At 46.3% G+C, this 230,686-nt stretch carries 172 protein-coding genes and 3 tRNA genes (2 of these 175 running past the window's edge); 109 read left to right on the top strand and 66 right to left on the bottom strand.

All coding sequences use genetic code 11. From position 1 onward, the window contains the following. The 14 genes from ACMVP2_RS11265 to ACMVP2_RS11200 form a co-directional block, all read left to right on the top strand. Positions 1-1,311, top strand: the 3' portion of a protein-coding gene (locus ACMVP2_RS11265; protein WP_416867765.1) for a GumC family protein. 960 nt of this gene lie to the left of the window's left edge; 1,311 of the gene's 2,271 nt are visible here — the last part of the coding sequence; the start codon falls outside the window, past its left edge; its stop codon occupies positions 1,309-1,311. An 85-nt stretch (positions 1,312-1,396) separates the two neighbouring features. Further along, positions 1,397-2,305 (top strand): hypothetical protein, encoded by a 909-nt coding sequence (locus ACMVP2_RS11260; protein WP_339784421.1) that lies wholly within the window; start codon positions 1,397-1,399, stop codon positions 2,303-2,305. Positions 2,306-2,328: 23 nt separating this feature from the next. After that, on the top strand, positions 2,329-3,450 hold the full coding sequence (locus ACMVP2_RS11255; RefSeq protein ID WP_339784419.1) for a glycosyltransferase family 4 protein: 1,122 nt from the start codon (positions 2,329-2,331) through the stop codon (positions 3,448-3,450). A gap of 9 nt (positions 3,451-3,459) precedes the next feature. After that, entirely contained in the window at positions 3,460-4,797 is a 1,338-nt protein-coding gene (locus ACMVP2_RS11250; RefSeq protein ID WP_416867764.1) for an oligosaccharide flippase family protein, read from the top strand. Continuing rightward, complete coding sequence (locus ACMVP2_RS11245) at positions 4,781-5,665, top strand: sulfotransferase domain-containing protein (protein WP_339784415.1); 885 nt, start codon at positions 4,781-4,783, stop codon at positions 5,663-5,665. The genes ACMVP2_RS11250 and ACMVP2_RS11245 overlap by 17 nt, the downstream gene beginning before the upstream one ends. A 540-nt stretch (positions 5,666-6,205) precedes the next feature. Then, positions 6,206-7,471, top strand: coding sequence for an O-antigen ligase family protein (locus tag ACMVP2_RS11240; RefSeq protein WP_339784413.1), 1,266 nt, complete (start codon positions 6,206-6,208; stop codon positions 7,469-7,471). A gap of 215 nt (positions 7,472-7,686) precedes the next feature. After that, positions 7,687-8,583 carry a sulfotransferase domain-containing protein gene (locus ACMVP2_RS11235; RefSeq protein WP_339784411.1) on the top strand — a complete coding sequence of 299 codons (897 nt, stop codon included), beginning with the start codon at positions 7,687-7,689 and terminating at the stop codon, positions 8,581-8,583. Beyond that, positions 8,577-9,350 carry a sulfotransferase domain-containing protein gene (locus ACMVP2_RS11230; RefSeq protein WP_416867763.1) on the top strand — a complete coding sequence of 258 codons (774 nt, stop codon included), beginning with the start codon at positions 8,577-8,579 and terminating at the stop codon, positions 9,348-9,350. The genes ACMVP2_RS11235 and ACMVP2_RS11230 overlap by 7 nt, the downstream gene beginning before the upstream one ends. Then, complete coding sequence (locus ACMVP2_RS11225) at positions 9,340-10,479, top strand: glycosyltransferase family 4 protein (RefSeq protein WP_339784407.1); 1,140 nt, start codon at positions 9,340-9,342, stop codon at positions 10,477-10,479. The genes ACMVP2_RS11230 and ACMVP2_RS11225 overlap by 11 nt, the downstream gene beginning before the upstream one ends. Positions 10,480-10,516: 37 nt before the next feature. Next, positions 10,517-11,677: a glycosyltransferase family 4 protein gene (locus tag ACMVP2_RS11220; protein WP_339784405.1), complete on the top strand. Its 1,161-nt coding sequence runs from the start codon at positions 10,517-10,519 to the stop codon at positions 11,675-11,677. Further along, positions 11,652-12,497: a sulfotransferase gene (locus ACMVP2_RS11215; protein ID WP_339784403.1), complete on the top strand. Its 846-nt coding sequence runs from the start codon at positions 11,652-11,654 to the stop codon at positions 12,495-12,497. The genes ACMVP2_RS11220 and ACMVP2_RS11215 overlap by 26 nt, the downstream gene beginning before the upstream one ends. Continuing rightward, positions 12,494-13,717 (top strand): DegT/DnrJ/EryC1/StrS family aminotransferase, encoded by a 1,224-nt coding sequence (locus ACMVP2_RS11210; protein WP_339784401.1) that lies wholly within the window; start codon positions 12,494-12,496, stop codon positions 13,715-13,717. Before ACMVP2_RS11215 ends, ACMVP2_RS11210 begins: the two co-directional genes overlap by 4 nt. After that, the gene (locus ACMVP2_RS11205; RefSeq protein WP_416867762.1) at positions 13,710-14,339 is read left to right on the top strand and encodes a sugar transferase; all 630 of its coding nucleotides are present in this window, start codon (positions 13,710-13,712) and stop codon (positions 14,337-14,339) included. The genes ACMVP2_RS11210 and ACMVP2_RS11205 overlap by 8 nt, the downstream gene beginning before the upstream one ends. A 78-nt stretch (positions 14,340-14,417) precedes the next feature. Next, complete coding sequence (locus ACMVP2_RS11200; protein ID WP_339784397.1) at positions 14,418-16,280, top strand: nucleoside-diphosphate sugar epimerase/dehydratase; 1,863 nt, start codon at positions 14,418-14,420, stop codon at positions 16,278-16,280. A 74-nt stretch (positions 16,281-16,354) separates the two neighbouring features. Here the strand turns inward: ACMVP2_RS11200 and ACMVP2_RS11195 are convergent, their stop codons facing one another. After that, positions 16,355-16,621: a hypothetical protein gene (locus tag ACMVP2_RS11195; protein ID WP_416867761.1), complete on the bottom strand. Its 267-nt coding sequence runs from the start codon at positions 16,619-16,621 to the stop codon at positions 16,355-16,357. Next, positions 16,618-17,696 (bottom strand): IS3 family transposase gene (locus tag ACMVP2_RS11190; protein WP_416864116.1). Its coding sequence is split into 2 segments (ribosomal slippage): positions 16,618-17,444 and positions 17,444-17,696, totalling 1,080 coding nucleotides; the frame shifts between segments, so codons are not numbered across the junction. The genes ACMVP2_RS11195 and ACMVP2_RS11190 overlap by 4 nt, the downstream gene beginning before the upstream one ends. Before the next feature lie 150 nt (positions 17,697-17,846). Between ACMVP2_RS11190 and ACMVP2_RS11185 the strand changes: the two genes are divergently transcribed. Together ACMVP2_RS11185 and ACMVP2_RS11180 are read left to right on the top strand one after the other, a co-directional pair. Further along, positions 17,847-18,179, top strand: a complete 333-nt coding sequence (locus ACMVP2_RS11185; RefSeq protein WP_339784395.1) for a PadR family transcriptional regulator — start codon at positions 17,847-17,849, stop codon at positions 18,177-18,179. Further along, positions 18,176-20,836, top strand: coding sequence for an ABC transporter permease (locus ACMVP2_RS11180; RefSeq protein ID WP_416867760.1), 2,661 nt, complete (start codon positions 18,176-18,178; stop codon positions 20,834-20,836). The genes ACMVP2_RS11185 and ACMVP2_RS11180 overlap by 4 nt, the downstream gene beginning before the upstream one ends. Before the next feature lie 80 nt (positions 20,837-20,916). Here the strand turns inward: ACMVP2_RS11180 and ACMVP2_RS11175 are convergent, their stop codons facing one another. Together ACMVP2_RS11175 and ACMVP2_RS11170 are read right to left on the bottom strand one after the other, a co-directional pair. After that, the gene (locus ACMVP2_RS11175) at positions 20,917-22,422 is read right to left on the bottom strand and encodes a glycosyl hydrolase (RefSeq protein ID WP_416867759.1); all 1,506 of its coding nucleotides are present in this window, start codon (positions 22,420-22,422) and stop codon (positions 20,917-20,919) included. A gap of 6 nt (positions 22,423-22,428) precedes the next feature. Then, a complete protein-coding gene (locus tag ACMVP2_RS11170) occupies positions 22,429-23,319 on the bottom strand; it encodes a sugar phosphate isomerase/epimerase family protein (RefSeq protein WP_416867758.1) in 891 nt (296 codons plus the stop codon). Positions 23,320-23,548: 229 nt separating this feature from the next. On the opposite strand from ACMVP2_RS11170, the gene ACMVP2_RS11165 reads away from it, so the two are divergent. The 16 genes from ACMVP2_RS11165 (at position 23,549) to rodA (ending at position 41,980) form a co-directional block, all read left to right on the top strand. After that, the gene (locus ACMVP2_RS11165) at positions 23,549-26,350 is read left to right on the top strand and encodes a DUF7133 domain-containing protein (protein ID WP_416867757.1); all 2,802 of its coding nucleotides are present in this window, start codon (positions 23,549-23,551) and stop codon (positions 26,348-26,350) included. 180 nt (positions 26,351-26,530) lie between these two features. Continuing rightward, positions 26,531-27,199 (top strand): heme exporter protein CcmB, encoded by a 669-nt coding sequence (locus ACMVP2_RS11160; RefSeq protein ID WP_416867756.1) that lies wholly within the window; start codon positions 26,531-26,533, stop codon positions 27,197-27,199. 13 nt (positions 27,200-27,212) lie between these two features. After that, positions 27,213-27,872: a cytochrome c biogenesis protein CcsA gene (gene ccsA / locus ACMVP2_RS11155; RefSeq protein WP_416868199.1), complete on the top strand. Its 660-nt coding sequence runs from the start codon at positions 27,213-27,215 to the stop codon at positions 27,870-27,872. Position 27,873: 1 nt separating this feature from the next. Beyond that, the gene (locus ACMVP2_RS11150; protein ID WP_339784381.1) at positions 27,874-28,143 is read left to right on the top strand and encodes a CcmD family protein; all 270 of its coding nucleotides are present in this window, start codon (positions 27,874-27,876) and stop codon (positions 28,141-28,143) included. Positions 28,144-28,176: 33 nt separating this feature from the next. Next, positions 28,177-28,593, top strand: coding sequence for a cytochrome c maturation protein CcmE (locus ACMVP2_RS11145; protein WP_317488984.1), 417 nt, complete (start codon positions 28,177-28,179; stop codon positions 28,591-28,593). Between the two features lie 13 nt (positions 28,594-28,606). Then, a complete protein-coding gene (locus ACMVP2_RS11140) occupies positions 28,607-31,141 on the top strand; it encodes a heme lyase CcmF/NrfE family subunit (protein WP_339784378.1) in 2,535 nt (844 codons plus the stop codon). A gap of 71 nt (positions 31,142-31,212) precedes the next feature. Then, positions 31,213-32,505 carry an aminotransferase class V-fold PLP-dependent enzyme gene (locus ACMVP2_RS11135; protein WP_339784376.1) on the top strand — a complete coding sequence of 431 codons (1,293 nt, stop codon included), beginning with the start codon at positions 31,213-31,215 and terminating at the stop codon, positions 32,503-32,505. Beyond that, positions 32,505-33,308, top strand: a complete 804-nt coding sequence (locus ACMVP2_RS11130) for a Rossmann-like and DUF2520 domain-containing protein (RefSeq protein WP_339784374.1) — start codon at positions 32,505-32,507, stop codon at positions 33,306-33,308. The genes ACMVP2_RS11135 and ACMVP2_RS11130 overlap by 1 nt, the downstream gene beginning before the upstream one ends. Before the next feature lie 48 nt (positions 33,309-33,356). Beyond that, on the top strand, positions 33,357-34,238 hold the full coding sequence (locus tag ACMVP2_RS11125; RefSeq protein ID WP_339784372.1) for a geranylgeranylglycerol-phosphate geranylgeranyltransferase: 882 nt from the start codon (positions 33,357-33,359) through the stop codon (positions 34,236-34,238). Between the two features lie 5 nt (positions 34,239-34,243). Continuing rightward, the gene (purN, locus tag ACMVP2_RS11120) at positions 34,244-34,813 is read left to right on the top strand and encodes a phosphoribosylglycinamide formyltransferase (protein ID WP_339784370.1); all 570 of its coding nucleotides are present in this window, start codon (positions 34,244-34,246) and stop codon (positions 34,811-34,813) included. 83 nt (positions 34,814-34,896) lie between these two features. Further along, positions 34,897-36,423, top strand: a complete 1,527-nt coding sequence (purH, locus tag ACMVP2_RS11115) for a bifunctional phosphoribosylaminoimidazolecarboxamide formyltransferase/IMP cyclohydrolase (protein WP_416867755.1) — start codon at positions 34,897-34,899, stop codon at positions 36,421-36,423. Positions 36,424-36,509: 86 nt separating this feature from the next. After that, positions 36,510-37,538 (top strand): rod shape-determining protein, encoded by a 1,029-nt coding sequence (locus ACMVP2_RS11110; protein ID WP_152001377.1) that lies wholly within the window; start codon positions 36,510-36,512, stop codon positions 37,536-37,538. 7 nt (positions 37,539-37,545) lie between these two features. Continuing rightward, positions 37,546-38,388, top strand: coding sequence for a rod shape-determining protein MreC (mreC, locus tag ACMVP2_RS11105; RefSeq protein ID WP_339784367.1), 843 nt, complete (start codon positions 37,546-37,548; stop codon positions 38,386-38,388). Then, the gene (locus ACMVP2_RS11100) at positions 38,381-38,905 is read left to right on the top strand and encodes a rod shape-determining protein MreD (RefSeq protein ID WP_339784365.1); all 525 of its coding nucleotides are present in this window, start codon (positions 38,381-38,383) and stop codon (positions 38,903-38,905) included. Before mreC ends, ACMVP2_RS11100 begins: the two co-directional genes overlap by 8 nt. Then, positions 38,902-40,734 (top strand): penicillin-binding transpeptidase domain-containing protein, encoded by a 1,833-nt coding sequence (locus ACMVP2_RS11095; protein WP_339784363.1) that lies wholly within the window; start codon positions 38,902-38,904, stop codon positions 40,732-40,734. The genes ACMVP2_RS11100 and ACMVP2_RS11095 overlap by 4 nt, the downstream gene beginning before the upstream one ends. Next, the gene (gene rodA, locus ACMVP2_RS11090) at positions 40,703-41,980 is read left to right on the top strand and encodes a rod shape-determining protein RodA (RefSeq protein ID WP_416867754.1); all 1,278 of its coding nucleotides are present in this window, start codon (positions 40,703-40,705) and stop codon (positions 41,978-41,980) included. The genes ACMVP2_RS11095 and rodA overlap by 32 nt, the downstream gene beginning before the upstream one ends. A gap of 8 nt (positions 41,981-41,988) precedes the next feature. On the opposite strand, the gene ACMVP2_RS11085 is transcribed toward rodA, so the two are convergent. Then, a complete protein-coding gene (locus tag ACMVP2_RS11085; RefSeq protein ID WP_416867753.1) occupies positions 41,989-43,284 on the bottom strand; it encodes a hypothetical protein in 1,296 nt (431 codons plus the stop codon). 30 nt (positions 43,285-43,314) lie between these two features. On the opposite strand from ACMVP2_RS11085, the gene ACMVP2_RS11080 reads away from it, so the two are divergent. The 7 genes from ACMVP2_RS11080 to chrA all read left to right on the top strand — a co-directional run bounded on the left by ACMVP2_RS11080 (position 43,315) and on the right by chrA (position 49,983). Continuing rightward, the gene (locus ACMVP2_RS11080) at positions 43,315-43,638 is read left to right on the top strand and encodes a 2Fe-2S iron-sulfur cluster-binding protein (protein ID WP_339784357.1); all 324 of its coding nucleotides are present in this window, start codon (positions 43,315-43,317) and stop codon (positions 43,636-43,638) included. Between the two features lie 6 nt (positions 43,639-43,644). Then, complete coding sequence (locus tag ACMVP2_RS11075) at positions 43,645-44,244, top strand: thymidine kinase (RefSeq protein WP_416867752.1); 600 nt, start codon at positions 43,645-43,647, stop codon at positions 44,242-44,244. After that, positions 44,231-46,456 (top strand): hypothetical protein, encoded by a 2,226-nt coding sequence (locus ACMVP2_RS11070; protein ID WP_416867751.1) that lies wholly within the window; start codon positions 44,231-44,233, stop codon positions 46,454-46,456. The genes ACMVP2_RS11075 and ACMVP2_RS11070 overlap by 14 nt, the downstream gene beginning before the upstream one ends. Before the next feature lie 4 nt (positions 46,457-46,460). Next, complete coding sequence (gene recO / locus ACMVP2_RS11065; RefSeq protein ID WP_416867750.1) at positions 46,461-47,153, top strand: DNA repair protein RecO; 693 nt, start codon at positions 46,461-46,463, stop codon at positions 47,151-47,153. Between the two features lie 88 nt (positions 47,154-47,241). Further along, positions 47,242-47,700, top strand: a complete 459-nt coding sequence (locus ACMVP2_RS11060) for a DUF4399 domain-containing protein (RefSeq protein ID WP_416867749.1) — start codon at positions 47,242-47,244, stop codon at positions 47,698-47,700. A 110-nt stretch (positions 47,701-47,810) separates the two neighbouring features. Continuing rightward, positions 47,811-48,782 carry an isopenicillin N synthase family dioxygenase gene (locus ACMVP2_RS11055; protein WP_416867748.1) on the top strand — a complete coding sequence of 324 codons (972 nt, stop codon included), beginning with the start codon at positions 47,811-47,813 and terminating at the stop codon, positions 48,780-48,782. 7 nt (positions 48,783-48,789) lie between these two features. Beyond that, complete coding sequence (gene chrA / locus ACMVP2_RS11050) at positions 48,790-49,983, top strand: chromate efflux transporter (RefSeq protein ID WP_416867747.1); 1,194 nt, start codon at positions 48,790-48,792, stop codon at positions 49,981-49,983. A 57-nt stretch (positions 49,984-50,040) separates the two neighbouring features. On the opposite strand, the gene ACMVP2_RS11045 is transcribed toward chrA, so the two are convergent. The 5 genes from ACMVP2_RS11045 to ACMVP2_RS11025 form a co-directional block, all read right to left on the bottom strand. Further along, complete coding sequence (locus ACMVP2_RS11045) at positions 50,041-50,871, bottom strand: universal stress protein (RefSeq protein WP_416867746.1); 831 nt, start codon at positions 50,869-50,871, stop codon at positions 50,041-50,043. 114 nt (positions 50,872-50,985) lie between these two features. Continuing rightward, on the bottom strand, positions 50,986-51,906 hold the full coding sequence (locus ACMVP2_RS11040) for a hypothetical protein (RefSeq protein WP_416867745.1): 921 nt from the start codon (positions 51,904-51,906) through the stop codon (positions 50,986-50,988). 70 nt (positions 51,907-51,976) lie between these two features. Then, positions 51,977-52,054: transfer RNA gene (locus ACMVP2_RS11035), tRNA-Val, on the bottom strand. A 95-nt stretch (positions 52,055-52,149) separates the two neighbouring features. Beyond that, the gene (locus ACMVP2_RS11030) at positions 52,150-52,302 is read right to left on the bottom strand and encodes a hypothetical protein (protein ID WP_416867744.1); all 153 of its coding nucleotides are present in this window, start codon (positions 52,300-52,302) and stop codon (positions 52,150-52,152) included. A 95-nt stretch (positions 52,303-52,397) separates the two neighbouring features. Then, positions 52,398-52,778 (bottom strand): DUF1573 domain-containing protein, encoded by a 381-nt coding sequence (locus tag ACMVP2_RS11025; RefSeq protein WP_152001391.1) that lies wholly within the window; start codon positions 52,776-52,778, stop codon positions 52,398-52,400. Between the two features lie 142 nt (positions 52,779-52,920). On the opposite strand from ACMVP2_RS11025, the gene ACMVP2_RS11020 reads away from it, so the two are divergent. Both ACMVP2_RS11020 and ACMVP2_RS11015 read left to right on the top strand, forming a co-directional pair. Then, positions 52,921-54,189 (top strand): sensor histidine kinase, encoded by a 1,269-nt coding sequence (locus ACMVP2_RS11020; protein ID WP_416867743.1) that lies wholly within the window; start codon positions 52,921-52,923, stop codon positions 54,187-54,189. Further along, positions 54,179-54,871 carry a response regulator transcription factor gene (locus tag ACMVP2_RS11015; RefSeq protein WP_317488960.1) on the top strand — a complete coding sequence of 231 codons (693 nt, stop codon included), beginning with the start codon at positions 54,179-54,181 and terminating at the stop codon, positions 54,869-54,871. Before ACMVP2_RS11020 ends, ACMVP2_RS11015 begins: the two co-directional genes overlap by 11 nt. Before the next feature lie 11 nt (positions 54,872-54,882). Here the strand turns inward: ACMVP2_RS11015 and ACMVP2_RS11010 are convergent, their stop codons facing one another. The 4 genes from ACMVP2_RS11010 to ACMVP2_RS10995 all read right to left on the bottom strand — a co-directional run bounded on the left by ACMVP2_RS11010 (position 54,883) and on the right by ACMVP2_RS10995 (position 62,433). Next, positions 54,883-56,637 (bottom strand): CocE/NonD family hydrolase, encoded by a 1,755-nt coding sequence (locus tag ACMVP2_RS11010; protein WP_416867742.1) that lies wholly within the window; start codon positions 56,635-56,637, stop codon positions 54,883-54,885. A gap of 171 nt (positions 56,638-56,808) precedes the next feature. After that, positions 56,809-60,393, bottom strand: a complete 3,585-nt coding sequence (locus ACMVP2_RS11005) for an NACHT domain-containing protein (RefSeq protein ID WP_416867741.1) — start codon at positions 60,391-60,393, stop codon at positions 56,809-56,811. A 574-nt stretch (positions 60,394-60,967) separates the two neighbouring features. Then, positions 60,968-61,043: transfer RNA gene (locus ACMVP2_RS11000), tRNA-His, on the bottom strand. A 52-nt stretch (positions 61,044-61,095) separates the two neighbouring features. Beyond that, complete coding sequence (locus tag ACMVP2_RS10995; protein WP_416867740.1) at positions 61,096-62,433, bottom strand: dihydroorotase; 1,338 nt, start codon at positions 62,431-62,433, stop codon at positions 61,096-61,098. A gap of 58 nt (positions 62,434-62,491) precedes the next feature. On the opposite strand from ACMVP2_RS10995, the gene ACMVP2_RS10990 reads away from it, so the two are divergent. Beyond that, positions 62,492-63,817: a DEAD/DEAH box helicase gene (locus ACMVP2_RS10990; protein ID WP_416867739.1), complete on the top strand. Its 1,326-nt coding sequence runs from the start codon at positions 62,492-62,494 to the stop codon at positions 63,815-63,817. A gap of 249 nt (positions 63,818-64,066) precedes the next feature. On the opposite strand, the gene ACMVP2_RS10985 is transcribed toward ACMVP2_RS10990, so the two are convergent. Beyond that, the gene (locus tag ACMVP2_RS10985) at positions 64,067-65,554 is read right to left on the bottom strand and encodes a M28 family peptidase (RefSeq protein ID WP_416867738.1); all 1,488 of its coding nucleotides are present in this window, start codon (positions 65,552-65,554) and stop codon (positions 64,067-64,069) included. A gap of 164 nt (positions 65,555-65,718) precedes the next feature. Here ACMVP2_RS10985 and gcvP point away from each other — a divergent pair, with 164 nt between their 5' ends. Beyond that, a complete protein-coding gene (gene gcvP / locus ACMVP2_RS10980; RefSeq protein WP_416867737.1) occupies positions 65,719-68,619 on the top strand; it encodes an aminomethyl-transferring glycine dehydrogenase in 2,901 nt (966 codons plus the stop codon). 184 nt (positions 68,620-68,803) lie between these two features. After that, on the top strand, positions 68,804-69,691 hold the full coding sequence (locus tag ACMVP2_RS10975) for a hypothetical protein (protein WP_416867736.1): 888 nt from the start codon (positions 68,804-68,806) through the stop codon (positions 69,689-69,691). Positions 69,692-69,698: 7 nt separating this feature from the next. On the opposite strand, the gene asnB is transcribed toward ACMVP2_RS10975, so the two are convergent. Continuing rightward, positions 69,699-71,600, bottom strand: a complete 1,902-nt coding sequence (gene asnB / locus ACMVP2_RS10970) for an asparagine synthase (glutamine-hydrolyzing) (RefSeq protein WP_416867735.1) — start codon at positions 71,598-71,600, stop codon at positions 69,699-69,701. A gap of 73 nt (positions 71,601-71,673) precedes the next feature. Here asnB and ACMVP2_RS10965 point away from each other — a divergent pair, with 73 nt between their 5' ends. The 3 genes from ACMVP2_RS10965 (at position 71,674) to ACMVP2_RS10955 (ending at position 73,996) form a co-directional block, all read left to right on the top strand. After that, complete coding sequence (locus ACMVP2_RS10965; RefSeq protein ID WP_416867734.1) at positions 71,674-72,147, top strand: C40 family peptidase; 474 nt, start codon at positions 71,674-71,676, stop codon at positions 72,145-72,147. 96 nt (positions 72,148-72,243) lie between these two features. Beyond that, positions 72,244-72,317 (top strand) — tRNA-Ala (locus ACMVP2_RS10960). 221 nt (positions 72,318-72,538) lie between these two features. Beyond that, the gene (locus tag ACMVP2_RS10955; protein ID WP_339784317.1) at positions 72,539-73,996 is read left to right on the top strand and encodes a hypothetical protein; all 1,458 of its coding nucleotides are present in this window, start codon (positions 72,539-72,541) and stop codon (positions 73,994-73,996) included. On the opposite strand, the gene ACMVP2_RS10950 is transcribed toward ACMVP2_RS10955, so the two are convergent. From ACMVP2_RS10950 to ACMVP2_RS10940, 3 genes are all read right to left on the bottom strand, one after another. Beyond that, positions 73,993-74,412 (bottom strand): response regulator, encoded by a 420-nt coding sequence (locus tag ACMVP2_RS10950; protein WP_226940619.1) that lies wholly within the window; start codon positions 74,410-74,412, stop codon positions 73,993-73,995. The genes ACMVP2_RS10955 and ACMVP2_RS10950 overlap by 4 nt on opposite strands. An 82-nt stretch (positions 74,413-74,494) precedes the next feature. Further along, positions 74,495-76,051, bottom strand: a complete 1,557-nt coding sequence (locus ACMVP2_RS10945; protein ID WP_416867733.1) for an aldehyde dehydrogenase family protein — start codon at positions 76,049-76,051, stop codon at positions 74,495-74,497. Between the two features lie 67 nt (positions 76,052-76,118). Beyond that, positions 76,119-76,880, bottom strand: a complete 762-nt coding sequence (locus ACMVP2_RS10940) for an NRDE family protein (protein ID WP_339784312.1) — start codon at positions 76,878-76,880, stop codon at positions 76,119-76,121. 107 nt (positions 76,881-76,987) lie between these two features. On the opposite strand from ACMVP2_RS10940, the gene ACMVP2_RS10935 reads away from it, so the two are divergent. The 5 genes from ACMVP2_RS10935 (at position 76,988) to ACMVP2_RS10915 (ending at position 83,905) form a co-directional block, all read left to right on the top strand. Then, positions 76,988-80,752, top strand: a complete 3,765-nt coding sequence (locus tag ACMVP2_RS10935) for a hydantoinase B/oxoprolinase family protein (protein WP_339784310.1) — start codon at positions 76,988-76,990, stop codon at positions 80,750-80,752. 83 nt (positions 80,753-80,835) lie between these two features. After that, on the top strand, positions 80,836-81,546 hold the full coding sequence (locus tag ACMVP2_RS10930; protein WP_416867732.1) for a hypothetical protein: 711 nt from the start codon (positions 80,836-80,838) through the stop codon (positions 81,544-81,546). A 360-nt stretch (positions 81,547-81,906) separates the two neighbouring features. After that, on the top strand, positions 81,907-82,146 hold the full coding sequence (locus tag ACMVP2_RS10925) for a DUF4160 domain-containing protein (protein ID WP_416867731.1): 240 nt from the start codon (positions 81,907-81,909) through the stop codon (positions 82,144-82,146). Beyond that, entirely contained in the window at positions 82,127-82,435 is a 309-nt protein-coding gene (locus ACMVP2_RS10920) for a DUF2442 domain-containing protein (RefSeq protein ID WP_416867730.1), read from the top strand. The genes ACMVP2_RS10925 and ACMVP2_RS10920 overlap by 20 nt, the downstream gene beginning before the upstream one ends. A gap of 192 nt (positions 82,436-82,627) precedes the next feature. Then, entirely contained in the window at positions 82,628-83,905 is a 1,278-nt protein-coding gene (locus ACMVP2_RS10915) for an NRAMP family divalent metal transporter (RefSeq protein ID WP_416867729.1), read from the top strand. Between the two features lie 134 nt (positions 83,906-84,039). On the opposite strand, the gene ACMVP2_RS10910 is transcribed toward ACMVP2_RS10915, so the two are convergent. Next, positions 84,040-85,323: an amidohydrolase family protein gene (locus ACMVP2_RS10910; protein ID WP_416867728.1), complete on the bottom strand. Its 1,284-nt coding sequence runs from the start codon at positions 85,321-85,323 to the stop codon at positions 84,040-84,042. Positions 85,324-85,401: 78 nt separating this feature from the next. On the opposite strand from ACMVP2_RS10910, the gene yjjX reads away from it, so the two are divergent. Beyond that, the gene (yjjX, locus tag ACMVP2_RS10905) at positions 85,402-85,953 is read left to right on the top strand and encodes an inosine/xanthosine triphosphatase (RefSeq protein WP_339784302.1); all 552 of its coding nucleotides are present in this window, start codon (positions 85,402-85,404) and stop codon (positions 85,951-85,953) included. On the opposite strand, the gene ACMVP2_RS10900 is transcribed toward yjjX, so the two are convergent. From ACMVP2_RS10900 to ACMVP2_RS10890, 3 genes are all read right to left on the bottom strand, one after another. Continuing rightward, positions 85,950-86,417: a hypothetical protein gene (locus ACMVP2_RS10900; RefSeq protein ID WP_339784300.1), complete on the bottom strand. Its 468-nt coding sequence runs from the start codon at positions 86,415-86,417 to the stop codon at positions 85,950-85,952. The two genes, yjjX and ACMVP2_RS10900, sit on opposite strands and share 4 nt — an antisense overlap. An 18-nt stretch (positions 86,418-86,435) precedes the next feature. After that, on the bottom strand, positions 86,436-87,227 hold the full coding sequence (locus tag ACMVP2_RS10895; protein WP_339784298.1) for a S1/P1 nuclease: 792 nt from the start codon (positions 87,225-87,227) through the stop codon (positions 86,436-86,438). Positions 87,228-87,492: 265 nt separating this feature from the next. Further along, positions 87,493-88,125, bottom strand: coding sequence for a cytochrome c oxidase subunit 3 (locus tag ACMVP2_RS10890; protein WP_339784296.1), 633 nt, complete (start codon positions 88,123-88,125; stop codon positions 87,493-87,495). A gap of 151 nt (positions 88,126-88,276) precedes the next feature. On the opposite strand from ACMVP2_RS10890, the gene mfd reads away from it, so the two are divergent. Beyond that, positions 88,277-91,651 carry a transcription-repair coupling factor gene (gene mfd, locus ACMVP2_RS10885; RefSeq protein ID WP_416867727.1) on the top strand — a complete coding sequence of 1,125 codons (3,375 nt, stop codon included), beginning with the start codon at positions 88,277-88,279 and terminating at the stop codon, positions 91,649-91,651. A gap of 150 nt (positions 91,652-91,801) precedes the next feature. Continuing rightward, positions 91,802-93,004: a gliding motility lipoprotein GldJ gene (gene gldJ / locus ACMVP2_RS10880; protein ID WP_152001412.1), complete on the top strand. Its 1,203-nt coding sequence runs from the start codon at positions 91,802-91,804 to the stop codon at positions 93,002-93,004. A gap of 50 nt (positions 93,005-93,054) precedes the next feature. On the opposite strand, the gene ACMVP2_RS10875 is transcribed toward gldJ, so the two are convergent. Beyond that, positions 93,055-93,756 carry a ComF family protein gene (locus ACMVP2_RS10875; protein WP_416867726.1) on the bottom strand — a complete coding sequence of 234 codons (702 nt, stop codon included), beginning with the start codon at positions 93,754-93,756 and terminating at the stop codon, positions 93,055-93,057. Positions 93,757-93,867: 111 nt separating this feature from the next. Between ACMVP2_RS10875 and ACMVP2_RS10870 the strand changes: the two genes are divergently transcribed. The 15 genes from ACMVP2_RS10870 to ACMVP2_RS10800 all read left to right on the top strand — a co-directional run bounded on the left by ACMVP2_RS10870 (position 93,868) and on the right by ACMVP2_RS10800 (position 113,389). After that, positions 93,868-94,221, top strand: a complete 354-nt coding sequence (locus tag ACMVP2_RS10870) for a carboxymuconolactone decarboxylase family protein (protein WP_416867725.1) — start codon at positions 93,868-93,870, stop codon at positions 94,219-94,221. After that, entirely contained in the window at positions 94,214-94,567 is a 354-nt protein-coding gene (locus tag ACMVP2_RS10865) for a hypothetical protein (protein WP_416867724.1), read from the top strand. Before ACMVP2_RS10870 ends, ACMVP2_RS10865 begins: the two co-directional genes overlap by 8 nt. Then, on the top strand, positions 94,567-95,331 hold the full coding sequence (locus ACMVP2_RS10860) for an exodeoxyribonuclease III (protein ID WP_416867723.1): 765 nt from the start codon (positions 94,567-94,569) through the stop codon (positions 95,329-95,331). The genes ACMVP2_RS10865 and ACMVP2_RS10860 overlap by 1 nt, the downstream gene beginning before the upstream one ends. Positions 95,332-95,449: 118 nt before the next feature. Continuing rightward, positions 95,450-98,773, top strand: a complete 3,324-nt coding sequence (locus ACMVP2_RS10855) for a DUF4175 family protein (RefSeq protein ID WP_416867722.1) — start codon at positions 95,450-95,452, stop codon at positions 98,771-98,773. An 11-nt stretch (positions 98,774-98,784) separates the two neighbouring features. After that, positions 98,785-99,186, top strand: coding sequence for an ATP-binding protein (locus ACMVP2_RS10850; protein WP_339784282.1), 402 nt, complete (start codon positions 98,785-98,787; stop codon positions 99,184-99,186). A gap of 1 nt (position 99,187) precedes the next feature. After that, positions 99,188-99,613: an rRNA maturation RNase YbeY gene (ybeY, locus tag ACMVP2_RS10845; protein WP_416867721.1), complete on the top strand. Its 426-nt coding sequence runs from the start codon at positions 99,188-99,190 to the stop codon at positions 99,611-99,613. 83 nt (positions 99,614-99,696) lie between these two features. Next, positions 99,697-101,562, top strand: a complete 1,866-nt coding sequence (gene mnmG / locus ACMVP2_RS10840) for a tRNA uridine-5-carboxymethylaminomethyl(34) synthesis enzyme MnmG (RefSeq protein ID WP_416867720.1) — start codon at positions 99,697-99,699, stop codon at positions 101,560-101,562. Positions 101,563-101,568: 6 nt separating this feature from the next. Further along, a complete protein-coding gene (locus ACMVP2_RS10835) occupies positions 101,569-102,450 on the top strand; it encodes a class I SAM-dependent methyltransferase (protein WP_416867719.1) in 882 nt (293 codons plus the stop codon). Further along, the gene (locus ACMVP2_RS10830; RefSeq protein WP_416867718.1) at positions 102,447-104,189 is read left to right on the top strand and encodes an Ig-like domain-containing protein; all 1,743 of its coding nucleotides are present in this window, start codon (positions 102,447-102,449) and stop codon (positions 104,187-104,189) included. Before ACMVP2_RS10835 ends, ACMVP2_RS10830 begins: the two co-directional genes overlap by 4 nt. 358 nt (positions 104,190-104,547) lie before the next feature. After that, positions 104,548-106,365: a tetratricopeptide repeat protein gene (locus tag ACMVP2_RS10825; protein ID WP_339784272.1), complete on the top strand. Its 1,818-nt coding sequence runs from the start codon at positions 104,548-104,550 to the stop codon at positions 106,363-106,365. Positions 106,366-106,459: 94 nt separating this feature from the next. Further along, a complete protein-coding gene (locus ACMVP2_RS10820) occupies positions 106,460-106,936 on the top strand; it encodes a MarR family winged helix-turn-helix transcriptional regulator (RefSeq protein WP_152001423.1) in 477 nt (158 codons plus the stop codon). Further along, positions 106,920-109,322 carry a 3-hydroxyacyl-CoA dehydrogenase/enoyl-CoA hydratase family protein gene (locus ACMVP2_RS10815; protein ID WP_416867717.1) on the top strand — a complete coding sequence of 801 codons (2,403 nt, stop codon included), beginning with the start codon at positions 106,920-106,922 and terminating at the stop codon, positions 109,320-109,322. Before ACMVP2_RS10820 ends, ACMVP2_RS10815 begins: the two co-directional genes overlap by 17 nt. Before the next feature lie 29 nt (positions 109,323-109,351). Next, positions 109,352-110,527, top strand: coding sequence for an acetyl-CoA C-acyltransferase (locus ACMVP2_RS10810; RefSeq protein WP_416867716.1), 1,176 nt, complete (start codon positions 109,352-109,354; stop codon positions 110,525-110,527). Positions 110,528-110,676: 149 nt separating this feature from the next. After that, on the top strand, positions 110,677-112,335 hold the full coding sequence (locus tag ACMVP2_RS10805; RefSeq protein WP_416867715.1) for a PAS domain S-box protein: 1,659 nt from the start codon (positions 110,677-110,679) through the stop codon (positions 112,333-112,335). Further along, on the top strand, positions 112,328-113,389 hold the full coding sequence (locus ACMVP2_RS10800; protein WP_339784263.1) for a response regulator: 1,062 nt from the start codon (positions 112,328-112,330) through the stop codon (positions 113,387-113,389). The genes ACMVP2_RS10805 and ACMVP2_RS10800 overlap by 8 nt, the downstream gene beginning before the upstream one ends. A gap of 22 nt (positions 113,390-113,411) precedes the next feature. Here ACMVP2_RS10800 and ACMVP2_RS10795 read toward each other — a convergent pair whose 3' ends face one another. From ACMVP2_RS10795 to ACMVP2_RS10730, 14 genes are all read right to left on the bottom strand, one after another. Beyond that, entirely contained in the window at positions 113,412-113,783 is a 372-nt protein-coding gene (locus ACMVP2_RS10795; RefSeq protein WP_152001430.1) for a YccF domain-containing protein, read from the bottom strand. A gap of 302 nt (positions 113,784-114,085) precedes the next feature. Further along, positions 114,086-114,661: a RidA family protein gene (locus ACMVP2_RS10790; protein ID WP_416867714.1), complete on the bottom strand. Its 576-nt coding sequence runs from the start codon at positions 114,659-114,661 to the stop codon at positions 114,086-114,088. 25 nt (positions 114,662-114,686) lie between these two features. Further along, a complete protein-coding gene (locus ACMVP2_RS10785; RefSeq protein ID WP_416867713.1) occupies positions 114,687-117,203 on the bottom strand; it encodes a M14 family zinc carboxypeptidase in 2,517 nt (838 codons plus the stop codon). An 87-nt stretch (positions 117,204-117,290) separates the two neighbouring features. Beyond that, positions 117,291-118,115, bottom strand: coding sequence for a ThuA domain-containing protein (locus ACMVP2_RS10780; protein WP_416867712.1), 825 nt, complete (start codon positions 118,113-118,115; stop codon positions 117,291-117,293). Between the two features lie 49 nt (positions 118,116-118,164). Next, the gene (locus ACMVP2_RS10775) at positions 118,165-119,604 is read right to left on the bottom strand and encodes an amidohydrolase (protein WP_416867711.1); all 1,440 of its coding nucleotides are present in this window, start codon (positions 119,602-119,604) and stop codon (positions 118,165-118,167) included. A gap of 65 nt (positions 119,605-119,669) precedes the next feature. Continuing rightward, positions 119,670-121,811, bottom strand: a complete 2,142-nt coding sequence (locus tag ACMVP2_RS10770) for an FN3 associated domain-containing protein (RefSeq protein ID WP_416867710.1) — start codon at positions 121,809-121,811, stop codon at positions 119,670-119,672. Next, complete coding sequence (locus ACMVP2_RS10765; protein WP_416867709.1) at positions 121,808-122,845, bottom strand: 6-bladed beta-propeller; 1,038 nt, start codon at positions 122,843-122,845, stop codon at positions 121,808-121,810. Before ACMVP2_RS10765 ends, ACMVP2_RS10770 begins: the two co-directional genes overlap by 4 nt. A 6-nt stretch (positions 122,846-122,851) precedes the next feature. Next, a complete protein-coding gene (locus ACMVP2_RS10760; protein WP_339784243.1) occupies positions 122,852-123,040 on the bottom strand; it encodes a type II toxin-antitoxin system HicA family toxin in 189 nt (62 codons plus the stop codon). Continuing rightward, positions 123,037-123,255, bottom strand: a complete 219-nt coding sequence (locus ACMVP2_RS10755) for a type II toxin-antitoxin system HicB family antitoxin (RefSeq protein ID WP_339784241.1) — start codon at positions 123,253-123,255, stop codon at positions 123,037-123,039. The genes ACMVP2_RS10760 and ACMVP2_RS10755 overlap by 4 nt, the downstream gene beginning before the upstream one ends. Positions 123,256-123,286: 31 nt before the next feature. Further along, positions 123,287-124,741, bottom strand: a complete 1,455-nt coding sequence (locus tag ACMVP2_RS10750; protein ID WP_339784239.1) for a DUF1501 domain-containing protein — start codon at positions 124,739-124,741, stop codon at positions 123,287-123,289. A 3-nt stretch (positions 124,742-124,744) separates the two neighbouring features. Beyond that, entirely contained in the window at positions 124,745-127,063 is a 2,319-nt protein-coding gene (locus tag ACMVP2_RS10745; RefSeq protein WP_416867708.1) for a PSD1 and planctomycete cytochrome C domain-containing protein, read from the bottom strand. A gap of 135 nt (positions 127,064-127,198) precedes the next feature. Next, positions 127,199-127,546, bottom strand: a complete 348-nt coding sequence (locus ACMVP2_RS10740) for a DUF86 domain-containing protein (RefSeq protein WP_416867707.1) — start codon at positions 127,544-127,546, stop codon at positions 127,199-127,201. After that, positions 127,533-128,129: a DUF6932 family protein gene (locus ACMVP2_RS10735; protein ID WP_416867706.1), complete on the bottom strand. Its 597-nt coding sequence runs from the start codon at positions 128,127-128,129 to the stop codon at positions 127,533-127,535. The genes ACMVP2_RS10740 and ACMVP2_RS10735 overlap by 14 nt, the downstream gene beginning before the upstream one ends. Positions 128,130-128,281: 152 nt before the next feature. Next, on the bottom strand, positions 128,282-130,468 hold the full coding sequence (locus tag ACMVP2_RS10730; protein ID WP_416867705.1) for a prolyl oligopeptidase family serine peptidase: 2,187 nt from the start codon (positions 130,466-130,468) through the stop codon (positions 128,282-128,284). Between the two features lie 139 nt (positions 130,469-130,607). On the opposite strand from ACMVP2_RS10730, the gene ACMVP2_RS10725 reads away from it, so the two are divergent. Further along, a complete protein-coding gene (locus tag ACMVP2_RS10725; RefSeq protein ID WP_339784231.1) occupies positions 130,608-131,012 on the top strand; it encodes a MaoC family dehydratase in 405 nt (134 codons plus the stop codon). 3 nt (positions 131,013-131,015) lie between these two features. On the opposite strand, the gene ACMVP2_RS10720 is transcribed toward ACMVP2_RS10725, so the two are convergent. Both ACMVP2_RS10720 and ACMVP2_RS10715 read right to left on the bottom strand, forming a co-directional pair. Beyond that, on the bottom strand, positions 131,016-131,372 hold the full coding sequence (locus tag ACMVP2_RS10720) for a hypothetical protein (protein ID WP_339784229.1): 357 nt from the start codon (positions 131,370-131,372) through the stop codon (positions 131,016-131,018). A gap of 20 nt (positions 131,373-131,392) precedes the next feature. Continuing rightward, complete coding sequence (locus tag ACMVP2_RS10715) at positions 131,393-131,848, bottom strand: TerB family tellurite resistance protein (RefSeq protein WP_416867704.1); 456 nt, start codon at positions 131,846-131,848, stop codon at positions 131,393-131,395. Between the two features lie 198 nt (positions 131,849-132,046). Between ACMVP2_RS10715 and ACMVP2_RS10710 the strand changes: the two genes are divergently transcribed. Beyond that, entirely contained in the window at positions 132,047-133,594 is a 1,548-nt protein-coding gene (locus ACMVP2_RS10710) for a DUF4301 family protein (RefSeq protein ID WP_416867703.1), read from the top strand. Positions 133,595-133,643: 49 nt separating this feature from the next. Here the strand turns inward: ACMVP2_RS10710 and ACMVP2_RS10705 are convergent, their stop codons facing one another. Next, positions 133,644-136,136 carry a zinc-dependent metalloprotease gene (locus ACMVP2_RS10705; protein ID WP_416867702.1) on the bottom strand — a complete coding sequence of 831 codons (2,493 nt, stop codon included), beginning with the start codon at positions 136,134-136,136 and terminating at the stop codon, positions 133,644-133,646. 69 nt (positions 136,137-136,205) lie between these two features. Here ACMVP2_RS10705 and ACMVP2_RS10700 point away from each other — a divergent pair, with 69 nt between their 5' ends. After that, positions 136,206-136,817 carry a 2'-5' RNA ligase family protein gene (locus tag ACMVP2_RS10700; protein WP_416867701.1) on the top strand — a complete coding sequence of 204 codons (612 nt, stop codon included), beginning with the start codon at positions 136,206-136,208 and terminating at the stop codon, positions 136,815-136,817. Here the strand turns inward: ACMVP2_RS10700 and ACMVP2_RS10695 are convergent. Continuing rightward, positions 136,771-137,589 carry a mechanosensitive ion channel family protein gene (locus tag ACMVP2_RS10695; protein WP_416867700.1) on the bottom strand — a complete coding sequence of 273 codons (819 nt, stop codon included), beginning with the start codon at positions 137,587-137,589 and terminating at the stop codon, positions 136,771-136,773. The genes ACMVP2_RS10700 and ACMVP2_RS10695 overlap by 47 nt on opposite strands. A gap of 41 nt (positions 137,590-137,630) precedes the next feature. Continuing rightward, entirely contained in the window at positions 137,631-138,119 is a 489-nt protein-coding gene (locus ACMVP2_RS10690) for a DUF6702 family protein (RefSeq protein WP_416867699.1), read from the bottom strand. A 78-nt stretch (positions 138,120-138,197) separates the two neighbouring features. On the opposite strand from ACMVP2_RS10690, the gene ACMVP2_RS10685 reads away from it, so the two are divergent. The 4 genes from ACMVP2_RS10685 (at position 138,198) to ACMVP2_RS10670 (ending at position 146,321) form a co-directional block, all read left to right on the top strand. Then, positions 138,198-138,782: a HupE/UreJ family protein gene (locus ACMVP2_RS10685; RefSeq protein ID WP_416867698.1), complete on the top strand. Its 585-nt coding sequence runs from the start codon at positions 138,198-138,200 to the stop codon at positions 138,780-138,782. A 14-nt stretch (positions 138,783-138,796) separates the two neighbouring features. After that, positions 138,797-141,016: a M1 family metallopeptidase gene (locus ACMVP2_RS10680; protein ID WP_416867697.1), complete on the top strand. Its 2,220-nt coding sequence runs from the start codon at positions 138,797-138,799 to the stop codon at positions 141,014-141,016. Between the two features lie 232 nt (positions 141,017-141,248). Beyond that, complete coding sequence (locus ACMVP2_RS10675) at positions 141,249-143,912, top strand: TonB-dependent receptor (RefSeq protein ID WP_416867696.1); 2,664 nt, start codon at positions 141,249-141,251, stop codon at positions 143,910-143,912. A gap of 177 nt (positions 143,913-144,089) precedes the next feature. Continuing rightward, positions 144,090-146,321 (top strand): M1 family metallopeptidase, encoded by a 2,232-nt coding sequence (locus ACMVP2_RS10670; RefSeq protein ID WP_416867695.1) that lies wholly within the window; start codon positions 144,090-144,092, stop codon positions 146,319-146,321. A gap of 183 nt (positions 146,322-146,504) precedes the next feature. On the opposite strand, the gene ACMVP2_RS10665 is transcribed toward ACMVP2_RS10670, so the two are convergent. Then, positions 146,505-147,638 carry a hypothetical protein gene (locus ACMVP2_RS10665; protein WP_416867694.1) on the bottom strand — a complete coding sequence of 378 codons (1,134 nt, stop codon included), beginning with the start codon at positions 147,636-147,638 and terminating at the stop codon, positions 146,505-146,507. 274 nt (positions 147,639-147,912) lie between these two features. Between ACMVP2_RS10665 and ACMVP2_RS10660 the strand changes: the two genes are divergently transcribed. Together ACMVP2_RS10660 and ACMVP2_RS10655 are read left to right on the top strand one after the other, a co-directional pair. Further along, positions 147,913-148,722, top strand: coding sequence for a M28 family peptidase (locus ACMVP2_RS10660; protein ID WP_416867693.1), 810 nt, complete (start codon positions 147,913-147,915; stop codon positions 148,720-148,722). Beyond that, positions 148,719-149,288: a DNA-3-methyladenine glycosylase I gene (locus ACMVP2_RS10655; RefSeq protein ID WP_416867692.1), complete on the top strand. Its 570-nt coding sequence runs from the start codon at positions 148,719-148,721 to the stop codon at positions 149,286-149,288. The genes ACMVP2_RS10660 and ACMVP2_RS10655 overlap by 4 nt, the downstream gene beginning before the upstream one ends. Before the next feature lie 82 nt (positions 149,289-149,370). Here ACMVP2_RS10655 and ACMVP2_RS10650 read toward each other — a convergent pair whose 3' ends face one another. Together ACMVP2_RS10650 and ACMVP2_RS10645 are read right to left on the bottom strand one after the other, a co-directional pair. Continuing rightward, complete coding sequence (locus ACMVP2_RS10650) at positions 149,371-150,306, bottom strand: tetratricopeptide repeat protein (protein WP_416867691.1); 936 nt, start codon at positions 150,304-150,306, stop codon at positions 149,371-149,373. Positions 150,307-150,380: 74 nt separating this feature from the next. Beyond that, positions 150,381-151,037, bottom strand: a complete 657-nt coding sequence (locus ACMVP2_RS10645; RefSeq protein WP_416867690.1) for a Tll0287-like domain-containing protein — start codon at positions 151,035-151,037, stop codon at positions 150,381-150,383. A gap of 90 nt (positions 151,038-151,127) precedes the next feature. Between ACMVP2_RS10645 and prfA the strand changes: the two genes are divergently transcribed. The 9 genes from prfA to ACMVP2_RS10600 all read left to right on the top strand — a co-directional run bounded on the left by prfA (position 151,128) and on the right by ACMVP2_RS10600 (position 160,767). Next, positions 151,128-152,195 (top strand): peptide chain release factor 1, encoded by a 1,068-nt coding sequence (gene prfA / locus ACMVP2_RS10640; protein WP_339793040.1) that lies wholly within the window; start codon positions 151,128-151,130, stop codon positions 152,193-152,195. Between the two features lie 30 nt (positions 152,196-152,225). Next, the gene (locus ACMVP2_RS10635; protein WP_416867689.1) at positions 152,226-153,623 is read left to right on the top strand and encodes a right-handed parallel beta-helix repeat-containing protein; all 1,398 of its coding nucleotides are present in this window, start codon (positions 152,226-152,228) and stop codon (positions 153,621-153,623) included. Positions 153,624-153,772: 149 nt separating this feature from the next. After that, positions 153,773-154,198, top strand: coding sequence for a secondary thiamine-phosphate synthase enzyme YjbQ (locus ACMVP2_RS10630; protein ID WP_416867688.1), 426 nt, complete (start codon positions 153,773-153,775; stop codon positions 154,196-154,198). A gap of 76 nt (positions 154,199-154,274) precedes the next feature. Further along, on the top strand, positions 154,275-155,057 hold the full coding sequence (gene trxA / locus ACMVP2_RS10625; protein ID WP_416867687.1) for a thioredoxin: 783 nt from the start codon (positions 154,275-154,277) through the stop codon (positions 155,055-155,057). A 109-nt stretch (positions 155,058-155,166) separates the two neighbouring features. Further along, complete coding sequence (locus tag ACMVP2_RS10620) at positions 155,167-155,844, top strand: DUF4956 domain-containing protein (RefSeq protein WP_339793036.1); 678 nt, start codon at positions 155,167-155,169, stop codon at positions 155,842-155,844. Continuing rightward, the gene (locus ACMVP2_RS10615; RefSeq protein WP_416867686.1) at positions 155,845-156,837 is read left to right on the top strand and encodes an HlyD family secretion protein; all 993 of its coding nucleotides are present in this window, start codon (positions 155,845-155,847) and stop codon (positions 156,835-156,837) included. Beyond that, a complete protein-coding gene (locus tag ACMVP2_RS10610; protein WP_416867685.1) occupies positions 156,834-158,069 on the top strand; it encodes a hypothetical protein in 1,236 nt (411 codons plus the stop codon). The genes ACMVP2_RS10615 and ACMVP2_RS10610 overlap by 4 nt, the downstream gene beginning before the upstream one ends. A gap of 14 nt (positions 158,070-158,083) precedes the next feature. Further along, on the top strand, positions 158,084-159,751 hold the full coding sequence (locus tag ACMVP2_RS10605; RefSeq protein WP_416867684.1) for a CotH kinase family protein: 1,668 nt from the start codon (positions 158,084-158,086) through the stop codon (positions 159,749-159,751). A 254-nt stretch (positions 159,752-160,005) separates the two neighbouring features. Then, positions 160,006-160,767, top strand: a complete 762-nt coding sequence (locus ACMVP2_RS10600) for an SDR family NAD(P)-dependent oxidoreductase (RefSeq protein WP_152001473.1) — start codon at positions 160,006-160,008, stop codon at positions 160,765-160,767. Here ACMVP2_RS10600 and ACMVP2_RS10595 read toward each other — a convergent pair. Together ACMVP2_RS10595 and ACMVP2_RS10590 are read right to left on the bottom strand one after the other, a co-directional pair. Continuing rightward, positions 160,764-161,252, bottom strand: a complete 489-nt coding sequence (locus tag ACMVP2_RS10595; protein ID WP_416867683.1) for a DinB family protein — start codon at positions 161,250-161,252, stop codon at positions 160,764-160,766. The genes ACMVP2_RS10600 and ACMVP2_RS10595 overlap by 4 nt on opposite strands. A 3-nt stretch (positions 161,253-161,255) precedes the next feature. Further along, a complete protein-coding gene (locus tag ACMVP2_RS10590) occupies positions 161,256-161,669 on the bottom strand; it encodes a VOC family protein (protein WP_416867682.1) in 414 nt (137 codons plus the stop codon). A 68-nt stretch (positions 161,670-161,737) separates the two neighbouring features. On the opposite strand from ACMVP2_RS10590, the gene ACMVP2_RS10585 reads away from it, so the two are divergent. Together ACMVP2_RS10585 and ACMVP2_RS10580 are read left to right on the top strand one after the other, a co-directional pair. Next, on the top strand, positions 161,738-162,631 hold the full coding sequence (locus ACMVP2_RS10585) for a patatin-like phospholipase family protein (RefSeq protein ID WP_416867681.1): 894 nt from the start codon (positions 161,738-161,740) through the stop codon (positions 162,629-162,631). Then, positions 162,628-163,242, top strand: coding sequence for a class I SAM-dependent methyltransferase (locus ACMVP2_RS10580; RefSeq protein ID WP_416867680.1), 615 nt, complete (start codon positions 162,628-162,630; stop codon positions 163,240-163,242). The genes ACMVP2_RS10585 and ACMVP2_RS10580 overlap by 4 nt, the downstream gene beginning before the upstream one ends. Here ACMVP2_RS10580 and ACMVP2_RS10575 read toward each other — a convergent pair whose 3' ends face one another. From ACMVP2_RS10575 to ACMVP2_RS10565, 3 genes are read right to left on the bottom strand one after another with little or no spacing between them, the layout of a single operon-like run. Then, positions 163,243-164,037, bottom strand: coding sequence for a TPM domain-containing protein (locus ACMVP2_RS10575; protein ID WP_416867679.1), 795 nt, complete (start codon positions 164,035-164,037; stop codon positions 163,243-163,245). After that, a complete protein-coding gene (locus ACMVP2_RS10570; protein ID WP_152001479.1) occupies positions 164,012-164,449 on the bottom strand; it encodes a TPM domain-containing protein in 438 nt (145 codons plus the stop codon). Before ACMVP2_RS10570 ends, ACMVP2_RS10575 begins: the two co-directional genes overlap by 26 nt. Before the next feature lie 3 nt (positions 164,450-164,452). Then, entirely contained in the window at positions 164,453-165,034 is a 582-nt protein-coding gene (locus tag ACMVP2_RS10565; protein ID WP_152001480.1) for a LemA family protein, read from the bottom strand. Between the two features lie 72 nt (positions 165,035-165,106). Between ACMVP2_RS10565 and ACMVP2_RS10560 the strand changes: the two genes are divergently transcribed. After that, positions 165,107-165,652 (top strand): hypothetical protein, encoded by a 546-nt coding sequence (locus ACMVP2_RS10560; RefSeq protein WP_416867678.1) that lies wholly within the window; start codon positions 165,107-165,109, stop codon positions 165,650-165,652. A gap of 205 nt (positions 165,653-165,857) precedes the next feature. Beyond that, positions 165,858-167,762 (top strand): CASTOR/POLLUX-related putative ion channel, encoded by a 1,905-nt coding sequence (locus ACMVP2_RS10555; protein ID WP_416867677.1) that lies wholly within the window; start codon positions 165,858-165,860, stop codon positions 167,760-167,762. Here the strand turns inward: ACMVP2_RS10555 and ACMVP2_RS10550 are convergent, their stop codons facing one another. Both ACMVP2_RS10550 and ACMVP2_RS10545 read right to left on the bottom strand, forming a co-directional pair. After that, positions 167,763-167,948, bottom strand: coding sequence for a hypothetical protein (locus ACMVP2_RS10550; RefSeq protein ID WP_152001483.1), 186 nt, complete (start codon positions 167,946-167,948; stop codon positions 167,763-167,765). It lies immediately after the preceding gene. 157 nt (positions 167,949-168,105) lie between these two features. Next, positions 168,106-169,812, bottom strand: coding sequence for a DUF6909 family protein (locus ACMVP2_RS10545; RefSeq protein WP_416867676.1), 1,707 nt, complete (start codon positions 169,810-169,812; stop codon positions 168,106-168,108). Positions 169,813-169,983: 171 nt separating this feature from the next. Here ACMVP2_RS10545 and gdhA point away from each other — a divergent pair, with 171 nt between their 5' ends. Beyond that, positions 169,984-171,327: an NADP-specific glutamate dehydrogenase gene (gdhA, locus tag ACMVP2_RS10540; protein WP_416867675.1), complete on the top strand. Its 1,344-nt coding sequence runs from the start codon at positions 169,984-169,986 to the stop codon at positions 171,325-171,327. Between the two features lie 269 nt (positions 171,328-171,596). Here gdhA and ACMVP2_RS10535 read toward each other — a convergent pair whose 3' ends face one another. Together ACMVP2_RS10535 and ACMVP2_RS10530 are read right to left on the bottom strand one after the other, a co-directional pair. Next, the gene (locus ACMVP2_RS10535) at positions 171,597-172,304 is read right to left on the bottom strand and encodes a metallophosphoesterase family protein (protein ID WP_416867674.1); all 708 of its coding nucleotides are present in this window, start codon (positions 172,302-172,304) and stop codon (positions 171,597-171,599) included. A 17-nt stretch (positions 172,305-172,321) separates the two neighbouring features. Next, on the bottom strand, positions 172,322-172,456 hold the full coding sequence (locus ACMVP2_RS10530) for a hypothetical protein (RefSeq protein ID WP_416867673.1): 135 nt from the start codon (positions 172,454-172,456) through the stop codon (positions 172,322-172,324). Between the two features lie 384 nt (positions 172,457-172,840). On the opposite strand from ACMVP2_RS10530, the gene ACMVP2_RS10525 reads away from it, so the two are divergent. Continuing rightward, the gene (locus ACMVP2_RS10525) at positions 172,841-172,969 is read left to right on the top strand and encodes a hypothetical protein (protein WP_416867672.1); all 129 of its coding nucleotides are present in this window, start codon (positions 172,841-172,843) and stop codon (positions 172,967-172,969) included. Here ACMVP2_RS10525 and ACMVP2_RS10520 read toward each other — a convergent pair. From ACMVP2_RS10520 to ACMVP2_RS10505, 4 genes are all read right to left on the bottom strand, one after another. Further along, a complete protein-coding gene (locus tag ACMVP2_RS10520) occupies positions 172,966-173,289 on the bottom strand; it encodes a LiaF transmembrane domain-containing protein (RefSeq protein WP_416867671.1) in 324 nt (107 codons plus the stop codon). The genes ACMVP2_RS10525 and ACMVP2_RS10520 overlap by 4 nt on opposite strands. A 6-nt stretch (positions 173,290-173,295) precedes the next feature. Next, positions 173,296-173,913, bottom strand: a complete 618-nt coding sequence (locus ACMVP2_RS10515; RefSeq protein ID WP_416867670.1) for a hypothetical protein — start codon at positions 173,911-173,913, stop codon at positions 173,296-173,298. 165 nt (positions 173,914-174,078) lie between these two features. Beyond that, positions 174,079-174,606, bottom strand: a complete 528-nt coding sequence (locus ACMVP2_RS10510) for a ferritin (protein WP_152001489.1) — start codon at positions 174,604-174,606, stop codon at positions 174,079-174,081. A gap of 79 nt (positions 174,607-174,685) precedes the next feature. Continuing rightward, positions 174,686-175,030, bottom strand: a complete 345-nt coding sequence (locus ACMVP2_RS10505) for a hypothetical protein (RefSeq protein WP_416867669.1) — start codon at positions 175,028-175,030, stop codon at positions 174,686-174,688. A 159-nt stretch (positions 175,031-175,189) separates the two neighbouring features. On the opposite strand from ACMVP2_RS10505, the gene ACMVP2_RS10500 reads away from it, so the two are divergent. Then, on the top strand, positions 175,190-175,471 hold the full coding sequence (locus ACMVP2_RS10500) for a DUF427 domain-containing protein (RefSeq protein WP_416867668.1): 282 nt from the start codon (positions 175,190-175,192) through the stop codon (positions 175,469-175,471). On the opposite strand, the gene ACMVP2_RS10495 is transcribed toward ACMVP2_RS10500, so the two are convergent. Next, positions 175,472-178,237 carry a DUF5050 domain-containing protein gene (locus tag ACMVP2_RS10495; RefSeq protein ID WP_416867667.1) on the bottom strand — a complete coding sequence of 922 codons (2,766 nt, stop codon included), beginning with the start codon at positions 178,235-178,237 and terminating at the stop codon, positions 175,472-175,474. It lies immediately after the preceding gene. Positions 178,238-178,344: 107 nt separating this feature from the next. Next, complete coding sequence (locus ACMVP2_RS10490; protein ID WP_416867666.1) at positions 178,345-179,490, bottom strand: aminotransferase class V-fold PLP-dependent enzyme; 1,146 nt, start codon at positions 179,488-179,490, stop codon at positions 178,345-178,347. 52 nt (positions 179,491-179,542) lie between these two features. On the opposite strand from ACMVP2_RS10490, the gene ACMVP2_RS10485 reads away from it, so the two are divergent. The 6 genes from ACMVP2_RS10485 to ACMVP2_RS10460 all read left to right on the top strand — a co-directional run bounded on the left by ACMVP2_RS10485 (position 179,543) and on the right by ACMVP2_RS10460 (position 187,540). After that, complete coding sequence (locus ACMVP2_RS10485; protein WP_317488864.1) at positions 179,543-179,866, top strand: Rieske (2Fe-2S) protein; 324 nt, start codon at positions 179,543-179,545, stop codon at positions 179,864-179,866. A 76-nt stretch (positions 179,867-179,942) separates the two neighbouring features. Further along, on the top strand, positions 179,943-180,629 hold the full coding sequence (locus ACMVP2_RS10480) for a response regulator transcription factor (protein WP_350072416.1): 687 nt from the start codon (positions 179,943-179,945) through the stop codon (positions 180,627-180,629). 1 nt (position 180,630) lies between these two features. Further along, complete coding sequence (locus ACMVP2_RS10475; RefSeq protein ID WP_416867665.1) at positions 180,631-181,995, top strand: ATP-binding protein; 1,365 nt, start codon at positions 180,631-180,633, stop codon at positions 181,993-181,995. An 84-nt stretch (positions 181,996-182,079) separates the two neighbouring features. Next, positions 182,080-183,333: a TolC family protein gene (locus tag ACMVP2_RS10470; RefSeq protein ID WP_416867664.1), complete on the top strand. Its 1,254-nt coding sequence runs from the start codon at positions 182,080-182,082 to the stop codon at positions 183,331-183,333. A gap of 11 nt (positions 183,334-183,344) precedes the next feature. Continuing rightward, complete coding sequence (locus ACMVP2_RS10465) at positions 183,345-184,433, top strand: efflux RND transporter periplasmic adaptor subunit (RefSeq protein ID WP_416867663.1); 1,089 nt, start codon at positions 183,345-183,347, stop codon at positions 184,431-184,433. Positions 184,434-184,438: 5 nt separating this feature from the next. After that, positions 184,439-187,540 (top strand): efflux RND transporter permease subunit, encoded by a 3,102-nt coding sequence (locus ACMVP2_RS10460; protein ID WP_416867662.1) that lies wholly within the window; start codon positions 184,439-184,441, stop codon positions 187,538-187,540. Positions 187,541-187,548: 8 nt separating this feature from the next. Here ACMVP2_RS10460 and ACMVP2_RS10455 read toward each other — a convergent pair whose 3' ends face one another. Both ACMVP2_RS10455 and polA read right to left on the bottom strand, forming a co-directional pair. Beyond that, positions 187,549-188,517, bottom strand: a complete 969-nt coding sequence (locus ACMVP2_RS10455) for a threonine ammonia-lyase (protein ID WP_339791056.1) — start codon at positions 188,515-188,517, stop codon at positions 187,549-187,551. 91 nt (positions 188,518-188,608) lie between these two features. Then, positions 188,609-191,398: a DNA polymerase I gene (gene polA / locus ACMVP2_RS10450; RefSeq protein WP_416867661.1), complete on the bottom strand. Its 2,790-nt coding sequence runs from the start codon at positions 191,396-191,398 to the stop codon at positions 188,609-188,611. Between the two features lie 419 nt (positions 191,399-191,817). Here polA and ACMVP2_RS10445 point away from each other — a divergent pair, with 419 nt between their 5' ends. From ACMVP2_RS10445 to ACMVP2_RS10435, 3 genes are all read left to right on the top strand, one after another. Beyond that, a complete protein-coding gene (locus ACMVP2_RS10445; protein ID WP_416867660.1) occupies positions 191,818-192,381 on the top strand; it encodes a DUF4251 domain-containing protein in 564 nt (187 codons plus the stop codon). A gap of 174 nt (positions 192,382-192,555) precedes the next feature. Further along, on the top strand, positions 192,556-193,518 hold the full coding sequence (locus ACMVP2_RS10440; protein ID WP_416867659.1) for a hypothetical protein: 963 nt from the start codon (positions 192,556-192,558) through the stop codon (positions 193,516-193,518). A gap of 187 nt (positions 193,519-193,705) precedes the next feature. Continuing rightward, a complete protein-coding gene (locus ACMVP2_RS10435) occupies positions 193,706-196,066 on the top strand; it encodes a prolyl oligopeptidase family serine peptidase (RefSeq protein ID WP_416867658.1) in 2,361 nt (786 codons plus the stop codon). 4 nt (positions 196,067-196,070) lie between these two features. Here the strand turns inward: ACMVP2_RS10435 and ACMVP2_RS10430 are convergent, their stop codons facing one another. Then, on the bottom strand, positions 196,071-197,864 hold the full coding sequence (locus tag ACMVP2_RS10430; protein ID WP_416867657.1) for an SLC13 family permease: 1,794 nt from the start codon (positions 197,862-197,864) through the stop codon (positions 196,071-196,073). A gap of 77 nt (positions 197,865-197,941) precedes the next feature. Beyond that, positions 197,942-198,370: an Rrf2 family transcriptional regulator gene (locus ACMVP2_RS10425; RefSeq protein WP_339791050.1), complete on the bottom strand. Its 429-nt coding sequence runs from the start codon at positions 198,368-198,370 to the stop codon at positions 197,942-197,944. Between the two features lie 136 nt (positions 198,371-198,506). Here ACMVP2_RS10425 and ACMVP2_RS10420 point away from each other — a divergent pair, with 136 nt between their 5' ends. Then, positions 198,507-200,162: an amidase gene (locus ACMVP2_RS10420; protein WP_416867656.1), complete on the top strand. Its 1,656-nt coding sequence runs from the start codon at positions 198,507-198,509 to the stop codon at positions 200,160-200,162. A 54-nt stretch (positions 200,163-200,216) separates the two neighbouring features. Here the strand turns inward: ACMVP2_RS10420 and ACMVP2_RS10415 are convergent, their stop codons facing one another. Further along, positions 200,217-203,438, bottom strand: coding sequence for a CHAT domain-containing protein (locus tag ACMVP2_RS10415; protein WP_416867655.1), 3,222 nt, complete (start codon positions 203,436-203,438; stop codon positions 200,217-200,219). A 240-nt stretch (positions 203,439-203,678) separates the two neighbouring features. Between ACMVP2_RS10415 and ACMVP2_RS10410 the strand changes: the two genes are divergently transcribed. The 4 genes from ACMVP2_RS10410 to ACMVP2_RS10395 all read left to right on the top strand — a co-directional run. Then, on the top strand, positions 203,679-211,781 hold the full coding sequence (locus ACMVP2_RS10410) for a LamG-like jellyroll fold domain-containing protein (RefSeq protein WP_416867654.1): 8,103 nt from the start codon (positions 203,679-203,681) through the stop codon (positions 211,779-211,781). Then, positions 211,778-217,747 carry a cadherin-like domain-containing protein gene (locus tag ACMVP2_RS10405; protein WP_416867653.1) on the top strand — a complete coding sequence of 1,990 codons (5,970 nt, stop codon included), beginning with the start codon at positions 211,778-211,780 and terminating at the stop codon, positions 217,745-217,747. The genes ACMVP2_RS10410 and ACMVP2_RS10405 overlap by 4 nt, the downstream gene beginning before the upstream one ends. A gap of 374 nt (positions 217,748-218,121) precedes the next feature. Further along, positions 218,122-227,340: an FG-GAP-like repeat-containing protein gene (locus ACMVP2_RS10400; protein WP_416867652.1), complete on the top strand. Its 9,219-nt coding sequence runs from the start codon at positions 218,122-218,124 to the stop codon at positions 227,338-227,340. A 136-nt stretch (positions 227,341-227,476) separates the two neighbouring features. Further along, positions 227,477-230,686, top strand: partial view of an ATP-binding protein gene (locus ACMVP2_RS10395; protein ID WP_416867651.1) — the 5' portion only. 777 nt of this gene lie beyond the right edge of the window; 3,210 of the gene's 3,987 nt are visible here — the first part of the coding sequence; the start codon lies at positions 227,477-227,479; its stop codon lies off the right edge, out of view.

The raw sequence follows: 230,686 nt of genomic DNA, 5'->3' as shown, positions 1-230,686 counted from the left end.
CACGAACTTGAAAAGGACTACGCCCGATATCAAGTGCAACTCAAGTATTGTTCATACACTCTTGACTACCTTAGTAAGACTGATGCGGGAATTTTAATAAGTCCTTCGACGGCCGGAATTACAGATCCAGTTTTAAATGATTTGGTTTCCAGCCTAAATAGTTTAATCAACCAATACTCAAGGTTGCGGACTGCCGTTTCAGAAATCAATCCGCAACTACTGTCTCTGGCATCACAAATTGCAGTTAAGTTGCGAGCGGTAACAGAAAATATTCGTAATCAACGTAACACCTTAGAAATTCAAATTGGCAGCATTGAAAAACTCATTAAAGAGGTTGAGTTGAATTTAGATAGAGTACCCAATGATGAAAGAAGGCTAATTAATATTCAGAGGGAATTTGACTTAAATGAGGAGGTCTATATTTATTTGCTGAAGCAGAAGTCTGAAGCAGAAATCGCTAAGGAAGGCAATGAAACTTCTTCGAGATTAGTCGATCCAGCATATGTTTCCAGCCGAATTTACCCAAGGAGCAACTTTAATGTTTCCGTTGCTATAATTTTTGGTTTTTTCATGCCGATACTGGGAATAGGGTTTTACGATTTTTTTCGAACAACCATTCATTCGCCACTTGATATTACGAGAGGAACAGATATTCCTATTATTGGGTGTCTACCAGCTGTATCAATGAACAAAGCAAAGTTTCCGAACTTGCAATTTGAACAAATTTCTGAAGACTTGAAGGACTTTTGGGTTAGCATGAGCTTTTTACTGCCGTCCAAGGAATATCCGAAGACCATTTTGTATTTATCCTATTTACAAGGCGAAGGGAAATCTTTTTCTTCGTTAAATACGGCTATTCTTGCTGCAAACTCTGGTTATTCTACTTTGATAGTTGATTTAGACAATGGAAATAAAAATTTATCCTCACTTTTTGGCTACACAGGTTTTGAAGGATTGGAAGAGTTTTTTATCGAGAATATGAATTTGGATAACCTTGCAAGAAAAACTGACATTAGGGGCCTTGAAATTATTCAACTTGGCGCAGCTAAGGATTATTCCACTATTCTGATGAATAAGCCTAAACTTGAGATGCTTTTGGAAAGGTTAAAAAAGAAGTATGACTGCGTTGTTTTCGATAGCACATCCTTAGAGTTGACGCCGGACGCACTAATGCTGAGCACTTTTGTCGATTTTTCGGTATTTGTCGTCTCGCATAAAAAAACACAGCTTCGAACCGTGGAGATTTTGAATCAATTAAAGACGAAAATTATCAGTTCGGAAATAGGAATTCTATACAACAATCTGAATTAGATGGATGACTGATGTCAAACTATTTATTTCGAGAAGCGATCTGATTTTGATAGAAGCCTGTGCTAAACTAAAGCATTTATTTTAGATGGCTAGTGAACAACCCATTCTGATTTTAGGTTTCGGCAGGTCAGGTACGACCTGGATGTCGGATATTATTTCAAAATCTCTTGGTGGGTTGATACTCTTTGAACCGATGCATCCCGAGGTTTTATCATTTGCAAAACACGCCTGCTATTCTAGCGGGTTAAATGATGAAATGAATAACCAATTATCGAAACACCTTAAAAGTTGTCTCTGCAAAGAAGTCGATAACCGTTGGCTAATTCGAAATCATTTATCCGCTAATTTACAGGAGGTGAATGAAAAGTATGTGGAAATGATTTGGCGAGAATCTGATATTATTGGAATGAAATTGATTAGAGGAAACTTTATGATTCCCTGGCTATATCAGAATGTTTCGAAAAGGATCATATACTTAGAACGAGAAGTTAAGTCCGTTGTTGCCTCTATTCTTAAAAGGCCGCAGTTTTGGATGGAGTTTGGCTTTGATTTCCACTACCATAAATTTACTGCCGAAGTTATCAACGGTAAGTATCGCTTTTTATGGAATGAAAAGGAAATGAAAAGTCTGTTGGAAGGATTGGAATTCGAATATGAAAAGATCACTGTGATGTGGGCTTTAACGAGCATAGTTGCAAACTATGAGTTAGGCAAACTGGGTATTCCGGTTTATAGCTACGAAGAACTTTATAAAGATCCGTATAAAGTTACCAGAGAAATACTAACTAATCTTTCAGGTCGAAATGTGGCAATACACCCCTCCTATATTTTCACCCCTTCGATGCTGACACACAAGACGAGCCATGACCTTAGAATAGAAGATAGTTTTTTCCACGAAGCAGATGTGTCGGTATTTTGGAGAGAAAGGATAACTAATGCTCAATCAACTAGAATAGATTATATTATGAACAGAATTGGCCGAGCGGCCGTTTGAATTAAACCCTACCTTTTTCAGCGATGAGGCAACCTCCCGTCAACCTGGTTTTTTTAGGCACGAAAACATTTAAGGCAAATAATATTACGTTTCTTGAAAATTTTATTCAGCTTCTACAGGAACGAGTTGCTGTATCGCTGATTATTGGCTCCTCCGTCGATCGGTCGTTAATTAATTCGAGCTGTGAGGTCTACGTATATAAGAAGAATTTTTTTTTCAATTTCAAAGGACTGGTCTTTGGCGCCTTTGCCCTAAAAAGCTACCTTAAAACGCACCGCAAGCCTGACGTGCTTGTTAATCTCTCCGATCCGTTTCCATCTGGAGTATTGGTTAACTTATTCAGTCTCTTTTATGGCATTCCCTCAATAACACGTGTAACCGGAGATATTCTTGGTGAAAAGGACAGGGCCTCTGGTGTTTTACGAAGGGCAGTGAAGTATGTCATCTACAATCTCCTTATTTTGTCCCTTTTTAAAACAACAAATAAGCTTGTCGTCTTAGGGCAGGATTCAAAAAATAAATTTGCGAGAAGGGGGTTCAGCCAAGACAGACTGGTTGTTTTGCCTCAACCTTTTAAGGCGGATCTTTTTCCGCAATCATCTTTCAGAAAAAAGGGTGCGCTAAAAAAATTATTGGGCTTTAAACCGGAGCGCAAACTTATTTTGTACGTGGGAACCCTGTCATACGGAAAAGGAGCGGATCGGCTAATTGAAATAATAAAGCGTGTTACCTTGCAAAGTGATGAATACCAGTTTTGTATCATTGGGCTTGGCCCTTATCAGGAAAATTTTGAAGCTAATTCCGACACCAGGATCAGGTATGAGGGTTTTGTATCAAGGGAAAACATTTCAAATTACTACCAAGCCAGTGATCTATTTATTTATCCCACTAGAAGTGATTCATTGCCTAATGTAATTATCGAGGCTATATCTAGCGGTTTACCCATTGCAGCCTCTCCTGTTGCTGAAATACCTTATTTGGTAATGAATACGATGGATAGTGTTGATGAATTTGTAAAATATATATTGAATGGAAAATTTGTTCTCGAACAAAGGCCGGATTGGTTTAATTGGGTCAGGCAGCGAGAAATGTATCTCGACCTACTAGATAGCGTTTCGAAGGGCAAGCAAGCCAAGATCGGATAGACGATGAGAATGGACCCTTTGAAGAGGATTAGTCAATCAATTATTTTTAGAAAGCTCACCGGTGTGACACTTGTGCAAGTAGCGGGGGCATTCCTGGGCTTATTGAGTCAAACCGTTCTGGCAAGAATATTGGGCGTCAGTGGTTTTGGGTTGATTACTTATATTTTTTCATGGATAGTTTTGATTTCATTATTTGCTCGTCTTGGTTTTGACAACTCTTTGATAGTTAAAATTTCGAATACGATTGAAAGCCGCAAGTGGTCATTGCTTGGCTGGTATTTGTCCATTCCGCCACTATTTATTATGGCGTCAAGTTTACTGATCGGTTCTTTGGTGCTATTATTTCTCTATATATTCCAGATACCTAATTTTTCTGTGTGGGCAATTTCTTTGCTAGTCTTGCTGCCAATCATTTCTTATTCAAATTTGAACCAAAGCATATTAATTGCCTTTAAAAAGACAGTTATTTCTAACATTCCAGTTTTAATAATTAGGCATTTCGTTCTTATTTTAGTGATGGTCCTTACGGTCGTTATCAACGATGCCTTGATAAGCCCGTTTTATGCTCAAGTTGCGAATGCTTTTGCATTCTTTACTGGGGCTTTGGTTTCTGGCTACTGGATTAACAAGGAAAAAGCAACTTTAGAGTTACACTTGCACAAAAGCGAAAAAGCTAACCCATTTAGACTCGTTGCAGAATCGTTTCCTTTTTTGATTTTTAGCGGCACAAGTATCTTAAACCAGCACGCAGATGTATTAATTCTGGGGGTTTTTAGAGCACCTGAAGAGGTGGGAATTTATGGTGCAGTGTCCAAGGTCATTATGCTAATCTCCTTTTCGTCCATAGTCGCAAACATAACGATTAAGCCATATATCACTCGGTCAAGAAACCAGGACGGCAATAAAGAGCTGGAGAGACAACTTTTTTTTCTCAATTTATTTGTGAATGCTTCGTCGTTTGTTCTTTTCATGCTAATAGTTGTTTTCGGGGAAAGGTTGCTAGGGATATTTGGAAATGACTTTATCCCTGGATACAACGTTTTATTGATACTCTCATTTGGGAAACTTTTCGCTGTGAGCACAGGGCCTGTTGGAATTCTTTTAATGCTTTCAGGTAGCGATAAAATAGGATCTCGTCTGGAGCTTCTGTTTGCAATGGTCAACATTGTCTTAAATTTTGCGCTGATTCCGTTTTATGGAATAACTGGTGCGGCTATTGCCACAGTGATATCATGGATCATGAGGAATTTGGTGATGTTGATTATTGTGAGAAAGAAACTGAAGATCAACCCAACTGTATTTAACTATACACAGATAAAAGGTCTAGTAAATGGATTTAAAAAATAAGCAAAAGGTTTTCCTTATTGGTGCCCCAAAATCCGGAACTACCTCATTGCACTACCTTATTAATTATCATCCAAACATTTGCCTCTCGAAGTATAAAGAGACCAGATTCTTTCTGGATGACGAATTGTTTTCAGAAGGTGTTAATTTCTTTTACAACAAGTATTTTGATAAGTCTGCGTTGAGCGAGAAAATTCAATATATCGGTGAATCAACACCTGCATACTTGGGAAACGCCCACATCGTAGCTAAAAGGATTCAAGAAACCTTCAAAAATGATGATTTAAAGTTTATTGTTATCTTGAGAAATCCAACCGACAGGGCTTGGTCGAATTACCTTCATAGGAAAGTTAATCTTGTAGAGTTGAAGTCATTTCGTGAGGCTGTTGATGAAGATATCAATGGTTTAAGAGATGGTAAACCCATTTTCCATAGGTATTTTTCTTGTGGCTTGTATTCCATTCAACTTAAGGCATGGTTCAAATGTTTTAGCCCTTCAAAGTTCCTTATACTATTTTATGATGAACTGAAAGATGAGACAAAACTGCTTGAAAAAATTTTCGACTTCCTGAAAATTCCTCCAATAGGCCGACTGGAGTTCACAAAGAAACTAAATGTATCAAGCCAGCCAAGATCACTATATTTATCATCCCTTGTCAGAAATAGTGGGCTTGGCAAATTATTTCGTAAAATCGTTCCTAAGCATAAGCAACATATGGTTAGGACTTTTGTAAGAAAACTAATTAAAAAGAAAGCAAGGTTCAGGGAGGAGATGCCAAAAGAGTTGAGGGACTATATGGTTAGATTATACAAATCAGAAATTTTGAACCTTGAAGAACTGCTTTCCAGAGACTTATCTGAATGGAAATGATCACTTCTAAATCAAAACGGGGGATTTCACAATTGCCTATGCAGGATTGTCGGGAACGGCTACACTTTATGGCATGCATGGGCTTCACCTGGAAATTTGGAGCAAAAATATTTCTAATTTTAGGGCATCCAGTTAAGCGCCTTTATCCTCAATACTGACAAGAGGTTAAGTCAGGTTCGATTGGCTCACCGTTTGCGGCCCTTTTGGAAATAATGATGAAAGGTTTTGGAGGTGCTTTGAAAATAGCTCCTACAAAATATTGAGCGCTTCCTTCGATCTAAGAATTTCTTGTAATTAGAAAAGTTCTATTTTAGTGAGCACATATCAAAGTCTCCAAAAAGCAAAAGCCCAAACAAGTGGTGTTTTTTTAGAAGTTCAAATGAATTACAAATTTGCCATTACAGTCTTCTTAAGAAAATTAATATACTTGGTTATAAATTTGAATAGAAAGCTGGCTAAATACGAGCCTTTACCCGCCAACATTCAATTTATCGAAAGGATCAGAATTCGTGGAAAACTTATTATACTTAAAATTTCACAATGTGGGGAATTGGATTAAAAGTTAGCAAAGAAGACTTGCATCTCGCCATTATCTTTTTGGTTCCAATTTCTGAGGTTTTCAGAAAATTCTATATTGATGGGCCTATTCATATATCGCTTCCCATAGTTATAGATCTTTTTGCATTTCTTCTTTTTCTTTATTCACTGGCTAAAGGCGAGCATATAAAAATATATGTTAAACTTGTTTTAATTGTGGCGTTCGTAGTATTGTCTACATCCATTTACCATTCATTGGTAAATATCAATACAGCACATTCATCAAGTCTTACTTCTATATTTGGAGCCTATATTTTATTGATTGCACTCACCTATATTTTATCAGCCGATGAGCAAGGTGGCTTTTTAGGTTTGTTGTCAAAATCTTTTATAATTTCTGGCATTTTGCTTGTACTAATGCTAGTTATATTTGAAGCGTTCGATTTTCAAAAGGAATTTTTCGACAAAGAGTTAAAAGTGTCAGCAAGATCAAGGTTGAATTCGGAGGGAATTGGATCCGATATTAGAAGGAGTTCAGGGCTTTCAGGGTTAGGTATGGGTGCTTTTGGCTCATTTATGGAAGTGTCAATTTTTATGGTCCTGTCATTAACCGTTAAAAACATCAAGTACAGAAATACTTTGTTATTCCTAAAGATTCTATTTTCGTTTATTTTGATCTACGTAACATTCATTTTTCTTCAATCCAGAAGCTTTCTTTTGGCAGTTGCTGCTGGATTAATTGTATTCTATTTTTTAGACTTTTTTACTCGTAGTGATAGAAACAGACTCATTTTGTTGAGCGGCTTTCTTTTGGTTTTTCTGATATCTTTGCTGGTAGCGCCGTATGTTTTTGACTGGATGGCCTCAATGGGGTCGGAAGCCCTTGGAAAAAGGCTTGATCTTTTACGTTTAGGTTATATAACCGCAAGCAGAAATCCATTCTTTGGCAGTGGGTTCGATGCAGAGGTTTATTATTACCACGCAGCTAACATTGTTCATAACCATTATATGGCGTACATTATGAGCATTGGACTACTACCCTCTCTCCTCTATTTTTCTTTATATTTCTATGCGTTTATAAACGGGATAAAATATGTTGCTGCACAGAGAAATGATAATAGGTTAATAGTCATCGGATTTTTAGCAGCACTCACAGCAATAGTCGTGGAAAATAACCTTTATCAAGGGCTTACAACGCCGATCGTTTATATTGTCTTACCGGTCTTATTTACTCTGAGGAATAAAGAAAGTAGCAGTCTCGTAAGCTAACCTGGAATTCGTCTGTTTAAAAGTTGAAAAGATAATCAGCTTTTAATAGTATATATAAAAAAGTCACTGCTCTGAAAGACACAGATTACAAATTCCATCAGAGCTCACGAGGCTTGTCATCTTGTTATATAAAAATGGTGCAAGGTTCAGTTGTAAATCTTAGTTACCTTTACTTTGCAAATGGGCTGTTTGAATGAGATGAAACCAACGCTTTCATGAATAGTATCAAGTTAGATTTCCTGGTAATAGGAGTGCAAAAATCAGCCAGTTCGTGGTTGTATTATTGTTTAAAGGAACATCCCGAATTAATATTACCTGCTTACAAGAAGGAGAGGGAATATATTGGCGGGCCTTTGTACAATGAGAAGGGTGGAATAAAATGGTACTACACCTTATTTGATATCGAAAACAGGAATAATAAGAAAGCCGGAGATGTGTCGGTTGAGTACTTTTTTGATAATACTTCCCCAATCGAAATCCAAAAAAATTTACCTCATTGTAATTTTATTCTTCTTTTAAGAAACCCCGTAGATCGGTTTAAATCAGCGTACTTTTGGTACCTAAGAAAAGGGCTGATTGACAGGGACGTTGACATCAATGCTCAAATTATAAAAGCCATTGATCAGAATCGATCTAACGAAATTGAGCCAATCGTTTTAGACCTTTTGTCTCGGGGATACTATGAAGAGCAACTGGATTGCTTTTTGGCAGAATTTAGCCCAGGGCAATTCTATGTTGCTTTCTACGAAGAAATCGAGGCAGATTCACAAAAAGTATTGGCGGATATTTATTCATTTCTTAACGTGAAATCTGACTTTGTTCCAACATCCATAAACTCTAGACCAAAAAAAAATTCCTACAATTCTTTTCTAATACACGCCGAAAGACTGGGAAGTAAAAATCGGGTCATTTCTAAATTTGCAAACTTTAGCAACCAGGTATTTGCAAACTTTTTTAACAAGAACTTAAAGCAAAACATTTTTGACCCAAAAGTAATGAGTTTGTTAAATGACCACTACAAGCAAAAAAACATTGGGCTGTCGAAAAAATTGAAAAGTTTAAGTAATGGAAAAAGGCATCTCAACAGTGTTAACATCTTTTGGAAATGGTAACCTCCATTATAAAGTTTTTTAAAAAAAGCGCTAAATACTCACAAGGTTTCCTTGGTTTAAATAAAAAAGACATAATTCTGGTTTCATACCCAAAATCTGGGAGTACATGGATTAGGTTTATCTTATGTAATTATATTTTTATCAGTGAAAATAACCCGAATACAGTTTCTTTCAGGGAAGTTGATGATTTAATGCCCGAATTTGGCATAAGCAATCTTACACGAAGGTGGCCATTCGACTTTATCCCTCGTTTCGTCAAAACTCATTGGAAATGGAATCCTTTATTTGCAGGAAAAATGAGCCTCCTCATCGTGAGAGATCCTCGTGATACCATGGTTTCTTACTATAACTACAGAAACAAGCAGGTGTCAAAAGTGACTCAAGAGGATTTCCAGACGTTTATAAGAAGCAAAAAATTTGGTCTGGAAGCCTGGTTCAAACATTTAAAATCTTGGGAGAAAAAGGCAACATGCGTTATAAGGTACGAAGATTTGAAGAGAGAAGGGATAAAGGAAATTTCTGAGTCCTTCCTGAAATTACGTCTTGATATAAACTCCGAAATCTTATCAACGGCATTTGAAAATGCCGCTTTTGACAAGTTAAAAGCAAATGAAAGGGCTCATGGTATGTCGAAAAAGAACTTCTTTTCCGAGGGTCAAATGTTTTTCAATAAAGGGAAAACTAATCAGTGGGTTGAATACTTTTCAGAAAAGGATTTACAGTACTATCAAGAACTGAAAAGTAAGTATGAGGTAAATGAATACTAAAAAAGCACAAGGGGTGTCGGTATTATTCTTCACTAATTTTCCTCCGCCATACACAGGACACACCCTGAACAACGAGTTGGTGTTTGAATGGCTTAACGATACACAAAAGAAGAAGATTAATATTTCACATCGTGAGGGGCGACTTCAGTCGACTGGTTTGCTTCGAATAGGCGGTATTGTCACTCACTTTCAAAAACTAATCGAGTTGCGAAAGGAGCTCAGGCAAAGGAGATATAGTTGCTTGTACATGACTTTCTCTCATTCGACGCTCGGTTTCTTTAAAAATTACTTAACTATATTGACCGCTAAGGGAAAGGTGGACTTTATTGTTGGGCACATCCATACAGGAAGCTACTCCTCTTTATTTCAAAAAAAGTTGCTGAGACCTTTTACTTTATCCTTTGTGACTGATGTTGATCGTTTTATATTTTTGAGTGAGAGAATGTACGCACAGTGTGCGTCTTATATCCCGTTAAACAAAAAGTTTGTTCTGGAGAATACGTTAAGTAAAGTACTGCTGGTCACAGAAGAAGAAGTAGAGTTAAAGTTTCGTAGCCGGAAAAAGAAAGATACATTTCAACTGATCTATATTTCGAATATGATCCCTTCTAAAGGATACAAGGATCTGGCAAAGGCCCTCGTCTTCCTTTCCAGTAATTCGGATATCGATTTCCATGCAACTTTTATCGGCGGTTGGGTGGCAAAATCCGATGAATTGGAATTTTTGAGTTTTCTGTCTGAGAATAATCTTGAGAAATCCGTCACTGTGCTTGGCGCCATCTCCGACCGGCAAGTACTTCGACGGGCGCTTTTGGAGGCTCATGTTTTTATATTGCCAACCTACTATCCGACGGAGTGCCAACCAGTCAGTATAATTGAAGCGATGAATGCTGGCAACGCTATTATTTCTACGTTTCACGCAGCAATTCCCGAGTATGTAAAGACGGATGTGAATGGCGTCTTGGTGGAAAAAATGTCACCACTGCAAATACATAATGCAATAGTCCGTTTATACGATTTTCAGTATTGGATAGAATGTGCCACCAATTCAAGGAGAATATTTGAAGAGAAGTTTCATCCAGACATTGTTAAATTGAAGTTTATGGATTTTTTAGAAACTTTGAAGTAGAAACGTATTCTCGCAATCAACCAAAAACAGACACGAATTGATCAAACTTTATAACACCTTCGAAATAGCAGTTCCTCTTTGGGATTGGATAATTGAGAAATTTGAATCTCGGGGTTTGACAACGTGGGCTGTAATAAGCAAAGGGGTTTATAGAGCTAAACCAAGTAATATTACTCAACACATTCAATATGTTTGGACGATACCATTTCTGAGGAAGTATAAGTTGATTTCCCATTTTACTTACTTCTTGCTGACACCCATCAAAATTTTGTGGAGCAGGCCTAAAGTCAATATTTTTTACACGCAACCCCCTCTATTTTACATTTTGGGGGCTTTTTGTTCAAGATTGGTTAGAATTCCCTATGTTGTTCACGTAATGGACTTTCAACCTGAATTACTGGCGGTCATGGGAAAGCTTAGACGCACGGGACCGGTTTATAAGCTGCTTAATTTTCTTGGCCTAAGAGCACTTAAGAAAGCTGAAGAGGTAATCGTAATTGGTCGGTGTATGCAAAGCCTATTAGTCAGGAAGGGTGTGGATGAGAAAAGAATCCAACTGATTCACAACGTTTCAACCTACCGCCCCGATAGAGTAGTAAGTACGGGCATTAAGTCTGGTATTGGGCTGGAGGGGAAATTGATAATACTCTATTCGGGCAACATGGGTGTAGCCCATGAGTTCGAGACAATTCTCGGTGTTTCGAAAAGGCTGACGAGGTTATCAAGTCTACATTTTTTGTTTGTAGGAAATGGAGTCCACAGAAGTCTGATAGAAAACTTTATTGCTGACCAGTCTCCTGTAAACGTTTCGCTGATTGATTATCTACCTGACGACGAGTTTCAAGAAGTTTCGCAGGGGTCTTTGGCGCACTTTATTTCTTTAAAAAGTGGCTACGAGGGCCTAATGGTGCCGAGTAAGTTTTATAGTTCCATCGCAGCAGGCAAGCCTGTAATTTATGAAGGAGGCGTCAGCTCGGAGATAGCACTACTGATCGCAGAATATGGATTGGGCAAAAGCGTTTTGAACGGGGATGTTGATGAAATGGAGCGCTGTATACTATCGCTTATAGAGGATCCAAGCTTAGTAAGGCAAATATCAAAAAATTGCCAAACTGCATACAATGACAACTTTAGACCATCAATTATTGCTCAGAATTATTTACAATGTATAGATGAAGTTATCAAAAGAAGGGAGTAATCTTGTTTTCCTTATCGGTGCTGCCCGCTCAGGCACAAAAATGTTGAGGGACGTATTAGCCCAGCATCCAGGTGTTAGTAAAGTCCCATATGACATTAACTTTGTCTGGAGGTGGGGAAACGAGTCGTTAGAGCATGACGAATTGACTCCTCTTAACTATTCTGATAAGAATAAGCATCTGATACACAAATATTTGGAGAGGTATGTCAAGAAAGGAGACTACTTGATCGAGAAATCAGTTTCGAATACCATCAGGATCCCATTCCTGCAGAGGAATTACCCAGACGCAAAATATATTTTTTTGTATCGAAACGGAATTGATGTCTGCGAATCAGTAATACGACAATGGAAGGCCCCCCTTGACAGCAAATACCTTCTTCAAAAGATGAGAAGTACGCCTCCTTCTTTGTTAATTAACTACGGAATGAAGTTTTTGAAGAGAAATCTCATAAAAAGGAAAAATGATTTTTTTTGGGGCGTCAACTTTCCAGGGATGTCGAAGGATCTTCAATTTAAATCAATATATCAAGTAGTTGCACAACAATGGACGTATTGTGTTGGCAAAATGCTCGAAGCCCGGGAATCAATAGACTCCGGTCGGCTCATCGAAATTAAATATGAGGACCTTGTACACAACTCTGACGCTGTGCTTGAGCGTATCTTTAAATTTATAGACCCGCAATTCTCTTTTATGCGAACTGACAAAGATTTGATAACAAGTAACCACGTGGGGAGAGGCAAATCCAATTTTCTCGAAGAACAGTTAATTGTAATTTTACCAATTGTTGAGTCGACGATGAAAAAAATAGACAGTTTATGATGAATATTCCCTTTTCCCCACCATTTATTGATGAAGACACAATAGTTGAAGTAACTGATACGCTAAGATCAGGTTGGATAACTACTGGCCCCAAAGTAAAGGAATTAGAAGACCTCATCGCAAAGTTCAATCAGTGTGACTATGCCGTAGCTGTCAATTCAGCAACTTCAGCACTAATGCTGGCTCTTCATTGGTTCGGAGTGGGACGAGGTGATGAAGTTATTATTCCTGCATATACTTACTGTGCTACGGCTTTGGCAGTGAAGCATATTGGAGCGACCCCCGTCATGGTAGACGTTAAAAGTGACTTCACCCTCAATCCTGAAAAGATTGGTGCTGCCATCACCAACAAAACCAAAGCGATCATACCTGTGGACATAGCCGGCTGGCCATGTGATTACGAGCAAATAATCGAAATAGTTAGAAGTGCTTCCTCAAGACATTTTGACCCCACATCAACCCCACAAAAGAAGTTGGGTCGAGTCCTTATTTTAAGCGACTCAGCACATTCTCTTGGGGCAGTTTACAAAGGAAAGCCTGTTGGAGCGTTGCCCGATATCAGTGTTTTTTCATTTCATGCCGTAAAGAACATCACCACGGCTGAAGGCGGAGCGTTGTGCTTAAATCTTCCTCCGCCATTTGACAACGGTGACGTCTATAAAACATTAAGGCTCTGGAGCCTCAATGGGCAAACGAAAGACGCATTTACTAAGTTGCAAGCCGGGGGATGGAAGTACGACATTGTGTATCCTGGCTTCAAAATGAACATGCCAGATATATGTGCAGCTATTGGAGTTGCTCAACTAAGAAAGTATGCAAATGCTCTATTACCTCGTAGAAGAAGCATAGCAAATATGTATCAGGAAAACTTCTCCAACCATAGTTGGGCAATTCTTCCTCCCCTGAGACTTGAAGACACCGAGTCAAGTTATCATTTGTACCCGATTCGCATAAATGGAGCAAATGAATCTCAAAGAGATTTAATTATTGAAGAGATGACGCAAGCTGGAATTGGGGTGAATGTTCATTTTATCCCTCTGCCTTTGCTTAGTATCTTTAAAGAGCAGGCTTATGATATTTGTGACTTTGAAGTGAGCTACAATCTCTACGCCAATGAGATTTCACTCCCGATTTACCCTCAACTTCTTGATGAGCAGATCGAGTATGTAACCAATTGTTTAGTTGCTGCTGTTTCAAAGATTCTGCACCGAAATGATTAGGTTGCTCGATTTGACTATAGCTATTTTGGGAATGGTCTTATTCTTTCCCTTTCTTTTACTTTTTGCCTTACTCATAGTTACCGACTCTTGGGGGCCCGTTTTTTACCTTCAAAAAAGAGTGGGTAGGGGGGGGCAGGATTTTACTTTATATAAATTCAGAACTATGAGGAGTGACGCCGACAAAAATGGCCTTTTAACGATTGGCGCAAATGACAGTAGGATAACAAAATTTGGGTTATTTTTAAGGAGATATAAAATAGATGAGGTTCCTCAATTGATCAATGTTTTCAAAGGAGATATGAGCCTCGTTGGGCCGAGACCGGAAGTTCGGAGATATGTTGACCATTACTCAGAAGAGCAGAAGAAAATTCTTCTCGTCAGGCCAGGAGTTACCGATATGGCTTCAATATTCTATAAAGACGAAAATGAGCTTTTAAATCAGGCTTCTGACCCTGACTCGCTTTATATAAAAGAAATTTTACCACATAAAATCAGCCTCAATCAATTCTATATAGAGAATCCGTCACTAAAAAATTACTTTTATATAATCTATTTAACATTGAGGAAAGTGATAGCAGGGTCAGGTGGAAAGGATACCAGCCGGGAGCCAACTATTCGTTGATTTTTTGTTTCAATTTAGTACTATTTACACCAGGAAGACTTTGGTAACGAAAAGGCATCAGCGAAGGAGGTCAGACATTTGGGAAAGCTAATCGAGATGACAAGTAATCATAGTTTCATAATAGGCAACAAATCGATAATCAAATTCTTGATTGATGTTTTGCTTTGGACAACGCTCACCCTAGTTAGTTTTGTTTTGCGCCTTGAGGGAGATATCCAAAGGTTGGCTGAGTCCCTATTCGTTTACACTTCATTGCTATTTTTCGTAAAGGCTGCATCAATTTGGCATTTCAAATTGTACAAGCAATCGTGGCAAAATGTAGGCCTATCAGATTTTTATTCCCTTGTAAAAGCGGATGTAATAGTTGGATTATTTGCTTGGGTACTTGTATTTGTTTTACGACCAAGCTTTGTTGTTCCATACTCCATCCCATTTATTGAGTCGGCGCTGATGCTTTTGAGCCTTGGAGGCATAAGGATTCTCTTTAGGTATTACTTCAAAAACTTCGTTTCCAAAAGAAATTTTCCCCGAAGGAAAAGAGTGCTGATTGCGGGTGCAGGGGACGTGGGAACAATGGTTGCGAGAGAAATGCTAAGAAACCCGAAAGAAGGGTTTCTTCCTGTAGCGTTTCTGGATGATGATCCGACCAAAAGTAACCAACGTTTTTTGGGCGTCCCAGTTCTAGGCCAGATTGAGGAGATGAGTGAAATTATTAACGAGGAAAACATTGACGAGCTGATTATCGCCATGCCTAATGCCACCGGAGATACAATACGAAACATCGTCGAGTACGCTCAATTGGCAAACATACCCCACAGAACAATCCCCAGATTAAATGACCTTATAAGTGGGAAGGTAAATATCAATTTTCTTAGAAATGTCGAATTGGAAGATCTGCTGAGAAGAGAACCTGTGCAACTAGACAGCACCAAAATATCGGCCTATTTGAAACAAAAACGGGTAATGGTTACGGGTGCGGGTGGCTCGATCGGCTCTGAGATTGTTCGGCAGCTTACCAGATTTGATCCCGAAACTATCATATTGGTAGGTAGAGGCGAAAGCAGCTTGCATTTGATAAGTATAGAGTTACGGGATAAAACCGGGTTCCAAAAATTCGAAGTTAGAATTGCGGATGTGCGTGACAGGGATACTCTGGAAAAGTTGTTCGTACAATATAAGCCAGAGGTGATTTTTCACGCAGCGGCTCATAAACATGTCCCTTTTATGGAGGACAACCCCGCTCAATCTGTCTTCAACAACGTTATCGGAACCAAGAACCTGACTGAACTTGCACTCAGGTATAATGTTAAACATTTCGTCAATATTTCGACAGATAAGGCTGTAAATCCAACCTCAGTTATGGGAGCGTCAAAAAGGGTGAGTGAGCATCTTGTTTCGCTTGCGTCTTCAAAAGCCGAAAAGGAGCAATATTTTGTATCTGTCAGGTTTGGAAATGTGCTTGGAAGCAGGGGAAGTGTGATCCCGATATTCAAGGAGCAAATAAAAAACGGAGGGCCTATTACTATCACTCACCCCGAAATGGTAAGATACTTTATGACTATACCCGAAGCCAGCCAGCTAGTTTTGCAGGCGGGCGCAATGAATAAGAATGGATCACTATTTATTTTGGACATGGGCAAGCCGGTGAAAATTTTGGATATGGCGAGAGATTTGATATCGCTTTCTGGCTTAATTCCTGATCAGGATATAAAAATTGTATTTTCAGGAGTTAGACCCGGGGAAAAGATGTTTGAGGAATTGCTTACATCGCAGGAAACACTTGAAGCTACAGTGCATGGAAAAATATTTTCGGCTAAGAAAAATGTTCACCCTCAAGGCATCGAATCCATGGTTTCAATGCTTGAAAAAGTTGCTCAAACTGGAGATATCGTCAAAATAAAAGAAGCGTACAAAGAAATAATCCCTTCGTATACACCCTAATGCTCTGACAGACGACCGCTCGGCTTTCCAGGTTGCCATTCTGTTTCTGGGAGCTTGTTGCCTTAAAGTTTTAATTATTCTTTTAGCCCAGGCTTTTTCAAGCCGTGGAAAGCTCGTAGTTCTTTGCTATTGCATATGTAAGCTCCCCCTAAAATTGGACCACTCAAAAGTTGACTTTTCCGTTTCACCGGCTGATCAAAAATAGGTGCCTGCTGGCAGCCAGTCAAGACCAAGCAGGCGGTTGATTTTTGTTTATTTTCAATGGCATCAACCGGTCTTGACAGGCTGTGCGCATTCACCTTGGTAATGATCATCGGCTGAAAAGGAAAAATAGTATTCATATTGTTTGTAATAGCTCGACAGGAGATCGATACCCAAGTGACTCATGGGGGCGGTATCGGTTGTAATCATCGAGCCATTCTTCAATCTTATATCTCACCTCTGTGAGGTTATGGAAGACGTTGGCATTTAGTAACTCTTTCCTAATGCTGCCGTTACATCGCTCGACATAGCCATTTTGCATAGGCTTACCAGGCTGGATGAAGGTAAGGTTGATCTGATGACCCCGACACCATTGATCCAACTGATTGGAGATAAACTCGGGGCCATTATCCACTCTGATCATTTTAGGTAGGCCCCGGAACTCTTTCAGGTATTCTAGCACTCTGATTACCCTGGATGCTGGAAGTGATGTGTCGGCTTCCAGTGCTAGTACTTCCCGGTTATAGTCATCCATCACATTCAAAAGCCTGAACCTTCGACCATCCCATAAACTATCATTCATGAAGTCTACAGACCAAACCTGATTGATACCTTCTGGCCTATACAAAGCTTGTTTTACCCTGGCTGGAATCCGCTTTTTATACCTGCGGCGAATATTAAGATGCAGCCCGGTATAGACTCGGTAAACACGCTTGTGATTCCATACATAGCCTTTCTTCCTGATCCTGTAATAGGATTGCCAAAAACCTATCGAAGGGTGCTTGTTCACCAGTTCTTCCAGCTCTCTTATCACCGCACCGTCATCCCTAAATTTGGGTACATAGCTGTATGTGCTTCTCGGCATACTCACTGCTTTACACGCTTGACGCCGACTCACTCCATGCGCTTCGACCATGAACTGAACCAGTACGCCTTTTTCATCAAGCGTCAGAGCTTTTTTGAAACAGCATCTTTCAAAGCCTCATGCACCAGGCTAAGGTCAGCAAACATGCGCTTCAAGCGTGCATTCTCTTCCTGAAGATCCTTCATCTTCTTTACATCACTGGGTTCCATGCCTCCATAACGTTGACGCCATTTATAAAAGCTCGCTGTGGTGACGCCCATTTCCCGGCAAATGTCCTCGGCCTTACGCCCTGCTTCGTGCGCTCTAATCGCACTTACAATCTGTGTTTCTGTGAATCGTGACTTTTTCATATCTACCATTTAAAGTTGATTATTTTTTCTCAACTTTTAAATGGTCGAACTTCAGGGGAGCTTACACATACGCTATTGAGCGGGTTTTCCTTTTTCGTGTTGTTTTGCTAATTTGCTTTACAAAATATAAGCATATACTTTTGTAAGTATATGAGCAAAGAATACATAGGCGAGTTCGAGGAGCTGATCCTGACACTTGTTGCTGCTTTGAAAGACGATGCTTACGGAGCGGCTATCACAGAAGAGATAGAATCGAAGCTAAGCCGGGAAGTCAACCTGAGTGCGGTGCATGTCACACTTTACAGGTTGGAGGACAAGGGCTTTATTAAATCGGAGCTTGGCGGTGGCACCAACATGCGAGGCGGCCGCAAAAAGAGAATTTTTACCATCACCAGCGCCGGCATGGCTATGCTGAAAAACATAAAAGACAGCAGACTGAAGCTTTGGAACATGGTGCCAGAACTCAAAATTGCGGTAGAGTGAACGAACAGCACCAAATAATCCCTCGCTGGGTTGGTATATTCCTTCAATTCATCTGCCCTGAGCACCTCCATGAAGAAATAGAGGGAGATCTTATTTACCGTTACAACAAAGACTTACTCAAGCACAACAACAATAAAGCTAAGAGAAGACTGGTTTGGAATGCTATTCGCTTTTTCCGGCCGGGCATCCTGATGCGCAATAATTTCACAAAGGGACTAAACTATCAAATCATGCTCAAGTATCACTTACTAGTGGCTTGGAGAGTGCTATTGAAAAACAAGCTCTTCAGCCTTACCAACATTTCGGGCCTGGCCATTGGCTTTGCCTGCTGCATATTCATTTCCATGTATGTGCTCGACGAGCTTTCATACGACAGGTATCACACAAAGGTAGACCGCACTTACAGGCTGCTCCACAACAGCGGAAACCTGGCCGACACAGCCTCCACCAGCAACAACCCTAAAGACTACGACGTGTGGGGCAATGCTCCTGTGGGGGTTGCCCTCCAGGCGGAGTTTCCCGAAGTTGAGCAGGTGGTCAGGTTCTCCGGACGAGCGAGAACAGTTTTAAGGAAAGATGACAAAGTCTTCAACGAGGAAAACATTTTCATTGTCGATTCTACTGTGTTTGATGTCTTCAGCTGGAAGTTTGTAGCGGGCGATCCGCAGAAAGCGCTGGCCCAGCCCAATAGTATTGTGCTTACCCAGTCTACGGCAAAAAAATATTTTGGCAACGAAAACCCCGTGGGCCAAACCATCGAAGTGGATGCTATTCCCGGCCGGATCAATGAAGCATCCACCTGCATGGTAACGGCTGTTCTGGAGGACATCCCTCACAACTCACATTTTACTTTTGATGTGCTCATGCCCATGAGCATGTTCAAGCGGTCGAGGCCTGGTGTGTTTACCGCCTGGGGCTATGTGGACACCTACACCTACTTTACCGTGACCGAAGGGTTTGATATCAATGTCCTTCAGGCTAAAATGCACGACTTCACACGGCGGCATGTAACCGACTGGAGCTATAATGTACTTATTGAGCCCATGGGTGACGCCTACCTCCACTCCGAAGCCAAAAGGCAGCCTGGGGTGACTGGCAATCTCTCCAACATCTATTTGTTTTCAGCGATTGCTGTTTTCATTCTCATCATAGCAAGCATTAACTTCATGAACCTCAGCAGTGCCCGGTCAATGACACGGGCGAAAGAGGTGGGTGTGAGAAAAGTATCCGGTGCACGCCAGTGGGCTTTGATGTCCCAATTCCTGACCGAAGCGGTGCTGCTGTCGCTGATCAGTGCATGTATTGCTTACCTGATTGTGCTGGCAGCCATGCCGGGCTTCAGAACGCTTACCGGCAAAGCCCTCGGGCTTGAGCTGCTTTTCATGCCAGGCACCATTGTCATTTTGCTTGGTTCCGCTGTGTTAGTTGGGCTTTTTGCAGGAATATATCCTGCTGCTGTACTATCGAGTTTTCTTCCTTCTCAGGTTATCAAAGGTATCATCAAAGCTTCTTTTCAGGGAGCTGTGCTTCGTAAGGGGTTGGTAATTTTCCAGTTCACGTTGTCGATAGCCTTGATTGCCGGTACAACGATTGTATACAATCAGCTGGAGCATATGAGGTCGGTTGATATGGGCTTTGAGCAGAATCAAATGCTGGTGATCGATTATGGCTACGATGGCGGGGTGCAGTCAAAAATCGACCTCATAAAAGACGAATACGAAAAAATGTCGTTCGTTACTTCCGTTTCTGCTACCAGAACAGTGCCGGGAGGGCATTTTCCCAAGGCTGGCACCAGTGTAGAGACCGCCTCTGGCGAAATGATAAATCATGCACCAAACCTCTACGAGGTAGACTTTGATTTTATCGAGCACTTTGACATTGAGGTAGTGGCTGGCCGTGGTTACTCCAGAGAGTTCCCGGCAGATACCGCAAAATCCATGGTGATCAACCAAGCAGCCGCCAGGTTGTGGGGATACCCAAATCCGGAGGATATTATCGGTAAAAAGTTTTCGCAATGGGGGAGAGACGGCCGCATCATCGGCGTGGTAAAGGACTTCAACTATGTGTCGCTGCACGATCAGGTGGAGCCGCTCACACTAAGGCTGGAACCGAAGTGGAGCACCAGCTTTCTGGCTCTGGAGCTAAAAACGACCGACTTCCCGGCAGCCCTGAACCAAATCGAGGATACCTGGAAGCAGGTGGCCCCGCATCGGCCTTTTCTTTACAGCTTCCTCGATGATTCGTTCAACCGTCAATACCAGGCCGACGTCAGGTTCGGTAAAGTATTTGGCGTGTTTGCGGTATTGGCCATTTTTATTGCATGCCTGGGGTTGTTTGGCCTCGCCGCCTGGACGGCGGAGCGCAGAATCAAAGAAATCGGCATAAGAAGGGTGTTGGGAGCTTCTTTTGCTCAGATTATTTCTCTCCTTTCCGCTGACTTCATGAAGCTCGTCGCTGTGGCGATTGTGATTGCCACTCCTCTGGCGTGGTATGTGATGAGCCGCTGGCTGGAAGGTTTCGCCTTTCAAACTGAAATCCGCTGGTGGGTATTTGCGTTGGCTGGGTTATTGGCGACCGTAATAGCGCTAATCACTGTAAGCTTTCAGTCGGCAAAGGCAGCCTCTATGAACCCGGCCAAGTCGTTGAGGAGTGAGTAAGTTTTGATTGTCTAATAAACGGAGAAGGGGCTCAGGTGGCCCCTTCTCCGTTTAGATACATGATGCAGCTGACTGCTGATCTACCTCTTATCATACACAACCGTAGATACATTCTCACCTCTCGGCGATTTTGACGTCTGCTGAATCACAAGCTTCTTACCTCTCCTTTGGAGCGTCCAAACATCCATCCCTGTGATGGTCGATGGATTACCGCCAAAATTGAACGTCACCTTCGAGTCTATCGACAGCGTGTCTTTCATAGGAGACCAGTTGGCGTGCTGTACCCTGGGTGAATTGAACATTTTCGACTCAATATCAGACCCATCCAAAGGCAATGTTTGCTCGGTTACCTCATCATCGGCCCATTCTACTACGGACGTTGACTTAACCATGAGCTTGTTGTCCTTTTGCACAATGCTCAGCTTTACGGCCGGCCCGCCAAACCCCTGGTATTTTGTCTCACCCTCATTCAACTCCCACTCGCCTGTGAAGTCTGCCGGGACTGAGGACGGGAGGGGCTCAAAGCCCTCAGCCTTTCTGAGTTCTTTAGTGCCCTCGGTGTACGCCTTGTCTTCCATAAAAACGATGCGTGAGTCGGCAACAAGTGACTCATACTCGCTTTTCGGCGTTCCCCTTACCATGCCCGACCACACTACCCAGTAGGTCCAGTTGGGTTGCTTTTCGAGTATTTCCAGCGAAGGCGGATTCCCCACTTCACCCAACGCCAAAGGTTTGCCTTGCGACAATTCCATGAGCCCATCATAATAGCTTTGGTTGAAGTCACGGCCATACACGTCCAGCGAAAGAATGTCCAGATATTCATTGTCTGGGTAATACTTGATAAACTCACGGCCCGGGGCACTGGGCCTGTCTACACTCCACACCCAAATCAGGTTGTTGAGCTTGTGATAGTTCACCATTCTGTCGAATATCTGACGGTACAAGGCCGCTGTGCCATATTTCGGGTCGGTACGGCCACCCCACCAAAACCAGTCACCGTTCATCTCGTGGTAAGGCCTCCACAATACTGGTACGCCTGCGTCTTGCAGCTGCTTCAGGTAGCCGGCAATTTCGTCTACCTGAGTCAGCCACTTCTTGTTGATCTTTGTACCCTTTTTCAGCAGGTCTTTGAATTGCTTGTCCAGTAAATCTCCCTGCACGCTGGCCAAAGCCGTAGAATCAAAGCCGGGCAGTGGCTGAAAGGTGACCGGTTCATCAGTCGTTGGTGGCACGGCGTGCCAGCATAGGGTTACAATGGCACCGAGTTGATGCTGGCGAATAGCTTCCTCCACGATAGAGGGCCGGGCCAGGTACGAATCCTTGTCCCCGTCTTTGGCAAAGCCAAAGTCCTGGCTCCAAACTGGGGGCGTCTTGCCTATGTAATCAGCAGCGAACTGCGAATTCCTGTCCCTTGAAATAGGAAAGTTGTGTTGACCCACCAGCGTATGCTTGCCACTCAAGCTTTGAATGTACTCAAGTAACGCCCGTGCCTCAGGAGAGGCGTTCGGCGTAACAGGGGCTATTTGAGCAAAGGCAGCAACACTGAACAGACACAAAAGTGTCAGTGAAAACAAGGCTCTTCTCATGGCTGCCTACTTCTTTTTCTTGCCTTTCTTCGTCTTTAGCGATGCCAGGTAGTCAAGGCTTTGCGGCACCTGCTCAAGGGCCCTCGAAGATTCATCTTCGATGAAATAGTGTTTGATGCCTATTTCCATGGCAGCTTCCATGGCCTCGGCAATGCCAACATCGCCCTGACCGAGCACTACGTTGGTTTCAGGATCCTGGCGGCCCTGCAGGTTGTCTTTGCTTCCTGGCTTCCTGTCCTTCAAATGCAGTGAAGTAAAGCGGGTAGGGTATTTTCTCAGCAACGCAGCAGGATTTTGTCCAGGGTTGCGCATCCAGAACACGTCCATTTGAACGGTGACATAGTCCGGGTTGGTATTGTCCATAAAATACTCGTACAAGGTGCCATTGCCTCCTTCGTAGTCAACGAACTCATAACCATGGGCATGATAGGCGAAAGTCAGTCCGTTTTCCTTCAGGGTTTTTCCCGCCGCATTGAACACCTCCACCCCTTTCTTCATCTCCTCAAGGGTCATCTTTTCCTCAGTATGGGGAATCCAGTAGCAGAGCACAAATTTGGCATTGTAAAACTTCGCATTATCGATGATTGCCTGAAGCTCATCTGGTTTTTGCAGTGCATCGAAGTTGCTACCAACTGCTACTACTTTGAGCCCGTATTTTTCGAGTAGCTTTTTATACGCCTCTTTGTCAATTCCACGTGGAGTGCCTCCTTCAAGCTCTTTGACGCCCAGCTCTTTTAACCGAGCCAACGTCTTTTCCACATCTACTTTCATGAGTTCTCTCATGCTACCCATCTGAATGCCAATTTCCTGGGCCATTATCGCCGGAGAGCCTGCCAAAAGGGCCAGCAGCAGCAACAAAATCGTTCCTTTAGAGAAACGGGTTAGAGTCTTGTTCATATTTTTTTATTTAGGGTGATTCACATGTTCATATTAGCCCTAATTTAAGGAATGTACAACACGTTTTCCACAGGTAATTGCACCGAACGGTCTTACGGGGAACTCCATTTGTATCAAAATGGGGTGGCATTATGTGAGAAAACCAACCAGTGAAAACTAAGTCAATGGGAATGCGCCATGATAATGGTTAAATTCCAACCTTATACATACTACATTTTACTTTTACCCTATGAGAACTACATCAAGTGACTGGCTCCGTGCGGGGGCTGCTTTTTTTATATCCCTTTCGATTTTCTCCTGCTCTCCGTCAGAAAAGCAGTTCGATAAAACTCCTCAGCTGAGCACTCCTCAGGATACAATCAACCTCCCCGTTGTGCAGTTACCAGAGGGAGCTGACACCACCAATGCCTACTGGCAGGGGATAGACCTAGAGCCCAAGAAACCAGTGATACCATTGCCGGTGAATGAAGAAAAGGCCAGATTCCTGCTTCAGCCCGGCTACAGCCTTGAACCCATTTTAACAGAGCCGCAAATACAGCAACCGGGTGCCATCACATTTGACGGCAATGGCAGAATGTACGTGCTGGAACTACGCACCTACATGCTCACAGCCGACTCTGAAGGCACGCTGGAACCAGTAAGTGCCATTTCCCGCTGGGAAGACAAAGACAATGATGGCATTTATGAGACTGGTGGAACGTTTGTCGACAGCCTCGTTTTCCCAAGATTTGTTCTGGCCTTTGGCCCCAACAGTGTGCTAACCATGGAGTCGAACACCGACAATGTGTATATGTTTACCGACACCGACAATGACGGCAAGGCAGACAAAAAGGAATTTTTTACAGATAATTTCGGCCGCCCCGGCAATGTGGAGCATCAGCAAGCATTTTTGTACTGGGGCATGGACAACTGGCTGTACAGCACTGTCAACCCTTTCAGGGTCAGGTGGACTCCGAATGGTGTCATAAGAGAGGCTACCGGCTCCAACCACGCCCAATGGGGAATTTCGCATGACGATGATGGCAAGCTCTGGTTTCAGGGCGGGTCTAACGGTTTACCCATGTCCTTTCAATTCCCGATTCATTATGGCGACTATATTGTAAAAGACGTGAACTACGCAGAGGGCTTCGATGTGCCCTGGGGAGCACCCGTAAAGATAGCCGACATGCAGGGCGGTATGGGAGCGGTAAGAATGCCCGAGGGAACCTTGAACAGAGTGACAGGTGCAGCTGGCAACGATGTGTACCGGGGCGACAGGCTGCCAAAAGAGCTCTACGGCCAATACTTCTACGGCGAACCTGTAGCAAGAATCGTCAGGCAAATCAATCCTGTAGTTAACGAAGGGCTGACGACGCTACACAACGTCTTTCAGGATCAAAAATCAGAGTTTATTCGCTCCACTGATCCTCTTTTCCGTCCGGTTGACATGACGACAGCGCCAGACGGCACCATGTACATTACGGACATGTATCACGGCATTATTCAGGAGGGAGAATGGACACCTGTGGGCTCTTACCTGAGAGCGAAAATTGAGCAGTATCAGCTCGACAAAGTGGTGGGCCTTGGAAGAATATGGAGGTTAAACCATCAGGATTTTCAAAGAGATAAGAAAAAGCCAAAGATGTACGACCAAAAATCTTCGGAGCTTCTGGCATACCTTAGTCACCCTAATGGTTGGTGGAGAGACATGGCTCAGCAGGTGCTGGTGCAGCGCCAGGATAAGTCGGTAGCCCCTGAATTAGTTACGATGGCAAAGACAAGTGACAACCTTTTAGCTCGTTTTCACGCTTTGTGGGTGCTCGAAGGTATCGGCGCACTCGATGCTGCTCTTGTCAGGGAAATGATGAAAGATTCCAATCCACGTATGCGCATTCAAGCCATGTGGGTGGGCGAAACACTTTATAAGTCTGGTGACATGTCGCTTGGGGCTGACTACGTGCGTATGATGAACGATGAGGACACCATGGTGAAAATGCGTGCCATGATGACCGGACGCCTCCTCAAAATTCCGGGAACGGAGGGGGCTGTGAAGACAGTAATGGCCGCCGATCAAACAGCCGGTGTGCAGTTGGTTGGGCAGCAGGTGCTCGAACCTGTGGTTGTCAATTCGTTCTTTGGCCGGAGCAACCCCAACTATTCGGAAAAAGAGCAGGCCTTGCTTGAAAAAGGCGCCGACATCTTCAACAGCCTGTGCTCTACTTGCCATGGTACGCTGGGTCTCGGTGCTCCGGGCGGCCAAGGCAAGCTAATGGCGCCCTCTTTAGCTGCTTCAAAGCGGATAAAAGGGCACCCGGACTATGTGATTAAGACTCTGCTCCATGGAATGACAGGAGACATTGAAGGCACTTCATACACTGGCGTCATGATGGCCCCAATGGGCAACAATGACGATGAGTGGATTGCTGCGGCGGCTTCGTTTATCAGGGCCAATTTTGAAAACGAATCGTCGCTGGTAACTGCCGAAGACGTGGCCAGAGTCAGGGCCAACACGGCTGGCCAAACAAAGTCGTATACATACCCTGAGCTGTTGGCTTCAGTTCCGAAGGTGCTAACACCCACCGACAACTGGAAAATGACGGCCAGCCACACCGCTAACACCAGAAAGGGAAGTACAGCATCGGCAAGGGGTGCTTTTAACTTCGAAGGCTGGACAACCGGCATTACCCAGCAGGCGGGCATGTGGTACCAAGTGCAGTTGCCTAAGCCTGCCACCATTACCGAAATTCATTTCACCTCACCACCCATTAGCAGGGGCTGGCGGCCAGGATCACCTCCTCCTATCCATACCTATCCAAAAGAGTATGACCTGGAAGTGTCAATGGATGGCAAGCAGTGGACAAAATTGCTGGAGAAGGCGAAGGGTGACTACGCTTCAATGGCTATTAGAATAGCTCCTGTGGAAACGAAATTCCTGCGCATGACTTTGACAAAATCCGATTCGATGGTGCATGGTGAATTCCGTGGGCGCCCCGTCGACTTTGAGGTCACCTGGACCATGCGGGAGATGAAACTTTATGGGTTTATGGAGTAGATAGATCAACGTATCTTCTCCTTACCAAAAAGTTTTTCGGATTTGACAGTTGGGGGAGGCAATCAAATTGCTTCCCTCAACTTTTATATGGTGCCTGTTGATGCCTCAAATCAGCGCTCTTTAACTGTCTTTTGCTACCAAAACACTTTTTTCTGATGTAACTTTGCGCCACCAAAAAATATGTGGTCTGAAGTAAAATATCTGTTCCTCAAAGAGGTCTCCCTTGAATGGCGGCAAAAGTATGCTTTCAACGGCCTCCTGTTGTTTACTGTCAGCACCATTTTTATCATCTACCTGAGTCTGCGAGTTAAAAATCAGGCCGGCCTTCCCGACCATTTGTGGAATGCCCTCTTCTGGATCATTATCCTTTTCTCCGCCATCAATGCCATTGCCAAAAGCTTCCTTCAGGAGTCTCCCGGCAGACAGCTTTACTACTATATTTCAGTGCACCCGATAAGCCTGATAATGGCAAAAATGGTTTACAACAGCTTGCTGATGGTAGTGCTGGCGGTTATTGCCGTGGTGGTGTACGGAACGGTTTTGGGCTATCCGGTCATCAACACACTGATGTTCGCCTCAGTGGTGGCACTTGCCTCCATAGGTATCTCGTCGGTGCTGACAATGATGTCAGCCATTGCTTCAAAGGCTGGTAACAATACCGTGCTAATGGCCATTTTGAGTTTGCCCTTGCTCATACCCATTCTCCTGCTGTCAATTAAAGCTGTAAAGAATGCTATTGATGACCTAACTTGGGCCGACACATCAGACGAACTAATTACGCTGGCGGCCGTAGATTGCATTGGAATTGCGTTGGGCTATGTGTTGTTTCCTTTTCTCTGGAAAAGCTGATATGGATAAATTGATAAGAAAATGGTGGTGGAAAATCCTGGCAGTTGTGCTCATGCTATATGTAGTGTGCGCAGGCCTTCTTTTTGATGTTCCCCGGCTGGTGATTCTGAATGAAACCATCAGGGTGCTGCACTTTCACGTGCCCATGTGGTTCGGCATGATCTTGCTTTTGCTGGCCTCGGTAGTTTACGCCATCAAAAACCTTTCTAACCCCAGCCCCAAAAACGATATCTATAGTTTGGAGTTTGCCAACGTTGGCGTTGCCTTTGGGGTGATGGGCATTGTAACTGGCATGATTTGGGCCAACTTTACCTGGGGAGAGCCCTGGAGCAACGACCCCAAGCAAAACGCTTCCGCTATCGGCATCCTGATCTATTTCGCCTATTTTATTTTGAGAGGATCCATCGAAGACGAAAACACAAAGGCAAGGATAAGTGCGGTGTATAACATATTTGCCTTTGCCATTTTAATCCCTCTTTTGTTTATCCTTCCAAGGCTTACCGACTCACTGCACCCAGGCAACGGAGGCAACCCCGGCTTCAATGCCTATGACCTGGATAGTAAACTGAGGAAGGTGTTTTACACCGCAGTTATTGGCTGGTCGCTTATAGGTTTTTGGATCGCCACCATCAGGATCAGAATGAGATTAGTTCAACATGTTACAGAGCAATAAAATGAAGCATACACTTTCCATCCCACTGCTTGCCATAGGCATGTTTTTGTCAACCAGTCTCTGGGCACAGGAAAAACATAAAATAGATGAAAACGATTATGCCAATCAATCTGTTGAAATGGCAGACGGCTTCCGGGCCGAGGGAAAAATCTATGTGGTAGTAGCAGTAATGGTGGCCCTCTTGGGAGGGTTTACCTTCTACGTGGTAAGGATGGACATGAAAGTGACAGGCCTGGAAAAAAAGGTGGAGGAATTTCTGCAAGGAAAATAAGGTTTAGGTAGTTGAAATATAAAAAGAGAGTCAATGAAAAAGTCGCACATATTCGGAATCATCATCATAGCTGTGGCTGTCATGGTTATTGTTTCCACAGCGGGTGACGCAAGCACCTATGTGAGCTTTGGAGAAGCCCAGGAGTTAGCCGAAAAAGGCAACGCAAACATGATCCATGTGGTGGGAGCCCTAAAGAAAGACGAGCAGGGTCAGCCAGTTGGTATTCAAACCAGCCCCGATATGCTCTCCTTCTCCTTCATCATGGTTGATCAAAACAACCTTGAACAAGAAGTGATTTACAACCAGCCCATGCCCATGGACTTTCTAAGGTCGGAGCAGGTAGTGGTGGTGGGCTCTTACAAGAAAAATAAATTCATTGCCGACAAAATCCTGATGAAGTGCCCTTCAAAATATCAGGAGAATGAAATAAAAGTTGGAGAGGTCAGATAAGCCCGAAAAGTAGATGATACATACCTTTGTTGGTAATTTAGGTCACTTTTTAGTGATCACAGCGTTTGTTTCTGTTCTCATCAGCGCATTTTCATATTGGAAAGCCCAGCGTTCCGATGAAATTTCCAAGCCTTCCTGGCTTAACTACGCACGCATCGCCTTTTACATTCATGGCGCTTCCGTATTTGGTGTTGTTGCATCGCTCTTTTACATCATCAACAGCCACTATTTCGAGTACCACTATGCCTGGAGCCACTCCTCTGCTGAGCTTCCGGTCTACTATCAGATAGCCACATTTTGGAACGGCCAGGAAGGCTCCTTCCTGCTGTGGGCATTCTGGCATGTCATTCTTGGGGCGATCCTGATCAATACCAACAAGTTTTGGGAAGCACCCATCATGGCCGTTTTCGCTGCTGTGCAAGCCTTCCTCCTGTCAATGATCCTTGGGGTCGTTATTTTCAATGTAAAGTTTGGAAGCTCGCCGTTCATTTTGCTGCGTGAGGCAATGAATGCGCCGATTTTCCAGCTCAACCCAGACTTCGTTCCCAAGGATGGCTCAGGCCTCAATCCCCTGCTTCAGAACTACTGGATGGTCATTCACCCCCCAACTTTGTTCCTGGGCTTTGCCACCACTATTATCCCATTTGTGTATTGCATGGCTGGGCTTTGGATAGGAAAATACAAAGAATGGGTCAGGCCGGCACTGCCGTGGGCACTGTTTTCGGCAGTCACACTCGGCATTGGCATATTGATGGGCGCCTACTGGGCCTACGAAACGCTAAATTTTGGAGGCTACTGGAACTGGGATCCCGTGGAAAACGCCATTTACGTGCCGTGGTTGGTGTTGGTGGCGGCCATCCACACCATGATCACCTTCAAGAAAAGTAACAACGCACTGAAGGCTTCCATGGTGCTGTCCATTGCTACGTTCATCTTGGTGCTTTATGCCACATTCCTTACTCGTTCCGGTATACTAGGCGATTCATCAGTCCATTCGTTTACTGATCTCGGGCTTTCCGGCCAACTCCTGGTTTATTTGTTAACTTTTGCAGTGCTATCTGTTTGGCTTTTGGCCAAAACCTGGAGCAAGATTCCCACCTCCGATGAGGAAGTTTCCACCTACTCCAGAGAGTTCTGGATTTTCATGGGTGCCGCCACGCTTTGTGTGATGGCCTTTCAGGTGATCATACCTACTTCCATCCCTGTATGGAATGCCATTGTTGAGCTGTTTGGCGGCATCTCCAATGTAGCGCCCCCGGCTGATCAGGTCGCTTTCTACAGCAAGTGGCAAATCTGGCTGGCAGTTATCCTGGCCCTGCTCTCAGGAACAGGGCAGTTTTTCTGGTGGAAAAAAGTAGACAAACAAAAGCTGAAAGAATCTCTCTTTTATCCCGCAGTTATTTCTTTGCTGGCTTCCGGAATAATTATTGTCGTGGCTAAAGTCACAGAGCCAGCCTACATCCTTTTGCTCACCGCAGGCATCTATTCCATCGTTGCCAATGGAAAGATTCTTTTTTCGTTGCTGAAAACGAGCCCCAAACTAGCAGGTGGAGCCGTGGCACACATTGGCATCGCCATGATGCTGGTGGGTGTTCTTTTTTCTTCTGGCTATTCCAGGATTATTTCCCTCAACAACACCGGAATGATTTGGAATAAGGACTTTCCGGAGGAAATGAACACGAAAAATCTCCTGCTGTTTCAGCATGAAACCGTGCAAATGGGGGACTATTCTCTAAATTATAAGGGTCTCAGAAAAGAAATAGATGGGTTTCCTGGCTATGTGAGCACCAGTGCAATCGAAGCCTTTGGCGACTCTTACAAAGTAGTGGCACGTAAAGACATTGAATGGAAGGGAAAGAAGTATTTTTCCGAAGGAGATACACTGGTTCTTGACAACCCTGAAAACAGTTTCTTCGAAATTGAATATTCGAAAAGCGACGGCAAGAAATTTACCCTATACCCCAGGTTCCAAATCAACGAGTCGATGGGGATGCAGGTCTATTCTCCGGATATCAAAAGGACTCTTACCTCCGATTTATATACCCACGTAAGAACCTTTCCGGATCCTGAATCAGAGACAGAATGGGGCGAAATGGAAGAAGTGACGGTAAAGGTCGGCGAAACTTTCTTTGTGAACGACTTCGTTGCCAGGGTGCAGGGCATTGAAAGAATAACGGAAATTCCGCAAGTGACGTTGGGGCTGGAAGACGTGGCAATCAAGGCGAGAATTGTTATTAGTGGAGCCGATGAAGACTATATTGTGGAGCCTATTTACCTGATCAAAGACAGAATGATCGGTCTGATACCTGAGGAGGTGAAGGATGTCGCTTCAAAAATCACTTTCCTTAACGTTCATCCTGAATCAAACAGTTTCACTTTTGGTGTCAACACCACACAAAAAGAGTGGGTCATTCTGGAGGCCGTAGTTAAGCCTTATATCAACGTCCTTTGGACTGGCACCCTAATTATGGTACTTGGATTTACCATGGCCATTCGCAGGCGCTACGTCGAGTTCATCAAAATGAGAGACAAGGGCCAGGAGGAATAAGCCACTCAAGTAAAGTCGTTTAACAATCAAGTCAATTTTACTACCTTCATAGGCGAACAATCAATCGACCTATGAAGGCTTCCAGAAGATCGTTTTTCAGGCAAATGAGTGCCGCAGCCGGTGCCTTGTCTTTGTCAGGTATGGCGGCAAAAGCTGCCTCTTTCGAGGTGGCAGATGGATTGAAGTCCCTGCAATCGCTTGACCCCATTACGGCCGCAGAAGACGAGCTTTCATGGGCGGCAGTCCGCCAGGCATACACTGTATCCCCATCCATCATCAATCTCAACAATGGTGGTGTAAGCCCCCAGCCCAAAGTGGTGCAGGAAGCCAACGACCGCTATTATCACCTCAGCAACGAAGCGCCGTCTTACTATATGTGGGGCATTCTCGACCAGGGTCGTGAGCCCTTGCGTGAAAAGCTGGCTAATTTAGCAGGTTGCAGTCCTGAAGAAGTCGCTATCAACCGGAATGCCACCGAAGCCCTGGATACAGTGATCTATGGCATGGACCTGAAAAAAGGCGACGAAGTAATCCTAACAAAGCAGGACTATCCCAACATGATCAATGCCTGGAAGCAGCGGGAAATGAGAGACGGTATCAAGCTAGTCTGGCTCAACCTGGACATGCCCACGGAAAATGCTGACTACGTAGTAAAGGCTTTCACAGATGCTGTGACCCCTAAAACCAAAGTCTTTCACATCACTCACATGATCAACTGGAACGGGCAGATCATGCCAGTGAAGAGACTCTGCGAAGAGGCAAAAAAAAGAAACATCTTTTCGCTGGTGGACGGCGCCCACACATTTGCCCATATGGACTTCAAAGTACCCGATTTTGGCTGCGATGCCTACGGCACCAGCCTCCACAAATGGCTTTGTGCTCCGTTTGGCACCGGCATGCTCTACCTGAGAAAAGAGCGCATCACTGAAATCTGGCCTATTTTTACTAACGATAACCCCAGGGGTGATAATATTCGCAAGTTCGAGTCCCTTGGCACCCGCTCCTTTGCGCCAGAGCAGGCCATTGGCCAGGCAATCGATTTTCACAATGCCATAGGCCCAAAAAGAAAAGAAGAAAGGCTGCGGTACCTCAAAAATTACTGGTGCGAAAAGGTAAAAGACCACCCGAAAGTCAAACTCAACATTTCCCTCAAACCCGATTTTAGCTGCGCCCTTGGCAACTTCGCCATTGAGAGCAAGGAGCCTGGGGAAATCGCCACCCGGTTGTTCAATGACTACAAAATCCACGTGGTGGGAATTGTGTGGGAAAACATCAAAGGAGTAAGAGTAACGCCACACGTGTATACACTTACCAGTGAATTAGATAAATTAGCTGCCGCAATACACAAAATAGCGGACAGTTAATGGCAGAACGATTTTCCTTCAGAGTAGCTCTTATCGGTTCGGGCAGGCTGGGCACGCAACTGGCAATGGCCCTGGAAAAAGGCGGTCATCGGATTGCCGAAATTTTCAACCCTTCTCAGAAATCAGCGGAGAAGCTGGCCTATAACCTCTACTCCAGCCAGCTGGTCAATAGCCTCGATTTTTCTGACAGCGACTGCAATTTCTTCATTATTGCCGTGCCCGACGAAGCCATAGAGCAGGTGGCCACAGAAATTGTGCTCCCCGACGAGGCCATCATAGTCCACACGTCCGGAGCCACTCCCATGAGCATACTCGAGGTGACTGCCGCTGAAAACTTCGGCGTGTTGTGGCCGCTTCAGAGCTTTAGCCGTGGTGCAACTATCAGCTTTTCACAGCTTCCAGTGATTATTGAAGGCGCCAACGACTACACCCTGGAAATTCTCAATCGTGTGGTGGCGTCCATAGGGGCAGAGCCGGTTTTCATGGAGGAAGAAGAAAGGAAGAACCTGCATGTAGCAGCAGTGTTTGCCAGCAACTTTACCAACTTTATGCTGAGGTCGGCCGAGCGGGTGCTTGAGAAAGACGACATTTCTCTGGACATACTGAAACCTCTTGTGGTGGAGACTATTCGCAAAGCTTTTGAAATAGGGCCTGAAAATGCTCAAACAGGCCCGGCGGCAAGAGAAGATTTTACCACTATCGATGCTCAGACCTTACTTCTAGCCGATGATGAATCGCTGCAAAGAATGTACCGCATGATTTCTCAGGAAATCATCGACAGCAAATATGAGTCGGACGTGTAGTTTGAAATCCAGCGGTTCTGCACTTTCTTTGAACCTTAATTGGAGAAAATGGCAAAGTCGTCCCGGCCCAGGAATTTCTCATTCACCGGTCTTTTTAGGCTGACAAGGTTTCCTAACCTGCTAATTATTGCCCTCACTCAATACATGACGGCCCTCTTTCTTACGACCTCCACACACGGATTATGGGCCATTTTCACCCACCCAGGCTTGTTTTGGCTCACCAGCTCCACACTCATGCTTGCTGCGGCTGGTTACATCATCAACGACTATTACGACGTTAAAATAGACTACATCAACAAACCCGAGCGGGTGATCGTAGGCCGGATTCTAAAGCGCAGAATTGCCATGATTTGGCAGCTGGGGCTTAACCTGGCAGGTATACTCATCGGTTTTTTTCTTTCTCCCTGGATAGGGCTCATCCACTGTTTCTCTGCGTTCACATTGTGGCTCTATTCTAACCAGCTCAAGCGACTCCCCTTTGTTGGCAACTTTAGCATTGCCCTGCTCACGGGCGTGTCGGTTCTCGTGGTAGCGGTTCTCTTTGTAGAAAAAAACTGGCTGATTTTCACCTATGCTTACTTTGCCTTTGGCATCACGCTGGTAAGGGAAATCATCAAAGACATGGAAGACCTGAAAGGTGACGAAACATTCGGCTGCAAAACACTCCCTATTGTGTGGGGCATTCGAAAAACAAAGCAGTTCGTTTTCCTCCTCCTTATCGTCTTCGTTGCAAGCATATTCTACTTCGTTTTCAAAGCAAAAAACGAAGTGCTCAATACCTACTTCATGGTGATGATTATTCCGGCCGCTCTCTTTATCCTATATTTCTTGCGAGCCGACACCAAAGACAAATTTGCCAACCTGAGTACCTTTTGTAAGCTGTTTATACTGAGTGGTATCATCAGTATGGCTTTCTTTGCCGCCAATTAAAAATCATGAAAAAGAACCTGGCCATATTTGCCTCCGGAAGTGGAACAAACGCAGAAAACATCGTCAAACACTTCAAAGGCAACAGCGACGTAGGCGTTAAGCTTATCCTGTCAAATAAAAAGGATGCGGGAGTACTTGAACGAGCCAAAAAACTGGGAATTCCTTCTCATGTTTTTTCGAGACCTGACTTTTACGAAAACAATAATGTGCTTGATGTACTAAAAGCGCACAACGTTGACTGGGTGGTTCTCGCCGGGTTCCTTTGGCTTATTCCTGGCAATCTCATTAAAGCTTTCCCTGACAAAATTATCAACATACACCCGGCACTGCTGCCCAAGTTCGGTGGCAAAGGCATGTATGGCGACAGAGTTCACCAGGCCGTAATTCAGGCAGGTGAAAAGGACAGCGGCATTACTATCCATTTGGTGAATGAAAAATATGATGAAGGGAAAATCCTTTTCCAGGCATCATGCGACATTGAAAAGGACGAAACGCCGCAAAGCCTGGCCGCCAAAATTCATCAGCTTGAATACACCTATTTTCCTCAAGTAATACACGATCAGATGGTTCAGTAAAAAACGCAGGGTTTTTTTCAAGCCAACAATGCCTCACGCAGGCAAATTTTATTAGCTTTGCACCTTAATTTTCCTAGCCGTAAATGAGTCAAAAAAAAATCACTTCTGCTTTAATATCAGTTTATTACAAGGATGGCCTTGAGCCAATTATCCGTCAACTTCACTCGCTGGGTGTAAAGTTATACTCCACCGGAGGCACCCAATCATTCATTGAAAAGCTCGGCATAAAAGTGACACCTGTTGAGTCGCTCACAGCCTACCCGTCAATCTTCGGGGGCAGGGTAAAAACGCTCCATCCAAAAATATTTGGCGGCATTCTCTACCGCCGAGGCAACTATTCTGATATTGAAGAGGCCGGGAAATTTGAAATTCCATCCATCGATTTGGTCATTGTTGACCTGTATCCATTTGAAGAAACAGTGGCAGCAGGCGGAACCTCAGAGGAAATCATAGAAAAAATTGATGTTGGAGGCATTTCGCTCATCAGGGCGGCGGCCAAAAACTTCCACGACGTTACCATAGTGGCGTCGAGAGACCTTTATCCAAACTTAAGCGCCCTGCTTGAAGAGAAGAAGGGTGAGACCTCCGAAGCTGACAGAAAGAAATTTGCGGCCCATGCCTTCAGAATAAGCTCGGGTTATGATACGGCCATATTCAACTACTTCAATCAGGACGACGAAATTCCATCGCTGCGAATAGCGGAAGATGAAGCCACTACCCTGAGATACGGCGAAAACCCTCACCAAAAGGGCGTTTTCTATGGCGATATGGCCAAAATGTTTGATCAGCTCAACGGCAAAGAGCTTTCATACAACAACCTCGTGGACATTGATGCAGCTGTTTCGCTTGTGGAAGAATTCCCGAAAGAAACGGCTTTTATTATCATCAAGCATACCAATGCTTGTGGCGTGGCTGTGGCTTCAACCGTGAAAGAGGCCTATCTCAAAGCATTTGAAGCCGACACTGTTTCTGCCTTTGGCGGCGTGCTGGCAACCAATAAAAAAATTGACCTGGAAACGGCCGAGGAGCTAAACAAGTTGTTTTTTGAGGTGCTGATTGCTCCCGCCTTTGATGAGGCTGCTTTAGAGCTGCTTAAATCAAAGAAGAACAGAATCATCATGAAGCAAAAGGCTGGCATCGACACAACCAAGCAGGCGAAAACCATTTTGAATGGCGTGCTTGTGCAGGACCGTGACCTGCATACCGATGGCAAAAAAGACCTTAAGGTGGTGACAAAGGCCGAGCCCACCGGTGAGCAAATAGATGCGTTGCTGTTTGCCAGCAAGCTTGCCAAGCACACCAAATCCAATACTATTGTGCTCGCCAAAGGCAACCAACTATTGGCGAGTGGTGTTGGACAAACATCCAGAGTTGACTCACTTAATCAGGCCATTGAAAAGGCAAAAAGTTTTGGCTTTGACCTAAAGGGTGCAGTTATGGCGTCGGATGCTTTCTTTCCTTTTCCCGACTGTGTAGAGATTGCGGACAAGGCAGGCATTGTGTCGGTTATTCAGCCAGGTGGTTCTATCAAAGACCAGGCGTCGATCGATTATTGCGACCAACATGGCCTATCTATGGTGTTTACCGGGTATCGCCATTTCAAACATTGATTAATATTAAAACACAACGAGATTATTAGTCTCAAATTTGTATTTTCGACACGTTTTCAGCGTAATTGAGCGAATTAAAATAAACAATGGGATTCTTAGATTTTTTCTCCAGCGATATAGCCATAGACTTGGGCACGGCCAACACCCTTATCATTCATAAGGATAAAATTGTAGTTGACGAGCCTTCGATTATTGCCATTGACAAAAACACCAACAAGGTATTAGCGATAGGTCGTGAAGCCATGCAAATGCATGAAAAAACTCACGAAAACATCAAGACTATCCGTCCGCTAAAAGACGGCGTGATCGCCGACTTCCATGCTGCTGAGCACATGATAAGGGGCATGATCAAAATGATCCATCAGGGCGGCAAGTCGTTTTTCCCAAGCTCCCACAGGATGGTCATCTGTATTCCTTCGGGCATTACTGAAGTAGAAAAAAGAGCTGTGCGTGACTCCGCTGAGCACGCAGGTGCCAAAGAGGTGTACATGATCCCTGAGCCAATAGCTGCGGCCATCGGCATCGGCATTGATATTGAAAGGCCCGTTGGTTCAATGATTGTTGATATCGGAGGTGGTACCACAGAAATTGCCGTCATAGCACTTTCTGGCATTGTGTGCGACCAGTCGATCCGGGTTGCCGGTGACACCTTCAACAAAGACATTCTCGACTACATGCGCCGTCAGCACAACCTGCTGATTGGCGAGCGTACGGCAGAAAGAGTAAAGATAGAAGTCGGTTCTGCATTGACAGAGCTTGACGAAGGACCGGAAGACTTTGAAATCAGAGGCCGTGACCTCATGACGGGCATTCCAAAAGTGATCAAGATCTCTTACTCTGAAATCGCTTTCGCCATCGACAAGTCCGTATCTAAAATTGAAGAAGCAGTGCTTAAAGCATTGGAGATTTCTCCGCCGGAACTTTCTGCTGACATTTACGACAATGGTATTCACCTCACTGGTGGCGGTGCTTTGCTGAGAGGTCTCGACAAGCGCCTGGCCATGAAAACCAAACTTCCTATTCACATTGCAGATGATCCATTAAGAGCTGTTGTGAGAGGAACCGGCCTTGCCTTGAAAAATCTTAATGCATACAAAGCGGTTTTGATGACCTAACCATTGAATGTATTCATTATTCCAATTTCTCTACCGAAATAGGGCTTTTCTAACCTTTCTGTTTTTAGAGGTAATAAGTTTTTGGCTGGTCGTAAACGACAGAAGCTATCTGGGGGCAAAGTTTTTCAACTCGTCCAACCGGCTGGCTGCCAATGTGCTTAACATTTCATCCAACGTATCGGATTACTTCTCCCTGGGTAAGGTAAACGCCCAACTGGCCGAGGAAAACCGTCAATTGCACGAAACCCTGCTGAATCAAACCCCTAAAGGAATAGACCCAATCAGGATTGACTCTGTATCAATAGACTCAGTCAATCATGTGTATGAAATGATAGCAGCCAAGGTCATCAATAATTCCACCAGAAGGGTCAACAACTACCTGACCATCAACAAAGGCTCGGATGACGGAATACTCCCTGGTATGGGGGTGGTGGGCCCTCAGGGAATTGTAGGCAAAGTAAAATATTCCTCGAAGCATTTTTCATCGGTGATTTCGCTGTTGCATACCGAGTTTTTGATATCTACAGCTGTCAAAAGAAATCAGGTGTATGGCACTTTGCGCTGGACATCAGGAGATGCTCTTTACGCTGATCTGCAATACATCCCCCGACATGTGAGCCTCCAGGTGGGCGACACCATTGTTACTTCCGGGTTCAATACCATTTTCCCGGAAGGCTATCAGGCCGGCACTATCTCAGAATTTACGATTTCTGATGACGCCACTTTTTACACCGTTAAGGTGAAGCTCGCTACCGACTTTTACAGTCTTAGGTATGTGTATGTGGTGAAAAACCTGTTGGCAGAAGAAAAAGACTCACTAGAACAAGTAACTATTCCAGATTATGAATAGAAGCAATTACATAAGTCTGGCCGCTTCATTTATCTTTCTTGGATTGCTTCAGGTAACTGTGCTCAAAAACCTGGTTTTGGGCAACTATTCGTCTTGCTTCATCTATATCCTACCCTTACTTCTTATACCTCTCGAGGTATCTGCCATCGCTTTAATGGCTACTGGTTTTCTATACGGAATCTCAATTGACACTTTTTATGACACGCCCGGAATTCATGCGGCCAGTGCTGTGTTAATAATGTACCTCCGGCCAGGGCTCATCAGAATACTGACTCCAGGTGGAGGATATGATGCCGGAACGCAGATATCGGCCGCCGAGCTGGGTTGGGGATGGGTGCTATCCTACTTTATTCCCCTGATCTTTATCCATCATGTGGCGCTTTTCTTTATCGAAGCAGGAAATCTGGGAATGTTTTGGGTAACTTTAGGTAAAGCTACAATGAGTTCAATATTCACACTTGTGGTGAGCTTGATCATACTATATATAAGAATGCCTCAAAAAGGTAGTCGGCTATGAACGACAGCAGAAAACTATATATTCAAACTGGAATGGTGCTGGTGGGCGTTATACTGCTGGTCAGGCTTTTCATTATTCAAATAGTAGACACCAGCTACAAAAGCGCCGCCGATAGTAATATCATTCAGAAGGTAATTGAATACCCCTACAGAGGTGAAGTGTATGACCGCAATGGCAAACTGCTGGTGTACAACAGCCCCGTGTACGATATTTTGGGTGTGCCCAAGGAAATCGAAAACCTGGATACCGCAAAGTTCTGCCGCCTGTTCAACATATCTAAAGCTGATTTGATAGACCGCCTTAATGCGGCGAGAAAATACAGCCCGATCAAAGCGTCAAAAATTGTGAACCTTCTGTCGCCGGAAGAATTTGCCAAAACACAGGACTACCTCATCGACTTTCCAGGATTTTACGTGTCGGCTAGAACAGTGCGGGGCTACACCACAAAAAGTGCCGCCAACGCTCTGGGTTATACTGGTGAGATAAGCAAGAGGCAACTGGAGGCAGATCGCACTGGTTACTACAGCCAGGGAGACCACATCGGCATTAGTGGCCTTGAGCTGTCCTATGAAAGAGAGCTACGAGGCAAAAGAGGGGTGAAATACAAACTTGTCAACGTTCGTGGAGTTGACAAGGGCAGCTTCAAGAACGGGTTGTACGACACATTAAGTATCCCTGGCGAAAACATCACAACAACGTTAGACATTGAGCTTCAGCAATATGCAGAAAAGCTTCTAGCCGGAAAAGTGGGAAGCATTGTGGCCATTGAACCAGCGACTGGAGAAATCCTTGTTTTTGTGTCTGGTCCATCGTACGATCCGGCGGTACTGAGTGGCAGGGATTTTGGAATTAATTTCACAAAGCTTTCCCAAGACAGCCTGGTTCCTCTTTTTAACCGGCCCCTGATGGCCATGTACCGACCAGGTTCGGTATTTAAGATCATGCAGGCCATGATTGGCTTGCAGGAAGGAGTGATTACTCCCAATACGGTAATTGCCTGTAACCAGAGCGTGATTGGGTGCCATTATCATGGCCCATCCGAGAACTTGCTGGGCGCCATTACTATGTCCTGCAATCCTTATTTTCACCAGGTGTTGAAAAGAGTGGTGAATCAGGATGTGTCCAGGGATACTTATGAAGATACCCGAATTGGCCTTGAAAAATGGCGGGGCAGGGTAGCCAACTTTGGTTTTGGCAGCACCCTGGGAATAGATTTGCCTAATGAAAAAGGTGGCATGGTACCCAACGTGGCCTACTACGACAGGGCTTACAATAATCAACCATGGAAGTACTCTAACATTTATTCCATTGCGATAGGCGAGGGCGAGAACCTGGTCGTTCCACTGCAAATGGCAAATTTTACAGCCACTGTGGCCAATCGTGGTTACTACTACACCCCCCACCTCGTAAAAGCAATAAGCGACACAGGCAAGCCAAGGCCGGAATACGAAGTGCAGCACCACACCGGCATCAACCCCGAGTATTTTGACATTGCTGTTGAAGCCATGCACAATGTGGTAGAACATGGTACGGGCCAATACAGAGCAAAACTTGATGATATTGTAGTCTGCGGCAAAACCGGCACAGTGCAAAATGCCAATAGCCCCGATCACTCGGCCTTCATTGCTTTTGCTCCAATGGATAACCCACGAATTGCGGTATCGGTTTATGTGGAAAATGCTGGCCAGGGCGCAAGAGCGGCGGCAGCTATCTCCGGCCTTATTATCGAAAAATACCTCAAGGGAGAAAAGGCAAAATTGAGAATGGAACCCTACGTACTAAAAGGAGATTTTCTAGATGCGGACGAGAAGGCTAAGTTTAACCTCTAACCAGTTTGACTGGCTGGCAGTCTCTCTGTATTTCCTCCTTGTACTTCTGGGGTGGTTGAACATATATGCAGCCGTTTACGACGACGAACTCGGTGCCAGCATCTTTGATTTCAGCATTAACTCAGGCCGACAACTTATTTGGATCAGCACCAGCATCCTTATCATACTCGTCATTAGTATTGTTGACTTCAGGTTCTATGACTCATTCGCCTTCATTGTGCTAGGGGTCATTTTGTTGATGCTTGTCAGTGTGCTTATTTTTGGATCCGAGGTAAAAGGCTCAAAATCATGGTTCGGTATAGGGAATTTTGGCATCCAGCCGTCGGAGTTTGCAAAATTTGCGACTGCCCTGGCACTGGCAAAGTTCCTCAGTCAGCCAACCATCAAGTTTGAGAAAATTAGCACGCAGCTAATGAGCCTGGGTATTATTGCTGTGCCAGCGGCCCTGATTTTGTTGCAGGGCGACACCGGAACTGCCATGGTGTTTGCCTGCTTTATCATTGTGCTTTACCGAGAAGGGTTAAGCCCTGTCTTCTTCATGATAGGCTTTGCCTTTGTGCTCCTGTTCATTCTCACGCTGCTGGTGAACAAGCTGGTGCTCATCATCGGACTCCTAACGCTTGGCTTGCTGGCTGCAGCACTGTCAGGCAGAAATATCAAAAAAATTGGTGTCGTCATCGTGTCGACTGTTTTCATGTTTGGCTTTGTTCAGAGTGTCGACTTTATCATGAACAAAGTGCTGAAGCCCCACCAGCAAAAGCGGGTGATGCAGCTCATCGACCCCAATGCCGACCCACTTGGCGCTGGCTGGCAGGTGACTCAGTCCAAGATTGCCATCGGTTCGGGTGGCCTGTTCGGCAAGGGCTACCTGCAAGGCACACAGACCAAGTTTGACTTTGTGCCAGATCAGAGTACTGACAATATTTTTTGCACTGTTGGGGAAGAGCACGGCTGGTTTGGTGGGCTTATTCTGATCGCCGCTTTTCTAGCGCTTCTTTTGCGAATTACCCAGCTGGCTGAGCGCCAAAAATCCAAATTTGCCAGGGTATACGGCTATGGGGTAGCTTCTATTTTGTTCTTTCACTTTGCCTTTAACATTGCCATGACCATTGGCCTGTTTCCTGTGATTGGCATTCCTCTACCGTTTTTCAGCTATGGCGGCTCCTCGCTGTGGGCTTTCACCATCTTGCTGTTTATCTTTTTGAAGCTGGATGCGCACCGCATGCAGATCTTCACGAGATCCTAAAACGACTGTTAACGAAACTTTTTGAAAACGATTTTAAGGAGCTCCTTCACCTCAGGAGCATTCATGTCCCACTCCAGCTTTTTGGAATAGGTTTGGATAAGGAGTTCAACAGCATCGTCGAAACTGTCGCAGCCCTCCACTTTCTTCATTGCAGCCAGAAAAACGTCGCTGTCGCCATCAAACAACTCGTTAACAAACATATAGCGTTGATTAACGGTGATGCTTCCCGCAATGCTGTCAATTTTTTGACTTTGATGCACTTCAGCCAATGAAGGTCTCTGCTCGGCTTTTAGCTGCTCATGGAGCGGTGTTTTTTCAGAAGAGAACTGCTTATTTAACGGCGCAGCATCCGGCTCGGCGTCATCGTCACTTTCTTCATCTCCCAAAAACTCGAAAGATCCCTTATTCGTGACCTCTTCGGGATGACTTTCCTGCACCTCTTCCAGAGCATCGTAAGCGGGTTTCTCCTCTTCCTCGTCATCATCAACAAACCGTATCAGCTCATCATCATCGTCGTCAGTCACTTCCGCCGAACTGCTGTCTTCAACAATTGTAGAGCTGTCATCGTCCTCATCTTCTGAGTCTTCTCCCTCGTCCTCCTCCCCTTCAATGTTTTCATCAAAATCATCGTCGGTATCGTCATCCTCATCTTGCTCTGGAAAGTCCTCCTCCTCCACAAACGTTGAGAAATCAACCTGAGCTACTTCGCTAAACCTCTCCTCGTATTCCTGGCGGTTTTCTATGGAGAGGTCTCCGGCAGCAAAAAGCTCATCAAGCAAAGCGACGGCGGCGTCATGCGACAACTCGCCCTCCGCTTTTTCCTCAAAAAGCGCTACATAGCTTTCGAAAACTTCCTGATTGACCTTGATGTATTTTGAACTGTTTTTCAGGTACTTGTCATTGAGCTTGCCGCTTTCGTGCCCGGTCAACTCCTCTCTGAAGAAATCGTAGGGAGAAACTATCAGTAAAATTGCTTCTCGGGTAGCTTGCTGTAGCAACGGCTCAAAGTTCACCCTATTAACTTTTATCTGCTGGGAAAGCGCATTCATAAAAGATAGAAGGGCCTTTCGAACATCTTCATTTTTGTAATTGAAATAGGGGCTTTGCAGGCGCAGCGTCTCTTTTTGCCATTTGCGAAAAAGAATTTTCAGCACAAAATAATTCACCTGCTTTATAGGAGTTAGATCCACTATTTCCTTTCCCGAAATAGTGTCGGTGCCTTCAAAGAAAGAATCACAAGCTCTCTTTGTAAACAATTCAGCAAACGCTTCTATAGCCTCATGATTCAGTTTGCTCTCCCGCATATATTTTGTTTCTTTTGCAAAGCTAGTTTTATGCCCAAGATCGTTATACAAAACCTGAATAACAAACGCCTATTCAGCGAAAATAGTGGCCGAACCCTCCTTTCTATTTTACAGGAAAACTACATTGACTGGATGCACGCCTGCGGCGGCAAAGGCCGATGTACAACCTGTAAGGCCATCGTCCATGAAGGACTGGCCCAGCTTGGCGAGTTGACCGAAGCGGAAAAGAGGTATGTGGAAATGGGCAGGCTCGAAAGCAATGAGCGCCTTGCCTGCCAGTGCCTGGTGTCGAACGATATTGAAATAAGTGTGGCGGATGAAAATAAATTCCCGCATATTGACTACTCAGGATAACAAAAAATGCTAATAGAGCCACATTTGGAAGGATCGGGCAGGGAAAGCCGCAGGTCGGGCTGGATTGAAGTAATCTGCGGTTCCATGTTTTCGGGCAAAACAGAAGAGCTTATCCGGCGGCTGAACCGAGCCGTAATTGCAGGGCAAAAAGTCGAAATATTTAAGCCAGCTATCGAAAAAAGATACCATGATAAAAATGTGGTATCGCACAACGACCGAAGCATCCGGTCAACCCCTGTTCAGTTTGCTGACGATCTTGTTTTGCTGGCTGGAGAGAGCCAGGTGGTAGGCATCGACGAAGCTCAATTTTTTGACAGCGAAATCGTTAATGTGAGTATAGCGCTGGCAAATAAGGGTAAGCGGGTGATACTGGCAGGACTGGACATGGATTTTATGGGCAAGCCATTTGGCTCCATGCCGCAACTAATGGCTGTTGCTGAATTTGTGACAAAAATCCATGCAATATGCATGAACTGTGGGGACGTTGCTTCCTATTCTTATCGTACTTCGCTTGGTAAAGAAAAAATAATGCTCGGTGAAAAAGAAACGTACGAAGCGAGGTGCCGCAAATGCTTTTGGGAGGCCATGGGTAATGATAAAAAATAGAAAAAGTCCGCTCGTCTCTTTTGTACTTCTCCTGCTGGCTACCGTCGTTCAAGCGCAAAACGACATCCCGGTAGGGCAGTGGCGAACGCACTTTAATTATAACCAGGGATATGGAGTAGTCAAGTTAAAGGAACAAATCTACTGCAACGCTTTTCACAGTTTGATAGAGGTCGACCCTGGAAGTACGGCCATTAGAAAAATCACCAAAGCCAATGGTTTAAGCGATGTGGGTATCACAGCGCTGGCGGCCCATGAGTCAAGCGCCTCTCTTCTCATTGGTTATTCCAACGGCAATATCGATATCCTCAGAGAGTCTGAGACGATCAATGTCAACGACCTGCTGCGTGCCAACATTACTTCCAGTAAAGTCATTAACAGTCTCTTCGTCGGGGAACAAACCTTTTTCGCCACTACCAGCTTGGGCATGCTGGAAATTGACCTGCACTCATTTCAAATTGTGAATGACTATCGGGAGCTGGGAAGAAACGGAACGACCGTAGGCATTCTGGACGGAGGCATTAAAGGAGACAGCATTGTGCTTGCCACCACAGCCGGCATTATTTCAGGCCACCGAACCAACGCTAACCTGCTTGACTTCCGCAATTGGAAGCGATCACTTGAGGGCGTGGGCCAAATTGATTTCATTGAGGTGTCTGAGGAAATTTCTTACGCAGCAAGCAAGCAAGGGCGGCTCTGGGTGAGTGAAGGAAATGGCTGGGAGGAAATCACGTTTACTACTAAACCCGAGTTTCTCACGCTGCAAAAAGGAGAGTTGCTATACGGAAAAGGAAATCAATTATCCAAACGATCTGTAAACGGACAAACCTCCGCCTTTACCCTGGGAAACAGCTCAGTGGTGGCAGACGCCTTTGTCGACGGCGAAACCATCTGGTTTGCAGATGAAAAAAATGGTTTGGGCCAGTCTACGGCAGAGGGAATCGCCTACTATTTGTTGAATGGCCCGTTCGAAAGTACCATTGCCGATGTTTCGGCGATCGGCAGTACAGTTTTTAGTCTTGGCGGCGGCTTTGAGTACAATGGGCTCATTCCTTTTAACCGAAACGCATCTGTGTCGGCTTTCACAAAGGAGGGCTGGGGGCCCATTCAGCCGGGTAGCCTTTCTCTTTTTAAGGATGCTTCCTCAATTGCCTCGAAGGACGGCGCCGACGATTTTTATGTCCTGGCCTACGGAAAAGGAATTATTCAAAACAGCTCTGGCAAACTCATCGACCACCAAACACCAGGCAGCCTCATTCAGGCGAACAATGGCTTTGTACCAGTTACTGCCATGGCCGTAGATCAAAATAACAACCTGATTATCTGCTCCAATCAGGCCAGCAACAAGTACATGAAGATGCTTGCCGACGGAAGCTGGGAGCCTCTTAGTTTTATCCCGAATACAGCACCGCCAGCCGTTTCTCTTCAGCAAAACAGCTACGGCGATTTCTGGGGAATTTTGCCACATTCCTCAAATAGCGGCGTAATTGTTTTCAACACCGACTCGAAAGAATACCGAATCATCAACACAGGATCAGGCCTCCCCTCGTCGACAGTGTCCGACCTCGCCTTTGACAGAGACGACTATACTTGGCTGGCAACGGCTGGGGGGTTAGCCATCGTGGCCAACACCTACGAGGTGTTCGACCCAGTCGATCTTTTGATCTCCTACCCGGTGGCGGAGAATGCCTTTGTGTTGAACGAAGAACCCATTCAGGCGATAGAAGTAGATGGAGCGAACAGAAAATGGATTGGCACGGACAAGGGCTTGTTCCTTCTCGATGAGTATGGCGCAGGAACGCTGACCTCTTTTACGAGAGAAAGCAGCCCATTGGCCAGCAACAATGTGCAGCGTCTGGCAATCAACAGCAGCTCTGGTGAACTATTCGTGCTTACTTCTGGCGGCTTGCTATCCTACAGAACAACGGCGACAGCTCCAAGCAGGGTCATGCAAAAGGCAAAAATCTTCCCAAACCCAGTGAGGCCTGGCTTCAATGGCGTGGTGGCTATCGAGGGTCTTGCTTACGATACCGTAGTGAAAATCACCAACGAAGCAGGTCGCCTGGTCAGAGAAATGGTCAGCACCGGCGGAACAGCGACCTGGAACCTGGCCGACTACAACGGAGCCAGGGTTGCTTCGGGCATTTACATTGTGTTTGCTGCCACCAGAGATGGCAGTCAGTCGGTAGTTGGCAAAATTGCTGTAATCAACTAGAGCCATGCTACAGAAAACCCGGGGCATCGCTATCAACTACATCAAATACCGGGACACATCCATTATCTCCCGCATTTACACTGAGGATTTTGGTTTGCAGTCCTACATCGTCAATGGTGTAAGGTCGGCCAAATCAAAAGGAAAGATGGCGCTATACCAGCCACTCACGTTACTGGATTTGGTCATCTATCATAAAGACGGTGCGCAACTCAATCGCATTTCAGAGATAAAGTGTTTTTATCCGTATCAACATATTCCCTTTGAAATACGAAAAACGACTATCGGTATCTTTTTGGGTGAGGTACTGAGCAAGGTCGTAAGGGAAAACGAGCATGATCACGCCGGTCAGTTTGATTTCGTAGCGAAATCACTCCAAGAGTTCGATACGCTGACTGCCAATTTTGAAAGCTTTCATTTACAGTTTCTTGTCAAGTTTACGCAATACCTCGGGTTTGACCTGGTCAACTCCGAAGACCTGTACCAGCAGGTGTATCACCTGACGAAAAGTGACCTGCTCTCGAAAGAGGTGTTGGAGTTTATTGAGTTTTTGTACAACGCTCCCTACGCTCACGAAATGAAAACCACCCTGGAGATTAAAAGAGAGGCTCTGAAAAATGTCATCAGCTTCTACGATCACCACCTTGGCACCCTGGGCTCACTCAAGTCGGTGGAGGTCTTACGTCAAATCCTTCATTAAGCGTTTCCCCACGAATCTATTTGCAGCTATGATGGTTATTTCGTGGTAAGAGTTATAATTTTACACGAACCAACAAAAATTGTCAATTATGAGAAAAATTCTTTTAGGAGCTATGGTAGCATTTGGTGTATATGCATGCTCTAGTCCAAAAACGGAAAACACAGAAGAAACAGCCAGCACTCCGGAAGCAACAGAAACTGTTGCCGAAGCAGTTAAGCCCCGGGTGTTTTTCAAATCTCCTGCCGACGGAGCTACGGTAAGCAACCCAGTATTTGTGGAAATGGGTGTGGAAGGCATGCAGATTGAACCAGCAGGACAGGTTAAAGAAGGTTTTGGCCACCATCATATACTTATCAATCAGGAATCTTGGCCTAAAGGTGAAGTAATTCCTGCCAGCGACACTACTATTCACTTTGGCAAAGGCCAGACTGACACGCAGCTTGAGCTTGCTCCGGGCGACTACACTATATCGCTACAATTCGCTGACGGTGTTCACACATCATATGGCCCTGAAATGGCCACCAGCATTAAGATTACCGTGAAGTAATTTCAAAAAAATAGCTAAAAAGCCACCATACTTAGTCAACGTGACTTGGAAGTTAGTATGGTGGCTTTTTTTTTCGTTTTTCACTATCATTATACAAAATACAAGCAACTATGGCCCAGGTCCTATTTGATGCGGTTCCCTCTCTCGATTTGGCTGATTTCACTTCCGGAGACGCTGAAAAAAAGAAAAAATTTGTTGAGAAACTCGGGGAAGCATACAACAACATAGGCTTTGTTTCTATCAAAAATCACGGCTTGACAGATGAATTACAGCAAAAGCTCTACAGCATCATTAAGAAGTTTTTTGACGAACCTGATGCAATAAAACAAAAGTATGAAAGGCCGGAGCTGGCCGGTCAAAGGGGGTATATTTCCAAGGGAAAAGAGCATGCGAAAGGACGGTCGACCGGTGATTTAAAAGAATTTTATCATATCGGCCAGGAAGTAACCGACAACGACCCTATTAAAGAGGAGTATCCAGATAATATTTGGCCTGAAGAAATTCCTGAATTCGAAGGAATCGCCCTGGCGGCTTACAGAACTATAGAAAACGCAGGAAGAGCGATGCTGCGAGCGATTGCACTATACCTTGAGCTCGATGAAGACTATTTTGAATCAAGGGTGAAAAATGGAAACAGCATCCTAAGACCCATCCATTACTTTCCTATTGAGAATCCCGACGCCATTCCCGCCGATGCAGTAAGGGCCGCCGAACATGGCGACATCAACCTTATCACGCTGCTGATGGGAGCCAGTGCCGATGGCCTTCAGGTTTTGAGGCGTGACGGAAAGTGGATTCCAATTACGGCACTACCTGAGCAGTTGGTAGTAAACGTGGGTGATATGCTCGCCAGGTTAACCAACGACAAGCTCAAAAGCACTATCCACAGGGTAGTAAACCCTCCAAGAGAGCTCATGCATACCTCAAGGTATTCGATTCCGTTTTTTATGCATCCCCGGTCTGACATGGATCTCACCTGCCTGGAAAGCTGTGTTGATAGCGAACATCCTAAAAAATACGATGACATGACAGCCGGCGCATTCCTCCACCAGAGGCTGGCTGAAATAGGCCTCAAGAAATAGTATTGCCATGCGCAATATTCGCAATTTCATTTTTCTCAAAGACGTTTTCATTCTCGCCATAACCTCGTTTGGTGGAGCACAAGCACACTTTGCCATCATTCTCGACAGGATGGTGAAGCTCAGGGCTTATTTAACAGAAGAGGAGTTGATTGAGCTGCATGCGCTGTGCAACCTGCTGCCGGGCCCCACCTCCACCCAAACAATTACCGCCATAGGCTTCAAAAGAGGCGGGCCGCCTTTGGCCTATCTGACGTTGCTGGTTTGGATTTTGCCAGCTGTGACTATTATGACAGCGGCCGCCATCCTGATCAATAGCCTGCAGGTGAAAGAACTCAGCCTCCATTTTACCCGGTTCATCCAGCCCATGGCGATCGCCTTCGTTGCTTATTCTGCTGTGCTTATCTGGGGCAAGGTGGTAAAAAGCCGGACGAGCATCTTTTTAGCGATTGGGTCGGCGGTAATCTCCTATTTTATCAGCTCCCCCTATTTGTTCCCTGTACTTCTGCTTGCAGGTGGGGTGATTTCCTCCACCAAATACAAAAGGCATGAAAAAGAAGAGCGTCAAAAGATAAACATCGTATGGGCCAACTTTTTCCTTTGGGGAGGGGTGCTGATCTTTGCAGCGTTGCTCGGCGCAGCTACAAAATACCAGGCCATTACGCTGCCCATAAGGTTATTTGAGAACTTTTATCGGAACGGAAGCCTCATCTTTGGCGGCGGCCAGGTGCTTGTCCCTTTTCTTTACACAGAATTTGTTGAGTTTAAGAGATACCTAAGTTCCGAGGAGTTTCTTTCCGGCTACGCCCTGGTGCAAGCCATTCCAGGCCCTACCTTTTCCTTCAGTGCCTTTATTGGTGCGCTAACGATGCGGGAATGGGGGACAAGCGGTGAAATAATGGGTGCGGTTATTGCCTCCATCGGTGTGTTTCTCCCAGGCACGTTCCTGATCTTCTTCGTATCCAGGTTTTGGGATCAGCTTAAAAAGTACCGGCCTGTGAAAGCTTCGCTAGAGGGGATCAACGCCGCCAGTGCGGGGATGGTAGTGGCTGCGGCTTTTTTACTCTACCAGCCTCTTGAGCAAAACCTCCTCAACATTCTGGTGATCATCATTACCTTTCTGGTACTTCAGTTCACCAAAATGCCCAGACCGATTATAATTCTTATTGGCTTTGCACTGGGTTTTGTATTCAAAGGCCAATAAAAAAACCCTGAGTGCGTGTACCCAGGGTCTTCATGCCAAATAGCCTTCTATATTGCGTTACTCGTGAAAGGTGAGCAAAGGCACCTTGACACCCATGGCCACTTTTTTTGTAACACTGCTTTTAAAAATCTTTTCAAAAAGAGAATGCTTTCTAGGCATCATGGCAATCATGTCAGCTGAGTTTTTTTCGGCAAATTCAAAAAGCCCGGCTCTTACATCATCATTCTTTGTAGTCTCGAAAGAGTGCTTAATGTTCTTAAGAAATTTGTCGACTTTGAAGCTCTCCACCAGGCGGCTAAATGGAAATTTGTCATCCTCAGTAACATTGACGATTGTGATTTCAGCTTCGAAAAGCTCGGCAATATCCTTCAGCGGACTTAGCCGTCCTATTGACTCTATCTTATTGAAGTCAGCAGCAAATACTATCTTCTTCGGGTTGAATTTTTTTATAGCTTCGGGAACTACCAGCACCGGCACGTCGGCAATTCTAATCACTTCACTGCTTACCCCGCCGAGCAGCTTCTCAAGTGTATCATGACTTCCTTTTGTGCCCATCACAATCATATCTATTTTCTTGGTTTCCATCGCCGTATAAATAGCGTCAATGGTGAAAGATACATAGGCTCTATGATCGTGCTTAACATCCTTCAACCCTGGAATTTCTTCATCCAAAGCGTCGAATTTCTTGTCAATTTCCTCCTCGTACTCTTCCAGCATTGGTTCAATCATGGCCTGGCCACCAATGTCCATATGCGGCGTTGGCACATGAATGGCGTTAATAAGGTGGATTTTAGCACCCAGCTTCTTGCTAAGGTCTACCGCAATTCTAACAGCGTTCTTTGAACACGGGGAGAAGTCTGTCGGTACAAGTATGTTTTTGATGTTCATGTCTTTGTCGGATTACAAGGTTGCTAATTAAAAGTAAACTTAATGCTTCTCCATTCCGCCTGACATGACCTCAATATTCAGAAAACCTGATTTTAGTCAGAATTGAACTATATGCTACTTAATCAGCTGTTTCCTGCGGTAGAAGTAGATGTGTTGCGGGCCGTTAAAGTTTTTTCCCTCACTGAGCGTAACATAGCCCTGGCCGTTTGCTGTAAACGCCACGGCCTCCCCTTGCGGTTCCGGTTGGTAAGGAAGCCGGTGCGGATTCGTCTTGATCGCTTCCAGCCAGGGAACGCCTGGTTCTTTCTTCCAGTAAAATATTGACTCGTAATTTTTAAGTAAAAGCTCCTGCCCATCAGGCGATATGTCTCCTGAGACTATCATCCAGAACGGGATGCCACCCACCTTGTGCAGTACATAGGGTTCTGGCGTCTGCTCCGCAAAAGGCCAGTGAAAGACAATAACATTGTCCCCTCTTTTAGATATAATGATGATGTCACGGTTGGTGGGGTCGACCAGCAAGGTTTCAGCATCCCGTGGGCCATCAGGGTATTGAAATTGATACGTTGAAAAGTCGCTGATGCTGAGAGATTGAATCTCTCCCGCCAGATTCAAATCTGGTTCGGGAAACGAATAGATGGAGTAATTGCCATAAACAGCTCTATTGTCCCCTATTTCACCTACGTAAAGCAAATAGGCCCCGTTCTGCCCTGGACCAATGGCGATATCCTCCCAGTCACGGTTAATCACTCCCTCCAATCTAATTTCAGCTTTGAGCTGAGCAAGGCTGTCGATCAGGTAAACGGAAGGACTGCCGCCACTATCGTTGTGCACCCAATAAAAGCCGGGGTATTTCTGACTGGCCACTATCCCTGAAATTTCATCGAGGCTATTTTCTTTTAAGATTCCCATCGAAGTAGCCGCCTCGAAGGGTGCTCTCGCTTTTTCCTCAGCATAATCATTCTTGTCGCTTTTGCCATGGCAGGCTACCAAAACAATAAAGCAAAGGGTGTAAAAAGCAATTCTAATTGACATCAAAAGCCTTGTTTTGAGGGGCGGGGTAGAAACTATGTATTCAGGAAGGCCGGGTTGTTACCGGCTGCATTGGTGGGAAGTACAGGACTCGAACCTGCGACCCCCGCCCTGTCAAGGCGGTGCTCTAAACCAACTGAGCTAACTTCCCAAAATGAACCATCGAAGCAGCAACGTGCGACTTGCTAGCCAGCAAAGTTTGAGAAACAATTCGAAATAAACAAAGGCTTAAATGGGGAGGTAAGCTTAGCAAGTGCTAAAAAAGTCGGTGGCTGCTTTGATGATGGGCTTCTCGAAAATGGCAGCAATGCCCACCGCCACACCTACCATTACGGCCGCAATAGTCAGTGCATTGCGAGTTCCTGCGGGTAGTTCTTTGGGGTTGGTAAGATACTTCATGATCCTTTTGCTCAACATCTTCTTTCCCAGGTATGGTTAAAAAATGGGAAGGGTTTAGGGCTGAAACATAAATCAGCCCCACCACCCTTATATCACTATTCTACTACTTCTCCTTTAATGGTCAGCACAATAGGAGCTTCGGAGCCACTGTGATAAACGCTCACAGTCTTGCTAAAAGCCCCTGTCTTTGCAGCATTATAAGTAGCTTTCACAAACCCTTCACTACCCTCGCCAATACTACCTTTCGTGTAGTCCGTTACAGTGCAGCCACAAGATGCTGTCACCTTGGTGATGGTAATTGACTCGCTGGATGGGTTCGTAAAATCAAAGTTGTGGCTTGCGGGCGCACCCTTTGCAATCTTGCCAAAGTCGTAAGTCATTGCCTTGAATGACAATGACTCGGCGGCAGGACGAAAGCTTGAAAGAGCAATAAAGGCGACGAAGAGCCCTGCTAGTGCAACAATGTTCTTTTTCATAATTAATGTGTTTTAGTGAAAAAATAAATAACGATTCAAATGTCCGTACTGAAACTTTAAAAGGCTGTTAATGAAAGCATAACAAGTGTTAATGAAATGTTAATGGCACACTGTTCATCAATGGATTGTTTAATTTTGAATCATGAGGACTCGTTCAATCAGGCTTATCACCTCACTCGGAGCGCTCTCAGTAGCCGGGGTTCTGCTGATTCAATTTCTTTGGATCAGGCAGGCCTACATTGCTGAGTCCAGAACTTTCGACCATAATCTTCATCTCGCACTGCGCAATGTTGTGGAGTCGCTGTGCCAAACTGATGGCTTGGATGTGCCAGCCTACAATCCCATTGAGCAGATATCGGCTAATTATTATATCGTACGAACTTCACAGGTATTACAGCCCCAAACCCTGGAATACTTCCTGACAGCCGAATTGAACAAGCGGAATATTTTCACCGATTTTGAGTATGGTATATACGATTGCCAGTCGCAACTCATGGTTTATGGAAATCAGGTTTCAGAAAACAAAGGGAAATTGGTCAAGGCGAGCTTCCCGTCGCTAAAAGAAGACCAGTATTATTTTGGGGTGCTGTTCCCCTCAAGGCAAGGATACCTCCTGGGCAGAATGGACTTTCTGGTGTACTCTTCGGGAGGACTACTGCTTGTGATAGGGTTCTTCGCCTACGCCATGGTGGTGATGGCAAGGCAAAAAAGACTCTCGGAAATTCAGCGGGACTTTATCAACAACATGACGCATGAGTTCAAGACTCCCTTGTCGACCATTAAGCTGTCGGCAGAAGTGATCCGGTCGGCCAATGAAAAGGACTCGAAAGAACGGCTTCACAAATACGCTACTTTGATCGAAAAAGAGGCCGACAGATTGCAAAGCCATGTGGAAGAGGTGTTGCAGATAGCGCTGGTAGAAAAAAACAAACTACAATTACACATGCAGCTACAGTCAGTGGCTGACCTGCTAGAGGAATTTGACCAGACTGCCCTGGAAAAAGTGCAGGTTGCTGGCGGGAAATGGCAACTGGAATGCCATTGCAAGGGCAGCAAAATAAAAACTGACACCCTCCACTTTCAAAATGTGCTGGGCAATTTGCTCGACAACTCCATCAAATATTCGGAGGGTGCCCCCGTCATCAGCCTGGATGTTACCGACACTGGCCACGAGGTGCTCCTTACATTTAAGGACGAGGGTAGAGGCATCCCTGCTCAGTCGCTGAAACACGTTTTCAAGAAATTTTACCGGGTGCCGTCCGGAGATGTGCAGGATGTTTCAGGTTTTGGACTGGGCTTGTTTTATGTAAAGCAAATCGTCAAAGCCCATAACGGTGACATTACAGTAAGTTCAACACCCGGAAGGGGAACAACTTTTCGAATCAAAATCCCAGTAGTTCATGAAAAATAGGCCAAAACTGCTACTGGTGGAGGATGACCCAAGTCTGGGCTTTGTACTAAAGGATAACCTGGAGCAAGGTGGCTACGAGGTGGTTCATGCCACAAACGGACTGGATGCTCAGCAATTTTTTAAAACCAACACCTTCGACCTGTGCCTTCTGGACATTATGCTGCCAAAAGTAGACGGGTTTACATTGGCTAAGAGCATCCGGGCGACCAATTCATCCGTTCCAATCCTTTTCATCACAGCCCGCTCGCTTCAGGAAGACAAGCTGAAGGGTTTTTCAATTGGAGCAGATGACTACATCACAAAGCCATTTAGTATGGAGGAGCTGCTTTTTCGTGTGGCAGTTTTTGTAAAAAGAACCACGCCTACTGAAGAAAAGCCAACTTCTCAGCAGCTGGCCATTGGCGAGTATACACTAAACACCGACACGCTCCGCTTGCATTTCAAAGATGGCGAAACCAAGCTGACACGAAGAGAAAACGACTTGCTTTTCATGCTGGTGTGTCGCAAAAATCAGCTTGTGAAAAGAGATGATATTCTTTTGCAGCTCTGGGGCGACGACGACTACTTTGCCGGAAGAAGCCTTGACGTGTTTGTGTCTCGTCTCAGAAAGTATCTCCGGCACGATCCGAATGTTCAAATTGAAAACCACCATAGCGTCGGCTTTCAGCTTAGAGTAAAATAAAAGCGCAGTCACTACTTTTTCACTGTTGACAGGATCAATTTCGAGGCATTCTTACCACCCACATGGACTTTATTGACAGCCGGAATCAGGTTTGCTTCCGTGGCAATGTTCGTTCCTGTGTTCGGGTTCGGGTCGTAGTGCGGAAAGCTGCTACTGGTAATGTACAGCCGGATGCGATGCCCCGCTTTAAAAAAATTAGCCGTAGCCATATTATTGATAGATATCGGATAAACCTTCTCCGGCTCCATCAACACCTGCTTCTCAAGTCCTTCCCGGTAGCGCATCCTTAAATAGCCAGCATCCAGTCCGCTCAGGTTAATTGACTTGCCGTCGGGATAGACATCGCAAAGCACTATATGAAAATCTGTGTCCTTCGCTGAGGAGCTTACTTCCAAAGCGGCCTCTACCAGACCAATTACTTCAATGTCCTCCGCCAAAACTTCGGAAGTAAAGACCAACACATCCTCCCGGGCTTCGATTTCTCTTTGGTCGAAGGGATAGCTTTTTTCGAAACTTTTATCATACACGGGATTATTTGGATCAAAGGTGTAAGACATGGTTTTCGCCTTTTTTGACGGCTGCATTACAAGTTCCCCACTTTTGTTGTCGGCACCGGCGACCAAATAAAACGTGGTGCTTTCGATATTGGGTACAGGCCAGTCGCTAAACGTTTTCCATTCATTAGCGCCCATCACAAAAACATTGACAGGGTCGGGCATGGGTGCCTCCTCTTCTTTTAAATGAACGGTGAACCAGTCAATCAAAACCCTGTCGAAGTCGAAACCCGCCGACGGCCCAAAGCTGACTTCTCCAAAATTTGTCTTCCTCACGGTTATCGATGTGTGATTCCATGGGCCAAGAATAAGTGTGGTGTTTTCTCTCGCCAGGGGGGTGGCGGCCTTTGTTTTCATTTCCTGAAAAGCCTGAATAGCACCCAGGGGCCCATAGGCAGCATCGTACCAGCCACTGAGTAGCAAGGCAGGTGCCTGCATTTTCTCAAAGTCTTTTTCTACCGAGGCAAAGTCCCACCAGTCTGATTTGTCAGGGTGAGTCAACCAATCGTAGTAATAAGGCGCATATTTTTTCAGCAGCGGCATGTCGGACAACGGCCTGTGCTTGTACCAACTTTCTCTTTCTTTCACCCAGTCGTCATAAGCCTCGCCATCAAGCCAGGGGCCCGAGGTGTCATTGGCTTTTTTACGAAGGTCAGGGACAATGAAAGGCACAAACCAATCCAACCAAAGAAAGGAAAAAGCACCACCGAAATAGTAAAAGTAGTGGCTATTGATCGGTGTCATGTCGGGCGCCGCCGCTTTGAGTGCTTCCGGCGCTTCGGACAGGGCCAGCCACTGAACAATGCCCGGGTAGGAGCCCCCATAGGTGCCGACTCTCCCATTTACATATGGCTGCCTACCCACCCATTCTATTAAGTCGTAGCCGTCGGGCCGCTCCTGATGATACGCTTTGAATTCTCCCTCGCTCCCGAAGCGACCTCTGACATCCACCAGAAAAACGGCAAACCCTTCTTTTGCTGCAGCAAGGGGAAACATGGCGTAACCATCATACTCATCTTTGCCATAGGGCGTCCTGTACACAATAGCGGGAAACCTACCTTTTCCTGCTGGCTTATACAGAATAGCCTCCAGCTTGACGCCGTCCCTCATGGGAATTTTGACCACTTCCCGTTGAATGTTCCAAGCTTGCGGTTGAGCTGCCAGAGTGGAAAAAAGAGAACATAGAAAAATGGATGCTAGGAGTGCTCTCATTTTTGAAGATTTATCAATAGCTCATCGTCGAGGCGTATTCCAAATTCTAAGGTTTCAATAGCAATGTTTGCTTCATCTGTTTTTACAAAGGCTCTAAATTAAATCTAATAGTAAGACGCCGCAACTTCTTACAATATCAACCTCAGCCGTCCATTGGTGGTATAAATAGGACTAGCCAGCCAACTCATGGTCTTTAATTTCACGAAACTCACCCGTCCGTTGAAGAATCGATTCATATGCCTTAAAGCATAAATCTATCACATTTTTATGGAGTGATTCTTTGAATATATTTTTTATCGTTGGAATGGACTTCTCCGTACCAAAAGAGGTAAGACACTGAATTGCCCTATTAAGACAAAAGTTGTTCAAGATGTCTAATTCCAATAAAAAATCTATTCTCTCTAGGAGCCAATCTTCGTCGTCTTCATCACCCAAAATAACTAAGGCTCTGAGCGGCCGCTCTAACTCATATGATCTATCCTCTTTAGATTGGATATAGCTATCAACAATTTGCTTTAATTCCTGCTTGAGTTCTGGAGCTTTAATTATCTCGGCAGCTTCAATAAACTTTGAGATTGCATACCTCGAATCATCATTGTCATCCAAGCAATGGGTCGAATAGAAACATAGTGCCAGCTTTGTAGAATAGCTTGAATCAAATGAGGTTGAGGCATCTAAAACCCAATAGTTTAAGTATTTTTCATGAAAACAGAATTTGCTACCATCATGAAACCAAGAAAGAATCGATTTACCTTTTTCCGGCTTTCCAATAAAGTTGAGAGTTTTCGCAAGATCGAGGGCCAAGTAATACTCTTTCTTAAATATCTGCTTATTCTCCATCCATTGCGATATTCCGTCTAACACCTTTTCTGATTCATTAAGCTTATATTTTCTTATTCCACTTAGAATGACGTGAATTCCCGGTATCCCAACAGAGGGTGGCAATGAATTTTGACGAATCATTTGGATGATCTCGCCGTTTTCAACTAATACCTCGAGAGCTCTCGACTGCTTTTGTGGGTCTCTACTATTTAGATGTTCTTTTAGGGTGTCTTTAATTGCTTCATATGTATAATACTTTAGCCCTTCGATTCCTAAAAGAGAGATTTCCTTGTTCGGGTTAATAATTAAGCTCGTAAACACTTCCAACTGTACAATGGAACCCATATTCAATAGTGCTTCAGCACACGTCTGCTTCAAACTATTATTATAACTTTTGTCATCAACCATCTGAACAAGGTACCTGACAGCCGACTTTGACTTAAAGGAGGAAAGAACTTTAAGGATACTTCTTTCTTTCGAAACATCGTGATGCTGACTAAGCAGGCCAACTAAAACAGGTAGTAGTTCTTCGCTGTTAAGTTCAATTAGGAAGTCGGCTACAGAATCGATCGGTTCGCTCCTACTGTGCTCCTTCGCTAGGTATTGCCGTTTAAATAATTCAACTATTTCACCTATGACTTTCTTAGAAAGTTTCCCTTCGTAATATAGCTTCTTGAAAATATTGCAGCACTCTTCAGAGACCCACCAGTCTCCATATTTCTCCCAGTTTTTTACTATCAAAAGATATTCTGTCTCATCGAAATGACTTAGAGCTCTTACCACACTTACTTGTGTGCTAGGTTCAAGAAAATGTTCTCTTTTGTTCCATTCTAGGTTTTCATATGCGAACTTTTTTGAAAAGCTCACTCCACGAGCAGACAACATTTCTAATGCGGCCATTTTCACGTTGTCCCAATGTCCATTAGCCATACATATTTGGAAGAATTCCGAGATTTTGTCGGACTGAATTCTTTTGAGATAGAAGAGAGCCCGTTCTCTCGTACTTCTGACGACAGAATCACATTTTTCTATCAGCAACTCAATGATTTGATTTTTTGTTTTTTCCTTACAATTCGGATTGGTGATTAAGCAGTAGCTGGCTAGCCATATATTTTCTTTCAAGGACTCTATTATATTAGAGGAGTCTTTAAAATGAATGGATGACCCTATTATTGTGGACTCCCAGAAAGCTAAATTTTTTATTTGGTTCAGAAAGGCAAAATCACTGTGTAACCTCTCTGCCAAAAAAATTGATGAAAAATAATTTAGAAAGACTCGATGCCAAAAGAATATTTGGACATCATTCTTTAAAATATAGCCCGTTTCAAACAATAACTCGAACATAGAATCCGTCGTTGTACCTAGAGGGATCAAGCGCTTTTGTTCAAACTCATATATCCCGTCCAATAGGATTGGAGTAGCTTCGCCAATTGAGAGGTTAAAATCATTCTTCTGAACAATGTGAAACGCTAGCCTCGACAATAGTGTAGTAGTCACTATCCACCTACTATCTGAGGTTAATAGATACTCATATTTTGATTCATCCCACTCCCGTAAGCGCTCAACAATGAGGTCGGCAATTTGAGCTGATGTCCCAGGTAAAGTCTCATTCTCTTTAAATACCGAAATCATAAGGAGTAGAAGAAGAGTATTTTGAGACTCCTCGGAGAGGCTATTACTGTCTACTGCATCTCTAAACCTGTAATACCCGTCCCCAAAATACTTGCGAGAGATGTACTCAATCTTTTTCTTGTCCAACAAAGCCATTTGAAATGTGCTTGAATTGGGAAAGCGTGGTATTCTATTTGGCCTTGTAGATAAAATGCATTGTGTTGTTTTTGATAGTTGAGTGAGTTCAGAACTAAAATCACGAACTGCTTCTTCAGGAATTTCATCGTAAGCATCTAAAAGAAGCAGAAATTTGTTTTTAGAGAGAACCTTTGACAGAGAAGAGAACTCAAATCCATTATATCGTAATTCATCTTCAATTAGGCTGGATAGCGTTTTATTTCTTGATACGCTCCTTAGTGCTATGTAAATGGGGATTACTATCTCAATATATTGGAGGCAATGGCTAGCCAAATCTTGCGCTAAAAACCTAAGCAAAGAGCTCTTCCCAAGGCCGGTGTTACCTACTAAAACCTTAATATTTGTATTAGGATCGGCTTCAATTTGCGATAGCTTAATCTCATTTCTTTTATCTGTTTCATTATCAACATTTGTGATTGTATAGAACGAATGGAGGAATCGTGGGTTCAGCTTTCGAATATCGAGGTTGTCCAAACCTCTGAAATTACTATTCGGAAGCGGCCAATTTGAGAACTTAATCTTAATTGCCTCCAGGTACTTAAGAAAATCTATAAGAACCAGCTTTTTTTGATTTAAAGCAGCGTCAGTAATTTGCCCAACGATCCCTATTGCCGAATCATGATCAAACTCTTTTAATATTTGAATGGGTGAAAGAGATTGTTGCCTTTCTCTACTTAAAAGCGATGAAAGGTGATGAAGCTTAATTTGCAGTTCTTCGACGTCTCTAGCGTGAAATATCAGTTCATTGGCATCGAAAACTTTCAGCTCAGTTCCATTTGTTATAAGTAGAAAGTTTTGGCTTACACTATTAGAATAAGATTTGAGTTGCCCAATATGTCTTTCTAAATCTTCGTCGGGGCTTTTACTGTCGATAATAAATTTGGCACAATTCGCATCCCCGTTTAGGCAAACGACAAAATCTGGTCGATGGGTTAGTTCCTTTGTTCCTTTTCGCTTGAAGGACACACCTGAATACAAATCTTTAGCAGGAAAATGTTTCTCTGGAAGGATTTCATGGGGCATGTACCCTAAATAGTCTTGGAGAAGAGGAATAATAAAGTTTTTGCTTACCTCGGCCTCATTTGCATATTTTATTCGATGAAATTTGTCATAAAACTGCCCCATCTACTCATACTTATTAAAATAACAAATTTTGAACTTTACGTCTTCCTTATAGGGATGATTGCCACAAAGCGTTACGACTTTCGCATTACATTGACAAGAGCGCTATAATATCTGCAAACAAATGCAATATTCATATTTACTCATGTACAAAAACAGCGACTCTTTCGAATTGCTGCTTCTTTCAATAAGACTTGTGCTAGTTGCCGAGGCATCGACGATTTTGGCATGAAGCGTCTCAGCTACAAACTAGCTTAGACGTCCCTCAAATTTAGTATCCTTTTCGCCGTAACGAAACATAATATTGCAATTCGTTTGATCAACGTCCTTTCCCATGGAAATTGACATTCCCTGCATGGCACGGTCATCCAGTTTTTGAAGCATCAGTTCAGTATGGAATGGCATCGCCAGAAGGATTGCATTAGGCGCATAGCTATTGCAAGTATACTCCTACTTTCATTTCTAAGAACCTCTCTGCCAATTAGCGACGAAGAAATATGGTGATCCAATAGGTTCTAAAAAATACGCAAGAGCAAATAAAAAAGCAGTTACAAATTAATGCAACTGCTTTAACCAAGGGTGGAAGACCGGGTTCGAACCGGCGACCTCCTGAACCACAATCAGGCGCTCTAACCAGCTGAGCTACAACCACCATGTAATTTTGGGACTGCAAAGTTAATGGCATTCATCAATTTTGCAAAGCACTTAGTCCCTTGTAAATAATAATCTTTCACCTTTTTTAGTTTCATCCAATTGGCCTTTGTGATAGGCCCTGTGCCCCGAAACAAGGACAGTATCAATTTTTGAATGAAAGATTTGCCCTTCAAAAGGCGACCACCCACATTTCGCCAGGATATTTGATTTCTCCACCATCCAGGTTGAGCTGGTGTCGGCGATCACCAAATCAGCAAAATAGCCCTCTCTGATAAAGCCTCGTTTTTCAATTTGAAACAAAATGGCCGGATTATGACACATTTTTTCCACTAGCCGCTGCATGCTTATTTTGCCCTCCCGCTGTTTTTCAAGCATCGCCACTAACGAATGTTGAATCAACGGCCCCCCGGAGGGTGCCTTGAAATAGCTATTTTGTTTCTCCTCCCAGGTGTGGGGCGCATGATCAGTAGCCACCACGTCGATGCTGTCTTCCAACAAAGCTTTCCATATCTGTTCCCGGTCGCTTGCCTTTTTCACAGCCGGGTTCCACTTAATAAGTGTCCCTTTACTCGCATAGTCTTCATCCGAAAACCAAAGGTGGTGAATGCACGCCTCAGCCGTTATTCTTTTTTTTGCCAGGGGAATTGAATTATCGAACAGCGCCGTTTCCTTTCCGGTAGAAATATGCAAGATGTGTAGCTTGGTGCCATGCTTCTTTGCCAAGCCTACTGCCATGGATGAAGAGAGGTAGCAAGCTTCTTCACTTCGAATGAGGGGGTGGCACTCGATAGGCACATCTTCACCATACTTATTCCTGAATATTTCAGTGTTGGCTCTGATAGTGGCTTCGTCTTCGCAGTGCGTTGCTATGAGCATGTCTACCTTGCTAAAAAGACCTTCCAGCACCTGCGCATTGTCTACCAACATATTACCTGTGGAAGAACCCATAAACACCTTGATGCCACACACATTCCGGTGATTCGTTTTTAATACTTCCTCCAGGTTGTCGTTGCTGGCTCCCATGAAAAAAGAATAGTTGGCCAGAGATGTTTGCCGGGCAATTTCATATTTGTCCTCCAGCAGCTGCTGAGTTAATGCGTTGGGCACCGTGTTGGGCATTTCCATAAATGATGTGACTCCCCCGGCCACAGCCGCCCTGGCCTCGGTATAAATGGTAGCCTTATGTGTGAGGCCCGGCTCACGAAAATGCACCTGGTCATCGATTACCCCAGGCAACAAGTATTTGCCGTCGGCATCTATCACCTCGTCAGCGTCATCAGTCAAGTGCGAACCTATCTTTTCGATATACTGCCCCTTCACCAACACATCTGCGGCACGTACCTTACCTTCGTTCACTATATTTGCATTTACAATCAGCTTCGTCTTCATAAGATGGACTATTTGATGTGCAAATTTACATTTATATACCCAAACAGGGGCCTCTGGCATGATAGATAACAAAAATTTTATGGAGGAGTCGGCTGGCTTCGAGTCGTTCAAGCTGAACAAGCAGCTCCTGAACGCTATCGCCGATCTGGGTTATAAGTCACCCACTCCCATTCAAGCCAAGGCGATACCCGTGGCGAACGCAGGCCACGACCTGTTCGGCATAGCGCAAACCGGCACGGGCAAAACAGCGGCCTACCTGATCCCCATTCTTTTGAAAATCAAGTATGCGCAAGGCAACGACCCGAGGGCACTCATTCTGGCACCCACCCGGGAGCTTGTGATGCAAATCGAGGAGAATGCCCGAAAGCTGGCCACCTACACCGACCTTCGGGTAGTAGGCCTCTATGGGGGAAAAGGGCCAAAGCTTCAGATTGAAGAGTTGAAAAAAGGTGTGGACTTGATCGTGGCCACCCCCGGTCGGTTCACAGAGCTCTATCACGCAGAGGCTATCCATCCACGCCAAATTAAGACGCTCGTGCTGGATGAAGCAGACCGCATGATGGACATGGGGTTTATGCCGCAGATAAGGAAGATACTCGAGGTGATTCCCGTCAAGCGGCAAAACATGTTGTTTTCTGCCACAATGCCCGAAAAAGTAGTGAAGCTCTCAGAGGAGTTTCTGGAGTTTCCTCAAACAGTTGAAGTGGCTCCTCAGTCGAGTACGCTCGAAACCATTGAACAGCGGGTGTACCTCATACCTAACTTCAAGACGAAGATCCACATGCTCAACTGGTTTCTGCATCAAACAGAAGCCATCGACAAAGTCATCATATTCACCAAAACGAAAGACACTGCCAACAACCTTTATAAATTTATACACCGGAAAATCAATCCATCTGTAAAGGTGATCCATGGCAATAAAGACCAGAATGCCAGAATCAATGCTTTTGAAGCCTTTAAAGCTGGCGACAGCAAAATCCTGGTAGCTACGGATGTGAGCTCAAGAGGCCTCGACGTGAGCATGGTAAGCCATGTTATCAATTTTGATGTGCCAGTGTTGTATGAAGACTATGTGCACAGGATAGGACGAACAGGGCGAATTTACAAAGCAGGCTCAGCCTGGACTTTTGTTAACCCGGCTGAGGAATATCACCTTCGCAAAATAGAGGAGCTTATCCGAAAACCAATTCCCGTACACCGCTTGCCCAAAGATTTGATCGTTGAGGAGACCCCGTTCGAAGAGCAGCAGGACATGGCCAGGGAAGTGGATCATCAGAAAAGAAAAGATGACCCGGATTTCAAAGGTGCCTTCCATGACAAGAAGCATCCGAAAGGTCAATTTAAGAAGCCCGCTCCCAAAAAGAACAAAAGGAAAAAACGTTGATCTGCGTATCGGCAGAATTCATCGAAGAATTTGGGTGGTTCATCTAATCGAAAATTTTGTTTGAAGTGAAAAGCATACATTTGATACAGAAAGATGGATAAGTCTTTCTTTCCATAGCTGGTTGAAAAGATCTTGGGGGATGTGGCTTTGCCGATCCCTCAAGTTGTTTCTAGCCCACACTAAAAAGGCCCTTGAACTTCCGTTCAAGGGCCTTTTGCATTCTTTTCGCACCGTTTGCTTGTGACTCCGCTAGTCTAGTTTAATCCGCTCTTCCCTGTTAGCCACTTCCCAGGCAGTAAAGAAAACCAGCTTTGTGATAACGGTCATCTTGTCGAACGCAATTTTCTCGATCGTATCGGTGGGGCGGTGGTAATCGGCGTGGACACCATTAAAGTAGAAAATAATCGGCACGTTGTTCTTTGCGAAGTTGTAGTGGTCAGAGCGATAATAAAACCGGTTTGGGTCGTTCTCGTCGTTATAAGTATAGTCCAGCGCAAGGTTGGTGTAGTCTTTATTTGCCTTCTCCGAAAGCTGGTGAAGATCCTGCGACAACTTGTCCGAACCAATCACATAGATATAATTCTCATTGTCCAAATGAGCGTCATCTACCCTGCCTATCATGTCAATATTCAAATTGGCAACGGTTTTACTCAGCGGCAGCACCGGATGATCCGTGTAGTACTCCGACCCGAGAAGGCCCTTTTCCTCACCTGTCACCGTCATGAATAATATGCTTCTGCGGGGGCCGTTGCCTTTCTTTTTTGCTTCGCTAAAAGCCTGAGCTATTTCCAACACTGCACTCGTACCTGATCCGTCATCGTCTGCACCATGGTAAATAACATCGTCTCTTTTGCCAAGGTGGTCGTAGTGGGCCGTCACGACCAGCACCTCGTCTTTCTTGTCAGTCCCTTCCAGAAACCCAAGCACATTCTCAGTTATCACCTCCTCGGTGGTTCTTTCTGCCTTAAAGCTGATACTAGCCATCGGTTGCTCTGCGCCTGAAGCACCCTCCATCAACTCTTCAATAGATAAGCCAAAGAAACCGTTTGCAGCATCGGGCGAAACAATGAAAACAAAAGGGCCTTCGTTGCTGCTATCTCCCTCACTACTAAGGCTTAAACGTGAGGCTGTAATATAGTTCTTGTATCGACCGACTACAGTTTTAAATTGACCATCCGATTCGCCGCCAAATACAAGGAGGCCCCTAACGTTGGCTTCGGCAAACTGCCTCCTGATGGATGTCCACGATCTGCTATCCTGGCTTCTCACGGCAACAATTTTATTATAGAAAGCCCCATTTTTGACAATGCCAGAGGCCTGCCCCAAATCACCAATAAAAACAACCTCAGCGGTCACTTCGTCGGAAGTACTGGCAGAGCCAAAATACAACAGGTCGGTTCCGTTCTCCAGCTTTGTCGCACCTGCTTTTACATAAACATCAGTCCATTGAGATTTTTGCAGCGGGAAACGCTGAAAGTAGGATTTTGAGTTGGCCTCTGGAACAATTGGTTGTAATCCATATTGCTTAAACTGTGACTCAATAAAAGCCGCCGCCTTTCGCTGACCTTCGGTGGCTGTTTCCCTACCCTCCAGGCTATCGGAAGTTAACACTTCGAGCCGGGCATAGAGGTCTTCTTTGGTGATGGTCTTCGAGATTTTTATCGCCTTTTTATCCTGGGCAAATGCAGCTAAGCTAATTACCAGGGCGAGCACAAATAATGAAAATTTTTGAATCATGATTGCTTTGGGTTACCCGGGGCAATTTTATTCTTTTCGGGTAAACCTTCCATACCTATTCCACATTTTATTTGAAAACCGGAACAAAATATCTTCACATTAAATTATACCTTTGCAGTCAGAAATAAGGTTCATATCACTACACATTTTCAGAGGGTAACTTAATGAAGATCAACGTTAACCAAAGGGTTAGTTTTGAGAGTCGCCATCACGGCAAAGATGATCAAGAGCTGGCCACAATGCTTCAAACTGTTGGAGTGTCGTCTATTGATGAATTAATCGATCAAACTGTTCCAAAGAAAATTCGACTGGAACGGCCGCTGCAACTTCCGGCGCCAAGAAATGAGTATCAATTCCTGAACGAATTCAAGCAACTGGCTGCCGGCAACAAGGTATTCAAGAGCTATATCGGCATGGGGTATTATAATTGCGTGGTGCCTGCCGTTATTCAGAGAAATATATTGGAAAACCCGGGCTGGTACACAGCCTACACTCCCTATCAGGCAGAGATCGCCCAGGGACGTTTGGAAGCACTTATCAACTTCCAAACTGTGGTATCTGATTTGACAGGCATGGAGATCGCCAACGCCTCCTTACTGGACGAAGGTACCGCAGCGGCCGAAGCCATGACCATGCTGCATGAGCTAAGGAAAAAATCGAGAAAAGACGCCCATAAATTCTTTATCGATGAAAATACCTTCCCACAAACGATCGACTTGCTCGTTACCAGGGCCGAACCGCTGAACATTGAGTTGGTTGTTGCTCCGTTTTCTTCTTTCGATGTTACCGACACTTCATTCTACGGGGCCTTGCTGCAGTATCCGGATGCTAATGGCGAGGTGAAAGACCTGACATCTTTTATCGCCGCAGCGAAGGAAAACGATTTGATGATTGCGGTAGCTACAGACCTTCTGAGCCTCACGCTTCTGACATCCCCCGGCGAAATGGGCGCTGATGTGGTTATCGGCAGCAGCCAGCGCTTTGGCGTGCCAATGGGCTACGGCGGGCCGCATGCTGCTTTTTTTGCTACAAAAGACGAATACAAAAGGCAAATTCCTGGCAGAATCATTGGTGTGTCCGTAGACAAGGAAGGCAACAAAGCTTACCGGATGGCTCTCCAAACACGAGAGCAGCACATCAGAAGAGAAAAGGCCACTTCCAATATTTGCACAGCCCAGGTTCTATTGGCCGTTATGGCTGGCATGTATGCCGTATATCATGGTCCACACGGCCTGAAAGAAATCGCCGCAAGAGTCAATGGCTTGGCGAGACTGCTAAATGCTGGATTGGCTCACCTTGGTTTCAAGCAGCTGAATGCCGAGTTTTTTGATACCCTTAAAGTAGAAGCAGCAGGTAAAAAAGAAGCTATCAAAGCACTTGCAGAATCTAAAGGGGTAAATCTTAGGTACTTCTCTTCCGACCACGTGGGCATCTCCCTGGATGAAACCACCCAGCTTGAAGACCTGAAAGTCGTTTTTTCCATCTTTAGCGAAATAGCAGTTAAACCAACTTCAGGATTTGATTTTGAAGGCCAGTCGAGCAATGTGGACGTGAGCTTCTCTTCGGCTTTGGAACGCAAAAGCGACTATCTTACCCACCAGATTTTCAATGTGCACCACACGGAGCACGAGCTGCTTCGCTACATGAAATGGCTTGAAAACAAGGATCTTTCTCTCGTGCATTCCATGATTTCCCTTGGCTCGTGCACAATGAAGCTCAATGCCACATCGGAAATGATTCCGGTAACGTGGGCCGAATTTGGGAACATTCACCCATTTGCTCCGGCAAGTCAGGTAAAAGGCTATCAGCAGTTGGTAAACGAGCTTTCGGACTGGCTAAAAGAGATCACTGGCTTTGCGGCAGTTTCTTTGCAGCCAAATTCTGGCGCACAGGGCGAGTATGCCGGTTTAATGGTAATAAGGGCTTATCATCAGAACAGGGGCGACAACCACCGCAACGTGGCGCTTATTCCTTCGTCAGCGCATGGCACCAACCCAGCCAGTGCGGTAATGGCAGGTATGCAGGTGGTGATAGTAGCTTGCGATGAAAAAGGAAATATCGACCTGAATGACCTTCAAACCAAAGCTGAAAAACACAAAGACAATCTGTCGGCGTTGATGGTGACCTATCCATCCACTCACGGTGTGTTTGAAGAAGAAATCATAGATATCTGCGACATTATCCATCAAAATGGTGGACAGGTGTACATGGACGGCGCTAACATGAATGCCCAGGTTGGTCTGACTAGTCCGGCACGCATTGGCGCTGACGTTTGCCATCTCAACCTCCACAAAACATTCTGCATACCTCATGGCGGTGGCGGACCCGGCATGGGGCCGATTGGTGTTGGGGCTCACCTGGCTCCCTTCCTTCCTGGCAACCCGGTGGTAAAGGCAGGCGGAGACAAAGCGATTACGTCTATTTCATCGGCACCCTACGGCAGTGCCAGCATCCTCACTATATCGTACGCTTACATAGCTATGATGGGAAGTGAAGGATTGACGAATGCGACAAAAATGGCGATTCTTAACGCCAACTATATCAAGGAGCGATTGAAAGGGGATTACAAAATTCTCTATACAGGAAAGAATGGCAGGTGCGCTCATGAAATGATCGTAGACTGTAGAGAGTTTAAGCAGTTCGGAGTCGAAGTAGAAGACCTGGCGAAAAGACTGATGGACTATGGCTTTCATGCGCCTACCATGTCGTTCCCGGTGCCCGGCACCATGATGATTGAACCAACAGAGAGTGAGTCAATTATTGAGCTGGACAGGTTCTGCAATGCAATGCTCAGCATAAGGGAAGAAGTGAGGGAAGTAGAAAAAGGTCTGGCAGACCGTGAGATCAACGTGCTGAAAAATGCACCACACACCCAGAAAGTAGCGCTGGCCGAAGTATGGCAGCTGCCTTACAGCAGGGAAAAGGCAGTATTCCCTCTTGAATACGTGAAAAACAGCAAATTCTGGCCAAGCGTGAGCAGGATTGACAACGCCTATGGCGATAGAAACCTTTTCTGCAGCTGCATTCCAATTTCAGAGTTTTCGGAAACACTGGCTGAAGCCTAAGGAACAGAAAAGGGAGTTAATCGCTCCCTTTTTTCATTTGGCAGGTCAATTGAAAACAAGGAGCAGTTGCCGAAAAAAGTTAAAAATTGTGTAATCTTGTTAGCCTGTTAATGTCAAGCATATTTTTTATAGTGCCTTCATTGAAGGGTAACATATTGTTGAAATACTAATCGCAGTAAAGATTATGGCGTCTCAAAAGGATCTTTTAGAAAAATGGTCCAGCCGCATAAAGGCAGAAAAACTTGATGAAACAATTGCAGTAGTTAAGAACGCCCTGGCTGGCTATAAAAGATTCCCAAAATCTGTCAGAGTAGCCTACTACCTCCATGGCTCTCACCTCAATGGCACCAATATTCTGTACAATACGCCGGTTGACGTAGCGATTGAGCTAACCTCGGTAACAGGCTCCAGCAAAAGCAATGAAGACCCATTTGAGGGAAAAGGCCTCACCTACAAAAGCTTCAGAGAAAACATCCTTGAAAGCATGCAAAATGCTTTTGGCGAAGGGTCGGTGCAGGATGGAGACAACGCCATTCATATCATTGGCTCTCCTAATCGCCTTCCTGTGAATGTGCTCGTGTGCTTCAAATACAAATTGGTTATCAAGCACGGAAGAGATGAAGTGGAAAAACTGGGCGTGGCATTCTACCCTAAAAAAGGGAAGGAACTCATCATCAATTTTCCAAAGCAGCACAACGCCTACGAGGCAGTGAAAGAAAGCGGCTCCCAGGGCCAGTTTCTCGCTACTGTGAGGGTTTTCAAAAACATCAGAGACCGGCTGGTGCAGATGGGCCATATGGACGAGAACAGGACGCCTTCCTATTTTCTCGAAAGCTTTATCTGCAATGCTCCTACGGGAATGTTCACCAAAGACTATACTTCTTCCATCGCCAACTTGCTCGACTTCTGGAAGAAAAATGCGTGGAGGAATTATATCACCATTGACGGCTTCAGGTCTCTTTGGGGCGACTCACCTCAATCGTGGAATGTTGAGGATGCAAAATTCTTTTTGGAGGCTATTCGTAAAGTGGGCAAAGATCCCGCTTTCTGGCAGGCAGGGTCAGATAAGTGATTACCCCTTACTTGAAGTAATTCTCCCACCATTTCTGAAAAACATATAAGGCCCACGTGGTAGCATGCGCATCGCCCGGGTTGTTGCTGTGCAGTTGTTGCCTAAGCAAAGCCAGCTTCTGAACGCTGAAAATTCCCTGCTCGTTTAACTTGTCGTCATTAAAAACAACACCGTCCAGCGTGCTTTTCATCTCATTTTGCATCCACTTTAGCAGGGGCACTTCAAAGCCCTTTTTGGGACGGTTGTAAAGCTTCTGAGGAAGAAATTCTTTAAATGCATCCTGCAAAATTCTTTTCCTTGTTCCATTGTGAATCTTAAAACTTTCGGGCAGCGCAAAAGCAAACTCCACAACTCTGTGGTCTAAAAATGGCACTCTTACCTCCAGCGCATTTGCCATCGACATCCTGTCTACTTTGGTTAGCATGTCGTCGGGCAACACCAGCTGGGTATCTGCCAAAAGAAAGCTGTTTAGTGAAGAGGATTCGTGCAGCGGAAGCAACCAACCTCCCTTGTGTCCAAGGTAAGTCTCCATAACAAGTTCTTCCTTTGCCGATGGGCTCAGGTAGTCCAGCGCCCGGCCTTCCGCCATATAGCTGGCCCATCTCCAATAACGATCTTCAGCAGAAAGTTTAAGCCCTTCTCCGTACTTACTCAACTGCCTTACCTTGTTTCCAAAAGCAGACGATCTTGATGCAGGGAGGCTTTTCCAGAGTGGGAGCAGGCCCTTTGCTACCGCATTCGAAATACTTGGCTCAACGCTTTTTTGCCAGGCCAGGTGCTTGTTATAGCCCCCGAAGAGCTCATCAGCTCCATCGCCCGAAAGAGCCACAGTTACGTGCCTTCTGGTCTCTTCACTAAGTATGTACACCGGCAGCGCTGAGGAATCCGCAAACGGCTCATCAATATTGCTAATCATCCCCTCCAGATGATTCAGTAGGTCGTCGTTCGACAACTTGAAAACATGGTGCTGTGTATTGAAATGACGAGCAACCAATTCAGCATACTCGGTTTCATCAAAAAAAGGATCATCTCTGTAACCAATTGAAAATGAATGAATACCCGGGTGCAGCTTCGAGGCAATACCCGCTATGATTGAAGAGTCGGTACCTCCGCTAAGAAATGTGCCAAGGGGAACGTCCGCAACCAATCTATTTTTTACTGCGCTGGTGAGAAGCTCTCTCAACTCCTTTTGCTTGTCGGAATAGCTTTGACGCCCAACAGTTCCACTTGCATCAAATGGAACCTTGTACCACTGTTCAACCGTCACTTCATTCTTTTTGCTCGCAATCAGGTGGCCCGGAGGCAGCTTATGGACGCCTTTGAGGATCGTCAACGGAGCAGGGATATAATTGAGCTGCAGGTAAGTTAGCAACGATTCGAATGACAACTCTTTCTGAATACCATAGCGCATAATGGCCTTCATTTCTGAGGCAAAAATCAGCTTGTCCTCGTCATAGTAGTAATAAAGCGGCTTGATCCCCAGGCGGTCTCTGGCGATAAATAGCGAACCGTCAGCTGCGTCAAATATGGCGAAAGCAAAGAATCCGTTGAGATGACTCAGCGCCTTTTTGCCAAATAATATATACAACTGAAGAAGCACTTCGGTGTCACTTTCGGTTCGGAATGACACTCCCTTTTCCTGCAGGCCCTTCCTCAACTGCTTGTAGTTAAATATCTCGCCGTTAAATATGATTTGATATCGGCCGGAAGCATCTGACATCGGCTGGTGGGCGCTTTCAGAGACATCGATAATACTCAAACGACGGTGCCCCAGCCCGACAAAATGGTCGTAAAAGAGTCCCTGATTGTCTGGCCCTCTTTTGGCGAGCGATTCAGTTGCGGCGGCCAGGTGAATCATGTTGATCCGCCCGACCTCATTAAATGCCTTAATTCCTGTTATCCCGCACATTATTTGAGCCTCTTTTCAAATGTTTGTGTAATTTTAAAGTAATTCAATGGTTCTGAAAATTCGTCAGATAAATATGTCCAAGTTAAGACCCTCTTTTGTTCTTTTCATTTTTTCCATTCTTATTCTCTCGGGCTGTGCCGGCTCCAAAAAATCCAGGGCAAAAAAGGTCGACGTCATTATTCAATCTGCCAGGTCATACACCGGAACCCCTTATAAATACGGCGGCACTACCCGGAGCGGCATCGACTGCTCGGGGCTAATACTCCGCTCATTCGAGTCGGCAAACATCCAGGTGCCCAGAACATCCAATGCACAAAGCAAAATGGGCCGAAAAGTTTCGCTGAATGACCTTGAAGAAGGGGACCTCATTTTCTTTGCCATGGGCAAAAGGAAAAGAAAAATCACTCACGTTGGTATGGTCACTGACGTCAGGGGCAAAACCGACATCCGCTTTATTCACGCCTCAACAAAACTTGGTGTGATGGAAACGAACCTAAAATCCGACTATTATTGGAAAAGGATAGTGCAAGCCCGCCGACCTTTTTGAGAATACAATTTCTTTCCTATTTTTGCAGTCCCCAATTCAAGACTTCAATGTGAGCCTGCTCTTTGCGGTTCGACGTTTCTTCTTTGGTGTTTTAATGGGGCATTAGCTCAGCTGGCTAGAGCGCTTGCATGGCATGCAAGAGGTCATCGGTTCGACTCCGATATGCTCCACTTCGATATTTAACTCAAAAGGAAGGCGCAAGTCTTCCTTTTTTTGTCCATCTTCCTTTCTAATTGTGTTCACAATTACGCCAGCTATTACTTCTGTTCATTTTTTAGAACAAGAATTCACTTCTTTTAGTAGTTTTTAGCGACTACACTGCTAATAAAATTGAAGCTTATAGCTAAACAATTGAAAAATGGGTATTTTAATTTCCAGAAACACGTAAGAGATGGCAAAGCTCAAGAACATTATCAAACAACTCTCCGATAAAGACTATCAGGCTATTTATAACAGCCTCAATGAAAGTGCGGCCGAAAAATCGGCCTCGTTGCTCAAGGGCATTAGAGAACGAAGCCTTGGCGACAACAAGATCATGGAGGAGTTGGGAGTCAACCCCAATGCGTACTATACGCTGCGGTCACGACTCAACCAGAAAATTGAAGAGTATCTGGTGGAGCAAATGGAAAACCCCCGTACTGATATTCTAAAAAAGGTAGCCAACGTGAACGACGTTGTGTTCACCAAGAAACGAGCCATTGCCCTTGCCACGCTAAAAAAATTGGAGAAAGAGCTAATAGACTACGATTTGTCGTCAGAGCTCACGGTAGTTTACAAATATCTCAAGCGCTTACACATGCACTCGCCAGAGCAGTTTAGCTACTCTCAGCTCTATAACAAACATGTGGCCTTTATGCTTGCCACCGACAAGGCTGAAGACATTCTGGCCGACTATTTTAAAAATTATGGCGACTACTACCTGACCGGAGATGAGACGTCAAAGCTGGGACTTAGTTACCTGCTCAGGGAGCTTACCAATGTGAGTGCACTTCATGATTCGCACAGGCTATATGTGTACAAGTCGGCGGTAAATATCTTTCACAGACTTTTTGTGGACGACAAGGAAAGTGAACTTAATCAGGATGAAGAGGCCATTGAGGACGTTCTCAAAAAAGTAGAAAGCTACTTCTCAGTATATACCCTTGATTCTATCTACCACCACTTATCGCTTTTGTTCGACTACCTAAAACTGGAATATTATACTCACTATCAGCTTTATAAAAAGTCAGAAGAATTTTTCGATGAGGTGAACGATGCAGTGGCAACGCTTCTGATGAACTATCCCACGTTCACTTTTTCTTCCCAGCTGCTTATCACAAAGCTGCGAAGAAGCATCCGCCTGAAAATAGAGGACACATTGGAAGAGGAGAACCAGCTTCAGTTTTCAGAATATGAGCCAAATCCTCTCAACGTACCCGCCTACATTACCTATGTCACTTACCGGGCCCTGAGTTGCTATTATGCCGGCAACTATGACGAGGCGGCTAAATGGATCAATAACTTCCTTAACGAGGTAAGCCTTAAAAAATACCCGCTTGCCCAGCTTGAAATCAAATCGGTGCTGGCCCTGCAGTACTGTATGATGGGCGACTATGACTTATTCAGTCAGCTGATGAATAGTGTTCAAAGACAGGTGAGATTAATGGGCAAAGAAAACATTGACCACGTCGTTATCTTCAACAAGATTCTGAAAGTAGCTACAAGCGAAGCAAAAAAACAGAAGGCAGATAAGATTTCGGTATTGGCGAGGAAATTCAATTCCTCCAACATTTCAGTTTATGCGCCAACCACGCTAATTAGAATGGATGAAAAATTCATAAACGACCTCAGTTCTGTGTCGGTGGTTTAGAACTTTATCTTCTCGAGCGTATCCTGTGTTAGGGGTTTGTTGATGTATTTTTTTACGTAGTTATACTTCTTCGATTTGTTAACGTCCTGAGGATTAATTGAAGAAGTAAGCATAACGATATTGCAAATATCCTTCGTCTCCACTCTGAACTTTTCAAACTCATCCAAAAATTGGAATCCGTCCATCAGCGGCATATCGATGTCGAGAAAAATGATTTGGGGGAGAATGGAATGTCCTGCCGCACCAAGCTTTTCTATATTTCTTAAAAACTCAATGGCGCTCTTGGCACCGGTGTGCACATAAATATTTTCAGATAACGTTGATGCCTCAATCATCTTCTGATTGATCAAATTATCGATCTCATTGTCGTCAATAAGCATCACTGCTTTGAATCTTGGTGCTACAGTCACTGCCATATTAAGTTATTAGTTGGTGTCATAGCCTGAGGTAAAAGGGCTAAGACACCAAATGTTACTAATTTTTTGGTAAAATACACTGCTAAAGATCAAATTTTATCCCCTGAGCCAAAGGTAATTTTGCGCTGTAGTTGATTGTATTGGTCTGACGGCGCATATAAGCTTTCCATGCGTCGGAGCCCGACTCCCTGCCACCACCTGTTTCTTTCTCCCCACCAAAGGCACCTCCTATTTCGGCTCCAGAGGTTCCAATGTTGACATTGGCAATGCCGCAATCACTTCCTGCCTGTGACAAAAACTGCTCTGCTTCCAGCAGATTATCTGTGAGAATGGCAGAAGAAAGACCCTGAGGTACACCATTCTGAAGAGCGATGGCATCAGCTACATCACCTGAGTATTTGATCAAATACAAAATTGGGGCAAAGGTTTCGTGCTGAACAATTTTGAAAGTATTCTTTACTTCGAAAATAGCTGGCTTCACATAACATCCCGATTCATAACCGGCGCCCGAAAGCACGCCACCAGCAACGATAGTTTTGCCTCCTTCTTTTTCCACTTCCTTAATGGCGTTGAGGTAATTTTCAACCGCCAGTTTATCTATAAGCGGGCCGACATGGTTTTTCTCACTCAGCGGATTCCCTATTTTCATTTGAGAGTACGCTTTAGTCAACCGAGCCTTCATTTCATCAAAAATGCTGTCGTGCACAATAAGTCTTCTGGTAGTGGTGCATCTTTGCCCTGCGGTGCCCACAGCACCAAACACTGCTGCAATAATTGCCACATCCAAATTAGCATGCTGCGAAACAATGATGGCATTATTACCACCCAGCTCCAGCAGAGACCTGCCCAGCCTTTTGCCCACAGCTTCACTCACCTTCTTGCCCATGCGGGTAGAGCCGGTGGCAGAAACCAATGGCACTCTGGTGTCGTTGGAGAGAAGCTCACCAATTTTATAGTCGCCGATTACGAGGCCGCTGATGCCTTCTGGTAAATTATTCCTTTCGAACACTTTCGTAGCTATCTTCTGGCAGGCTACGGCTGTGATCGGTGTTTTCTCTGAGGGTTTCCAAACACAAACATCGCCACATACCCAGGCCAGCATAGTGTTCCAGCTCCAAACGGCAACAGGAAAGTTAAAAGCAGAAATGATACCCACAATGCCCATGGGATGCCACTGCTCATACATGCGGTGGCCGGGTCTTTCGGAATGCATACTCAAGCCATAGAGCTGACGAGAAAGGCCCACAGCAAAATCGCAGATGTCAATCATTTCCTGCACTTCACCATAACCCTCTTGCAAGGACTTACCCATTTCGTAGGAAACCAGTTTGCCAAGGTGCTCTTTATTCTTCCTCAGCTCATCACCGATTTGCCGTATGATTTCGCCACGCTGAGGTGCCGGCACAAGCCTCCAGCTCTTGAAAGCCTCCTCAGCCTTTTTTATCACCTGCTCATATGTAGCTGCCGTCGCAGACTCTACAGAGGCAATCAGCATTCCGTCCGCCGGAGAAAAGCTTTCTATCACCTCTCCACCGGAGGCAATCCAATTTTTGCCGGTTGAGGATCCGGCATTTTTATTTTCAATACCGAGCTTTTCAATCGCTTCGGCAATTCCGTAAGTATCTTCAATTGTGACCATTCTATAATTATTAGGGGGTTAATGCAACCGCAAAATTGCTAACATTTAAAGCGTTTTCAAAATAATACTACGTAGGAAACTGCACGCTAACAGTACCCGGCCTTCTGTTTCCCACGGCATAAGTCTTTTCCGTGTACTCAACCCCGCCACCATGATCAATAGTGATGACTGTGGTGCAGCAGGTGCCGTAGTTTTCAGTCTGAATGCACATAGCCGACAGCTGTTTTTCCCAGTCAGCTGAAACCCCGGTAGCGGGCAACTGCTCATCCGGAGCCAGCTCTCCATCGCCCATCCATTCGATCATTTCGGTAGCGCTGGGATGATCCTTTTTCAAAGTGGCTTCAAAGTAGCGCTTTGCCTTTTGCACTTTTGGCCACGGTGTATCGAGGAAAGCATTGGAAAGCCCATATATACCAGGCTTTACCTGTAGTAGTTCCTTCTGAATATTATTGAAATAGTATAGCTCATTATTTTCAAGAGTCAGCAAGTTGAATCCGTTGAAAAGATCAAGCTGCCCTTTTACACCCTCATAAAACGACGGCGAGGATTGGCTGCCAGCAAGAAAGTCCTTTGTGAGATTCCCTCTCGACGGGGCCGAGGCTTTGATATTTGTCAGGTCTCGGTGGTTGGTAATCGCCGTCATTCGCCCCGACCGGTGCATGCCCATCCATGTACCCCCTTCTTTCAAATCACGCCCGCCAAGGATATCGGGGTTGTCGTTCCAATACCCAAGAGGCGCAGTGGGCCGCTCGTAAAATTCGTCCCTGTTGGCAACAAGAATCAGCTGATAGTTGGGGTGGTGTTTCCAGGCAAAGGTGATCAGGCACATATTAAAGATATTGCTTTCATAGCCACAATACTAAAACAACTCCTCCAATCAATGATGAATTTGACAAATAGGTTCCGTTACTTAGTTTGCGTTGCAAGAAAACAGCCATGAACAAGAAGTGGAAGATTTGGGTGGATACAGGAGGCACATTTACCGACTGCCTGGCAGAAACACCCGAAGGCGAGATAAAAAGAGTAAAAGTGCTCAGCAGCAGCAAGCTGAGGGGAAAAGCCATTGAGCAGGTGGCGGAAAATGCTTTTCGTGTTGATGCATCGTTTGCTGTCGATAAAGATATTTTAAAGGGCTACAAAATAAGGGTTCTTGGTCAAAACTTCCCCGGCAACTCCATCGCCCAATTCGACCCCAACAACTTTACGTTTACTCTGGTCAATTCTTTGCCGAACAGGCTGATTTTTCCCTGCGACTTCGAGCTGGACGGCGGTGAAGAAGCCCCCGTGCTGGCAGCCCGGTTAATCACCGAAACAGCATTAGACCACGCACTGCCTCCCATGGACATGCGGCTGGGCACCACCAGGGGCACCAACGCTCTGCTGGAAAGAAAGGGAGCAAACACTGCCTGGCTGGTAACAAAAGGCCTCAAAGACCTGATTCGTATCGGCACACAACAGCGGCCCGATATCTTTGCCTTGAAAATCGAAAAACCTGAACCGCTTAATTCAATTGTTTTTGAGGTAGACGAAAGAATAGATGCGCATGGAAACGTGTTGGTCGCTTTAAATTCTGCAGAGGTTGAACGTGCTGTCGAAAAAATAAAAGCGCAGGGAATTCAGGCGGTGGCCGTCTCTTTGCTCAATTCGTTCAAGAACCAAGCACATGAATTGGAGGTGCTCGACTTGTGTAAAAAAGCCGGCTTAAAGTATGTATCCGTTTCGTCGCAGCTTTTCCCTACCATCAAGTTGCTGCCCCGGGCCGAAACAGCAGTGGCTGACGCCTACCTGAACCCTATCCTTACTTCCTATTTGACTGGTGTTTCCAATAAGCTCTCCAGGGGCAGCTCACTGAAAGTGATGACCAGTGCGGGTGGCCTCATCAGCGCCAACGATTTTCACGCAAAAGACAGCTTGCTCAGTGGCCCGGCCGGAGGAGTGGTGGGTGCTGCTGAAATTGCAAAAGTATGTGGTGAGAAAAACATCCTGACCCTGGACATGGGTGGTACCAGCACCGATGTGAGCCGGTACTCCGGCAAACCCGACTATCGTTTCGAATGTGAAGTAGGCCAGGCAAAAATAGCCTCTCCTTCGGTAGCTGTGGAAACTGTAGCGGCGGGCGGCGGCTCCATTTGCTCGTTCGATGGGCATAAGCTAAAGGTGGGCCCCGAAAGTGCCGGTGCACAGCCCGGGCCAGCCTGCTATGGTGCCGGCGGCCCACTGACCGTAACTGACGCCAATCTATTGTTGGGCAGAGTGGATGAAGAAAAGTTTGGCATTCCTGTACAAAAAGGGGAATCGGCGAAAAGGTTGGAAGAGCAGCTCAACGAAATAAAAAACCAAACCGGGGAGCTGCCGGAAGCCAATAGCTTGCTGGAAGGCTACTTGCAAATTGCTAACGAACGGATGGCAGAAGCCATTAGAAACATCTCCACCAGAAAAGGATACGACCCTGCTGAGCATGCACTCCTGGCTTTTGGTGGGGCCGGTGGGCAGCATGCCTGCGCCATTGCTGAACTACTGGGCATGAAAAAAATTATTGTCCCGTTTGACGCCGGACTGCTGAGTGCCTACGGCATTGGCAAGGCCGTTGAGGAGCGCATGATCACGCAACAAGTGCTGAAACCCCTCAACGACCTGAAGCATCATTTTGAAAAGATCGCAGCCACGGCAGCTGAAGAAGCAGCGTTGATGCTCAATATCGAGGGAATTCTGGAAACAGAGACCACATTTGTAGCTGCCTATCTGCGCTTTTCAGGGCAAGATGCTGTGATAGAAGTTGAATCTGGAAAATATAGTGGCCTACATGCCGCCTTCAAAAGTAAGTATGAGGAGCTATTTGGTCATTGGGTAGAGAACCGTGCTATCGAGGTGGAGTCGATAAAGGTGAAGGTTTCTGCACTGAAAATAAGCAAAGAGCCTGGCCCTGAGCATGTCAAAGCACATACCGCACTATCGCAACGAACCAAAGAAATAACGCACCAGGGCAAGCAGCTAATGGCTCAACTCTACGACTGGGAAACCTTGTCGCCCGGAGCAAAAATTGACGGCCCTGCTCTGCTGGCTTCAAAAACTTCCACTACCTGGGTCGCCCCGGGCTGGCAAGCGAACCTGGGGCACGAACTCAATGTCATCTTAGATTTGAAAAAAGCCTCTTCCGTCGTCAACGAGATACACGAAACCATAGCCCTCGAGCTGTTTACCAACAGGTTTCGGGGTATTGCCGAAGAAATGGGTGCGCTGCTCATGCGCACGGCCTTTTCAGTAAACATCAAAGAACGCCTCGATTTCTCCTGCGCCTTGCTTGATCCGAAAGGCGAGCTGGTGGTCAATGCGCCTCACATCCCAGTGCATTTGGGTGGGCTGGGGCTCTGTGTACGCAAGGTGCTGGAAGTGCTGCCTCTTGGCCCAGGCGATGTGGCAGTCACCAATCATCCCGGCTTTGGCGGCTCACACCTGCCCGACATCACACTCATTGCCCCAGTGTTTCACGGAAGGCAACTATTGGGCTATGTAGCCAACCGGGCCCACCACGCCGAGCTGGGAGGTAAAAGACCTGGCTCTATGCCGCCGGATGCAAAAAATCTGGCCGAAGAAGGGGTGGTCATCAGCCCCATGCTATTGATCCAAAAGGGAGTGGCTCAATGGGAGCAAATAGAAAAAGTGCTTACCGGCCATAGCTACCCCACCAGGGCGGTGGCAGAGAACATGGCTGACCTGAATGCGGCGCTTTCGTCAATTAAGGCTGGCCAAAATGCCTTGCTTTTGCTCTGCCAGAAAGAAGGGGCTGAAAAAGTGCTGCATTATATGCAGCGGCTCAAAGACTATTCCAACGAAAAACTCTGGGTGCAATTACAAAGGCTTCCGGGGAATGAATTTGAGGCCGCTGAAAAACTGGACGACGGAAGCCCGTTGAGAGTAAAACTACAGCGAGCAAATGACAAGCTGACGGTGGACTTCACGGGCTCCTCAAAGGTGCATCCGGGTAACCTGAATGCAACGCCCGCCATTGTGCGAAGCGCTGTCATTTATGTGCTCAGGCTGTTGATCTCGGAAGACATCCCACTGAACGAAGGCATTATGAAGCAGGTAGAAATCGTTCTTCCCGAAGGCTTGCTCAATCCGCCTTTTCCAGCCGATTCTTTGCAATGCCCCGCCGTTGTGGGAGGTAACACCGAGGTCAGCCAGCGCCTGGTCGACACTTTGATCAAAGCATTGAAGCTCTCTGCTTGCAGCCAGGGAACGATGAACAACCTCCTGTTTGGCAACAAAAGCTTCGGCTACTACGAAACCATCTGCGGCGGTACTGGTGCCGGGCCAGGTTTCAACGGCGCCGACGCCATCCACCACCACATGACCAATACCCGCATTACCGACCCCGAGATCATGGAGTGGAGGTATCCGGTGAGGGTAGAGGAATTTTCTATCAGAAAAGGCTCGGGCGGGCAGGGAAAGTGGAAAGGCGGTGACGGCATTGTAAGAAAGCTTCGTTTCACTGAGGCTGTAGAGCTCACCCTCCTCACGCAGCACAGGGTAGAAGCCCCTTATGGTATGAAGGGAGGAAACCCTGGCGCAACGGGAAAGCAATATGTCGAAAAGTCAACCGGAGAAGTCATCGGGTTAAAAGGCGTTGACGAAATGGATTTGCAAGCTGGCGATGCCATTGTCATTGAAACGCCGGGCGGAGGCGGGTGGGGTTCATAGGCAGCGACTGCTGCTCGAGTAGCATTGACAGTCTATCGCTTTTGTACTATTTTTATGGAAAATAATGCAAAACACCATTTCCCATGCAACTACTCAAATCATTTTTCGCAGTTGGCCTTCTAATTTTTTCTCAACAGGCATTTAGCCAGTGCAACCCCTATTTCAACTACAATGAGGGGGCGGTGATAGAAAGAACCTATTTCAATAAAAAAGGAAAGGAAGTCTCTCAGGACAAAACAGAAATTCTATCCGTGACCGGCTCTGGTAATGTCCAAACTATCAAGGCCCTGGTGACCATGTACGACAAAAAGAAAGAGCTGAGCAAGAATGAAATCGAGATGATTTGCGAAGACGGCGTTTTCAAAATGGACATGAGGAACTTTATGCCGCAGGGAATGGAGGGCATGGAAGATGTTCAGGTCGTATTCGAGGGTGACCAACTCACCATCCCATCTGACCTGAAAGCGGGGCAGTCGCTGAAGGACCTGACCTTTGTGGTGAAAATTGTTTCTGACAATCCAGCCATGAAAGCCATGGCCACCAACACCACCGTGTCCATTAAGAACCGGAAAGTGGTGGGCAAAGAGAAAATAACCACAGCAGCCGGCACGTACGATTGCTTCAAAATGACCTACGACTCAGAGTCTACTATGTCGATCATGGGCATGAAAAGAACGATGAACTCTTCGAGTGTAGACTACCTGAGTGAAGGGGCTGGCATGGTAAAAAGCGAGTCGTACGATGAAAAAGGTAATTTGAATAGCTATGTGGAGTTGAGTGCGTTTAAGAAGTAGGCAGCTCCCGCATCTCATCGACTGGGTTTATAAATGGATCCATCTCTCATGTATTGGGATGATCTATTCACACATCTCTTTTGAAAAAGAAACTCCATGCTGCAAGTTACGCTATCGCTAAACTTGCAGCTACTTTTCTTGAAGCTTTTAGCTTCCTACTTCCACTGCTTTTTAACGCCAATCTCGGGCAAATAATCAGAAAGGTTTTTTACCCTCGTGAAGCACCTCAGTCAGGTAGCTGGGCAAGCGATCCCGCCTTCCTTCTTCCACTAAAAATGGTTAGGGCTAAGCGATATGGAAGGGTTGAGAGAGATAGTCTATAAATATTATCCGTTTTAATTATAAGATTAACTTTACAAAATGCCGACAGTATTATTGATAAACGGGTTTAGGTTTTATTTTTATGCAGGAGATCAGAACGAACCGGCTCATGTGCATGTTGAAAAAGGAGATGGGAATGCCAAAATATGGCTTGAGCCTGAATTAGAAGTAAAATATTTTCATGACTTTAAGCCTCAGGAAAAGAAAGAAATCATGAAAATTGCGGAATCAAATTATGATCTATTAAAACAGAAATGGCATGAGTTCTTTCAACAATAGTTACGACACATTAGAGAGCATCATATTTGAAGGGGGCCTCCGTATTATCGGGTTACATTTCCACAAGGATCTGGACTTGATGCTGATAGTCCTTAACAACAAAAAAGTGCTTACCCGCAACATATCAAGTATTAAGAAACTTAAAAATGCCACTCCCGAACAGTTGTCTAACTATAACTTAATAAGCAATGGCGTTGGGGTTCACTGGCCAGATGTGGATGAGGATCTTAGCCTAAAAGGCTTTTTGAAAGAAGAAATCAGCAGTGTAACTGTCCCAATGGCCTCCTGATCCTTATGGTAGTGCTGCCACGCGTTATAGTCATGGAGAAAGATTAGGGCATCCCGAAGCATTCGAAGGAAAAGCCGCCTTCGTCCGTCAGTTACCCGAAAAATCCACACCAGCCCTCCCGTATCACATCAATAGCGTTCATAAATAGATCTGTATGCCATATATTGGGGCTGATCTATTCACACTTCTCTTTTGAAAAAGAAGCTCCTTAATATTCTCTTCTGGTCGGTTATTTCGGCGGCCTTCATCGGGCCGGGAACTATCACGACAGCTTCCCTGGCAGGAGCATCCCACGGCGTTTCCCTTCTTTGGGCTTTGCTTTTTTCTACTTTGGCCTGCATGGTGCTTCAGGAAGGAGCCGCCCGCATTACCATTGCGTCTGGCCTTACTATCGGGGAGGCTGTCACGCTGACTTTTGGCAACCAACTCTGGATGAAGTGGCTCCTTGGAGGAGCTGTGATTTTTGGCTGTGCTGCCTACGAGGCCGGCAATATCGTCGGTGCCATTTCGGGAGCGGGCCTGTTGTTTCCTCTGCCGCCATGGGTTTTTACCGTGGCCATTACCATTATTGCCGCCGTTCTTTTGTGGGGTGGCTCAGCAGGTTCGATTGCAAAGTCGGTGGGTGTGCTGGTCGCAGTAATGGGAGTGGCCTTTCTATATACTTCCTTTTTCATTGATGAGTCTCCTGTCGCCATCGCCCAAGGTCTTTTTATCCCACAAATTCCTTCTGATGACATTTTGCTGGTCATTGGGTTGATAGGCACCACCATCGTGCCCTACAACTTGTTTTTGGGCTCTGGTCTTGGCAAAGGTCAGCAATTGGGTGAAATGAGATTGGGCCTCATAATTGCCATTGGCCTGGGTGGCATTGTCTCCATGGCGGTGCTGCTCTCCGGCACGCTGTCATCCCTTCCTTTTTCCTTCGAAGGCATGGCCACTGTTTTGGAAAAAGCTGTGGGCCTTCCCGGCAAATTCCTGTTTGCCATCGGCTTGTTCGCCGCTGGTTTCACCAGCACCATTACGGCACCGTTAGCCTCCGCTATCACAGCACAAAGCATTTGGGGAAAGGGAGCAAAAAAGTGGGAAGCCACCGGAATAAATTACAGACTTGTATGGGCTGGAATACTCATCGTTGGGCTGGTGTTTGGACTGCTCGGATTACGACCTGTACCGGTTATCCTGCTAGCCCAGGCCATCAATGGCGTATTGCTCCCGGTAGCTGCCACCGGCCTTCTGCTTGTGCTCAACAATACCAGGCTCATGGTCAATCAAATCAACGGGGCCTTTTCCAATGTGGCTGGGCTGCTCATCGTTGGCGTTACACTTTTCCTTGGCATTCACCAGGTGGCCCGGGCAATTTTTATGGCCATTGGGTACGAGAGCAGCTTCGATAGTCTTTACTTTGCAACAGTTTCCCTGCTGGCACTTTTGCCCCTGATTTGGCTGGGAATTCGTATTTTCAGACGATAGAATCGTTAAGCTAAGTTGTGACAATACACTATGTAATCCAATGAAAATTCACGACTCTTCAGGGGAACTGGTCTAGGGAATAAAGGAGTACCCGCCATGGGTACTCTGCTCTGAACGATATTGGAGCGCAGTACCTATTTTTCCACCACTACTTTCCCTCCCTGAACCACAAGCTTCACTTTTCTTAAGTCGCTGACGCTTTTAGAGGGATCACCAGTCACAGCAACAAGGTCTGCTACAAGGCCCTTTTCTATTTTTCCGACCTTATCGTCAATTCCAAACACTTTTGCATTCAAGGAAGTGGCTGACTGCAAACAAGCCAGTCTGCTCATGCCATATTCGTTCATCAGCTCCAACTCATACACATTGTTGCCATGTGAGAAAACGCCCACATCTCCACCAAAAAGTATGTCGATGCCTGATGTAAGTGCCAAAGTCATTGAAGCCTTCTTCTTCTCGATTCTGTCGGTATCTGCATCGGTTCCTTTCTTCCAGCCACCATAGGAGGCAATGGCCTCAACGGCCCCCAAAGTAGGGCAAAGAGCCACACCATGTTCCTTCATCAGCTTCACAATTTCCTCGTCAAGGTCATCCCCGTGTTCTATCGTTTTTACACCCGCCAGAATCGCTCTCCTCATGCCTTCTTTGGTCAAAGCATGTGCTACCACCTGTCTGCCGCTGCTTTCGGCTACTTCTACTATCAGCTTCAACTCACCTAAAGTAAAAGTAGGGGCCGCTGTTTTGTTCAATCCCCATCTGTAGTCGGCGTACACTTTGATCAGGTCAGCGCCCTTGCCAATCTGATCCCGCACCACCTTTATCAAATCGTCGTGGCCATCAGCGGTTTCTGCACCCAGTGGCAAAGTTACTCCATCGTGAAAGCCTTTGGGGCCATAACTACCCGTGGCTACAATCGCCGGGCCAGCCACCAATAACGTGGGTCCCTGAATAACGCCTTTTTCCAGGGCCGTTCTCAAGCCAACGTCGGCATAGCCCGCCCCTTCGCTACCCAAGTCCCGCATGGTGGTGATGCCAGCCTCCAGCGATTTTTGCAGGTGCACTGTAGCTCTGGCTACCCTTTCGGCTATTGATTCTTTCAGCACCTGGTCGTTCCAGGAAACTTCATTGTATGGATGCAACAAAACATGGGAATGTCCCTCTATCAAACCCGGAAGCAAGGTTTGGCCTGGTAGTGTCATGGTTTTTGTGTTCTTTCCTACTTTTGCGCCACTTTCCGGCCCTACGTAGGCGACCTTGCCGTCTTCCACAACCACTACCGTTCCGGTTGCCAGCATTTTTTCACCGTCAAAAACCCGGTCTGGCTTGAGCAGCAAAGACTGAGCATGCGAAATACCTGCGTTGAGGCAAAGGACTGCCAACAAACAAAAAAAGACTTTGAAGTATTTTTGGAGCAACATCTGAGATTGGGCTTAGTAAGTTTTTCGTCCAATATTGCAATCCGTTTGGTAAAAAGGAAAGATTAGGAGCCGACAATAATGAGTATAATTACCACCATGGAGAAAACAGTGATTATCGGTAGCCGAAACCCGGTGAAAGTGCAGTGCGTAAAAAACGCCTTCGAAAAAGTATTCCCCGGAGAGGTTTTTAGCTTTGAGGGAGTAGATGCGGCCTCAAATGTTTCTGACCAACCCATGACAGATGAAGAAACCTATCGGGGAGCATTTAACAGAGCTACGAATGCAAAGACCGGCCGCCCCGACGGACAATATTGGGTGGGCATAGAAGGCGGTATTTCAGATACTGATGGCCTAATGGAGGCTTTCGCCTGGATGGTCATTCTTTCGCCTGACCATATATCGAGGGCACGAACGGCTACCTTTTTGCTGCCCGGCAAGGTAGCGCAGCTTGTTCGGCAAGGGGTAGAACTCGGGGTGGCCGACGACCAGGTTTTTGGCAGAAACAATTCAAAGCAAAAAGATGGAGCAGTGGGCTTGCTTACCCATGGGCAAATCGACAGAACGCAGTACTATGCGCACGCCATGACTTTGGCTCTGGTGCCATTTATCAACGAGGAGCTCTTCCGCTAGTCGAAGGCTTCCTCACTCAACAGCTTCATTATCAAAGCCACGTTTTTTTGATTCCCTGCCTTTTCCAGCAGCTTTTTCAACTCTGCCTCTTTTTTCTCCACGCCTGCCAACGCAACGATTTGCTTTACCTCTGCTTCCAAGTAGACTTCGCCTAGCAGCTTGCGGAGGTCTTTTTGCTCGGGCAAGCCAAATAGCTCGATTTCATCGATAGCTGAAAGCACTACCTCTCTCCCAAGGTTCTTGCATGACTCTAACGGATGATAGGTGGAAGGCGCATCCCTGAGTGCCCAGCTGCTGTAGTCAATTTTGAGGTCTTGGATTTGCTTGATTTTTGGATCACTGGCCCCAAATGTTCTCGAAAACAAGGAAACGGCGGAGGCCTTCCATGCTTCCAAATCGAACTCCTTCTCGTTGAGCTTGCCTTCCAATTTTTTGAAGACGGCTATCAGCTTCTTTTTATCCATACATTAAGGTACAACCAATTACCCATAAATCTCATTCAGCAGGCCCGCTAATCGCACGCCCGCCTGCACCAGCCTCAATTTTACTGCATCAATATTATCAAAGTTGTATCTATAAGAAAGTGACAAGTCCTCCGGCAAATTATAAACCTGCTTTCTCAGACCCATCGATTCATAAGCCCAATCCGTCGTTACATTTTTTTGCCACGCAGCCACCGTTGCCTTGTCTTCAGTATCTACCCAGTCGGCAAATTCAGTATAGCTCAACTGCTGACCATCAATCATGTCGCTGTCCCACACCCTGTGCAAATTGGAGCTTTCCCAAAAGTACTTCAGCTTCAAATCGTTGCCGCCCCGGTCGTTTCCATTGCCCACGTGCAGTGGCTGGTGAATATCGCCCACCAGATGTGCCAGCATTTTTATGGCAAAAGCCTCGTCCCCATCTGTAAATTGCTTGTTTTTCAACTCTAACTTAAGCCTTTCTATTGTGGCGATCACGTCGCCCTCCGACGGAGTGCCAGCCTGCTCATAGGTTTGACCATCGGGAATCGTGCAGTAATGCCAGGGGTCCATGTGCTTATAAGTTGGATCGGATTTAATAAAATCCATGTAGTTGCTCACCATGGCCAGGCTCTCGCCGCCAAGTATTTTTTCGATGTTAGCTTTTGCTTTTTTGGTGAGGTGACGCTCCGCCACCAGCCCAACTACTCTGTGCCCTGTTTGGCCCCAAAATCTTGAGTGGGTTCGGTGTTCCGCATCTGCATTAGAGGCAAATAATGCAACGAGCAGCAGGATGATACTGGCTTTTTTCATGGCGACTAGTTAATGAATGAAGCAAAAATAGAAACATGCTTCGATTGGCTGTCAAGGGCAAGAACAAATTACTGTTAAAAAAAAGAAAGGGCATGCCCCAGAGGTACATGCCCAATCACCAACCTAACCTATCTATGAAACCACTATGGAATTGTGATTCAGTATTATTAACAAATATTTCGGCTTTTGGTTCTCCTGATAGTTGAACGAAGCGCAACAAATATTCTTATGGGTTCATTTCAATATCTGTGCCAAAAGGGCTCTTCTAGAGAAAAAACAAGAAAAACAGGAAGAGGAACATCCAGAGACCATCCATGAAATGCCAGTAGGTTACCAGCAAGTTGAGTTGAAGCTTTCGAAATGAGTTAGTGAAATACACCAGCGAGTGAACGGGGTTGCTTGATTTTCTGATCAGCAGGATGTAGCAATAGGCCAGATAAATAATGCCCGCACTCATGTGCAAAATATGAAGGCCCGAAAGAGCATATAAATAGACAATGGCTCCTCTCACCGCATTGCTGGCTTCCTGATTCATCAGCTCATTCCACCCAAAAAACTGCGAGAACGAAAAAGCAAAGGCAAGCGCAAGAGTGAACAGCAGCGACTTCTTTAGCTCTTTGGTTTTCTCTTTTTCAAAATATTCAACGGCCCGGCTAATGGTGAAGCTGGATCCAAGTAAAATGAGTGTGCTAATTATAAAAGCTTTCGGAAACTCTATTTTGGCCGCCTTATCAACCAAAGTGCCAGAGGCGGTGTATGCCATTAGAAGGAAAAAGAATATCAAAATGCTGCCGAAAATCCCTATCAGCAACAGCATTTTGTAGGGGTGCATTTTCTCCAGCTCGTTGAGCGGGAATGAACTGGTCGGTGCTTTTGTTTTCTTATAGGAATTTGCCATGCTAGCTCCGTAATTTGTAATTAAACATTTTGTTTGAGCCTTGGTTCAACAATTTGCGATGAATTATCATAAAATGATTTTCTGTTATTCGTTATATAACGCTCCATCACCATAATATCCGTACTTTTGCCCACCAAAAAATGTTCTTAAGTTGAAAGTTTCCGACTTCCTATCAATTTATAAGCAAGATAGTTTTGTGAAAACCCTGGCCGAGAGCTTTAAGGCCAAAGGTGGGGGAGCATTTCAGGTGAAGGGACTCGTTGGAAGTCTCGATGCCGTTGTGCCTGCAGCAGTTTTTTCTATGGACAGGCAATGCCATGTGTTTGTTATGCATGAAAAAGAGGAAGCTGCTTACTTTTTCAACGACATGCAGAACTTGTTTGGTGAAAGGGAAGTATTGTTTTTCCCCACTTCCTACAAGCGACCTTACCAGTTTGACGAGACCGAAAATGCCAACATTCTGCTACGGGCCGACGTACTGAACAAACTCAACCACAGAAGTGGCAAGGGCGAAATAATAGTTACCTATCCGGAAGCGCTCACTGAAAAGGTGATCAATAAGCGGGCACTGACAGAAAATACGTTTAATGCCAAGGTGGGCGATAAGGTCGATGTAGAGTTCATCGCCGAACTGCTCATGACCTACGACTTTGAGCGAACAGACTTTGTGTATGAAGCCGGTCAGTACGCAGTAAGAGGTGGTATTATCGATATATACTCTTACGCCGGAGAGCTGCCTTATCGCATGGAGCTTTTTGGGGACGAAATAGAAAGTATCAGGACTTTCGACCCAAACACACAGCTGTCGCAAGATTCGGTCAATTCCATTAGCATCATTCCCAATGTGCAAACCAGGCTTTTGCAGGAAAAAAGGCAGTCGTTTCTGGAGTTTGTACCAAAAGAGACCCGTTTCTGGATAAAGGATCTGCAACTACTCTACGATCAGCTCGACAGTTACTTCACCAAGGCTTCTGCAAGCTTTGACGTGCTGATGAAGGAAAGCGGCAACACGAAAATCGTGCTGGAGCCCGCCGACCTGTTCGAAAATGCTGCGACCATCAAGTCACACATTTTCTCTTTCCCCATGATTGAGTTTGGGAGCCGGTTCTATCTGGAAAATGCTACGACCTTTCAATACGAAGCCGAACCTCAGCCACCATTTCACAAGAACTTCGAAATGATGGTGGAGAACCTCAACCAGCGTCAGTTGCAGGGATATAACCTGTTTATTGCCGCCGAGTCGGAAAAGCAAATCGAGCGACTCGACACAATTTTTCAGGAACTGGATCCCACAATGCGGTTCGAAGGTTTTTTGGCGGGGCTTCGGGAAGGCTTTGTCGACAAGCAGATAAAATTGCTTTGTTACACGGATCACCAGCTTTTTGACCGCTTTCACAAATACAAAACCAGGGAAAAGCACACCAAGTCCAAGGCGCTCACCATCAAAGAGCTCAAATCGCTGCAACCTGGAGACTACGTGGTGCATATCGACTACGGAGTGGGCCGGTTCGCAGGCCTGGATGCCGTGGATGTAGGCGGAAAGAAACAGGAAGCGCTTCGGATTGTGTATCGGGACAATGACCTGCTGTACGTAAGTGTGCATTCTCTGCATAAAATTTCCCGGTATGCCGGCAAAGAAGGGCAACCGCCGCCGATCAACAAGCTCGGCACTCAGGATTGGGATATCAAGAAAAAGAAAGTAAAGAAGCGGGTAAAAGACATTGCCAAAGACCTGATCAGTCTTTATGCCAAAAGAAAGGCGACTCCCGGTTATGCTTTCCCGCCCGACAATTTCCTTCAGGCCGAACTCGAGTCATCGTTCATTTATCAGGACACACCTGACCAGGCGCTGGCTACTGCCGACGTAAAAAAAGACATGGAGCAGCCTCACCCAATGGACAGGCTGGTTTGCGGCGATGTTGGTTTTGGCAAAACTGAGGTAGCCATTCGTGCAGCTTTTAAAACGGCGAGCAACGGAAAGCAAGTGGCGGTGCTGGTGCCAACCACCATTCTGGCCATGCAGCACTACCGCACGTTCAAAGAAAGGCTTGCCAATTTTCCCCTGGACATAGAATACATCAACCGGTTCCGCACCACGAAGGAGATAAAAGATATTCTTCAACGAGTGAAAGAGGGTAAAATTGACATACTGATAGGCACCCATCGCATTGTGAACAAAGACGTGGAGTTCAAAGACCTCGGTTTGCTGGTCATTGATGAAGAGCAGAAGTTCGGGGTAAAAATCAAGGAAAAGCTCAAAGAATCGAAGGTGAATGTAGACAGCCTCACTTTGACCGCAACCCCGATACCCAGAACGCTTCATTTCTCCATGATGGGGGCAAGGGACTTAAGCATTATTGCCACACCACCGCCTAACAGACAACCCGTTACCACCGAGCTGCACGAATTCAACGAAAGTGTGATCAGAGATGCGATCAGCTTCGAGCTGAGAAGGGGTGGCCAGGTGTTCTTTGTGCACAACAGGGTCAGCGACATTGACCAGATAGCCAGTATCGTTTTGAGGCTGGTGCCAGACGCACGAATAGGCATTGCTCATGGTCAAATGGATGGCCCTAAGCTGGAAAAAGTAATGATGCGGTTTATCGAGGGTGAGTTCGACGTGTTAGTGTCAACCAATATCATTGAAAGTGGCCTCGATATCCCCAATGCCAATACCATCATTATCAATCGGGCACACATGTTTGGTCTTTCTGACCTGCACCAAATGAGAGGACGGGTAGGCCGGTCGAACAAAAAAGCCTTCTGCCTGCTGCTTTCCGGCGCATCGTCGGGCCTGACAGCTGAAGCCCGTAAGAGACTTGTTACGCTTGAAGAATTTTCCGAATTGGGCGACGGCTTCAAAGTAGCCATGAGAGACCTTGATATCCGGGGAGCCGGAGACTTGCTGGGTGGTGAGCAAAGCGGCTTTATCTCTGACCTCGGTTTTGAAATGTATCACAAGATCCTCGACGAAACCATTCAGGAGCTAAAAATTGAGGACTACAGCGACCTGTTTGCGGAAGACCTCAAAAAAGCTGTTGAGGCTGTGGCCACCGATTGCGTGATAGAAACTGACCTCGAAATTCTTATTCCGGAGTCCTACGTCAACAATATTTCGGAGCGACTAAGCTTGTACTCCCACCTCGACAGCATTGAGTCGGAGGAAGAGTTGGCGAAATTCAGCGCCGATGTTAAAGATCGTTTCGGACCTATTCCTGAGGAGGTGGAAGAGCTTATAAAAACCGTACGACTTCGCTGGCTGGCCAAAAAAGCGGGTATTGAAAAGCTTATACTGAAAGCTGAGGTGCTTAAATGCTATTTTGTTTCTGGTGAAAATGAAGCCTATTTCAAGTCGCCTACCTTTGGCAAAGTATTGGAATATGTACAAAAGAATCCGAAAATCAGCCGCATGAGGGAGCACAAAGGCCGACTCATTCTGAACCTTGAGCAGGTCAAGTCAGTAGACCATGCAATAGGTTACCTTAAAAAAATGCTTCAGGAAAATGAGGCAACAGTAGCACAATAAAACGTCGGTTAGAGACATTATTTAGATAAATCCCTATATTGTCCTCTCTTTTTTTGAAAAAAACTTATTATAATTGAAATTTGTAGTCGATCGTTATTAAATATGCCCGATCTAGGCTACATTAGCTTTTTAAGTTCAAATAAACAGGTTATGAAAAATTTTGTTAACATCTTATGTACCTCTGCTTTGGCTGTTGGGTTCTCCGCTTTTCTAGGCGGTTGCGGTTCCAGCACACCAACAAGTAGTAGTCCAGGCAGCCTGAGCTCAGCGACAGGAATGGAGTACAACGAGGAGGGTGGTTTTCAGGTGAGCGACTATGCCGGTCAGCCTGAGGGTCCTAATCTAGTTTTTATAGAAGGAGGTCGTACGGTTCTTGGGTCTTTCGAGGAAGATTTGATGAACAGACACGACAATGTTGAGAGAGCCGTGACAGTTGCTTCATTCTACATGGACGAAACTGAAATCGCCAACATTCACTGGTTGGAGTATCTCTACTACATTCGCCTTGACTCTTCAAGAGAATTTTATGAGTCTTCACTGCCCGACACAACTGTTTGGGCCAGAGACCTTGCTTACAATGATCCTTATGTAGATCACTACCTTCGTTACCCTGGTTTCAGGTACTATCCTGTTGTAGGCGTTAACTGGAAGCAAGCCAATGACTATTGCAACTGGAGAACCACAGTGGTTAACCTTAAGCTTGCGCAAGATGCCGGTCTTGAGGACGTAACACTTGCAGAATCAGGAAGCGAAAGAATTCCTTTGGAAAGTGGTGTTGTGCTACCTAACTACCGTCTCCCAACCGAGGCCGAGTGGGAATATGCAGCTCAGGCACTCATTGGTGTTCAGTGGCTGGACGAAAACCAAACTCACCGCAGACTATATCCTTGGGATGGTCACTCATTGCGTAATCCTTATGGGAAGAAAATGGGTTACTTCCTTGCCAACTTCAAAAGAGGCCGTGGTGACTACGCTGGTATAGCCGGTAAGCTAAACGACGGTGCCATGATCACAACTTATATCTACGATTATCCACCGAACGAATTTGGTCTATATAACATGTCAGGTAATGTTAACGAATGGGTATGGGACGTTTACCGCCCGCTTTCGTTCCAGGACTTTGACGACCTGAACCCTGTTCGTCGTGACGGTTACCTTGATGACGAAAAAGGTTATGACACTCAGAACTTCAACTCACTTGTTTCTGACAGAGTGAGAGTTTACAAAGGTGGTTCATGGGCTGACGTAGCTTACTGGATGTCGCCAGGAACCAGAAGATACCTGGAAGAAGATTCTTCCACTTCAACAATCGGTTTCCGTTGTGCGATGATCCGTGCCGGTACCAACTACTAAGAGAAGACAAAATTATCGATATAAGAAAGCTCCGAGATTCGGAGCTTTTTTTATTTGTGAGAGACCGCCAACGCACAAATTCCTATCCCTTCTGCCCCGGCGCTTATCAGCGCTGAAGCACAAGATGAAAGTGTTGATCCGGTGGTAAGCACATCGTCAACAAGCAGCACTTTTTTCCCTTTTACACTCTCTGCGCTGGTAATCGCAAAAATGTTTTCCACATTCTGCCAGCGGTCCACCTTTTGCTTCTTGGTTTGCGTGCTGGTAAATTTAGACCTGACAAGTAGCTCAGCATCGACTGGTTTTTGCGTAGCGACAGAAAGTCCTTCTGCAATTGCCATGCTTTGATTGTAGCCTCTAATCCTCAGCTTTCTTTTGTGCAAAGGAACTGGAACAATAATATCAAAAGCCGAAAACCCTGGCTTCTCTATAAGCTGGTTACCATACCAGGCACCAAGCATAACACCCAACTCACGATTCCCTTTATATTTTAGCTGATGAAGAAGCTTCTGAGTAATGCCCGATTTCTTGAAAGTTAAAAAAGCATCGACGAAGCTTATTTTTGGCTCGTACACAAACTTGTTTGTCAGAAGAGAATCTCGGATAGCTTCATCTACAATGGGCAGCTGATAACGGCAAGCTGTGCACAAATGATCCTCGCCCCGAACCAATAACTCACCACATGAGATACAGTTTTCAGGAAATATCAAAGAAACAAAATCATTCCAAAGTTCATTTGCGATATTTGCCATAGGTAAAATATAGAAAAAATTGTGGTCGCAACCACAAACTGTATTCCCCGATTTCAAAAACAGGCCGGAGCATGAGAGTGACTCCTTTTATAACGCAGACAGACAGATCGTATGAGCAAAGTAGACGAATTCAATAGCTACAGAGAAAAGATGAATGAACGCATTCTTTCCTCTGACAACAAGCTTGTTAAAAGAATATTTAACCTCGACACCAATGCCTTCAGTGAGGGAGCCATTGACGTGAAAAACAAAGAAATGCTGGGGCTCGCTTGCTCCATGGTGCTCAGGTGCGATGACTGTGTGCGCTATCATTTGGGCAAATGTTATGAACTTGGCTGCTCCGATAAGGAGATGGACGAGGTATTTGGCATTGCTACACTTATTGGGGGCACGATAGTAATTCCCCACCTGAGAAGGGCAGTTGAGTTTTGGGACGAACTAAAACTAACACCACAAAATGTTTAAAAAAGACCTGGACCTTGAGAGAGAGTGGCAGGCGCTACTTGGCAAAATAGAAAATATGATCGGCAAAAAACCAGCCGACCTCAACGCCGTGCTTTTTCTCATCGGTGTGCAAGAACTGGGCAAGGGCCGAAGGACATTCACCAAAGAACAAAAGCAGGACTTAATGCACATTGCTATCTGCAAAATACTCAGTTTCTCTGGCTTCTACGCCCTGGAGGGCATAGACGAGGACGGCTGGCCTCACTGGAAGATGATGAAAAAATTGCCCCATTTTGACACGACAGAGCAAGAAAAGCTGCTAAAAATACATGTGATAGAGTATTTTGAAAAAGAAAGCATATTATAATGACAGGAATAATATCATATAATGTAAACGGAATTCGGTCGGCTGTTTCCAAGGGTATAACGCAGTGGCTAGAGGAGCAAGATCCGCAAATCGTTTGTTTTCAGGAACTTAAGGCCCACAAAGAGCAAATTCCCGTTTCGTTGTTCGAAGACCTCGGCTACCACTGCTACTGGTTTCCCGCAGTGAAAAAAGGCTATAGTGGTGTTGCCATTCTGTCAAAAACTAAACCCAAACATGTGGAGTACGGGTCCGGCATCGATCAGTCGGACTACGAAGGCCGGGTCATTCGGGCCGACTTCCAGCACTACTCCGTTATGAGCGTTTACGTTCCTTCGGGTTCTTCTGGCGACGAGCGACAGGACTACAAAATGCAATGGTTGGGTGAGTTTACTGACTACATAAAAAAAGTAAAGGCCGACCATCCCAAACTCATTATTTCCGGCGACTATAATATTTGCCACAAGCCGATCGATATCCACGAGCCAGTGTCCAACAAAAAGAGTTCTGGCTTTTTGCCGGAGGAACGTGAGTGGCTTAGCGAATTCATAGATACAGGCTTTGTGGATTCCTTCCGTCAATTCAACAAAGCACCTCACCAGTATAGCTGGTGGACATTCAGGGCCAATGCCAGAGCAAACAACAAGGGGTGGCGGATTGATTACCACCTCGCCACTCAGGAGATGGCAGCAGACTTAGTACACGCTGAAATTCTGCCACAAGTGGTTCATTCTGACCATTGCCCCGTTGGACTCAGCATCAAATAACGGTTTTTTGGCTGCTTTCGACAGCGAAAGCATGTCTATTCAAACAATTTTCCGTTTTTAACTACATTCTTTTCACGATATTCGTTATAACTAGTATCATACCCTTTGCGAATTGCAAATGGATGAAAAGAAGGAGGCCAAAATGAATACAGGAATTGACGCCGTCAAGAGGCAACTTCATGATTACAAAAAGAAATACTATACCGACAAGCTGGTTAAAGGTGTTCTCTACTTCCTTCTTGTGGGCCTTTGTCTTTTCTTGACGTTTACCGTATTAGAGTTCAATTTTCGCTTCGGCACGTGGATCAGGGGCTTTTTGTTGTTTTCCTTTGTCATTCTCACCTCTGGCATACTCCTGATTCGGATTATTAAGCCGCTGTGGGAGATTTACTGCGGAGGTAAAAACCTTGATGACGCCGAGGCTGCCCGCCAAATCGGGCAATTTTTCCCGGAAGTAAAAGACAAACTTCTGAATGTGCTTCAGTTGCAAAAAATCAGCAACCAGGATGAAAGCCTTCTTATAGCCAGCATAGATCAAAAAAGCCACGAGTTCTCAACAATAAAGTTCGTCAATGCGATAAAAATTAATGCGAACCTTAGCTTTTTAAGGTATCTAGCCATTCCAGCCGGCATCACACTTATATTGCTTCTGCTTGTTCCTCAGCTGTTTACGGAAAGTGCAGCCCGAATCATACAATATAACAAGACCTTCACCCCGCCGCCTCCGTTTACCTTCAATCTTTTGAATGAGTCCCTTGATGGTTTTCGCAATGAGGATTTTCAATTGAAGATGAGCATTGAAGGAGATAACATCCCAGAAAATGTATACCTGGAAAGTAACGGGCGCCGCATCAAGCTAAATGAAAACCCTGAAGGACTCTTCGAGTTTACCTTTCCGAAAATGTTGGTGAAGACTAATTTCAAGTTCGAAGCAGCAGGATACTCGAGTGCTGAATATCAGATTACACTACACAATCGGCCGCTGCTCAAAAACTTCAACGTGTTTCTTGACTTCCCATCCTATACCGGCAAACAAGACGTTCTTTTGGAAAACATAGGCAACGTGGAAGTGCCGGAAGGAAGCCAAATCAACTGGCAGTTCAGCACAACCGAAGCCGACAGCTTGTGGCTGAAGTTTGATAAGGACGACGAGCCTTTTTCATCCCAAATATCTGACAATCAACTGTTTGATGTCAAGAAAACGTTCTTTGACCCACAGTACTATGAGGTGTTGCTGGCCAACAAATACAGCAAAAATAAGGACAGGATCAGGTACCGGATCGAAGTGGTGAAAGACAAGGCTCCGGAAATTCATGCAGAAATCTTCCAGGACACCACTCTTTTCAGCTTCATCGTGCTGGGCGGATCGGTGAGCGACGATTATGGCCTTACCAAGCTTGCCATTAAGTACCAAACTCAGAATGCCAAAGAAGAGTCCCTGTTTAGCACGCTTCCGCTTCCTCTCGACAAAAAGCAATCGTCCCAGGGTTTTTACTACCAGTGGCGCATCGACAGCATGAATCTCAAAGAAGGCGAAACGCTTGCCTACTACGTGGAGGTGACTGATAATGACGAGGTTAACGGGCATAAATCGACCCGGACAGGTCTGTATTATATGAAGGTTCCGACGAGAAAAGAGTTGAAGGAGTCGTTGGCGAAGGAGGCGCAGGGTGCCGAAAAACAGATTGATAAAAGCCTTGACCAGGCCAAAGAAATTCAGGATCAGATAAAAGAAATTGAGAATAGGCTGAAGACCAAGAAAAAGATGGACTGGCAGGATGAGAAGCTGATACAGGACTTGCTGGACAAAAAAGAGGAGCTGAGTGAAAACATAGAAAAGCTAAAAAACCAAAACAAAGACCTGAATGAGCGTAGAGAACGGTTTTCAGAAAGCAGCCCCAAGCTAAAAGACCAAATGGAGAAGCTTCAGTCGCTCATGGATGAACTGCTGGATGATGAAACTAAAAAACTCTATGACGAGCTGAAAAAACTGCTGGAGGAGAAGTCACAGCTTGGTGAGGTTCAGAAAATGATGAACCAGATAGAAAACAAAGAAGAAAACCTTGAAAAAGAGCTAGAGCGGGCGCTGGAGCTTTTCAACAAGATGAAATTTGACTTCAAGCTTGAGGAAATAGTTCAGGACTTGGAAGAAACGAGCAAGAAGCAGGAGGAACTAAGCGAGAAGACTGAGAACTCTGAGAACTCAAAAGAAGACCTCATAAAGGAGCAGGAAGAAATCAAAGAAGAGTTTCAGGAGCTTCAAAAAGACATGGAAGAGTTAAACGAGCTCAACCAGGAGCTCAATAACCCTGAAAGCATGCCGGACGTCGGTGAAGAGAAAGAAGAAGTGGAGAAGAACCAGGAGGAGTCTATTTCTAATCTGGAAGAACAGAAGAGAAAGAAGGCGTCTGACAACCAAAAGAAAAGTGCTCAGCAAATGAAGCAGATGGGTGAAAAGATGCAACAAATGCAAAGCAACATGGAGATGGAAATGCTTGAGGAAAACCTCGACAACCTCAGAGACATAGTAGACAACCTTGTTAAGCTCTCTTTCAGCCAGGAAAATCTGATGAACAACTTCAAAGAGGTAAATCAAAGTGACCCGAGGTTTCTCGAATTATCTCAGGAGCAATTAAAGATAAAGGACGATGCCATTATCGTTAAAGACAGTCTCCTTGCGCTGGCTAACAGGGTTTTTCAAATTGCCTCGTTTGTAACAAGAGAAGTGAGTGCACTCAATGAATACATGGATCAAAGCCTGGATGCGCTTAAAGACCGGAACAAATCGCTGGCGATCAGCAAGCAGCAGTTCTCAATGACATCGATGAACAACCTGGCTCTTTTACTCGACGATGTGCTTCAGCAGATGCAACAGCAAATGGCTGACGCAATGGGGTCACCGCAAAAAGGCAAAAAAGGGCAAAAGAAAAACATGCCGGGCCTAAGCGATCTTCAGAGCGAACTGAGCAAGAAAATTAACGATCTCAAAAAAAGCGGAAAAACAGGCAGACAACTATCGGAAGAATTGGCTAAACTTGCTGCCGAGCAGGAAATGATTAGACGAGAACTCGAAGCAATGCAACAGAAGATGAGCGGCGACAAAGAGGGTGGCCCGGGTGGCTTGCAAGATGCTATCAAAAAAATGGAACAAACCGAAAGAGATCTTGTTAATAAGCGACTGGCCAACATTAGCCAGGAGAGGCAGGAAGACATTGTAACAAGGCTTTTGGAAGCTGAGAACTCTGAAAGAGAAAGAGAGCTCAGTAAGGAAAGAGAAGGGGAGGCCGCACGAGATTTTGAAAGAAAGATCCCGGCAGCTTTTGAAGAATATAAGCAGCTAAAAGAAAAGGAAATTGAGTTGCTTAAAACTGTTCCTCCCAAATTGAACCCCTACTACAAAAAAGAAGTAAATGAGTACTTTAAACGTATTGGCAGCAATTAACCCGCTTAAAAATGGATAATATCAAAATCGAGATTCCTTCTCTTCCTGAGAATATTCGAATCGTTGAGAGTTTTATCGACAACGCTAAAGAACGATTCAGTCTTGAAGATGATATCTATGGCAATATTATGATTGCTGTGACCGAAGCCGTAAACAACGCTATACTGCATGGCAACGGAAAAGACGCCCACAAGAACGTACTGCTTCAATTATCACTACTCAACGAGAACCTTCAGTTCACCGTTCAGGACGAAGGCGTTGGGTTCGACTACCAGCACCTTCCCGATCCAACTGCACCAGAAAACCTTGAGAAACCCGGGGGCAGAGGCATCTTTCTTATGAAGAACCTGTGTGACGAAGTTAAGTTCCATGAAGGCGGTAAGAAAGTGGATCTGATCTTTTACCTGGGCTAGAATGAAAATCACCTTCTTTAGTGAAGACGTTTCTTTTAAGCTTTCCTCTCCTAATAAGGTTCGTCGTTGGATCAAAAAAGTGATACTCCTGGAGAAACACACGCTATCAGAGATTTCTTATATATTCTGTTCCGACGATTACCTGCACAACATGAACGTGCAATATCTCAATCACGACACACTTACCGACATCATTACATTTGATAATTCGGAAGAGGAAGATCAAATAGAAGGTGACATATTCATCAGTGTTGATCGTGTGAAGGAGAACGCCACCCAACTAAATCTTCCTTTTGACACCGAACTACATCGAGTCATGATCCATGGCATTCTTCACTTGTGTGGTTACAAAGACAAGACAAGTGCCGACAATGACCTTATGAGAAAAAAAGAGGATGCTTGTTTATCTTTGCTCCCGGATCAATAATGTTCCACGTGGAACATTCTTTCTCCCCGCTCTGTTGCTAACACTAATAATGACTAGACGTTCCACGTGGAACATGAAAATATATGTTTCCTAAATACGATATAATAGTAGTCGGGGCTGGCCATGCCGGTTGTGAGGCCGCACATGCCGCAGCGACCATGGGCTCCAAAGTACTGCTTGTAACAATGAACATGGGCACTATCGCTCAGATGTCTTGCAACCCTGCGATGGGTGGCGTAGCCAAAGGACAAATAGTGCGTGAGATAGATGCCCTGGGTGGCATGTCGGGTATTATCACCGACAAAACCATGATCCAGTTCAGGATGCTCAACAAGTCGAAAGGGCCTGCTATGTGGAGCCCACGAGCTCAGAGCGACAGAATGAGGTTTGCGGAGGAATGGCGGCTTACATTGGAGCGCAACCCTAACGTAGACTTTTGGCAGGAAATGGTAATAGGGCTGCTCGTCAAAGACGGAAAAGCCGTTGGTGTTAAAACAAGCTTGGGAATTGAGATCGAGTCAAGCGCAGTGGTTCTCACTAACGGAACCTTTCTTAACGGCGTCATCCATATTGGAGAAAAGAAGTTTGGCGGGGGCCGTACCGGCGAGCATGCTGCCAAGGGAATTACTGAGCAGCTACAAAGTCTCGGCTTTGAGTCAGGCAGAATGAAAACTGGCACGCCACCCCGAGTCGACGGACGCAGCCTCAACTACGACGCCATGGAGGAACAAAAGGGAGATATTGAGCCCGGAAAATTTTCCTACAGCCAAGAAACCACTCCCTTAGCAACGCAAGCAAGCTGCTATATTACTTACACAAATCCTGAAGTGCATGCTATCCTGGAGACTGGTTTCGAAAAGTCCCCAATGTTTGCTGGGCGAATTAAAGGAATAGGGCCACGTTATTGTCCTTCAATTGAAGACAAGATCAACCGATTTTCCGAGCGAGACCGGCACCAGATATTTGTTGAGCCCGAAGGATGGGACACAGTTGAGGTATATGTCAATGGATTTTCTACCTCACTACCAGAAGACGTCCAGATAAAAGCACTAAGGAAAATACCCGGCTTTGAGAATGCAAGGATGTTCAGGCCAGGCTATGCGATCGAATACGACTACTTCCCACCGACGCAACTCAATCACACCTTGGAAACCAAGCTCATTCAGCATCTGTACTTTGCCGGGCAAATAAATGGCACTACCGGCTATGAAGAGGCGGCATCGCAGGGACTCATGGCAGGCATTAACGCCCACCTCAAAAACAGCGAGAAAGAACCACTGATCCTCACAAGATCTGAAGCATATATTGGTGTGCTGATTGACGACCTGATTAACAAAGGCACTGAAGAACCTTACAGGATGTTTACTTCACGGGCTGAGTTTCGAATACTTCTGAGACAAGACAACGCCGACATAAGACTAACAGAGAAAGGCCATGCAATTGGTTTAGCCTCCGACCAACGCCTAACGGCAACGAAAGACAAAATTGCTCAAAGCAATCAAATACACGCCGTCTTAAAACAGCTCAAATATAATCCGGAAGAAATCAACGATGGACTCGATGCCATAGGAACCGCAGGCATTAGAGAGAAAACATCCGCCTATACACTTTTGAAACGGCCACAAGTCGACCTTGCCGAACTGCTCAAACTGCATCCTAAAACCGCTGATGCACTACAGCCTTATATGAAAGACGCTATTGAACAGAGCGAGATAGAAATCAAATACGAAACCTATATCGTGAAAGAAAGGGAACTTGCCGACAAGGTGCACCTATTGGAAGATCACAAAATAGATCCGCTCTTTGACTACTATAAAATAACAGCGCTGTCTTCTGAGGCACGGGAAAAACTACTTAAAATCAAACCACATACTTTAGGTCAGGCCTCAAGAATAAGCGGGGTAAACCCAGCAGACATCTCAATATTAATGGTATACATGGGGAGGTAATTGGACATGTACGAACGAATAGACGAGTGCCCCATTTGCACAAACACCGATCTAAGAAACAACCTGATCTGCAAAGATTATCTTGTTTCCCAACAGAGCTTTGCCATTTCTATCTGCTCATCCTGTGGCCTGCTAATCACCAACCCAAGACCCAGCAAAGAAACTATTTCTCAGTTCTACGACTCAAACAGCTATCTGTCGCATAATAGCGACGGCAGCCTGATGAGCACACTTTATTCAATCGCCCAGCGCTATACACTGTGGTACAAGCTTCGGTTGGTCAAAAGACTAGCGAAACCAGGCAGCAGACTAATGGACTACGGCTGTGGTGTCGGGCAGTTTATGCAGTACATGCAATCAAACAAGTACGAGGTAACGGGAATTGAACCTTCTGATATTGGCTTATCGAAAGCAAGAAGTAAGGAGTTGTTGGTTTACCAAACATTAAGTGAGGCCAAAGAGTCAGAGTCGAAATTTGATGTCATTACATTGTGGCACGTTCTTGAACATGTGCACGACCTCAACACAACAATAAAACAACTCAAGAAACTGTTGAATAAAGACGGCTATCTCGTAATCGCTGTTCCAAACACCAAGAGCTGGGATGCTCAACATTATAAAGAGAATTGGGCCGCATACGATGTGCCACGCCACCTTTTTCATTTCGACGATGAAAACATCAAAATGTTATTGAAATCAAACCGGCTTTCCTTCGTGCAAAAGGCTCCCCTATATCTCGATTCGTTTTATATTAGTCTGTTGTCAGAAATACATCTCAACAACAGCAACAAAATCTTAAAATCCATTATAAATGGTTGTAAATCAAATATTTACGGTTCGAGAACCTCACAATACAGCAGTATGATATACATTTTCCAAAAGAAATGAAAAATATACTTCTTTCCGCCTTTCTTGCCTGCTATGCCTTTATCCTTTACACGTCATGCGCAAGCCAACAGCCTGTAACCGGCGGTGCTAAGGATACAATTCCCCCCACGCTTCTTGAATCATACCCAATCAACAAATCGCTTAACTTCAAAGATCAGAAAATAACATTGGTGTTTGACGAATTCATCAAAGAAGACCAAATCAAGACCAAGCTCATAATTACGCCAGATGATCAGAACAAATTTGATGTCGTCATTAAGAAGACCAGCATCACTCTCGACTTCGAAAATCCATTCACTGACAGCACCACCTATACCTTAAACTTCAACAGTACAATCTCCGACATCACGGAAAACAACGATGCTGAGAACATCATACTGGCATTTAGTACCACTACATACATCGACTCTCTATCCATAGCAGGTAGCATTATCGACCTGCTCACCCATGAACCAATCAAAGAAGCAACAGTAGCGCTTTACCAGGCCAACGACACGACTGATATATTTAACAAGCGCCCGCTCTATTTTACGAAAACTGCTGAAGATGGTACCTACTCAATAGAGAACCTTAAAAACGGGAAGTACAGACTCTACGCCTTCCAGGACAAGAATAAAAACAATTTGTGCGAACCCAACGACGAGCCCCATGGATTCATCGCCGACACGTTAGCACTTACACACAACATCGACTCTCTAACCATACCTATCACACGCAACGACGTACGGCCATTGGCACAACTCAACTCCCGCACTTCGGGCATCTATTTCGAAAGCCGCTACAACAAACCCCTCAAAGATTTTAGCGTCCAAATCCTGGATTCTCTAAAGCTTCCCAATTGGACGATTGAAGCGAACCTAACAACAGATGGAAGAGGTATAGTTTTCTATCCTGTCTCTAATCCGAAAAAGGACAGCGTGCAAATTGCAATCACCTCCATAGACAGTACCTACAACCAAACCATAGACACCACATACCTTAAATTCACATCAAGCAAACGAAGCATTCCACCGTTTACATTTACAACCATCCCTACCAAAGACGAGCAAATACTCGAGAAAACGACATTTACATTGTCGTTTACAAAACCAGTAGCAAAAAACTACATCGCCGACTCCATGAGAGTTTCTATAGATACCCTTGTTCAACATCCAATTAAGATCGACACCATCATTTGGAACAACCACAAAACAAGAGTTACTATCAACACTCAAATCGACAAAAAGATAGTTGCCAATCAAAAACTCCGATACCAACAATTAACCGACTCCTTACAATCCGACACATCTTCGATCGACTTTAACCGATACAGTAAAATCAAAAAACTATTAGACAAAGTCGAAGACAGCTACACCCGAGTCAAACTTCCAAAGGGAACCTTCTTTTCAGTAGACGGCGACACTTCCTACACTGAAAACATACCACTAAAATTCATAAACAGCGAAGAACGGGGGATAGTAAGAGGCACAATTTCAACGGACTACACTAACTATACGCTTCAGCTCATCACCAACAAGTATAAAGTAGTATCCTCACAACCAGGAACGTCTACTTTCGAGTTCAAAAACATCCCACCCGGAGACTATACCTTCAGGATCCTAATCGATGATAACAACGACGGCGTATGGTCTACCGGAAACAGCCTGAAGCGAATAGAACCCGAAAGTGTGTACATATATCCCGAATTCTTTAACGTTAGAGAAAACTGGACACTTGAAAATATTGAGATCAACTTCTAGTGGAAAACTTTGCTAAGCCTGTGTTTAACTGCCCAAGTTCTCCACAAGCCGATTCAATCTCAGATAGCCAATCCCACACAATTTCAGCTAGGCTCGTTTGTACACATTACGCTTACCTCTTACCAACAACTTAAGTCAAAAAAGATACTCACATCACTAACTCCCCATCTATCAACAATCTCCCTCCTTTGCACTATCGCTTGCATTTTTATGTTAACATATTGTTTGAAACTTCAATTTGATCAACAATCGACTTATGCTAATTTTCTTATCCACAAATCCACAGGCTTAATAATACTCTTCAATTAATCTTTTAAAAATTTAGTTATATATATTACAAAACAGAAAATGTGGATAAATGAGTAAACGACTGATAATAGTAACTATTCTGATCCTCGTTGCGCCAGCTTTATTGCGTGGGCAGGACAATGCTAAAATCGACCTGGCGAACGAATATTTGGGGCAGGGCGATGTTGACAAGGCGCTCGATCTTTATAAAGACCTGGTAAAGGATTCCAGAAACATCCCCTTTGTTCACAATAATTATCTGGCGCTTCTCATCAACCTGGAGAACTACAAGGAAGCAGAGGATTACGTAGAGAAACAAATTAAGCGGGACGATGGCAATTTAATTTATAAGATAGACCTGGGCATGGTGTATCAGGCGGCTGGAAAAGCCGATAAGGCCAATAGCCAATTTGAATCGGTAATAGCAGGCATAAAGGGAGACAACTACAAGCTTCGAATAACTGCGCAAACATTTATCTCCAAGCAGCTCAGAGAATATGCCCTTAAAACTTATCTGGCAGGAAGACAATCATCCGGTAACCAGTATGCATATGCTATCGAGTTGGCGAATATCTACCGTCTTCTCAACAACAGGGAGCAAATGATGGAGGAGTATCTCAACTTCGCCATTCAAAACCCCAATAATATTAACTACGTCAGGAATATTCTGCAGAACCTGCTCACCGAGCCCGAAGACTTAGAGGCACTTGAAACGATCCTTATCCAGAAGGTGCAGAAAAGTCCCAATGATATTATCTATGGCGAATTACTAATTTGGGCAGAACTTCAGCAGAAAAACTTTTTTGGTGCCTTTACGCAAGCCAGAGCCATTGACCGCCGGGAGAGAGGTGAGGGCTCGAGGGTACTGGAAATTGGTATCATAGCTATTGACAATGGAGCGTTCGAAGATGCCGAAGATATTTTTTCATGGATTATTCAAACATATCCATCGTCTTCCAATTATGTGCTGGCAAGAAGGATGTTGATAAAAGCCAGGGAAGGAAAAGTTAAGAACACTTATCCGGTTGACACCACCGCCATCAGAACTTTGATCGCCGATTACGATAATCTTATCAAAGATTCGGGTTTGAACAGCAACACCCTGGAAGCGCTCCGAAGCAAGGCTTTGCTATACGCTTTTTATCTGGATGAAAAGGATCAGGCAATTTCTACGCTAAAAGACATTATCAATTTTCCGAGGGCACAGCCGCAATTGGTTTCCAGCTGCAAACTCGATCTTGGAGACATCTATCTGCTGATAGGAGAACCCTGGGAATCGACGTTACTTTATTCGCAGGTGGAAAAAGACAGCAAGGAAAGCCTGATTGGCTATGAGGCAAAACTTAAGAATGCAAAGCTCAATTATTACAATGGCGACTTTGAACTTGCTAAAGCCCATCTCGATATTTTGAAATTGGCCACCTCACGGGAAATATCTAATGATGCAATGGCGCTTAGTCTGCTGATTCAGGACAATACCCTGATGGACACAACCGAGCTGGCGATGAAGAAATTCGCTGCTGTTGATTTGCTGCTTTTCCAAAACAAGAAACTTGAGGCTCTTCAGGGCTTTGACTCGTTGCTTAGCCAATTTCCCAACCACAGAATTACCGATGAGGTTTGGTACAAAATGGCACAAATCAACCAGGAGTTGGGCCATGCGGAAGTAGCGATTGCCCTCCTTGACAAGGTACTTGCCAGCTACCCAACGGATATACTTGGCGATGATGCCTTGTTTCTGAAAGGCAAGATTATAGACAAACAGCTTGGAAACAAGCAACTCGCCATGGAAGCTTTTCAAGCACTGCTTACAACCTACCCCGGCAGTATTTATACCGCCGAGGCTCGCAAAAGATTCCGGGAGCTCAGGGGCGATCTCAACCAATAAATACACTTTTTTGCATAGATCAAATGCCAGGCAAAAATAGTATGCATGCATAACAAATTTTGCTATATTTGATATACCCCGTTATCCCTTAAGAATGAAGAGAGAAGAAACTATTGACTATAATATTAAAGTGGCGTGGCATAGTATTGCGAGGATGTACAACCAGGCTGGCCAAAATGATGGTATTACAACATCGATTGGATTTGTGTTGCTCAATATAGAAAGTGAGGAGGGCACCCCTGCTACCAAAATAGCTCCTCTGATGGGGCTGGAAGCAAGGAGCCTGACGAGAATGCTCAAAAATATGGAAGAGCGGAAGCTCATCTACAAAATGCCCGACCCAAATGACGGCAGGTCAGTCCGGATATTTTTAACTGAAAAGGGAAAGTATCAGAAGACGCTCTCAAAACGGGTAGTTATCGCATTCAACGAAATGGTGATCGATCAGGTTGAGCCAGAAAAACTAAAAGTATTCTTTGACGTCATCACACAAATCAATCAACTCATAGAGGATAAACAACTGATCCATACTTACATTAACGAAGAGAAAATTTATGAACAGAGTTATTAAAAAGGTGGCAGTTCTTGGCTCCGGTGTAATGGGCTCAAGAATAGCATGTCACTTTGCGAACATTGGTGTTCAGGTTTTGCTTTTAGACATTGTTCCGAAAGAGCTTTCGGACGATGAGAAAAAGAAAGGCTTAACGATGGAGCATCCACTTGTTCGTAACCGAATTGTAAACACTGCCCTTCAAACAGCAATTTTTTCAAAGCCAGCCCCGCTTTTTGATGTCAAAAAGGCCAGCCTGGTAAAAACCGGAAATTTTGACGACGACATGAAATCCATTGCGGAGTGTGATTGGGTGATGGAGGTTGTAGTTGAAAACCTGGATATCAAGAAAAAGGTCTATGATCAGGTAGAGAAATTCCGCAAAACAGGCACCTTGGTTACTTCCAACACGTCGGGTATTCCAATCCACCTAATGGCAGAAGGGAGAACCGAGGATTTCAGGAAGCATTTTGCCGGAACACACTTTTTCAATCCGCCTCGTTATTTGAGGTTGCTGGAAATCATTCCTACTCCGGCTACAGACCAAAAGGTGGTGGACTTCCTAATGCACTATGGTGATTTGTACCTCGGTAAAGAAACCGTGCTATGTAAGGACACGCCGGCATTCATTGCGAACCGGATAGGGGTCTACTCTTTGATGTCGGGTATGCATGTGGTGGAAAAAATGGGACTGACTGTCGGTGAAGTTGATCGAATGACCGGCCCCGTTATCGGCCGGGCAAAATCGGCCACCTTCCGAACCATGGATGTGGTAGGGCTCGACACCACAGTTAACGTATCGAGAAATTTGTTGCAGGGCTTGCCAAAAGACGAGTCGAAGGACACCTTCAAACTACCAAAAATTGTAGAGGAGCTTTACAATAAAAAATGGTGGGGCGACAAAACAAAACAAGGCTTCTTCAAAAAGACAGTAAACGACAAAGGCGAGAAGGAGATTCTCGAGTTGAACCTGAAGACACTTGAATATGGGCCAAGAACCAAGGCTTCCTTTAAATCGCTTGAAGAAGTAAAAGATATTGAAAGTGTAAAAGAGCGCCTGCCGAAGCTGATCAATGCAACGGACAAAGCAGGTGAATTTTATCGGGCAACCTTCTATGATGTGTTCAGGTATTGCTCCATGAGAATTCCGGAAATTGCCGATGAGCTTTACAAAATCGATCAGGCTGTCTGCGCTGGTTTTGCCTGGGAACTTGGTCCTTTTGAAACATGGGACCTGGTGGGTGTAAAAGCGACTGCCGAAAAGATGAAAGCTGCTGGAATGAAAGTAGCCCCATGGGTTCACGAAATGCTGGCTGCGGGCAATAACTCCTTCTACAAATTTGAAAAAGGCCAGAAGCTTTATTACGACATTCCGTCAAAAGCATACAAACCGATCCCTGGAAAAGAAGGGCTGATTATTCTTGATGCCTTTAAAGAAAACAAGGTAGTTTGGTCAAATGCTGGCGCCACGCTCTATGACATCGGTGACGGTATCCTGGACCTGGAATTTCATACAAAAATGAATTCTCTCGGTCAGGAAGTAATAGAGGGAATAAATCTCGCTATTGCAAAAGCGGAGGAGAACTATCGAGGCTTGGTTATAGGTAATGAGGGTGCCAACTTTTCAGCGGGTGCTAACCTGGCTATGCTATTCATGTATGCTTCCGATCAGGAGTTTGACGAAATTGACTTGATGATTCGTCAGTTTCAAACAACCATGATGCGGGCCCGCTTTTCTTCCGTGCCTGTAATTTCAGCCCCTTCGGGCATGGCGCTGGGTGGTGGCTGCGAGCTTTCACTTCATTGTGATGCTATTCAGGCACACGCCGAAACGTATATAGGCCTTGTGGAATTTGGTGTAGGTTTGATTCCGGCGGGTGGCGGTACAAAGGAAATGACCCTCCGGGCCAGCGACTCCTATGCTCCCGGTGATCCGGAGCTCAATCATTTGCAGGAATATTTCATGACCATTGCTACAGCCAAAGTGGCCACCTCGGCACACGAAGGCAAGGCATTGGGTTATATCAAACCGTCGGACGAAATTACGCTTAACAGAGCTCGCCTTTTGGCTGACGCAAAAAGGAAAGCCATCGAACTATCGGAAGCTGGCTATACTCAGCCTTTGGAGCGAAAGGATATCAAAGTACATGGTCAATCGTCACTGGCTTTGTTCGAAGCTGGCATAACTGGTATGCTGTATGGAAAATATATTTCGGAGCACGATGCCCTGATTGCCAGAAAGCTTGGCTACATCATGAGTGGGGGTGACCTTTCATCGCCGACGGACGTGTCGGAGCAATACCTGCTTGATTTGGAAAGGGAGGCATTCCTCAGCCTGACGGGTGAGCCAAAAACTGTGGAAAGAATTCACAGCATTTTGTTCAAAGGCAAACCGTTGAGAAACTAAGTTTTGTTAACCACAAAAAGACTACAATTATGAATGCATATATAGTGGCCGGCTACAGAACGGCAGTTGGAAAGTCGAAAAAAGGGGGCTTTCGCTTTACCCGCCCCGATGACCTGGCAGCAGATGTCATCAAACACCTGGTTGCTTCGGTTCCGGGCTTTGATGCCAAAAGGGTAGACGACCTTATCGTTGGAAACGCTGTGCCCGAAGCTGAGCAAGGCATGCAAATGGGCAGAATGATTTCATTGCTGGCTTTGCCCATGGAAGTGCCCGGCTTGATAGTGAATCGGTATTGTGGCTCAGGCCTGGAGGCGATAAGCATTGCAGCGGCAAGAATTCACGCCGGAACAGCAGAGTGTATTATTGCAGGTGGTACCGAATCGATGTCGATGGTGCCAATGATGGGGTATAAAACCGCACTCAACTGGAAAATAGCGCACGAAAACCCAGACTATTATATCAGCATGGGCTTAACGGCCGAGGAAGTATCAAAAGACTACAACATCAGTCGGGAAGACGCTGACGAATTTTCTTATCACTCTCATCAGAAAGCCATCAAGGCAATAAAGGACGGAAAATTCAAAGATGAGATAGTGCCGATCAATGTTCACGAAACGTATGTGGACAAAGACGGTAAGAAAAAGACGAGAGACTTTGTGGTAGATACCGACGAGGGGCCAAGAGAAGATACTAGTCTCGAAGTGCTTGCAAAACTAAAGCCTGTTTTCAGAATGGGGGGAAAGGTAACTGCGGGTAACTCTTCACAAACTTCTGATGGTGCAGCTTTTGTGATGGTGATGTCAGAGAAAATGGTGCAGGAATATAACCTGAAGCCCATTGCCAGAATGTTGTCTTATACAGCAGCCGGCGTGGAGCCAAGAATCATGGGGATAGGACCGGTGGCCGCCGTGCCAAAGGCGTTGAAACAAGCCGGCCTGAAGATGGCAGACATTGACTTGATTGAATTGAATGAGGCTTTTGCAGCTCAGGCATTGGCTGTTGCCAAAAACCTGGATTTCGACATGTCGAAATTAAATGTGAATGGTGGTGCAGTAGCGCTTGGTCATCCGCTCGGTTGCACAGGGGCTAAACTATCGGTTCAGATTTTCAATGAATTGAGAAGGCAGAAGAAAAAATATGGTATGGTCACCGCCTGCGTTGGTGGAGGCCAGGGCGTAGCCGGTATTTTCGAGCTTCTCAATTAGCAAATACAGATAAGCATAGGCGAAAAGCATCGGGACCAACTCTCGATGCTTTTATATTTCATGCGCTTGCGGTCGTATGGCAGAGCATGTGTGAGTAATTCATTTTATATTTACCAGAGACAGCGTTTTTTACACACGAACAGTTTTCAATGTTAAATTACTCGAAGGGAGAATCCGAAGCCCGGCTTAGTGCTGTTTTTGACCATGCAATAGACGGGATCATAACAATAGATGAAAGAGGCCTGGTTGAGTCAATGAACCCGGCCGCCGCCCGATTGTTCGGCTATGATCCCACCGAAGTTTTGGGTAAGAATGTGAAGATGCTCATGCCGGAGCCAGATCACTCCAATCATGATCAATACCTGGATAATTATCACAAAACGGGTCACAAGAAAATCATTGGGATTGGGCGTGAGGTGAAAGGGCTTAAAAGGGACGGGACACAATTTCCGTTGTATTTGAGCATTACGGAAACACAATTTGAAGGAAAAAAAATTTTCACAGGTATTATTCATGATATTTCGGAGCTTAAACTTTCCCAGAGTAAGCTGAAGGAGTATTCCGAAGAGTTAGAAACTAGCAACCGTGAGTTGGAGAGGCGGGTGATCGAAAGAACAAGGGATCTTGCCCGTGCAAATGAAGGGCTTTCCTATTCCAATGAATCACTTCAGAAGGAGATTGAAGAAAGACGCCAGGTCGAGAGAGCATTGCGGGAGAGCCAGAAGCTTTACAAAACAATAGCCAAAAACTTTCCTGATGGCATTTTGTGCGTGCTTGATAAAAACCTAAAATATCTGCTCATAGATGGAATGGAAAATGAACCAGCCATGGGCCGAAAGGAAGATTGGGTTGGCTCTTATGCGACCTCCATGAACTTTATTGACCAAAAAGACGAATTTATAAAAGGGCTGAAGCAGACAATTACCGGTGTGCCTCTCGACATGGAAATGACGGTATCGAATGGAGCCCGGGAATATCAGGTAAATGCTGTGCCTCTTTACGATGACGATGACAAAATTGTGAATCTGCTTGTCGTTTGTAAAAACATAACGGAAAGGAAAAAGGCCGAAAAAGAGATATTGAACGCATTAAACAAGGAGAAAGAGCTCAATGAGTTGAAAAGCAGGTTTGTCACCACCGCCTCACATGAATTTCGCACACCCCTCAGTACTATCCTTTCTTCGGCATCACTCATAGGCCGATATGTGGGCGAAACGGAGGACTCTGAGAAAATTGAAAAGCATGTAACCAGAATAAAATCGTCGGTGAACAACCTGACATATATTCTTAATGATTTTCTTTCGCTTGGTAAGTTGGAAGAGGGCAAGACAACTTTTCACCCAACGATCTTCAATTTCGAAGAATTCGTTGAGGAAACAATTTCTCAAATTGGCCCTACGCTAAAAAAGGATCAGAAAATTCTCGTCGACCGTCCTTCGTCAAAAATAGGAAGCGTTTATGCTGATGAGCAAATGATAAAAAACGTGTTAATTAATCTGCTCAACAATGCATCCAAATATTCGGATGAGGGCAAGAGCATCCACTTTAGTTTAAGAGCTAAAAAAAACGAGCTTGTCTTTAAAGTTAAAGATGAGGGAATTGGCATACCGAAGAAGGATCAGCAACATCTTTTCGATAGGTTTTTCAGGGCCAATAATGCCATCAATATACAGGGAACAGGCCTGGGGCTCAATATTGTCAAGAAATATATTGAACTAATGAACGGACATATTGAATTTAGCAGTGAAGAAAATAAAGGCACCGAATTCAGGGTGGCGATACCGATAACACAACCTAGCTATGACTAAAATATTGCTTATCGAGGACAACTTGGAAATGCGGGAGAATACCGCCGAAATTCTTGAGCTCTCCAATTATGAGGTGATAACAGCAGCCAATGGTAAGGAGGGAATCGAAAAGGCCAAGAAGGAATTACCACATCTGATCATTTGTGACATCATGATGCCTGAGCTGGATGGTTATGGTGTGCTCCGTGTTTTGGGAAAGCTGCCTGAAACTGCCGGCATCCCTTTTATATTTCTTACTGCCAAATCTGAAAAAGAGGATTTCAGGAAAGGGATGAGTATGGGTGCCGACGACTATCTGACCAAGCCTTTTGATGATGTGGAGTTGCTGGATATCATAGAACTGCGGCTTCGCAAAAACCAGATTGCCAGAAAGGAGTATTCGAATGATGTGGATGGCATTGCGGATTTTATGAATGACGCAAAGGCGTTAAATGAGCTGAGCCATTTGTCGGCCGACCGCACCATCAGAAAATTTAAGAAGAAAGAAATAATCTTTTACGAAGGTAATCTTCCACACGGGCTCTTTTTTGTCAACAGTGGAAAAGCTAAAACATACAAAACCAACGACGACGGCAAAGAGTACATCACAGGGCTTTTTAAGGAAGGCGATTTTATTGGTTATATCGATCTTTTGCAGAACTCTAACTACACTGAGTCGGCCATGGCCATGGAGGATTCCGAAATTTGCCTCATTCCAAAGCAAGATTTCTACAAACTGCTGAACAGCAACCGGGATGTTTCTATCAGGTTCATCAAAATGATTTCTAACAATTTGGTGGAAATGGAGGAAAGAATCCTGAAGCTTGCCTACAACTCTGTCAGAAAAAGAGTGGCTGAGGCCCTGGTGATGCTGGAAGATAAGTTCAAAGAAAAGAATGAAGGAGAGGAGTTCAACATGAACATTCCCCGGGAGGATCTCGCCAATATTGTTGGCACTGCTCCGGAGTCGGTGATCAGAACCCTCTCTGATTTCAAAGATGAAAAGCTCATCGAAATCAAGGGCAGCAATATCAAGATCACCAACTCGGTCGGCTTGAGAAAAATGCGAAACTAGCCATACCTGGAATCAGCAGAAGCTACCTAAGGTCTTTCCCAAACGGCGTCAATGCCAGCGAAGCTAATTTCATGTGTTGGGTGGCAAAGGGAATGCCAATAATAGTGATGAACATTAGCAACCCAAACACCAGGTGAGTAACTGCAACGCAAAGACCTCCGGTGAGAAGCCAAATTACATTCATGATTACGGCCAGGCAGCCGGAGTTACTTTCGGTAGTAACCACTTTTTGCCCGAAAGGACTGAGGGCAAGTATGCCGATTTTAAAGCATTGAAAGCCAAATGGGATGCCGACGATGGTAAGACAAAGGGCAATGCCTCCGATTACGTAGCCGAAAAACAGGAAGATGCCTCCGCCAAAAATAATCCAGAGCAAATTTCCGATGATGTTCATAAAGTTGAGTGTATTGAGATAAAATTGGCAAGCACCACTTCAGATCACCAACCTGGTGACCAAAGAAAGCAGATACTTCCCAGCTAATTGTTCTTAGCTTTAATTACATCATTTGCCCAGTTCTATAGACGTCGCCTTTCGCTATCGGTGGCAAAAACAACCTCCATTGGGAGAATAAATTTTCGCCAGGCCCTATTGGGATGCAAGAATCGGCGAATGGTGTTGCTATCCAAAGCACTGAAAAAAAAAGGAAACCCGGTGCTAGTTGCTTCGGGTTTCCTTTTTCTTTACAAGAGGTGTTATTACTCCACCTCGACGATCATTTCTACTTCGATTGCTATGTTGTTAGGCAACGACCCCATGCCAACTGCCGCACGGGCATGTTTGCCTCTCTCTCCAAACACCGCCACCATCAGATCAGAGTAGCCATTAACTACTTTGGGCTGATCGGCAAAGTCGGGTGCACAGTTCACCATGCCCAACACTTTTACAATACGTTTTACTTTTCTTAAGTCGCCAAGCTCTGCTTTCAATACCGAAAGCTGGCTGATGGCTGTAAGCCTTCCAGCCTCATAACCCTGTTCGATAGTTAAATCAACGCCCACTTTCCCGGTCACGTAGCTCCCGTCAGGCTTCGATGGGCCCTTGCCGGCAAGGAAAACCAAATTTCCCGTACGGACGGCATTCACATAGTTGGCTACCGGCGCCGAAGGAGTTGATAACTCGATGCCGAGCTCTTTTAGTTTTGCTTCCGGATCATAATCCGACGGAGCGCTTACCTGAGCTTTCAATGTGTCGGCACCTTCTTTTGTGTTGGAAGTACCCGGTGAGCAGGCAGTCATAAGCCCCAGAAATCCTATAAACAATAGCTTTTTCATATCATTTAGGTTAGTTGATAATCAATTATTGACCCACAAAGAAAACAGCGTTAGCAAACAACAGTTTTCCGTTGTCCCAAAATGCCCGGAACAATGGATTGTCCGACATGTAGATCACCTGGCCACCGCCCATGCGATCAACGCCAAAAACCAGTGAGTTCTCCAATTCCTTTTGTACCCTGTTGCCAGCAAAGCCGCTTACAGGTTTAGCCCCCGTTGGGATATAAGCTACGTTCCAGGCGCCGGACAATTTCCCGAACCTGCTTTCGGCTGTTTTCAAACTGAAATAGGAGTTTCCGTAGCCATAAGCCAATGGGTGGGTGTTGTCGAGGCTCACTTTGTAAATAGCGCCGGGGATAATCCCCTGAATGTAGTTTCGTTCACGGTCCGCATACTTTACACTGGCGTCTGCTTCATCCCACTTTTCCTTCAGTTTTTTCAGGACAGCTTTTTCGTCGTCGTCAGCATAGCGCTTCAGCGAATAGCCGTCACGGTCAGCAAAGCTGTTGAGCGCACCTTGCACAAGTATCAGCCTCCCACCGTTTCGCACCCAATCATCAATCATTTTCATTGAGCCGTCGCCCAGCCCGTTGTATCTGCCGTTTTGGATAATGATTACGTCGTAGCCCGACAGGTCGAAGCGGCTGAAATCATCTGTGTCGAGTACACTGATGGGGTAGTCGAGCTGACGCTCGAAGAAATGCCAGGTTTCGCCAAAAGCCAAAGAGGAAACACCAGTTCCGGCCAGCACTGCTACTTTAGGTGCATCGATATAATGTACGTCGCCACTGCCAAAATCCTTGCCTGAATCAACGAAGCCAGTAGTGGTGGCATCCAGCGAACGGCCGTATTCTCTGGCAAGACCTTTTACCAATCCGTCAAAACGGGACGCATGCTGCTCATTGCCCCGGCGGGTAATGATAAGCGTGCCTCTTTCGTAGTTTTTTCCGCCGATGGAGAACGGCGTTTCAGCATAGCGAACTTTCACTTTGTTTTTGAGCAGCTGGGCCAGAAACTTAGCATCTTCCAGCGTTTGCCAGCGGGCAATATAAGCGTAAGCTTTGTCGGCTGAGGTTACCTCAGCTGAGGGAGTGCTGTACTTGCCAGTTCCGGGCGTGATTTTCTCGCTTACCGCATAAGCTTTCAGGCCTTTGGCGTAAGGCACACCCCAGGCTGTGATGTCATAGGTGTTGGAGTCTTCCACATAAGTGCTTGGCTCAAACAGAATGCTGGCCAAAACGCCTCTTGGCTGATAGTTACTTACAACCAGGTCGCCAGAAGTTAGATTGAAAGATTCTGTGGCCTGGGTTTGATAGTTAAATCCTTTTAGCGGTTTGCCTGCTGCGCCCGTTCCATAAGCAATGCCCATGGCATCGAGCCAATTGGCAAGAGCCGATAGTTTGTCAGGGTTGTTATCTCCCTTGATCACGAACCCTTTGTATTTCCCTGGAAAGCTGTTCACATTGTTGCTGAAGAACTTCTGGTACTCCTGAAGTACCTGGCTCTTGTTGGCAATCGTAACTTCCACTGTTGAAACACCATTGCTGTGGTGGTGGGCAATTCTGTCTTTCAGTGTTAAAGTATCTCCTTCGGCTGTAAGTACGCCTAAACCACCACGTCCGCCACCGCCTTGTTCGTAGGTCATGCCAATGGCCCCGTTGTATACCGGGTAGGTGTCGCCATAAGAAGGATAAAGCAAATCAAAGCGCTCCTTGGTAAAGTACAGCCAGCCATTTTGATCAAAGTATTTGGCGTTGTTCTTACCAATAGTTACCTGGAAGTCATATTGCCATTTGGTAATCAGCTCGTGGTAGGGCTTGGCAGCAGGTGCCATGTAGTAAGGGCTGTTGACACCTTGCTCATGAAAATCGACATGAATTTGTGGCATCCACTGGTTGTAGATTGCGATCCGCTTTTTCGACTCGATCTGAGTCTGCCATGCCCAGTCCCGGTTAAGGTCAAACAGGTAGTGGTTGGCTCTGCCACCGGGCCACACTTCATTGTGCTCTTTGCTTTGAGGATCGGGATTGTAATCCTTGTTGCCATACTGATTGTAATAGTTGGCGTAGCGATCTCTTCCGTCCGGGTTGATGCATGGATCCATGATCACTACACCCTCTTCGAGCCAGGCAGTTTTGTTGGTGACCAGCTCGTAAATAGTGGCCATACTGGCTTCCATGGAAACGGACTCATTACCGTGCACGTTGTAGCTGAGCCAGATAATTGGAATGTTGGTAGATGGGCTGCCACTTTGCAAACCGGCCCGCTTCAGGTTGTCGGTTCTGATTGTTTCAATGTTCTGGTGGTTAGCCTCGCTGGTAACAATGGCATAAACCAGTGGGCGATCTTCGAAGGTGCGCCCGTATTCCTTGAGGACAACTTTGGAAGAATTGGCTGCCACGTGCTGGTAATATTCCACCACCCGGTGGTGGCGGGTAAATCTTTCGCCAAGTTCGTAGCCAAGAAATTCTTTCGGGCTTTGCACTTGTGCCCAGGTCTGGGTAAATGCCAGACAAAGTAGAAGTAGTAACAATTTTCTCATATCGATGCAATGCAGAGTTTGGGTTTTCAATTGGAGCCCAAGATAAGAGAAACTCGGCAATGCCAAATTGGGAATTACGCAGGTGGCTTACTTGCTGTTGCCCAGCCAAAGCAAGGCGTTGATCACAAGCTGATCCTGGGGCGGATTGCGAAAAGTATACGACAACGTTTTATTAGTGCCGCCCTCATAATCGATATCGTTGTGGCCAAAGTTGAAATAGATCATTTGGTATTTGGTGTTCGTCCACACGATGGGGTAGTAGCCACTGTACCAGATCTCGTGCTGTTTCGGTCCGGTGCCCAGTGGAAAACTTGATGAATCGACCGATAGCAAAATATCGATGTCAGGGTTTTTGGTGAGGTCATTTTCCCACCGGTACCATTCGCTTGGCGACGTTTTGAAAGTATCCGGCAAGTTTTTCAGAGCGGGATGGTCGGGTGCTTCGTTGCCAAGAACGGCTGAGGTTGGCCGCCAGGTATTACTTTTGTACTGACCGGCACCCAAAAACTCTTCGTGGTACCAGTCCCAGTCCTGATTAAAATCGGAAGGAGTAAGAGCAAACCCGGCAAAATGAAACCCCATCCATGCCCCGCCGTTTTTCATGTACTTTTCTAGCGCTGCCCTTTGCTGAGGCGCTTCCGGCCGGGTATCGAGGAAAATCACGACGTCGTAGTTGGCCAGGAAGTCGTCGTTAACATTGCTCCAGTTGCTGGTAGAGTCATAAATGAAATGGTGCTTAGCTGCCTGTTCTTTGAACCATGGGTGTGCTTCCCCCACAAAACTGATATGGGCCTGATCGTTTTTGGCGGTGAAGAAGGAGATGACTTTGAATTCGTGGTTCGCTTTCGGAGATGAGCAGCTGATTGCCCACAGAATAATACCGCTTAAGATCAGTGCCGAAAAAGTCTTCATGGATAAATGCCTTTAGGTATTCTGAATGTTGAACTTTTTTCAAGAAAAATCACCTCATGGGCGGAGGCCCTTCAGGTAAAATGGCCTTGTACACATAATCGCCTCTTTTTTCCAGAAACTCATCTCGCATCGCTTTTCTGATCGACTCGTTTTCGAAAAGATCGAGCATTGTCAACGCCAGGCTTTTGGCAGCAAATACCATTCCCTTGTGTCCAATAGACATGCCGCCGCAGGCAACTACTGCCCACGAGTGCCAGGGTGTTCCGATGGGTGCGGTGGTAGCCACAAGCGAAATTTCCGGTGTGATCCAGCTGATGTCGGCCACGTCAGTTGAGCCGCCTGTGGGAAATTCCGCCGTAGGGTCAATTCCCCCTATGGTTCCGTCCAGGCCTTTTTCATCCATTTTTACAGCTCGCTGGATGCCTTTCGCAAATTCAGTTTCCTCCGGTGTATAGCTAATCGGCCCGACTAACAGCATGTTTTTGTGAAGGAGATTGGCACCAACGATATTGGGTAGTTGCTCGTGATAGCCAGAAGTGATGGTCATTTTGTGATCGACTCCTGCAATGAGCGCCGCTCCTTCTCCAATTTCCAGCACCCTGTCATACACCTCCATCATGCCTTTTCTGGTGGCATCCCGTACATACAGCCCCACTCTTGTATAGTCGGGAACGATGTTGGGCGCCTCACCGCCTTTTTCAATGATGTAGTGGATACGAACCGAAGGTTTTATGTGCTCACGAAACATATTCAATCCATTGACAAAAGCTTCGACGCCATCTAGTGCGCTTCGCCCGTTCCAGGGGTCGAAGGCAGCATGTGCAGCTTGCCCCATAAACTCAACGGTCACTTCGATCATGGCCTGGCTACTCTGGGTGCTGGCTTTGTTTTCAGCGTCGGGGTGCCAGTCGAGGCAGGCGTCCAGGTCGTTGAACAAACCGGCCCGGGCCATGTAGATTTTTCCCCCAACTGCTTCTTCGGCAGGGGTTCCGTAAAAACGAACCGTTCCTTTCAGCTTGCCTTGTTCGATCAGCTCTTTGACCGCCACCGCAGCACCCAGACTTCCTGGCCCAAAAAGGTTGTGGCCGCACCCGTGACCAGGGGCGCCGTCCTTGAGTGTTGATTTTTCTGGAACTGCCTTTTGTGACAAGCCGGGTAAGGCGTCAAATTCACCCATAATTCCAATGATGGGCTTTCCACTGCCGTAGGTTGCAATGAAAGCCGTTGGCATTTCCGCAACGCCCCTTTCGACAGTAAAGCCCTGCGCCTCGGCGTAGTCGGCAAGGGCTTTGGCAGAGATATTCTCCTTTAAGGCGATTTCGGCCGCCTCCCATATTTTGTCGCTTAGATCAATAAGTTCGGAGCCGTGTTTATCCACCGACTCAAGGGCGGTTTTTTTGTTGCTAGAGATTTTTTGCGCCTTTTGACTAAAAGAAACAGAAGTGCTTAGAAAGGTGGCGAATAGCAAAAGAACAATGCTCTTTTTCATGATAGGTTGGTTTACCATAGTTATATAAAACAAAGTACCTGACACCCGTGCTTATTTGTTGGGCTCTAGTTCAAAAGGATCTCGTCGATAAACACCCAGCCTGGATTTCCTTTGGCGTCGTGCCAGGCAGGTAGTTTTGCCACAGGCACAATGTGAAGTTTGAGCACTGCGTATTTTTCCTGAGGCAAATCGAAAGTGTAGAAGGCGGGGCCAACCGGCAGGTTTTGCGATGGCTGATCCACTTTGTTTTTCGTCCAGAGCTTCAGGTTTTTTTCGTCGTTACCATACCAAATGTCGATGCTGGCCGGAGGCATGATCCAGCCGCCGGTGTTGTTGAGGCTGCTAATTGTGATCGACTTTTGGGGTACATCGTCGCCGAGGTTGATTTGAACATCCATGGCTTTACCCTGGTAGCCCAGCCAGTTGCCGTCGGTATGAATATTGGTGCCTTTGATGTGGTCAAAAAGCGCCTGCTCCAGCTTGCCTTTGTATTTTGGGTTCGGGGGTGTCAGTAAGCTAACACTGGTGGGTGTAATCGAACTTCTTAGAAAAGATTTCGAAACTACCTCGCTGCTGTACCAGCCTTCTTTGAAGGCTTTGACAGTAACTATTGTATTGCCGTCCAAAGGAATCCCGTCTTGGTAGATTGGGGAATTGACACTATCGGGTTCTGATCCATCCAGTGTGTATCGCAGAGTAACTCCGTTGAGATAGTGCTTCACTTTCACTGAAATAGGGTCGGTAAAGAAGGCATCGTTTCCAACAATCACCGGGGCTGAAAGCTGAATGACAGTGCCTTTGTCGTCGAAACCCGACTCAAAAAAAACATCGGGAAAAGCTTCCAATAGTTGGCTCACCTCAGTTGCCTCAATGCCCGTATTCCAGATAAAAACTTTTTTGAGTGTTGAAAGAGACTTAAGACCGGAAATACCGGAAGCAGTTACAGCTGTTCCGGACAGCGATAGCTCTTGCAAATTGGAAAGTTTTGTCAGAGAAGCGAGCCCTTTGTCAGTCACGCCGGTAAAATTGAGGTGCAGTTTTTCGAGGTTTTCAAAAGACACCAGAAGTGGCAGATCCTCGTCTTTTACCGGAATTTTGTTAAGGCTTAGTTCTACAACCTGTGTGCGGATTTTTTCAAGCTCTTTCAGTTGATCCGAAGCAAAAGCTTCACTGGAGAAAAAGGTAACGGTGAGTGCCGGCGAATTCAGCGCAACCGGACTAATAATCCGATAGTTGGAATTAAGAGACTCCACCAGCTCAGGGTCGGCGGCTTTAAAGTCGTAGGCTTTGATCACATTGAATTTTGCCTGAGCTATTTGATAGAGCGGTTGATCCGGCGCAGTTTCGGCTGCCAAAGCTTGAAAAGAAGCCCCGCTGGCAATCCAGGCTTCAAGCACTTCCTTTTCTTCGTCGGTAAGTTGCGTTTTACCTTCCGGCGGCATATGCTCCTCGACCGACTCGGGCAGGTGAATTCTTTTAAGGAGCAAGCTCGCTTCGTAATTGACAGAGTCCCAAAGCGGTCCATTCTTTCCACCAGCCAGAATAGCATCCGGGGTTTCCATCACAAGTTCGCCCTTTGCTTTGAGGCTGTTGTGGCAACCCATACATTTTTCCCTGAGAATGGGCTGCACCATGTGGTCGAAAATCACGGCCTCTGCAAAGGGAATATTTTCGAAACTCTCGTCGGGCATAACAGGCGCCAGCACAAAATTTTCGCCATGTGTAATGTTGGCTCCCTGGTGCCCGGCAAAAGTGACGAGGGCAACCATGGCTACGGGAATACCTTTCGACAGAATAGGTTGGTGATTGCAGGTTTTCCTGAAAGTGTACCACCCATAGGAAGCAAAGGCAATCAAAGCCCCTCCCCACTTGTGCCAGGTTAGGCTCCCTTCGGTATAGCCGCCTTCTTTTGAGAGCAATAAACCCATAAGCGCAGACAGAGCAGCCGTAAAACTTCCTAAAAGCAGCAGGTCGTCGGCACGAAGTGATTCATCAGCTGGCGACTCAGCTGGCGTTTTGCTTACAAAAACCAGCAGGGTATAAACAACCAACAGCGCTATGGGGAAATGAAGCAGCAAAGGGTGCATTCGTCCCAGCACCTGAAGCCAGGCGGGTGTTGCAAAACTATTTTCGAATGCGAGAAGAAAAGCCAGCAAGCAGCAAATGAAAAAGCTGCCGTTGGCGATCAGGCCCCTGAGCTTGGTCATGAAACAGGCGTTAGTTTATATGGGTATACCTGGCCAGAATTCCACTGGGCTACATAAAGATTTTCCTCATCATCGATGCAAACATCATGAGGGTAGGCAAAAACGGCATCGGTCTGGAACAACTCCTTCAACTGACCAGCCTCATATTCCGGGGCATTCGCAGCGATGTTGGAAACCACTTTGTCATTCTTGTCGAGAATCGTTACAAACCCAGATTGCTTCCATGGTTGACTAGCGCTCATAAGCACCGCAGCATACAAATAGTCGCCTTTAATAACCGGCCTGCAAACCCAGGCGCCTGGTAGTGAAATGGTTGACAGGTATTTTCCATCCAGCGTATAACGCTTGAAAGCCATTTGCTGGCGGGAGCTGATAACCAACGAAGGATTGGCCGGATCACGAAAATCCATACAAACGCCGTGGGCGTTGAGGAGGTGAGCATCAGTTTCGCCCCGGCCACCAAAGTGACGGATGTAGTTGCCTTTGCTGTCGTATTGCACAATGAAGTCTTTGCCGTAGCCATCGGCCACAAAGATATCTCCATTGGGAGCAATGGCGGTTTCGGTAGGGACGTAATCCTCTGCTTTTGTGTATTCTCCCGTTTCTTTTGGATAGTCGAGCGTCAAAAGAACACGACCGTTCATATCCGTTTTAATTACCTGATGGCGGTTGTTGTCGCAAATGAAGAGCACTTCGGTGCCATTTTCGTCAAACAAAGTGAGTCCATGAGCCCCAGGGTATTCCGACCCCCATGTTGAAAGTAGCTTCCCTTTTTTGTCGTAAATAATGACGTTGTTTTTGGTTTCGTTGGTGAGCAAAAGGATGCGGCCTTTGCTGTCCTGCACCATTTCGTGGCAGTCTTTCACCGGGTATTTGGTGATGTCGGCCTGGCTCCATTTGGTGTCGAGCTTGTAGCGCTTTTTTCCGTGGCCGAGGATGACCTCATCGGCTCGCTTATTGGCGAAAACATAGGGTGCCGATAGAATACCAGCCGCCGTGGCCGCACTTTTGACAATGAAATCACGTCTTTCCATAAATCATTATTTTAGACGAGCCTGTTTAAGAATGCTCATTTCCGTTCCTTTTGCCAAATCTTTGTTCTGACCATGATCGGGAACGGTTACTCTCCCAGGCTTATCAGGGTGTTTAAATTGTTTGTGACTGCCTTTTTGGCTGACCTGAACCCAACCATCCTTTCGTAAGAGATCAATTATCTCTTTTACCTTCATGCTGTTTCAGGAATAATCAAATTCATCCCCTCGCTTAGCGCAGGGGGAATAGGCTCTCCGTCTTCTTTCATTCCCTCTATGTGTAATAGAATAGCTTCCTGGATATTATTTTCAGTTTCCTCACGAGTCTCACCCACAGTTATACATCCTGGAAGATCCGGTACATATGCGCTATAGCCCGTTTTGGTTTTCTCGATGACCACTAAATATCTCATAGCGAAATTTCTGAAAATAAAACTAACAAGATTAAGCAATAATTCCTTTCACTACCTTTCCGGCTACATCAGTCAACCTGTACCTTCTTCCCAGGTGCTTGTAGATCAGCTTCTCGTGATCAAGCCCCATTTGGTTGAGCACGGTAGCATGAAAATCGTTGACATGCACGGGGTTTTCTGTGATGTTATAGCCAAACTCGTCGGTTTCTCCGTAGACCATTCCAGGCTTTATGCCCCCTCCTGCCATCCAGATAGTGAAGCACCGGGGATGATGGTCACGGCCATAGTTGTCGCCGGTCAACTTGCCCTGGCAGTAGTTGGTTCTGCCAAACTCACCGCCCCAAATTACGAGGGTTTCGTCGAGGAGACCTCTTTGCTTCAGGTCCATTACCAACGCTGCCGACGACTGGTCCACATCTTTACACTGGCCAACAATTTGGCCTGGCAGGTTATCGTGGGCATCCCAGCCCTGGTGGTAGAGCTGAACAAACCGAACGCCACCTTCGCTGAGCTTGCGGGCCAGCAAACAGTTGGCTGCGTAGGTACCGGGCACCATGCATTCCGGGCCGTACATTTTCACGATGGATTCCGGCTCATTTTTTAGGTCCGTTAGCTCTGGCACGGAAGTTTGCATCCGGTAGGCCAACTCGTATTGTTGGATTTTGGCAGCAATCTCAGGGTCGCCAAACTCTTCGTAGTTTTCCTGATTCAACGCTGCCAGGTGGTCAAGCATTTTTCTTCTTTCCGCCCTGTCCATACCCTCGGGGTTGTTGAGGTATAGCACCGGATCGTCGCCACTGGAGAACTGCACGCCCTGATGAACGGAGTCGAGGAAGCCGTTGGTCCAAAGCTTGGAATAAACACCTTGCCCGTTCCCTTTTCCTTTGGAAAGCAAAACGCAGAAAGCGGGGAGGTTTTTGTTTTCACTTCCCAGCCCGTAACTCAGCCAAGCACCCATGCTTGGCCGGTTGCCCACCTGGGCGCCGGTCTGGAAAAACGTGAGTGCCGGGTCGTGGTTGATGGCCTCTGTATAAATGCTTTTCACGAAGCAAAGCTCGTCGGCTATGCTGGCGGTGTGGGGCAGCAAGTCGCTGATCCAGGCACGTGACTGGCCGTATTGTTTAAAGTCGAAAATTGTTCCTGCCAGGGGAAATTTGGACTGCCCGGACGTCATGCCTGTCAATCGCTGACCTTGACGAATCGACTCTGGCAAGTCTTCCCCGTGCATTTTTTGCAGCATGGGCTTATAGTCGAACAAGTCAAGCTGCGAGGGAGCTCCATTTTGGAAGAGGTAAATAATCCGCTTCGCCTTGGGTGCAAAATGTGGGAGCTGGGCGAATAGCTCTTCTTCCGGACTAGCGCCTCCTTTGAATAAATCAGGAATCAGAAGTGAGCCCAGTGCAGCACTGCCAATGCCAAGACTTAGCTTTGAAAGAAATTTTCGCCTGTTTTGGTTTAAGCCGTTTTCCAGTTGTTCTTTTTCCATGGCTTATGTCTTTGTAATGGATTCCTCCATGTTGTAAATCAGTTGAATCACGTTGGCCAGTGCCGCTGCCGCACTTTTTTCCACTTCCAAATGAAGGTATTCACCCACATCCAGCACCTCCGAAGGGTCGATTGCCTGGCTTTTGTAAATGCCCAGCTGTTCTGAAAAATAACTGATCAACAAATCCTTCTCAGACTCCTTCGGCACCCGGCACACAATCAGTCTAAAAGCTTTTGTGATTTTATCTTCGCTGCCCGACTGCTCTTCTACTAGTTTTTCGGCCAACACCCGTGACGCTTCTAACATGGTAGGGTCGTTCATCATCACCAGTGCCTGCAGAGGGGTGTTGGTTTGAGGCCTTTTCACCTCGCACTGGTCTCTGTTGCTACCGTCGAATATCATCAAAGAGGGAGGAGGCAGTGTAAGTTTGATAAAAGTGTACATGCCCCGGCGGTACAAATCCTCACCATGGTCTTGCTGGTAGGTGGCCAACACACCACGGCCGGATGTAGCAGCCTCCCAAAGGCCGTCGGGTTGATAAGCCTTCACACTGGGGCCACCTATTTTGTTCACCAAAAGTCCACTGCTAGCCAGGATCAGGTCTTTTACAAACTCAGCGGGCAACCGGAAGCGAGGCCCGTGGCTGAGGTAGATATTGTCGGGGTCGATGGCCAATTTTTCTTTCGATACGCTGCTCGACTGCATGTAGGTAGCAGACGTCACTATTTGTTTGACCAGGTATTTGATGTCCCAGTCATTTTCCATAAAGTCGACCGCCAGCCAGTCGAGCAGCTCTGGGTGTGAAGGTAGGTCGCCCTGCATACCAAAGTCGCCGGCAGTTTTTACGATTCCCTGGCCGAAGATCATTTGCCATACCTGATTCACAAATACCCGGGCGGTCAAAGGATTGTTTTTGTCAACGGTCCACTTGGCCAGGCCTAAGCGGTTTCTTGGGTAGGCAGTGGTGTCAAACCCCATGACTTCCGACAAAGGCTCGGGTCTTACCTCATCTGTCGGTGCGTCGTACTGCCCCCGGTTGAGCACGTAAGTTTTGCGTACTGTGTCGAGCTCGTCCATCACCGACACCATCATGGTGTCTTTTTCCAGTTGCCTGATAAATGAAAGTACCCCGTCAAGGTCGGCTGTTGTTATTTCAAGCCTCGGTGCCTTGGCAGGTTTCGAAACAGATATGTCGCCCTCATACCCGACTTCAGGTGTATTGTTGAAGAAGGCAAACATTCTAAAGTAGTCCTTCTGCGAAATGGGGTCGTACTTGTGGTCGTGACACTGGGCGCATTCCACGGTGAGGCCAAGTATGCCTTTGCTGAAAGTCTTCGTTTTGTCAAGAATGTATTCGACCCGATACTCTTCGTCGATGACGCCACCTTCCTCCGTGTATTTGTGATTTCTTAGAAAACCGGTAGCGAGGATTTTCTCTTTATCGGCGTCGGGAAGCATATCTCCAGCCAGCTGCCAGGTTAGAAACTTATCGTAGGGTAGGTTGTTGTTGAAGGCGTGGATCACCCAGTCACGCCAGGGCCATTGCGTGCGGATATTATCATCCTGATAGCCGTAGGAATCGGAGTAACGCCCGACGTCCAGCCAGTGGACAGCCATTCTTTCGCCGTAAGCGGGCGTGTTGATGAGTTCATCCACCACTTTTTCATAGGCGTTATCACTATCATCGGCCATAAAACGATCCATAAGATCAAGCGAAGGAGGGAGGCCTGTGAGATCCAAAGCAACTCTTTTCAGCAGCCGTTCTTTGTCGGCTCCTTCGTTGGGTTTCAAACCCTTCTCTTCCATTTTTTTGACGACGAAAAGGTCAAGGTCGTTCTTTGGCCACTCATCGTTTTTCACTTTGGGAAGAGGTGCTTTTTTGGGGGGGATAAACGACCATAGCTTCTCAAACTTGGCACCCTGCTTGATCCATTTCTTCACCAGCTCAATTTCGTTCTCTGTTAGCAAGGGAAGATGCGACTCCGGTGATGGCATTTGGTAGGCAGGGTCGGCCGATGAAATACGTTTCACCAACTCGGATTCTTCCGGTTTCCCCGGCACGATCGCAAATTTTCCTTTGCTCTCTTTCAGCTCAGCAAAGGCAAGTTCCGGAATATCGAGCCTCAGGCCTGCTTTCACTTTGTTTTTGTCGGGGCCGTGGCAGGCGAAGCACCTGTCGCTCATTAATGGGCGGATATGAAAATTATAGCTGACGGTTTCGGGCAGGCCTCCTGAAGATGTCGAGTCTTTGCATCCAGGCATGGAAAGAATCAATCCCGCAAAGGCGATGGACAGAAGCCCGGTGATGAGCCTGGTATACATGTTCAAGTAGGGTTATGTAAAATCAAAATTTAAGAAGGTTTGGCAAGGATAACAATGTAATGTATAAGAATAAACTAAGATGGTCGCAGGAAGGATGTCAGTGTTTGTAGACGGTTGGCTTGGGCGATGAAGTTATTAAAACTCCTTAGTAAGTATTTCTTCCATCATTTCTTTCAAGCCGGGCAATATCTCAGTGGTGGTATTCCAGATCACCCTCATTTCCACGGCGTGGTATTCGTGAAGTATAAAGTTTCGGAACGACTTTACCTTGTACCACGGGTAATCATATTTTTCTAAAACACTTGAATCAATACTTGCCGTTGCCTCACCTATGATTGTGTACTGATAAAGACAAGCATCGATTGTCTTTGCGTCTGCCAAAAAACTCTCGACAGAATGCTTTTGACAGTACAGTTGAATGCTGTTTATGGCTTGGATCACATGCTCCAGTCGCTCTTTGCTAGTTGGTTTACCCGGCTTCATAAATCAACTGCATTTCATTCTCTATACTTTTTTTCAAGGCGGGTCTTATACCGTTGAGCATTACCACGTCCACTTTTTTTCCCACAGCCTTTTCCAGCTGTTCCCGAATCTCAGCGATATCAAACAGTGTGAATTTTATTTCTTGTGGCACATCAATCAGCACATCGATGTCGCTTTGAGGGCCATCCTCCGCTCTGGCAAATGAACCAAATATCCAGGCCCTGTCTATTTGTGAAAAAGCCTTCATGGCCGATTTTAGCTTACTGATGGTTTGGCTTCTTTCGGATTTTTCTGCCGCTCGATAAAGTACCTGGTCTTCTGCTGCCTGTAACGCCTTAAGTGCCAGGTCATCATCTTGCACCTCGTAAAGCACTTTATCTGACAGCCAGGCAATGAGCAGCTTCTCCTTGTTTGTGTTAAAAAATTCAGCCAGCTTTTCCACCAATTCCCTTTTGGGCTTCCGTTGGCCCCGCTCTATTTTACTGAGAACGGCCTGATCAATGTCGAGAAAGGCCGCCACCTTACGTAGCGGGATATTAGCCTCTTCCCGGCTCTTTTTAATAATGGAACCAAAACTGTTCACAGTGATATCGTTTTGACAAAAAATGTCAAAACAATCTAGTCATTTTTTGGAACATTTTCAATTGATAGTGTGAAAACCCACAAGGGGCTCTGTCATCAGTATACCATGCTGGGTTAAACTTATCTGACAGTAGCCCCCGGATGCCCTATAAGTTATTCTCCCACAGTAGCTGCAGGCGCTTCGGGGTGTTTCACGTACCTTTCAAAAAACTCAATAAACCGGCCCAGCCTATCCATCATGCGCAGTGGATTGCCGCTTCTGCTCAGCTCATGCCCTTCGCCCGGATACCGCACATATTCCACCGGCCTGTCAAGTGCTTTGAGGCTTTTGTACATCATTTCCGACTGAATCGTGCCCGTTCTCAAATCCTGATCCGAGTGCATGATGAGCAGAGGGGTCGTAATTTGGTCGATGAAGGTAATAGGTGAGTTGGCATCAAGGATTTCCTGAACGCCGTCTTCCCATGGGTAGCCAAAATGCGTTGGTACCAGCCGCCAGGCATTGCCTTCTCCCATAAAAGTAGTGAGATCGTATACACCTCTTTGCGCATTCGCTGCTTTGAAACGCTTGTCTTGCGTTACCAGCCAGGCCACCATGTAACCAGCATAGCTGCCGCCTGTTACAAATAGCTGGTCGGTATCCATCCAGCTGTTTTTGGAAGTAGCATCATCCAATGCTGCCAGGATGTCGTTGGCAGGCCCGTGGCCCCAGTCTCTATAATTACCTTTTTTGAACGCATCGCCGTAGCCGCCACTACCCCGTGGGTTACTGAAAACCACGCCATAACCCCAGCTGGAAAGCAACTGAAATTCATGCCACATGCTCAACCCCGACGGCCCCCACATGGCAGAAGGCCCACCATGGATTTCTAGTACCGTCGGATATTTGGTTCCTTGTTTGAAGCCAACGGGTTGCATCACCCAGTACTGCACTTTTACGCCGTCGGGTCGGGTGACCCAGTATTCGGAAACGGGAGTGACGATTTTGTCCTTCAGCCAATCTGAGTTGAAATGTGTTAACGCTGTCAAAGCCCCGCTCTTCACGTCCATGCTGTATACTTCCAAAGGGTTGTTGAAGTCGGTAATGGTCATGATGATTTTTTTGCCTGCAAGCGCAATGTCATTGATGCCTTTGTCTCCTTCCAAAAGGGTAACGATTTCGCCTTTCTTCAGGTCGTAGCTGTACAAAGGAATGTCGCCTTCGGACGACGCAGTAAAATAGATTTTTTTGTTATCAGGAGAAAAGACCGGCCCACCAGCGTCTCTGTCAAACTCCGCTGTAATCATTTTTGCGCCGCTGCCGTCGGTGTTGACAAGCCCCAGGTCATTTTGCGTAGCATGCCTGTTTACATCATCTCGCATGTAAAACAGTATGGACTTTCCCTCGGGCGAGAACTGTGGATTGCCTAAGGAAAAACCCTCCATATGAAGGAAGGAGGTAGCAGAACCTGACGTGACGTCAATTTTCCAAAGGTCAGAGTAGCTTTGCTTGTCGGGCTCCACTTTGTAAGCCACAGAGGAGCAAACAATGGTTTTTCCATCCGGCGACCAATCGCCACCGGCAAAATCCTGGAAACCTTTGGTGAGTTGTCGGGCTTTCCCGCCATGAAGCGGCTGAATGAATAAATGCCGATACTTCATCTCGGGGTTGAGTCCCTGTTCCGCCTGGAAATCCTGATTCACAAACACCCGTGGGTTTTTGTCGACGGCATTTTTGGCCAGCCATGCCCGAAGCTCTTCAAGGTCGCCGTCGGGAGTAGATTTAATGTCTTTTTTCTCTTCGTCTTTTAGCGCCTTCCAGTTGGGCTCGTCTTTGAATGCTCTTCCTGGTCTTTCATAAGCCCAGGTTGGGGCGCCTTCAGTGTCCCAATCGGGGATGGACGACGAAAAGAGAATAGATTTTCCGTCGGGAGCCCAGCGGGGGCCAGAGGCACCGTGCTTGGCAGAAGTAAGTGGATAGGCTTCGCCCCCGGTTAACGGCAGAATCCATACTTGCGATTTTCCGTCGTCGGATCGCACAAAAGCGATTTTTTCACCGTCAGGAGCCCAGGTAGGCTGTGAGTCGCTCTTTTTTCCGAACGTAAGCTGAATAGGCTCTCCACCTTTTTCAAGATCGAGCATGTAAAGGTTGTGGCTATAAAAATAGTCATCCCCTTTTTGATCTCTTTTGGTGACGACCATCACCGCTTTCCTGGTATCGGGCGATACCTCCAGCTGTGAGGAGGTAACAATTTTCATTAGGTCGGAAGTGACGATGGGCTTTTTTCCGCTTTGCGCTTCTGCCCAGTGAACGAGCATGATGAAGGCAAGCAGCAGCAAGTAGTTGAGTCTTTTTTGCATGACTGATTGGTTTTCGGGTTAATGCGGGAAGAACAACATAAATGGTTTTTGATTCAAGCAATAATCCGTTGGTGGTGAAAATTTGTTGTGCGGAAGTAGTTGCAAAAAAGCCCTTATATTTAAGGCAAACAAAGCTACTATGCTGAAAGTCGGAGATACTTACGAAATGCCTTTTTCACTTACCCAGGAGCAGGTAAATGCCTTTGCCGAGCTAAGCGGTGACAAAAACCCCGTGCACATCGATGCGACGTTTGCTGCCAACACCTCTTTTAAGAAACCGATAGTCCACGGCATCTTTAGCTCAGCTATTTTCTCCAGAATACTGGGCACCATTTTTCCTGGCGATGGCACCATCTATCTTGGTCAGACGTTGCAATTCAAAAGGCCGGTGTACCCAGGGGAGGACTACCAGGCGAGAGTGGAGGTGTTAAGTCTTGACGGGAGAAATTCGGCCACCATTGCCACAGTGCTTACACACGTTGCCACGGGAAAGGCCGTCATAGAAGGCGAAGCCAAGGTGATGCACAAAGAGCTTATTCCTTAGTGGTCACTTAGGTTTTATTATTTCCCAGGTGATGGAGTACCGGGCGATTTGCTTGGGGTCGGCCAGCTGCATATCGGTGGTGTATGGCCCACCTGGCTTGTCGATGAGCATGGTGATTTTACCCATATAGTCGTTGGGGCTGAGGTAGTCGTAGTCCCACACCTCCAAATCAACCTTTTCGTTCACTTTGAAGCCGTCAATGACATGGTCAACTTCCAATGATTCGGCCTTCATGCGGTACCACTTCTCATCCACGGGCCATATTTTCTTTTTGTTGATGACCAGAAATACCTCGTCACCATCGTTTTCTTCATAAAAGTAGCAGTGAATGTTGATGATTCTGATAGATAACGCTTCCATAGGTTGGCTGGATGTTGAGTTTAAAGAATAGTTTGTCGGAGTTTGTCGGCTGCCCGTTCCATTTCAACAAGGGCCTCCATGGCCATTACTGTCTCCTTTTTCACTTTAAGAATTCGGGCACATTCATCTACGCTTTCACGCTCTTTGTCAGAAAAATCCCCATCGGCATAAGACATCCTGATGGCGTCGTAGAGCATAAGCTTGCTGTAGTTTGCTATTTGATTGGGGTTAAGTCGTTGGAAAATTTCGCCAAGGTCAGCATTTTCCCAGTCGAACTCTTCCCAGGCAGCAATGAGGTCGGTACCTACTTTCAAAGACTGCCCAAGGTCTTCGGTAAGCCAGTCCATTTCGGGGTCTGACACATCCCCATCCGCCCCGGCAATAGTGAGCAGCGCAAAGCCATAGTCCTTCCAGTATTTCTTCGGCACGATGCTCATACCGTAGAAAGTAGGTGATATTGTCAAAAATTCGTTCATGATGGAGACATATGCTTTAGGTAGACAAATTACGAAGACTTTTGATTTTTACGAATTAACATTTTTAAAGCGTAAGACCCTACGGCGAATAACACAAAGGAGCTTATAGTAAGAATTCTTATCCATTTTAACCTTGGATTTATCGACCCCTTCACCTTAATTAGGTGAAGCTAATTGCCGACTTAAACGACTTACGAAATGTTTTCCAGCAGCGATATTGATTTCATAAAAAAGAGAGGCTCCTCAACTGACGTAGTGGAAGCTCAAATTCAAAACTTCAAAGTCGATTTCCCCCCTTTGAAATTGGAAAAGGCAGCAACTATTGGAGACGGCCTTAGTAAGTTATCGGAAAAGGACATTGATGTGAGGCTCAAAAGCTATGAAAGTGCGACTGCTTCGAAAGCCATTGTGAAGTTTGTGCCTGCCTCTGGAGCGGCCAGTCGTATGTTTAAGGATCTGTTCAGCTTTATGGAGGAATACACAGGCTCGGATGCTGACTATGAGAAACTGACGAGCAATCAAAAGAGCGGCTCCATGTTTGATTTTTTCAAGCGGCTGGAGGATTTCGCTTTTTACGATGACTTGAAAAATGCTTATGCAAAGTCAGGCACGTCGCTGGAGGAAGCTCACTTAAAACGAAAGTATGTTTCTATTCTTGAGTACCTATTGCTCGACAAGGGACTCGGTTACGGCCAGTTGCCAAAGGGGCTTTTGAAGTTTCACAAAAAGAACGGTGTTGCCAGAACTCCTGCGGAGGAGCACTTTGTGGAAGGAGCCAACTATGCTAAATCGTCGGACGGCAGTGTAAAGTTGCATTTTACGGTAAGCCCAGAGCACCGGGCCAAATTCAAAGAGCATGTGGCTGCCGTGCAGGCGGGCTATGAAAAACAGTACGGGGTAAAATTCGAAGTAAGCTTTTCCGAGCAGAAGGCATCTACTGACACCATAGCCGTGGACATGAGTAATCAACCCTTCAGGGAAAACGACGGCGGGCTACTTTTCAGGCCGGCTGGCCATGGGGCATTGCTATCCAACCTCAACGACCTTAATGCCGATGTTATATTTGTTAAGAACATAGATAATGTGGTGCCCGACCGACTGAAGGAAGACACATTTATCTATAAGAAGGTGATTGCCAGCCTTCTGTTGGAATACCAAAGTAAGATTTTTGGGTTCCTTGAAAAACTTGAAACGGGTGCTGCAAGTGCGGCCGACCTTGACGCCATGTACGACTTTTTGGAAAAAGAGCTTTGTACCAGTAGTCATACTACCGCCAGAACAGCGTCTGCTGCAGAAAGGTCGACTTACCTCGAAGGCAAATTCAACCGACCCATTCGCATTTGCGGCATGGTGAAAAATGAAGGAGAGCCGGGAGGGGGTCCGTTTTGGTGCAAAAACCCTGACGGCACTGTGTCGCTACAGATCGTGGAAAGTGCGCAGGTTGATTTGAAGGATGCAGGGCAAAAGAAAATTTTTGAAGAAAGTACACACTTTAACCCGGTTGACTTGGTGTGTGGCACCAAAGACTATAAGGGCAAGAAGTTCGACCTCATGAAATTCACCGACCCGAAAACAGGTTTTGTCACGGAGAAATCGAAAGATGGCAAGGCCCTGAAGGCGCAGGAGCTACCAGGCCTGTGGAATGGTTCGATGAGCAATTGGAACACTGTGTTTGTTGAAGTGCCTGTTTCAACATTTAACCCTGTCAAGAAAGTAACCGATCTGCTGAAGGATCAGCATCAGTGAAACAGGAGCGTTCCGGGGTGCCACGCACCCCGGAACATTTCTTTTTTGCTCAAAATCCGCAGGCCATCCCCTCGTCCATGCCAATGGGAGAGCCGTCAGGCGCTTTCGTTTCTTTGTAGTATTCTTTGACAACTTCTGGCTTCTCGAAAAACAGACCAAGCTGAGCAGACGCCAAGGTCAAATGCGCCTTTTGATCTGAATCACTTTCGGACTTCACCTTCGCATCGATCCAGCTTTTCAGGTCTTTCAATTGCAAGTAGGTAATAGCTCTTGCCTGATCGCTGGCGTCGGTGTTGATACTGAGGTTCATCAGGTGGTACATCACCAGCTTGTCGACAGTGCGCATGATTTCTCCATGATAGCCGGCAGGATGTGCTTTCTTCCATGTACTGGCCGTCAATTTGTTAAGAAGTGCGCTGAAGTCTGGTTGTGCAGCGTTTCGGGCATGGTGCTCAACAAGTCTAGTCGCTCTTTCAGGGTGGATCAGGTAAGAAAGCGTCAGGTCGGCGGCAGTTTCAGCAGCCGACAATGGATCAAACGCCACACCTGTTCGTGCCTCAAAGGTCTCCCTCGTTCTCGGATAGCCGTAAGGCCTGGGAGGAATCTGTTGAATAAGCTTTTCGGGTAATGCCAAAGCTTCCGGAGTCATCGTGGCCAGTAGCGCATCGAATGCTTTCATCTGCATGGCAGGCTCCAGGTATTTGGTAGTGAACTGCCCGTCCCCTTTCATGGCGTAGTTGTAGTTGAGTCCGCCAACCACTTTCGATGTGGCGTCTACCTGATAGCGATGGAACAAGTACATTGGAGCCAATGCTTCTTCTATCAGCGCCATGGGAGCGTCGGCACGAATGGTCTTTTCAGAAAAATTATCAAGTATTTTTCTTCTCACCGCCATCATTCGATTCAGCTCGTCGGCAGCATCAGCGCCGTTGTCCCACAGGTGGGAATAAGGATGGGCACCACCAACGGGCCTAGAGTCCTGATCGGTAATGTGCATGAGCCCTTTGCTGAAAGTCTCCTTGATGATTTTATCAAGCGCCGCTGCTTCGTCGGTTCCCTCAGGAAAGTCAGAATAGCCATATTTAATTATTTGCTTATCCAGCTCGCCAATGCCAACAGCGTAGGCTTCGGAAAGATCGATGTTCCCGTTCGCATCCATTTTCACATACGGGTGTGGATAGTCCATCACCGATGCTCTGTTATTAACACTGGAGGCATAACTGTGAACAATGCCTAGCGTGTGCCCCACTTCATGTGCTGAAAGCTGGCGAATACGGGCCAGCACCATTTTCATCATTTCGTCGGAAACCGGCTTGCCGTCTTCATACGGGGATAAAAGCCCTTCTGCTATCAGAAAATCCTGGCGAGCTCTCAATGAGCCTAGGCTCACATGCCCTTTGATAATTTCGCCCGTTCTTGGGTCAGCAACAGATGCTCCGTACGACCATCCTCTGGTTGACCGGTGAATCCATTGAATCAGGTTGTAACGAACATCCATCGGATCCACGTCTTCAGGCAGTATTTTCACCTGGAAGGCATCTTTGTAACCGGCCGCTTCAAAGGCCTGGTTCCACCATGCTGCTCCTTCAAGCAGCGCTGAGCGAATAGGCTCTGGTGTGCCTGGGTCGAGGTAGTAGATGATAGGCTCAACGGCCTCACTCACTGCGGCATAGGGATCAACCTTTTCTAACCGGTGACGATTGATAGTCCTTTTGGTGATCGGCTCATCAATCGGCGTGGCGTAGTCCATATAAGTGGTGCCGTAGTAGCCCGACCTTGGATCAAATGCCCTTGTTTTGAACCTTGAGTCGGGTAGCTGTACCATAGAATGATGCATTCTGACCGTCACAGCTTCTGGTGAAGGAACCACGGATCTGATCCAGGCTCCGGCTGGGGTGCCGGTGAAGGTAATGGTCGCCTCAAACTCGCTGTTTTCAGGAAAGTTTTTGGTCATCTCGGTGTAAATCATCGACCGGCTTTTGTCCAGGCTATAATTACCTTGTTTGGCTCTGTTTAGTCGCTGACTTACCCCATGCGAATCTCTGAGAAGAAAATCCGTAAAGTCTACCAGCGCCGACCAGTCTTCTTCGGCCAGCACATCAAAACCCCAGATAGCCGACTGTGCAAATGCTTGCTCTACCGACTTTCTTTCAAGTGCGTCGTCGCTGATGGCACGGTAGTCGTAGTTGGGCTGGATCATCAGTATTTTTGGTCCGCTTCTGACAAACTTCACAACTTTCTCACCACCAAGCTGCCCTCTGTCGAGCCCTATGTCGTTGGAGCCAATTCCGGCAGGCAGGGAGCTGATGTATAAAAACTCAAAATTTAGTTTGTTTACTTCAAGGTATACTTTGCCTTTTTTGGAGTCCCAGTAAAAAGGAAAAAAGCCTTCATACTTTTCCATCCCTGATGTAAAACCAGCAATGTCCTTGGTGGCGGAGGCTGCGCTCGCCCCTGAATCAGGGGTAGTGGCCACGGGGGCCTGGGAGGCTGTGCACGATGCCAATACAAAGCCCAAAATAAAGAGGTAAATTTTTCTCATAATGAATGGTTTTCGAAAGATTTGCTAAAATATAGCTTAATCTCTAATTCAGTAATTATTAAGTGCTTAATGGTAAAAAACCTACTTCGGGATGAGAAATTGTACTTTGTGGCAGTAGTTCCGCCTGAGCCGTTGAGAGGGGAACTTCACCAACTGAAAGAGTACTTCAGGGATAAATATAATTCTTCCAAATCACTCAATTCTCCACCGCACATTACCTTGCACATGCCCTTTAAATGGCGGGAGAGCAAGGAGAAAAAGCTTCTTAGTGCGCTGGAAGAAAGCTGTTTGCTGCTGACCCCGTTCGAGGTGGCATTGAAGAGATTCGCCGCTTTTCCTCCGAGGGTAATCTATGCTGAGCCGGTTGAATCGCCTCAATTACACGACTTACAGAAAACAGTGGCCCGAGCTATGCGCTTATCGCTCAATTTGTTCAATGCCGACTATCAGGGCAGAGGTTTTCACCCGCACATTACACTCGCTTTTAGGGATTTAAAAAAGCCTCGCTTTCACGAGGCTTGGCAGGAATTTGAAAACAAGCCATTAAAGGCTTCATTTCTTGTTGATAATATTTGTTTGCTTAAGCACAATGGCAGCACCTGGGATATTTTCCAGGAGCTACCCTTTGGCAACTTTATTTCTGCTGAAAAAGGTGAACGTCCCTCTGAGGAAACGGAATAGAAATACCTTCTTTGTCGAACGTGCTTTTCACCCGTTCCTGCATATCAAATGTCATTGGCCAGTAGTCCTCTTTCTTCACCCATACCCTGAAAAGGAAGTTTACAGAGCTGTCGGCCATTTCTTTAATGGCAATAAACGGTGCCGGATCTTTGATTACTCTTTCATCATCCATCGCCATTTGAGTAAGCAATTCTTTTACCTTTTTGATGTCATCTGAATAGCTCACGCCGAAAACGAGGTCAAGCCTTCTATTGTCTTCCACTGAATAATTGGTAATGGTGCCTCCCATTACGGCACTGTTGGGAATAACAATTGTTTTGTTGTCAGGCGACTTGAGCACGGTGTACAGGATTTGGATGGCGTTGACAGTGCCCGCCTGCCCGTTGGTCTCGATAAAATCGCCAACCCTGTAAGGCCGAAACATAATGATCAAAACACCACCGGCAAAGTTGGAAAGGCTGCCCTGCATGGCCAGGCCAATTGCCAAACCTGCGGCGCCTATAACGGCCACGAAGCTAGTCGTTTGAATACCCACCATGGAAGCCACCGAAATGAGCACCATGGCCTTGAGGACGACATTAAAAATATTGGAGAGGAAAGGAATGAGAGTTGGATCGACGTCCCTTTTCTTCATCAGTTTTTTTAGAGACCTGGTGAAAAAGCCTATGAGATAAAAGCCAATGATAAGAATGACGATGGCAGCCACAAGTTTGGGAGCGTAGTCAAATAATAGTTGAATGAGTCCTTCCTGGTATTGATCCAATTTGTCCATAATAGAATTTACGTGATAATTAATTCAGAATAGCGGGAGAACTAGTAGCTGATACTACCCTTTGCGTTATCCCTGTATAATTTTAGCGATCGTATTTTCCCTTCTTTTTTGACGTGGATCAAGTTGACCTGATCGGGAAAAGTGTCAATGAGCACACTATTTGCAACCCCTATCGTTGTCAAATTGTTCACGCCGGTCACTTCGAGGTAGCACCAGATAGCATCCGATTCCAGCTCATGGCCGAGATAGGACAGCTTTACGGGGTTATTATTTATTTCTATTGAAAGATTTTCTATCACAAACTCTTTCATAAGCGCATCAAATCGCTTCTTGTCTGAAGGGTTAACAACGTCCAGCGTCGTCCAGCCACTTTTCTTTCTCAAAGCTTCTTCCAGGTCATCAAGAAAAATGCGCTGGGAAATCTCCAGAGACTTAGTTTTGTCATTGAATTCCACATCACATACACTTACGTGAAAAGGGTGAGCCAGCCACGTAACGAATATGAGGAGGATATGCACAATCATTGCCATAGAAACAACATTTACTGCAAGTACAAAATTTAAGATGTATACTTACAACCTTTTTTGTGGCAGCAACTTAAGAAAACTATGTCGGAGTTTAGCCTCTTTTTTGGATTAGGATTGGAACACATTCTTGATGTCAATGGTTACGACCACATACTGTTTGTTATTGCCCTGTGTGCCATTTATTCGGCCCAACAGTGGAAAAACGTCCTTGTTTTAGTGACCGCTTTCACTTTGGGTCATTCGTTAACACTGGCGCTTTCTACGCTGGACATTATCAAGGTAGATTCAGGGCTTGTGGAGTTTCTCATTCCGATTACAATATTTGTAACGGCGGCGGCCAATATTTACAAAAAAGACGCTGAAGTGAGCAACAAAAGTGTGAAGCTCAACTATTGGTTTGCGGCATTTTTCGGACTCATTCACGGCATGGGCTTTTCTAACTACCTAAAAAGCCTGCTGGGCAAAGACGAATCCATTGTCACACAGCTTCTCGCCTTCAATTTGGGCCTTGAGGTGGGTCAGATTGTGATCATTTTGGCAGTGATGGTGGCAGCATTCCTTTTTATGTCTGCGGGAAGTGTAAAGAAAAGAGACTGGATATTGGTGATTTCGTCGGCTGTGGCGGGCATATCACTAACAATGATTATAGAAAGTAAATTTTGGTAAAAAGTGAAATTGATATGAAGAAACTACTCATTGTAGCATTGACCCTTTGCACAAGTTATTTAGTAAAAGCCCAGGGAGAATGGGGCCAGAAATTTGAGCAGCTTGGCACAATGCTGCCCACTCCCAATAGCTACCGTACAGCTTCCGGCGCACCCGGAAGAGACTACTGGCAACAAAAAGCGGACTACGATATTTCAGTCGAACTGAACGACAACAATCAGAGCATTACCGGCACCGAAACCATCACCTATCATAATTTGTCCCCTGACCGCCTATCATATCTGTGGGTGCAGTTGGATCAGAACATGAGGGCCAAGTCGTCCAACACTCCCCTGGTTACTACCACGGCAATGTCTGATTCTGTTTCAGGGAAAGCATTGCAGACGATGATCAATGATGCTGACTACGATGGGGGCTTCAAGATTGCCTATGTAAAAGACATGTCGGACAAGGGGCTCAAATACACCATCAACCAAACCATGATGAGGGTGGATTTGCCCAAAGCCCTGGAGCCGGGAGGAAAGGTTTCGTTCAAAATCGCCTGGTCCTACAATATCAATGACCGTATGCTGGAAGGTCCCCGTTCAGGTTATGAGTACTTTCCGAAGGATGGAAACTACGTTTATACCATCGCACAGTTTTACCCCAGAATGGCGGTATACGATGACGTGAATGGCTGGCAGAATAAGCAGTTTTTAGGCAGAGGTGAGTTTACGCTGCCTTTCGGCGACTTTACTTTTAGTGTAACTGTGCCTGCCGATCATATTCTGGGTGCAACGGGTACGCTGCAAAATGCCTCTCAGGTGCTGACACCAGAGCAACTTCAGCGCTTCGAAAAGGCAAAAACGACTTTCGACAAGCCGGTGATTATTGTTACTCAGAAGGAAGCAGAAAAGGCTGAGAAGACAAAGTCGAAGGAAAAGAAAACCTGGACATTCAAAGCTGAAAATGTGCGTGACGTAGCCTTTGCTACTTCCAGAAAATTTATTTGGGATGCCATGGCGGTTGATATCAACGGAAAAACGCCACTTGCCATGAGCTACTACCCCAAGGAAGGCAACCCGCTGTGGGAAAAAGAATCGACAAGAGCGGTAGCCAACACGTTGATCACTTATTCTAAGCATACCATCGACTATCCTTATCCCAAAGCAATTTCGGTTCATGCAGCCTCTATCGGCATGGAATACCCGATGATCTGTTTCAATTTTGGGCGTCCTGATCCTGATGGGAAGTACACAGACCAGAAAAAGTGGGGAATGATCGGCGTGATTGTGCACGAGGTAGGGCACAACTTTTTCCCAATGATCATCAACTCCGACGAACGTCAGTGGACATGGATGGATGAGGGCCTTAACACGTTCGTCCAGTCGCATACACAAAAGGAGCACTACCCCGACATGCCTATCCGCCGTGGATGCGCCTCCTGCATTGTTGACTATATGAAAGGAGACAAGGAAGGCATTCGGCCGATCATGACCAACTCGGAGCAAATCCTTCAGTTTGGCAATAATGCTTATGCAAAGCCTGCTGCAGCACTGAGCGTACTGCGGGAAACCATTATGGGCCCGGAGCTTTTCGACTATGCTTTCAAGGAATACGCCGACCGCTGGGCATTCAAACACCCTTCACCAGCTGACTTTTTCCGTACGATGGAAGACGCTTCGGCCATGGACCTCGACTGGTTCTGGCGAGGCTGGTTCTACACAACTGACCATGTGGACGTGGCCGTTGATAATGTGAAGTGGTACAAAATGGCCACCAACGAAAAAGGCTTCGAAAACCAGGTAACGGCTTCAGGCGAGGTAATGGGAGCCGATGGCAAGAAAGCACCAGCTACTAATTTCCAGGAAGCTGCTGAGACTTTCGTGTTCAGCGGGACTTCCGACGACTCTTACAGAGAGTTTATGAACAAAGTGGATGATGAGGCGATCAAGCAAAAGCATATCAACACCAATTTTTATGAACTGACCCTGAAAAATGCTGGCGGCCTTGTAACTCCCGTTATTATTGAATGGACTTACGCCGACGGCACCAAAGAAAAGGAGTATATCCCTGCCGAAATCTGGAGACACAATGAGCACGAGGTGACAAAGGTGTTTGCCAAAAACAAGGAAGTGGTGAATATTCAGCTTGACCCGGACAAAGAAACAGCCGATGTGGAGCTGGACAATAATGTGTTCCCTCGCCAGGATGTGAAAACCCGCTTTGATCAGTTCAAGGAAAAGAAGAACTGACAGCAGGCCCAAGTAGAAAAATGAAGGAAAAGACCCGGCAGCAGCTGGGTCTTTTTTTTCGAAAATTTGTAGTGGTGCCGACCTTTATGCCGGATAATTATCCCCGCCTATCCCGGTAATAATATCAAATCGAAAAGCTACATTTACCTAAAGCGCTTTTTTTTGACCCCTGAAACAGTCGTTCCAGGGAGATTGTATTACTATCAATTAGCTATATCAAAACAACCCAAAAATGAAAAAATCTTTACTCTTTCTCCTGTGCATAGCCCTATATGCGCAAGTGGAAGCTCAAACCAGCATTAGCGGAAAAATTTCTGACATTGAAGGCAGTCCGCTTATTGGGGCAACGATTGTGGAGCAAGGAACCACCAACGGAACAATTACCGACGTTGAAGGTGCCTTTAAGCTTAGTATCGCCAACCCAAATGCGGTGTTGGTATTCAGTTACATAGGCTATAAAACGCAGCAGGTTCCGTTTACAGGTCAGGCAGAGATAAATATCACCCTTGCCGAAGGCATTACGCTGGGAGAAATACAGGTGGTAGGATCTCGCAGCTACAACAGATCCTCCTTTGAGTCGCCGGTAGCCATCGACGTGATTGATATAGCAGATATTCCTACCAGAAACGGCCAGATAGAGATCAACCAAATTTTGCAGTACGCAGCTCCCTCCTTCAATGCTTCGAAGCAATCTGGTTCCGACGGAGCCGATCATATCGACCCAGCGTCACTCCGAGGCATGGGGCCAGACCAAACCCTGGTGTTGATCAATGGAAAACGGCGCCATCAGTCGTCACTGATCAATGTGTTTGGAACAAGAGGGCGGGGCAATACAGGCACCGATATGAACAGTATTCCGGTAGCGGCAATCAAACGAATTGAAGTACTGCGTGACGGCGCCTCAGCGCAGTATGGTTCAGATGCCATTGCGGGAGTCATCAATATTGTATTAAAGGATCAAACTGACGGACTTACGGGCAGCCTCACTTATGGCGCTTACACTACCCAGAATGCGGATGATTTTGATGCTACGGTGCCGAACGCAAACGGCAAGAACAGATTGTACGACTCGGACAAAAGCTTCGATGGCAACACGGTGAAGTTTGATGCCAATTATGGTGTACCCCTGGGCGAAAAAGGTGGCTTTGCCAACATTACTACGCAGGTGATATCAAAAGACAGAACGCTGCGTCCCGGAGCCTCTTTTCGTGAAGGGTTTGGAGAGGCTGGCCTGAATGGCTTTAACTTTATTATCAACTCCGCCGTGCCTATCGGAGACAACACCGAATTTTATGCTTTTGGTGGCAGAAACTACCGGTCAACCGACGCTTATGCCTTCACCAGAGACAACGAAACGGCACGAAACGTCATTAGTATTTATCCCGATGGATTTACGCCCCGTATCACTTCCATTATCACCGATGTTTCTGCATCGGCTGGCATCAGGCACAAGATGGCAAATGGCTGGCGTATGGATTTTAATAACACATACGGGAAGAACTTCTTTCATTACAACATTAAGAACACCGTAAACGCTTCGCTTGAAGAGGCCTCTCCCACTGAGTTTGACGCAGGAGGGCACAGCATTGCACAAAACACCACAGGCCTTGATTTTTCCAAATATTATAAAGAGGTGATGGCCGGCGCCAACCTGGCATTTGGAATGGAATATCGAACTGAAAACTTCATCATTTTTGCCGGAGAAGAAGGGTCATATGCCACTTATGATGAAAATGGTCAGGTTGTAAGCAGCCCTTCTCAGGTGATACCAGTTGATCCAATTACCGGTGAGGAAAGACCGGGTGGTTCACAAGGTTTTCCGGGTTATAGTTTAGCCAATGAGGTCGACAAAAACCGGTCTAACCTCGGTGTTTATGGAGACGGGGAGCTCAACCTTTCCGATAACTTGCTGATAAGTGGCGCAGTTCGATTTGAACATTATAGTGATTTCGGCAATACCACCAACTTTAAGGGTGCTATCAGATACAAGGTGACTGAGGGATTGGCGGTTCGGGGCTCCATTTCGACAGGCTTCAGGGCACCGTCGCTTGCCCAGGTTTACTATAACCTGCGATTTACAAACTTTGTAGGAGGTACTGCCGAGGAGGTACTGCTTTCGCCCAACAACAGTCCGGTTACCAGGGGATTTGGCATTCAACCGCTTAAGCAAGAGACAGCCGTCAACAAATCTGTGGGGCTGACTTACAATAAGGGCGAATTTAGCGCCACAATAGATGGGTACTTTATCAATGTGGACAACCGCATCGTGCTGACAGACTATTTTGATGCCAGTCAGCTCAATCTCAATGTGGTGTCAGCGCAGTTTTTTGTCAACGGCATTGATACCAAAACTAAGGGAGTTGACTTGGTGGTCACCTGGAAAAAATATATCGGAGACAACAAATTGAGTCTTGGTTTAGTTGGCAACGTCAACGATCTGGAAATAGCGAACATCAAAAATGGCAATCTCGACGCAGACGTCTTTTATGGCCCCCGGGAGCAATACTTTCTGCAGGCAGCGGCGCCAAAATATAAGTTTGGTCTGAACGCCGGTTTTACGATGTCGAAATTCTCCGTTGCTGCCGCAGCGACTCAGTTCAGCAAGATTACGGTTTTGGGCTGGGAGGTTTTCGAATCCGATGCTGACTTCGGAGGCACTCCCGGCGCCGCTCTGCAAGCATCTAAGGATGTATATGACCCAAGGACTGTTATTGATTTGAACATATCTTACAAGATCAGCCCAAAGGCAGACTTTACTCTGGGAAGTAATAATCTGTTCAATGTCTACCCCAGCAAGCAAGATGCGGACTGGACTGACTCCGGAGGATATTGGGACTCTGTGCAAATGGGCTTCTCTGGAGCATATTATTACGCCCGATTAGGATTTACCTTTTAATAGGCCTTTCTCGACAAATAAGTATTTATGCCCGGTCTGGTTTATGCCCGACCGGGCTTTTTGCTGTCTGGCGCACAGTCGGCATTTCCCGTTTCCCAATAAAAAACACCCTTCAACCAAGTATTTTAATGACAATTCGTAGCACTTATTTATTTTCGGCAAATAATATTAACTCACATGACAATTTTGATTAGAACATTAAAAACGCTGATAGTGGTTGCAATATTTTCCAGCCATAGCTATGCGCAAGGAACCTGGGGCCAGAAATTTGAGCAAATGGGCACCATGCTGCCCACGCCAAACACCTACCGAACCGCTTCAGGAGCTCCCGGACGGGAGTACTGGCAACAAAAAGCCGACTACGATATTTCGGTAACCCTTAACGACAACAACCAGTCGGTGACCGGTGAAGAAACAATCACCTATCACAATCAGTCTCCGGACCAGCTCAAGTATCTTTGGTTGCAACTCGACCAGAACATGAGAGCGAAGGACTCCAACACTCCGCTGGTGTCTTCCAGCAGCATGCCTGATACCATTTCGGGAAAGTCGCTGCAGCAGCGGATCACAAAGGATCAGGACTTCGACGGAGGCTTCAAAATCGCCTCAGTAAAGACGGTAGATGGCAAAGCCATTCCTTACACAATCAATAAAACCATGATGCGGGTAGATCTTCCGCAGCCGCTGAAGTCGGGCGCTGAAGTCTCTTTCAAAGTGGCCTGGTCATACACCATCAACGACCGTATGCAGCTGGGAGGCCGCTCGGGCTATGAATATTTCCCCAAGGATGGCAACTATTTGTACACCATCGCCCAGTGGTTTCCACGCATGGCGGTGTACGATGATGTAAATGGCTGGCAAAACAAGCAGTTTCTGGGCTCTGGTGAGTTTGCCCTGGCTTTTGGCGACTACACCGTGCGCATCACCACTGCGGCTGATCATGTGGTAGCTTCAACGGGCGTTTTGCAGAACCCAAAAGAGGTGCTCACAGCTACGCAGCTTGAGCGCCTTGAGAGAGCAAAGAAAAGCTTCGACAAGCCGGTAATAATCATTTCGCAAGAGGAGGCCATCCAAAACGAGAAGTCACGAGCCAAGGGTACTAAAACCTGGGTTTATAAGGCCGACAACGTGCGTGACTTTGCCTTTGTTTCATCAAGAAAGTTTATCTGGGACGCCCAGGCTGTGAAGTTTGAAAACAACACGCCTTTGGCTATGAGCTTTTATCCAAAGGAAGGAAATCCTCTTTGGGAAAAAGAGTCAACCAAAGCAGTGGTAAACACATTAAAGACCTATTCGAAATACACCATCGACTATCCTTATCCGGTGGCACAATCGATACACACCGCCTCGATTGGTATGGAGTATCCAATGATTTGCTTCAACTTTGGCCGTCCGAACCCCGACGGCACGTATTCGCAAAGGACACTCGAAGGCATGGTGGGCGTAATTGTGCATGAGGTAGGCCACAACTACTTCCCCATGATCATCAACAATGATGAGCGCCAGTGGGCCTGGATGGATGAAGGCATCAACACCTTCCTTGAGCACCAGACAGTTGTTGAAAACTACCCTGGTTTCAACACCACCTGGGGCACGCCAGCCGGTGTCATCAACTATATGAAGGGCGAGAAAAATGACCTTCGCCCCATCATGACCAACCCGGAAAACGGACGTTCATTGGGCTACGAAGCGTATGGCAAGCCCTCAGCTGGCCTCGTACTGTTGCGTGAAACAGTGATGGGCCCCGAGCTTTTCGATGCAGCTTTCAAGGAATATGCGCAGCGATGGGCATTTAAGCACCCTTCACCTGCCGACTTCTTCAGAACCATGGAAGACGCTTCGGCCGTTGACCTTGACTGGTTTTGGAAGGGCTGGTTTTACAGTGTGGATGCCTGCGACATAGCCGTAGATAAAGTTACCTGGTACAAAATGAACATTGATGCCAAGGGCTTCGAAAATCAGGTCAAAGTAAGTGGTGATGGTACACTCGGAGGAGATGATACTCCGGTAGAAAATGGCCTTGCTGCGCCAAAGCCATTTACCATGGCCAACACAAAAAGCTCCGAATATGGTGAGTTCAAGAACTCTGTGGACGATAAAGCCATTCAGAAAAGAAATGCCGAAAAGAACTTCTATGAAGTTACTTTCAAAAATGAAGGCGGACTGATGATGCCTATCATTATCGAGTGGTCTTATGCTGACGGCACCAAAGAAGTGGAGAAGATTCCGGCAGAAATATGGAGACTCAACGAACAGCAGGTAACCAAGGTGTTTGCTAAAGACAAGCAGGTAATAGGCATCAAACTGGATCCTAAAAACGAGATTCCTGACATTCAGCAAAGCAACAATGTGTACCCAAGGGTAGACAGCAAAACAAGGTTCGATAAATTCAAAGACGGTTCGAACTAGTCGTGCCCACAGCGAAGGCGTATAGCCAAGCTGGTGGCACGACAAAAAATTGATTGCCTAGGCCCAGTGTGGGCGCATAAAAAAAGGCCCTGACGCTCGACGTCAGGGCCTTTTTTCTTTACCTAAGCCCTGAAAGGGGGATATCCACCTGAAATGGGTGCAGCCCATTGCAATCCTAAAAACCTATCTGATCTTTAGCTCATCCTTAAAGTTCTGGATATAATTGCCCAGCGCCTCATCCATCGTTTCATCAGCGTCCCATTTCGTGCCCAGGTACACATCGCCGGTCACGAGGTGCTTCACATAAAACTTGTATACGGGGGCGTTTACAGGGATAGTTCTCAGAATGGCTTTTCCATTGCTGGTCTTCATTGTAATGTAGTCGGTTTCATTCTTGTCCACCTCATAGTTCAGCATTTCCCTGATGGTGTACCCGGTAGTGTTGAGGTTGAGCAGCACATACTGATAACCCGCATTGTACAGTTTTTTGTCGTCACCATCATATTCCACCAACTCATACTTGAAGGGGTAATCCTGCATAGCGCCTTTCAGTACATTGTTGGAGCTCGCTACTTTAGCGTTGTACTTCTGTATCTCCTTTTCCACATTGTTGTTAACAATGCCTCCGGGCTTATCGGCCGGAATTTCCACCCTGGTGTACATGGGTACCGCCAGCTTGTCAATCTTCAAGTCACCAGCAAAAGATGGGAACCGCCTTTTTGTGATAATATCCACGTCCGTAAAGAACTCGGGCTTCTCCGTGATGAGGAAGTTCTTGTTTTCCTGCTTCGATTTGTAAACCGCCTTGCCCAGGTTTTTCACCACCTTTTCCAAATCCTTGTCCTGATCTTTCCAGGCTTGCTGCCCGTTCGACATATAGGTTTTTGTGCCGTTGTAGGGAGTGATTACCACCACCACTCTTTCACTTTCTTTGCCGGCAATTTTGAGATTCACCTTGCTCAGGAGAATCAGGCTTTTGATCTGACGGGAGTTGAGGAAGTCCGAAAAGGCGTCTGTTACGTCTGAGCCAGCCATCACGTCGTCGATATTGAGGTAGGCAACTGCGTCAATGCCCATTGTTCTGAACTCCCGATGCATTTCGGTGGAGAACCCTCTCCAGTCGCCTCTTTCTGAGGTGCCTCTGTTTTTGGGGGGTACGCTCACCAGCACGGCAGAACGACTCGACAAAAGATCAGCAGGCAGGTCGTTGGTGTAGTCCAGAAACCGAAAACCTGCTATATTTATTTCTTCTTCCTGTGCCTGGGCAGTGAAACCAATCAGGCAAAGGGCAAATGTGAATTTTAACAAATGTCTCATGGGGATATTTCGGATTACTATCATATTCAACAGGGATAAGTTTCTATTATTGTAGGAACAATAGCTATTTACGGAAAAAACGGACAATAGATGGAAAGGAAGCCCGGCGATTCCTTCGGGATTCCCTCCGGCTTTGTAAAACAAGATATTTTCGGAAGAAATGCAAGTAAGAGCAAAAATCATAACACACCGCAAAGGGCATACTTTCATATGCCTGCTGCTTTTCTGTGGGTTCATGAGTCATGCTCAGGTCAGCGTTGACTCCACTAGACTGATGAATGCCTTAAAAGCGCTTTCATCGCAGGAAATGGCTGGCCGGTTGAGTGGCACCAACGGCATTAGCAGGGCCCGTATTTTTATTAAAAACAATTTCAACTACGCCGGACTGCACGAACTCGAGAGCAACTGGTTCATTCCGTTCGATATGAAGGCAAAGAACTACCCGTCGCAGGGAGTGAATGTGGTTGGTTTTTTGAAGGGCGAAAGTGATTCGGCCGTTGTTGTTACCGCCCACTATGATCATCTCGGTGTCAAGAACAGAGAGATTTACTACGGTGCGGACGACAATGCATCTGGGGTGAGCGTATTGCTGGAGGCCGCCTGGCTTTTTGCCGCAAAGAAAACGACACCAAAGTATACCATCATTTTTGCTGCGCTGGATGCTGAAGAAACCGGCTTGCTGGGAGGTTATGCCCTGGTGGAGTACTTGCAAAAGGCCAATATCCCAGTGAAGCTGAACCTGAATATGGATATGGTGAGTAAAGGCTTCAAAGGTGAGCTGTATGTATGCGGCACCTATCACTATCCGCAGTTCAAGTCGCTGATAGATACCGACGGCTCCAGGTATGCCAAAGTTCAGCTCAAGCTGGGCCACGACCAGCCTGGCTCAGGTCACGACGACTGGACGATGTCGTCCGACCATGGGCCTTTTCACAAGCAGAAAATCCCCTTTCTTTATTTTGGGGTGGAAGACCATAAGTACTACCATCAGCCGACGGATACTTTTGAAACAACACCGTATAGCTTCTTCTATCATGCGGCGGAAACCATCACGGGCTTTTTAAACGAGTACCTCTACCAATGAATGACAACAAGAAACGCTGCGCCTGGTGTTTTGGCTTCGATGACTATGTGAAGTACCACGACGAGGAGTGGGGAGTGCCGGTGCACGACGACCGCAAGCATTTCGAATTTTTGATCCTCGAAGGAGCGCAGGCCGGGCTCAGCTGGAGTACCATCCTGAAAAAGCGGTCAGGGTACCGTGAGTCATTCGCTGATTTCGATCCGGAGGTTGTGGCGCAGTTTACTCCACAAATTGTGGAAGAGCTGCTCCTTTTTCCGGGCATCATCCGCAACCGGCTTAAGGTGCAAAGCGCCGTAACCAACGCACAGCAGTTTCTTAAAGTGCAGCAGGAATTCGGCAGTTTCGACAAGTACATCTGGCAGTTTGTGGACAACAAGCCCATTGTGAACCAATGGAAAGACTACAAAACAGCTCCACCGACAACCAAAGAGTCGGACGCCTTGAGCAAAGACCTGAAAAAGCGAGGCTTCAAGTTCGTCGGCAGCACCGTCATTTACGCCCACATGCAAGCCTGTGGCCTGGTGAACGACCATGTGGTGGATTGCTTTAGGTATGGGGAAGTGTGATGATGCTATCATTTGATAGCATCAAGGGGCTGCAATTTCAAACATTGCCTCAAACGGATAGGGTAAGTAGCGCAGCGCCAGGTTACATTCTTCGGAAACCAAATTTAACTTCTACACTTCTTTTTTTTCGTATCGCCTCTATATTATAAGGGTTAACACGTATCGCTTCCTCATAACTTCTCAAAGCTTCAAAGTTCTGTCCCAGTTTAAGCAATGCGTTTCCTTTTGAGCACCAAATATTATCTATTTCCGTTGATGCAAGCTTTATCGCCTCGTCATAGTCCGGTAATGATTCTTCGTAAAGACCGGAATCGTATTTTGCATTTGCTCGATAAAAGAAGTTTTCGTAATTGGCAGAATCAAGTTTAATCGCATCTGTTAAATCTTCAATAGCTTCTCTGTACCGTCGATTAAGTGTATAGAGCCTGCCCCGAAAACTAAACCCTTTCTGGTTTTGAGGTTCAAGTTCTATGGCTGTTTCCAGATCGGCAAGAGCCTTGTCAAAGTTAGAAGACTTTTCGTGTGAGGTACTTCTATTCCTATAGCATTTCGCACACAAGCTGTCTAGCTCTATTGATTTTGTAAAATCCAATATTGCAAAACTGTCCTTATTCAGCTTTGCATACCCAACGCCCCTAAAGTTGAAAACGTCTACTGAAGAGTAGTCGAGGGCAATAGCTTTAGTGTAATTCTCAACTGATTTTTCATATTCCTCAAACTGAAGAAAAATATATGCCTTATTGACATAAGAAAGAGCGTAGTTTGAGTCAATTTCAATTGCCTTTTCATAAAATGAAATCGCTTTACTCTTATTGCCAGTTTTGCTGAAGCAAACCCCTAAATCGTTTAAGAATTTTGGATTTTCTGGATTTTCCATCACCAATTCTTCTAGCAATAATCTAGCTTTCAAAAACTCTTCATTCGAAAAATGCTGTCTTGCAAGGTTGTACTTTTCTTCGGAATCCGATTGGCAGCCAAGTGCCACAACAGTTAAGAATATGAATAAAAATGACTTCATCTAACAACAGCAAATGAGAAGATTAATAACTCAACGTGTATCACTTTCGTGGGATGTTTTCCAAATGCCATTCCTCACAACTCCAACACCAAGTCCTTCTTCTCGAACACCACTTTCCATATACCCCGCCATTCGCCCAGCTTGTAGCCGGTGGCTTTGTCCTCAGGGTAAAGACCTTTGATTTTGTCTGCTACTTCCGGGGTAAGCTCTTTCCCCGGCGTGCCATGGCATTGGAGGCAGAGCGCAGCGCCCATCATGATGGGTCGGGTGTAAACTACCTGTGTGGAATTGTCTTCCATAAATACTTCTTCCCTCGGTGCTTGTCCCTGCTCCACGCTGTAGGTGTAAGCTTCCATAATGGCTATTTCATCGTCAGTGGGTGCGTCTTTTGGGTTGCGCCATTTGTTGCTCACTCGCCTGATGGTAACATGGTTAGCCTTGGATAGTGAGTCTACCAGCGGAAACGCATTGACATTGCAATACTCTAACGCTCCCAGTATGCCCTCCGACTCAATTTTTTTCATCAGGGTTTGAAGCAAAACCTTTTGTGCTGCATCGGTAATGGCCAGTCCCCTTTCTTTGGCTTTGTCAGTAATTTGCGACGGAAGCACGTGCTTCACCTTTCGGTCTTCCATTTCTTTTTTTACTGCCTCGCTATTCCCTTTGTCCATGGGGCCACAGCCGACAGCAATCAGACACACGGACAAGCAAAGGATTATTGGCGTTCTCATAGGCGGGTTATCTAATGATCTGTTAAAATAACCACACTTAATCGAAAAAAGATCAGGGGTTTATTAATTTTGCAGCTTAATTTTTCAGGAATGCTCGATAAACTAGAGGCCATCAAAAAGCGCTTTGAGGAAGTAAGCGACCTTATTGTTCAGCCCGATGCCATGGCTGACATGGCGCAATACACCAAACTGCACAAGGAATACAAGGAGCTTAGCCGCATTGTTGCCAAGCTGGAGGAATATAAGAAGGTAAAGAACGACCTGAAGGGAGCCAAGGAACTGCTCAACAAAGAGAAGGACCCGGAACTCCGGGAAATGGCCAAGATGGAGATTGAAGAGCTTGAGCCAAAAGAGGAGGAGCTGGAGGAAGAGCTCAAGCAATTGCTGATTCCCAGAGACCCTAATGACAGCAAGAACGTCATTTTGGAAATTAGAGGCGGGACCGGCGGCGACGAGGCTGCTATTTTTGCCGGTGACCTTTTCCGCATGTACCAGCGCTTTGCTGAGGAAAAAGGCTGGAAAATGAATGTGCTCGATCTGACCGAAGGCACGTCAGGAGGTTACAAGGAGATTATCGCCACCGTTTCTGGTGAGGACGTTTACGGCATGCTCAAGTTTGAGTCGGGTGTGCACAGGGTGCAAAGGGTGCCGGCCACCGAAACACAGGGCCGGGTGCACACCTCTGCTGCCACAGTGGCGGTGCTACCCGAAATGGAAGAAGTAGAGGTCGACATCAATATGAACGACGTTCGGAAGGACACTTTCTGTTCGTCAGGCCCAGGTGGCCAGTCGGTGAACACCACTTATTCTGCTATTCGTTTGACTCACATCCCCACGGGCATTGTGGTAAGCTGCCAGGACGAAAAGTCGCAGATCAAAAACTTCGAAAAAGCCTTGAAGGTATTGCGCTCACGGATTTACGAGGTGGAACTGAAAAAACATAACGATGAAGTAGGCGCCCAGCGCAAGTCGATGGTGGGTAGTGGCGACCGTTCTGATAAAATCCGCACCTACAATTATCCACAAAGCCGGGTAACCGACCACAGGATAGGGTTAACGGTTTACAACCTTCCGGCGGTAATGGACGGTGACGTTGGTGAATTCATTGAGCAATTGAGGATAGCCGAGCACTCGGAGAAGCTGAAGGATGGAGAATAATTCCGCACTTCCATCGTTCAAAATGCACCTATGTTGACTCGTCGAATCGTATGGCTACTGATTCTTCCTCTTTGGTGGGCATGCACACCCGACGAAGAAGTTTTTTCTGAGCTTTCTGATGAGTCTCTTTACTTTTCCACCGACACGCTCTATTTCGACACGCTGCTGACCACCCAGTTGAGCCCGTCGTACAGGCTGCTGCTTTACAACCCCAACAAGAATGGCGTTATCGTGCCCGGCATTAGACTCAAACAGCTGGAAGGTTCGCCATTTGAATTAACCATTAACGGCCTTTCGGGAAAGGCATTCAACAACATCAAAATTCTGGGCAAGGATAGCCTGCTGGTGTTGGTCAATGGCAGGCTGCCCGTTACGGGTGAGGTCGAAGCGAAGAGAGTGCTGGACTACCTGGAAGTGGTAGGCACCACCCGTACCAATGTGGTGCTGGATGCCTGGGCGCAAGATGCCTCCTACTACAAGGGGTTGAGTGTTATTGAAAAAAACGAAACCTGGCATGCTGGCATGCCCTATGTTGTTTCAGACTCACTGGCTGTCGCCCCTGGTGTAACTTTAACTATTAAGGCGGGTGTTGAAGTGCTTATGCAACCGGGAGCCAAATTGTTTGTACTGGGCACGCTTATTACAGAGGGCACACCAGGCAAAAAAGTAGTCTTCAGAAATACTCGCAACGACAGAGACTATCGGGAAGCTCCTGGCCAATGGGTAGGTATTTATTTCCTGGAGGGGAGTAAAGACAACTTCCTCAATCACACCGTCATCAAAAATGGGGAGGTAGGTTTGAGAATAGGTACGCCCGACGATGACGACATTCCTGATGTAGTGATTGCCAATTGTACGGTTGGCAACATGTCGTCCGATGGCATTCTGGCCTTGACAAGTGATGTATACGCCTACAACACTGTCGTGTACAATGCGGCTCGTTACCTGGTGGCGAACGTGGCTGGCGGCAACTACCGCTACGAGCACTGCACTTTTTCCAATTACCCCTCCGACTTCTTTCGTGAAGACCCTTCCGTCATCTTTTCAGACAATATTTTGTTGGCAAATGAAGAGTTGCTTACGGCGCCATTGCAAGCACGGGTATTCAACAGCGTGATTTGGGGTACGCAGAAGGAGGAGATCGAGTTCAATACCGAGGGTGGATCCAGCTTCATTTACCAGGTAGGCAACAGTTTATTGAAAACAACCAACTCACTGCTGAACGCCAACAACAACCTGATCAACACACCACCAAAGTTCTTCAACGAATTTCTTTACGACTATCGCCCTGATAGTTTATCGCCTCTTATCAACAAGGCAAAATACCTCGACATCGATCTCGATAACCTTGGGCACCAAAGAGACAGCCTTCCTGACATCGGGGCGTATGAATGGGTACCTGGTCAAAAGGAAAACGCCGAGGGATGATCGTCATGCCTGCGCAGGCAGACATCTCAATAATCCACACATTTTCATTGCAACATTGCTGAGGTGTTGTGTTTCTAGCTAATGTTACAAGCGATCCGGCTCCCTGATAACCATGTTGGAAATCAATATATCAATCGCTACTATTAATCATGGAATTTTTTCAAAAAGAGATAACGCTGAAGCCCTACCCAAGAGGGTTTCATCTTATTACCCGGGAGGTGTTGGAGCAGTTTCCCGAGCTGCAAAAAATCAGGCAAGGTGTGCTGCAGGTGTTTATCCAGCACACATCAGCCAGCCTCACCGTCAATGAAAATGCTGATCCTACTGTGCGGGAAGACTTCGAAAGTCACTTCAACAAAATGGTGCCGGAAAGCGCACCCTACTATCGGCATACCATGGAAGGCCCCGACGACATGCCGGCACACATCAAAGCTTCGTTGCTGGGAGCATCCGTGCAGCTTCCGGTCACCAATGGCAGACTCAACACTGGCACCTGGCAGGGGATTTACCTTTGCGAGCACAGGAACTACGGAGGAAGCCGCCACCTGGTGCTGAACGCCTGGGGAAATACGTAGAGCAGCCTTCAAAAGTGCTGTTCTTAGGAACTGCTGACGCCCAAACTTTTGTTAAATGGCGGGAAATAATTGAACCATGGATTTTGACAAAGAAGTAATAACAAAAAGTAAAAACGTGCCTGTTGTTGTCGACTTTTGGGCACCATGGTGTGGCCCCTGTCAGTTTTTAGGGCCGATCATAGAAGAACTGGCCGGTGAGGCCAATGGTGCATGGGAATTGGTGAAAGTGAACTCGGATGAAAACCAGCACTTGTCTGCGGCGTATGGCATCAAGGGCATTCCGGCAGTCAAAATGTTCCATAAGGGCGAGGTCGTTGCCGAATTTACAGGCGCACTTCCCAAACATGAAATTCAAAAATGGCTGGATCAATATTTGCCAAGCGAGGAAAAGGAGCTTTTGAGCCAGATAGAGCAGAAACTGATCGCTGGCGATGAGAACGCTCTGGGCGAATTGGAGAGTTTTATTATTGACTATCCGGCAAGTGATGAGGGGAGGATGCTGATGGCGAGGAGTATTGTTTTGCAGGATCCTTCCACGGCGAGGGAAGTGCTGTTAAAGGTGGTGAACAGAAATAAATTCTTTGAGGAGATTCAGCAAATAGAGGAGATGTCACAGTTTCTGGAAACAGACGTTTCTATGGAAAGTGCCGTGGGGAAAAAGCTTGGGGCAGCGCAGGAAGCTTTTAAAAACGATGACTCCGAAAATGGCATCAGCCTGCTCATAGAGGCGGTCATGACCGACAAAACGTTCATGGACGAGCTGCCCAGAAGAGCTGCTGTGGCTTTTTTTCAGCTTGTTGGCACGCAAAATGAGTTGACAAAAAAGTACCGCCGCAAGTTCGACATGGCACTTTATTGACAAAAACCGCACAAATTAAACGTAGGCGGCCTTATCTGGTCGCTTTTTTTTTACGTTAAGGATACATTACTTAGATGTTGCACTAGAGTTAATACGAACATTAGAATGTATGCTTGAATTTTTTCCGGTGGAGCTTCAGTCGGGGTTTCCTACTTTCATCACAGCCATTTACACCCTGATGTGGGGTCTTGTTTTGGCTTCGCTCATCGCCATTACACATAAGAAGACCTACACGGGTTTTGTGTATCCCGATCAGTTTTTTATTTCGATGATCCTTGCCACGTTGGTGTCCACCGCTGTAATGATGTCGATTGGCGACAGCCTGGCACGTGGTTTGGGCATTTTTGGAGCGCTGGCCATTATCCGGTTCAGAACCAGGATCGAGGAGCCTAAAAATCTTTTGTTTCTTTTTTCCACGCTGGCCTTGGGGATAGCCCTGGGTGTGTATGGTTTTAGCATTGCTATTTCCAGCACGTTCATGTTTTGCCTGGTGGCCTGGCTGCTTCATTTTTTCGTTGAGAGAAGGAATCAGAAAGAGCGTTTTGCGCTGGTAGTGACTATGGAAACAATGGAGTTGGCGACACAAATAGAGCAAATTATAAAGCCCCTGAGCTTGAAGATTCGGTTGGTTAGTCAGCAAAAAGGAAAGGAAGCTACCTGGCAGCTCGAGTGGCAGGTGGTTCGGGTAGCCGGAGAGGCAGCAACGTCTTTTTTGCAGCAGATGAGTGAGATTGAAGGAGTTCTTCAGGTGAAATGGTCAAAATCAGGAAATTTGGTAAGAGTATAAATGAGCATCCCAAAACAAAACTATTACGCATTCTATATAACAATTGTGCTTCTGGCTGGGGCGCTCCTCTATTTCAGTCTCGACTATCCTGTGCGCAAAGCCAATTTGTATGGCGTTGTGGAAAGCCCCAAGGTAAGACTCAACCATCCACGCAAAGCCGTTATCCTTGAGGTGAACGTCACCCCCGGCCAAAAAGTAGAAAAGGGTGCCGTACTGATGCGGCTTGAGTCGCAGGCCATCCTCGACGACCTTCAAGACCTGGCCTATAAAGAAGGTAAGCTTGAAGCAACTAGCGAAAAGGAACTTTTTGAGTTTGAAATCGAAAAAAATGAGCTGGCTCTGGAGCTACAGCAGGAGCACACTAAAAGAGACCAGGCTATCGCCGAGATCAGGATGGAAGAGAACCGGGACGCCTCCTGGCTAAAAAATTTCACTACTGCCGAAGCAAAAGACACCACAAGCGCAGCAGCCTGGAAACTGGAGATTATCGAGCAAAATTTTGAGGCAAGCCTTTCCGAGAACAAACTTAAGCAGTCGTTGCTGCTAAAAAAGAGGCAGCTGCAAGTAAAGGCCGTTGAAGCCAGCAGGGAAGAGCTGCTGCATGAGAAACAAAGACTGGAGGCAGAAAATGCATCACTTGTGCTGTTAGCTCCCGCCAGCGGCATTGTCGACAATGTCTATTTTATGGAGGGCCAAACTGCCGATGGCTTTTCTGATCTGCTGTCGCTATTGCCTGACGAAAATAAATTTGTGAGGGCCTATATTACAGACCAAACCAATATTGTTGGCGACCTCTCCCGGGTGGTGGTGCAGTCGGCACTGGAAACAGATAAGAAAACGACAGCAACCTATATCGGGTCAGGCGGTGTTGAAGTTCTGCCTGCTATGATGCAACAGCTGCCAGTTCAGCAATCCGGCAAAGAGATCTTCTTCAAACTCGACAACACAAAAGGCTGGCTTCAGGGAGAAAAGGTAATGATTCTGGTGCCATGAGAGGTAGCAAGCTTTTAGTAACAGGCCTTTTCTTTTCCCCCTTTTTCGTGGAAGCTATGCAGCAGCCCCTGCCGTTGTTTGATCAAATCACCGTCGGAATTGAGAATAGGCCCGAAATAAAAGCAGCCAAACAGCAGGTAGAATGGTTTCAGCAGAACAGGTACGGCGTAGCTTATTTTGATGAGATTGATTTCAGAGTGGGAGGCATCACCAACGACAAAACTGAGTACGCCTTCCGTCTTCGTCCGACCAACCCTTTCTATTATGCGGCAGGAAAAAGTATGGGCAAGCTTTTGGAGTCAGAGGCACAGCTGAAGTTGAGGGAGGCGATGCAAACAGCCCTTTTCGATAAGATTGAAACCTGGCTGAAAATCAGATATGTCGCATTGCAACTCCAGGAAACGGAAGCGTCTGTTGCCTGGCGGCAGAAGTGGTTGGAGAATATGGCTCAATACATTTCCGAAGGCGAATTTGATGCCGAAGAATTGCTTGATGTGGAGCTTGAAAGGATTGATCTGGCGGTGGACCGCATGGACTTGTCGGAGGAATTGGAGAATGAACTGGCTGATTTTCTGGAGGAGCCAGTTCGAACGAACGTAGAAACACTTGCCCAGTCGTTGGTCGAAAGCGTGTTCCCCGATGTGGCGTTGGAAAAGTTACTGAGTACAGTGGACGAGTTAATGCAGGTGCCATCAGCGGTATCGCTTGCTACGGAGAAGGAGCAGTTGAATGTGCAGCTCACGGAGAGTAAAGTGCTGCTGGAAAAGCGAGATTGGGATATCGGCTTTGTGCAGCCTGAGTGGGAGATGGAGGGCAAAGAGAGGTTTGGCTTGCGGGTAGGCATTGGCATCCCAATTTTCAACACCAATCGCATGCAAACGCAGAACAGACAGCTGTCCCTGATCAATGATAAATGGGCGGAGGTAAAGGCAAGGACGGAGTGGGATGTTAAACTAAGTGCTGCCTATGAGAAAACACTGAGGATAGCGGAACGACTCAAAGCCATGCAAGAATTGGATGTTCAATTAGACACATATCGACAGAAATTGTCTGCCATAGACCCTGGCGATGCGAGAGAAAGCCTCTTAAAGTGGCTGAAAGCGAAGGAAAAGCTAAGGGGTAGAGTAATTAAGGATCAGTTTTTGTTGCTGTCGGCCTACCTGGATTACCTTAAGCTTAAAGGCCTGCTGGCTGAGCCAACAGCCTTGAGCTATTTTGAAGACATTTGGTAAGTAAACCTACTTTTATGAAAATTACATTGCTAAGAGCTCTGCTTGCGGGAGCCATTTTTTGCACGCTGTCCGCTCAGTCACAGTCTGTTAATTTTGAGTCGTCGAACCTCCCCATTATTATCATCGACACCGAAGGGCGTACCATTGTTAACGAACCCAAGGTGAAAGCAAGAATGGGCATAATCAACAACCAGGAAGGGATTACTAACCATACCTCCGATCCTTTTACTGACTACGACGGCTTCATCGGTATTGAATTCAGGGGCTCCTCTTCTCAAGCCCTATTTCCAAAGAAGTCCTTCGGCATTGAGACCTGGGACGAGCAAGGCCAGGATCTTGACACGGCCATTTTGGGTTTTCCGGCCGAGGAAGACTGGGTTTTGCACGGACCCTACTCCGACAAAACGCTGATGCGGAACAAACTAACCTTCGATCTTTTCTCATTTACTGAGCGCTATAGCTCAAGAACAAAATACGTTGAGGTGGTGCTCAATGGGCAATACCACGGCATCTACCTATTTATGGAAAAGGTGAAGCGGGACAAAAACCGGGTGGATATCGCCAACCTAAAACCTGAGGATAACGAAGGAGAGGAGTTGACCGGGGGCTACATTTTGAAGCTCGATAAGTTTGACGGCAGCGGTGGTGGGGGCTTTGCGTCAGAGTACCGACCAAACAATTATAAAAACAGTGATCAGGTGGCCTTCTTTCAATACGATGAGCCAGCAGATGACGAAATCACCAACGCTCAAAAGACATATATACAAAGCTTTATGAAGAGCTTCGAAAATACTCTGAAGTCGAGTTCCTTCAGGGATCCGGTATCGGGCTACCGCAAATATATAGAGCTGTCGAGCTTTGTTGACTTCTTCCTGATCAATGAACTCAGCCGGAATGTTGATGGCTACAGGCTCAGCACCTTTATGTACAAGGACAAAGATGACAAGGGCGGGCTCCTGACTCTTGGGCCAATATGGGACTTTAACCTTGCGTTTGGCAACGCCGACTACTGCCAGGGAGGAAATACCCAGGGCTGGGCGTACAAGTTCAACGACGTTTGCCCGAACGACTTCTGGCTGGTTCCCTTTTGGTGGGACAAACTGATGACAGACCCTGTTTTCAGACAACAGGTGAAATTGCGGTGGATGACGCTGCGGAGTGGTGCCTGGTCCGACGAAGCAATAAGCACGATGATTGATGAATATACCGACGTCTTATCTGAGGCCAAAAATAGGAATTTTCAAAGATGGCCAGTCATTGGCCAGTACACGTGGCCTAACAATTTTGTTGGGGCAAGTTACCCGGCGGAAGTGGACTATCTAAGGAACTGGATCACTCAGCGCACCACTTGGCTGGATCAGCAGATAGAGAATTTTGAGGGGCCAGTGGATGTAACCGGACTAAGCAACAGAGAAGTTGATCTGGTGACGTTTCCTAATCCTTTTCTTGATTTAATATACTTCCAAAATGAAGCCCCCTCTGGGGTTGAGTCAATAAAAATATTTTCATTCTCTGGTCAGCAGGTGAGAACCATTAATAACCGGGGAAAATTAGGCAGCAACCTGACCTGGGATGGCAGAAATTCAAACGGAGAGGACTTGCCGCCAGCTGTTTATCTCTACCAGGCATTTTCAGGTGACGGACAAGTGACGGTTGGAAAGATCATCAAATCAGCACGTTAGATGAATTGTGGATAACTTTGCAAAAATTGTGGATAATCACACACAAAAACCATAACTATCTATATATAAGGTAGTTAACTTAATTTAGTTATCGACATTCTTAAACCAGATTCACCAATTTTCTAGGTCTCCCGCTTCGCTGAGGCTGCCTGACTATTGGTAAATTGGAAAATCATTCTAAGAGAGGATTGCTTATTGACTTTTAGTTTCAGCGCTAATCACTTATTTTTCGGCATATCGAATGATCCTTCACTATGTACATTAATTTATCTGGTCTGAATGTGCTCGTAACAGGAGCTAGCAGGGGCATAGGCAAGGCCATTGCGGCTAAGCTGGCAGAAGCAGGGGCCACCGTGGCAGTGCATTACCACAAGAGCGGCAGAGAGGCTGAAAACCTGGCCCATGTGCTGGGCAATGAGAGCAAAGCCTTTCAGGCAGATTTGGCTCAGCCTGATCAAGTAGTGCAGCTGTTCGATAAGGTGGTGAGTGAATTTGGGTCTCTCGAACTTTTGGTCAACAATGCCGGTCTGGCCATAGCTTCCGACATGGGCTCTGCCGATAAGCAGTGGCTTGAAGAATGGAACAAAACCATGATGGTTAATCTTAACGCAACCGCCATTCTTTGCAAGAAAGCCATCGATCATTGGCTCAAAAGAAAGGCCACAGGAAGGATCATCAATATCTCTTCAAGAGCGGCCTTTCGAGGAGATACTGCCGAGTACCTGGCCTATGCAGCGTCCAAGGGAGGGGTGGTATCGCTCACCCGTTCGATAGCGAGGGCTTACGGCAAGCAGGGTATCAAAGCGTTCAATATTGCGCCGGGTTTTGTGCGCACCGATATGGCCAAAGAATTTGTGGAGCGATATGGCGAGCAGGTGGTGCTGGGAGATTTGGCACTTGAGCGACTCACTGAGCCGAAGGACATTGCTCCCATGGTGACTTTTTTATGCAGCGGCTTGGCCGACCATGCGACTGGCAGCACCATTGATATCAACGCAGGCAGCTACGTGCACTAGCTGGAGGGCAGGTAGGCGCCCACAACCTTCGCTGTGGTCACTATTTGGCCAGCATGGTAAATGTCGTGATGCACTATGCCCTCAATCAGGTGTTTAAAGTCGTAGGACTTTCCGGGCACCTGCTTCTCAAATGTATCTGTTGAAGTTTTTTGAATAAGATCCAAGAGCGTTTTCTGATTGTCGTCAAAGGCATGGAGCAATTCGATCCACTCTGCTGCGCTTGTTGCCCCCGTTTGACTCCAGTCTTTCTCAGAATCGATAGGTACTTGATACCGCTCATTGCCTTTTAGTTGTTCTACCACATAAGTGCGCCACGTAAGCATGTGTTGTGCTAGCTGGAACACCGAATGTGAAGAATCATCGGGGCGTACGCCAGCCTTTTCCGGCATAATTTCCCGCAAAATTGTTCTAACCGGCTTGCCATACCAGGGCGAACCTGTATAAACATCCTTCAACTGGCTTAGTACGATTTCAACCCAGCTCATATGTTAATGGGCAAAAACCTGCGACATATCCTGAAACGACTTGAACTCCAACGCATTGCCACTCGGATCGAGAAAAAACATAGTAGCCTGTTCGCCAACTTCGCCTTTGAACCTCACATGGGGCTCAATAATGAATTCGACGCCTTGCTTGGTCAGCCTGTCGGCCAGCTCATGCCATTCTTCCCATTGGAGTATGGCTCCAAAATGCCTGACAGGCACCTTGTCGCCATCCACCTCATTTGTTTTTGCCTGTGCAACTTCGTCTGGCTTCAAATGGGCGCTGATCTGATGTCCAAAAAAATCGAAGTCGATCCACTTCTCAGCTGAGCGGCCAACTTTGCAGCCAATCACTTCAGTGAAGAACTTTCGGGTAGCCTCAATATCGCTAACGGGGAAGGCGAGGTGGAATGGGGTCATTGTGTTAGAGTTTAGATTTAGATCGAAAATTTACATATTAAAGTGTCTGTTAAAAACTATTTTTACATATGAGTAAAAAAGTAGCGTTGGTGCTTTCAAGTGGTGGGGCCAGAGGGGTTGCTCATATTGGCGTAATCGAAGGGCTCATTGACCATGGCTTCGAGATCAGTTCAATCGCCGGGTCGTCTATGGGATCAGTTGTTGGTGCGTTTCATGCTTGTGGCAAGTTGCCGGAATTCAAGGAGTGGATTAGCAACCTTGATAGGATTGAGGTTTTTAAACTTATCGACTTTACTTTCAGTTCGCAAGGCTTTATCAGGGGAGAAAAGGTTTTCAAGAACCTGGAGAAAGTTATCCCGGATCGGCCAATAGAAGAAATGCAAATCCCGTTCATTGCCGTTTCAACTGACCTCAACACGCAAAAGGAGAAGGTGTTCGACTCCGGGAGTATGTATCATGCTATCAGAGCATCAGTAGCAATACCCACTGTGCTCACGCCCCTCAAGTCGGGTGAAAGTCTTTATGTCGACGGCGGTGTGACCAATCCTGTGCCAGCTGATAAAGTGAAAAGGACCAAGGGAGACATCCTTGTTGTTTCCAATGTAAATGCATTCAAACCGTACGTTAGTCCCTTAAAGAAACAAGAGAAAAAAGAGTCCAATCAATACACAAAGCGACTGGAGGAAATGATGAGCAAGATAAGCAAGGTGATTCCTGGGTCCAGCTCCGCAAAGAAGAAATTGGGGTTCTTTGATTTGCTCAACGACTCCCTTGACCTTCTGCAGGATCGGCTTACTTCAGAGCTTTTGAAGCAATACAAGCCGGGGTTAAGTGTTGAGGTGTCAAGGCGGGCTTGTTCTACATTTGAATTCTACAGAGCTAAAGAAATAATTGAAGCTGGAAGGCAGGCATTTGAAGAGGCCTTGAAGGCATCCAACCTTTTGTCGGAACCGGAGCAATGAACTTCAGAGAACTCAATACCCAACTGGGCAATATCGACATCTACCTTTTGGATCAAATACTCAAGGGCCGCTTTGAAGTAAAAAGCAAGGTGCTAGACGTAGGCTGTGGCGAGGGTCGAAACCTTATTTATTTCGCCAGGGAAGGCTTTGATGTGTATGGTTTCGATCAAAACCCTGCTGCGTTGCAAATGCTGAAGTACCTGCTCAAAGGAATTCGGCCGGATTTTGACGAAAGAAAACTGATCGAGGGAAATGCTGAGAGTTTGCCTTTGCCAGCCGGCTATTTTGACATTGTCATCAGCAGTGCTGTGCTACACTTTGCCGAAAGCGTGGATGCTTTTCACAAACAGATGGCCGAGTTGTTTCGGGTTTTAGCTCCCGATGGCATTCTCTTTATCCGCATGACCAGCGATATTGGCCTTCCGGATGCCACTGAGGATCTGGGAAATGGTCGCTACCTGATTCCTGATGGATCGGCAAGGTTTTTACTCACCAGAAGTTTGATAGAGGAAATCGTTGACAAGTTTTCCTGGCAGCTGATAGAACCCGTGAAAACCACTGTGGTGGACGATGTTAGATGCATGACAACCCTGGTATTTAGAAAAGCCTGACTACCAGGAACCGCTGGCACCACCGCCACCGAAGCTTCCACCCCCGAAACCACCAAAGTCGCTTCCGCCGCCAAAACTTCCTCTGCCACTGTTAAAATCATTGAAAGTATTGCCCCGGCCCCGATTCATGCTCGACATGAGGAAGAGCATTGTCCAGAACCCAGGCTTGCGTGAAGAAAAATGCCCTCTTCTTCCCCGAAAAACCGAAATAATAGGAATGATGACAAAGAAGAAAACGATAATAAGAGACAAAATTCCCGGCGTTTTTTTTGCCGTTCGTGGGTCTGCCTTGAACTCGCCTGAGGCCATACTCATGAGTATGCTGGTTGCCTGATCCAGCCCCTGGAAATACTTTTGCGCTCTGAAATTAGGTACTATGTACTTTTCAATGACTCTTTTAGCATAAGCATCGGGGATAGCACCTTCCAGCCCATAGCCTGTGCTAATGCTCACCTTTCGGTCACTAATCGCCACTAAAACCAGCACACCATTTTCCTTACCCTTTTTTCCGATGCCCCATTCCTGGGCCAATTCAGCTCCATAAAGATCAATATCGTCTTGCCCTATTGTTTCCAATATCACGACAGCGAATTCATTGGAGGTACTGTCCCGATATCCCCTGAGCTTATTTTCCAACATATTAGTTTCCTGTTGGCTAAGCAGGTTCGCATAGTCATTCACGATCCTCGGCGGCGACATTGGCTTTGGAAAACTCTGTGCCGAAGCCGCTAAGCTGGTCATGACCAGTAAACCAGTGAAAAAATAGAACTTAATTTTGGCCAAAGGAAATGTCATCAGGGAGTTCGTTTACGTCGTCTTTTTGGTAAGGGAAATGTTCTTTAAGCTGGGCTCCGGCCATACGGATGCCATCACTCAGTCCAAGCGTTAGCTGTCCCGACACGAAGCGATCCTTCATATGGTCTTTAATGTCGCCCCAGTAGTGGTCAGGCACCACCTGGTTAATGCCGGCATCACCAATTATCGCAAATTGATGATCTTCCACAGCCAGGTAAAAAAGCACACCGTTTCGTTGCTTGGTTTTCTGCATGTTCAATGTAGAAAAAACTTCTGCAGCCCTGTCCAGCACATCTTTCTGACAATGTCTTTCGATGTGTACCCTAATCTCGCCAGAGGTGGCCAGCTCGGCCTCCTTAATCGCTTGCACGATATTGCGGCGTTCTTCTTCGCTAAAATATTCTTTCGCCATAGTTTAGAATTTTACTTCAGGTGCTTTTTCTGCACCCTCAGAAGCTTCAAAATAGCCTTTTTTATCGAACCCGAACAAACCGGCAGTAATATTGCCGGGAAACCTCCGGATAGTGGTATTGTATGCCTGTACTACTTCATTAAATTTTTTTCTTTCAACAGCAATCCTGTTTTCAGTGCCTTCAAGCTGCGCCTGAAGCTCCAGAAAGTTTTGATTGGCTTTCAAATCAGGATAACGTTCGGCCACCACCATCAGCCGGCTAAGTGCTGAACCAAGCCCATCCTGAGCCTGCTGAAACTGCTGCATTCCTTCAGGAGACAAGTTATCGGCACGGATGGTTGTTGATGTAGCCTTTGCACGGGCTTCAACCACCTGGGTGAGGGTTTCTTTTTCAAAGTCAGCATAGCCCTTTACCGTGTTCACCAGGTTGGGGATAAGGTCGGCCCTTCTCTGGTAAACATTTTCCACCTGAGACCATTGCCCGCTAACTCCTTCTTCAAGGCTGACCATCTTGTTATAACCACAGGATGAAGCCAAACCAATAATGACAACCAGCAATACAATAGCAATAAGTATTTTCTTCATTGTTTAATTGTTATAAGACGGAAAACTAATCAGAGAGATGTTTGTGTTCAAAGGAAGCACTATTCTTACCAAATGAAAAATGTATTGACCTTAGTAGGGGGTGTATTTTTTCTACTAGCATGTAACGTTGACAAAGGCAAAAAAGTTGATGTTGAGAAACTCGACTTTAAAACAACCGACCGATCCGAACTCTTTTTCAAGAACATGCGGCAGTCGGCCTACACCACAACGGAACAGCAAGAGGCTGGGGTTTACCTCTATACCCACAAGACATGGGACAAAGATTCATTGTCGCCGGTGGTGCCGACCATTGTATTCAATTGGCGACAGGACAGGGCCTATCTGATGCTTAACTGGTCCGAGAAGTGGAGCGCAATAAAAGAAATCGATGTAACGGTCAGCAGCGACACACTTCCCGATTACCACCTTATTTATCGGGAGGGGAATATGCGAGACCAATTGACCTTTTCAGCCACCCTTTATAATGCGATGATGGAGGGGGGTCGATTTGCGCTTCGAAAAGATGGAGAGAAAGTGCCGCTTTTTACATCTGACGAAAAAAGAGAAGCATTCCGGGTGACGCTGTATGATTATCTCCGGCTTACCGGGTGGTTTTGAGCCTTCTTTTATAGTTGAAGGGACGGTGAATTACAGAATACAGTTGTATTCAGCCAGCAATTTTGTAACCATCTCACTGCCAAAGGTGTTTTATCCCAAATATATCCGGTAATTGAAACGTTTATGCTTTACTATACTGGTAAATTAGATAATTTTGTTTCTATCGACGAAATGGAATTTTTTTTGAGCTGTTTAAACCTTTTAAATGAATAACCAATCAACCAAGGCCCGGCTGAAATACGCATTTGATAATTTCATGTCCGCTGGCTCTACCAAGCTTATTTCGTACCTGGGCTTGGTGGCATTGCTCCTGGTTTTGATGTTCGCCACTATTCTATATTTGGCCAATATTCACCCCGATGAGGTAACCAGGCTCAACTTCGTTGACACCTTTTGGACCAGCCTGATGCACGTGCTGGATCCCGGTACGATTGGCGAGCATGATGGCCACTGGGATTTCCGGATTTTCATGTTCCTGGTTACGCTGCTTGGTATTGTCATCCTCAGTATCCTGATCGGTTTGATTTCCAATGGTATCATGGACAAGCTGGATCAGCTAAGAAAAGGTCGTTCGTTCGTAATGGAGCAGGACCATGTGCTCATCCTGGGCTGGTCTTCAAAAATATTCACCATCATTCCAGAGCTGATCATCGCCAACGAAAACCAGAAGGATCCTAAAATTGTGATCCTGGCCGACAAGGACAAGGTGTTGATGGAAGACGAGATAAAGGACAAAATTGGCAATACCAAGAACACCAAGATAATTTGCAGAACAGGTAACCCTATCGACCTCCACGACCTCGAGATTGGCAACCCTGTTAACTCAAAGTCGATCATCATTCTGGATAAAGAGAATGAGAATTCTGACAGTCAGATTATTAAGACGATCCTGGCCATCATTTCCAGCCCACACAGGAGGCAGGCGCCGTATCATATCACAGCGGAAATAGAAAACAAAAGGAACTTCGAAGTTGCAAAAATGGTGGGCAAGGACGAGGTGGAGCTTATCCTTTCAGACGACTTTGTTTCCAAAATCATGGTACAAACAAGCCGTCAGTCGGGGCTGTCGGTTGTTTATATCGAGCTGATGGATTTTGGCGGCGATGAAATCTATTTTGTAGAGGAGCCGAAGCTGGTCGGCAAGACTTTTCGGGAGGCGATTTTCAGCTATGAAGACTCGGCCATCATCGGCATTCAGTTCGCCTCCGACAACCATGTGGAGGTAAATCCGCCAATGAGCACCGTCATTCAGCCTGGCGACTTAATGATTGGAGTAACCGAAGATGATGACACAATGATTGTGTCTAATCGCACGAATTTCAATTTGGAAGAAGGCTCGATAAGAACGAACGAAGCAGATGTTCCCCACGCCGAGACGATTTTGCTGATTGGCTGGAATAATAGGGCCAAAACAATTATTCAGGAGTTGGACAACTATGTGCAGCCCGGGTCTTCAATTAAGGTAATCTCAAAGTTTGACGATGCGGTAGCCCCGATAGAGAAGCTTAAAAAGACAGTGAGCAACCTCACTCTTGAGTTTGAAATGGTTGACACAACGGACAGGGCAGTTTTGGAGATGCAGAAATGCCAGACGTTCGATTATATCATGCTGCTGTGCTATCAGGAGTACTACCCCATTCAGGAAGCGGATGCCCAAACACTAATTACCCTGCTTCACCTGCGTAATATTTCTTCCAGTTCTCCACGAAAAATGAACATTGTGTCGGAAATGCTCGACATGAGAAACAGGCAGCTGGCAGATATTACCAGTGCCGACGATTTTATAGTTAGTGATAAACTGCTGAGTTTGTTGATGACACAGGTAGCGGAGAACAAGTACCTGATGAGGGTTTTTGAGGATCTCTTTGACGCAGATGGTTCTGAGATTTACATAAAACCGGTTACAGATTATATCAATGTAGATAAGCCGGTGAACTTCTACACGATTCTGGAGTCGGCCGCCAGAAAGAATGAAGTAGCTATTGGCTACCGGAAAATTTCCGATGCCAGAAATGCCACCCAGGGCTACGGGGTAGTGGTTAACCCGAAGAAATCTGATCTGATTACCTTTTCCAGTAAGGACAAGATAATCGTGCTGTCAGAAGACTAACTAAGCAAACGCCTCATTCTTCAGGGCAAGCCTGATTTCTTTTAGCGCCTGGCTCTTTAGCCTTGCTTTGACCCGCTGATCATTTAGTTGCAGTTCTGAGATGTACTCAAGCACATCTTTTTGCTGATCTGTCTTTAGGTTCTCCACCGAGTGAAGAATTTCCGATTGTAGATTACTCAGTTGCATGATTTGGTACAATTAGCTACTGTAAATAACGTAATACAGCGTAACTTGTTCATTACTATTCTATTACCCTATCATTACAGATGTAATATTTCTTCCATAATCGCTGAAAACGGAGACTGCTTTCCGTATCAGAAAAGCTCTGCTTCTGAGTGCGTGGCTAATCTTGTTGTTGAAAGATTTTGTTGATAATGGCGGTGGTGATCAGGTAGGTGGGTTTTACGCCAACGAGGCCCAGGCTGCCCGAAGCAAGTGTGTTGCCCGTCACCAAAGGGTTGTCAGATGCATAGTAAGCGTACCTTAGCACCACGTCTTTGCTGATACTGTTGCGGATAATCGCATGTGATTGAATAGCCTTCTGATAGTGTGCCCCCTCCATTTCCAGCCCAATGGCATTCCACGAAGAGCTTTCGAAGTATTCCAGCACTTCTTTGTTTTGAAGAGAGGTGCCAAGCACGGTGATCATAGGCCCTTCGCAAACATATAATCCCTTTGCGTGGAAGTCGCCGGCCTTGAAATCATTGACGATCGGGTAATTGTCCGCCGTGCCTTCGAACACATGGGCCGTGGGGATCATGATGTCTCCTTTGCCGCCCTGCAATATGCCTGCCTTGCCCATGATATTGATAGAAGCCACCCTAATTGAGATTTGATCGTTTTCCTCCAGTGGCTTCAAAAGCTCATCCATGATCTCATAGGCCTGCTCGCCAAAGGCGTAATCGAAAACAATCAGCACTGGTTTCTTGCTCTTGCTCTTTGCCTGGTCAGCTTTAATCTCTGCTGGAAGAAGATCAAAGTTGATTTTGGTGGTGTCAATTACCTGAACAGAGATGTTGGTTCCGTTGCTGTCTTTGATGAGGTGCAGGCCATTTTTGGAGGCAAATGCTTCTACTCGGTCATTGAGTTCTTTGTTTTTCGGGTCGCTCAGCATAAGGGCCACATCTTCCAGGCTTTCCTTCTTGCGCTCCGACTCTTTTAAGGCCGCAAAACAGTAAAGAGTGTTGAGGAAACTGTGAAGGTTGGCGCTGACGACATGGATGGGCCTGTCGAGCAGCTTTGCTTTTATCAGGTATTTGTTGATTTGATGCGACCAGCGCTCACCGTACATGTGGTGCCCAATACGCTGGCGGAGCGTAGGAGAAAACGAAATCTCGATGGTTTTGCTTTCTTGTTTTTCACGAATGATCAAGGTGCCCAGCCAGTAGACAATGTGAAACAGACCATTGTTATTCGACTTCGACGACTGCAGGCGCATAACAGCCGCCTTGGTCTCCTCATAAGTTCTGCCCAGCAAAGTGGACAAGTAGGTGAAGGCAAGCTCCTTGCTTTTTCCCTTCAAATCCTGCTCACTTACTACAAGCTTTTCAAGTGCGAGCCATTCTTTCCTCAGGTTACCACCCCCCTCATAGGCATGCTCTTTTATTTTTTCCGCTTCATGGTACATGAAGGTGAGGTGAGTGAGAATGTCGTAAATCTCACTTCTGCCTCTGGTTACCTCAATGAACATTTGCTCGTCATCAATCCTGTAGCAGTTTCTCTTTCTCGCATGAGGAATGAGCACTTCAAAGCCAGATTTGTGGTAGCCTTCTTCTGAGATCAGCCGTATAAAACGACATTCTTCTATCCCCTTTGGAAGTCGTTCGATCACATACACCAGGCCGTCCAGCTCAACTTTTGAGGGGTCGTTCATTGAGCCGTAAATTTCCGGCCGGAGGGTGAGCAGTGAGTCGGTGAGTTGCTGGCCAGATGCCCCCGAAGGCTTGTAGATGCCACTGTTGAACAGGTGGCGCATTTCGATATAAACTCTTTCAATGGCAGCCCTTGACTCCTGGGCTTTGGTTAGTTCAATGGGGTGGTGAAGCGACATTTTTTACGTTTCACACAAAAATAACCATTTACTTTCAAATGACCACTGTGCCAGGCACCGACAAACTGAATGGGGCTCTGTGAAGGCGGTTTTTTCTGCTGAGTTTACGTTTGTCGCTGAAAACTTTTATATTAATTTTTTGAGATCAATCAACACCTAAAAAAAAGAGACATGAACCACACTGCTTTAGTATCCGCATTTATGGAAAGAACTGCAGCAAAAAACCCCGGAGAGAAGGAATTCCTGCAAGCTGTATTGGAATTTGCCGAGGTGATAGTTCCTTTTGTGGAGGAGCATCCTGTGTACAAAAAGGCCAAAATTTTGGAGAGGATGGTAGAGCCGGAGCGAGTGGTGATTTTCAGGGTGCCCTGGTTGGACGACAAAGGAGAGATTCAAGTGAACCGAGGGTTCAGGATACAAATGAATTCCGCTATTGGGCCATACAAAGGTGGTTTGAGGTTTCATCCCTCGGTCAACCTGAGCATTCTTAAATTTCTGGCATTTGAGCAGGTATTTAAAAATAGTCTTACAACCCTTCCGCTGGGTGGAGGTAAGGGTGGTTCCGACTTCGACCCCAAGGGAAAAAGCGACAATGAGGTGATGAAGTTTTGTCAAAGCTTTATGACGGAGCTTTGCAGGCATATAGGGCAGTTTACCGATGTGCCAGCCGGAGACATCGGTGTGGGTGCCAGGGAAATTGGGTTCCTTTTTGGTCAGTATAAGAAAGTGACCAACGAGTTTACGGGTGTGCTTACCGGCAAATCGTTGAACTATGGAGGCAGCCTGATCAGGCCCGAGGCAACAGGCTATGGCTGCGTTTATTTTAGTGACGAGGCACTGCGGCACCATGGTCATGAGATAGCAGGCAAAACGGCCGTGGTTTCTGGCTCAGGAAATGTAGCTCAGTTCACCACCGAGAAGCTTATTGAACTGGGGGCAAAAGTTGTGACGGTGTCAGACTCATCAGGCTTTGTTTACGATAAAGCTGGCATTGACGCAGAGAAACTTGATTTTATTAAGGACCTGAAAAATGTAAGAAGGGGCAGGATAAAAGAATATTCAGACAAGTTCAAGGCGGAGTTTCACGAGGGCAAAACACCATGGGGAATAAAGTGCGATATAGCATATCCTTGTGCCACTCAAAATGAGCTTGACGAAGATGACGCCAAAACACTGGTGAAGAACGGAGTGATTGGCGTTTTTGAAGGGGCCAATATGCCCACTACCCCCGAAGCCATGCACTTCCTCAGGCAAAAAGACGTGCTGTTTTCACCAGGTAAGGCATCTAATGCCGGTGGTGTGGGCACTTCCGGACTGGAGATGGCACAAAACTCCCAAAGGCTTTCGTGGACACGGGACGAAGTGGACTACAGGCTTAAAATTATTATGAAAAGTATTCACGAAAACTGTGTTGACCACGGTGCTGGCAGCAAGATTGTTGACTACGTTAAGGGTGCCAATATCGCAGGGTTCAGAAAGGTAGCGGACGCCATGCTTCAGCAGGGCGTTGTGTAGTGCAGCTAAGAACTAGAAAAAATAAAATAGATTGTGAGCCAGGCAAGCTAATAGTTGGCGTCAATGCAATATTGATCTATATTTGGGCTCTCATAAAAATTTCAGAACTATGGCAATGGTAGTTATTATTGGCGTTTTGTTTGTGTTGGCAATTATTTGCCCCATTATTTTGCCCAACAGCAAAGTGAGCAGCCACAACAAAGACCTGGAAGTATAACGAGTCCGCTCGTGCTTGTAATTACATCCCGGCTGTTTCCGGGATTTTTGATTTAGTCAATCCTGGGCTGAGTGAAAAGCTTCATTTCACTGAGTTCAAGACAGCAGAGCGATCCCATGTCTGTTCTTTCGCCTGAATACACACAACCATTGTCCAGTGGAATCACCGGAAATTTCCTCTCTATTCTTTTTTTGATAATTGCCAATTCTACAGGAAAGTGCCCATGAACGAGGCGCTTATCGCTGGCCTTGGCGGCGTCATAGTGAAAGGCCCTGGTATTGACCATGGCGCTTGTATCGTCAAATATACTTTTCCTCTCGAAGTTGAACCCGGCGTGCACAAAAAAAGCATCTTCAGTTTCGTAGTACAAAGGTAGCGACTTGAGAAAGTCAGTAAATATTTGTGTGCTGTCTGCGGAAAGACTTTGAAACTCCCCAGCTCGCTTCATGTTGGCATATTCCGACGAATCCAACCAATCATCATCCGCTCGGGTGAGAAAGGAGAGCAGGTATTGGTCGTGATTGCCAGCCAAGGGATAGACTTTAGGAAATTGCGCCTTTAAATCGATGATATAGTTGAGTGTGTCAACTGAAGAGGGCCCCTTGTTTACGTAGTCGCCCAACAAAAAAAGAGGCGATTGCCCCTTGTAGTCAATTTGATCCAATAAAGCCTTTAGCGTATTGAGGCAACCGTGTATATCACCAATGGCGTATACTTTCTGCTCATTTTCTACAGAAACAAATGAGCCAGATGTACTCACTTCTCTGAAAGCATCTCCTATTTGTGGTTCTCGTCAGCCTTAGCTTTCGTTTTTCTTGCGTTAACGAAGAGGAGTGCATTGACAAGGGCGATAAGTCCAATAGCGATGTAAACGAAAAGATCAACACCGGAAGTAACTGCAGGATTAAACATATTGCTTGTGTTTTTTTACGTTGCGAATATAATCAGTTTGGCCAGCCGAAAAAACAGCCATGCGATAAATAAACAGCTTTTCGTTAAAAAAGAGTGGCCAGTGTGCTCATTTCAGCGTTTCTGGATACGCTCCGCTTGCGCAAATCATCGTTTTGTTGAAAAAAATTACATGGGTAATGGCTATAGCAAGTAGGAGGAAAATGATTCTTACATCGGCCCTACATTTGTATTGTAAGTAACAGAGCAACCCGTGCAGAAATGAAGCCGGTTAGGCAAAGCCAGGAGGCTCGAAAAAGGAATTGGTTTTTCAACACAGCTAAGGAACAAGTAAGTAGGAATAGTTTATTGTTTTACAACCCAGCTAATGATAAAAGGCGGTCTCGAATGAGGCTGCCTTTTTTGCGTCAATGGGGCTCGATTATGCCTGACGTAACCGTGCCTTTTGCAACCAGGGGCCGGATGAGGAGTGTTGCCAGCGAAAAGGGTGACTTCATCGGCCAGGCAGACTATTAGCTCGATGCTTCCTCGTCAGCTCTGTTTCGATTACGGAAGAAGAGACTTGCACCGATAATGATTAAAACAATCGGCCAAATATCTCTGAAATTGAAACTCATAATGTCGGGAAGCAGAAAAACGGCTCCTATGCCGGCAAGTATAAAGCCAGATGAACGATTTCCGGTGAGGAAATTGAAGGCTCCAAGTCCAATGAGTAGCATTTGCCAGGTATGGAAATACCATGGTAAATCGATGATATCGAGGTTTCTCAGGAGAAAAAGCACACCGATGACGATGAGAAAGAGACCTAAGACCAAACGTCTTTGTGATTGTTCCATGATGTCTTATTTAAACCAACCGAATAGGAATGATAAGGTGAATGATGGACTGCTAAAATCTTTATTGTCGTAAATTGAATTGTTAATAGCGGACACCGTGCGATAACCTACACCGGCATTGACTTTGAACCAATGAGAGAAGTTCATTTCAGCGTCTAGCTGTGGCTCCCACACAAACACATTGTCTGATATGGGTGCGGCACTCGACAAAAAGGCATCTTCGGGTGTTAGCCGGAGAACGCCCCAGCCCAGCCTGTTGCTCACACCAAAGTGAATCAGCTTGTGGGGAAAGAACACATAGCCAGCGTAAAAACCACCGTGGGTAAAACTGGTTTCCCGCCTGATCCCCATAGCGTCCTTGTGAACGCTGTTCGACAGACTGAGTCCGTAACCACCGAGAAAGAGCGACCTGTTGAAGAGTACTGCCCCACCGCCGCCATTCATAATGGCAGCATTACCCTCGATGGATGAGAATTCCAGGATGATTCCTCCAAACCCGGAAATGTTGATTTTTTCGCCTCCGAACAACACTTTTGGCTCTTCGTCTCTCGCCCTGTTTTGGGCATGTAGATGGCACAGGCAAGCCACAGTAAAAACGCAGACCAGATAGAAAATCCGTTTCATTAGTTGAAGATAAAAAATAACCAATAGCTAAAAGTAGGCCCCTGAAAGATCAAAATGGATCCATCTCTCCTGACCTGTTGAACTAATACGATAAACAGGGCAATAAGGGTACTGAAATAAAAAAGGCTCCTTTTGGGAGCCCTTCAAACATAAGTATTTTTGCGGCTATTCTGCGGTGCCCCTGGTCTTCCCGATTTCTCTGTCGATAAGAATCTTGCCAACGCCTTCTTCACCGACAAGCTCAAATATTTCAAGACACCTTCTTGCAGTAGCCTCTTCTTCTACCTGTTCGTTGATAAACCAGTCGAGAAAAGAAGCAGTTGTGTAGTCCTTAGCTTTGTAGCACTTATCAACGATGTTGTTGATAGAATGAGTAATGGCAATTTCCTGCTCAAGCGCAATTTCGAAAACTGACTTGAAAGAGTCGAATTCCTGCACAATGTTGGTGATTTCCGGCACAATGGCGGTTCCGCCCACGCTCGAGATATAGTTGAATATTTTTTTCATGTGAGCACGCTCCTCGTCGGACTGGAGCTCAAAGAACCTGGCGCTATGCACGTAACCGTTGCGCTCGCACCAGGACGAGATGGCTAAATAGTTGAAGGAGCTGATGGCTTCTCTGCGCACTTGCTCGTTCAAAAGTTTCTCAATTTCTTCAGAAAGTGAGGTTTTCATTCTTACAATATCCTTCATAACAAAATCTGGTTTCAATAGGCTAAGATAACAGGAATCGAAGCCAAAAAGTGTAGCTGCTGGCTGATTTGTAATTAAACTAAATAAGTACGTTGTAAACCCGCTTATAAAGAATCGAGGTCAGCTCAAGCATGGTGGCCGCCCCGGCGAAGAGGTCTTTCAAACCGATCATTTCCTGCACCCTCATAACGAGCAATACATCTATTGACGGGATATACACAACCTCGGTGTCGCAAAGGGAGTGACTAAGTAGGAGGTTTTCAAGATTAACTGCCTCCATTTTTGATTTGAGCCGACTGAACTGAATGGCATTGAAAGGCTGCACCACACCCTGAAAAACAAGGTAGAACCGCTTGTTGGAAGTGCTTTGGTACAAAGCACCTACCCCATTTTTGAAAAGTTCCTGAGCGTCTTCTGGTAGCATAGACTATTAAAATCAACGCAAAATAACGCCTATTTAAAATCAGTCCAAATAAAAAGAACTGATTTTTGTCAGCTGGAAGATAGTTGGGCCAAAAAACACCGGGTTGCAGAACCAATACCTCATTTTCATGTTAAGCAGGGACATCAAAAGTAAGTACCTATGAAAGCGATTTGGAACGGCCAGGTAATAGCAGAAAGCAATGACACCATTGTTATTGAAAACAATCACTACTTTCCTGCCAACACCATCAAGAGCGAGTATTTTAAAGCGAGCAACACTCATACAGTCTGCCCGTGGAAGGGGACGGCTTCTTATTACACTTTGGAAGTGGCAGGAGAGCAAAACCAAGACGCTGCCTGGTATTACCCAAAGACGAGCGATTTAGCCAGAAACATAGAGGGTTATGTGGCTTTTTGGAAAGGTGTGAAGGTGGAGAAGTAACTAGAAGCCAATCGAGCCCAGCAACACATTGAAAACATAGGTGTCTTGATCTGGTATGTACACCATCCTGACACCAGTGGAAAAAACAGGCAGGTATCTCATGATATTGTAATCCAGGAAGAGGTCGAGGCCTACCGAGCTGAACGTGACGTCGGAAGAGGGTGTGGTTCCTATTCCATAATCATAGAATGCATTCGCCCGAACTCGCTGAACATAGAGCAATGGGCCCAGAGCGAGATCAGGATAAACTAGCGGTAGCGCATAGTTAGCGGAAAACGTGGTCAGATCCTTGAACGATGTGTAGCCATAGCCTCTGACGTACTGAACCTGGCTGCGAAACCTGTAGTTATTGATATCCTCTTTTTGGTAGGCGCCCCTCAATCTCACTGAGTGGTGTTTTAGCAAGCCTGGCAGATACAGGTACGCCTCTCCCGACCACAGCGTCGACAAGTAATCGCTTCCTTTAAATGGCGTGTCAAAATAGCTGAGGCTAACCGATTGCCCCCACTTGGAATAGATATCACGCTTGCTTTGTTTGAGAAGTCGGGAGTAGCTTAGGCTGTATTGCGCAGAATAAAGGGAGCCATTTCTCTGTTGGTCAATGTCCAGCACCGGATTGGCATAGTCTTCAACCAGAGTGGAGGAAAACACAGCTGCCACGGAAGCATCTTCCTGATACTTTGAGTGCGTGAGTTTAAAAGGAATGCGAAGGCCGCCGTTGAGTCCCTTTTCAGTCCAGGTGTACAGTCTGTTGTCGTTGTTGACATTTTCAAAAACGGACCTGGTGCCAGAAAGCACACCTGCATCAAGAATGACAGGCAAGCCCTGGTAGGAGAGATTGGCCGACCAGTACCCGGTACCTTCCGTGAGGTTAATGGTGTACCCGGCATCCATATACATGGTGCTCAGAATGTTTTGCGAATAAAGCCCCAACTCGATTTGCCTGTCGCTGAGAGTGTTTATCCAGCCCCAGCCATAAGGCCGGAAAAGGTGTTTGAACTGCTGATACTTTTTAACGTCAAAGGTTACCTCCGGCACGGTGTTAAGTATGTCAGCTTGGTTTTCCTGCGCCACCAAAGGCTCAAAATAATTGACCGGATTGACCACCATGTCCTGGAGTTTAGTCCAGCTCGCAGGCTCGAACGGAATCCGAACAATGTCCCAACCATCTTTGGTCATTTCGTTGTAGTAAACCCAACTTCCATCGCTTGTGACGCTGGGGTTGTAGGCCCCCAGCCTCGAGGAAGTAATCTGGAAACGCTCTTTAGAAGAAAGATTAAGTGCATATAAATTGTCGAGCCCGGATGCATCGGAGGCATAAAGCAACCAGTCATCCGTCAGCACAGGATGCCCCAGGTTTTCAGTGGATGAGTTGATCCACTCGGTTTCCTCCCCCGATTTAATATCAATACTAACGATGCTTTTCTTTGGAGCAGCGTGCTTTAGTGCCACTATCGACCGCCCATTGCTTGCAAACTGTGGCATGGAATAGAAGTGATTGCCCGGGTTTTCGAATCTGCCGAGGACATTACCGCTTTTTGCGTCGAGCAGCACAATGTTGAACTGATTGTCAATGCTTGATTCTATGGTAACCACGGTTGTGCCATCTGGCGAAATGCCCGCTCCTTTGTAGCGCTTGCGCTTGCCCAGGGTAGCTGCTTTTCCTGTTTTCAAATCAAAAACTTTGATTGAGGAATAGGTGGTTTTGTCCCAGCGGGGGTGAAAAAGAATCTCGTTCCAAACGACCTTGCTGCCGCCTGAGGACAGGTAACCATTGTCTTCCCAAACGCCAAGCGTGTGCAACACTCTCCAGCTCCCATTACTTTCCTGTTCTACGAGCTGAGAAATGTCGCCGATGCCATACCGGATGGCCAGCACACTCTGATCAGCCGATAACTGGGGATAGGCGTATTCTGTGTAGGCCTTTCGCCTCTTTTGGTTGACGGACTCAAAACTTGTCAGCTTCAGGTCGGCCGCCTGGTTTTCATATAGCCCTTCCATTTCCTCACTCATGAGGTTGTAGTTTCTGGTGAGGTTGAGTCCGGTTTCTTTTTTCAATGCCCTGGAGAATGTGAAGGGGAGAATTGGCCAACTAAAGGACCGTTCGGTTACCCTGTCCAGAATGTCATCACCGTAAGTCTTGCGAAGGAAGGTAGTCATCAGGTAACCGGTGAGGTAGTGGTTGGGTATCTGGTCTTTGTAGGATCGCAAATACTGCTTCTGATACTTAAATCCACCTCTGTCAAGCACGTTGGCACGGTGAAGTGCCTGGAAATAGGGAATGCGGCCCCTGCCCGAACCGGACATGGCTGTTTCGATTCCCACGGCGTCGCCCTCCCAAAGCCAAAGGGGTGTGGAGATAAATGCCAGTCCCGCCAGTACGTCCTCTCCAAAAAACCAATAGCCCAGCTTTGAGATTCCCGTGATAGACTTGTCGAATTGCACCACATGCCGGAATTCGTGGGTGGCCAGCGTGTTGAGCCAATCGTTGTTGCCGAGAAACTTATAGTCTTGAGGAGGAGAGGTATAAAATTCAGATCGTCTGGGCCCCAGTGTTACAAATCCGTTGGAGATAACTCCCTGGTTTTGCAACAGAATGGGGATAGGTCTTGGATTCTTGCCCAGCGACTTGGAGACAGGGCCATGCAGGTGCTCCAGGGTGTTGGCCATTCGCTGACCTTCTTTTTCAAAGCCTTCGGGAAAGAGCACATTGAAGTTATCGGTTATTATTTCATTCCATTTTAGTGTGGCGGGGTTGTTTTCCATCACCGGAACCTGTGCAAAAATGGAATGAAAAAAACACAGCAGAAGTAAGGTTAGAGCGGTTGGCTTTAGCATAGGCTGAAAACAACCTACCATTCGGTTAACCTTAATCATTCGAAGCATTTAAGTAAGACAGAAATGTCGTCGAAATTGTTGTAAACATTGGGTGAAATGCGGATAGAGGTGCCTCTGACGGAAACACTGACTTTGTGCTGTTGAAGGAGGGCCTGGGTTTTCTCAAAAGAGGTCTTTTCTTTGAACCTAACCCCAAAGAGGTGAGGAGAGCGATAGGCGTCATCTTCGATCAGATAGCCTTTGTTGCGCAAAATGGTAATAGCCTCCCGGGTGAGTTGAGTGCAATACCCGCTTATTTCAGGCACCTGCCATTTGATGATTTGTTTGAGAGCAGCCTTTAGCATGGGCACAAGAATAAAATTGCTGTGCTCGCCTACCTCATAGCGGAGTGCACCGGGTTGATAATTCTCCTGATAGTTGATGAGGTTAGCAAAATTCTCACTTTCAAATCGGTTGATCCAGTTTTCTTCCACCGGTGAGCCATTGTCAAAGTGTGGGCCGTAGTAGGCAACCCCGATGGAGTAAGGACCCATCAGCCATTTGTACCCGGCGCAAACCAGAGCATCGGGCTCAATTTCCTTGACACTGAAAGGGAAAGCTCCCACGGACTGCGTGCCATCAATGACCAGCAAAGCACCAACCTCCCTGGTGCGCTGCCTAATTTTCCTCAACTCAAAGATGGTACCATCGGCCCAATGACAATGGCTGATCGCCACAAGTTTGGTCTTACTGCTGATCGCTTCCAGTATGCCCTCATTCCATTTCTTCCCACGCCCTTCTGCCAGCTCGGGCGGAGCAATTATTTTGAGCTCGGCACCCTGGTTCCGGCAAGCGTTCATCCACGGATAAACATTGCTTGGAAACTGCTCTCCCGCAACAATGACTTCATCGCCTTTGCTCAGTTTCAGGTTCCTGGTAACGGTGGCCATGCCATAAGACACAGAAGGGATGACAACTATTCGATTGGCTTCGGGCGCATCAATTATCTCTGCAAACAGGTTCCTCAATTCGTCTGTATCCGAAAAAAAATCTTGTGGGGAGACCTGATAAGGAAACCGCTTTTTTTGCATACCCTCAATGCCTTTTTCTTCAACCTTGATCATCATAGGCGACATGTAGGCGCAGTTGAGGTAGGGCACACCTTCAGGCAGAAAAAATTTATCTCTTTGGCAATCGAGCATCGTTGTTCTAATTTTAGCTATCGGGTAAAAATAATCGTAATAGTCACAATACATGCAATGGTATAAGGTATTTTCCAGCGAACAGGCCATGCAAAACAGTCTGACGATGAACAAGCCGGTAAAACTGACTGCTGGCGGGAAAACGCTTTGCCTTGTGATGACGCCGAAAGGAGTTTTTGCTTTTCACGACGCTTGTCCACATATGAGGTTTCCGCTGCACCAGGGAAGGGTCAATCCCTTTGGTGAAATAGTTTGTGCATTACACAGCTATCGTTTCAACATGGAAACTGGCGAGGAGGCGGAGCAAAGAGGCAGCGACCTGGACTGTTGCCCGTTGGAGTGGAGGGAGGATGGGCTGTATGTGGGGGTGGCGTGATCCTTTCTGAAAAAGCGCCCTTATGAATCTCTATTACTCGTATAATTGTGAACGGTTGCCACTCACTTTTTAAACCATGACCAACGTACTGCTGCTGGAAGATGATTTTACGATGGCCAATGAGCTCAAACGGCTTTTTGCCAGTCATGGTATGACTTGCGACGTGGTATACGACGGTGTGGTTTTTTTTAAGCAACTGCAAGCCAGTAGCTACCAGTTGTACGTGCTCGATATTAATGTGCCCTCCATGAGTGGGATAGAGGTTTGCAAAAAAATAAGACAGACAGACAGTGCTACCCCCATCCTGATGTTAACCGCCTACAGTGCTGTGGAGGACAAAGTGGAAGCGCTTGAATATGGGGCGGACGATTACTTGGTAAAGCCATTTCAGATTGAGGAGCTGTTGGCCCGCATCAAGGCATTGCTGCGCAGAAGTGTGTCACCGCAAAAAACGCCCGACAGTTTGCTGAAGGTCGCCGATTTGGAAATTTCAGTTGATGAGATGAAGGTGTGGAGGGCAAAAAAGGAAATAGTGCTAACACCTAAAGAGTATCGACTTCTGGAGTTGCTGGCCAATGCCCGGGGTCGAGTTGTTTCAAAGCAAGCCATTGCTGAGCAGGTTTGGGACATCAACTTTGAAACAGGCACCAATACTATTGAGGTGTATATCAACTTTTTGAGGAACAAGGTTGACAAGGGCTTTGACTCGAAACTTATCCATACCAGACCGGGCTTTGGGTATTATCTGAAGGAGGAAGAGTAAAATGAACCTGAAGCAGCGATTTTCAATCATTTTTAGCTTGCTGTTTTCGGCACTTCTGGGGATTGTGCTTCTGATGATATTTTCGCTGTTTTCTCAATTCAGAAAAGAGGATTTTGAGGAGCGCCTTCAGGAAAAGGCCATCACCTCCATCAAGCTTCTTGTAGAAGTAAAAGAAGTAGATTATCAGCTCCTCAAAATCATCGACAGGAACACCATCCACAAGCTGTATAATGAGAAAATCTTGATCTTCAACGACAGTTTAGACCTGATTTATAGCAGTATCGATGATGCTGTCATTAGCTGGGACCTGGACGACTTAAAGTACCTGAGGGACAATAAGACTTTTTTTAAAAGGAGTAACGAGTATGATGTTTATGGCATGTACTACGACTCCAACGAGAAGGATTACTTTGCACTGGTTACTGCCGAAGACAAATACGGAAACAGAAAGCTCGACTACCTGAAGTATCTTTTGTTGGGGGCCTTTTTTGTGGGTGCAACCACCGTTTGGATCTTGTCATTTTACCTCAGTAAGAAAAGCCTGCTCCCCCTGGACATCGTGCGGGAGAAGATTCAGCAGATTACCGACAATAACCTTAATATCAGGCTTCCGGCCTCCGGCAAAAAAGATGAAATCGACATGCTTTCGGGTTCGTTCAATCAGATGCTTGACCGGATAGAGGGCTCTTATAAAAGGCAGAGAGAATTTGCTTCCAATGCGTCACATGAGCTTCGAACCCCAATTACCCGGATAGTTACACAGCTTGAAAACGTGGCGCATGAGAAGAGCCTTTCGCCGGAAGCAAGGCAGACCTTGCGAAGCATTTCTGGAGACACTTACCAGCTATCCGACGTTGTCACTTCTCTCCTCATTTTATCAAGAATAGACGAAAAGAAAGGGCTGGGCTCCTTTCAGAAGGTGAGGCTTGACGAGTCGGTGTTCGCTTGTTCACAAAAACTTTCCAGGATTTACCCCGACTTCAAACTTCACTTTGAAATAGAGAACAATACCAGCCAGGAGATAAGTCTGGAAATAGAGGGGGACGAAATTCTGTTGGGCATCGCCATTACCAACCTTTTGAAAAATGCCTACCTGTACTCTGACAATCAGCAGGTGCTTTGCACATTGCGCACCAATACCGATACAATCGAACTAGTGCTTGTTAACAGTGGGGAAACACCCTCTGAGAGTGAGCTTACCCGGCTTTTTCAGGCGTTCAAGCGAGGATCCAATACCGCCAATAAGCCGGGAAGCGGGCTTGGCCTGGGCATCGTGCAACGAATTTTTCAATACCACGGGGCATCCATCACCTATAGGATTCCCGAGGCTCGTAAAAACGAAGTGGTGGCCACTTTTAAAATTTAAGGTTTATTTAAGGCAGTCTTTAAGCTTCCTATAAGCTCGCCTCCGTCTATTTGCTACCAGTTTATTTAAGACGGTAAGCAAAGGATGCGTTATTATATCACAGGCTTTTTGTTTTTGGTCACAGTTTTTAGGGCATTGGGGCAGGGAGGCTATACACTTGCCGAGGCTGAGTCGAAGTTTTTGAACGACAACCTCCTTCTGCTCGCTGAACAATACAATGTGGAGGCAGCGGGAGCACGGGCGATCCAGGCAAAGCTTTGGGACAACCCTTACTTTTCCGCAGAGTTGAATGCTTTGAACCCGCAGGACAATAAGGTGTTGGATGTTGGCAAGGCCGGACAGAAGGGTTTTGCTATTGAGCAACTTATTCACCTCGGGGGGCAGAAAAAGAATGAGGTGAACCTGGCGAGGTCCAATGTGAAGCTGGCTGAGCTTCAGTTCAATGATCTTCTTCGGAACTTGAAGTACCAATTGCGATTTAGCTACTTCTCCATTTATTACGACATGGTGTCGGTGGCGGCACTCGACAACCAAATAAGCAATGTCGACTCGCTTCTGGCGGCGTACGAAGTGCAGGTGAACAAAGGAAACATTGCCCTCAAAGACATGGTGCGGCTCCGGTCGCTTTATCTCGGACTTAAGAATGACCGCACCATGCTGGCTTACGATATCATAGAACAGCAATCGATACTCAGGTTGCTTTTGGATTCCGGGACAGATGTTATTCCCAATCCCACAACTGCCGAGCTACAGATATATGAGCAGCGCCCGGTTCTAGAGGTGAACGTGCTGGCGGAGGCTGCCTCGGCTAACAGACCAGACTTCTTGTACGCATCCCAGCACGTAGAGTCGAATCAATGGAACGTGAAGTGGCAGAAGTCCTTGGCTGTTCCTGACCTTACTCTCGGAGCGTCTTACGATCAACGGGGAGGCGCCTTCCAAAATCAGGTAAATCTTACGCTGGGCCTTCCTCTGCCACTTTGGAACCGAAATCAGGGGCATATCAAACTAGCCGAGGCAGAGTTAGCGCAATCGCAAAAGCTATATGAGTTGCAGTCGTCAAAATTGCAAAACGAGATCATTACAGCTTTGCAAAAGTACGAAGAAGCCTCAGCCAATTATCAGTACATCAGCTCCCCCAACTCCGACTTCAACAATTTCGACAGAGTGTATGCCGGGGTGCTGGCTAACTTCCAGAAAAGGAATATTTCGCTGATAGAGTTTACCGATTTTATGGAAAGCTATCAGCAAAGTATTATCCAGTCCAACAACATTAGAAAAGACTACGCAGGTGCCTGCGAGCGAATTAATTACACGACTTCTACGCCAGTTTTCTGAATAAATAAACAATGAGAAAGCTATTACCAATTGTTCTCCTGACAGTATTGGCGACCCTTTTGGGATGCCGTCAACAGGATGCGGACACAAGTGAAAAAGAACAAACATTTGTGCTCAGCGATGCCATGCTTAAGTCCACAACTACGGCCAAAGCCGCTCTGGAGCCGCTTCGGAATGAGCTGAGGTTCTATGGTAAGATTACCACCGACAACAATAAGTTGATTGAAGTATTTCCGGTGGTGGGAGGTAACGTGGTAAAAGTGTATGTGGAGCTTGGTGACTATGTGAACAAGGGTCAATTGCTCGCCACTATCAGAAGTACCGAGGTGGCTGGCTTCGAGAAAGAACTACAGGATGCAAAGAACGATGTATTGGTGGCGCTGAATAATGTGAAAGTAGCGCAGGAGCTCTATGAGGGAAAGCTTGTGGCCGAAAGAGACGTGATTGAAGCCAAAAGCCAGCAAGAAAAGGCGCAATCGCAGCTCAACCGAATTGAGGAGACCTACCGGATTTACAATATGAAGTCGGGTTCAATCTATGAGGTAGTGTCGCCTATTAGTGGTTTTGTGATTGAGAAAAACATCAATCAGGACATGCAGCTGCGAAGCGACCGGACGGACAACATTTTTGACATTGCCCAGATAGATGATGTGTGGGCCATTGCCAACGTGAACGAAAGCGACATCAATGAGGTGAAGCTTGGGGTAGACGCTTTTGTAACGACGCTCAGCTACAAGGACAAAGTATTTCATGGCAAGGTGGACAAGATATTCAACATCATTGACCCTGCCACAAAAGCAATGAAAGTTCGGATCAAACTGGCCAATAATGATTATATGCTGAAACCGGAAATGAGAGCCTCGATTCGTATCAGCTATGCTGAAGACGTGCAAATGCTGGCTGTTCCTTCCAACGCCGTAATCTTTGACAAGAGCAAAAACTTTGTGGTCGTTTTCAACGATCGTTTTGACCTGGAAGTGAGGCAAGTCGAGACTTTCAGGCAGCTGGGTGACATCACCTATATCGCCGCCGGATTGAAAGAAGGAGACAGGGTAGTTACCCACAATCAGTTACTCATTTACGACGCCCTAACCGACTAAAGTTCATGAATAAGTTCATTAGAAGCATTATCGCCTTTTCGCTCAAGAACCGGGCCTTCACCTTCTTTTGGGTCGGTATACTCGTGATTGCTGGCTTTATCAGTTTCAAAAATATGCCCATCGAGGCATTTCCAGACGTTACCAATACCCAAATCATCATCGTAACCGAGTGGAACGGACGAAGTGCAGAAGAAATTGAGCGATTCGTTACTACGCCGATAGAAATAGCCATGAACTCTGTTCAGAAGAAGACCAGCGTTCGCAGCATTACCATGTTTGGTCTTTCCGTCATAAAAATCATATTTGATGATGATGTGGAAGATTTTTTTGCCCGCCAACAGGTCAATAATCAGCTCAGAAACGTGTCGCTGCCCGAAAGCGTGGAGCCTGATGTGCAACCACCCTACGGCCCGACTGGCGAGGTTTTCCGGTATACGTTGAAAAGTAAAAACAGAGACACCAGGGAGTTGCTTACTATTCAAAACTGGGTGATCGACAGACAACTGCGCTCTATCCCGGGCGTTGCCGACCTTGTTGCATTTGGTGGTCAGGAGAAAGTTTATGAGATAAGTATTGACCCCAACAGGTTGGCACAATTCGACGTCACACCCCTTGAGGTGTATGAAGCCGTGGCAAAGAGTAACCTCAACGTTGGCGGCGATGTGATAGAAAAGAATGGTCAGGCCTATGTTGTCAGGGGTATTGGGTTGCTGCAAAGCCCGGAGGACATTGAGAACATTATCATTGATGACGCAAACGGTAACCCGGTGCTTGTGAAGAACCTGGCTGAGGTAATAGAAAGCTCAATGCCACGGGTGGGCCAGGTAGGTTTGAATGACAACGACGATGTAGTTGAAGGCATTGTTGTGATGAGGAAGGGTGAGAATCCTAAGGAGGTATTGGAGAGGGTGAAAGCGAAAATTGAAGAACTCAATACCCGGGTGCTGCCGTCAGATGTGAGAATGGAAACCTTCTACGACAGGGACAACCTGATGACCTACACCACCAATACCGTTATGCACAATCTTTTTGAAGGGATTGTCTTTGTAACTGTTATTGTATTCCTTTTCATGGCCGATTGGCGCACCACGCTGATCGTTTCGATCATCATTCCTCTTTCGCTGCTCTTCGCTTTCCTCTGTCTTCGGATGAAGGGCATGAGTGCTAACCTGCTTTCGCTAGGAGCTGTCGACTTTGGGATTATTATTGACGGCGCTGTGGTGATGGTGGAAGGACTCTTCGTATCGCTCGACCACATGGCCCGGCACAAAGGAATGGCCAACTTTAACAAGCTGGCGAAGGCTGGAATGATTAAGAAAACCGGAGCAGAACTTGGCAAGGCCATATTTTTTTCCAAGCTGATTATCATTACCGCCCTGCTGCCAATTTTTGCCTTTCAGAAGGTGGAAGGTAAGATGTTTTCCCCCCTCGCCTACACACTGGGTTTTGCCCTGATTGGCGCTTTGATCTTCACGCTTACATTGGTGCCTGTTCTCTCACACCTGCTGCTTAACAAGAATGTAAAGGAGACCTACAATCCGTTTGTAAACATCTGGAATCGAATGGTTGAGAAGGGGTTTTTGTGGACATTCAGGAACAAGAAAATATCATTGATTACTGCACTTATTTTGCTGGCGGTTACGCTCTTTTCATCAAAGTTTTTGGGTACCGAGTTTTTACCGCAGTTGAATGAGGGGGCGCTTTGGGTGGAGGCCAAGCTGCCGATGAGCTCCAGCCTGAACGAAACTGTGAAGACTGTAGCCACACTTAGAAAAGAGCTTCAGAGTTTTGAGGAGGTAAATGGTGTCCTTTCCCAAACGGGAAGAAGCAACGACGGTACTGACCCAAGTGGGTTTTACTATGTGCAGATGCAAGTGAACCTGAAGCCAAAGGAGGAGTGGAAGCGAAAGATCTCATTGGACGAATTGGTAGAGGAAATGGATGAAAAGCTCAGGAACTATCAGGGCATCGTTTACAACTACTCTCAGCCAATTATTGACAACGTTGCCGAGTCGGTGGCGGGCATCAACGCATCCAATGCGATAAAAATTTACGGCGATGACCTCGACGACCTTGATGAAATAGCTGGCCGGGTTATTGAACAAATAAAGGACGTGCCTGGCATTAAGGACGTGGGCATATTGAGGAACCTTGGGCAACCGGAAATCAGTGTAGTTCTTGACAGGGAGAGGATGGCAGCCTATGGAGTGACCATCGCCGATGCACAAGCGGTACTGGAAATGGCTTTTGGTGGCAAAACAGTGACTCAGAAATACGAGGGAGAAAAGAAATTTGATGTGCGCATCAGGTATGATAAGGATTACAGGAAAGACGAGAGAGACATTGCTAACCTGAAGGTGCCCACCATTCACGGGGCCAAAATCGCACTGAAGGAAATTTGCTCCATAGAAACCATTTCAGGCCCAGCCTTTATTTACCGGGACAATACCAAACGCTTTATTGGCGTGAAGTTTTCGGTGCGTGAAAGAGACCTGGGGAGTACGATTGAGGAGGCGCAGAAAAAGGTATCAGACAATATCAATTTGCCGGTTGGATATAGCGTAGGGTGGACTGGCGAGTTCGAAAACCAGGTGAGAGCGACGAAAAGGCTGGGAGAGGTAGTGCCCATTAGCATCATCGGTATTTTTGTGCTTTTGTTTATCATGTTTGGCAATGTAAAGGATTCCCTCCTTGTGCTAGCCAATGTGCCTTTTGCGCTTATCGGAGGTATTTTGGCCCTTCACATGACGGGCATCAATTTCGGAATTTCTGCCGGTGTCGGCTTTATTGCCCTATTTGGCATTTGTATCCAAAATGGGGTAATTCTTATCTCCGAATTTCACAAAAACATTAAGACAAAACTGTCACTCAATGAGTCGATCATTGAGGGTGTAAAAGTCAGAACGAGGCCAGTGGTGATGACCGCTCTGATGGCGTCAATAGGCTTGATCCCGGCTGCAACGTCAACTGGAATCGGCTCCGAATCGCAAAAACCACTGGCTGTGGTGATTATTGGCGGCCTGATTACAGCGACCGTTCTAACACTGCTCGTATTCCCAATTATTTTCTGGGTATTCAACAAAACCAAACACGAACAGATCAGGTAGTGACGAAATTATTTGGCGAACGACTTACCGAACGGCAGGTCTTCCAGGTCAACATTGCCACCGGTGAGTATAATGCCTATTTTTTGCCCCTTGAATTCCTCTTTTCTTTTCAACAAAGCGGCAAAGGGTACGGCGCATGAAGGTTCGATGATGATTTTCATACGCTCCCAGATGATGCGCATGGCGTCTACAATTTCAGTTTCAGTTACGGTGACGATTTCTTTGACGTGATTTCTGATGATCTCAAAGGTCAGCGGGCTCAGGCTTGTTCGCAGGCCATCGGCAATTGTCACGGGCGGCCTAGCAGGCATCAGCTTGCCTTTCTTCACCGACTGATAGGCATCGTCTGCTAACTCAGGTTCGGCCCCAATAACCGCAGTTTTAGGCGAGAGGTAATGGCAAGCGAGGGCAGTGCCGCTTAGCAAGCCGCCACCACCTACAGGGGCCATTACGACATTCAAATCCACTACCTCTTCCATCAGCTCTTTGGCAGCGGTAGCCTGGCCGGCGATGATAGCCGGGTCGTCGTAGGGAGGGATGAATGTCGCTCCCGTTTCGGCTGTTACTTTCTTTAGTGTGTCCTCTCTTGACTTCAGAGTGGGCTCGCAAAAAATGACTTCGGCACCGTAGCCGATAGCAGCGTTTTTCTTTACTTCCGCCGAATTGCTTGGCATCACAATGTAGGCCTTTACACCAGCCATTTTAGATGCGAGGGCAACGGCCTGTGCGTGATTGCCCGACGAGTGTGTGGCGAACCCCTTTGTCCGGTTTTCAGGCACGATGGAGAAGATGGCATTTACGGCTCCCCTCATTTTGAAAGCCCCGACCTTCTGGAAGTTTTCGCATTTAAAAAAAACCCTGGCCCCAACCATTTCATCAATGCTATGCGAGGTGAGTACAGGAGTTTGCAGAATGTGACGAGCGATTCGGGTATGGGCCCGTTTGATATCGCTCATAGAGGGAATGGTCAATTCCATTTTTTATGGTATTTCTAGGTTGTTAGTTCTTTGCAAAAGGTGATCGATATCCAGCATTCAACTATCCGGTTACGGACGACCTTGCTAGGTTTTAATGTGCCTCCAGCCAGTTATTGCCTACACCGGTGCCGACCTCCAAAGGTACTTCAAGGGAAATGGCATTTTCCATAAAATGCACCACTTTTTGTTTGACTACATCCAGCTCACTTTCATGTACATCGAAAACCAATTCATCATGCACTTGCATGATCATTTTAGTCTTCATTTTTTCTTTGATAAGCCAGTCATATATGCGTATCATGGCGATTTTTATAATATCGGCGGCACTCCCTTGGATAGGCGCATTGATGGCGTTTCGCTCGGCGAAACCACGGATGGTAATGTTTCGGGAATTGATATCTCTCAGGTAGCGACGTCTCCCCAGTATGGTTGTTACGTATTCCTGTTCACGTGCCACGTTCACAATATGATCCATGTAGCGTTTTACTGCTGGAAACTCAGTGAAATATGCATCAATAATCTCTTTTGACTCAGTACGGGAAATACTTAGGTTTTCCGCAAGACCAAAAGCCGAAATTCCGTAGATGATACCAAAGTTAGCCGACTTGGCAATGCGCCTCATGTCGGAGTCCACTTCTTCCAGTGGCTTTTTGAAGATTTTGGCAGCTGTGGTTGAGTGAATATCCCGGCCGTTTTTAAAGGCCTCAATCATACTTTCATCTTTGGCAAAAGCGGCAATAATCCGCAGCTCGATCTGCGAATAATCCGCAGAAAATATTTTGTAGCCTGCTTCCCGTGGTATGAAGGCCTTTCTGATTTCTCGTCCCTTTTCGGTTCTTATCGGGATGTTCTGCAGGTTTGGATTGTTTGAGCTCAGTCGCCCTGTGGCCGCCACTGCCTGACGGTAGTCGGTATGCACTCTTCCGTCTATTTTGCTGATCATCAGCGGCAAGGCATCTACATAGGTCGACTTCAGCTTTTGATACTCCCGGAATTCCAGAATCTTGTTGGCGATGGGGTGTTCGTTGGCCAGTTTTGAAAGGATGTCTTCACCGGTTGCGTATTGCCCGGTCTTTGTCTTTTTAGGGCTCTCGATCAACTTGAGTTTGTCAAAAAGTATCTCACCCAGCTGCTTGGGAGAAGCGATGTTGAATGTTTCGCCAGCAATTTCATAGATTTCTTTTTCTACAATTTTGCTCGCCTTCTCCAACTCTCCCGACATTTGACTCAGCGCATCCGTATCAATTTTGACACCTTCGTACTCCATGTATGACAGTACTTTTACCAACGGACCTTCTACTTCGTCCAGCAGTTTTTTCATGCCGTATTTTTCTACCTCAGGCTCAAGTTTTTCCTTTAATTGTAAGGTGATGTCGGCATCTTCAGCGGCATATTCCGTGATGGCTGCCAAATCGGCATCCCTCATGGTGCCCTGCTTCACGCCTTTTTTACCAATGAGGGTTTCGATAGAAATAGGGCTGTAGTTCAGATAGTTTTCGGCAAGCACGTCCATGTTGTGACGGGTGTCGGGATCGACGAGGTAGTGAGCCAGCATGGTGTCGAACAGCGGCCCTGCCACTTCAACGCCATATTTTTTCAGCACCGTCATATCGTATTTGATGTTCTGCCCAATCTTGGTAATGCTTTCGCTTTCAAATACCTCTCTGAACTCTTCGGCTATTTTTTTAGCGTCCTCATACTTTTTCGGCACGGGTATATAGTAGGCTTCGCCGACTACATAGGCAAAAGAGATGCCCACTAGCTCCGCCTCAAATGAGTCAATATTGGTGGTTTCGGTGTCGAAGCAGACCTCTTTTTGCAATAGCAGATATTTGAGGAGACTTTTCCTTAACTCCGGCGTGTCGATCAGGTGGTAGTCGTGCACTTCCGTGAAAGCCGTTTTCTTTTCGGCAGGCTCCTCGTCTTCGAAACTCTCGTTGCTGATTACCGGAGCCGGAGCACCAAAAAGATCCATTTGCGACCCGGTTTCCTGCTTTTTTGGCTCACCGAAAATACGTTTGGCAAGGGTTCGGAATTCCAACTCATTGAATATTCCTTTCAGCTTTTCCTCATCCGGCCCTTTAAAACGCAACAGCTCCTCATCAAACTCGATAGGTACTTCACAGTGTATGGTAGCCAATTCTTTGCTCAAAACACCTTGTTGAGCAAACTGGATTACATTTTCCTGAAGCTTGCCTTTAAGTTTATCAGTATTGGCGATGAGGTTTTCAACCGTGCCAAATTCTTTTAAAAGCTTGGAGGCAGTTTTGGCGCCCACACCTGGTATGCCGGGTATATTGTCAACGGAGTCGCCCTGTAAGCCGAGCAAATCACGCACCTGATCCACATGGTCGATATCGAATTTGGCCAGCACTTCAGGAATGCCCAGAATTTCCACTGAATTGCCCAGGAAAGCGGGCTTGTATAAGTAAACATGTTCCTGCACAAGTTGGGCGTAGTCTTTGTCGGGCGTCATCATGAAGACTTCAAATCCCATATGCCCGGCTTTTTTGGCAAAGGTGCCCACAATGTCATCGGCCTCGAAGCCATCCAGCTCCAAAACAGGAATCCGATAGGCCTCGGCCATTCGCTTTACCCATGGAATGGCTATAGAGATATCTTCCGGCTGAGCTTCCCTATGCGCCTTGTAGGGCTCATACTGCACATGCCTGAAGGTTGGGGCAGCAGTATCGAAGCAGATGGCAATATGAGTGGGCTTTTCCTTGGTTAAGATTTCAAGCAGCGAATTAGTGAAGCCAAGAATGGCTCCTGTGCTCATGCCTTTTGAGTTTATTCTTGGGTTTTTGCTAAAGGCAAAATGGGCCCTGTAGATAAGGGCCATTGCGTCAAGCAGGAAAAGTTTTTTCTCGGGTTTGCTCATAATGGTAAAGGTAGAAAAAATGGAGTTTCCATTCGAAAAAGTATGCAGCTTAGCTCCGCCTAAAATTTTTTTTTTAGACAGCACCAACCTTTTATTTCCAATTGTGTCATTGATGGTGTTATGAGAAAACGAAGATATTTTTTGATTTTATTGGGACTGGTTGTAGGGATGGTTTGCTTTTTAACCTCGTTTGAGTCTAAACCGTCAGCTGGACGTAATGCTTCTGTTGTTAGCTATTACCTCCGCTGAGACTGATCCTCGTTTTTTGATCACCATCAATCTTTGTGGTTCGCCTTTGTGGCGAACTGCAAAGAACTGGAGGTGCATGTGATTCCTACCGCAAATGTTAAAAATTGCTAAAAAGGTACGAGTGGCATCGCTTTTGATTGTTATAAGGTTGTACTAAACAATTAGAAGCTATGAAGAAATTGAAGAATTTAGCGGTGCTTGGATTGTTGATCTTAGTAGTACCGGCTTATAGCCAAACGGCTGATGACAATGAGAAACTTTCTAAAGCAGATAGAAAAGAACTTAAACAGTTAGAGAGGGACCAGGAAATGACTGAGCTCAAAGAAGTAGTGAATGAGCGGTCGTTCCTTATAGACGCCGATTTCCTCCTTGACAGACAAAGCCGACAGTATATGGCCACGGCCAATAATTTTGTTTCCATTGAGGGAGACAGAGTTATTATGCAAACGGCTTCTCCGTACGGCATAGGCTATAACGGCATTGGTGGCGTCACTTTTGTTGGTCGAATACTAGACTATAAGGTCAACGAGAGTAAAAATGGCAACAACTTATTCGTCACCATTCAAACGAGCTCCGTTGGCTATGGTAACGGCACCATATTTATATCTATTCGGGGCAAGGAAAACGCCGTGGCCCGATTTTATGGGCCCTGGGGAAGAAGCCTGGCATTTTCGGGAGATGTGGAGCGCCATGGCGAGTCGTTTAAATACAAAGGAATGAGTGTTCCAATGTAGCACTTGCAAAAACACATGACGAAAGGCCCGTTGCTTAGCAGCGGGCCTTTTTATTTTATTGAAATTTAGGAGTATCTTAGATGCTGAATGAGGTCGAAACTGCATCAGTAGTTTTTTGAGAATTTCGGTTATCATTGGTGAGCTTTAGCAATATTATTTCTAACCTGAGTGATTATGAGAAAACTTATTACCACTGTCCAACTGGCACTTTCCCTGGCGATTATTATATCTATCGTTAGCTGTGGCGACAAAGATGAGGAACCTTCAGCGTCCCTGGCGTTCGATGGAAGTTATAACGGAATTTTTTCTATGCAAGGTGTTCAAATTGGCACATGGACTATGCTGGTTCACAAGGGACAGGCCAGTGGGTCTTTTGATTATATCACCGGAAGTACAGCTTACACAGGCACTGTCTATGAAGGGGGCAAGCTTGAGGTAAACATCACCTACGACGACGGATCTACCACAGAGACGGTCATCACCATTAAAGAAGATGGGGTAGTATCGGGAACATGGGCAAACTCTGACGTGGAGTTTGGAGAGCTTTCCGGAGCTATAGAGGTGACTAGCTTTGACGGCAGCTACAACGGGATTGCTTTTTCTGACGATATGTATTCCGCTTCCTGGTCGCTGACAATCAGCAAGGGAAAGGCAACGGGCGCTTACAGTGGAGGAGACGGCAATGGCCTGATCTCGGGTTATGTTGATGGCGACGGAAAATTATCAATTGGCTCTGCCTTTGCCACAGGAACGGTGCTGACAGCCCAGGGTAGTATTGCAGATGGCGATGTAACTGTAGTCTGGTTCGACACCACACAAGAGTCGGGTACAGCTGTTGGTGCTCTTGCTACAGGAGCTTTTGACAATGATTACGAAGGAACGGCATTAGGTGGCGGTGTCGTAATTGGTACCTGGACTTTGAATATTGCGAGCGGCAAGGCGATGGGCGTTTATAATGGCAGCGATGATTCATCGGCGATTAATGGCTTTGCGAACGAGGATGGCGACATTTATCTGGGTATCAACCAGGGTGACGGAGATGTGGTGACTGTCACGGGCACCATCGAAGGTGGGGATATCGCTGGCTCATGGACCGACTCTGACGGACGAAGTGGAACATTCGTAGGTGGCATTTAATACACGAGGATCGCTGGCTAACCCGAACCAACCAGTTCAGCATTTACAGTAAATTTATTCTGAAGATCACAAAGTCGACTGCGTACCAGCCGACTTTGTTTTATTTTACCCTGGCTGCGCCTTTTGTGTAAGGCTGCTTTTAAAAGTTTTGAATAAGGTGAAAATTGTTCAAAATAATATTGACCCCATGAGACCAATCTACATTGTTGTCCTTTTGCTTGCTCTTTCATTTTCCACAGCCACTGCCCAGTCATCCCTTTCCATTCCGCAGATCATGCAGGGCCAGGATTTCACGGGCTACTGGCCGTCCAGTCCATGGTGGTCAGAAGATGGTAAGACAATCTACTTCGACTGGAATCCTGACAAGAATCCGAGCGATTCACTATATAAGTACGTAGTTGGCTCCAATGGCCCCGTGAAGGTAACCCCGAAGGAGAGACGGGCTCTTCCGCCCAGACGAGGCACCTACAACAAGGCAATGACCAAAAAGCTGTACGAACAAGGCGGGGACGTATTTGTCCTGGATCTGAAGATTGGAGCAACTACGCAGGTAACAAATACGACGGGCAGAGAATCTGATGCCTACTTTGGCCCGGATGAAAAGACCATCCATTTCACCTACGACAACAACCTGCTCTCCTGGGACATTTCAACGGGCGTTATCTCCCAACTTACCAACTTTAAAGAGGGCTCCGAAAAGAAGCCCAAGAAGCTATCTGAACAAGATGAATGGCTAAAAAATGATCAGCTGGGGCTCTCGCAGATTGTGAAACAGCGCCACGAGGAAGATGAGCTGGAAAAGGAAATCCGAAAGGCAGACCAACCAGGCAGGCCAAAGGAAATTTACCTTGAGGGCAAAAGCGTGTCGGGTATTAAAATGAGCCCTGATGGCAAAATCATTTCTTATGTTCTATTTAAATCGGCGGACAATACCCACAATACCATGGTGCCTGAGTTTGTAGCTGAGTCAGGCTACACGGAACCAATCAATACGAGAACAAAAGTGGGCTCCGAGTTATCGAAAAGGGAAGTTTGGATGTTTACGCCTGCCACAGGAAAGGTGATGCAGGTGAAAACCAATGATTTGCCGGGGATTAAAGACAAGCCCGATTTTTACGCCGACTATCCAAAGCTTGATACGATGAAGGCTTTCGAGAGAGAAGTGTTCAGCTTTGGCCCTTTTTGGGCTGACGACGGGTCGAAGGCTATTATGGTGTATCGTTCGGTAGACAATAAAGACCGGTGGATCACTTTGCTGAACCCTGAAGACGGATCGAATACGTTACTGGATAGGCAAAGGGATGAGGCCTGGGTAGGCGGCCCCGGCGTGGGGTGGTCAATGTATTCTCCCGGTGACATCGGCTGGCTGCCTGACAACAAAAGAATTTGGTTTCAGTCGGAAGAAACGGGCTTCTCACATTTATACTTACTGGATGTAGAGAGCAAAAGCAAAAAGGCTTTAACGGTTGGAAAATATGAGGTGTACGATGTAAGCTTGTCCAAAGGCAAGAAGTCGTGGTATTTCAGCAGCAATGAGGGAGACCTTGGACAAAGGCACTTTTACAAATTGCCGCTGGAGGGAGGTAAGGCCGTGAAAATTACATCACAGGTCGGAAGCAACGATGTCACGTTGTCGCCGGACGAGAGGAACCTGGCCATGTTATATTCAACAGCCAACAAACCCTGGGAATTGTTTCTCATGCCGAACAAACCGGGGGCAACGATGAAGAAGATTACCTCGTCAACTACGCCGGAATTCGACGCATATAGCTGGAGAACGCCCGAGTTCACTACTTTCACAGCCAGGGATGGCACTGAAGTGCCAGCGAGGCTTTATAAACCGGCTAATCCCACACCCAATGGCCCGGCGGTTGTTTTTGTGCACGGAGCTGGCTACCTGCAGAATGCGCACAAATGGTGGAGCAGCTATTACCGTGAGTACATGTTCCACAACTTCCTGGTAGACAATGGCTACACAGTGCTTGACATTGACTACAGGGCCAGTGCAGGCTACGGCCGTGACTGGCGCACTGCCATCTATCGGTTTATGGGGGGGTGGGATTTGTCCGACAATGTTGATGGGGCTAAGTTTCTGGTAGAGAAACACAGCGTGAGCAAGGACAAGATTGGCGTTTATGGCGGTTCCTATGGCGGCTTTATTACGCTGATGGCATTATTTACCGAGCCAGACGTTTTTGCGGCTGGTGCCGGCCTGCGGTCTGTTACCGACTGGGCTCATTATAACCACGGCTACACGTCTAATATCCTGAACACACCTGTGCTGGATAGCATTGCCTATCGCAAGTCGTCGCCGATTTATTATGCAGAAAACCTGAAAAAGCCGTTGCTTATTGCACATGGCATGGTCGACACCAATGTGCACTTTCAGGATGTTGTTCGGCTGTCGCAAAGGTTGATTGAGTTAGGTAAAAAGGATTGGGAAATGGCTTTGTATCCGGTGGAGAATCACGGCTTTGTGGAGGCTTCCAGCTGGGCCGACGAGTACCGGAGAATTTTCGAGCTATTTGAGAAAAACCTGAAAAAGTAGCTTTTCAGAAAGGAAAAATAATGGGGATCAGGATGCTTGCTACTATCCAGAACACCAGGGAAAGTGGCCAGCCTACCTTAAAATAGTCGGTAAATTTGTAGCCACCGGCACTGTATACCATGGTATTGGTTTGGTAGCCAACTGGGGTCATGAAGCTGGCGGATGCAGCAAAGGTGACAGCCATTAAAAAAGGCGTGGGGCTTAGTCCAAGCGACTGCGCCGTTACGATGGCAATAGGGGCTAAAAGTGCTGCGGTGGCATTGTTGGACATCATTTCGGTCAATAGTGCGGTAACCAGATAAAGACCCGACACGATGGCAATTGGCCCAAATTCGCCCAGAGAATCAATCAGCGAGCTGGCAATGACGGCAGCGAGGCCACTTTTTTGCATCGCCACACCAAGGCTGAGGGCGCCAGCCAGCAGAAAGACCACTTTCCATTCAATAGCCTGGTACACCTCCTTCATCGTGATTGATTTAGACACCACAAGTATGGCGGTGCCGGCAATCGCTCCAATCATTATATTGACGAGATTAAAAGCCGCCAGAAACACAATGGCGCCAATGATTGTCAGCACAAAAAGGAACCGTTTCTTTTTAAAGTCCATCACACCCTCTTCTGAAAGGATAAGGAAAGGGCTTTCGTGGTGAGTCTCTTGTTTTTTGAGCTCAGTCAGGTGGTGGGTTTTTATTTCCGCAAGGATAACGTCTCCAGCCTTTAACGCTACCTCATGCAAGTGTTCGTGGAGCACCTCTTCACGATGGCGAATCGCCAGGGGAACAGCACGGTAGCTTCGCCGAAAGTCGATTTCTCTAAGAGTTTTTCCCTCAAAACTAGATTGAGAAGTAATGACCAACTCCACCAGCGTCATACCCTGGTTGTTGAGGGCTTCTTCACCAATACTTACGGCAGATTGCGATTGAATTTTTACCAGGTCTTTGAGCCCTTTGATCTTTTCAACATTGCACCGAACTTTCAGTACGTCGCCGGAGAGCAGCACCATATCGCCGGGCGGAAGCCCATATTTTTGTCCATTACGTCGAACTTCCAGGATATCCATTTCCAGTTCCTTGACAATCGGGCTATCCATGATGCGCTGACCTGTGAAGGCCCCATCTTCTTTTAACTCAATTTCAGTAAGGAAGTCCCGGAAAGAAACACTGCTTTTGAATCCTTCGGCCACCGATCGGTCGGGAAGAAGTTTTATTCCAATGAAGGCGATATATAATGTGCCAATCACAAGAAAGATCAGGCCAAGGGGAGACATTTCGAACATGCCAAACTCGGGCAGTCCGTTTTTCATTGCCACACCCGACACGACTATATTGGTAGACGTGCCTATCAGAGAGCAAACGCCCCCAAAAATGGATGCGAAGGAGATAGGAATGAGCAGCTTGGACGGACTTATATTGCTGGTGTGAGCGATCTGCACAGCAACGGGGATAAATACCGCCACCACTGGTGTATTGTTGACAAAAGCCGATGTGAACCCGACAAAGAGCACGAGGCTGATCATCCCAAGAAGGTAATTCGATTTGAACAGGCCGGCAAGCTTGGGCGTCATTAGCTGAAGCGCACCCGTTTTGAGCAGCGCCGCACTGAGAACAAACATGAAAGCCACGGTAATGGTGGCGGGATTGGCAAAGCCCGCTACACCTTCCTCAGGGCTGATAATGCCGAGGAGAACAAGTGAAGACAGGATGAGTAATGCAACAACATCGATTGAGAAGAACTCAGTGACGAATAGCAGTACTGCCACTACTATCACGCCTAATACCAACCATGCATCTAGCCCCATATTTTCCGAATAAGCGGGCAAATATTATAAAATCTATAAACTATACCAAATTAGTAGACTTTTGGACGAAGAAATAATTACTTTTGAACCGATTCCTTTTCGATGATGGAAGCCAGGGTGTTTTGCTTTAGGATGTGAACGGTTTCATTTCTAACGGCCATAAATACATCCCGGATACCACAAGTTTCCTCGTCTTTACACTCCTCGCAGCGTTCATAATATTTGTAGGTAACGCAGGGAAGTAACGCAATAGGACCATCAAGCAAACGCATAACATCAGCGACGTTCACTTCTTCAGGGGGCTTAATGAGGTAGTATCCGCCGCCCTTTCCCTTTTTACTGGCGAGTATGCCTGCATTTTTCAGATCAAGAAGAATAGCCTCAAGAAACTTTTGGGGGATGTTTTCCTGCTCGGAGATATGACTAATTAGCACCGGGCCCTGCTCGAATTTTTTGGCCAGGTGAACCAGCGCATTAAGTGCATACTTGGTTTTCTTTGAAATCATTAACAGCTACTGAGTTGACAGCGCAACAAATATAACTATATAAATAGAACCCGAAGAAAATGGTGTGCGGGATTCCATTCCTAAAAAATTTGTTGGTGCCGTTGAGATACTTCTATAGCTTCTCAAAAAATATTCCATGAAGAGAAGAATCGTTTTGCTGCTGCTGCTGGTTTTGAGTTTTGGAAGCGGATTTTTTGTCGCTTCGAAGCACCCTTTTTCCAGGAAGGACATAGGCTCCGCACAAAAACTTATCGGTTTGCAATTTAGCAAGGGCAATGTCGACACTATGTTCAGCTATCTGGAAAGGAACCTGACGGGTTATGAAGCGATGAGAAACCTTCGGTTGCCCAAGACAGTTGTGCCGCCTCTGCTTTTTACCACCAATTATCGGGCGGGCTCGAAAGAACAGCACAAAAAAATCGAATGGTCTGTGGAAGCCAATCCGGATGCAGTTTCTGAAGAGGAGCTGGCTTTTTTAAGTGTCGAACAACTTGCTGCGCTAATCAAAGTAAAAAAAGTTTCTTCAGTTGAGCTGACTCAGCTATTTCTCAGCCGGATTAAGCAATACGACCCAACGCTGCTGGCGGTGATAACCGTAACAGAGGAGCTTGCTTTAGCCCAGGCTCGAAAAATGGATGAAGAGCTTGCCGAAGGTAAATACCGGGGCCCGTTGCATGGCATACCCTACGGGATTAAGGATTTGTTTGCGGTGCAGGGTTATCCCACCACCTGGGGTTCAAAGCCGTACGAGCATCAGGTGCTGGATTACAATGCTACAGTGGTAACAAAGCTTGAGGAGGCCGGGGCCGTGCTGGTGGCGAAGCTCACCTCAGGTGCTCTTGCCCGTGGCGACGTTTGGTTTGGTGGGCAAACGAAAAACCCCTGGGATACCACACAGGGAGCCAGCGGCTCCTCGGCCGGAGTGGGATCGGCCGTGGCTGCGGGGTTAGTGCCATTTGGTATTGGTACGGAAACTCTTGGCTCCATTGTTAGCCCGTCTTCCCGCTGTGGTGTGACCGGGTTGCGCCCCACTTTTGGAAGGGTGAGCCGATCCGGCTGTATGAGCCTGAGTTGGAGTATGGACAAGCCTGGGCCAATTGCCAAAACAGCCATGGATTGCGCCATTGTGTTAGAGGCCATTATGGGGCCTGACAACCTCGATCTTACTGTCGATGATGTTCAGCTGCAGCATCCGGCGGTGCTCTCGGTCAAATCGTTGCGAGTGGGCTATTTGAAGGGCATGATGGAGAACGATAGCACAGAGTTGGGGAAAAATGCCATTGGCCTGCTCAATCGACTAATGGAGGCAGGTTATGAAATGCAGGAGGTTGAGTTGCCTGCTGAGGATTCAATTCCCTACAGCGCTTTTGACGTAATCCTTAGGGCCGAGGCCGGTGCTTTTTTCGACGAGCTGGTGCGGAGCCACGAAGTCGATAAAATGGTCGAGCAGACGGGCGGATCGAGGGCTAATTCGCTAAGACAATCGAGGTTTATACCAGCCGTGGAATACCTTCAGGCCAATAGGCATAGACAGGTGTTGATGGACAAAATGGACGAAACCATGGCTGAAATTGACATACTCATTGCACCTACTTTCGGTCGCCAGCTATTGATAACGAACCTGACAGGTCATCCGGCGCTGGCATTTCCCACAGGTTTCGACGACAAATCGAGACCAACAAGCCTTACCCTGGTCGGTCATTTATTTGAAGAGGAAGAGCTGGTTGCCTTTGGATCAGAGATTCAGGCACTGACGGACTTTCACCTACAGCATCCTCCGATGTTCAAATAGAAAACCCTTCTGTCGCAGACAGAAGGGTTTTCTATTTGCTATAGGAAGTGATTTTTATTCGCCCACCATTATGAACGCACCCCAGTAGTATGGCTCAGGGTATTTTTTCTTCAGGGCCTTTTGTGCATTGATAAATGAGGCGTGCTTATCACCTGTTTTCAGCCAACCCTCATAGAAGTGAGTCATGAGCTCTTGTGTGGCGTCGTCATCTACCGTCCACATAGACATGATCATGCTTTTGGCTCCTGCCACTCTGAATGCTCTCTGAAGCCCGTAAACACCCTCTCCGTTTTGAATCTCGCCAAGACCCGTTTCACAGGCGGATAGCACAACTAGTTCAGTACCATCAAGGTCGAGGTTCATTGCTTCGTAGGCCGTTAGAATTCCGTCGTCGTCTGTCATTTCGCCAGTGGCCAGAAAGCTATTGGCACCTGCAAAAATAAGCCCCGACTTGAGGAGTGGGTTTTCTATATACTTCGTGTCAATCGCTTCTTCAGGCTTGGGGTCTTCCAAAAAGAACCCATGGGTAGCTACGTGCAAAGTGCGTGGATAACGGACGTCCTTGAGCGAGGTCTCAATGGCATTGTCACCAAGTACAATTTCCGACGAGGTTTTGCTTGACGCATAAAGGGCGTTAATTTTTTCCACCTCCACTTTTGTTCCCGGAAGAAGAGCCAGTAGGTCGTCGCTGTTGATGTAGCGGTTGAGGTTTCCTCTGATTCCTCGTGGAAGGCCCCTGGAAGCTCCCCTTGTTAAGCCACGACTGGCACCTTCTTCACCATCTGAGCCTCTTGACCCCCGTGTTCCCCGAGTACCTCCCCTGGTGCCCCGCACCTCACGACTGTCGCCACGGCCTTCGGCGGCGGCGGTAACCACGCTCGCTGCTATTGCGTCCTCAGCCAGGATGTCTTCAAAGGCTCCTTTATTGTAGTTGGGATAGCCTATGAGCACCGCCTTGCCGTCCTTAGTCTGAAAGGCCGACGGTTTTCTTTCCTCTACGAGGTCTTTGGTATTGGTTACTACCTGAATCTCTATTTCGTCGAGGGTGTAATTGCCGGTATCCGGGTTTCGCAGGGTATAGATACTGATTTGGTTAAAGGCTCCATCTGGTGACAAATACACCTTTTTGACGCCTTCTAATTTATTGGCGATAGGCTTCCAGAATAGCCCGTATGAGAAGTCTTCTTCAATTTTGTACCGGATGGCATTCCTGTAGTTGGCCAGGTAGCGATCCTCCATTTGGTTACCATTTCTTATAATCACAAGGTCAGGGTTGTCCTTTGTGTCACTGCGAACAACCAATGCTGCATAATAAACATTGTCGGTAAAAATGCCGCTCGAATCGGGCTTGAATTCTCTAAAGCGGATAATTTCTACAGCCGCTTCGCCAGGCTTAAGCTTGTCTCGTACATTTTGCCAGGTGTAGTCTTTCTTCACAAACGTATTCGAGAAAGCAGCCGAAGCAGTACTTAACTCCCTTTCAAGGGTATTGGCAATGTCAGACAGTGAGTCAATTTTTCGATTTCTGATGTCGAGTTCCTCATCATTGGAGGAATATAGTTTGGCAATTTTTTCCTTCTGACTTATCCAATCCTGGTACTTGTTGATGATCACCGTGTCACCGCTGTTGAGGATGCTTTCACGCACTTTGTTGGTGGCATACAGAATCAAGCCTTTCGTAGCCAGCTGAATATTGTACATATCGCCAATAAGGGCAGGGTTGTCTTTGAACCTGTCGATGGCAAAAGAATTAAACTCTTCAAAGGCAGTTCTTAACTTGGTATAGTAGAAGGTTGCTTTTTCGTCTTCGCTAAGAATGGGGAAGTAAGCGTTGATCTGAGTGAAAAAGTTATCAAATGTTTCCTTGTAGAATGCTTCGGCACCTTTTGAGTCCTTTTGGGCCCATTTAAGGATAGCCAGCTTATTTGTCGTTTCAGCATATTTTGGATGAGTGGCACCCAGCGCTCTTTTCCTTATTCTTAAAGATTCGTTGTAATACTTATCGGCCTCGCTATAGTTTTCCCGTTTGAACTGAAGATTACCCATGTTGTGTACGCTATTGGCGTAGTCCGGATGATCATCTCCCAATACGGCTTTGTCAGTGGCCAGCACTTCGGTCATTGTGCTGAGAGCCTTTTCCAGCTGGCCGTCGTTGATATACGCAAGTGCCAGGTTGGCCTGGGTGTAGGAGTAGTCGAAGCTTTCAGTGCCCATAACGCCGCCGATGATGCGCAACGCTTCTTCATACGCTTCAATGGACTGAGCATGATTGCCCATATAGCTATAAACAGACCCAAGAGCGTCGAGAGAATAAGCGTAAAGTGGAGACTCCGTTCCATACAGTGTTGAATCTATTTTTAGCGCCCGTGTGAAGTAAGTAATGGCATCGTCGTAAAGGCCCATTCTGAATTTAACGGCACCTGTATAGTTGTAAATCAGGCTTTTTACCTGTTCGTTTTCTCCCTGAAGTCTATCGAGAATTGAATTAGCTGCCGTGAGTGTTTCCTCGGCTTCTGAATAGCGGCCAGCAGATTGATAGAGAAAGCTCAAACTTCCCAATGCGACAACATAGTCGAGTGAAGCACTCCCGACGCTATTTTCCAGCAACTCAAGTGCCCTTTCGAAAGTCCTTTCTGATTTCGAGTACTCTCCGGTAGCGGTGTATAAAATGGCGAGGTTGGTGACCACCGAAGGATAATTCGGATTGTCACTATCAATCTCCCGCATCAGTTTTCTCAGTGTTGTTTCGCTGTCTTTGTAGCGTCCCATGCTCTTGTAGAGGTCAGCAAGGTTTTTCACCGTTCTGGCGTACTCCTCACTTTTATTTCCATAGGTCTTTTTGTCTTCGTCGACCAGCTCTAAAAACAGCTTTTCTGACTCCTGATAGTCTCCAAGCCCCATGGCATAGAAAGCCAGGTTGAACAACAAACCGCCATAATTGTATTCTGACTTATCCTGAATGGATTGTCGTAGGGCATATTCCTTTTTGTAGTAATCATATGCCTTCATGGGGTCGCCCTCCACATCGTAGGACTCACCCAAAAACGAGTAAACCAGGGCCGTAAGGGTGTCTTTTTTAGGCTCGGAGAACTTCAGAAGATCAGCTTCCAGATCAAGAATAGTAGCATAGTCATAATCGTCATAAGCTTTTTTTGCCTTCTCAAAAGTCTTTTTGAATGGCTTACTGTAAAACTTGTACTGGGCTGATGCAGGCAGAAATGCCGACGCCATAAAAAAAATCAGAATGCCTTTAAAAATCAAAATGTGGGTCTTCATGAACCGTCAGATTTAGGTTGATTGCTTTAACCGAACAAGTTACAACATAGAAATATAATAATCCCAGAAAAAAATTGGATTTCTCTAATTCAAATATGCAAGGTAAAAGTTGACTTACAAATACCCTGAAGACGGTATTTCTTGAAGATCATGTGTAAATTATTTTTGCTGATGGCAGCTACTTAATTCGTTTTATTGCTTATTTTTAAGGTATACATCCACTTCCCGGCAAAAACATAAATGAAAAGACTCCTCTATAAGTCCCTAATGGGGCTTTTTTTTGTAGGCTCTCCCCTTTTTGTGTTTGAATCATTTTCGCAACAAATTGCTGTAAAAGGTCTTGAAGATACAGCTATTGGCAACAACGCCCTGGGGGCGCCCGACCTTGCTGACGGTACCGATTTTGGGAACGTCCCGGCGGTAACAACCGGAGCCAGAATACTGACCCTGGAAAACCTTGACGTTTCAGCGCTAAACGTTTCGTCCGTAAGCTCCGACAATCCTCGATTTGCCATCAGCGGTTTCACAAGTGGGATTGTTGCCCCGCTTTCAACCCAGGTTTTTACGATCACTTTTACACCCATTGGTCTAGGGCCGGAAAGTGCTTTGATCACTATTATTTCGGATGACGGCTTTGGAAATGATACCTATGAATTCAATATAGCAGCTTCAGCCATTGATCATTTTGAGACGGCTGTGGCTGGCGATTGGTCTGACCTGGCAACCTGGGGAAGCACTACTACGCTTCCCGGGTCTTCAGACAACGTTGTCATTTATCACGATGTCACCTTAGATGTCGATGCTGTTGTCAATGATTATACTTTGGATTTTGTCAACTTCGACTTTGGCACTTTTGATCTGGAGGTGCTTGGCGATCTCGTCGTTGGGGGCGTGTTTCAAAGCCAATCAGGTGCTGTACTTTCTTTAACGGCTAATGGCCCCCAGTCTTTGGATTTCGGCTGCGAAAATATCCAGACCGTTGTTTTCGGAGGCTCTGGGATTAAAAGTATGACTGGTTCGGGTTTTGACGTGCAGGAGCTGCTTTGGATCAAAGATGATGCCGTGCTACAGGCAAATGGCATACGCATAGCGCTTGAGCAAAATGCAAACTGGCTGGAACAGGACAATGGGTATTTTGATCCCGGGTATGACTATCACACGACCTACCTGAGAGGTACGTCACATAATATCACAACCAATACGGGCAGCCGTTTCGGTTATCTACAAATCAGTGCTGACGTAACTTTTAGCACCAACATAGATGCTGTGTACTACATCGGCCTGAACGACGTCGTACTTAACATAGGAGCGAATACGTTATATGTAAAGGAGAACTGGCAATTTGATGGCACCACCTCTTTTTCGCTCAATCACGACCCGGGTGCGCTGATTGACTTCCCTTATCCTGGAACGCTGTATTTCGGCGCCAATGGAGGCGAGGTCTATCCGGAAGTGCGAATCTCCGGAGGGGGCAATGCAAGCTTCTATGGCTCAATTTATTTTGGCGAGGAATTAAATATTGACGACGGTCAGCTGAACGCAAGTGACGTCTACATGTATTTTACCGGGGCCAATGGCATCAATGTTAGCAATGGTGCATCTCTCGCTATTTTTGGTAGCTCAGGTCTGAATTTTGACGTGGGCCAAATCAGCAGCGACGGGAACGTCTTGTTTCAGGGCTGGGACTGGGAATCGTTTGTGTCAGTTACCGGCAATGGTTTTACGATAGAATCTGCGGGGGGCTCGGCTGAGATTGGTGCAACCTATACCTCGTTTTTCGGACTTGGGGGCAATGGGATAAGTATTCTCGGCGGCTCTGTTAGCTCCTCCACCTACAATTTTTCAAACACAAGATTCAACGGAAACGGAACAGCGTTGCTCACATTTGGAGATGTAGACGTTACCGACCCCATAGCGGGTGCTGAATTTTACAGCGGGCCAACTTATAACGTGCAGAAGCTTGCCGGAAGCCAGACGGTGACATTTTTTAATGCCACAGGAGATCTGGCGGGAGAAGAATTTGAAAATCAGCTTTCGGGTAATATCCTTTGGACATATCTGCAGAATGCTATCAGCTTTACCGGCACTGAGTATGTAACCGGCGATGGCATTTCGCTGCCTCAGGGCAATAGCCCTAGAACGGTTGAGGCGTGGGTCCGGGCAAGTGGCACCAACGACGACATATTTAACTACGGCACGCCAGTGCTCCGGTTTGGTATCGACAACAACCGAATATTCTTGGGCGAAGCATATACCGAACCCATCGTTAGCAGCGGAGAGTGGCAACATGTGGCTGCCTCTTACAACGGAACAGCGATAAGCTTTTACCTCAATGGAGTGCTTGTAGAAACCGAGAACATCTCTGCCCTTGCAACATCCGGTAACGATTTCATGATAGGGCGCTTTGATGACTCCTACTTCAATGGAGAAATTGATGAGTTGCGGATTTGGAATACTGCAAGAACGCAGAGCCAGATAGCTCAGGCCATGTTCCAGAAGGTGATCCCGTTACCGCCCTCTCTTGTTGCTTACCTTGGCTTTGATCACAGCTCTGGCGCACCCATCGAGTTGATTTCACAAACGGGCACCAACCAATACAATGACCCGACATATGTTGCCTCTGACGCTTTCACACCCATATTACTTAGGCCCTCAAATGTAAATTATGATTATTTTACCCTGAACTGGGTGCCTGTTTATCACGCCTCTTCGGTCGTATATGAGCTGGACGACGATGATGACTTCAGCTCGCCGATTGATGCCGGCTACACCAACTCACCCTACGGCGCTTCGGAGAATATCTATGTTAACCTGACAGGGTATTTGAACACAAAGCTCTATCTGCGAATCTATTATGACGACGGTGAGATCAGCGACTATTCCAACACGATGGAGTTTATGGTGACCCCAGGAAACGCAATTCATTTTGATGGTGCGGAGGACTACGTATTGGCTCCGGCTTTTGACTTTGTGTCCAACAGTTTTACTATTGAAGCCTGGGTGCGGCGGGACGACATTGGTCCGGGATACGAAATGCTCTTCAGTATGGGGCCTGAGGCTCCGAATAATCGGCTGCACATTGGTTTCAATAACGACGATTTCTTTTTCAACTTTTGGGCGAATGATCTTAATATACCTGATGTAGCCACCGAAGCTGGTACCTGGCACCACTGGGCCATGTCCTACAATTCAACCACCAATGCACGAATGGTGTTCAAAGACGGGGTGATGGTGGGAAACGATGTTTCCACTAACGATTTTTTTGGCACCGGATCCTTGGAAATCGCCCGGTACGTGGACAATACTAACCATTTCGACGGCAGCATCGACGAAGTCAAGATTTGGGATTATGCGAAGACTGACTTTTCTGACCGTTTTTTCAGCTCTTCCGGCAAAGAGCAGGGCTTGCTGGCCTACTACGCCTTCGATGATGACGCCGGCAATATTTTGACCGATTACTCTCCGGCACACCAGGATGGTTTGCTGATAAATATGCTCGGTTCTGAATGGGAGGCCTCGGAAGCGATGACGCCACGCCAGTATCAAATCACCTATGCAACTGAATACGGGTTTACAGCCAACTGGTCGGCCGCCGCTGCAGTTGATGTTTATCTCGATACTGATACTGATCCCTCATTTGGGGGCTACCAGTCTCGCTTTGTTGGCAATGGTTCACTTTCACAAAAAGCTATTACAGCCTATTCAACACCAGGGCAAAAATATTATTCCAGACTGTACTTTACTGACGGGTTTAGTAGCAGCCCTTATTCGACGACCGTTGAATTTATGACGATGCCGGGCAATGCACTTGACTTTGAAGATACAGACAATCACTATGCGAATCTTGGCAATGCAATGAGCAACCAGCTTGGTGGAGCTACTGCGCTGACGGTGGAGGCTTGGGTAAAACGGGAATCCTCAACACTGAATCAACCTATCGTTACCAATTTTAATACTGGGGGGGCGTCGGGTATGCAATTTTTGTTTAGGATTGATAATGATTATCCGGCTCTTTGGTTGGCATCTGGTGATCCTAACTCTTATTCATCAGTCGTCGCAACAAGCCCAATACCTCTTAGCACGTGGACGCACGTGGCGGCTTCCTGGGATGGTAGCGATGTAGTCATATATATCAATGGAACTCAAGTATTTTCAGGCCCATTGGCGGCCACGCTGCCTATCTTTTCCAATGACGTAACTATTGGAGGCAATTCGGGTGTCGATTTTTTTGACGGCCAGATAGATGAGCTAAGAATTTGGAGTATCACCCGATCAGGGAGTGAAATAGCTAACAACCGATTTGCTACGCTTTCGGGGTCAGAAGCTGGGCTGCTGGCTTACTACAGGTTCGACCAGCTCACAGGAGATATTCTCCCCGATCTATCTAAAAGTCAGTTTGATGGTCAGCTGAATAACGGGCTTTCCAATACACCGGCTGCAGATGGCGTAACATACGGACCTCTTTGGACTGCCTCTTCAGCGATGGAATCAACAACGCTGCCGGTTGCTCCGTCCGGACTTATCGTCTACCGAACAACAGCACCGGGGGATCTACAGTTTAGCTGGAGCGATAATTCAAATGACGAAACAAGCTTCAGGGTAGAATATGCCACTCTATATGATTTTTCGGATGGTTCTGAATTTATAGCGGTGGGCGCAAATACAGAGTCTATCGAACTGGGTTTGGGTGAGAACCAGACGGGGTTCTTTAGAGTAGCAGCTTATAACGCTGCCGGTGTTAGCTATTCCAATGTTGAATCGGCCTCGACGGAAGTCTATCCTGGTAGAGCTGTGTCATTTGATGGTGTTGACAATTACGTAGTGATACCACATAGCCCAGATTTTGACTTTGGAACTAACGACATAACCGTGGAGCTGTGGTTTCGGGCCAGGTCAGTTGGCCAGCTCTTTCAAAAAATGAATGCAGGTACGGGCTTTGGCGGATTCAGTGCGTTTGTAGACACAGATGGCTTGAGTATAACTATTTTTGATGACTTAGGAAACAATGGCGGAACCCCGCTGGCGACGGGTAAAGACTATCGGGACAATGTATGGCACCATCTAGCAGTAAGTATTAACAGAACGTCAAACTTATTGACCTTGTATGTAGACGGGGTAGCGTCAGGCACGATCAATTTGACGTCCCTGCTGATCACCACGGGCAGTATAACCTCAACGGATGGATTTTATATCGGCGCTTACCACAACAATTCGGGTTCGCCTTTTACCGCAACTTATATTGATGCTGATGTTGACGAGTTCAAGGTGTGGAACAATTTAGCCAAAGCCGACTTTTCAGACCGTTTTCAGCCTCTCAATGGCGATGAGCAATACCTCGTGGCTTACTATCCTTTTGACGAGGGAGCTGGATTGAAAACCGTTGACCGGAGTATTAATGTCAATGACGGAGACTTGCTGGGAGCCTCCTGGGTTGTTTCCGACGCCGGTGTGCCAAATACGCCTGAAAATCTTTGGGTAAAGTACACGAATGGACAGGTTTATCTCAATTGGGACTTTGTGAGTACCATCGAGGAAGGGTTGGCGGTGGAGCGTTACCACAATGGACCGGGTTACGAGGTTCTACAGACCTTAGCTCCCGGTAGTGTTTTTTTTGTGGATACCGACGTGCTTGAAGGAGAAAAATATTACTACCGTGTTGCGGCATCAGCGGGCCCCGTTCTTTCTGACTATTCCAATATTGTATTTGCAGATATTACCGGGTCGGGCAATGCCATAGTTCTTGATGGGCTGGACGATTACGTGGAGATTCCAGACGTATCAAGCCTTGACCTTGCCACCAATTTTACCATTGAGAGCTGGGTTTACGTCAACACACTTCCTCCGACGGACTTTGAAGGGATTGTTTCCAAATGGGACTCAGATCTAAATGAGAGATCCTATGGACTTGCCATATCCACTACCGGTAATGTCATCCTGGCAGTGTCGGCTGATGGTGTTTCTACTTTTGTTTTAAGCTCCAACAAGTCGCTGGAAGCCGGAAAATGGTACCATGTAGCTGCTACATTTTCGACAAGTACAACAGCGCAGCTTTTTATCAATGGTAAGCTAGATAAAGTGCAAAATTCGGGTCTGCCCGGCTCTATTTTTTCTGGTAGTGCCCCTGTACTGGTAGGCAGCTTCGGCGTGGCTGCCGGCGATGAAAATAAACTTGATGGATTAATTGATGAACTCAGGATTTGGGATGTGGTAAGAACTGACTCCGAGATAGCCGAAGCGGCCCATGCCAAGCTCAATGGTGATGAATTCGGTTTGGTTAGTTACTACAATTTTGATGAACAGGACGGAATTATCGTTAGGGATCAGGCTGGAAATAATGACGGTATAATTAGCAACTCTGCGGGGCAAGAGTGGGGTGAGTCAGGTGCATTTGCTCCATTTCTTTACCAGGCAACAAATGCTGCAATCGAATCATTTGACTTGAACTGGGCAGAAGTACCCTCAGCCGAAAGTTACCTGATCGCCTTTACGGCCAACCCATCCTTCAACTCTGAACTATTACAGTTTTTCGAAATCAACGAGCAGTCAGGCTCGGGTACCGTTTCGACGTCTCTGCTACCCGGCACCAAATATTATGCGAAGGTTGCTTTCAAAAAAGGCAACTATACCAGCCCGGCGTCAAACGTCACAGAGTTTATGACCGTACCCGGCTACGCCCTTTCCTTTTCCGGCAATACTTCTGGCGAGGTAGTAATTGTCCCGGCAAATCCGACCCTCAACCTCGGCGTAGGTACCTGGGAGGCTTGGGTAAATATGCAAGCGCTCGAAACCTCCAGGATCATTTTTAAAGACAATGGGGCTGGCCTCGGAATGTACGAGCTGTTTTATAATGACATAAACTCCAGGTTTGAGGTTGAAATTAAGGTGGCTACAACGACCTACCAGGCAATTTCCAGCGTAGTGTCCTCCACAGGCACCTGGAATCACCTAGCTTGCGTTTTCGATGGAACGTCGCTTAAGATGTACCTGAACGGGGATTTGACGGAGACTACTACCATTAGCGGCGTGATAGATGCCAACCCAGGTGCGCTGGGCATAGGTGGCGATCCGGATGGAAATATATCCTCCAATGCCATCATCGATGAAGTACGGATATGGAATACCCCTCTTTTAGAATCTGAAATCCAGAATAACATGTTTCGCACGCTTACCGGCTCGGAAGCAGGCCTGGTGGCGTACTACAGGTTTGACGAGACAACTGGCTCGGTATTACCAGACCTTAGTGTGAACGGGAACACTGGAACACTGGTGAACTCACCTGCCTGGGTTTCGTCAAATGCTTTTGAGCTTGATACTGGAGGACCCGTGGGAGTTGTCTACGTTAAATCGGATGCTTCAGGAAACAATGACGGAACATCATGGGCAGACGCCTTTGTGGACTTACAGGCAGCTTTGGCGGCTGTAGTGGATGGCGATCAAATCTGGATTGCGAATGGTACTTACAAGCCTGATGGCTCCGCCCCTGGCAACACTTCGCTTTCGTTCATTGTTTCTGTTAATGACCTGAGCATTTTTGGCGGGTTCAGCGGCACGGAGAGCAGCTTGGCCGAAAGGTATGCTGACCCATCGCAGACGGTATTGACTGGCGACCTCAATGGTGACGACGACTTAATTTTTTCTAATATGCTGGATAACACTAACAACGTTGTCCTTATTAACAATGTCACAGGTGTCTATATTGACGGACTGACCATCAAAGGAGGCAATGCTGCCGTCTACGGAGGCGGAATTTCCTCTTCTGCGGCGGATTTTACGCTCAACGAGGTGTTCGTTGAATACTGCATTGCTGGTACAAGTGGCGGGGGTGCATATGTAGTGGGTGGCGATGTCACCATTCTCAACAGCCATTTCCAGAATAACTATGCCACGACTGGCGGCGGAGCCTATCTGAATACATCGGAGCCATTTATCTATCGCAGTGTTTTCCAGTACAACGACGCAGTTTCCGGCGGAGGGCTTTATCTGGATGGGTCGAACCTGATTGACAACTCAGTTAGCTACTACAATAAGTTTCTCTACAACGGAGCAACCGCTGTCACAGGCGGCGGTGTGTACTTAAAAGAGAGTTACTTTGAAGCTTTTCAGAACCTTTTTGCTGGTAACAACGCCTACGACTACGGTGGGGCAATTCATGTGGATAATCTTTCCACCTTTGTTTCTGTCAACTCCACAATAGCTGACAATGCGTCGAATGATGGCACCGGAGGACTCAACTTTTCTTCCGGAGCTACGATTCTAATCAACAACACTATTTTTTGGGGCAATACGTCAGCAGCCCAGCTATCCAGCTATCAGAGTATCAATAACGGGGGGCATTCGCTATGAACAACTCTATTGTTCAGGAGTGGGATAAGAATATCTATACTGCGGCTGCAGCAAACAATGTCAATAATTTCGACCCACTGTTTGTTAATTCGGCCAATGGAGATTACCGTCTATTGCTTGCTTCTGCGGCGATTGACATAGGTAACAATATTGCGCTTGAGCAGCCATTTTATATCGATATTTTCGATGAAGACCAGGACGCTGATTATTTGGAATACGCCCCCCTGGATTTGGCAAAAAACCCAAGGTACTATGGTTCCTCGGTAGATGCTGGTGCATTTGAGCACCAGGGCGGCCCGGATCCAGTGCCATTTCTTTATGTCGACAGCAACGCATCGGGAAATAACGATGGTACGTCGTGGGCCGATGCCTTTAATGACCTTCAGGATGCACTTGCGGCAGCCACTGTTGGGACAGAGATTTGGGTGGCTGCAGGCACTTATTATCCTAGTGGCGACGACCCTTCAGTTTCGTTCGTTATACCTTCGGGAGTATCGCTGTATGGAGGATTCAGCGGAACGGAGACTGATCTTTCGCAAAGGGATGTGGTTTCTAACATCACTATTCTGGAGGGGGACTCTCCCAATTTTCTTAACAGTTACCTCGTTGTTTACATTGCAGGATCGAGTAATAACGCTCGTTTGGACGGCTTTACAATTAGCGGAGGAAACGGTGAATACGGCACCGATAATTATGGAGGCGGCATCAAAATAGAGGGTGGTGCGGAACCGGTTTTGGCCAATCTGACTATTCAGCTTAACCAAAACGACTTCGGTGCTGGTTTATACGTCAACGGAGGCATAGTAACCATTGACAAATCGAATTTTGTCTCGAATGCTGTCATCAATTTTGGCACAGGCGGTGCTATTTATGCTGATAATGCGGTTTTGATAATCACTAATACCAGATTCGCAGACAACACTGCCTGGGAGTCAGGTGGTATTTATCTTTCTAACAGCTCATTACTAACGGCAGTAAATGTTGATTTTGACACTAACAGTGCATTCGGCTTAAACGGTGGAGCCTTGGAGGCAGTCGATTCCGATGTGTCAATCACCAATGGCAGGTTTTATAATAACTATGGAAACCCCGGAGCGGGTATCCTTTTCAGCTCCACTTCTGCAGACCATGACCTGGAGTTGAGTCAAACTACTTTTACTACTTCCTCCAGCAGCGACGGTGTTGCCATACGATCTTCAGGAGGCTTTTATTCGAGCGCAACCATTGCCAACAGCATTTTTTGGGCAAATGTTGGAAGCCAGATCAATATCGTGGATGACGGATCCAACCTGAGTGTGTCCAACTCGATCATAGATGCCTGGAATATCACTGACTACGCTGGTTTTTCTGGCTCGATCATGGAGTCTAATGTCGGGACGGGAGATCCATTGTTCACGAATATTGGCACGGGTGATTTGACAATAATGGAGGGTTCATCAGCTCAGGATTTTGGAGATGTGCTTTTGTTACCTTTCGACGATCTGGATATCGATGGAGATAATGTCACGGTCGAGATTTTGCCTCTTGATTTGGCGGGGAACCCAAGGGTGTCTGGTAGCGTCCCTGATGCGGGAGCCTACGAGTTGCAGGTAGCTGGAGGCCCTTTCGTTGTTACGGAATCCAATATTGAAGTGGAACCATCTCCCGTGCTGGCCAACAAGCCCAATATCGTGGTAGCGGGAATTTCGATCAACATTACCGAGGCCACCACGTTGAATAGTGTCACGTTCACTACCAACACTGACTTGGCGCAGTCGCTTGGAAATTACCGGTTGTTTCATTCACCCGATTGGAACTACGTTCATCTTGAGGAAGACCTCGTAAGTGGAACCCCGTCTTTTTCGATGTTTGACGTTTCTTTTTTCAGTCTTTCTTATGCGCTGAGCATTGGCGACCATTATTTTTATTTGGTAGCTGACGTGGCCGATGACGCTACGCCTTCAAGTCCAGCGATTACCTTTAGCATGGACGAAACCGGCTTGACTTTTAGCAACGGTACAGTGGCGGCGTTTTCCTACGCTAGCACCGAGTTGGCCTTCACGGCAAACCCTAACTATTATGTCACGCTGGTAAACGAAACAGGTGGCGAGATAACAGCCACCGCCGGACAGCAGGATATAGTGCTCGTGGAGGTATTTGTAGAGGCAGACCCGTATGGTGAATTCAGCGGAGTCACACTTAATTTCTCTGCCGACCCCTTGGCTGAACTGGAAAATTTCAGGTTGGTGGTTTCTGACGATGATGCGCCTGATACGCCTGTCGATAATACTTATTTCCCGAGCGAATTGAACGGATCGTACGCCGCCTTTAATGGACTTACCGAGAACATTTACAGCGGAGCAGGTAAATACTTTTTCTTTTTGGCCGATGCTCAAGCGGCAGCATCGGGTACTGTTTCACCCATCACCTTTTCTTTGGACAACGGAAGCTTTACGCCTGTGTTTGGAGCGATGTCAGGAGTAAGCATTTCCAGCGACCCGCTGACTGTTTTACCACCGGGCGTTAACCCTCCTTTGGTAGATACCAATACAGGCATTACCGTCAACGAAGGCGCTACACACACCATCCAATTGACCGAGCTAAGCGGTAGTGACGCCGATTTACCTCCGGCGTCCAGCCTGGTTTATAATATTAGTACTTCTGCATCATTTGGTCAGGTACTGTTAAGTGGGCTTCTAACCACATCATTCACACAACAAGATTTGATTAACGGCACCGTAAGCTATCAGCACGATGGAAGTGAAAACTTTATTGACGGCTTTGCTTTCACACTTACCGATGGATCCAACACCACAACTACAGTCTCGGTTAATATTACCATCGTCCCGGTCAACGACTTGCCGACATTTACGTTTTTCACCAACGCAATTACCACTACCCTTGAAGACACAGAAGTGCAGATTACACTGGCGCAATTGCTAGCCCAGGGAAACGAAACCGACGTAGACGGCACTGTGATGGGATTCAAAGTAACAGCCGTTACCAGCGGTAGCTTGAAAATTGGAGCAAGCGCAGGCATTGCTACCCCGTTTGTAGCTACCACTAATGATGTTATCGATGCAACAAATAATGCCTATTGGACGCCGGAGGGAAATGTAAACGGACCAGGTATAGGAGCAATGGAGTTATTGGCCGTCGACGATGGTGGTGGAGTATCGGCTACTGCAGGAGTGATCGCCAGTGTAAATGTTACAGCAGTGAATGATGCTCCGGTGTTTGTGGAGCAAAGTTTTACAACTGTTGAGAATGATGCAGCCTTTGAGGCGCAGCTGGTATTTAGTGATGTGGATTCGGATCCATTGAGCTTCTTTATAGCGAGTGGCAATACAGGCGGTACTTTTGCTGTTGACCCCAGCACTGGTTTAATTACAGTAGCTCAGGTAGTGGGTTTAGACTATGAAACGACTCCTGAATTTCAGCTCAATGTTGGCGTGACCGATGCGGTGGATTCAGTGGTTGCCATAATTACTATCCAGCTTACTGATGAGCCTGAGGCCCCCGTTGCTCTGGCTGGCAGCAATGTGACGACCTTTGGCTTTACCGCCTATTGGAATCAATTGTCAGGGGTTGACGGCTACCGCCTTGAAGTAGCTACCGACGCCCTTTTTACGACCAGGTTGACTGGTTTTGATCCAAAGGAACAGACTGATACAACAGTTATTGTAACTGGCCTGTACCATGCAAGTAGCTACTACTACCGATTGAAGGCCTTTGCAGGAACAGCTGAAACGGCCTACTCAAATACCATAGAAGTAAAAACGCTCCATTCCGCAGAGCTAACATCTGACTCCACAGCTTTGGTGAAGATCTACGATGAAATGGGCGGTGCAGGCTGGACAAATTCAGCAAACTGGAAAGCAGCCCAGGTGAGAGGTTGGTCGAGCGTTGTTGTTGAGAACAGCCGGGTGACGGCCCTGAACCTTCCCTCCAACAACGTTACGGGCGCTTTCCCAACGCTGACAGGTACCGAGCTAAATGCTTTAATACAACTCGACTTGGCCAATAACCAAATCACCACGGTGCCAGCCAATGCTAACCTGGCAGCACTGCAAGTATTGGATCTGTCTTCCAATCAACTGGACTTTGGCTCCCTGGAGCAGTTTGCAGGAGTAACGACGTTTAGCTACTCACCGCAAGCGGACTTGTTTACCGCAGTTGACCTGCTTCAGGAGCGAGGAGAGCCTTTATCCATTGACCGGACAAGTGCGGGGGCTTCAAACCAGTATCAGTGGTATAAAAACGGAACAGCCATCGATGGTGCTACCGGGCCGGTGTACACGATAGCCTTTCCAACATTTGCTGAGGAAGGAAGCTATACAGCTCAGGTTAGCAACACCCAGCTGCCCAACCTTACGTTGACCACGCTTCCAATAACACTTCGGGTAAGCTCATTGGAACGGGACAGGCTTATATTGACCGAGCTTTATAACCTAACGGGGGGCGATAGCTGGAATAATAATACAAACTGGAACACAGCTGACATAGCGAGCTGGTTTGGGATCACAGTAGCGAACGACCGTGTTACAGGCATAACCCTTCCGTCCAACAATCTGGTAGGTGAATTGCCACTACGTCTCGGTGACATGCGAAGGCTGACAGCTATCGATATCTCCAACAATGAGGTAAGCAGCTTACCAGCTCTGACTAACATCATAGAGCTCACCACCTTTAATGTGAGCAACAACCGGCTACAGTTTGACGACTTGGAGCCCAACGTAGGTATTGCCAGTATCAACTACGCCCCTCAGAAACTGACCGGCCAGGCGAGAGACGAAAAGATAGCTGTGAACACAGCAGTAACAGTAGAGGTACCCGTTGGTGGTACAGCCAATAGCTACCAGTGGTACCGCAATGGCTCACCGATAGCAGCAGGAACCAGCAGCACCTATCAACTGGGCCCGATAAGGTATGAGAACATGGGAAGCTACGAGCTGGAGATAACCAGCAGCAAAGTGGCAGGGCTGACCTTGCGAAGCGAAGTACAAAGAGTGCTGGGCACGGCCATGATAACAGGCAGCATTATCGACCTGAACAACGCTAGTGTTGCCAATGCAAATGGTGCATTGCTGGGAGTAAAGACAGGTGCCTATGATACGACAGGTTTTTACACAAGTAGCGACAATGGTGTGCTTACAATCAACGATGTGGTACTGGGAGACTATCTATTGTACGGCGAGCAGGACAAACAAGTATACATCCCGAGTTACTACCGCAGCACGATCGACTGGGTGTTTGCTGATCTGATCCAGCTAAGAGACAATATTGGCGACCTGGTGTTGACGATGGTTAACGTACCGAGGGAATTGACGCCAGCAGATGGAGACAACACGTTCAAAGGTCTTTTTGAATCAGACTTTGGGGACACTGGAGGCAAGGTGCTTGACCGCAGCCGTGTGCAGGGAGCAGGCGTTAGTGTGAGCCGGTCACGGTTCAGAGCTAAGGACAATGAAGATGACTATGAGCTGATCGCCTATGTTCAGACAGATGAAACGGGTCAGTTTGAGATGAACAACCTGCCTGATGGAGACTACCGTGTCAACATTCAGTATCCGGGTATTCCGATGGATCCTACATCGTTTATCGACTTTCAGTTGGGGGGTGGCAGTGGTGTTGAGCAGAACAGCATCCGTATCAATGCGTTGGCTACGCCAACTAAGATTGTGGTGACCAAGGTGGAAGAGACAGGCATCTATCTGGATTACTTCAAGGGGCTGGTGGTGTATCCGAATCCAGCGGATGACTATATCACGATCAGGTACGAAAAGCTTGTAAAGGGCAGGGTTGAAGCAGAGCTGATAGACATGACGGGCCAGACTTTGCGCAGCAAGATGCTAAACACCGGAGGGAACGAGGGCATTACGTTGGACGTAACCGAATTAAGAAACGGGATGTATATCCTTCGTTTCCACGACCTTGAGAACAAAGGAGTCAACATCACCTCATTCAAGATCTGGATAAGTAAGTAAACAAACCCCCTACAGGCATCAAAGCCAATACGATGACATCTACGACGGACGCTATCGTATAATAGGCACTTTGATGAAGCAAATGCCATGGACAATAGCCATTTAGCGACATTTTGCCCGAACCTGTGCCAAATGGAGCGGAAGTGGTGCCATACAACCGTTTAAAAACTTTTCATCAAGGATGGGCTCTTAAATAGTTTTTTTTATCATTTGAAGTTATGTTTACAACAGAAGCAGTCTGGAAACTGTTCCCTTTGCTGTTTTAAGAGCCTTTGCTTGCCCCAGCTATTGTATAATTTCTTTTGAAAGGGCTCAAATTGAGCACCTAGCCAACTTCATTCGTTCAGGTTTTTTTATTTCTTCCCGGGTTTACTATGCCTTCACCGAAGTTCTATTTTCCTACTGGCCGGACACTGCTAGTAGTGTGTGTCCTATTTCTGTTTTCTACACAGGTTTTTTCACAAGCAGTTATTTCTTCTTTTACCCCTGCTTCAGGTCCGGTGGGTACAACAGTAACTATTTCCGGGGCGAATTTCGATGCGACATTCTCCAACAATACCATCTACTTCGGAGGTTTAGCTGTTGCGCCGACGTCCGGCAACGCCACCACTCTGACATTTGACATACCCGCAGGGGCAGCTACTGTTTCACCTATCATAGTCTTGAACGGAATCACAGGCCTGCAAACTAATTCGTTGCACACTGTGGCTTCTGGTGAGAGGCAGTTTGTCGTTACTGCTTCGCCAACTTATTCGCCTTATTATTCATCGGTATCCACTCAGTTGCTAACGGTAACCTATCCACAGAAAATTCTATCCGCAGATTTTAATGGCGACGGAAATGCTGATATTGTTACAGCCAATACTTTTGACTCCCAGGATGGGCACCTAAGTGTGGCTCTGGGTACAGGTGCAGGTACGTTCGAGAGTTTTAATGACTACGTATTAACCAATGCTACTGACATTACGAGTCTGGCTCTCGGAGATTTTAATGGAGATGGCATTTTTGATATTGCTGCTTCAGACCTGAATCCGGGCAATCAAATAGAAATTATGTATGGTGCAGGTGATGGCACTTTTACAAGCGGTTCGACCATAGATTTGACATCGGCGGCAGTCAATGCAGCCAATATGGATGTAGCTGATTTTGATAATAATGGTTATGTGGATTTGGTTTTTAGTACCATTGATGCCGAAGCTGTTGTTGTGCTATTAAACAATGGAGACGACACATTTTCCAGTGCAGCGCTGCATGCCGTGACTGGCGAGGCCTTGGATGTGGTTACCGGTGACTTCAATAATGACGGGAATGCCGACATAGTGAGTGCCAATCAGACATCCAACGGAATCCATATATTACTGGGAGATGGAGTGGGTGGATTTAGTGGAGCCACTTTCTTTGATGTATCCTCTGGTACGCCACAAGAGCTGGTGACAGGGGATTTTGACAATGACGGCAACCTCGACATTTTAACCAGAAACTTTGCATCGGTCAGTTTATTCCGGGGCCAGGGTGATGGGTCATTTGTACGAAACAATACATCTGTTACGCTCTTCCAACAGGCCCTTTCTGTTGGCGACTTTAATGGTGATGGTATTTTGGATATTGCCATGGCCAATTCAACAAATGATGAAGTTGAAGTTTATCTGGGAAATGGCATAGCAAGTTTTTCGCTAAGCACCACTGTTGTTTCCGGAACGGACATCGCATCCCTTACCACTGCCGATTTCAATTTGGACGGAAAAGCAGACATTGTTGCGCTCGACCGCACTGAGGAAAAAGTATATGTTCACTTGTGGTCGCCCCGGCCCCTGGCGGTTGTTGCAGCGACCCCATTTATCAATGAAACAAATATTATTGCGAGTGATGACATCATTATAAATTTTGATGCAGTGCTTGATGGAACAACGTTAAACGCTACCAATATTCAGGTAATGGGGAGCAAATCAGGTCTTCATTCTGCAGTCTACTCAGGCGGAGGCACTACTAGTTTGACCATCAATCCGGATACCGACTTTTTTGCCGGTGAAAAGGTAGCAGTGACCATAACCGACGGTGTGCTTGGTGTTTCTCTGGAGTCGGCCGTCCCGTATACGCTGTCTTTCACGATTGAGACAGGCCCTTTTGAAGGTGCATTTATCAAGCAGTCAACTGCCTTAGAGGGAGTTGTAGACGGAGCGGCAAGCTGGGCAGACTTTGATGGCAATGGATATATAGACGTGGTGGTGAGCGGTTGGGATTTTGGATATGGAGCCGCAATTACTAAGGTCTTCAGTAACTCTGGAGCTGCTTTTGAAGATATCGGAGCTTCTCTTAGTGCAGCTTATGAAGGAAGTACTGACTGGGGGGATTATGACAATGATGGCGACCTTGATTTGTTCTTAACAGGCTTCGGTGATGTAGAGGGGTTTCCTATTGCCATTCTTTACAATAACAATGCCGGAACATTTGAGGTGGCTGGTGGGCCATTTCAGGGGGTATATTTCTCAGAAGCTGATTGGGGAGACTTTGATAATGACGGAGACCTGGATCTAGTCGTCCAGGGTCAAATCCAGGTCACCCCGAATGTAAGTACGACTACCATATATAGAAATGATGCAGGTACTTTTACCGATCACAGCGCTGGTTTAACAGGTGTTCGAACAGGAGGAGTTGCTTGGGGTGACTATGACAACGATGGGGATCTCGACCTCGTAAGCAGCGGCTATACGACTGGCAACGCTTCCGAAATAACCACAATTTATCGAAATGATAATGGAGTGTTCACAGATATCGTAGCTGGACTTCAAGGCAAGAGCTATGGAAAAGTAGCCTGGGGTGATTATGATAATGATGGAGATCTTGATCTGATTGTTTCTGGGTCCGGCGTCGACAACGCCCCAATTATCTATAGAAATGATGCTGGTTCTTTTGTGGACAGTAATGCAGGGCTGCTGGAGAATGCAGAAGGAGAATTTGCTTGGGGTGATTATGATGGCGACGGAGATCTTGACCTTGTCATCAATGGATCTGGCGAAACTAATGACCCAACAACAACTATCTACATCAACAACTCCGGAACTTATGTGAATTCCGGGATAAAGGTTGATAACTATCTTTATAGTACTGCTGATTGGGGTGATTATGACAACGACGGTGACCTCGACCTTTTGATGACGGGAACAGACGACTTCAATGGGGGAAGGGTTGCCTTGTATAAAAACACAGTTGCTCCACCAATGATCTACAACGCCACAAACGTAACTACTGCGGGTTTTACCCCCAACCTGATTGCACCGTCAGGAGCAGTAGATCTCATCGTTGACGTATCGACAGATCCAGCCTTCGGATCATTTTTACCGTCAGGTCAAAATATTAGTGTCGGCATATCAGGAGTGGTGGATATTGGCGTGACACTCGTTGCAGGGACCCAGTATTTTTATCGGGCAAAAACGGATTTTGGAGGGGGAATAGAGAGCACTTACTATGTGTCCAACGGGTTTATGGTGAAGCAGGGGAATGCCTTGCCATTTACCGTAGATGATTATGTTGAGGTGTTCGACAATCCATTATTGGAACCCGCAGGCGATTTCACGATTGAGTTCTGGTTCAGAACAACTTCGTTCGGGAATGAACGGGTCTTCATAGAGAAGGGGACTGCTGACGCAGAATACTCAGTCCGGCAGTTGATCGGAGGCGAAATAGGGCTCAATGTAAATGGCGGAAACATGCAAACCATTGGTACCTACTCCGACGCTTCCTGGCACCATGTGGCCGTTGTTTACCGTGGCAATAACGATGGAGCGATCTATGTCGATGGAATTGATGATACGGACGTAGGATCTATCGCCCTTGGCACACCAGCCTACTCATTTGGGCGTTTGAATATCGGAGACCGGAGATTTGGCGGAAGCTTCAATATTGAAGGAAGCATCGATGAAATAAGAATCTGGGATGATGAACGCACGCTGAGTGAGATTAATCAGTACAAATATGCATCACTGATTGGCAGTGAGGCTGGGCTACTGGCCTATTATCGCTTCGATGAAACAACGGGACTTGTGTTGCCTGACTTGTCAGGCAATGGTTTGAACGGAAGTCTGACTAACATGGTCGGCAATGAATGGACAACTTCAGGAGTGCCTGATCCGCCAGCGCCAGCGGCTCCTACCGATTTGATTGCCTACAAATCCACTGGCACTGAGATCACCCTGGAGTGGACTGACAATTCGATAGACGAGCTAGCTTACAAAGTCGAGCGGGCCGACGATTTTGGGTTCACCGTTAACGTTGTTGAGGTAGAGAATACTTTGGCTGTAGATGCAAATTCCTATGTTTTCAATGCAGGTGCTAATCAGGGGTATTTTTTTCGGGTCACTCCAATCAACGGCTTCGAAAACGCCGGAAGCGAATCGCAGGTGGAGTTTGGTACTACTACAGCATTCCCTGGCTTTGCACTCAACCTTGATGGAGTGGATGATCAGGTTATAATCAACCACCAGCCGGATTTAAACTTTGTTGAAAATGATTTTACGCTGGAAGCGTGGGTCTTTCTGACGGCAAACATCAATGAAACCATTTTGTCGAAAGGAAATGGTAACGGAGGAGGTAATCCGGATGTATTGATACTTCAGGTTCAACCCGACAGGTCATTAGGCCTTGAGATGGCCAATTCAAGCTTAACAAGCGAGTGGCATTTTTCGGATCCAGGTGCAGTTCCACTCAGTTCCTGGGCACATGTGGCAGTGAGTTTTAATTCCACAACTCGTGATGTAGCATTTTTTGTGAATGGAGTAGCTGCAGGTACTGCCAATTATTCCATCGTCCCCTCGAGTCATGGTGACACAAATCCTTTATTCATTGGCAAACAGGGATTTGGCTGCAACTGTAATTTCTTCGACGGCAGGGTCGACGAAGTTAAAATATGGAATTATGAAAAAACAGATTTTTCCGATCGATTGTCCCGGCCACAAGGCGATGAGCCTAATTTGATAGCCTACTACCCCATGGACGAAAACCTTGGCACCAAGCTAGTTGACAGGTCAGCAAAGGTCAATAACGGAGACCTGGTCAATGGCCCTACTTTTATTAAGTCGTCCGTTGGACAACGACCGTTCATAACCACTTGGGTGACGACCGATGGTACCATTACTGTACCCACGACCGGCTCGGGCTACAACTATGACATCACTTGGGCCAACCTTACTACGGCATTTCAGGGTGATGGTTTGATAACAGGGCAAACAGGCGATTATCAGATAACTGGGTTGACCAATGGGGATACCTATCAGATTGAGATTACGGGAGATTTCCCTAGAATTTATTTTAACAATGGAAGTGAGGGGCAAGAGGTTTTAAAAATTCAATCTATTGAACAGTGGGGTGATATCGTCTGGAGCAGTATGGAAAGAGCCTTTTGGGGCTGTAGTAATTTGACCTCTGGTGCTATCGATGCCCCTGACTTAACAAACGTTACAAATATGGCTATCATGTTTGGTAGTGCTTCAAGTTTTAATGGTGACGTAACCAATTGGGATGTAAGTAACGTGACGAATATGTTTGTGGCATTTGAGTTTGCCACTTCTTTTAATCAAAACTTAAGTAACTGGGATGTAAGTTCTGTAACGTCAATGACAGGTATGTTCTCCGGTGCGTCTTCGTTTAATAATGGAGATGCAGCTGGCGTTTCAGCCACCCCTTTGAACTGGACAATGGGTGCAGGCGTGACATTGAGTATGGACAATATGTTCAAAGACGCTACTTCATTTAATCAGGACCTGAGTAGTTGGGATGTGAGCGGTGTAGCTGATATGTTCTTTATGTTCAATAACGCCGCTTCATTTAATCAAGACCTCAGCTTGTGGAATGTTGCTAGTGTAACCTCCATGGCCAACATGTTCACCGATGCTAGTTCGTTTAATCAATCGCTTGGAGCCTGGGATATTTCTAATGTAACCGCTATGAACGGTATGCTTGACAACTCGGGGCTCTCTGTTGCTAATTATGACAATACTCTTATTGGTTGGGCTGCTTTGCCTATTGCGAACATAATAGACCTTGGCGCTTCCGGATTGATATACTGTTCGGCTGCTTCAGCCAGAGCTTCTCTTATTTCCGGTTACACCTGGACTTTCACTGGCGACAGTCAAAACTGCCCGCCAACGATTGACACCAATACCGGAATTGCTTTAAATGAGGGAGCCAATCACATTATTCAGCTATCGGAGTTGAGCGGAAGCGATCCTGATGTTCCGGCTGCGACGACTTTGGTGTACAACCTAATTAGTAGTCCGGTTTTCGGATCTGTTCAATTAAGCGGGAGTGCTACTACAAGTTTCAGTCAGCAGAATTTGATTAACGGCACCGTAAGCTATCAGCACGATGGAAGTGAAAACTTTATTGACGGCTTTGCTTTCACACTTACCGATGGATCCAACACCACAACTACAGTCTCGGTTAATATTACCATCGTCCCGGTCAACGACTTGCCGACATTTACGTTTTTCACCAACGCAATTACCACTGCCCTTGAAGACACAGAAGTGCAGACTACACTTGCGCAATTGTTAGCCCAGGGAAACGAAACCGACGTAGACGGCACTGTGATGGGATTCAAAGTAACAGCCGTTACCAGCGGTAGCTTGAAAATTGGAGCAAGCGCAGGCATTGCTACCCCGTTTGTAGCTACCACTAATGATGTTATCGATGCAACAAATAATGCCTATTGGACGCCGGAGGGAAATGTAAACGGACCAGGTATAGGAGCAATGGAGTTATTGGCCGTCGACGATGGTGGTGGAGTATCGGCTACTGCAGGAGTGATCGCCAGTGTAAATGTTACAGCAGTGAATGATGCTCCGGTGTTTGTGGAGCAAAGTTTTACAACTGTTGAGAATGATGCAGCCTTTGAGGCGCAGCTGGTATTTAGTGATGTGGATTCGGATCCATTGAGCTTCTTTATAGCGAGTGGCAATACAGGCGGTACTTTTGCTGTTGACCCCAGCACTGGTTTAATTACAGTAGCTCAGGTAGTGGGTTTAGACTATGAAACGACTCCTGAATTTCAGCTCAATGTTGGCGTGACCGATGCGGTGGATTCAGTGGTTGCCATAATTACTATCCAGCTTACTGATGAGCCTGAGGCCCCCGTTGCTCTGGCTGGCAGCAATGTGACGACCTTTGGCTTTACCGCCTATTGGAATCAATTGTCAGGGGTTGACGGCTACCGCCTTGAAGTAGCTACCGACGCCCTTTTTACGACCAGGTTGACTGGTTTTGATCCAAAGGAACAGACTGATACAACAGTTATTGTAACTGGCCTGTACCATGCAAGTAGCTACTACTACCGGTTGAAGGCCTTTGCAGGAACAGCTGAAACGGCCTACTCAAATACCATAGAAGTAAAAACGCTCCATTCCGCAGAGCTAACATCTGACTCCACAGCTTTGGTGAAGATCTACGATGAAATGGGCGGTGCAGGCTGGACAAATTCAGCAAACTGGAAAGCAGCCCAGTTGAGAGGTTGGTCGGGCGTTGTTGTAGAGAACAGTCGTGTGACGGCTGTCAACCTTGCCTCCAACAACGTGACGGGCGCTTTCCCAACGCTGACCGGCACCGAGCTAAATGCTTTAATACAACTCGACTTGGCCAATAACCAAATCACCACGGTGCCAGCCAATGCTAACCTGGCAGCACTGCAAGTATTGGATCTGTCTTCCAATCAACTGGACTTTGGCTCCCTGGAGCAGTTTGCAGGAGTAACGACGTTTAGCTACTCACCGCAAGCGGACTTGTTTACCGCAGTTGACCTGCTTCAGGAGCGAGGAGAGCCTTTATCCATTGACCGGACAAGTGCGGGGGCTTCAAACCAGTATCAGTGGTATAAAAACGGAACAGCCATCGATGGTGCTACCGGGCCGGTGTACACGATAGCCTTTCCAACATTTGCTGAGGAAGGAAGCTATACAGCTCAGGTTAGCAACACCCAGCTGCCCAACCTTACGTTGACCACGCTTCCAATAACACTTCGGGTAAGCTCATTGGAACGGGACAGGCTTATATTGACCGAGCTTTATAACCTAACGGGGGGCGATAGCTGGAATAATAATACAAACTGGAACACAGCTGACATAGCGAGCTGGTTTGGGATCACAGTAGCGAACGACCGTGTTACAGGCATAACCCTTCCGTCCAACAATCTGGTAGGTGAATTGCCACTACGTCTCGGTGACATGCGAAGGCTGACAGCTATCGATATCTCCAACAATGAGGTAAGCAGCTTACCAGCTCTGACTAACATCATAGAGCTCACCACCTTTAATGTGAGCAACAACCGGCTACAGTTTGACGACTTGGAGCCCAACGTAGGTATTGCCAGTATCAACTACGCCCCTCAGAAACTGACCGGCCAGGCGAGAGACGAAAAGATAGCTGTGAACACAGCAGTAACAGTAGAGGTACCCGTTGGTGGTACAGCCAATAGCTACCAGTGGTACCGCAATGGCTCACCGATAGCAGCAGGAACCAGCAGCACCTATCAACTGGGCCCGATAAGGTATGAGAACATGGGAAGCTACGAGCTGGAGATAACCAGCAGCAAAGTGGCAGGGCTGACCTTGCGAAGCGAAGTACAAAGAGTGCTGGGCACGGCCATGATAACAGGCAGCATTATCGACCTGAACAACGCTAGTGTTGCCAATGCAAATGGTGCATTGCTGGGAGTAAAGACAGGTGCCTATGATACGACAGGTTTTTACACAAGTAGCGACAATGGTGTGCTTACAATCAACGATGTGGTACTGGGAGACTATCTATTGTACGGCGAGCAGGACAAACAAGTATACATCCCGAGTTACTACCGCAGCACGATCGACTGGGTGTTTGCTGATCTGATCCAGCTAAGAGACAATATTGGCGACCTGGTGTTGACGATGGTTAACGTACCGAGGGAATTGACGCCAGCAGATGGAGACAACACGTTCAAAGGTCTTTTTGAATCAGACTTTGGGGACACTGGAGGCAAGGTGCTTGACCGCAGCCGTGTGCAGGGAGCAGGCGTTAGTGTGAGCCGGTCACGGTTCAGAGCTAAGGACAATGAAGATGACTATGAGCTGATCGCCTATGTTCAGACAGATGAAACGGGTCAGTTTGAGATGAACAACCTGCCTGATGGAGACTACCGTGTCAACATTCAGTATCCGGGTATTCCGATGGATCCTACATCGTTTATCGACTTTCAGTTGGGGGGTGGCAGTGGTGTTGAGCAGAACAGCATCCGTATCAATGCGTTGGCTACGCCAACTAAGATTGTGGTGACCAAGGTGGAAGAGACAGGCATCTATCTGGATTACTTCAAGGGGCTGGTGGTGTATCCGAATCCAGCGGATGACTATATTACGATTAGGTACGAGAAGCTTGTAAAGGGCAACGTGTTCGCAGAGCTTACGGATTTGACCGGTCGGGCAATAATGTCGAAAGAGGTGCGGCCGGGAACCAACCAGCAGACGGTATTTGATCTGACGGATGTTAAAAACGGTCTATATATATTGAGATTTTTTGACAAGCATAGGAATGGAATAGAGATAGCCTCATTCAGGTTGATATTGAAGAAGTAGCCAGGAATCACATGCGATTCTGATTGGTAAATTTTTTTAACGCAAGTAGTTGTATTTCAGTATATTATGCGCTAAGTTCTAATCTGTTATAGCTGCTCAGCCGATAATTTGCACCTGCAATCTAACCTTCGATCGTATGAAACTTGCTTTCAGAGGTCTCATGGTACTCATCATTTTTTTTAGCTGGCAAAACCTTTTTGGGCAAAGCCGCAATGAGATGGGGATTCCACTAATAACGAATTTCAGCCATAAAGAAACTGGCGGGCACGCTCAAAACTGGGCCACGATTCAGGATGAAAAAGGAGTGCTGTACTTTGCCAATACCAATGGGGTTTTAGAGTTTGATGGCGTTCGATGGAGGATAATTGAAACTAAAACCGGCCTGTTTTTCTCTCTCGCTAAGGATGAAAATAATAGAATTTTCGCTGGCGGCTACGACGAAATCGGCTATCTGGCACCGGACTCAATCGGGCAAATGCAGTTTGTATCCCTCAAGTCTGAGGTGGGGGAGGAAAATAAGGATTTTAGAAATATGCGAAGAACCTTCTCGACTCCTGAAGGGACTTATTTTTGTGGGTATAGTCACATTTTCCGGTGGGATGGGTCGAAAATGAAGACCTGGCAGTCAGGCGAAAACACATTTGGCATCTCATTTTACGTAAACAATGATTTCTATGTGCAGCAGCGAAATGTGGGTCTTCTGAAGCTTGTCGCAGACTCTCTGCAGCTGGTGCCGGGGAGTGAGAAACTGATGGACAAGCGATTCTATTTTATGCTTGGGAATAAAGCTGGTGGGGGCTTGGTCATTGGGACAGCAAATGATGGACTTTATCACTTCGACGGGAAAGAATTTTCAGTATTTCCCACTGAAATTGATGCTTCGCTTAAGGCAAGCCTGCTTTATCATGGCATTTGGTTAGAGGATGGAAGCATGATGCTAAGTACCATACTGGGGGGAACAGTAGTAGTTACAGGTGGTGGGGAGTTAAAATACAGACTTCATACTGGCAACGGGCTTCAAAATGATGCGGTTCACGCTGCATTTGTCGACTATGGTGGTGCCGTATGGTTGGCGCTCGACAACGGAATAAGTAAGGTTGACGTTGCATCTCCAATTACTCGTTTTGACCAAAAAAATGGTGTTCGTGGCATAGTGAATTCCATTATCAGGCATGACAATGAACTCTATGTAGCAACGGGCCATGAAGTCTCAAGAATGCGGAATGATATGGACGGCGCAATGTTCAGTGGCATTGAGGGGGCCAATAGTGCCTGGTCTTTTCTGACGATCGACCGTTCTTTAGTAGTTGCCACCGATTTTGGCATTAAGGTATTGACTAAAAGCGGCTTCGAGCAAGTTCCTGTAGCTCCTCAGGGATATCGCCAACTTTATCAATCTCCGCAAAACCCAGACATTGTTTACGGCGGCACTACCGATGGCGTAGCAGTGTTCGAAGTGAAAGGCGGAAAATGGGATAGTCTCGGAAAACTACCTGATGTCGGAGGGGAAATCCGCCGAATGCTGGGTGTGGATAGTATTCTTTGGATTAGCACCTTTCATCGTGGTATTTATCGACTGAAAACGGATTCGGGCTCACCGCTTGAGATTCAGGAGGCGCAGCTGTATGATACGCTGGGGGGCCTGCCCTCCATGGTTGAAAATTTTGTTTATCCATACGGAGGAGGTAAGGTTATAGTCACCCACCGTGGTATTTTTCAGTTTGATGCTGGGCTGAATAAATTTCGACCTGATTCTACTTTTGGAGATATGCTGGCCAATGGCTCTCATGCCGCCTATAGCTTTGAGGAAGGGACTGATGGTAGAGCATGGATACATGTATACAATCGTGATAAGAAGGTTAGGGATACTGGCTATGCAAAAAGGGGAGAAGATGGAAAGTACGCCTGGGTGAATAACGCATTTGCGGGATTGGAAGACGTCAACCTTTTTTATATCTATTCAGAGCCTAATGGCATTACCTGGCTGGGGGGCAACGATCTTTTGTTGCGACATGACAATAGTGTCTCCGTTAATTATGATAGAACTTTCAATACACTCATAAGGCGGGTTATCATCAAAAGTGATTCCCTGATTTTTGGTGGCAACCAGAAGGAAGAAGCAATGGTAGCCCCCAAATTGGAATTTCCGAACAATTTCATACGGTTTCAATTTGCGGCAACCAGTTTCGACTTTGCAGAAAAAAACGAATACCAAACTATGCTGGGAGGATATGATGAAGACTGGTCGGCCTGGACAACGGAGACACAAAAAGACTTTACGAACTTGTCTGAAGGGTCTTATACTTTCTATGTACGAGGGAGAAACATTTATGGTGTACAGGGCAAGGTTGATTCCTATTCTTTTTTGATCCTTCCGCCATGGTATCGCACCTGGTGGGCATTTGTCATTTACCTGGCGTTGTTTGTGGGAACGATACAGTTGACTATTCGTCGGCGCTCCAAACAACTTAAAGAAGAAAAATTGGTGCTTGAACGCATTGTAGCACAGCGAACACAAGAAATCGAGCAAAAGAATGCACAGCTTGAGGAGCAGGCCAGGCAGCTTCAGGAAATGGACAAAGTGAAATCTAACTTCTTTGCCAATATTTCCCATGAGTTTCGAACACCGCTCACCCTAATACTTGGCCCGCTAAACGATCGGGCGGATGGCAACGATGCAGTGATGCCGGGCAGCGTGCTGAGCATGATGAAGTCCAACGCCGACCGGCTTTTGCGATTGATCAACCAGCTTTTGGATCTGTCGAAGCTGGAGACCGGCTTGCTGAAGTTAGAAGCTGCAAAATATGATTTTGTATCATTTGTGAAAGGGCTGACCAGATCATTTGACTCGCTGGCAGAGCGCCGGGGGTTGACGTTGTCTATTTACTCGGAGGTAGACTCGCTGGACATTTTTTTTGATGTAGACAAAATTGAAAAAGTCTTTTTTAATCTAATCACTAACGCAATTAAGTTCACAGAAGACGGCGGAAGCGTCAGTTTGACCATAAGAGAATTACAAGAATCCGTCGAAATTGATGTGGCGGATTCAGGCATTGGAATCCCTGAAGATCAACTGAAAAATATTTTTGAGAGGTTTTATCAGGTAGATAGCTCAATAACTAGATTTCAGGAAGGTTCAGGGATCGGGCTGGCGCTGACCCGGGAACTTGTTGAGCTTCATTATGGGTCAATTAGTGTCAGAAGTACCAGAGACAAGGGTACAGTGTTTACTGTCAAATTGCTTAAAGGAAGCGCTCACTTTGGGAAAGACGAAATTGTTGCAGAAAAAGTGACCGCCGATGTTGCCACAAAGCCGGCTAAAAGCAAAGTTTTGACAGAGACTGGC

Source organism: Imperialibacter sp. (genome assembly GCF_048007035.1).
Taxonomy (GTDB): Bacteria; Bacteroidota; Bacteroidia; order Cytophagales; family Cyclobacteriaceae; genus Imperialibacter.
This window is presented reverse-complemented; position numbering and strand designations above follow the sequence as displayed.

Bases quoted from the DNA above. Each gene is read 5' to 3' on its own strand.
- ACMVP2_RS11260 (WP_339784421.1), top strand. From the start codon at position 1,397: ATGGCTAGTGAACAACCCATTCTGATTTTAGGTTTCGGCAGGTCAGGT.
- ACMVP2_RS11255 (WP_339784419.1), top strand. From the start codon at position 2,329: ATGAGGCAACCTCCCGTCAACCTGGTTTTTTTAGGCACGAAAACATTT.
- ACMVP2_RS11250 (WP_416867764.1), top strand. From the start codon at position 3,460: ATGGACCCTTTGAAGAGGATTAGTCAATCAATTATTTTTAGAAAGCTC.
- ACMVP2_RS11245 (WP_339784415.1), top strand. From the start codon at position 4,781: ATGGATTTAAAAAATAAGCAAAAGGTTTTCCTTATTGGTGCCCCAAAA.
- ACMVP2_RS11240 (WP_339784413.1), top strand. From the start codon at position 6,206: ATGTGGGGAATTGGATTAAAAGTTAGCAAAGAAGACTTGCATCTCGCC.
- ACMVP2_RS11235 (WP_339784411.1), top strand. From the start codon at position 7,687: ATGAATAGTATCAAGTTAGATTTCCTGGTAATAGGAGTGCAAAAATCA.
- ACMVP2_RS11230 (WP_416867763.1), top strand. From the start codon at position 8,577: ATGGTAACCTCCATTATAAAGTTTTTTAAAAAAAGCGCTAAATACTCA.
- ACMVP2_RS11225 (WP_339784407.1), top strand. From the start codon at position 9,340: ATGAATACTAAAAAAGCACAAGGGGTGTCGGTATTATTCTTCACTAAT.
- ACMVP2_RS11215 (WP_339784403.1), top strand. From the start codon at position 11,652: ATGAAGTTATCAAAAGAAGGGAGTAATCTTGTTTTCCTTATCGGTGCT.
- ACMVP2_RS11210 (WP_339784401.1), top strand. From the start codon at position 12,494: ATGATGAATATTCCCTTTTCCCCACCATTTATTGATGAAGACACAATA.
- ACMVP2_RS11205 (WP_416867762.1), top strand. From the start codon at position 13,710: ATGATTAGGTTGCTCGATTTGACTATAGCTATTTTGGGAATGGTCTTA.
- ACMVP2_RS11195 (WP_416867761.1), bottom strand. From the start codon at position 16,621: ATGAATACTATTTTTCCTTTTCAGCCGATGATCATTACCAAGGTGAAT.
- ACMVP2_RS11185 (WP_339784395.1), top strand. From the start codon at position 17,847: ATGAGCAAAGAATACATAGGCGAGTTCGAGGAGCTGATCCTGACACTT.
- ACMVP2_RS11175 (WP_416867759.1), bottom strand. From the start codon at position 22,422: ATGAGAAGAGCCTTGTTTTCACTGACACTTTTGTGTCTGTTCAGTGTT.
- ACMVP2_RS11170 (WP_416867758.1), bottom strand. From the start codon at position 23,319: ATGAACAAGACTCTAACCCGTTTCTCTAAAGGAACGATTTTGTTGCTG.
- ACMVP2_RS11165 (WP_416867757.1), top strand. From the start codon at position 23,549: ATGAGAACTACATCAAGTGACTGGCTCCGTGCGGGGGCTGCTTTTTTT.
- ACMVP2_RS11160 (WP_416867756.1), top strand. From the start codon at position 26,531: ATGTGGTCTGAAGTAAAATATCTGTTCCTCAAAGAGGTCTCCCTTGAA.
- ACMVP2_RS11150 (WP_339784381.1), top strand. From the start codon at position 27,874: ATGAAGCATACACTTTCCATCCCACTGCTTGCCATAGGCATGTTTTTG.
- ACMVP2_RS11145 (WP_317488984.1), top strand. From the start codon at position 28,177: ATGAAAAAGTCGCACATATTCGGAATCATCATCATAGCTGTGGCTGTC.
- ACMVP2_RS11140 (WP_339784378.1), top strand. From the start codon at position 28,607: ATGATACATACCTTTGTTGGTAATTTAGGTCACTTTTTAGTGATCACA.
- ACMVP2_RS11135 (WP_339784376.1), top strand. From the start codon at position 31,213: ATGAAGGCTTCCAGAAGATCGTTTTTCAGGCAAATGAGTGCCGCAGCC.
- ACMVP2_RS11130 (WP_339784374.1), top strand. From the start codon at position 32,505: ATGGCAGAACGATTTTCCTTCAGAGTAGCTCTTATCGGTTCGGGCAGG.
- ACMVP2_RS11125 (WP_339784372.1), top strand. From the start codon at position 33,357: ATGGCAAAGTCGTCCCGGCCCAGGAATTTCTCATTCACCGGTCTTTTT.
- purN (WP_339784370.1), top strand. From the start codon at position 34,244: ATGAAAAAGAACCTGGCCATATTTGCCTCCGGAAGTGGAACAAACGCA.
- purH (WP_416867755.1), top strand. From the start codon at position 34,897: ATGAGTCAAAAAAAAATCACTTCTGCTTTAATATCAGTTTATTACAAG.
- ACMVP2_RS11110 (WP_152001377.1), top strand. From the start codon at position 36,510: ATGGGATTCTTAGATTTTTTCTCCAGCGATATAGCCATAGACTTGGGC.
- mreC (WP_339784367.1), top strand. From the start codon at position 37,546: ATGTATTCATTATTCCAATTTCTCTACCGAAATAGGGCTTTTCTAACC.
- ACMVP2_RS11100 (WP_339784365.1), top strand. From the start codon at position 38,381: ATGAATAGAAGCAATTACATAAGTCTGGCCGCTTCATTTATCTTTCTT.
- ACMVP2_RS11095 (WP_339784363.1), top strand. From the start codon at position 38,902: ATGAACGACAGCAGAAAACTATATATTCAAACTGGAATGGTGCTGGTG.
- rodA (WP_416867754.1), top strand. From the start codon at position 40,703: ATGCGGACGAGAAGGCTAAGTTTAACCTCTAACCAGTTTGACTGGCTG.
- ACMVP2_RS11085 (WP_416867753.1), bottom strand. From the start codon at position 43,284: ATGCGGGAGAGCAAACTGAATCATGAGGCTATAGAAGCGTTTGCTGAA.
- ACMVP2_RS11080 (WP_339784357.1), top strand. From the start codon at position 43,315: ATGCCCAAGATCGTTATACAAAACCTGAATAACAAACGCCTATTCAGC.
- ACMVP2_RS11075 (WP_416867752.1), top strand. From the start codon at position 43,645: ATGCTAATAGAGCCACATTTGGAAGGATCGGGCAGGGAAAGCCGCAGG.
- ACMVP2_RS11070 (WP_416867751.1), top strand. From the start codon at position 44,231: ATGATAAAAAATAGAAAAAGTCCGCTCGTCTCTTTTGTACTTCTCCTG.
- recO (WP_416867750.1), top strand. From the start codon at position 46,461: ATGCTACAGAAAACCCGGGGCATCGCTATCAACTACATCAAATACCGG.
- ACMVP2_RS11060 (WP_416867749.1), top strand. From the start codon at position 47,242: ATGAGAAAAATTCTTTTAGGAGCTATGGTAGCATTTGGTGTATATGCA.
- ACMVP2_RS11055 (WP_416867748.1), top strand. From the start codon at position 47,811: ATGGCCCAGGTCCTATTTGATGCGGTTCCCTCTCTCGATTTGGCTGAT.
- chrA (WP_416867747.1), top strand. From the start codon at position 48,790: ATGCGCAATATTCGCAATTTCATTTTTCTCAAAGACGTTTTCATTCTC.
- ACMVP2_RS11045 (WP_416867746.1), bottom strand. From the start codon at position 50,871: ATGAACATCAAAAACATACTTGTACCGACAGACTTCTCCCCGTGTTCA.
- ACMVP2_RS11040 (WP_416867745.1), bottom strand. From the start codon at position 51,906: ATGTCAATTAGAATTGCTTTTTACACCCTTTGCTTTATTGTTTTGGTA.
- ACMVP2_RS11030 (WP_416867744.1), bottom strand. From the start codon at position 52,302: ATGAAGTATCTTACCAACCCCAAAGAACTACCCGCAGGAACTCGCAAT.
- ACMVP2_RS11025 (WP_152001391.1), bottom strand. From the start codon at position 52,778: ATGAAAAAGAACATTGTTGCACTAGCAGGGCTCTTCGTCGCCTTTATT.
- ACMVP2_RS11020 (WP_416867743.1), top strand. From the start codon at position 52,921: ATGAGGACTCGTTCAATCAGGCTTATCACCTCACTCGGAGCGCTCTCA.
- ACMVP2_RS11015 (WP_317488960.1), top strand. From the start codon at position 54,179: ATGAAAAATAGGCCAAAACTGCTACTGGTGGAGGATGACCCAAGTCTG.
- ACMVP2_RS11010 (WP_416867742.1), bottom strand. From the start codon at position 56,637: ATGAGAGCACTCCTAGCATCCATTTTTCTATGTTCTCTTTTTTCCACT.
- ACMVP2_RS11005 (WP_416867741.1), bottom strand. From the start codon at position 60,393: ATGGGGCAGTTTTATGACAAATTTCATCGAATAAAATATGCAAATGAG.
- ACMVP2_RS10995 (WP_416867740.1), bottom strand. From the start codon at position 62,433: ATGAAGACGAAGCTGATTGTAAATGCAAATATAGTGAACGAAGGTAAG.
- ACMVP2_RS10990 (WP_416867739.1), top strand. From the start codon at position 62,492: ATGATAGATAACAAAAATTTTATGGAGGAGTCGGCTGGCTTCGAGTCG.
- ACMVP2_RS10985 (WP_416867738.1), bottom strand. From the start codon at position 65,554: ATGATTCAAAAATTTTCATTATTTGTGCTCGCCCTGGTAATTAGCTTA.
- gcvP (WP_416867737.1), top strand. From the start codon at position 65,719: ATGAAGATCAACGTTAACCAAAGGGTTAGTTTTGAGAGTCGCCATCAC.
- ACMVP2_RS10975 (WP_416867736.1), top strand. From the start codon at position 68,804: ATGGCGTCTCAAAAGGATCTTTTAGAAAAATGGTCCAGCCGCATAAAG.
- asnB (WP_416867735.1), bottom strand. From the start codon at position 71,600: ATGTGCGGGATAACAGGAATTAAGGCATTTAATGAGGTCGGGCGGATC.
- ACMVP2_RS10965 (WP_416867734.1), top strand. From the start codon at position 71,674: ATGTCCAAGTTAAGACCCTCTTTTGTTCTTTTCATTTTTTCCATTCTT.
- ACMVP2_RS10955 (WP_339784317.1), top strand. From the start codon at position 72,539: ATGGCAAAGCTCAAGAACATTATCAAACAACTCTCCGATAAAGACTAT.
- ACMVP2_RS10950 (WP_226940619.1), bottom strand. From the start codon at position 74,412: ATGGCAGTGACTGTAGCACCAAGATTCAAAGCAGTGATGCTTATTGAC.
- ACMVP2_RS10945 (WP_416867733.1), bottom strand. From the start codon at position 76,051: ATGGTCACAATTGAAGATACTTACGGAATTGCCGAAGCGATTGAAAAG.
- ACMVP2_RS10940 (WP_339784312.1), bottom strand. From the start codon at position 76,880: ATGTGCCTGATCACCTTTGCCTGGAAACACCACCCCAACTATCAGCTG.
- ACMVP2_RS10935 (WP_339784310.1), top strand. From the start codon at position 76,988: ATGAACAAGAAGTGGAAGATTTGGGTGGATACAGGAGGCACATTTACC.
- ACMVP2_RS10930 (WP_416867732.1), top strand. From the start codon at position 80,836: ATGCAACTACTCAAATCATTTTTCGCAGTTGGCCTTCTAATTTTTTCT.
- ACMVP2_RS10925 (WP_416867731.1), top strand. From the start codon at position 81,907: ATGCCGACAGTATTATTGATAAACGGGTTTAGGTTTTATTTTTATGCA.
- ACMVP2_RS10920 (WP_416867730.1), top strand. From the start codon at position 82,127: ATGAGTTCTTTCAACAATAGTTACGACACATTAGAGAGCATCATATTT.
- ACMVP2_RS10910 (WP_416867728.1), bottom strand. From the start codon at position 85,323: ATGTTGCTCCAAAAATACTTCAAAGTCTTTTTTTGTTTGTTGGCAGTC.
- yjjX (WP_339784302.1), top strand. From the start codon at position 85,402: ATGAGTATAATTACCACCATGGAGAAAACAGTGATTATCGGTAGCCGA.
- ACMVP2_RS10900 (WP_339784300.1), bottom strand. From the start codon at position 86,417: ATGGATAAAAAGAAGCTGATAGCCGTCTTCAAAAAATTGGAAGGCAAG.
- ACMVP2_RS10895 (WP_339784298.1), bottom strand. From the start codon at position 87,227: ATGAAAAAAGCCAGTATCATCCTGCTGCTCGTTGCATTATTTGCCTCT.
- ACMVP2_RS10890 (WP_339784296.1), bottom strand. From the start codon at position 88,125: ATGGCAAATTCCTATAAGAAAACAAAAGCACCGACCAGTTCATTCCCG.
- gldJ (WP_152001412.1), top strand. From the start codon at position 91,802: ATGAAAAATTTTGTTAACATCTTATGTACCTCTGCTTTGGCTGTTGGG.
- ACMVP2_RS10875 (WP_416867726.1), bottom strand. From the start codon at position 93,756: ATGGCAAATATCGCAAATGAACTTTGGAATGATTTTGTTTCTTTGATA.
- ACMVP2_RS10870 (WP_416867725.1), top strand. From the start codon at position 93,868: ATGAGCAAAGTAGACGAATTCAATAGCTACAGAGAAAAGATGAATGAA.
- ACMVP2_RS10865 (WP_416867724.1), top strand. From the start codon at position 94,214: ATGTTTAAAAAAGACCTGGACCTTGAGAGAGAGTGGCAGGCGCTACTT.
- ACMVP2_RS10860 (WP_416867723.1), top strand. From the start codon at position 94,567: ATGACAGGAATAATATCATATAATGTAAACGGAATTCGGTCGGCTGTT.
- ACMVP2_RS10855 (WP_416867722.1), top strand. From the start codon at position 95,450: ATGGATGAAAAGAAGGAGGCCAAAATGAATACAGGAATTGACGCCGTC.
- ACMVP2_RS10850 (WP_339784282.1), top strand. From the start codon at position 98,785: ATGGATAATATCAAAATCGAGATTCCTTCTCTTCCTGAGAATATTCGA.
- ybeY (WP_416867721.1), top strand. From the start codon at position 99,188: ATGAAAATCACCTTCTTTAGTGAAGACGTTTCTTTTAAGCTTTCCTCT.
- mnmG (WP_416867720.1), top strand. From the start codon at position 99,697: ATGTTTCCTAAATACGATATAATAGTAGTCGGGGCTGGCCATGCCGGT.
- ACMVP2_RS10835 (WP_416867719.1), top strand. From the start codon at position 101,569: ATGTACGAACGAATAGACGAGTGCCCCATTTGCACAAACACCGATCTA.
- ACMVP2_RS10830 (WP_416867718.1), top strand. From the start codon at position 102,447: ATGAAAAATATACTTCTTTCCGCCTTTCTTGCCTGCTATGCCTTTATC.
- ACMVP2_RS10825 (WP_339784272.1), top strand. From the start codon at position 104,548: ATGAGTAAACGACTGATAATAGTAACTATTCTGATCCTCGTTGCGCCA.
- ACMVP2_RS10820 (WP_152001423.1), top strand. From the start codon at position 106,460: ATGAAGAGAGAAGAAACTATTGACTATAATATTAAAGTGGCGTGGCAT.
- ACMVP2_RS10815 (WP_416867717.1), top strand. From the start codon at position 106,920: ATGAACAGAGTTATTAAAAAGGTGGCAGTTCTTGGCTCCGGTGTAATG.
- ACMVP2_RS10810 (WP_416867716.1), top strand. From the start codon at position 109,352: ATGAATGCATATATAGTGGCCGGCTACAGAACGGCAGTTGGAAAGTCG.
- ACMVP2_RS10805 (WP_416867715.1), top strand. From the start codon at position 110,677: ATGTTAAATTACTCGAAGGGAGAATCCGAAGCCCGGCTTAGTGCTGTT.
- ACMVP2_RS10800 (WP_339784263.1), top strand. From the start codon at position 112,328: ATGACTAAAATATTGCTTATCGAGGACAACTTGGAAATGCGGGAGAAT.
- ACMVP2_RS10795 (WP_152001430.1), bottom strand. From the start codon at position 113,783: ATGAACATCATCGGAAATTTGCTCTGGATTATTTTTGGCGGAGGCATC.
- ACMVP2_RS10790 (WP_416867714.1), bottom strand. From the start codon at position 114,661: ATGAAAAAGCTATTGTTTATAGGATTTCTGGGGCTTATGACTGCCTGC.
- ACMVP2_RS10785 (WP_416867713.1), bottom strand. From the start codon at position 117,203: ATGAGAAAATTGTTACTACTTCTACTTTGTCTGGCATTTACCCAGACC.
- ACMVP2_RS10780 (WP_416867712.1), bottom strand. From the start codon at position 118,115: ATGAAGACTTTTTCGGCACTGATCTTAAGCGGTATTATTCTGTGGGCA.
- ACMVP2_RS10775 (WP_416867711.1), bottom strand. From the start codon at position 119,604: ATGAAAAAGAGCATTGTTCTTTTGCTATTCGCCACCTTTCTAAGCACT.
- ACMVP2_RS10770 (WP_416867710.1), bottom strand. From the start codon at position 121,811: ATGACCAAGCTCAGGGGCCTGATCGCCAACGGCAGCTTTTTCATTTGC.
- ACMVP2_RS10765 (WP_416867709.1), bottom strand. From the start codon at position 122,845: ATGGAAAGACGTGATTTCATTGTCAAAAGTGCGGCCACGGCGGCTGGT.
- ACMVP2_RS10760 (WP_339784243.1), bottom strand. From the start codon at position 123,040: ATGAAGGTAAAAGAGATAATTGATCTCTTACGAAAGGATGGTTGGGTT.
- ACMVP2_RS10755 (WP_339784241.1), bottom strand. From the start codon at position 123,255: ATGAGATATTTAGTGGTCATCGAGAAAACCAAAACGGGCTATAGCGCA.
- ACMVP2_RS10750 (WP_339784239.1), bottom strand. From the start codon at position 124,741: ATGGAAAAAGAACAACTGGAAAACGGCTTAAACCAAAACAGGCGAAAA.
- ACMVP2_RS10745 (WP_416867708.1), bottom strand. From the start codon at position 127,063: ATGTATACCAGGCTCATCACCGGGCTTCTGTCCATCGCCTTTGCGGGA.
- ACMVP2_RS10740 (WP_416867707.1), bottom strand. From the start codon at position 127,546: ATGAAGCCGGGTAAACCAACTAGCAAAGAGCGACTGGAGCATGTGATC.
- ACMVP2_RS10730 (WP_416867705.1), bottom strand. From the start codon at position 130,468: ATGCAAAAAAGACTCAACTACTTGCTGCTGCTTGCCTTCATCATGCTC.
- ACMVP2_RS10725 (WP_339784231.1), top strand. From the start codon at position 130,608: ATGCTGAAAGTCGGAGATACTTACGAAATGCCTTTTTCACTTACCCAG.
- ACMVP2_RS10720 (WP_339784229.1), bottom strand. From the start codon at position 131,372: ATGGAAGCGTTATCTATCAGAATCATCAACATTCACTGCTACTTTTAT.
- ACMVP2_RS10715 (WP_416867704.1), bottom strand. From the start codon at position 131,848: ATGAACGAATTTTTGACAATATCACCTACTTTCTACGGTATGAGCATC.
- ACMVP2_RS10710 (WP_416867703.1), top strand. From the start codon at position 132,047: ATGTTTTCCAGCAGCGATATTGATTTCATAAAAAAGAGAGGCTCCTCA.
- ACMVP2_RS10705 (WP_416867702.1), bottom strand. From the start codon at position 136,136: ATGAGAAAAATTTACCTCTTTATTTTGGGCTTTGTATTGGCATCGTGC.
- ACMVP2_RS10700 (WP_416867701.1), top strand. From the start codon at position 136,206: ATGGTAAAAAACCTACTTCGGGATGAGAAATTGTACTTTGTGGCAGTA.
- ACMVP2_RS10695 (WP_416867700.1), bottom strand. From the start codon at position 137,589: ATGGACAAATTGGATCAATACCAGGAAGGACTCATTCAACTATTATTT.
- ACMVP2_RS10690 (WP_416867699.1), bottom strand. From the start codon at position 138,119: ATGGCAATGATTGTGCATATCCTCCTCATATTCGTTACGTGGCTGGCT.
- ACMVP2_RS10685 (WP_416867698.1), top strand. From the start codon at position 138,198: ATGTCGGAGTTTAGCCTCTTTTTTGGATTAGGATTGGAACACATTCTT.
- ACMVP2_RS10680 (WP_416867697.1), top strand. From the start codon at position 138,797: ATGAAGAAACTACTCATTGTAGCATTGACCCTTTGCACAAGTTATTTA.
- ACMVP2_RS10675 (WP_416867696.1), top strand. From the start codon at position 141,249: ATGAAAAAATCTTTACTCTTTCTCCTGTGCATAGCCCTATATGCGCAA.
- ACMVP2_RS10670 (WP_416867695.1), top strand. From the start codon at position 144,090: ATGACAATTTTGATTAGAACATTAAAAACGCTGATAGTGGTTGCAATA.
- ACMVP2_RS10665 (WP_416867694.1), bottom strand. From the start codon at position 147,638: ATGAGACATTTGTTAAAATTCACATTTGCCCTTTGCCTGATTGGTTTC.
- ACMVP2_RS10660 (WP_416867693.1), top strand. From the start codon at position 147,913: ATGAATGCCTTAAAAGCGCTTTCATCGCAGGAAATGGCTGGCCGGTTG.
- ACMVP2_RS10655 (WP_416867692.1), top strand. From the start codon at position 148,719: ATGAATGACAACAAGAAACGCTGCGCCTGGTGTTTTGGCTTCGATGAC.
- ACMVP2_RS10650 (WP_416867691.1), bottom strand. From the start codon at position 150,306: ATGAAGTCATTTTTATTCATATTCTTAACTGTTGTGGCACTTGGCTGC.
- ACMVP2_RS10645 (WP_416867690.1), bottom strand. From the start codon at position 151,037: ATGAGAACGCCAATAATCCTTTGCTTGTCCGTGTGTCTGATTGCTGTC.
- prfA (WP_339793040.1), top strand. From the start codon at position 151,128: ATGCTCGATAAACTAGAGGCCATCAAAAAGCGCTTTGAGGAAGTAAGC.
- ACMVP2_RS10635 (WP_416867689.1), top strand. From the start codon at position 152,226: ATGTTGACTCGTCGAATCGTATGGCTACTGATTCTTCCTCTTTGGTGG.
- ACMVP2_RS10630 (WP_416867688.1), top strand. From the start codon at position 153,773: ATGGAATTTTTTCAAAAAGAGATAACGCTGAAGCCCTACCCAAGAGGG.
- trxA (WP_416867687.1), top strand. From the start codon at position 154,275: ATGGATTTTGACAAAGAAGTAATAACAAAAAGTAAAAACGTGCCTGTT.
- ACMVP2_RS10620 (WP_339793036.1), top strand. From the start codon at position 155,167: ATGCTTGAATTTTTTCCGGTGGAGCTTCAGTCGGGGTTTCCTACTTTC.
- ACMVP2_RS10615 (WP_416867686.1), top strand. From the start codon at position 155,845: ATGAGCATCCCAAAACAAAACTATTACGCATTCTATATAACAATTGTG.
- ACMVP2_RS10610 (WP_416867685.1), top strand. From the start codon at position 156,834: ATGAGAGGTAGCAAGCTTTTAGTAACAGGCCTTTTCTTTTCCCCCTTT.
- ACMVP2_RS10605 (WP_416867684.1), top strand. From the start codon at position 158,084: ATGAAAATTACATTGCTAAGAGCTCTGCTTGCGGGAGCCATTTTTTGC.
- ACMVP2_RS10600 (WP_152001473.1), top strand. From the start codon at position 160,006: ATGTACATTAATTTATCTGGTCTGAATGTGCTCGTAACAGGAGCTAGC.
- ACMVP2_RS10595 (WP_416867683.1), bottom strand. From the start codon at position 161,252: ATGAGCTGGGTTGAAATCGTACTAAGCCAGTTGAAGGATGTTTATACA.
- ACMVP2_RS10590 (WP_416867682.1), bottom strand. From the start codon at position 161,669: ATGACCCCATTCCACCTCGCCTTCCCCGTTAGCGATATTGAGGCTACC.
- ACMVP2_RS10585 (WP_416867681.1), top strand. From the start codon at position 161,738: ATGAGTAAAAAAGTAGCGTTGGTGCTTTCAAGTGGTGGGGCCAGAGGG.
- ACMVP2_RS10580 (WP_416867680.1), top strand. From the start codon at position 162,628: ATGAACTTCAGAGAACTCAATACCCAACTGGGCAATATCGACATCTAC.
- ACMVP2_RS10575 (WP_416867679.1), bottom strand. From the start codon at position 164,037: ATGACATTTCCTTTGGCCAAAATTAAGTTCTATTTTTTCACTGGTTTA.
- ACMVP2_RS10570 (WP_152001479.1), bottom strand. From the start codon at position 164,449: ATGGCGAAAGAATATTTTAGCGAAGAAGAACGCCGCAATATCGTGCAA.
- ACMVP2_RS10565 (WP_152001480.1), bottom strand. From the start codon at position 165,034: ATGAAGAAAATACTTATTGCTATTGTATTGCTGGTTGTCATTATTGGT.
- ACMVP2_RS10560 (WP_416867678.1), top strand. From the start codon at position 165,107: ATGAAAAATGTATTGACCTTAGTAGGGGGTGTATTTTTTCTACTAGCA.
- ACMVP2_RS10555 (WP_416867677.1), top strand. From the start codon at position 165,858: ATGAATAACCAATCAACCAAGGCCCGGCTGAAATACGCATTTGATAAT.
- ACMVP2_RS10550 (WP_152001483.1), bottom strand. From the start codon at position 167,948: ATGCAACTGAGTAATCTACAATCGGAAATTCTTCACTCGGTGGAGAAC.
- ACMVP2_RS10545 (WP_416867676.1), bottom strand. From the start codon at position 169,812: ATGTCGCTTCACCACCCCATTGAACTAACCAAAGCCCAGGAGTCAAGG.
- gdhA (WP_416867675.1), top strand. From the start codon at position 169,984: ATGAACCACACTGCTTTAGTATCCGCATTTATGGAAAGAACTGCAGCA.
- ACMVP2_RS10530 (WP_416867673.1), bottom strand. From the start codon at position 172,456: ATGTTTAATCCTGCAGTTACTTCCGGTGTTGATCTTTTCGTTTACATC.
- ACMVP2_RS10525 (WP_416867672.1), top strand. From the start codon at position 172,841: ATGAGGCTGCCTTTTTTGCGTCAATGGGGCTCGATTATGCCTGACGTA.
- ACMVP2_RS10520 (WP_416867671.1), bottom strand. From the start codon at position 173,289: ATGGAACAATCACAAAGACGTTTGGTCTTAGGTCTCTTTCTCATCGTC.
- ACMVP2_RS10515 (WP_416867670.1), bottom strand. From the start codon at position 173,913: ATGAAACGGATTTTCTATCTGGTCTGCGTTTTTACTGTGGCTTGCCTG.
- ACMVP2_RS10510 (WP_152001489.1), bottom strand. From the start codon at position 174,606: ATGAAGGATATTGTAAGAATGAAAACCTCACTTTCTGAAGAAATTGAG.
- ACMVP2_RS10505 (WP_416867669.1), bottom strand. From the start codon at position 175,030: ATGCTACCAGAAGACGCTCAGGAACTTTTCAAAAATGGGGTAGGTGCT.
- ACMVP2_RS10500 (WP_416867668.1), top strand. From the start codon at position 175,190: ATGAAAGCGATTTGGAACGGCCAGGTAATAGCAGAAAGCAATGACACC.
- ACMVP2_RS10495 (WP_416867667.1), bottom strand. From the start codon at position 178,237: ATGGAAAACAACCCCGCCACACTAAAATGGAATGAAATAATAACCGAT.
- ACMVP2_RS10490 (WP_416867666.1), bottom strand. From the start codon at position 179,490: ATGCTCGATTGCCAAAGAGATAAATTTTTTCTGCCTGAAGGTGTGCCC.
- ACMVP2_RS10485 (WP_317488864.1), top strand. From the start codon at position 179,543: ATGCAATGGTATAAGGTATTTTCCAGCGAACAGGCCATGCAAAACAGT.
- ACMVP2_RS10480 (WP_350072416.1), top strand. From the start codon at position 179,943: ATGACCAACGTACTGCTGCTGGAAGATGATTTTACGATGGCCAATGAG.
- ACMVP2_RS10475 (WP_416867665.1), top strand. From the start codon at position 180,631: ATGAACCTGAAGCAGCGATTTTCAATCATTTTTAGCTTGCTGTTTTCG.
- ACMVP2_RS10470 (WP_416867664.1), top strand. From the start codon at position 182,080: ATGCGTTATTATATCACAGGCTTTTTGTTTTTGGTCACAGTTTTTAGG.
- ACMVP2_RS10465 (WP_416867663.1), top strand. From the start codon at position 183,345: ATGAGAAAGCTATTACCAATTGTTCTCCTGACAGTATTGGCGACCCTT.
- ACMVP2_RS10460 (WP_416867662.1), top strand. From the start codon at position 184,439: ATGAATAAGTTCATTAGAAGCATTATCGCCTTTTCGCTCAAGAACCGG.
- ACMVP2_RS10455 (WP_339791056.1), bottom strand. From the start codon at position 188,517: ATGGAATTGACCATTCCCTCTATGAGCGATATCAAACGGGCCCATACC.
- polA (WP_416867661.1), bottom strand. From the start codon at position 191,398: ATGAGCAAACCCGAGAAAAAACTTTTCCTGCTTGACGCAATGGCCCTT.
- ACMVP2_RS10445 (WP_416867660.1), top strand. From the start codon at position 191,818: ATGAAGAAATTGAAGAATTTAGCGGTGCTTGGATTGTTGATCTTAGTA.
- ACMVP2_RS10440 (WP_416867659.1), top strand. From the start codon at position 192,556: ATGAGAAAACTTATTACCACTGTCCAACTGGCACTTTCCCTGGCGATT.
- ACMVP2_RS10435 (WP_416867658.1), top strand. From the start codon at position 193,706: ATGAGACCAATCTACATTGTTGTCCTTTTGCTTGCTCTTTCATTTTCC.
- ACMVP2_RS10430 (WP_416867657.1), bottom strand. From the start codon at position 197,864: ATGGGGCTAGATGCATGGTTGGTATTAGGCGTGATAGTAGTGGCAGTA.
- ACMVP2_RS10425 (WP_339791050.1), bottom strand. From the start codon at position 198,370: ATGATTTCAAAGAAAACCAAGTATGCACTTAATGCGCTGGTTCACCTG.
- ACMVP2_RS10420 (WP_416867656.1), top strand. From the start codon at position 198,507: ATGAAGAGAAGAATCGTTTTGCTGCTGCTGCTGGTTTTGAGTTTTGGA.
- ACMVP2_RS10415 (WP_416867655.1), bottom strand. From the start codon at position 203,438: ATGAAGACCCACATTTTGATTTTTAAAGGCATTCTGATTTTTTTTATG.
- ACMVP2_RS10410 (WP_416867654.1), top strand. From the start codon at position 203,679: ATGAAAAGACTCCTCTATAAGTCCCTAATGGGGCTTTTTTTTGTAGGC.
- ACMVP2_RS10405 (WP_416867653.1), top strand. From the start codon at position 211,778: ATGAACAACTCTATTGTTCAGGAGTGGGATAAGAATATCTATACTGCG.
- ACMVP2_RS10400 (WP_416867652.1), top strand. From the start codon at position 218,122: ATGCCTTCACCGAAGTTCTATTTTCCTACTGGCCGGACACTGCTAGTA.